Consider the following 230686-nt stretch of genomic DNA (forward strand, 5'->3'; position numbering starts at 1 on the left):
GGCAGAAGTCAGCCGAACTTAGAGCGGCGAGCCTCTGACTTCCATGGATTGGACGCCGACTTGCAATTAATCAATTAAATTATCGAGCGTCACGCAGTCGCCTGCCGCTTTAAATCCATACAATTCAATCGACTGTGCAATATGAGGGGGAGGAATTACTGAATACGACCCAATCACTAAATAACAAATAGGGTTAAACTTTGATCATTGGCGTAAAATCATCCGATCATCAAATAAATGAACGCTCACCCATCGCTGCATATCTAATAAAAGTAACAATGCGACCTTTCACATAAATGCAAGCCTATCAACAAGACTTCGGCCATCGCAGTACGTGTTGGTCTGGTAGTCCGTTGGAAATTCATAATATTCAACACAATGCCTGTTGAATAAACCGAAAGCAGGCCGTTTCGAGTCTGCTTTCTTGTCCGAGGAAACACTGATGAAAAGTATATTTATTCCCCTGCTGGCCCTGGGTGCTGCCCTGACCGTGCAAGCGGCGCATGCCGTTGATGGCGAAGCACTCTTCAAGAGCAAACCCTGCGTTGGCTGCCACATGGTCGATGCTCGAATGGTGGGTCCCGGTTACAAGGAAGTAGCGGCTAAATATGCCGGGCAAGCTGACGCTTCAGCGACCCTGACTAAAAGCATCAAGGAAGGTAGCACAGGTAAATGGGGGCCCATTGCAATGCCGGCCAACCAAGTGACCGACGAAGAAGCAAAGACCTTGGCCGACTGGATCCTGACGTTGAAGTAAGCTCGCCCCAGAGAATCGCGCTGTAGGTCCTCAAGAAAGTCAATAAACCGCAGAAGTGAGCCCGGCTCTCTTCTGCGAAACGGGTCATGCATTTCCAGAGGCCGGCTTACTTTGACCCGATGGTTTGGATTACATCGCGGGAGTTTGCTGTAAAAGCGTCAGATCGATGTCCCCAAACCGCAGAACCCTGCCGCCCTGCTCGCTGGCCAGTTTGTGTGCCGCCGCCTCCTCGGAAAATGAGGCCAGGACAACGCCCATGGAACCTTTGAGCCGTGTTCCAACCACATAGTAGGCTGTGCGGGCATCCATTAGATGATGGTCGTCGGGTTTCTCCCAGGCACTTTTACCCATGTCGTGCACATACAATTTCGCCTCAGTGAGGTGATTTTCAGGCTGGAGCCACCACCCGAGCATTTCTGCGGTGGAACAGAACTTCTTGACCGTGCCTTTTTCCACGATCTCGCCTTTGGGCCCCGGAAAGTCGGCGATGACCATGCCGCAGACATGACATTCGTCACTCTGATGGAAGGCCACTGGCGCAAGGGTCGGCTTGTCTTCCGCGCGATCATTACAAGCCGCCAATCCCAAACCGATCATGATAACGACCAGGGCACGGGCCCCGGTCAGGTACAGAGTGTTCATCGCATTTGTCCCCTGGGGAATGAATCAAGTCGGCCGATGGCGAAACAGCCAATGAGCCAGCAGCAGCGAAACACCGACCCAGAGCAGCAGGCAGAGCCAGAGCATTGAAGCCGACACCGGTAAATCACTGCTCAATGCCATGAGGCCGATGGCATTTGCGCTGCCCTCGAAACCCGAAAGGTTGATCAGGCGATAAACGTCGGTCGGGTTAAGCAACAGTAACCACGGCAAGAGATCCGGGTTGAACCGGCCTTTGCTGAGCACCAGCAACGCCAGGAGTGCCAGATCGAACACCAATACGAAGAGGAACCACACACCCAGCGCCATCCCGGCAGCGCTGGATTTTTCGCTGGCCTTGCAGCTCAAGACATAAGCCAGTGCGAGAAATACCCACCCCAGTAGCGTGGAAGACACCATGAAACGACCGAACGCCCAAAGCAACAGCCCCAACTCGACGTCGTCGACCAGCAGGGCGATGGCCACGGCGGCGCAGCCAAACCCGATCAAGGTGGCCAATGCCAGAATCAGGCCGTGACCGACAAATTTGCCCAACAGAATTTGTCCGCGACCCAGGGGGTAGGTCAGCAATAGCATCAGTGTGCCACCCTCCTCCTCCCCGACAATGGCATCGTAGGCCAGCAACAGGGCAATCAGCGGCATCAGGAACGTCGCCAGGCTGGCGAGGCTGGCGATGGTTGCTGGAATCGAGGTAAAGCCCACTTGCCCGGAGGCCGCCGCACCAAGCCAGGCGATCCCTACTGCCAGGACGGCGAACAGCAGACTGATTGCCAGCAGCCAGCGGTTACGTAGACCGTCGCTGAATTCCTTGGCGGCGATATTCCAGATCTGCGTCATGAATGAATGCCTTCAGGGTCAGTGACCGCATGGCTCATGTAGTAGCCATAAAGGTCTTCAAGGGAGGGTTGCTGAATCTCGATATCCTGCGGTCGATCCTCGTGAAACAACTGGCGCAACAGATCGACTTTGTGGCCATTGACCGCCATCACCTCAATCCCGTTGCCCCCCAACGCCGTGGCGTTGTGTCCAGCCGCATTCCAACGCTGCAACCACTGCTCGCGTTGGGACAGTCCGCTGACCCGAATGCGCGCCGGCAAGTCGGCCTCTTCGCGCAGGCTCGACAGGCTACCGATCGCCCGCAAGCAGCCATTGACCAGGATGGCCGCACGGTTGATATGCACTTCGACTCCCGCCAACACATGGGAACACAGAATGATGCTGGCGCCTTGTTGGCGCAGACGGTCGATCAACAGGTAAAGCTCTTGGGTGGCGATTGGGTCGAGACCGACCGTGGGCTCGTCCAACAGCAGCAGGCGTGGTGCACCAAGCACTGCCTGAGCCAACCCCAGACGCTGGCGCATGCCTTTTGAGTAGGTTTTCACACGCCGGTCCGCGGCGCCGGCAAGTCCCACCTGTTCGAGCAGATCGTCCACTTGCGTCAGCGCCGCCCCCTTGAGGCGAGCAAAATAGCGCAGCGTTTCGCGGCCGCTGAGTTGCGGATAGAACGTGACGTTTTCCGGTAGGTAACCGAGCTGGCGACGCACCTCGGTTTGTGCTGGGCGGCAACCGAGCACATGCACTTGACCGGCACTGGCCTTGAGCAGTCCCAGGATCAGCTTCATCACCGTGGTCTTGCCCGCCCCATTGTGGCCGAACAACCCTAGCACCTCGCCTTCCGCCAAGCTCAAGGTCAAGTCACGCAACACGGTCATGCTGCCGTAACGCTGGCTGACGCCTTCAATATCGACCGCGTTCATAGGGCTGGCTGCTGTGTTTGGGGCAGGGTCGGAAGATTTATCAACGGATAACTGTCCTTGACCCCCGGTGATTTCGTCACCGGGAAGCTCTGCTGTACCCAGCGCAGTAATTGGATGCTCGGGCTGTTCATCAACAAGCGAACCTGCGGGTACAGCCAGAGCAGACGGTCAACGTTGTCATTGGGTTCATAGATCACGTCGCCAATCCCATTGTTATCGCGATCCCAGCCCAGGTAGTCACTCCAGTAATTGCCGTGACCATCGGCCGACCACTCCTGCGTGCGGCTGGCGACGTATTTGACCTGCTGCTGATTGCCGACGAAGGCGTTGTCGGCAATACGGTTGTCTTCGGAGCCGGCGGTGAGGTGGATGCCCACGGCGCTGCGCTCGAAATGGTTGTGTTCGATGACATTGAACAGCGAGTTGTAGATGAACAGCGCCTTGCCCTCGGCACCGCTGACCATACCGCCATCGGCGGACCCGCTGCGCACGTCGCTGATGAAGTTGTCGCGCAGTTCGGAATAGGTGATGTAGTTCATGAGAATGCCGTAGCCCTCGTCCTGCTCGGAGCGATTGCCGATCACCGTCAGCTTGCGGCTCTGCATCAATGCGTAGCCGGTGCGCGTGCGGCGGGTGGTATTGCCCAGCAACTGGTTGTCGTTGGCATACATGTAATGCACACCGTAGCGAAGGTCTTCCAAGGTATTGCCCTGCAACAAGTTGCCATTTGAGGTATCGATGTAAATCCCGTCGCGGGTCATTCGCACGTGATTACCCACCACCCGTGCGCCGCGCACCGCATACAGGTGAATCCCGTTGCCGCGATCCTGTGAGCGAATGCTCGGGTCACCTTCGATGTCGTTGTCGATCAGGCTGACATCGTGGGTGCTGTCCACCCAAATGCCGAATCCGGGGCCTCTCATGCGGTTATGACGTATCACCGCGCGTTGGGCCTTGGGGCCGATGAAAACAGCCGAGTTCATTGACGTCATGTCGCGCCCCCAATCGAGCAATGTGCACCCCTCGATGCGTACATCGGGCGCGCTGATGAGCAGCGCGTTGCCCTGCCCTCCCGCGTGGATCACCGCGCCTTTTGCGCAATCGATCTGCATTGACTGATCGACACTGAACTGCCCTTGGTAGTCACCCGCCGGCAGAATCCAGTGGTGGTCGCCGTCGGGTACCAAGGGCAGTTCCGTGATGGGGCGTGGCGCCGCCTGGGCGAGCGCCGATACAAACACCAACAGCAAGAGCGCCGTGCCGGGTAATGGACTGTTGACCAAGGCTCTGAACACGGCGCCTACCCTTTTTCGCGGCCTGGATGCGCCACGCCGCTCAAGCTCGCTCGACCAGCATCCGGCCGACCATTTCCATGTGCAACGCATGGCAGAACCAGCTGCAGTAATACCAGTGCAAGCCAGGTTTGTCGGCAATGAAGGTGATGGACGAGGTCTGCTGTGGGCTGATCTCCATGCTCACCCCGTGGTTGGTCATGACGAACCCGTGGCTGACATCTTCCACTTTATCGATGTTGGTGATGGTCACCGTCACCTCGTCACCTTGCTTGACGGTGAACTCAGTGACCCCATAAACCGGGGCCATCGACGTCATGTACACCCGCACTTTCTTGCCGTCATGGATGACTTTGTTGTCGCTCTCCAGCTTGATCCCGTCTTTGGCGGCAATCGCCACGGTTTCAGCGAAGAACGGATCGTTGCGATCCCAGATTTTCTTGGTTCTGATCTGGTCTCGACGGGCCATGACGCAGTCGTGTGGTTCGGCAAATGCCGGGCCGTCGTGCACCAGCTTCATCTCTTCGCCGGAAATATCGATCAACTGGTCGTTTTCCGGATGCAGCGGACCGGTCGACAGGAAGCGGTCTTTGGAGAACTTGCTGAGCACCACCAGCCACTGGCCGTCGGCCTCACTGGTTTCGGTCAGCGAGGCATGGTTGTGCCCGGGTTGGTACTGCACGTCGAGCTTCTGCTTGATGTAGTTGACCTTCTCGCCCTTGTAGGCGCGGATAGCTTCTTCCACGTTCCACTTCACCACCTGGCTGTCGATGAACAAGGTGGTATAGGCATTTCCCCGGCCATCATAGGTGGTGTGCAACGGCCCCAGGCCCAGTTCAGGCTCACCGACTACCACGTCGCGGGGGTCTTTGAGTTTGTCGTTGAACAGATCGTCCAGTTTCGCGGTGGCGATGATGGTGCACGTGGGCGAGAGTTTGCCGGCGGCAATGAAGTACTTGCCATCGGGCGAGGTATTGAGCCCATGGGGGTTCTTCGGCACCGGAATGTAGCGGGTGAATTCGGAATCCTTGCCTTCGGTTTTACGACCATCCACCACCGGTACCTTGGAGCCGTCCAGGGTGATGAATTTACCGGCCTTGATCGCCGCTTCGATGCGCGGGATGTTGAACACCACCACCCAGTCGCGCTCGTTGCGCATCATGCCGCCGAGGTCGTAGGCCTTCTCGGAGTTGTAGCAGGTGCTCGCGGCATACTTGCCGGTGTAGTCGGCATCGGTGTTGTCCAGGTTGCCGTCGACGATCACCTGGAAAGCCATTTCCATTTTCTCGGCGTCGACGGCGTTGAACATAGTGAAGCTGTTCTTGTCTTGCAGGTCGAAGGTATGGCCGTCGTTAGGGTGCGGGATCACGAACTCGGCATTGGCAAACACGTATTTGGTGTGCGGCATCTTTTGCAGGCGCAGGCCATGGATGGCTTGCACGTTGGGCACCGTGAGCATCTTGTCGCACTTCATGATGTCCAGGCGAATCCGTGCAATCCGGGAGTTGGCCTTGTCATTGATAAACAGGTATTTACCGTCGTATTTACCGTCGGTCATGGACAAGTGCGGATGGTGGCAGTCGCCATTCTGGAATCTTGCGCTGTCGCCCAGTATTCGCTTGCTTTCGTTGGTCAAGCCCCAGCCGGTGGCCGAATCGACGTTGAACACCGGGATACGCAATAGCTCGCGCATCGACGGAATACCCATGATCCGCACTTCGCCCTGATGGCCGCCGCTCCAGAATCCGTAGTACTGGTCCAACTCGCCCGGCGCCACGTGAATTTTCGACTGCGCATCCTTGGCCGCTGCCGCCCAGGATTCGCGGGTGAATACCACGCTGCCAAGGGCAGTGCTACCTGCCAGCGCGACGCCGGTCAGGGCTGAGGCACCGAGGAATCCGCGTCGGTTGAGGACCGCGTCATTGACAGAGGCATGATCTTTTTTCGATTTTTTATCGCTCACGGGGCTTGCTCCATTGGGGGCGGATATCAATAAGGCTTGTCAATCGGTTCTTGTTCCCTCACTTGCGGCGAGGGTGGTCAGGGCTTGAACACTTGCACCACCGGAATCAACTCGGCGTGCTCTGGCACGGGCGCCGGTTTGTCCCGCGTTTTGCGCTTGTTCTTGAGCACCAACGGCGGGCATTTGTTTTCGTTGTGGTAAGTCATCTGGCAATCGAGGCAGTAGTGACACTCGTTGGCGTTGATATGGCCATCCGGGTGAATCGCCTGGATTTCACATTCCTTGGCGCACAGCTGGCAGGGAGCGCCACACTCTTTGCGTCGTTTAAGCCAGTCGAACAGACGCAGCTTGCTGGGAATGGCCAGCGCGGCACCCAACGGGCAAACGTAGCGGCAGTAGACCTTACGGGTAAAAATATTGATGACCAGCAGCGCCACGGCGTAGGCCACAAACCACCACTGGCGATCGAATTTCAGGGTGATGGCGGTCTTGAACGGTTCCACTTCGGCAAATTGCTCGGCGGTGCTCATCGACTCCAGCGAGATGCCGAACAGTACCAGCAGGATGATGTACTTCACGGCCCACAAGCGTTCATGCAACGCAAAAGGCAACTCATATTGCGGAATCTTCAACTTGCGCGAGGCTTCGTTGATCAATTCCTGCAATGCGCCGAAGGGACACAACCAACCGCAGAACACCCCTCGGCCCCACAGCAGAATGCTGGCGGCGGTGAAGGTCCAGAGAATGAAAACGATCGGGTCGGTGAGAAACAGTTCCCAGCGAAAATTCTCAAACAGTGCATGGGCGAAGGTCAGGACATTGACCACTGAAATCTGCCCCAGGGCATACCAGCCGATGAACACTACGGTGAACACCAGGTAAACCCGCCGCAACCAATGGAGAAAACGTGGGTATTTGGTGAAAGTGTCCTGCAGGAACAGAATCACCATCAGTACAGCAAGGGCCGTACACAGAATCCCGATCTGAAAAGCTTTCTGATACCAGATATTGACCCATGTCGGCCTGTTGGCAACTTTGACGGCCTCCAGCTCTTGAGCAGTAGGCGGTGGACGCAAGAGGTACTGCTCGGGCAACTGGTAGGACAAGTCAAAGCTGCTGAAGGTGCCACCTACCGCGCCGGTCTGGCGTCGCACCAGCAACTCGAGGGACCAAGGCGCTCCCGGATCGAACCGGACAGGTTCGCGCACAATGAAAATAGACATTTCATTGAACTCGGGCATGCCCTTGGCAAAGACGTCGGACAGTCGCTGGTGGTCCATGTCGCGAAAGCTGATGATGTTGCCGAACTGACGCAATTGCACCCGATCGAAAATCCCCCCGCGCACATAGCCCGAGCCTTTATAGGAATAGAGACCGCGGCCCAGCACTGCGATAGCTTGCTCGCCTGGCTTGAGGTCTTGCATCAGGAAACGGTATTGATTGTCGCCCAGCAGGTTGCGACCTATGGCCGGCGGGTTCAGGTCGGCTGTGTACAGCTCGATAAACGTGTCATTCGTCTGCTCGGGGGTGGCATTGTCAAACCCCTCGGCTTCAGTGCCCTTGAACGCCGCGTCGACCTGGCCACGGGTCAGGTTCAGCCGACGAATCGCGCCGTTACCCGTCAGTTGCTCCCAGGTGGCAGGCTCGAAAAAGTCCTCGCGCACCGTGGCAGGCTTCTGCGCAATGCCTGCGTTGTCCTCGATCAACTTGAGCGATACGGCCACCTTGTGTGCAGCGCGCATGATGATTTCATTGACCACCATGACCGTCACCGTAGCCCCGGCGATCCCATCGACCGACACCGCCGCCGGATCACTGGAGTGCCCTACCACCACCCTCCGATCGGCCTTGACCCCCTTGTATTTGGCATCGAAGGCATGCAGTTTTTCCACGGGGATACCGACCAACAGAATCGGCTCATGGTGTTCCAGGACGTAGGCATCCTGGATAACACCGTGGGTGTCGAGGATGACCTGCATGTTGATCGGTTTGCCCGAATAAGCCGGGATATCCACCACGTCCTGACTCTGGAACACATAGCCGAGCGGATTTTTTCCGGTGCTGATGGTGCGAACCTTGAACTCGCCGACGGGTTCGGAGAGGTTATCGCTGTTGGGGAAAATGGTTTCTATACGCTGCTGCTCGAGCCCGCCGTATTCTTTTGCCTGTAATCCACTGCCCCCACAAAACAGCATAATCAACATCAGCATCAGCCCATATTTAAAGGGATACCGGTTATTGGGCTTTGCGGGGGAGAAAATAATCATCGATGCATTGAGCGTTCAACCGCCACCGAATAAATAATCGGGACGATGGGGCTCGAGGGCCTGTTTATTAGAATATAGGCTCCAGACAGTGCTCTTTAAATACGTCCATAGCAATCGTATTTCATGTGCCAGGCGCGAGAAGTTCACTCTGGCGAGGCGGTCATGGCTAAACACTCATTTAACCAGATTAAATACCTGTACTCGTAAAACTATAGGGCGTAGTGTTTAAAGCACCTTATTTTTTATTAGGGACTTCCAGCGCTGGAAACACTTGGTTTTATCTATTTCTTATACGGCCTTCAAAAAAACGCCTGACAGCCGATGGAAAAATTCCGTTTATTGAATTACCGGCCAGAAACTAGCGGCAGTTGCGAAGCGAGGCGGCTGATCGCACCACACAGAAGATCTTTGCTTTATCATGATCGCCATCTCAACTCCCTGATCTGATGGAACGCGACCATGACTTTCGATTTCGACACCGTATTCGAGCGCCACGGTACCGGCAGCACCAAATGGAGCCGCTACCCAGCCGATGTATTGCCAATGTGGGTGGCCGATATGGACTTCCCTGCCCCGCCCGCCGTCATCGAAGCGCTGCACAAACGCCTTGAACATCCGATGCTGGGCTATAGCGTGGCCCAGGACAATTTGCGTGCGGCCATCGTCGCCGACCTGTGGAGCAAGTACGCCTGGCGCGTCGAACCCCTGCAGATCGTGTTCCTGCCCGGGGTCGAGCCGGGTTTCAACATGGCGCTTCATGCCTTGGTAGAGCCGCAACAGAACGTCGTCGTGCAGGTGCCCAACTACCCGCCACTGCGTAACGCTCCCGGTCATTGGAACTTGAACAAGGTGGAATTGCCGTTCAATCCGCTCGATGGTCAATTCCATACCCCGCTGGCCGCGTTGCGCGATGCCTTGCAGGGCGGCGGTGCACTGTTGCTGAGTAATCCCCACAATCCGTTGGGCAAGGTGTTTGACCGGGAAGAACTCAAGGCCGTGGCGGACATTTGCCTGGAGCAGGATGCCTGGATCATCTCCGACGAGATCCATGCCGAGCTGTGTTTCGACGGTCGCGTGCACATTCCCACCGCTTCCCTCAGTCCTGACATTGCCGCGCGCACCATCACGCTGATGTCCGCCAGCAAGGCCTACAACATTGCCGGGTTGAAAACCTCGTTCGCCATCATCCAGGACGCCAAGGTGCGCGAGCGAGTCAACAACGCCCGGGCCGGCATGGTCGACAGCGTCAACGCCCTGGGCCTTGAAGCGACCCGCGCGGCCTACAGCGAAGCCGGCCCGTGGCTGGAAGCCTTGAAGGCGTATCTGCAAGCCAACCGCGATTACCTGGTCGAAGCGGTGAACACTCGCCTGCCGGGCATCACCATGACCGTGCCCCAAGGCACTTACCTGGCCTGGCTCGATTGCTCCGCCCTTGGGCTGGACGATCCGCAGGGGTTCTTCCTGAAGCAAGCCAAGGTCGGCCTCAGCGCCGGACTGGATTTTGGTGACGATGCCGGGCAGTTCGTGCGCTTGAACTTCGGCTGCCCACGGGCGCTGCTGGAGGAAGGGATTGCGCGGATGGAGCGCAGCTTGAAGGCTCGACGCTGATCGCACTGACGAAGAAATACCCCTGGCGAGGGAGCTTGCTCCCGCTGGGTCGCGAAGCGGCCCCGAGATCCGTCGACTCGGTTTTTCAGACAGATCCAGGGGCTGCTGCGCAGCCCAGCGGGAGCAAGCTCCCTCGCCACAGTGAGGCAGCGTTTATTCATGCATGTCCGGCGCATACACAAAACACAACTTGTTGCCCTCCGGATCACGGCAATAGGCTCCAAAATACCCTTCCGAGTACTGAGGCCTGAGTCCAGGCGCGCCTTCGTCGAAACCGCCCAGGGCGATGGCCTGTTCCCAGGCTGCACGCACGGTCTCGGGTGAGTCGGCGGCGAAGCTCACTTGCATGCCGTTGCCCCAGGTGGCGGGCAAGCCGTTGAAGGGCAGCTGCACGAACACCTGCGGCCAATGCTTGCCGGGCTGATGCCAGCCCTCCCCCGCAGGGCCGGAGTCGTTTTCGCTCGCCATGCGCACCAACCCCAGGCAACCGAGGACCGCATCATAAAAAGCGACCATCTTCGGCAGGTCGCGCGCGCCGATTTGTATGTGGCTGAACATTGCACTGCTCCTTATCGAAACCATCTTGTCATTGGAGAATACCGCCTCATCCAATGTTCGGCGGTGACAGCGATCCACTGACGAAACGCCAGCACTACGCTCATCGACTGGCCGGAAAATCCAACCGAACTCAGTCCAAAAGCCCAGAGTCCACCCTCCATCGCAACCCGCATGGAGAACGACAATGGTCGACTACCCTTTCCCACCTTTTCCAAAACAAAGCCAGCCTGTCCCTGGATCGCAGCAGAAAATGGATCCTTATCCCGACTGCGGCGAGCAGAGCTACACCGGTTCCGGACGGCTGGCAAACAAGATAGCCCTGATCACCGGTGCCGACAGCGGCATCGGCCGCGCCGTTGCCATTGCGTTCGCCCGTGAAGGTGCCGACGTCGCGATCTCATATCTGGACGAACATGAAGACGCCAAGGAAACCGCCCGCTGGGTCGAACAGGCCGGTCGCCAGTGCCTGCTGCTGCCAGGCGATCTCGCCGATAAAAGCCAATGCCGAAAAATCGTCGACGAGACCGTCGCGCGCTTCGGCCGTATCGATGTCCTGGTCAACAACGCCGCGTTCCAGATGACCCACGAAAATCTGGAAGAGATTCCTGACGAAGAGTGGGTGCGCACGTTCGATATCAACATCACAGCGATGTTCAGGATCTGCCAGGCCGCGTTGCCGCACATGAAGCCGGGCGGCTCGATCATCAACACCAGCTCGGTCAATTCCGACATGCCCAAGCCGACGCTGCTGGCCTACGCCACCACCAAGGGCGCCATCGCCAACTTCACCGGCGGCCTGGCGCAGATGCTCGGCCCCAAGGGTATTCGGGTCAATAGCGTGGCCCCGGGACCGATCTGGACACCGCTGATCGTGGCGACCATGCCGGAGGAAGAAGTGCAGAATTTCGGCACCCAGACGCCCCTGGGCCGTCCCGGTCAACCGGTGGAAGTGGCGCCGATCTATGTGCTGCTGGCTTCGGATGAGTCCAGCTACATTTCTGGCTCCCGGTATGGGATCACGGGGGGCAAACCGATGCTTTGATCAAAGCATGTGAAACACCCATGTGGCGAGGGGATTTATCCCCGCTGGGGCGCGAAGCGGCCCTAAAAACTGGGCCCCCCAAATGAGGGACTGCTACGCAGTCCAGCGGGGATAAATCCCCTCGCCACAGAGGCATTCTCAGGGAGGCTGGGATCACTGTTCGTTGGCAATCACCGAAATCTTCCCATTACGCTCGATAATCGCAAACTTGATCTGCTCCAGGGTCTCGATACCCTGGCTTGAACGCGCCGCCTCCATGATGTCTTCCTCGGTCAACCGGGCGTGGCGCAGCCGGCTGCGAAGGATTCGGCCGTGCTCGACAATGACCGTCGGACCACCGTCAATCAGCTGCGAAACCCATTTGGAACGCTGCTTGAGCAACGACAACCCGACGTCAATGGCAATCAGCGTGACAATCACCATCAGCGCATTGGTCAACGAAAAATCGTCGCCGAGCAATGCCTGCTGGGTAGCCTCGCCAATGATCATCAACAGCACGAAGTCGAAGGTGGTGATTTCCGCCAGCGAACGACGTCCGGCGATCTTGAACAGCACCAGCAATGCCAGGTAAATCGCGGCGGCCCGTAGCACTGAATCCATAGCTCACCTAAGGGAAAATGAATTGATCGAAACTGACCGCGGCGCCACCGGGCACGGTGATACGGCTATGGTAAAGGCCCAGGCCCTCGCTCCGCAGTGACAGGTAAAGGCTGGCCTGGCCTTGGGCATCGGTCTGGACCCAGATCCGCATGCCCTGCCCCGCGCTTGCCGAACGCAGCGGCTGAGGTTGCAACGCTTCTACGTCGAAGCCTTCCAGCCAATCACCGCCCAGCTCGACCTCTACTGGCGTGTTGGGTTGTCCCTTGAGGCGCATGATCATCGCATTGGTGGAACCGCTTCGATGGAACCTCTCGTACTTGACGCCCAGGCTGCCATCACTGCTTTGGACCTCGCTGCTGCTCAAGGGGCCGCGGGAGAACAACCCAAGCAGGGTCAGCATCACCAACAGCACCAGGACGTACCAGCCCACCCGCTCGAACCGCCAGACCTTGAGCTGGTAGCCCATGTCTTCGCGCACCGGAAACGCGCGGCTGTGAAAATCTTCTGGCTCGGTGGGATCGGTCATGTTGCCTCCCTACCTGCGCTCACCGGCCAAGGCGCGTTGGTGAAAATGCTGTAGTTGAGTGAGGGCGTGTTCAGCGGCCCACAATTGCACCTGGCCGCGACTGCCAAAAAAGCGTTTTTGGCGGCTGAACAGCGCCCGCTGGCCGTTCACCTCGAACGCCCAGGCAAAGCACACCGTACCGGCGGGAATGCCGTCCATGTCGTCAGGGCCGAGAATGCCCGTGGTGGCGACGGCCACGTTGGCGTTGGCGTCGTGCAGTGCGCCGAGGGCCATTTCCTCGGCCACTTCACGGCTGGTGAGGTTGAACATCTCGATGGTGCGCGGGCTGACCCCCAGCAACCGCTGCTTTGCCTCCGGGGAGTACACCACGTAGCCGCTTTCGATCAGCGAACCACTGCCCGGCACCTCGGCCAGCAACGTGACGATCTGGCCGGCCGTGCAGGATTCCGCCGTGGTCAGGCGCAGTTCATGCTCACGCAGATAATCGCAAATGGAGTGGGCAACGCTCATGACAAGACGTCCTTTCAGGGTGCTGATGGGTTGACCCTTGCCGTTATGATTCATTCCCTTTATCGCGCCGCGGCCCGGGCGCGGTAAATAAATGAAACCCCTGTCTGTTGCTGTACCTCAAATTCATAAGGGCCTCACGCAGAGGCTGTCTTGATCAGGAGGTCGTCATGTCTGCGCCTTTCGTCAAACTGTTCACCCATCCCGAGTTCGCCTGGGCGGACATCCGTGAACAAGAACAGGCTCACCCGCGTCATTACTTGGCCCATTTGCTGCTGTTGGCCCTGATACCCGCCGTGTGCCTATACGTCGGTACCACCTGGACCGGCTGGAGCCTGGCCGAAAACGAAACGGTACGGCTCAGCAGCGCCAGTGCACTTCAGTTATGTGTGCTGCTGTACCTGACCATCGTCGCCGGCGTGGTGCTCATGGGCATGTTCATTCGCTGGATGTCCCGCACCTTCGATGCTCGTCCGACGATCAACCAGTGCATCGGTTTCGCAGCCTATACTGCCACGCCGTACTTCCTGGCCGGGATTGCCGGGCTCTATCCCAGCCGTTGGCTGGCGGTGGCCGTGTTGGCGGCGGCCTCGGCCTATTCGACGTTTTTGCTGTTCGTCGGGCTGCCCAAGTTCATGGGCCTCAGGAAAGAGCAAGGCCTGCTGTATTCGGCCAGCGTCTGGGGCGTAGGGCTGTTGGTGCTGGTGACCATCCTGGTGGAAATGATCCTGCTCTGGTTCAACGTCTTGCAGCCGGAATATCTGCGGGTTCCAGTGGGCTGAACATCGACTGCAATTTGGCAACTGCGTGCCGGACAGTTGTGGTGTGGCTAAGCCCTGTGGCGAGGGGATTTATCCCCGATCGAGTGCGGAGCACTCGCCTGACATGGGGCTGCTTTGCAGCCCAGCGGGGATAAATCCCCTCGCCACAGGGTTAGTTAGTCACAGGGCTTACTTCCACAGGGGTTACTTCTCAGTCTTCTTCATACCAATCCGCCGACGCATGTCGGCGGTGATGCTCTGGCGGGTTTTCTTCAAGTCTGCCCATGGCTCGTGACCGACTTCCACCAGGCGCTCATGGACGTTGTGCACGTTCCACAGGTTCGCCCCCTTTAGCTCGGCCACTTCTTCGCGAAAAATGGGCACCGACACGGGCAGCCCCTCCCGGGTGCGGGCGGCGTAAGCGCAGATGGTCGTAGCGCCCAGGCCGTTACGCAGGTAGTCGATGAAAATCCGCCCTACCCGGTTTTTCGGCCCGGATACCGCCGAAAAACGGTCAGGCAGCAGCTTGGCCATGTGGCTGACAATGGCATGGCTGAAGCCCTTGACCTCGTCCCAGCCCAGTTTGCGCGTCAGCGGCACCACCACATGAATACCCTTGCCGCCGCTGGTCTTGAGAAACGACTTCAGCCCCAATTCGTCGAGCACCGATAACGTCAGTTGCGTGGCCTCGACCATGCTTTTCCAGGGCAACGCCGGGTCCGGATCGAGATCAAGGACGAAGCGGTCTGGCTTGTCCAGATCGACTGAGGTCGCGTTCCAGGTATGCAACTCCACCGTGCTCATCTGCACCGCACCGATCAGCGCCTCGGCGTTGTTGATGATCATCACCGGCTGCCCCGTCAGCGCCTTGTCCAGGCTGGTAATGCCGGGGATCGCCAAACGCTCGGCGTTCTTCTGGAAGAACAACTCGCCAGCGATGCCATCCGGGGCCCTGACCAACGCCACCGGGCGATCCGCCAGTTCCGGCAGGATGAACTCGGCAACGCTGGCGTAATACTCGGCCAGTTGCAGCTTGGTGGTGCCGCTGCTGGGGTCGATGACCCGTTCCGGATGGGTGATGCGCACCTTGCCGTCCATGGCCGACGCCTGACCGGCTTTGGGTTTGGCTTTCGCCTTGGGCTTGCTCGGGGTCGCTTCGGGTTCTTGTTTGGCTGGGGATTTTCTCTTTTCGGCGGGCTTTTTCACCGGTTTCGCCAACTCCTGGGTAATCGCCTTGGCCGGCTTGTCGCTGCGCAAACCATGGAACACTGCATGGCGCACCGAGCCGTCCTTGGTCATCTCGGCAAACGCCACTTCGGCCAGCAAGGTCGGTTCAAGCCAGTGCACGCCCTTGGCTTCGTAGCCGGTAGGCGGATTGACCACGGCGGGCTTTTTCGTCTCCAGGGGCAACAACTGCTGATAGATGCTCTTGAGGGTGGTTTCGTTAAACCCGGTACCCACCTTACCGGCGTAGCGCAGCTCGCCACTGTCGGCATCATGCAGCCCCAGCAGCAAGGCGCCGAAGGCACTGCGAGCCCCCTTGGGGTCGCTGAAACCGACCACCACGAACTCCTGGCGGTTCTTGCATTTGAGCTTGATCCAATCGTTGCTGCGCCGGGACACATAGGCGCTGCCCAACCGTTTGCCGATCAGCCCTTCCATCTGCATCTGGCAAGCGCTGTTAAGCAGCGCTTCAGGGGTTTCTTCAAAGGCATCGGAGAATCGCAGCAGCGGATCTTCGTTAGCCTCCAACACGGCGGCCAGTGCGGTTCGCCGCTGCTCCACCGGCACTTTGCGCAGATCCATACCATTGAGGTAAGGCAGGTCGAACAGGTAATAGCCGATCTTGCCACTGCTGCCGACCTCAAAGGCATTTTGCAGGGCCTGAAAGTCCGGCACGCCCTGTTCGTTGGCAACGACCATCTCACCGTCCAGCCAGGCTGACTCCAAGCCCAACGCGGCCAGGGCTGCGGCCTGCTTCGGCAGTTTATGGGTCCAGTCATGGCCGTTACGGGTGATGAGCCTGACATCGCCGTTTTCGATACGCGCCATGACCCGGTAACCGTCGAACTTGATCTCGTAGAGCCATTCGCCGTCGGGGGCGCTGTCCACTAATGTTGCCAGCTCCGGTTTGAGCGTCTCGGGGATCGGCCCGGCCACCGCGCCGCTGAGGCTGGTTTTCGAGGCCTTTTTTGTCGACTTGGCCTTGGCGGTTTTTTCAACGGCTTTCACGGCTTTGGTGGCGGCCTTGCCCCGACGCTTGGGCACGATGGTGCGCTCGCTGAGCACGCTGTCCGGGGCTTCCTGCACCACGTCGTAGTCGCTTTCGGGGCGGGCTGCTTCGTCCTGATGCTTGATCAGGAACCACTGCTCTTGCTTGCCGGGCATGTGGGTACGCACCAGGTTCCACAGGCCACTGAGCTTTTCGCCTTGCAGCTCGAACTTGAGTCGGCCTTTTTCATAGGCCTCAAAAGGATCGCCCTGGGGAATCCACACGCCCCGGTCCCAGACAATGACATCACCGGCACCGTAGTGGCCTTCGGGGATGCTGCCTTCAAACGTCGCGTAATCCAGTGGATGATCTTCGACATGCACCGCCAGGCGCTTGACCTTTGGGTCCAAGGACGGCCCCTTGGGCACCGCCCAGCTCTTGAGCGCGCCGCCAAGCTCCAGGCGGAAGTCGTAATGCAGCCGTGTGGCATCGTGTTTCTGAATGCAGAATTGCAAAGCGTGAGCGCTTTTCGCCGATTTGCGCGAGCGTTTCGCTGCCGGTTCCGGGGTGGCGGCGAAATCGCGCATACGGTTGTAGTCATCCAGGGTCTTGCTACTCATGGACCACCTGCGACCTGCTGCAGCGCCGAATCGGCCACGGGCATCCCCGCGGTTTCCGCCAGCAATTGATCGACGACCCGGCTCAAGGCCTGCTCGGTGGAGTCACCCAGCAGCAACCCTTGTTCGTAGACAACAATTTGCCGATCGGCGCTGGTGCCTTCCTGCACCATGCGACGTGCTTGCTTGAAGACGTCTTGAACCCCCAGGGCGGCGGCCGTTTCACCAAAGGTTTCCTCTGCAACCGTCAGCCACTCACCGATCAGCATGGGCTGTTCCTGTCCCTCGGCGATGAACTCCGCCAGAATCCCGTGGCGTTTGGCCCGCCAGCGGTTTTCCTTGAGCATCCAGTGGGACATCAGGCTGTAGTTGGCACCCGGCCGGGGTTGAGCAATGGCATGGGCGACCATCAGGCGAAACAGCGAGACGAGGCACAGGACGTCTTCGACCCGAGGGCAGGCATCGCAAATGCGCAGTTCCAGCGTGGGGTAACGTGACGACGGTCGTATCACCCACCAACAGTCGCTGGCCTGGTGAATGGAACCGGTGCGCATGAGCATGTCGACGTAGCCGGCGAAACCCGACTCGTCCTCGAAGAACTCCGGGACACCCATGCGCGGCCATTCATCGCAAGCGACCTGGCGATAGCTGCTGAACCCGCTGTAGGCGCCGTTCCAGAACGGTGATGAAGCGCTCAGCGCCAGGAACATCGGCAGCCAAGGCAAAACCTCGTTCATGACCCGCACCCGATCCTGGGTCGCGGGCACTTCCACGTGCACATGCAGACCCGACAACACACTACGCCGCGCCACCCGTTGGTAATCGTCGAACAGTTGCTGGAAATGCAGTTCATCGGTGGGTTGCAGCACCTGGGTCGCCATCGGGTGGGAACCGGCGCTGAGCAAGCCCAGGCCATAGGGCGCCAGGCGCTGGTTCAGGCCCGTGCGCACCTGGGTCAGGTAATCGGCGGCCTCAGGCAGGCTGCGGAAGATGGGCGAGGCCATCTCGACCTGGCTTTGGAACATTTCATGGGCGAAATGCTTGCCCAGCTCGACCCGGCACGCCGCGACAGCCGCCGCTGGGGGTTGACCGGGCATACAGCGGGTCTGCAGGTCGGTGATGAAATACTCCTCTTCAATACCGAACTTCATGCGCCTGTTCATCGATAGTCCCTCCGATACCCGCGCCGATGCGGGTTACAACCAACGCCACCACGGCGATCCTTTCCACGTCCTGATAACCCGGCGTGAGCAGTTCCTCACCGAACACATCCGGGTCCAATTCTCGATAGGTCCAGCCAAACTCCGCCGAGTCACGCCATGGCCTGAGCGCTTCGAGAAACGGATCTCGGCCATCGACCATTGCCACGCCGGTATAGAGCACCAGCGAACCACCCGGTGTGAGTCGGGGCAAGGCCTGCTCGACGATGCGCAACGACAGCCCGGCACCAAGCACCCCGCCACCATGACGATAGGCGCGCTCGGACGGATCAGCCATGTATGGCGGGTTGGCGACAATCAGGTCGAAGCTGCCCTCCACGTCCTGTAGCACGTCGCTGCGGGCGATTTCGACGTTGGCCACTTCGGCCAATGCCGCATTCACCGCAGTCAGGCGCAGGGCCAGCGGGTTTATGTCCAGGGCCAGCACCTGAGCTTCGCGCCGGGCCCGGGCAATCACCAGGGCCCCGACACCGGCGCCACAGCCGATGTCCACGGCACGATGCACCGCTGTGAAGTTCTGTTGCAGATGAGTATGGATCAGTTGTGCGAAGCGGTAGCTGTCCGGGCCGAAAAACACCGCATCATTGGCCTGGGTGGGGAATTGCGAATGGGCAAACAGCAAACCATCCAGGCTCGACCAGCGCACCCGGCTACGCAACAGGCCGTCGCGCGCCTCCAGTACTTCGGCTTCCTGCAATTGCCGCTGCTCATCGGCGCTGATCAGCCCCGCGGCAAACGGCCGCGACCAGCCAAACACATCCCGTAGTGTCTTGGCGCGCTCGTTGCCAGGCCGTTGGTTGACCCGCTCGTGGGTCAGGGGCGTCGGGGTGATGAAACGATAGCCGTCAGCTTGCAAGCGGCGGCCCAATTGCAGCAAGGCCAGGTCCGCTTCGGACAGGCGTTCTTCTGGATTCATGCAGGGCTCCTAGCGCAGTGCGGATTTGAGTTCGATGAACCGCCGCGTCGCCAGCAGTCCGGCCGGGTGACTGTGGCAACGGGCCGAAAGCCAAGGCATCAAAATATGCATTTGCTCATCGGGCGTCTGGCCTTGCAGCGCTTGTTGCAGGCTTTGCACATCGGGGTCTTCCACCGGCATCTGTGGCTCACAAACGGCCCCGTGACTGCGGCGTGGGCCCGACCGCGTGCCCTGCTCCAGCCAGTCCCCTGCGATCCAGTCGTGCAGCAGTTGCTTTTCATAAGGGCTGAACACCCCGAACATGGCCGCCCCCGCGCCTTCGATCAAGGTCCAGAAGCGGCTGTTCCGGGGATCTTCGTGACGTTTGATCCAACCCTTGTTCTGCAGCGCCGCAAGGAAGCCCTCCAATTGTCCCGGTGCCGAAAGCCACTGGTTGACGGTCTGGCCTTCAAACTTGCAGTAATCGGAATGCATGTGCTGGCCGAACGGGCGTTTGCGTTCGAGCATGGCCAACACTTCACGGTAGAGGTCGAACGACTCGATGATTGCCCGACTGCCCTGCCCCAGATCGTTGAGGCGATAGCCCAGAGTGACCCGGCGCCAGAAAGACTCGCGGTCGGCTGCCATCGGCATCAGTTGCAGCAACGATTGCACGGCCTTATGGGCATGACCGGTGCTGGCGTTGTCGATGGTCACGTGGAGGGTGAAGTAGTACGGGTCGATGTCCAGTTCGCTCAGCTCATAAGCGCTGATCAACAGGTGCAAGGGCAGTTGTTCGTAACCCAGGTTGTAACCGATGACCTCGGGCAGGTACTCATCGCCCGCGTAACCCAGGGCCAGTTGCACCGCGCCTTGCAGGTAGCGCTCATCATCGATGTCCGGAGCGTCCGGCAATCCGTGCTCGGCCAGTAGCTTGCGATAGATCACCACATGGTTTTGCGCAGGATTGCCGTCTCCCAGCTCCTCCAGATAGGTGCATAGCAGGCCTTCGAAACGGTGGTCGTGCCAATGCTTGAGCACGCCATACAGCCAGGCGCCGTCTACGAGTTTGGTCGGCGCAACGGCTTGCAGGAAATACAAGGCATGGGCCTTGCTGCTGAAGAACTCTCGCGCACCGCCACTTTTGCGCCGTTCCAGATACTCGGCGTATTGCCGGGCGACGCCGGCGCTGTGTTGCTCGACCCAGGCTTGCAGGGCCATGGGATCATCGGGCATCTCCTGGGGGAGTGCCTCGGCTTGTTCAGCGCAATGCTGGAGGAAGGCTTGGGCGGCGGCTTGCTTGTCCGCATCGTCGGGGCCCTGGAGCAGTCGTTCATAGCATTGGCGCACGGTCCCGGCGGCCGTGACAGGTTGCACGGTGGCAGGCTGGGATCGGAGGGTTGTCAGCGCGGTCATAAGGGCCTCTTGGGTTCTCTGCAGGACGCTGAGTCAGCACGTCTCTATTTTTGCAGAGCACTTTGAGCAGCGAAAAATTCCCTTGGGGTGCAAAGCCGCCGGATAAACGGAACCGGGCCGTTTCGGTGGGAACCCTGGCTCCGCTCCGAACCTCGAATGATGACAAGCGCGGCAACGTCGGCGACGTGAACACCCTGTGGCGAGGGATATTGTTTTCTCAGCCAGGTCCCTCCCAGTGTCCAAGGAGCAACAATGATTTTCACTGTATGGGTAGCGGTGCTCGGTGCCGTGTTGTTGACCCTGGCCCTGACCTCTTCCTACCTGCGCTGGATGCCGGTTACCACCTCGGCGATGTGTCTGGTGCTGGGTGCGGTCATCGGACCGGCCGGGCTGGGTCTGCTGAAGCTGGACCTCGGCGACTCTTCGGTATGGATGGAACATCTCACGGAAGTCGCGGTGGTGTTTTCGCTGTTCGTCAGCGGCCTCAAGCTGCGCCTGCCCCTCAAGGACCGGACCTGGCGCGTCGCCTATGGGTTGGCCGGGCCGGTGATGATCCTGACCATCGCCGGCCTGTGCCTGACGCTGCATTACCTGTTCGGTCTCGGTTGGGGCGTGTCGTTGCTAATCGGCGCGATGCTGGCTCCTACCGACCCGGTATTGGCGGCGTTGGTACAGGTCAACGATGCCCGGGACGACGATCGGGTACGCTTCGGTTTGTCTGGCGAAGCCGGATTGAACGATGGCACCGCGTTTCCCTTTGTCATCCTGGGGCTGCTGGTGCTGCGCGCGGACGGCAGCGGCTTTCTCGGAGAATGGGTCCTGCGCAGTGTGCTGTGGGCCGTGCCGGCCGGCTTGCTGATCGGCTACTGGATGGGGCGCGGCATCGGTCGGCTGACCTTGTCGATGCGCATCAAGAATGCCGACAGCACCCTGTCACCCAATGACTATCTGGCCCTGGCGCTGATCGCCCTGGCCTATGTCGCGGCCGAGGCGGTCCAAGGCTATGGTTTTCTCTCGGTGTTCGCCGCAGGCCTGGGACTGCGCCAGGCCGAAGTGCAGTCCACCGACGAAAACTCACCGCCGGCCGAACACCTGGTGCAACCCGTCGTCGGTCACGAAGCCGTCGATCCCCAACAAGCGGTGCTGGGGGATACCGCGTCCCTGGATGACGGCCAGGTGGCGGCCGGTGTGATGATGGGCGACATGCTCGCGTTCGGCAGCTTGGTGGAGCGCTCCATGGAAGTGTTCCTGGTGACGCTGCTCGGGGTGGTAGTAGCCAATCACTGGGATTGGCGGGCCTTGGCCATCGGCGCCCTGCTGTTTGCTGTGATTCGCCCCTTGAGTGTGTTGGCGATGCCCTGGGGGCGATTGCTGGACGGGCCGCAGCGGTTGTTGATCGGTTGGTTTGGCATACGCGGTATCGGTAGTCTGTTTTATCTGTTCTATGCCTTGAATCATGACCTGCAGCCAGAGGTGGCCAGGTTGTGCATCAACCTCACGTTGTCGGTGGTGGCGTTGAGCATCCTGGCCCATGGGCTGAGCACCCAGCCTATGTTGGCTTGGTATGAGCGTCGCAAGCGATCGAACTGAGGGCTTTTGGGGGCGCCTCAGCCTACGGGATCGGTCACTTGGATCAGGATTGAATACGCCCCCAGCAACACCCAGAACGTGGCAAAGATCCACGGCGTACGCACCGAAAACAGCAGCGACTTGCGATAGCCCTTGTGGGTCGACTCCCGCTCGCTGAACAGCGGGGAATCGTCGTACGCCAGGCCCATCAACGGTTCGGCGCGCAGCAGTTCACTTTGTTTGAAATGCCAGTGATCAATGATGTCGTAGGCCGCGCGGATGCCTGGCCAAGCGTTGAGCGAACTCAAGAAGCCCAGCAAGGCCAGGAATGACGGCACGATCAAGGTAAACAACTTGCCCCACTCCGGGTTCAGGTTGGCCATGCACGAGGCAAAGGCGATCACCAGGAAGGATTGGGCCGCCAGGTAGGCATCGGTTCGATTGGCCAGGATGCTGGTTTCGTACTGGATTTCCCGCCGATAAAAATCCAACCGTTCCTTGGGGGAGCCGAACAGCTTGGCATTGTGTTCAGTCAGTTCTTCTTCCGGGGTTGGATGAGTGAGTATTCTGGGCATTACGCAGGCTGTGCCTCGGTGAGGGTTCGGACTCATTAGAAGAACCGGGCGCGAGGCAAGTTCAAGCCGGTGGACCGAAGGCACGACAACACTTCAACGAAACGCTCTCCGATCATCCGTGTCTGTAAATCATCAACTGCATGAGGAGGGACACGTGGATTATCTTGGATGGGTGCAATGGCCAGCGATGGTAGTCACCGTGCTGGCCGCCTGGTTGATCGGCTCACGCCAGCCCCGCCGCAGGGTGGCGGGGTTCAGTTGTTTCATCGCCAGCAACATTCTCTGGGTGGTCTGGGGGCTGCATTCAAATGCATACGCGCTGATCGTGCTGCAATTTTGTCTGTGCGCGATGAATTTGCGCGGGTTCAAGAAAAATACCGAGTAGGCAGCGGAATTTGTGGCGCGGGGACCACACGGTCCACGGTGCCTACTTCATCGTCTGCCCAATGATCTGCACCAGGTCGAGCTGTTTGAACGGCTTGATCAGCCGTGGCAGCTGGCTGGCGAAGCCTTCCAGGCGTTCGGCGTAACCGGTGGCGAGGATGATCGGCAGGTCCGGTTGTTTGTCTCGCAGTATTTTCGCCAACTGCGCACCGTCCATCTGCGGCATGGCCATGTCGGTGATCACCAGGTCGATGTCCTGATTGCATTCATACAGCTCCAGCGCCTGAGCCCCCGACGGCGCGCACAGGACTCGGTGCCCCAGGTCCTCGATCAACAAACGAGTGGAGGTCAGTACCAGGCTGTCGTCATCGACCACCAGTACCAGCAGCTCATGAACCGGCGGCGCTGCCACCTCCTGGGTCGACGCCTTGTCCAGCGCCGGATTTTCAGCCACCGGCAACCACAACTCGGCGGTGGTGCCCATGCCTTTCCGGCTCTTGAGCGTCAGGCGGCCACCCAATTGCTCGGCCAAGCCATGCACCATGGACAACCCCAGTCCGGTGCCCTTGCCGACGCCCTTGGTGGTGAAAAACGGGTCCACGGCCGAAGCCAGTGTTTCCTCGTCCATACCCTCGCCTTCATCGGTGATCGACAGGCAAATGTACCGACCGGGCGCCATGGGTTTATCCGGCCCGGCTTGGCTCCCCTGTCGTTCATCGGCGGCAATCACGATGCGACCGCCGTGGGGCATGGCGTCCCGGGCATTGGTCGCCAGGTTGAGGATCGCCAGCTCCAACTGGTTGACGTCGGCCCATACGGGTGACAACACCTCAGTGAAGTCGGTCTGGATGTGAATCGAAGGTCCCATGGAGCTTTGCAGCAAGCCGCTGATGCCGCGCACCAGGGCTGACAGCTCGACCGATTCGGAGGACAGTTTCTGCCGACGGGCAAACGCCAGCATGCGCTGGGTCAGCGACACACCGCGCAGCGCCCCCTGGGTGGCGTTGTCCAGCAACTGAGCGAGTTTCGGCTCGGCGGGCATGCGCTTGCGCACGATTTCCAGGTTGCCGAGGATCACCGTCAGCAGGTTATTGAAGTCATGGGCGATGCCGCCTGTGAGCTGGCCGATGGCTTGCAGCTTCTGGGATTGGAACAAGGCTTCACGGGCCTGTTCAAGGGCCTGCTGCGCCTGGGTGGCATCGGTGATATCGCGGGTGATCTTGGCAAAGCCCAGCAGCGTACCGGTGTCGCTGCGGATCGCGTCGATGACCACGTGCGCCATGAACCGGGTGCCGTCCTTGCGCATGCGCCAGCCCCTTTTTTCGAAACGCCCCTCGCTGGCGGCAATGCTCAATGCCCGTTGCGGCTCACCAGCGTCGCGGTCCTCGGGGGTGTAGAACATCGAAAAATGCCGGCCGATGGCCTCGGCCGGAAGATAGCCCTTGATCCGTTGCGCCCCCAGGTTCCAGTTAGTCACTTGGCCATCCGGGTCGAGCATGTAGATAGCGTAATCGGTAACGCTTTGCACCAGCAGGCGAAACTGCTGCTCGCTTTGCTTGAGGGTTTCCTCGGCCATCTTGCGATCAGTCAGGTCGCGGGTGATCTTGGCGAAACCGAGCAATGCGCCGCTCTGGCTATCGATGATCGGGTCAATGACCACGTGGGACCAGAACAATGTGCCGTCCTTGCGCACCCGCCAACCTTCACCCTCGAAACGGCCCTCGCGCAGGGCCGTGTCCAGCGCCCGTTGCGGCAGGCCGGCGGCGCGGTCCTGATCGGTATAGAAACGGGAAAAGTGCTGGCCCAGGATCTCGGACTCTTCGTAACCCTTGAAACGCCTGGCGCCGGAGTTCCAACTGGTGATGATGCCCGAGGGATCGGTCATGTAAATGGCGTAGTCGACCACAGCGTCGATGAGCAGGCGAAATCGCTGGTCTTCGTTTATGAGCGCGGTCTTGGGGTCATTGTCGAGCATCTGGCCGGGGCATCCGTGTGGATTTTTGCGGATTATGGAGCAAGTCGGGTGTCAGGAAAATTGCTTGACGCTGTGTTCTTCCTGACTGACAGACCACCAACGCGGCAACAAGTGCTGCACCCTCGCCTCGCCGAACCGATCATCAATCAGCATCACCACCCCGCGGTCCTGCTGGGTGCGAATGACCCGACCTGCGGCCTGCACGACTTTTTGCAAGCCGGGATACAGATAGGTGTAATCGTAGCCGTCGCCGAAAATCGCCGCCATGCGCTGTTTCATCTGCTCATTGACCGGGTTGAACTGCGCCAGCCCCAAGGTGGCGATGAACGCCCCGATCAGCCGTGAGCCCGGCAAGTCGATGCCTTCGCCGAATGCGCCGCCCAGCACGGCAAAACCAATGCCTTGGCTGTGTTCCATGAAACGCTCGAGAAAGGCCTGCCGGGGCGCCTCGCCCATGCCGCGAGATTGCGCCCAGGTGGCAATCTGCGGGTGCCGCTCGGCAAACAGCCCGGCCACCTGTTGCAGGTAATCGAAGCTGCTGAAGAATGCCAGGTAGTTGCCCGGACGCTCACTGAATTGACGGGCCATCAACGCGACGATGGGCTCCAGGGACGCCTGGCGGTGGGCAAACCGGGTAGAAATCCGGCTGATCACCCGGACATCCAGCTGTTCGGCCTGGAACGGCGATTCAACATCAATCCACACCGTGTCCGTCGGCGTGCCCAGCAGGTCAGCGTAATAGTGGCGAGGGCTCAGGGTCGCGGAAAACAGCACGCTGCTGCGGGCCGCCTTCAGCCTGGGCCGCAGGAACGCCGCCGGCACCACATTGCGCAGGCACAACGTCGACAGGCTGCGCTGGCGACCAAGTTCGCGCTTGTGGATGTCGAACAGAAAGTGTTCGTCAAAGGACTCGGCCACGCGGCCGAACTGCAAGGCGTCGAAGTAAAACGCCTGTAATCCGCTGTCCAGGCCCTGTGGGTGATCGTTGAGGTAGTCGCCAATGGCCGTGGTGCAGGTGGACAAGGCCTGGAGCAGTTTTTCCGGCGGTTTTTCATAGGCCTGATAGGCCGCTGTCTGCGGTGCATGCAGGGCGTTCCATTGGCGACTGACCCTTTCCAACGCTTTTTTCAGCGGTTCGGGAGCGGTCTTGCGCACCGCCGCCAGTGTCGACTGATCAAGGGTCGCGCTATACATCTGTCGCCCCCGCTCCACCAGGTTATGGGCTTCGTCCACCAGGGTCGCCACGGTCCAGCCATTGGCCTGGGCCAGGCCAAAAAGCAAGGCGCTGAAATCGAAGTAATAGTTGTAGTCGGCCACCACCACGTCGGCCCAGCGGGCCATTTCCTGGCTGAGGTAATACGGACAGACCTCATGGGCCAGTGCGATCTCCCGCAACGCGGCCTGATCCAGCAACGGGACCTGGCTCGCCGCCGCCCGGGCTCCGGGCAAACGATCATAGAACCCGCGCGCCAGCGGGCACGATTCGCCATGGCAGGCTTTGTCCAGGTGTTCGCAGGCCTTGTCCCGGGCAATCATTTCCAGCACGCGTAATGGCATCGACGGTGCGCTGCGGGTGAGCACTTGAGCGGCGTCCAGTGCCAGCTTGCGTCCTGGGGTTTTTGCGGTGAGAAAGAAGACTTTGTCCAGTTGCTGCGGCGCCAGGGCCTTGAGCATCGGGAACAGCGTGCCGACGGTCTTGCCAATGCCGGTGGGCGCCTGGGCCATCAGACAACGGCCGGTGCTGACGGCCTTGAACACCGACTCAGCCAAGTGTCGCTGCCCTGGCCTGAAGCTGGCGTGAGGGAAAGCCAACGTTTGTGCGCCGAGATTGCGGGCCTGGCGGTGGGCCATTTCCTGTTCGGCCCAGGCCAGGAACAGCGCGCACTGTGCTTCAAAAAAAGCCAGCAGTTGCGCCGCCTCGAAGCTTTGCGTGAGGCAGGTTTCCTTTTCGCTGACGATGTCGAAATACACCAAAGCGATGTCGATATGCGACAACTGTAGTTTCTGGCACATCAACCAGCCGTAGATTTTCGCCTGGGCCCAATGCAGCTGGCGGTGATTGGCCGGTTGCTTGCTCAGGTCGCCCCGGTACGTCTTCACTTCTTCGAGGCAGTTGCGGGCCGGGTCATAGCCGTCGGCCCGGCCTTTGACTTTCAGCGTTTGGTAGAAACCTTCGAGGGCCACTTCAGCCTGGTATTCCGTGCTGCGTCGTGACGCCACGGTGCGATGGCCGGCGATGCCTTCCAGGGCCGTGGGCGACGGTGTGAAGCGCAGGTCAAGGTCGCCCACCTTGGCGGTGAACTCACACAACGCCCGCACGGCAATGCTGTAGCCCGGCGCCTGGGTCATGCGCCCTGCTCCGCCCATTGCACGTAGCAAACGGCGACGGGCATCTGGTGCTCATGGCAAAACTCCAGCCAGCGCAGTTGGTTGTCTTGCAGGCGATCGCCAGGGCCTTTGACTTCGATCATCCGGTAGGTCTTGTGCTGGGGCCAGAACTGGATCAGGTCCGGCATCCCGGCGCGGTTGGCCTTGATGTCCTGCAGCAGGCGGTTGAACCACTGCTTGAGGTGCTCGGCCGGCAGGCAATCGAGGGCCTGGTTCAACAGGTCCTCGGACAGCGCGCCCCAGAACACAAAAGGTGATTGCACGCCCCACTTTTCCGCGAAACGGCGACCGATGGTGTCTCGATAGCGGCCATCGTCCAGTTCTGCGAGACAAGCGGCGAACAGCTCGGCGCGGCGGGCATGGAAGTCTTCGCTGAGCAGGTCGACCGGCCCGCGCTGGAAAGGGTGGAAAAACGCCCCTGGCAATGGCGCGAAAATCGCTGGCCAGCATAGCAGGCCGAACAGTGAGTTGATCAGGCTGTTCTCCACGTAATGCACCGGCGCGGTGTCGTCGTGCAGATGGGCCTGCACGTGATACTCCACCGACAAGGCCGGATCGACCCGGGGCAAGTGCAGATCCAGCCGTTCTACCTCACGGGCCATGGTTCGCGGCACCGGCGGCCCGCCAAGCTTGCGTCGCAGCCGGGGCACGATCCTGAGCAAGGCTTGGGTTTCGGCGGCGCTTTGCGGCGATTGCGCGGCGGTTTCACCCAGCTCAAGGGCCAGGGCGTACTCACCGATCCGCTCCAGCACGCGGATCATCCGCAGCCGTGCGCCCGGATAGGTGCACTCGCGGTAGATGCACAGGGCCAGGGCGAAATCACCGACGCGTTCGCCGTACTGGCCGATCTGGAACAACAACTTGCCCCGACGCCGTTCCAACCATGGATTGTCCAAGGCCAGGGCATTGACTTGAGCGACGATGTCTTCAACCGGCTCGCCGGCTTCGAAGCGCTGCTGGCAGGCGTGGAGGAACAGGCAGGCATCGACGTCCTGGCGGCTGCGCAAGCCGCGAGATTCAGCACTGAACTCGACGGTTTCGTAGGTAAAAATGCCCAGGTCCGCCAGCACGAACTCCGACCAGTCCTGGTAAAGATTGCCGAAAAACATCAGCCGCAACCGGTCGCAGAGGTCCATGATCGTCAGGCTGAACAGACGGTCCTCAAGCTGCGGGCACCAGGCGCGAAAGGGCTGTGGCTGGCTGGACCCGTCATTCAGGGCGTGGAGCCATTCAGTCTTTTTCGCCTTGGGTTGTTCAATCAGGTGGCCCAGGCACTGGAGGATTTCCGACTTGAGCAGCACTTCAAACACCTCAACGAGGCTCAGGTGGGCCTGTTCCTCGATCCAGCCCAGCGCCAGCAACGGCTCGGCGGCGCTGGCGATGTCACCGATTTCCGGGTAATGCAGCTTGCTGTGGCGGAATCGCAGCCCTTTGCGCATCACCATCCGCACTAGCAAGCCCTGTGACGAGCGAGGCAATGCCGCAAAATCGTCGACAAATCGCTGTTCTTCGGCGCTGAGCACATCGGCATAACGTTGCGCCAGCCAGGCGAGCACGCGCTGAAAGTTGTTCAGGTAGTAAAAGGGATCGTCGAGAGGGTTGACTGTCACGGAGAAGAAGCGCCACGGATGCTGGAGTACTGGTTATGCGTACAGATATCAGCTACGACCGGTCCAGGCAACTGCAAAAGATGAGCGGTCTCCTATATTTAGAGGTGAAATCCCTCATCCAGCGATGAACTTTCCTACGGCAAGCGAGACCAATGGCGGTTGGCTATGAGATGGCGGGGCCGAATCAGCTGCCCGCGTATTTTTGATTGAGAGGTTATGGATATGAACATCAGGTTTCTGGGCTTGCCCCTGGCCGCCGTGGCATTCCTGGCTCTGGCCGGCTGCGCATCACCCACCGTGGTGACCTTGCAGAACGGTACCCAGTATTTGACCAAGGACACCCCCAATACCCGTACCGCAGACGGCTTCTACGAATTCGAAGACATTTCCGGTAAGAAAGTCCGGGTCCGCGCCGATGACGTGGCGACGATCCGCAAGGAAGACTGACCCCCTCCTGAGCGAGAGCGCCAGTTGTCAAACCGGCGCCATGACGTGACGAGAGAGCCAACGGCCTCTCGTCACGCTGACGGATCACAACCTAGGCGAACACGATGCCCTCGCCTCCCACCTGCCCCAGGCCCACACCCACCAAGGTCACCGAACTGTCGCCCACCTTAAGCAACGTGTCGCTGCCCACCTGCGACAGGTGCTGGCTGTAGTCGTAATCCGCCCCGGCGCCCTGCACGCCGAGGAACACCAGTTTGTCGCCCGCATCATAACCACTGATCCGATCCTGGCCGAACGCGCCATTGAAAATAAATGTGTCGTTGCCGCCACCGGATTGCATCACGTCATTGCCCGAGCCGCCGATAAAGGTGTCGTTACCCGCGCCCCCCACCAACACATCATCGCCATCCTGGCCGAACAGCCAGTCCCCCGTGGTCCGGGCCACCAACGTATCGTTGGCCGCTCCGCCCTTGACCGATGACGCGTACGCCGTCAGGTTGCCCCCGCCAGCAACCCGTTGGCGGTGACGCTGTGACTGACCTCATCCTTGAGCAAACCCCAGAGCAACCCCGACTCTTTGCTGACCAGCGTGCCGATATTCCGGGTCACGCTGATCCCGCCCTCGGCGTCGCGCACATACAGGGTCCCGGCCCCGTCATAGGCGAAGCTGAAATCCTTGATCGACTGCTGCAGCTGCAAGCTGTTGCTGCCCTGCCCGCCCAAGATCACGTTGTATCCACCGCCATCGCGGAAGGTGTCGTTGCCGGCGCGCCCTTCCAGGTAGTCGCTGCCCTGGCCGCCCTGGATCAGGTCATCACGGTCGCTGCCAATGATGAAGGTGCTGCCCGTGTGGGTTTCGGCATTGCGATTGAGGTCCTGCACCCACGTAGTGCCGCGCGCCGGGTCCGACAGGTTGGCGACGATGATGGTCGAGTCCTTTTCCGTGAGGTCGTAGAACGCCGAACCCAGGATCCGTCCCATGCCATCGCCATAACCGGTGGGCAGGTGGGAAATCCAGGTGGGAATGTTGAGGATGGAAAACGGCAACACGTTCCACGTCGCCGAAGCGTAGTGGTCGTTGAAGCTGACGATGTTGTTGGTGGCCGATTCCTGCTGTGCGTCATGCACGCCCACTGAAGACAGGTTGAACGTCGAGCCGTCCAGCGCCCGGAACACCGGATCGTTTTCATAGCCGATGTTCAGTACTTTGTCGGTGCTGCTCTGAGTCGGTGAGGCGTAGGCGATGTAGTTGGCGTCGGTGTAGAACCCTGACCATTTGCTCGCGCTCAAGTCCGCCAGGCTGTTGACCGCCAGCCCGCCCAGGCTGTGACCGCTGACCAGCACGTCGCTGCCCGTCAGGCCATGGGCCTGGGCAAATGCCGCGACGTCACCCAGCAGATTGCCAAAGGCTTCGCCTGCGTAGTTTTTCGCGTAATCCTTAGGGCCCAGCGCGGCCATGACATCGTTGATGATGTCGCCAATGGAGTCGCCGATCAGGTTTTCCCGTGGGCCGCTGGTGCCGCGAAACGATACGCCGATTTCCTCCAGGCGCCCCTCGGCGTCGTACTTGCCCAGGATTTCCACTTGCGCGGTGGTGTAGCCGGCCTTCTCGCCGAAAAACGTCCCGCGTCCGTCTACCTTGCCGGTGTAACCCAGTTGCGACGCGCTGATAGGGGTCCAGCCGGCCTTCTGCACCGCCTCCAACGCGAGCTTTTCCGAGTCAGGGTTCCACGGCACGCCAGGAATCACCCCCTGGGAGTCGGTGCCCCCCAGCAGCGCCGTCACCAGGGTCGCTGGCAGGCCGACACCGAAACCGTTCTGCTGATAGCCGGCGGCAAAGCCGTGATCGAGGTTGTGGTAGGAATACTGCATGATCGCCATTGCATCGCTGACCAATGCTTTGGACTCGGTGGCGCCGAGGTTCTGGTAGTCGTAGATACCCATGGTGGTTACTCGCTTTTTGTTGTTGGAATGGGTTGTTAAAACTCTGCGAAGTCCTTGTGGCGAGGGGACTTATCCCCGTTGGGCTGTGAAACAGCCCCAACTTTAGGCACTGCGGTCTTTCAGAAGTAACTCAGGGCAACCTGGCGACTGCTTCGCACTCGATCGGGGATAAATCCCCTCGCCACAAACGCGTTGCCAGTCATTGAATGCGCTCCCGGGCCACAAACGCCTCATCCACCTTCGCCAGGTCCTGCGCTCCAAGGGTGCCGGCGTAGTAATGCAGCTTGGTCCAGGCCATGAGGTAGTCGTAGCGGGCCTGGGCCAGGTCGCGGCGGGTGGTGTAGAGCTGTTGTTCGGCGTTGAGCGCGTCGAGGTTGACCCGCTCGCCGCCGAGGATGCTTTGTCGGGTCGACACCACCAGGGCTTCGGCGGAGACCAGGGCTTTCTGGTAGGCCCGCAGCTTGTTCACCCCCGACACACAGGCGCTGAACTGACGGCGCAGTTCGATCAGGGTTTCCCGGGTCTTGGCGTCGAGTTCGTACTCGGCCTGTTCCATGTTGCGGCTGGCCTGGCGGGTCGAGGCCGAGACCCCGCCGCCGGCGTACAGCGGCACGCTGACTTCCAGGCCGATGGTGTTGGTGTCGTAGCGTTGGTTGTAGGTGTTGCCGCTTTCCGACTCGTTCTGGCGCATCGTCGCGTAGGCGCTGACCTTGGGCAGGTGCCCGGCGCGATTGCGCTCGACTTCGAAGCGCGCCACGTCCACGGCCTGACGCTGGGATGCCAGGTTCGGGTTGTTGCTCACCGCCAGTTCGTGCCAGGTGTCGAAACTGGCCGGTTGCAGGGCGAAGGTCTGGAAGGTTTCGTTCAACGGGGCCAGGTCACCGATATTCAGGGCCGGAACGCCAATCAGCGCGCCCAGTTCGCGCAAGGAGGCGTCTTGCTCGTCGCGCGCCTCGATTTCTTCGGCGGTTGCCAGCTCATAACGAGACTCGGCCTCGAGGATGTCGGTGCGCGTACCTTCACCCTGGCGAAACAGGTGCTCGTTCTGGCGAAACTGTTGTTCGAAAGCCTTTTTCTTGGCCTGGGCGATGTCGATCTGGTCTTGGGCAAAAAGAGCCTGGGTGTAATAGCTGAGCACCCGCACCAGCAGCTCCTGGCTCTTGCCGCGAAAGCTTTCGTCGGCGAACAGCGCCTGCGCCACACCTTTTCGATAAGCCGCGTACGCCTCGTAGTCCAACAGCGGCTGTTGCAGGGTCAGGCTGGAGCCGTAGCTGCTGTAGTTGCGGTCATCATGCTGGCTGGCGCCGCGGTCATTGAGGTAAGTGACCTTGGATTGGTTGCGGCCCTTGTTGTAGCTGTAGCCCAGCTGCGGCAGCAGTCCGGCGCGGCCGATGGCACGGTTTTCCAGGCCGGCATCGCGCTCCTTGATCGCGCCCAGGTAAACCGGGTCATTGCGTAACGCCTGTTCGTAGACGTCGAACGGTCCCATGGCCCAGGCGTTATCGCAGACAGCCGCCGTCAATGCGGCGAGCCAATAAAAGCGCTTCATACCAGCAGCCATCCTTATTCTTCGGTCAACGCGGAGCCGGCTCGGTCGAGCAGCGGTTTGAACAGGTAGTTGAGGAGCGAGCGCTCGCCGGTGCGGACGAACATCTCCGCCGGCATGCCCGGCTTGATCACCAGGCCATTGAGCTTTTCCATTGCCACGTCGCTGACGCTGCTGCGCAGGACGTAATACGGCGCACCGGTCTTCTCATCGAGCATTTGGTCGGCGGAAATCAGGCTGACTTCCCCTGACACCCTCGGCGTACGGTTCTGGTTGAAGGCGGTGAACAGGATGTCCACTGGCAAATGACTGCCAACCTTGTCGATCAGGTGCACCGGCAGGTGCCCTTCCACTTCCAGGCGCGTGCCTTGGGGCACGATTTCCAGCAAGGTGTCGCCCTGGCGCACCACCGCGCCTTCGGTGTGCACCCCGAGGTTGACGGCGATCCCGTCGGCGGTGGCGAGGATTTCGCTGTGCTGTAGCTCGAACCCGGCGGATTTCAGCTGCTGTTGCAGGGTCTCGCCCTTGAGCTGGGCGTCGGCCAGCTGACTGCGCACTTCTTTCTGGTATTCCTCGTTGTGCTGTTGCAGCTTCAGGCGAGACTCAACGATGCCCTGTTCCACCCGGCCGCTTTCGCCACTGTTTTGTGCCAGTTCCTGTTGTACTTGCGACAGCTGACGCTGGTAGTCCAGCAGGCGATTGCGTGGGATGTAGCCGTTGTCCGCCAAGGGCTGCAGGTTGCCCAGTTGCAGACGCAGGGATTCGGCCTGGGCACTCAGGTCACTGCGGGCCCGGCGCATGCCCGCCAGTTGGGCCGTGGCGCCTTCGATATTGGCGCGCAACGCGGCCTGCTCCCGGGCAAACGCTTCGCGACGGCTGCTAAACAGCTGCCGCTGGCCTTCGAGTACGAGCGCCAACTGCGGATCCGGGTCGTGGCTCAGTTGCGCCGGGAAATTCACTTGCCCGAGGTTATCCCGCTCGCTTTGCCAGCGCGCCAGGCTGGCCCAAGCCATCCGGTACTGGGCTTGCAGCGATTGCACGTCGGCGGAGGCCTGGGTCTGGTCGAGCCGAAACAACGGCTGGCCCTGCTTCACCACCTCGCCTTCGCGCACCAGGATCCTGCTGACCACACCGCTGCTCATGGACTGCACGGCTTTGCGCTTGCCGGAAACCACGACGGTGCCCTGCACCGGGATACCCTGGTCCAACGGCGCCAGGCTGGCCCAGGTGAAAAAACTGCCGGCGCCCAGGATCGCCAGGGCCCAGCCCAAGCGAGTGAAAAAACGGGCACCAAGTTCGGGGCGTTCGAGGGTTTCAGCGGGTATTTGAGTGTGTTCGAGGTTCATGTCGCGATCCTTGCTCATGCGCCGCGGGGTTTGCTGGCGGCCTGGTACTGGCGGCTCATGCTCAGTCCGTTGGGTGTCGGTTGGGGAGGTTCTTGCTGAGAGCCTTGCGGTGTGCCCCGCTGTGAGTCCCGCTGGGCCTCCGAGTGGCCGGACAATGCTCGCAACACCTCCTGGTTCGGGCCGAAGGCCTGTAGTCGACCCTCGTTGAGCACCAGCAGCTTGTCGGCCTGGGCCAATGCCGAGGAGCGATGGGTCACCAGCACGACGGTGGTGCCCTGGGCCTTCATCTGCGCGATGGCGCTGGCCAGTGCCGCCTCGCCGACCGTGTCCAGGTTGGAATTGGGTTCGTCGAGCACCACCAGGCACGGCCGGTCATACATCGCCCGGGCCAACGCCACCCGCTGCTTCTGCCCGCCTGACAACCCACTGCCGTCCTCCCCCAACACCGTGTCGTAGCCTTGGGGCATGCGCAGGATCAGCTCATGCACACCGGCCTGTTGCGCGGCAGCGACGATTTTTTTCGGGTCGGCTTCGCTGAATCTTGCGATGTTCTCGGCGATGCTGCCGCTGAACAGTTCGATGTCTTGGGGCAGATAGCCGATGTGCGGGCCGAGTTGATCGCGATTCCAGCGGTGGATGTCCGCCCCGTCGAGCCGCACGGTGCCTCCAAGGGTCGGCCACACGCCCACCATCACCCGGGCCAGGGTGGATTTACCGGAACCCGAAGCCCCCAGCACCCCGAGCACTTCGCCGGCCGCGAGGCTGAAGCCGAGCTGGTGCAACGTCGCATTGCGTTGCCCCGGCGGCCCCGCGCTCACTTGCTCGAAGCTCACCTGGCCCTTGGGCGGCGGCAACGTCATTGCGTCGTTCTGCGGCGGGTAGGCCTGCAACAACGCATTGAGACGACGATATGCCAGCTTGGCCCCGCTCCACTGCTTCCACACGGCAATCAACTGGTCGATGGGGCTCAGCACCCGGCCCATCAGAATCGAGCCGGCGATCATCATCCCGGCGGTCATGTCGCCCTTGATCACCAACAGCGCGCCCAAACCCAGTACCAGGGATTGCAGGCACAGGCGCAGGGTCTTGCTCAAGGAACTGATCACCGCGCCGGTGTCGCTGGCCTGGTTCTGTAGGCCGAGAAACCGCGAGTGCACGGCAAACCAGCGGTTGCGCAGCGCGCCGAGCATGCCCATGGCCTGGATGGTCTCGGCGTTGTGCAAATGGCTGGTGGCCAGTTGGCTGGACTGTTGCGAGTAAACGCTGGCCTGGCCCAACGGTTTTTTGGTCATGGCTTCGTTCAGGCAGGCCAGGCCAATCAGCAACAGCGTGCCGACCGTGGCGAATAGCCCAAGCCAGACGTTGAACAGGTAGATCACCAGCAGGTAGATGGGAAACCACGGCGCGTCGAAGAAGGCGAATAACGCCGGCCCGGTGACGAATTGACGGACATGGGTCAGGTCGCCCAGGGATTGCCCGGCATTGCCCTCACCCTGGAGCAGGTTGCGCTCGAACGCCGCTTTGTACACCTGGAGGTTGAAACGCCTTTCCAACTGACTGCCGATGCGGATGACGATGAAGCTGCGCACCATTTCCAGCAGCCCGATAAAGACAAAGAACCCGACCACCATCAACGACAACATCGCCAGGGTGGTTTCGTTTTGCGATGACAATCCCCGGTCATATACCTGCAACATATAAATCGAAGGCGCCAACATCAGGACATTAATCAGCGCAGTGAAACAACCGACGCTGATCAGAATATTTTTATAGTCGCCCAGCGCCTTAAAGAGTGGCACTGCGGCACTGCTCCTTGCCCTATTCATGAATCTTCCTTGCTGTAGGCTTAGCCAGATACCCGGTGGGGGCTCAACTTACCCATCTTAATAATTAAATTGGATCATGCTGATCCACGGATCTGTTTAAGCCTGCAGGCGCTGATCAACCAGAATGTTTTTCAAGTTGTCCTCGTTCGTTAACGAGTGTCCTGGCTATTGCTTCGTTCCAACGTAATGATCAGGCCTGACTTTAAGGTGACTTGATAGTGCTGCGCTTGGCGCAGCCCCAAATGAACCCTGGAGTTTTGCTTGCCAATCAGTGAAAGACCGTCGGGTTCGGTGAACCAATGGACCGGTTCATCCCCCAGCCAATGGCCCAGGCAATCGGTTTGCCCGCCCAGGGTCTGGTCCGCCCTGAGTTCGACGAGGCACGTATTGGACGGTTTATCCTGCAACGCCTGGGTTTGCGCATTTTCCTGCGGCCCCGACAAAACGGCCTGCCACTGACCGGCCAACTGCGAGGGTTCTGCTAACAACAGGCTGCGCGCCATGGCGACTTCTCCACAAAACATCATCAGCGTAGCGCTTAACCAGGCGATTGCCCGGACGCTACACGGTATCGATTCTCTGCGCACGGCTCTAATCCTGGCAGGGGATCCCGCGGGAGCAGCTGCTCCCACGGGATCGGATGATCAGGCTACGATGTCCGAGAGCGCTGCCTGGCCGACGGTGCTGACCAGAAAGTCAGCCACGCCATGCCCGGAGAAGTCCACCGACAGCAGGCTGTTGCCACCCGAACTCGACAGCACCGCGTCACCCGCCGCCCCCGTGAAGGCATTCACGAAATGCAGGCCCGCACCTTTGGTGATACCGGTCAGGTCGATCTTGTCAAAGCCACTGACGAAATCGAGGATCTGGTCCGTTGCGCCCGGACGCGAGTCGGTACTGGCGGCGAACACAAAGGTATCCGAACCGGAACCGCCCCACAGCTTGTCCGCGCCACCAGCACCCCAGAGGATATCGTTGCCGGCACCGCCCTTGAGTTCGTTGGCCACCGAATTACCGATCAGCAGATCGCTGCCCGAGCCGCCGGTGGCGTTCTCGACAACAGCGCCCTTGGCAATGGAAACGTTACCTACCATGCCGCCAACGTCGGAGAACGAAGCGTCATTGAGGTTGATTTTCTGGTTCTGGGTAAAACCGGAGAAATCCAGGGTGTCGCGTCCGCCCGCGTCCCATACCGAGAACACCACTTTGTCCGAGGACGAGGAAGCGCTGAGGAAATCGCGACCGGTGTTGGAGTTGAAACCGTAGGTGGTGTCGCCGGTCCGAGTGTTGGTATTGACGCCGTAGAGTTTCTGGATGGCCGCGACGTCATCCATTAACGGACCCGACGCATAGGCCTCGACGCCACCCTTGCTGAAGTTCTGGTCGGTATTGCTTTCACTCCAGTAGCTCATGACGCTGTAGCCACGGGTGTCCTGGCCGTAAGTGGCATCATCGTAGGTCGGGCTGCCTTCACCGGCGTTGTAGTCGCCGGGATGCGCCAGGCCCAGGGTGTGGCCGATCTCGTGGGTCAAGGTCTGGCGGCCGTAGTTATTCAGGTCCGGGTTCTTGTTCTGGGTGTAACTGCTGTTGATCAGGTACCAGGACGTGCCGTCATAACCGGCGCCGGTCCCCGGCAAATAGGCGAACGCCGCCGCACCGTCCTGGCCACCGCTGTAGTTGCCGAAGGTCATGTGGCCGTCGCCACCGCTGGCCTTCTCGGTGAATGTCACGTTGGCCACGTCCGCCCAGGACTGCATGGCCAAGGCTGCCTGGGCTTTCTGCTGGGCGCTGAACTGGCTGAAACCGCTGATCCCGTGTTTGTTCATGGTGCTTGAGGAGGCGGAAGTCAGGAACGTGTAGGTCAGCTCGATCTTGCCGCTGCCGTCCCGGTCCTGATAGGCCGCGCCGTCGCGCAGCAACTGAGTGGCCGCCTCGTCGACGGAGTACGACGGCTTGCCGTTGACGGTCAGGTCGCCGCCACGGTCGTATTGGTGGCTGAAATTATTGATCTGGTTGAATGCACTACTGGAGGCCGCCAAGGGTTGCGGGGCCCAGAGCAGTTGTTCGGAAGAATCAATAACGTTGGTTTTGACTTTCGACATAAACACACTTCCTTGTTTGTAATGGAACCGTTTTTGTCAGACAGACAATCTCTGGCGAGATCGTCCTATCACTCGCCCAATGAGGACGTAAGAAAGCTGACACAATTCGAAATCAATCGTCCAGCCATTTTTTTATTCAATTGCAGGGACAAGCCCTTCCCGCCCATAAACAACAGGCTTTGCTTGCCCTGCTAATACCCGCTTACAGCGAAAACTTGAAGATTGTCGGACAAAACCCTATTTAAATATTAAATATCGATAAACACTAAGATGCGGAACGTGGCGCACGCTTTGCCAACTAAGTGCCAGCGAAACGCTATTAATTAATATCTACTAAATCTCGGCGGTTTTGCGCCCACACACTTCCCGCAGACAGCTTCTGAACCAACGGTGCACGGGGTCGGCATCCAGGCGCGGGTGCCAAAGCATGGAGATGGTGAACCCGGGCACCGCAAACGGCAGCGCAAAACTGTGCATCCCCACGCGCAGGCTGGCGGTATAGCGTTCCGGAACGCTGGCGATGAGGTCGCTGGAGCGGGCCAGGCCCAGCGCCGTGGAAAAGCCCGGGACGGTAGTGACGATGTCCCGTGCAAGATTCAAGGGGCCCAAGGCGTCGTCAACAGGGCCGTGATCCAGCCCGCGCAGGGAGATGCCAATGTGTCCGCCTGCCAGGTACTCGGAAGAGGTCACCTCTACCCGGCTCAGCGGATGTCCTGAACGCACCACACCAATGACGCGGTCGCCGAACAACGCTTGCGTTCGCAGTTCTGGACTGGTGCTCGCGTCCACAACGGCGGTTTCCAGGTCCACGGAGCCCTCGCGCAGGGCTGTGCTACCCCGGTCCGCCTTGTCCACGAACCGCAGGCGGACACCGGGTGCTTGTGCATTGATGTGGGCCATCAGGTCGAGGGCGAAGTTTTCCACGAACCCCTCGCGGGTGCGCAGCGTAAAGGTCCGGTTCAACCGCCCCAGGTCCGGGGCTTGCACCGGCCGCAGTGCCGCCTGGGCATCCTGCACCAGTTGGCCGACCTGCTCGCGCAGTTCCAGCGCGCGGGGCGTGGGCACCAGGCCGCGCCCGGCCCGCACCAACAGCGGGTCGCCGGTGGTTTCACGCAACCGCGCCAGTGCCCGGCTCATGGCCGACGGGCTCAGCTGCAGCCGTCGAGCGGCCCGGGCCACGCTGCCTTCAGACAGCAGTACATCGAGGGTGACAAGCAAATTGAGGTCAGGTGTGGACATGGTCGGAGCCTTGGCGTGCATAGATGGCGTTACATGCAGCTATAACATGCAAATGGTGCGTCTTCCGCCATGTTATGCCCGGGCGTAACGTTCGGGTAGCGCCGATTCGGCCGCGACAGAGAGGAGGACACAATGAAGCCAGTCAATACGCAACACCCCCTGCCGACGGCAACGGGCGCGCAACGGGTCTTTTCAGCGCGTTGGGCGTTAGCCAGCCTGGCGCTCTCGACGCTGCTGGCCTCCCTGGGTGCCAGTGTCGCCACGGTGGGGTTGCCGACGCTGGCGCAGGCGTTCAACGCCTCCTTCCAGCAGGTTCAATGGGTGGTGCTCGCCTATCTGCTGGCGATCACCACGCTGATTGTCAGCGTCGGGCGCCTGGGGGACATGATCGGGCGTCGGCCGCTGCTACTGGCCGGGATCCTCTTGTTCGCCCTCGCCTCGACCCTGTGCGGCCTGGCGCCATCGCTTGGCTGGTTAATCGCGGGCCGAGCACTGCAAGGCCTGGGAGCCGCCGTCATGATGACGCTGACCCTGGCCCTGGTCGGCGAAACCGTTGGCAAGGAGAAGACCGGGAGCGCCATGGGGCTACTGGCTACGCTGTCGGCGGTCGGCACGGCGCTGGGGCCCTCTTTCGGTGGCGTGCTGATCACTCAATTCGGCTGGCAAGCATTGTTCCTGGTCAATTTGCCCCTTGGGCTGCTGACGTTTTTGCTGGCGTGGCGTTCGCTGCCTGCCCGGCAACCGTCGGTCAAGGTGAAAAAAAACCGCTTCGATGTGACAGGCACCCTGCTGTTGGCGGCAACACTGGCGGCCTACGCCCTGGCGATGACTTCGGGACGTGGCCACTTCGGCGGGTCGAATATTGCGCTGTTGCTTGCTGCGATCCTCGGCGGTGGACTGTTCATCCTGGCGCAGAGCCGGGTTGCGTCGCCGCTGATCCCCTTGGTGTTGTTTCGAGACCGACTGCTGGTCTCGGGGCTGGCCACCAGTGCCTTGGTCGCGGCGGTCATGATGGCGACGTTGCTGGTCGGGCCCTTCTACCTGTCCATCGCCCTTGGGTTGCCCGCAGCGCTCGTCGGGCTGGTGCTGGCGGCCGGACCGTCCGTTGCCGCGCTCGCTGGAATGCCGGCCGGGCGCCTGGCGGACCGGTTCGGCGTGCGTCCCATGCGCCTCGTCGGGCTGGCGATCATGGTTCTCGGATGCCTGATGCTGTCGCTGATGTCACCGGTCTTTGGCGTAGGCGGCTATGTCGCTGCGATCGTGGTAACGACCCTTGGCTATGCGTTGTTCCAGACGGCCAATAACACGGCGGTCATGGCGGACGTTCCCGCCGACAGGCGTGGCGTCATCGCCGGGCTGCTCAATCTGTCGCGCAACCTGGGTTTCTTTACGGGGCCTCGGTCCTCGGTGCGATATTCGCGATGGCTTTACCGACGAATGGCATCACTTCCGCCACGCCGGGAACCGTCGCAAACGGCTTGCAAATCACCTTCGCCACCGCGTTGGCGTTGATGGTTCTGGCAGGCGCAATCGCCCTGAAATGCCGCGCGCCAGAGCCTTCGAACAATCACCAGGACACCCCCTGCGAAGGATGATGGCATTGTGAGCATTCTTGGTTAGGTCGTGATGCAGATCAAAAAAACTGAACCAATCGCAAAACGGACTGAAAAAAGCCACATGCCTTTCATTTTCAGGTGCTATTTTTAGTTCTCACTGGTAGAGCCATGACGGCTCTTCCTTCCTGACATGAGCTAAAGGAAGCGCTCGATTGAAGAAGGCGGGCAACATATGAATAAAGGATCTTTCAGCAAGGTTACGTTCCCCAACGCCTGCCAGTTAATGCGCTGGCACTTCCACCCCATGGGATTTGAAGCCAGTATGGACGCACCGGGGAGCATGGTTGCCCGGCTGTTTGACCGTGCCAGCGGCGAGACCATGATCGCTATTGCAGGCATCCCCTGCGCGACCGTGATGAACGCCCCGGATGTGGAGCGAATCATCGAAGCGGTGGAGGCCGAGCTGGAAGCTTTCGTGCCACCGGTTGGCTTGCGGCGATTTGCCTCCTGACAAAAAGAAGCCCACATCAAGTGGGCTTTTTTGTGGGCGATGCCTTTGCACGAGTTCCCGCCAAAGGCTCGATCAACCACGATTCCGGCGATGATCGGCGAAAAACGGTTTCCCCGCCCCGATACGGTCCGAAGCTTTCGGCCCATTGGCAGCCTGCCCATCCTGACCGTCAACGTACCAGTAGCAATGCTGCACGGCACGGGTAATCCCCACGTAGGCCAAGCGCAAAATCTCGTCTTTTTGCGCAGTGTCGTAGGGCTCGGCATCACCATCCCGGCCCAACCCAGCCATTCGGTAGACCTGATTCTTGTAGGGCGAGCTAGTCAGATGCTGGCAGTCGCCGAGCAAAAATACTGCATCGGCCTGCAGGCCCTTGGCACTGTGATAGGTCATCTGCCGCAGCCGCCGCGCTTCGTAAGGCAGGTTAGAATCCACATTAACTGTCGAGCTAATATGATTTTGAATCAGTAACTTATCGCTACTTTTTCGATACAACATCAAAATTGAATCGCCCTTGCGATAGTGCTCATCCAGCCGCTGCGCCAAGCCTTCGTCGTCGCGGTCCAGCACGTTGACTGGGCTCAGCGAACGAGGCTTGCCGCTGGCCTTGGCCTTTTTCCCTGGAATAGCCGTCGCTGCGCGCACGATGTGCTCGGCGGCATCGATGATGTGCTGGTGGCTGCGGTAATTGTCGGTGAGCATCACCCGAGTGCTCGTCGGCGATGGGAATTGCTTGTCGAACCCCGTGAAATAGCTCGGGGAACTGCCACGCCAGCCATAGATCGATTGCCAATCGTCTCCGACACACAGCAAGGAAGAGCGCTGTGCGCCGCGCCCTACGTGCATGGCCGGGCCACGGCTGCGCACTTCGCGAAGACTGGCGCGAAGCCATGAGACAATCTGCGGCGAAACGTCCTGGAATTCGTCGATCATCAGGTGTGACAAGGGCCGCAGCAGTGAATCGCTGAGCAGTTTGAAATTTTCCGGCGAATGCTCGCTGAACAACGCGAACATCCGGTTGTAGGTCATGACCGGCGGCGACTGATCGAGTAAATGATCTTCGAATGCCCGCCAGTAACGGCTCAATGCCTCGAAGAAATAGCGATCCGGGTCATCCTGGGAAAAACACATCCGTCCCACGGCATCCGGCACGTCCAGGCCAAGGTTCTCGATAAAACCGGCGGCGGCGACAAAACAATCCAGCAACGGCGCCGAACCCAGCTCGCCCTTGACCTTGTAATCGAACCCGGGCCCCGCGCTGGCATCACCCGCCAGAGATGCCAACACGCGCTTTGACGCCTCATAACTTTCAAGCCATATCAGCGGCTTACGACAGAAAGCTTGAAACAAGGTGCGCTTTACCGCCCATTCCGCACGGATACTCAACTTAGCGCCTGGCCGACTCAGCCGGGCGTCTTCTCGCGGGTCGAAGCCCAACATCACCCAAGCGTCCAAGGATGGGGCGTAGCCATGGCAATGAAATGTCGCGCCATTGATCTCGAATGTCTGGCGATTGGGTTCGATCCCTTTGATTGGCCAGGCGCCGGCCCTAAACCACAGGTCTTCGATCCCGTCGCACAGCTCTTCGTCACGCTGGGCGGCCAGTTCGGTCACGGCCACGCGTTTTTGCACATCCGGGTGGTCCCGCTCCAACTCCTTGAGCTGCAATGCATGCCGCGACAACGGTTTGATCAGCTCACGGAAGCGCTCGTCACGCCTGTAAAGAGCGTGATAGCAGGCGTTGAGTTGTTGGCGCTGTGCCTCGTTGATGCGCAAGTCGAAGGGATTGTCCTGGGCGTCGTCATCGCCCTGTCCTGCACGAGGGCTCAGGGTCTCGAAGGCCTGGAGCCGTTCGAATCCAGGCAGGCTGCGCACCATGGGCAAGATGCGCGAATGAAAGGTGCGCACCAGGTCGCGAGCGTCCTTGAGGCTGACCGTTCGCCCCCACAGGGCAAACACTTCAATCAGTTTTTGGATGAAGTCCTTGCGCGACTCACGGGTGAAGGTCACCACAGTCATCGAGTCCAGCTCGAAACCCAGGTAATGCGACAGCAGCACGATACGCAGCACTAATGTGGTGGACTTGCCCGCACCCGCGCCGGCCACCACCGAAGTCGCGGGCGTATCACTGAAAATCATTTTCCATTGCGCCGCACTGGGTTGCGCCTGGGCCGGCAGCAATCGAGCGACATCCGCCTTGATGCGCTTCTTCAGTTCGGCTGACAACGGCAGGCGCCAATCGTCAAACAGCAGGTCATCAACCTTCGGGGCTGGATGCTCGGTACTGCGCGAGTCGCGGATCAACAGGACCTGACGACCCTCTTCCAGCCCTTCGGCCTTGCCTTCTTGATAGCCATAGTCAAAACCGGCGGTATGTCCGCTGCGAAAGCCGTCGGCCTGACCGTGCAGCCAGGAGGCCCGGTGCTGGGCGCGCAGGCGCGTCAGGCCATGACCAAAAAAGCGAGCGGCCAGGCGCTTGAATAACGGCATCTGGGCCAGGGGCAGTAAGTCGGGGGGAAGATCGGGAGTGTGTTGCGACACGCTGGAAGACTCCGGTGTTCTGAATCATGACGGCTATGGTGTCTGGATTTGCCGTCAGGTTCCACCAAAAAGCTTTGAAGTCATGCATTTAGGCGATGAAGTGAAAGTGGTATCCCACATTGGCATCATCGTAGGCTGGGGACCGCTATCGCGAGCAAGCTCGCTCCCACAGGGGTTGTGGCGGAGTCGGAATCGCAGATCACTGCAAATCCAAATGTGGGAGCGAGCTTGCTCGCGACGAGGCCAGTACAATCGTTCACTGCTTATAGATCAATTAGTTACAGGAACTATTTCGAGGTAATACTGCGATAGCAATCAAGCCTTAATGCATAGGCCAGTGACGAGGGAGCTAATTCCCTCGCCACAAACCCTCGTCACTTGCCAGCAATAGCAGCATCCACCAACGACTGCGCCTCAACCACCAATTGCTTGAGGTGCTCATCGCCAATGAAGCTCTCGGCGTAGATCTTGTAGATGTCCTCGGTGCCGGACGGTCGCGCCGCGAACCAGCCGTTTTCGGTCATCACCTTCAAGCCGCCGATGGCCTGGTCGTTGCCTGGCGCATTGCTGAGGATGTTCTGGATCTTCTCCCCGGCCAACTCGGTGGACGCGACCTGATCCGGCGACAGTTTGCTCAGCAACACCTTCTGCTGCGGGCTGGCCTTGGCGTCGACGCGTACCGAGAACGGTTCGCCCAGCTCATCCGTCAGGGCGCGGTAGGCCTGGCTTGGGTCGCGACCGGTGCGGGCGGTCATTTCAGCCGCCAGCAACGCCGGGATCAGGCCGTCCTTGTCGGTGCTCCACACGCCGCCATCCTTGCGCAGGAACGAAGCGCCGGCACTTTCTTCGCCACCGAAGCCCAGGGAGCCATCGAACAGCCCCTCGGCAAACCACTTGAAGCCGACCGGCACTTCATAAAGGCGCCGGCCCAAGCGTTTGGCAACGCGATCGATCAAGCCGCTGCTGACCACCGTCTTGCCCACGGCGGCATCGGCGCGCCATTGCGGGCGATTCTGGAACAGGTAGTCGATGGACACCGCCAGATAGCTGTTCGGCGCCAACAGGCCGCCGGACGGCGTCACGATGCCATGGCGGTCATGGTCCGGGTCGCAGGCGAAGGCCACATCGAAACGTTCCTTCAGGCCGATCAGCCCTTGCATGGCATGGCTGGAGGACGGGTCCATGCGGATCTGCCCGTCCCAATCGACGGTCATGAAGCGGAAGGTGGAGTCCACATGGGTGTTCACCACTTCCAGGTCCAGGCGGTAGTGTTCGGCAATGGCCGGCCAGTAGCGCACACCCGCGCCGCCCAGTGGGTCGACGCCCAAGTGCAACCCGGCACCGCGAATGGCATCGAAATCAATGACATTGCCCAGGTCTGCCACGTAGGTGTTGACGTAGTCGTGACGGTGGGTGGTATCGGCCTTCAGGGCCTGTTCGTAGCTGATGCGCTTGACCCCCGCCAGCTGGTTGGCCAGCAGTTCGTTGGCCTTGGCCTCGATCCATTTGGTGATATGGGTATCGGCCGGGCCGCCATTGGTGGGGTTGTATTTATAGCCCCCGCTTTGCGGCGGGTTGTGGGACGGTGTAATGACAATGCCGTCCGCCAGGCCCGAGGTGCGGCCTCGGTTGTAGCAGAGAATGGCGTGGGAAATCGCCGGTGTCGGAGTGTATTCGTCACCTTCGGCGATCATCACGGTTACACCGTTGGCGGCGAACACTTCCAGTGCGCTTGCGCCCGCCGGGGTCGACAGCGCGTGGGTGTCGATACCGATGAACAGCGGCCCGTTGATGCCCTGGGCCTCACGGTACAAGCAGATCGCCTGACTGATTGCCAGCACGTGCCACTCGTTGAACCCCAGATCGAAGGAACTGCCACGGTGACCGGAGGTGCCGAACGCCACGCGCTGGGTAGCAACTGAGGCATCGGGCCGGCCGGTGTAATAGGCCGTCACCAGTCGCGGGATATCGATCAACAACTCTGCCGGTGCCGGCTTGCCCGCAAATGGACTGACTGTCATGCAATACCTCTGGATGGAGTGGCTCGGGAAATGGGATGCAGTTTACTGACAGTTCGACCATGGCGCGATGGGTTCGATCCATCCCCACTCATCAGGATTGTTCGAGCCTCAAGGCATCGGCCAGCGCGCAGAGCGCTGTGTCCAGGTCGTCCGACCCGTTCAAGGCGTGAGTCAGGCGCATGTGTTGCGTATACAACCCCTGGAGACTGAACAGCTCGCCTGGAGCGATGACGATTCGCTGGGCAAGCAGACGCTGGAAAACCCGCCGCAGATCGACTGGACGCGATGATCGCATCCAGATCGTTGCGCCACCTTCGGGTGCGACCCATTGCACGCTGTCCCCGAGCCGTTCACGTAGCAATTGCGTTGCCGAAACCGCGCTTTCCCGCAGCAAACGCCGCAAAACCAGCAAGTGTTGATCGATCCGACCGTTGCTGTACAAACGGGCAATGGCTTTCTGGCGAATCGGCGACAAACGAAAGGCGCGCAATAGGAAATGCCGCTGCAATAGCAGGGTCAACTGACGCGACAACACATAACCATAGGGCGCCTCTGGGCCGATGGTTTTCTCGAACGTGGAGTAGACGATCAACCGATCCGGGTCGAGCAAATCCCGAAAAGGCACCACGCCTGCCTCGAAGGCCAAGTCGGCGTAGCTGTCGTTCTCCAGCACCCACGTGCCGTGCAGCGCCAGCAGGTGTGCCACGGCGTGCCGGTTGTGTTCAAGCATGAGCGTGCCCCTTGGCATGCTCAAGACCGAAGACAACACCACCAGGCGCACCGTCTCGCTCACCAGCAGTTGCTCCAGCTGCTCGGTATTGATCTCCCCGTTGGCCCGCAACGGCAGCTCGATGACCCGGATTTCGGCGGCCTGCAGCAGGCGCAGGATGGTCCAGTCGCAGGGCGATTCGATCAGTACCGTGGCGCCCTTGAGCGCCAGCACGGCGATGAGGATTTCCAGGACGCCGCGCAGATCGGCGCCGATATAGACGTCATCGGCGCTCCAGCAGCGGGAGGCAGAAGAGGTGTAGCGAGCGGCCAGTGCTGCACGCAGCTCCAACTCGCCCCAGGGTTGCGAGGGTGCCTGCGAGGACCGTGGGTACTGGCGCAACAGCTCGCGCTCGAGCAACAACAATGGGCTGTCCAGTGGCTGCATCGACGCCGGTTCATCTGCACTGAGCACCAGCATGCCCGGTCGCCGTACATTGACGTATAGGGTTTCGAGCAAATCATCACCGCCGTCCAGGGTGGCAACGCAAGGCACCGGCAGCGCGTAGTAGCCGGACTTGGCGATCGAGTAGACCCGGCCTTCCTTTTCCAGCAACGAATACGCGTACTGGATGGTAGAAATCGACACATCCAGACGTTCGGCCAACTGCCGCAGCGACGGCAGGCGCACTCGGGCATCAGCACCCAGCTCGTTGATCAGGGTCGTCAGGTATCGATAAACCGCCTGGTAGGCGAAGTCTGGTTCCCGGCAACTTTTCATGGGGTCTGCCCAAAAAAACGGGCTATGAGCGACCCTGCCGGAACGCCGGGAACAACGGCCGGATACGGAGAGGATGAATCCGCCAAACCGCGTTCCTCAGTGCCTTGCCGAGCGTTCGCACAGGCCATCGGCGCCCTGCCCGGCTTCTTCAGCGTCTACAGCTTGCGGCTCGATCCCCGACACCGTGTCCTGGTCCGGCAGCGCAATGCTGGCCCGGTACAACTTGCCGAGCAGATCGATGGACAGGCCGCTGACGTCGATCATCCACTGCGCCACCTGATCGGTAATGGGCGCGCCCTGCATGGCCTTGTGCAGATCCGGCAGCGCCACCAGCATGCCGGGGTGGCAGCAACGCAGGAAGTGTTCCAGGCCTGCACCTTGCGCCACGAAGGGGGCAAACAGCATGCACACCAGTTGCGTTTCGTTGAGCCCCAGGTTCTTCTGCGCTTCTATGGCGGCCTGGGCACGGCGCTCGGGGACGGTCGAAGGCGTGCCAAACAGCTCTCGAGTGTGCTGGCAGGCGTGCTCTGGCAGTTGCTTGCGATGCATGAGCATGATCGCCCGCTGTACGTAATCCCCGTAGCCCGTTTCGTAGCTGCGCCCTTGCAGGTAACAGGCCTGCAATCCGTGCAAATGCGCTGACAGGAGAGGACTGACGTATTCGTTTTCGGGTGCCGATACAACGAGACTCTCGGTCTGTACCCGCAGGAACTCGTTGAAAAGCGGCCAGTTGGTTTCTTCCGAACGGTCGAGAAACAAGTCGTCGATACCAATGTGACCTACTCGCCGGCATGCCTCGAAATGACCTTCGGGTTGCCATCCACAGAGGCGATCCTGGCCATAGAATGACTGGTAGGGATCGCTGCCCAGGGTATCGAGTTGCGCAAAAAGACTGTCGAAGCCGCCCTTGTCGATGGCCAGGTCGATCTTGCGGGCCGCGCGGCGAAGCCCCGACATGAATTGTTTTTGCTGGCGCGGCGTCTCGCTGCTGACCAACGAATCCACCCCTGCCTCCCAGCGCGCCATATGCCGATAGAACTCCGCCATCGCCAGATAGCTGTCGTCGCCCACCTCCAAGGGACTGTCCGATGAGCGAAGATGCCCCAGCACCAGCATGTCTGTGCGGCAGGCCTCATGCCCGGCCACCGACAGCGGCTGGTTATGATTGAAGGGCAGCACTTCACGGTTGTCCGCCATCAGTAGCTCGACCCGGGGATCGTCGTAGACAAACAGCGCGCTGTAGCAACGATGGATGTTTTCCAGGGTCGACTGGGTGGTTTCGCTCAGGCGCGGTGTGGCGACACGCAAGTCGAAGGTCACCGGATGCCTGCCAGCGATGCTTAATTGCGCGGCCCGCAAGGCCGTCAGCACGTAAAAGCTGTCCCGACTGCCGTTCTGGACCGTCAGCACGCGATAATCGCCAATCCGCTCAATGCCTCCGGCGGCGACAATTAAACGCTGGATCAAAAGCTGCAACGCGGTACGCTCTGCCCGGGAATAAAAACCCAACAGTCGTTGCAATATCTGTTGATACACGTGAGTCATTGCCTGCTCGTGAATTGCACTCATAGCCATTTACCTGGAATTCGAATATCGGCGTCGCACCCGCACCAATGTGATCGTGCGACGTGTAGATCTGAATGAAGTGTTCTAGTACTGCAGAGAGTATTAGCAATACGCTCAAGCATTGCTTGTCGTAATTATTTGATACATACGTTGGGTGCCGGCCCGCTCCATTTCAGGATCGCCCTGAACACCGCTAAATCATTGGCTTTCGCCGATTCGGCGGCACGTCCTAGGAGAATTCCGACAACGTCCCACAGACAATGAGTACGAGAAATAAAGAACAAGCCGATCTTTAATTGACCGCCTGCCTCACCCTGTTTTCCCCATAGTCGATAGATAGCCTTATACCAAGTAACGCTTGAAGCGCCTTGATTAGGCAGTGAAGGCTCGAAACCTTCGAAAAAGTTACACCGCGCCACGCCTTCTTCCTTGAGATGGAAATCAGCGTTCAATTATCAGGACTTAAACAATGATTAGAAGATACAGATTAGGGACAAAAACCAGTTCAGATGTCGACGGGCAAACAGATTCGGTTCTGTTTGCCCGCCAATAGGGGCAGCCCGCACAAGGGCTGGCTTGCCGGGCGCGAGCGCGCCATGGTCAGGCGAGAGGTGTAGCAATCATGGCAAAAGGGAAGCCGGTCCAGCCGAAGGCAGCGCAAGAGCCCGGACAATGACTCTTGCGCAAGACAGGTATCAGGAAGGATCGACGACCTGAAGGGCAACGCGCTCACGGCAAGGGCATTCGCCCATGTAACGGTGAGCCTCGACAAACTCGGAGAATGGAAACACCCGGGTCTTGAGTGGCACCACCACGCGATCGGCGGTCAGTTGATTGATATCACGCAATGCCCGCTGCAAAGCCACTTGGTCCTGGACAATGCCCAGTTCCGGCTTGCCGGTGAAGTTGCCGATGCAGTGCACAAAGAACTGAATGTTCTTCTGGAACGCCGCACATGCCGGAAACGGTGTCTGGTTGCCGCCCTGCAGGCCATACAACACCAGGCTGCCTCGCGGCGCCAGCACATCGCCGAGCAGCGACATCTGCGGCCCGCCAAGGCCATCGAACACCACATCGACGCCACGGTTGTCGGTGAGCTTGTTGATTTGCATCAGCAAGTCCTGCTCTTCGGTGACGATGACTTTTTCCGCGCCCAGCGACAGCAGGTACTCACGCTCGTCAGCCGTCTTGGTGGCCGCGATCACCCGTACACCCAGGGCCTTGCCCAGTTGCACGAAGGAAGGACCGGCACAATGGCTGGCATCGGTCACCAGGGCAAATTGCCCGGGCTTGACCCGCGCCAGGTCCATGTAGGCGAAATAAGCGATCAGCAGCGGTGTGTAGTGCACCGAAGCTTCGATCGGGGTGAGCACGTCGGGATAACGGGTCAGGGCGGTGCGCGGCAGCACAATGACCTCGCCGTACACCGGATAATCGTTCGGGCTCTCGGCGGGGAAGCTGGCGACCTTGTCGCCCACGGCCAAATCATCGACACCGTCGCCGACGGCCGTCACCACGCCGGCCATTTCATGGCCCAGGCCTGAAGGCAGGCGAGCTTGGGACGACGCCAGGTTCTGGCGCCACAGGGTGTCGTACCAACTGATGCCGATCGCTTCGACACGGACCTGCACTTCTCCTGGCGCAGGAAGAGCCGCCGCATGCTCTTCGCATTTGAGCACCTCGGCACCGCCAAACTTGTGAAAACGGATCGTGCGGGACATCGCAAACCTCGTCAAAGTAACCTCTAATGCCATGAACTCTATCCGGGCTTTGTACCCAAGACCATCAGTGGCTATTAATAGTCGACATGCCTGTCATTGATTCCGCAGCAAAAAATCGGATCCGTCCTGTAGGAAAATTCAAATTAGCCGGTGCAGAGTACCAGCCTTTCCCCGTAAGATTCATGCCGGTCATTGTTCCCATATGGCCGCTGACGTCAAGCTTGCTGAACCTGCCAGGACCCCAGATGAATCGTAATGACCTGCGTCGTGTCGACCTGAACCTGTTGATCGTGTTCGAAACATTGATGCATGAGCGCAGCGTGACCCGCGCTGCCGAGAAACTGTTTCTCGGCCAGCCAGCCATCAGCGCCGCGTTGTCGCGCCTGCGCAGCCTGTTCGATGACCCGTTGTTCGTGCGTACCGGTCGCAGCATGGAGCCTTCGGCCCGGGCGGTCGAGATCTTCGCCCTGCTCTCCCCGGCCCTGGATTCGATTTCCACGGCGGTCAGCCGGGCGGCGGAATTCGACCCGGCCACCAGCACCTCGGTGTTCCGCATCGGCCTGTCGGACGATGCCGAGTTCGCCCTGCTGCCCATGCTGCTCAAGCGCCTGCGGGCGGAAGCACCAGGCATCGTGCTGGTGGTGCGTCGGGTCAACTACATTCTGATGCCAGGGTTGCTGGCCTCCGGGGAAATCTCCATCGGTGTCAGCTACACCGAAGATCTGCCGGCCAACGCCAAGCGCAAAGTCTTGCGGCGCAGTATGCCCAAAGTGCTGCGGGCTGACACGGCCCCAGGACGGCTGACCCTGGACGAATTCTGCGCCCGCCCCCATGCACTGGTGTCCTTCGCTGGGGACTTGAGCGGTTTTATCGACGAAGAGCTGGAAAAACTCGATCGCAAGCGCCATGTGGTCTTGGCCGTGCCGCAGTTCAATGGCCTGAGCACGCTGCTGGCGGGCACTGACATCATCGCCATCGTGCCCGACTACACTGCCGACGCACTGACCGCCGCCGGTGGTGTACGCGCCGAAGACCCACCGCTTCCGGTGCGTAGCTTTGAGCTGCACATGGCCTGGCGCGGGTCCCAGGATAACGACCCTGGGGAGCGCTGGTTGCGTTCGCGGATTCAGATGTTTTTTGGGGACCCGGACAGTCTCTGAAAGGCTTTGCCGAATCCCCGCTACAGGCCCGTACTACCTGGCTTAGCAGTAACTTAAGCACAGGGCCTCTAACTAACTCCAAAATCGCTGTCCCGTAAAGTGGGTTGAAATCTGGGTTTCTAGTCGAAAATCGAGAGGCGCGTCATGGAGTTCGTGGTTCATAGCTATTGCCTCAAAGGCGCACGCCAGGAGCCTTTGCTGCCTCCTGTCAGCGTGACACCGGCCTCGTTGACCTTGACGGTCGCCGAGCTGATTCGCCTGGCTGTTGCCGAGCAAATCGCCGCGCTGTCGATCCGACACTGCGAGGAACAAGTGTCGGTACGTGAAGTGCTCGACCGCCAATACCTGAGCGAGCGGGAGATTCTTCAGCAAGCCAGCGAAGGCGCGGTTGTCATGCCTCAGGCCAGCGCGTCCCCAGACCTGGATGTCGGCGTTCAGGTCGAGCGAGCCTTGAACGGTTTTGAAGCTCGTGCATTTCGCGTTCTGCACAATGGCGTCATGTTGCAAAGACTCGATGAGTCAATCGAATTGAGTCCTCCTTCCACGCTCGCGTTTATCCGCCTGGTGCCGCTGATTGGCGGTTGACCCTCGACGCTTACTTCCTCGGATACCCTCATGCAATCACGCCGTCCTGTGCCCGAACAAGCCACGCGCCTCGCTGCGCTGCGAGCATTCTGTGATAAAGCGCTGGATGACTATCCCGAGCTCAGCCGATATGACGAATTCGAACCCGATTTCTGGGACGGCATCGACTTCCTGCGCATCGCCAATGACTGGGTCAGGCAGCATCCCGAGGATGGCCCCAAGGCACTGGCCGATGGCCTTGTGTTCCCGACCGTTTGGGACGATCTGGAAGACCGTCGCGATCAACAGCGTTATGGCCTGCAATATCGACTCTGCGATGCGTGGATCACGGCTCACCCGGACGCCTATGGGCTGGAGCAGATCGGCGCGCGACTGCAGCACATGCTGCAATTTGCCTTCGAGGACAGCGACTATCCATTGCCCACTGACGAAGATGGCCCGGCCTATTACCGACGAAGACCGGAACAGGCCTGGGCTTTCCCTGACGTTCAGGCCTGCATCAATCGCCTGAGTAATTACCCGTCCACTCCGGTCTGGCAGGTCTTCGCCGAATGGTTGCTGGACGGCAGCTGGAACCGCGTACAGCCGCCTTCCCCGCCTGATGACGAAAGGACAATCGCCGACGCATATATCTACGTGCACAAAGACATCAAACGCATCGCCTTGGGCCTGCAGGAAGCGGGCCGCCTCGATTACCCTCGCTTCGTCCGGGCGGCCGATACCTGGGGCCGCGCCATGATGTTCTACTCAGACGACAGCGGGCTGTACAGCGATGATGTGGACCTGGATCGATACACCGATGAAGCGTTCGACGAGGACGATTCAAACGACGAGGAACCGCAAGACGAAGCCGTCGATAATGAGTCGTCCCAGGGCGATGAGGCGTCCACTGAAGACCCCGTTGCAGTGCCTGCTGAACTGGTGAACTTCACCGTTCGTTATGTCGAGGACGCCCTGGCTGGATTGCCCGATAACGCCGCGAAGCTGGCGGACACTTTCCGCTCGGTCGAGGTGTATCAGGTCCGCTGGTTGCTGCAGGCCTTGGCGGTAATCGATCGACTGGGAGTGACGCCGGATGACTTTGACAGCTTCGGCGATACGGCCGCAGTGCTCCAATGCTTCCTGCTGCTTCAGGATTTGCCAAAAAACCAATCGACAGAGCTGCTCGCGGCGCTGACCGGCTTCTCGAGAAATACCCTGCTGACCGCCCTGCCCTATACCGGACAAGCCAGCCGAGTGGTACTCGACGCGCTCGGTTGGAGTGATCTGCAAGCCTTCCAACGTGAATACCTCAACATTGCCCTGGCACCTCGCTCTGGCTGGGGCACCGACCTGCCCAATACGCTGGATGAAACCGTCGGTGTGGTGGACCGCTACCTGCTGGACAAGGCGCTGGCCGAGGCCGACCCAGACCACCTGCGCGAGTACCTGGCTGCACTCGAACCCTCGCACTGGGCGTTTCCCGAGACGCGCGTGCTGCTCGATGCCTACCGGGGCATCGGTCGACCGGCGCTGGAAAAGAAATTGGCCCGCCACGCACAGCCGGCCATGCGCATCTATGGCGTACTGCCCGTCATGGATTCGGACGACGTACGCCAGCGTTATCTGACGCTCAAGAAACTGCACAAAGAGGTGCGTAAATACGGCCCTCAACGACAGGCCAATTCCCACGCAGCGGTGCAGGCAGGCCTGGAAAACCTGGCGCGTGTCGCCGGTTACCCCTCGGCGATTCGCCTGGAATGGGCCATGGAATCGGAGATCGCCGAATCCGCCCTGACGGCCGCCACTATCGACGGCTATGACGTCAGGCTGGTGATCGACGGCTTGTCGCCCACGCTGCACATCTGCAAAGCCGCAAAGACGCTCAAGACCGCACCGCCTGCGATTCGCAAGAGCCCAGACTTCGTCGCCCTCAAAACGCAGCAGACCCAGCTCAAGGAACAGATCGCACGCTTCTGCCGCACCCTGGAAGCGATGATGAGCAGCGGCGAAACCCTGGCCCTGGACGACCTGAAGCCGCTGTTGAAAATGCCCGCGGTTCGCCTGCTGCTGGAACAACTGATCGTGCAGGCCGACGACGTGGTGCTGGGCTGGCTCGATGCCGCGACGCTGACGGTGACTGACCTTGAAGGCCGCCAACACGTCGCTGAAAAGCACCTGCGTATTGCCCACCCTTTTCATCTGTTCACCGCAGGACAACTGTCGGCCTGGCAGATAGACGTGGTGAGCCATCGCCGCGTGCAGCCGTTCAAACAGGCCTTTCGCGAGCTGTACCTGCTGACACCGGCCGAACGAGACAGCGGCCTGTGGTCCAATCGATTTGCCGGCCACCGCCTGAAAGGCAAAGTAGCCGCCCGGTTGCTGCAGGTCCGCAACTGGTCGACCTCAAGCGTCGAGGACATCTATTACGAGAGCAAAGAGCACGGCATCTACGCCATGTTCAACTTTCTGGATACCGGCCATTACCTTTCGGAAACAGAACACTTTACCTTCGACACGATTGCCTTCTACCGCGACCAGCAAGCCATTCCCCTCGAGCAAGTACCGCCGCTGCTGTTCTCTGAAATCATGCGTGACGCCGATTTGCTGGTCTCCGTGGCCCACGCCGCTGACGGCTACAACACCAGCAACGAAACCCTGCAACGGCGCGCCGAACTGGTCGGCGAATTGATTCAAGGGCTAGGTTTGCAGAACGTTAAATGTGAAGGGCATTTTCTGCACATCATCGGCCAGCGTGCGAACTACCGCATTCATCTGGGCAGCGCAGCCATCCATATCGAGCCCGGCCACTACCTGTGCATCGTGCCCGCAGGCAGCGGCGTCACGGACTTCTACCTGCCCTTCGCCGACACCGATAAGAAAATGGCCGAGGTGCTGAGCAAGATGTTCCTATTGCTGGACGACATGAACATCACCGACAGCCTGATACTGGAGCAGATACAACGCGGTAGCTGAGATGAGGGCATCCCCTGCTTGCGAAGAAGATGCCCTCAACCATTTAGAACCAGGTTTCCATCTGTATCCCGTATTGCCACACACCACCGGCATTGAAATCAGACTTGCCGAAGGAGTCCGAGGCGCTGTAGCGGTCCAGATCCGAAGACCAGTCCATGACGCTTGCGAACACCCGTAGTTCGGGGCGCGTGAGCAGGTCGCCAAAGTCAGGTTTGAAGGTCGGGGCGATCGTGAATTTCCAGAAATTACCGTCCACCGCGTTGCGTTGCTGGTAGCCTTTGGGATCGAGGTCCATGGTTTGCCAGCTCATTTCGTAGGCCATTTCGAAATTGCTGTTGATTTCATTGGCCAGTCGCACGTTCAGCGTCATCCAGCGGTAGTCGTCCCCCTTGACGTACCGGTCCTTGCTCTGTTCGGCCAGCAAGCTGGGGCCGATGCGCCAGCCGGGGGCAATGGGCGTCTCGCCGTAAAGCGCCAGGCGCAGCGCACGGGCATCGTCGATCAGCTCGCCATCGGAGCCGATGTTCTTGACCTCCGCGCCCAGACCTTGCCCATAGATCAACGCCGCCTTGGTAAAGCCTTCCCGGCCGAAGAAGTTTTTCTGGTGGTTGGCCACCATGCTGTGCAAACCGGAGTCTGCTGGCGTCAGGCCCGCTTCGTTGCTGCGGATATCGATGTCGTTTTTCTTTGACCCGATGGCATTGAACATCCACTGCCATTGGCCGTTGTCGAAAAACTGGTTGGAGGTCAGGATGTAGCTTTCCACATCGGCATTGACGCCACCCTCGCTGAATTCGCCGTAGTTACGCCCGATCAATGAGTAATTCGAACGCCAATTCTTGTTCATCTGCACGTCGTAGATACCACCGCCGGTGCCGGCGAGGTAGACGACGTCCGAGTCCAACCAATGGATATCGAAATTGTCCCGATCAAATCGCTTGCCGGCCCAAAGGGTGGAGTTCTCGAACATCGAGTTGCCCTTGAACGCGGCGATATGATCCAGTTCGGTAAACACCTGGCGCACGTTCAGGTTGCTTTCGTCGGCGGTCCAATCATTGGAGCTTTCCACGCCATCGGCAATGGACACTGTGAATTTGGAACGGGTGCCGTTCTGCGCGTACTGCTCTTTCGACAGGTCGATGCGCATGTAGGTATCGTCTTCGTTACCCAGTCGCCCGACAGCGCCACCGACCGAACCGGCCGGGGTGGTATACGGGCCGCCACGGCCGCCGCCCAGTCCATCGTTGACCAGCAATCCGGAGCGGGCGTAGCCCTTGAAGCTGAACCCGTCCGTGAGGTGTGGGCTGCTGTCCTTTTTTTCCAAGCTTTGCTGGCGGGCTTCGAGCTTTGCCAGTCGGGTGTCCAGGCTGGGCGCTGGGACAGTCGCGGTGGACGCCGCCGGCTGAAGGGCGGGAGCGGCGTGTTTGAGTTGTTGCAGTTCCCTGGCCAGTGCCTGGGTCTGCTGTTCGGCGGCGGCAGCGCGTTTTTCGGCGGCGCTGGCGCGGGCCTCGAACGCCGCCATGCGTTCTTCCAGAGTCGCGGCTTGAGCGGTGGCCGCCGAGGTGCCGAGCACGCCTGCGAGAAGCCAGCTTGATGCTTTCTGCATGTGGATTTCCCTGTTTTGTTTTTATTTTTTTGTTCCCGCGACTGCCTTCTTCTCGTGGTTTCTGAATTGTCAGACTCCACGAAAAAAAGGATGCCTCATCGCAAATACACTGCTACATTTGGCGATGTTAACGTTAACTTTTCTAAAAACAAAAATAAAGAGGGCTTTATGAAACAGCTCAAATCGCTCCTTCCAGCAGCGTTATTCGTACTGTGTGGGGGGCTTCCATCCCTCTCGACTGCAGCCAATCTGACGATCTCCTGCGGCGCGGTAGGTGCCGAATTGCAACTGTGCAAGGAGGCTGTCGAGGCATGGTCGAAACAGACCGGCAACAGCGTGGAGGTGGTGTCCACGCCTAACTCGGCGACTGAGAGATTGTCGTTTTACCAACAGATCCTGAGTGCGCAGTCCAGCGACATCGACATCATTCAAATCGACATGGTATGGCCGGGGATGCTGGCCAAGCATCTGATGGATTTGCGCGAGGTACTTCCCGCCGACGCGACCCAGGGCTACTTCCAGGCCCAGGTGGATAACGCCACGGTGAACGGACGCCTGGTGACGATGCCGTGGTTCACCGATTCGGGCCTGCTGTATTACCGCAAGGATTGGCTCGAAAAGTACAACAAACCAGTGCCCCAGACCTGGGAGGAAATGACCGCTACCGCCAGGGACGTGCAACTGGCCGAGCGCAACGCCGGTAACGCCAATGCCTGGGGCTACATATTCCAGGGCCGCGCCTACGAGGGCCTGACGTGTAATGCCCTGGAGTGGATCAGCAGTCAACCGGACGGTGGGCTGGTCAACGCCAAAGGCGACATCGTGGTCAACACCCAGGCCTCAAGAACGGCTTTGACGCTGGCGAAAAGCTGGGTAGGCGACATCTCTCCACGGGGCGTACTCAATTACACCGAAGAAGAAGGCCGCGGCGTGTTCCAGTCGGGAAATGCGCTGTTCATGCGTAACTGGCCGTATGTCTGGGCCTTGGTGCAAAGCCCGGACAGTGCCGTGAAAGATAAGGTCGGCGTTGCTCCCCTGCCCCGCGGTGGCGACACCGGCACCCATGCCTCCACCCTCGGTGGCTGGGGCCTGGCGGTCTCGCGCTATAGCGCCAATCCAAAGCTTGCCGCGGAACTGGTGAGCTACTTGAGTAGTGCCCAGCAGCAGAAACATCGTGCGCTGGTCGGTGCCTACAACCCGGTGATCGAATCGCTCTACCAAGATCCCGAGTTGCTCGCGGCGATGCCTTATTACAGCCAGCTGCACAGCATTCTCAATGATGGGGTCATGCGCCCTGCCTCAGTCACTGCGGATCGCTATCCACGGGTCTCCAATGCCTTCTTCGACCAGGTTCATGGCGTCCTCGCCGGCGAACGGCCGGTCGATCAGGCGCTGGCCGAGCTGGAAAGCGAACTCACGCGCATCAAACGCCGGAACTGGTAAGCCACAAGGAAGGAAATCACCATGTCTGTCTCCACTGCCCTTGCCCCCTCTGACGAGCTGCTGCTCACCCGGGAAACGCCGGTACAACGCCGTCGGGTTCGCGCCGCCTGGCTGTTCCTGACGCCGATGTTGCTGTGTCTGGCCCTGGTAGCGGCCTGGCCGCTGCTGCGTACATTCTGGTTTAGCCTGACCGATGCCAGCCTGGCCGATACCGGCGACGCAACCTTTATCGGCTTGAGCAACTATCTATTCCACAGCAGCGCCGGCTGGTCAGGCATTTTGGTCGATCCACAATGGTGGAACGCAGTGCGCAACACGTTGCATTTCACCGTGGTGTCAGTGGGGTTGGAGATCGTACTGGGGCTGCTGGTGGCGTTGCTGCTGAACATTCAGTTCACCGGACGCGCCCTGGTGCGGGCGCTGATCCTGATTCCCTGGGCGATCCCGACCATTGTCTCGGCGAAGATCTGGTCTTGGATGCTCAACGACCAGTTCGGCATCATCAATCACCTGATGCTGAGCCTCGGCCTGATTGACGCGCCCCTGGCCTGGACGGCAGACGCCGGCCTGTCGATGTGGGCGGTGATCATCGTCGACGTCTGGAAGACCGTCCCTTTTGTCACGCTGCTGATGCTGGCGGCCTTGCAAATGTTACCGGGCGATTGCTACGAAGCCGCCCGGGTCGATGGCATTCATCCGCTGAAGGTGTTCTGGCGCGTCACCCTGCCCCTGCTGATGCCGGCCTTGCTGGTGGCGGCGATCTTCAGGATCCTCGATTCCTTGCGGGTGTTCGACGTCATCTACGTGCTGACCTCGAATTCGTCGAGCACCATGAGTATGTCGGTCTACGCCCGCCAGCATCTGGTGGAGTTCCAGGACGTCGGCTACGGCAGCGCGGCCTCGACCCTGCTGTTTCTGGTGGTTGCGGTGATCGCCATGGTTTACCTGTACCTCGGCCGCCGTCAACTGGAGGTGCGCTCATGAGCCCGCGCCTGCTGAAAAAAACGCTGCTGCGCCTCGGGTTCTGGTGCCTGATCGGGGTTCTGCTGCTGTATGCGGTCTTCCCTTTCTACTACGCCATCGTGACGTCGCTGAAACCGTCCAGCGCCTTGTTCCAGGTGAGCTACTGGATCGACAACCCGGACTTTTCCAACTATGCCGCAGTGCTCAACCAAGCCTCATTCCTGCGGGCGATTGGTAACTCGCTGGTGGTGGCGCTGTGCGTGGTCACGTTGGCGCTGTTCCTCAGCCTGACCGCCGCCTATGCCCTGGGCCGGGTGAAGTTCCGGGGGCGTGGCACGGTCTTGATGATGGTCCTCGGCGTGTCGATGTTCCCCCAGGTCGCGGTGCTGTCGGGGCTGTTCGAAGTGATTCGTGCCCTGGGCCTGTACAACACGTCCTGGGCATTGATCCTGAGCTACACGATTTTCACCCTGCCCTTCACCGTCTGGGTGCTGACCACCTTCATGGGCCAACTGCCCCACGAACTGGAAGAGGCGGCCATCATGGACGGCGCTTCGCCTTGGGTCACATTGATCCGCGTGCTGCTGCCGCTGCTCTGGCCCGCGCTGGTCACCACCGGCCTACTGGCGTTCATCGCCGCATGGAACGAGTTTCTGTTTGCCCTGACCTTCACCCTCACCGACACGCAGCGCACGGTCCCGGTGGCCATCGCCCTGATTTCCGGCGGCAGTCCCCATGAGTTGCCTTGGGGGTTGTTGATGGCCGCATCAGTGCTGGTCACCGTCCCATTGGTGATTCTGGTGCTGATCTTCCAGCGCCGAATCGTTTCCGGCCTCACTACCGGCGCGTTAAAGGGTTGATGCCCAACAAAGACAAGGAACAGCATCGTGATCAAGTTGAAGCTAGACAACGTGAACAAACAATTGGGCGGCGCGCGCATTCTTCGCGATGTCAGCCTGGAAATCGCCGCGGGTGAATTCGTGGTGTTCGTCGGCCCTTCGGGCTGCGGAAAATCGACCCTGCTGCGACTGATTGCCGGACTGGATTCGATCTGCGGCGGCGACCTGCTGATCGACGGGCGCCGGGTCAACGACCTGGAGCCACGGGAGCGTGGTGTCGGCATGGTGTTTCAATCCTATGCGCTGTACCCGCACATGAGCGTCTACGACAACATCAGTTTTGGTCTCAAACTGGCCAAGACCGAAAAAACCACGCTGCGCGAGCGCGTGCTGAAAACCGCGCAAATCCTGCAATTGGACAAGCTGCTGCAACGCAAACCCAAGGAGCTGTCCGGCGGCCAGCGTCAGCGGGTAGCCATGGGCAGGGCCATGGCCCGGGAGCCGGACATTTTGCTGTTCGATGAGCCGCTGTCGAACCTGGACGCCTCGCTGCGGGTGCAGATGCGCAACGAAATCGCCCGGCTGCACGCGCGACTGGGCTCGACCATGATCTACGTCACCCATGACCAAGTTGAAGCGATGACCCTGGCCGACAAGATTGTCGTGCTCAATGGCGGGCGCATCGAGCAAGTCGGCTCACCGCAAGCACTCTACGAGCGTCCAGCCAGCCGTTTTGTCGCCGGTTTCCTGGGTTCGCCCAGAATGAATTTTCTTCCAGCGTTCCTGCACACCCCAGGCGCAACCAGCCTGGTTGAAAGCCTCGTATTGGGGATGACCTCTCTGCCCTTCGACAGCTCGGGGCTGGCGGCGAACACCCCGCTGACGCTGGGGATTCGTCCGGAACATGTAATGCTCAAAGCGGCGCAAGGCAGCATTGGCGTCGCCGTGACCGTTGTCGAATACCTGGGCAGCGAAACCTATGTGCACCTCGACACCGGCCAGGAGGAGCCCCTGATCTGTCGCTGTGAAGTCAACGCCGGATGGCAGGTGGGCGACCGGGTCGAACTGCAGGTGGCGTTCGACAATCTGCACCTGTTCGACGCCGCCGGTACGGCCTTGAAACGTCACCCGCAAACCCCGCCGGATAACGTGACCCTGCGCTCGGTACGAGCAAACGCCCTATGACTTTGTCTTTGAATACCATGAACGCCCCTCTGTCCACGACCCTTGAACTTGCGCAGCAGGCATTGAGTGATGGCCTGTCTCGCGTTATCCACGACTATCGACCTGACTATCATCTTGCCCCGCCGGTGGGCTGGATGAACGACCCTAACGGGGTCGTGTACTTTCGTGGCGAATATCACGTGTTCTATCAATATCATCCCTTCGACGCGAAATGGGGCCCGATGTATTGGGGGCACGCCAAGAGTGCCGACCTGGTCCATTGGCAGCACCTGCCCATTGCGCTGGCGCCGGGCGATGACGTTGACCGCGATGGCTGTTTTTCCGGGAGCGCGGTGGTGTGTGGCGATACCCTGGCGCTGATCTACACGGGGCACACTTGGCTGGGGGACGTGGGTGACGAACGCCAGATCCGCCAAGTCCAGTGTCTGGCCACCAGTGTCGACGGCGTCCACTTCGTCAAGCATGGCGCTGTCATCGAGACTCCACCGCAAGACGCGATCATGCACTTTCGTGATCCCAAGGTCTGGCAGGACGATGAGCATTGGTACCTGATCGCCGGCGCACGCCTGGGCGATACGCCGCTGCTCCCGCTGTACCGTTCGACGGATCTGCACGCCTGGGAATTCCTCGACTATGTGGCCAGCGGCAATGAGGGCGATGGCTATATGTGGGAATGCCCGGATCTGTTTCGCCTGGACGGGCGCGACGTGTTGCTTTACTCCCCCCAGGGCATGCAGCCCGAGGGGTACGACCGGCTCAACAAGTACCAGACCGGCTACCGCGTAGGCCAACTCGACAGCCAATGGCATTTCACCGGTGGGCCTTTCATCGAGCTGGATAACGGCCATGACTTCTACGCCGCACAAACGCTGGTGGCTGCCGACGGTCGACGCCTGGTGTGGGCCTGGCTCGACATGTGGGAAAGTCCGATGCCGAGCCAGGCTCATCACTGGTGCGGGATGCTCGGTTTGCCGCGCGAACTGCAATTGCATGCCGATCGCCTTTGCGTGTTTCCGGCCCGGGAATTGACGGCACTGCGCAAGGCGCCGTTGCCAGGCTCATCCCCTTGGAGTGAATCGGGTAGCCTATGGGTGCCGCACGTGCAGGGCGACCGCCTCGAAATCCATGTGCACTTGGATTTGCTCGGCTGCACCGAGGGCCACCTGGGCGTCGCCCTGCGCTGCAGTGTCGATAGTCATGAAGAAACCCTGCTTTATTACGATGCCTCCCTGCGACGCCTGGTGCTCGACCGCAGTCGTTCGGGCGAACAAGTGACCGGCCAGCGCAGCGTGTCGATAGACCCGGCACAAGGGCCACTGCAACTGCGCGTGTTCCTGGATCGCTCGTCCATCGAGGTGTTTGACGAGCACGGGCGCTTCAGCCTCAGCAGCCGTCTCTATCCTCGACCTGACAGTTTGGGGGTGAAGCTCCTGGCGAACGGGACTGGCGGGAGCGTTTCCATTCCCCAGGCATGGCCCCTGGCCTCGGGATGGCTATGAACGTCGCCATTGAAGTCGCGAGAAGCCCGGGCCCTGTGTCATGATTCGGCGTCAACCTGACTGGCCGCAGCCCGCATGACTTCAGTGAAAGACGTTGCACAGCTGGCCGGCGTGTCCCTGATGACGGTTTCCCGAGCGCTCAACAATCCGGAAAAGCTGAGCCCCGAGACCCTTCAGCGGGTGCGTCGCGCCATTGATGAACTGCAATTCGTACCGAGCCTGTCGGCGCGCAAGATGCGTGGCGACAACTTGCAGTCGCGCACCATCGGCGTGTTCGCACTGGACACCGCGACCACACCGTTCGCGGTCGAGCTGCTGCTGTCCATCGAACAGACCGCACAGCAAGCGGGTTGGAATGTCTTCATCCTCAACCTGTTGAGCAACCCGCCCACCGACCAGAACATCGACCTGATGCTGTCGCACCGTCCCGACGGGTTGATCTTCAGCGCCATGGGCTTGCGCCAGGTGAGCATTCCCGAGCGATTGAAGAGCAAGCCGCTGGTACTCGCCAATTGCCTGGCCGATGACCATCGCCTGGTCAGTTATGTGCCCGATGATGAGTCCGGGCAGCATCGCGCCGTGCATCACGCCTTGAGCCAAGGCTATCGGCGCCCGCTGTGCATCAACCTGCCGAAAAAGAGCCTGGCCTGGGGCCTGCGGCAAGAAGGCTTGCAGCGCGCCTGCCAGGCATTCGGAGTGGCCCCTGACGCCCTCCTGCAATACGACCTGTCCGATCACGATGCCTACGGGGAAACCGCCGCCATCCTCGACCGGCACATCATCGACGGTCGTCCGCAATTCGACATTCTGATCTGTGGCAACGACCGCATTGCCTTTTGTGCCTATCAGCTGTTGTTGGGCCGTGGCCTGAAAATCCCCGACGACGTTGCCGTGCTGGGTTATGACAACATGATCGGCATCGCCGAATTGTTCATCCCGCCACTGACCACGGTGCAACTGCCCTACTACGAAATCGGTCGCCAGGCAGCCCGGCACCTGATCGAGGGGCTTGAGGTGTCGGGGGCCCAGCGGGTGGATTGTCCGTTGGTGGTTAGGTCGTCGCTGTAGTCCGATCGGCCTACCTCACTTCTCGCCCTCGCAATTGACCATCCAGGCAATCCCGAAGCGGTCTTCGAACATGGCGAAACGCTCTGCCCAGAAGGTCTTTGCCAATGGCATGTGCACACTGCCGCCCGTACTCAAGCCGTTGAACAGTCGCTCAGCCTCGGCCACGCTGTCGACATTGAGGCAAACCGACACGCCTTGCGGCTTGCTGTACGGCTGGCCCGGCGGACAATCGGAGGCCATCAGGCTGAATGCGCCGACTGTGAGGCAGGTATGCATGATCAGGTCCGGGTCCTTGGGCATGCCGGTTTCCTCAGGCACCTCGGCAAAGGACATGGAAAACAGCTCGCCGCCCAGCACATCCTTGTACAACGCAAAGGCTTCTTTGCAGTGACCGTTGAAGGTCAGGTAGGGGTTGATTCTCATGGTGGTTCTCCTGTCGTCAGGTGTCACGATTGACCGGCCATCTGCGCCCGCAGGCGTTCTTCCTGCTCGCGCAACTCGGGGGTAAAGGCCTCGCCAAACGCCTCGAGCTCGAAGATCTGGCGGATTTCGATTTCGCTGTCGCTGACCATCGGGTTCGGGCAGCGCTTGACCCAATCGATCGCTTCCTGCAACGACTGGACCTTGAAGATCCAGAAGCCGGCGATCAACTCCTGGGTTTGGGCAAAGGGTCCATTGACAACCGTCCGGTCCTTGCCGGAAAACCGTACACGCACGCCCTCGGCGCTGGGATGCAGGCCTTCACCGGCTAGCATCACCCCGGCCTTGACTAACTCTTCGTTGTAGGCGCCCATGGCGGTCAGCAGTTCTTCACTGGGCATTTCTCCGGCTTCCGACTCCGGGCTGGCTTTGACGATCACCAAAAATCGCATGGTCTTATCTCCTGAGGGTGGATAAGCCGTCCCTGTGGCGGCTCTAGGGATAATCGAACGGCAAGGGACGGAATCGACAGACTAGCCCAATTTATTTTCGGCAAGTCGACGAGCGATAGGAGGGACAGTCCAGCGCGAAAAACGCATACAAAAACGCCGCTCAATGAGCGGCGCTGTTGGTTTTTCCCTGTGGGGTTCTGAACGGCTTTATCAGGCAACCAGATCGTTGGCGTTGAAGGTGTTGACACCCAGCAACTGAATCTCGAAATCGGCGCCCAGATCGCCGTTGACGTTACCGGAAAGAATGTGATCGACAAAGCGCAGTTGCCCTGCGCCCGTGAAGTCATTCGAATCAATGAAACTGAACTTGTTGATCCCCGTAGCCAGGAGACTGGCGTCCAGCTTCGTCAGGTCAATCTTATCGCCTTGCAGGCGGCTGAAATCGAAAATGACGTCGCGAGCGCTGTCCAGGCCCAGTTCATTCAATGTGCTGAAAACGAATCGATCGGCCCCGGCACCGCCGGTGAGACTGTCAGCGCCGATGCCACCGATCAGCAGGTCATTGCCTGCACCGCCGTTGAGTTGATCGTTACCCGCCCCACCACTCAGCGTGTTGTTGCCGGTATTGCCGAGCAATACGTTATCCAGGGCATTGCCAGAACCGGTCAGGTGGGCAATACCGGTGAGCGTGAGGTTCTCCAGGTTGGCGCCCAGGGTCCAGTTCACCGAGGACCGCACCGTGTCGATTTCACTGGCCAGGGTGCTGGTTTCACTGACGACGTCCTTGAGGTTATCGACCACGTAGGTGTCGTTGCCGGTGCCACCGATGAGGGTGTCGATACCCGCGCCGCCGTCCAGGGTATCCGCACCGTCCAGGCCATTGAGCACGTTGGCCGCGCTGTTCCCGACCAGTGTGTTGCCCAGGGTGTTGCCGACAAGGTTGAGCGCGGCAGCACCGAGCAACTGGCCGTCCTCGACGTTGGCGGACAAGGTATGGCTGACGGATGTACGTACCACGTCCTGGCCTTCGTCGGCGAGCTCGATGACCTGGTCGCCGAGGTTGTCGAGGAAATAGGTGTCATTGCCCTCGCCGCCAATCAGCGAGTCCCGCCCGCCCCCACCGTTGAGCACGTTGTTGCCGACGTTACCGGTCAGCACGTTGTTCAGGGCGTTGCCGGTGCCATTGAGGTGGGCAGTGCCAATCAGCGTGAGATTTTCCAGGTTGGCGCCCAGGCTCCAGCTCAAGGAGGCGCGCACGGTATCGATTTCGCTGGCCAGGGTGCTGGTTTCGCTGATGACGTCCCTGAGGTTGTCGACCACGTAAGTGTCATTGCCAGTCCCACCAATCAAGGTATCGATACCGCTGCCGCCGTCCAGAACGTTAGCGCCGGTGTTGCCGGTGATGCGGTTGTTCAGGGCGTTGCCGGTACCATTGAGGTTGGCGCTGCCGCTCAGCGTCACGGCCTCAAGATTGGTGCCAAGGGTGTAGCTGATGGATGAGATGACGCTGTCGATTTCCGTGAGCGAAGCGCCACGCTCGATGACTGTGTCACCAAGGTTGTCGATGACATAGGTGTCGTTGCCGGCGCCGCCGTCCAGGGTGTCCGCGCCGCCCTGGCCATTAAGCACGTTGGCGGCGCTGTTGCCGATCAGGCTGTTGTCCAGGGCGTTGCCGACAAGGTTGATGGCGGCAACGCCGAGCAGTTGGCCGTCCTCGACGTTGGCCGCCAAGGTGTGGCTGACCGAGGTGCGAACCAGGTCTTGGCCTCCGTCCGCCGCTTCGATGACCTTGTCACCGAGATTATCGAGCACGTAAGTATCGTCGCCGATGCCGCCGACCAGGGTATCGGCACCCGCGCCACCGTCAAGGTAGTCGCTGCCGGCGCCGCCTTGGAGGGTGTTCACGGAAGCGTTGCCGATCAGGCGATTGTCCAAGTCATTGCCCATCACGGTAAACAGCCCGGCACCGTTCAGGGTCACGTTCTCGATGTTGCGCAAATGACTGAGATTGAGGTCAACGACGTTGCTCAGCGAGCTGGACGCGTAAGTCAAGGTCAGGCTGTCGCGGCCCTGATCGGCACCTTCTTGCAGTAGCCCCAATTCAGCAGCTTGATCGAGCACGTAGGTGTCATTGCCCGCACCGCCGATCAATGTATCCCGCCCGACACCGCCGTTGAGTACGTTATCGCCAGCGTTGCCGGTCAGCACGTTAGCCAGGGCGTTGCCGGTGCCGTTGAGGTTGGCGCTGCCAGTCAGTGTGAGGTTTTCCAGGTTGGCGCCCAGGGCCCAGCTCACCGAGGCGCGCACGGTGTCGATTTCGCTGGCCAGGGTGCTGGTTTCGCTGATGACGTCCTTGAGGTTGTCGACCACATACGTGTCATTGCCCGTGCCGCCGGCCAGGGTGTCGATCCCGCTACCGCCGTCGAGAACGTTGGCGCCGGCATTGCCGGTGATGCGGTTGTTCAGCGTGTTGCCGGTACCATTGAGGTTGCCGCTGCCGCTGAGCGTCAGGACCTCGACGTTCGCGCCCAAGGTATAGCTGACGGAAGAAATAACGCTGTCGATTTCCGTGAGCGAAGCGCCACGTTCGATGACCGTGTCGCCAAGGTTGTCGATGACGTAGGTGTCGTTGCCGGCACCGCCGTCGAGTTGGTCACTGCCCGCACCACCGTTCAATACGTTGTTTCCGGTGTTGCCGGTCAACACGTTGTCCAGAGCGTTGCCGGTGCCATTGAGATGGGCAATGCCGGTCAGCGTGAGGTTTTCCAGATTGGCACCCAGGTTCCAGTTCACTGAGGCGCGCACGGTGTCGATTTCGCCGGCCAGGGTGCTGGTTTCGTTGACGATGTCCTTGAGATTCTCGACCACGTAGGTATCGTTGCCGGTGCCACCGATGAGGGTGTCTATACCGGCACCACCGTCCAGGGTGTCGGCACCGTCCTGGCCATTGAGGATGTTGGCGGCGCCGTTGCCGATCAGGTTGTTGTCCGAGGCGTTGCCGACAAGATTGAGGGCGGCAACGCCGAGCAGTTGCCCATCCTCGACATTGACCGACAAGGTATGGCTGACCGAGGTGCGTACCAGGTCGCGACCTTCGTCGGCGCGCTCAATGACGTTGTCGCCAGGGTTATCCAACAGGTAGATGTCATTGCCGGCACCGCCAATCAGCGTGTCCCGCCCCACACCGCCGTCGAGCACGTTGTTGCCGGTGTTGCCGCTGAGTACGTTGTTCAGGGCGTTGCCCGTGCCTGTAAGGTTGGCGCTGCCGAGCAATGTGAGGTTTTCCAGGTTTGCGCCCAGGGTCCAGCTCAACGAGGCGCGTACAGTGTCGATTTCGCTGGCCAGGGTGCTGGTTTCGCTGATGACGTCCTTGAGGTTGTCGACCACGTAGGTGTCGTTGCCCGCACCACCGACCAGCGTGTCGATACCGCCGCCGCCATCCAGCGTGTTGGCGCCGGCATTGCCGGTGATGCGGTTATTCAGCGCGTTGCCGGTGCCATTGACGTTGGCACCGCCAGTCAGCGAGAGGTTTTCCAGGTTGGCACCCAGGCTCCAGCTCACCGAGGCGCGTACGGTATCGATTTCACTGGCCAGGGTACTGGTTTCACTGATGGTGTCCGCGAGGTTGTCGACAACATAGGTATCGTTGCCCGCCCCGCCGATCAAACTATCCTTGCCGGCACCACCATCCAGAAGGTTGCCCAGTGCATTGCCGATCAGGGTGTCGTCATTGACCGAGCCAATGGCGTTTTCGATTTTGGCGCCGTAAGCAATCGCCAGCCCCTCGTTGAAGGCCGTCTGGGTGGTGAGATTGGTGAAGGCCTGACCGATTTTGCTGAACTGGCCTTCATTCAGATTGATGCGAACCGCTCCCGCCTGATTGCTTGCATCAATCGTGTCATTGCCGCCAGCATCCCAGATAGTCTCGAATACCGACTGATCGACAGCCCAGCTATAGGTGTTATTGCCAGTCTGCCAGTGAGTGTTTGCGCCATAAAGACTCTGGATGGCGGCAATGTCCAGCAACATGGGTGACGTCGGTTCGAAGGAGTACGCGTTGTCGTAACTCATGATCGTGTAACGAACATCATCGTACTGAGCAGCAAGCACCGTGGCATTAAACTGGCTTGAGGAGAACGAATGCTTGAGGCCCAGGGCGTGGCCAATCTCATGCATAAAGGTCAGGTAGTCGTAGGTGCCTTCACCTGGCGTCGGGTTGTCCGTGATGGGCCCGATCCAGACATCACCGGCGCTGGGGGTGCGATCGGGGTAGTAAGCCCAGGCTGCGAAGCTGGAGTCCATGTCCCCATAGCCACCGAAGCGCAAGTCGCCCACGCTGCTATAGGACTCGCCGACCTGGTTGAATTTGATATTGGCGACCGAACTCCACGTGCCGAGCGCACCGACAACGGCGTTTTTCTGCGCTGATGTCAGGGTGTAGCCAGCCTCATACTCATTGTTACCGCTGTAGTAGTTCGCAAAATAGGAATTCATCGTCATGAAGCTGTACGTCAGGGACGTACCGCCCGATGTGCCGGTCCAATAAGTGCCGAAAAGCAAACTGTTGACCTGCGCGTTAGCGGTCAGCTTTGCGTACGAGATGGATGAATAACCAAGTGGACTAGGCATACGAACTTCCTGAAATCGATCTGCGGCCCTTCCTGGATGCGACCGCTACAAGGGGTTATTTTGCATGAGAAATAGTGATTTTGATATCACTTAGCCACTGCATTTTTGACCACTAATCCGAAGAGGACGGCGCCACCAGCCATTCATTGGCCCGACGAATATCCCCTTCCCCCAATCTTCCGCTCCAGCGGTGCAACACAAGCAAGCTGGTTACGAACTTGTATTGGGACTGATAGAAATCACGCCGTGCGCGAAACTCTTCCTTGATGCTGTCCAGGACATCGACGGCATTCTTGACGCCATAGGCGAAGGCTTTCTCCGTGGCTATGCGCGACTTTTCAGCTGACTCCAGCGCGCGTCGTGTCGCCTTGATTCGGCTCAGCTCAGCGGTCATGCCGAGGTACGCCGTGCGGGTTTCCTTGACGACCTGGCGCCGCAGGGCTTCCAGCTCCTGCTCGGCGACTTCCTTATCGCTTTCGGACGTCGATACCCGAGCACGGGTGGAACCGCCACTGTAAAGCGGCACCTGCAGATCGAGGGATGCGACGAGGTTGTCCGAACGCGGCGTCAACGCGCCCTCATAGCCGATATCACTGCGTTGCGCCGTCAAGTTCAGCCCGAGCCGGGGCAGATGACCGGCCTTGGCTTCACCAATCGCCGCGTCGGCGGCACGGATACTGTGTTCGCGGGCGTGCAGTGCCGGGTTGCTGTCCAGTGCTGTCTGCACCCAATAGTCCTGCGCCTGGGCGGGCAGACTGAAGGCCGGATTGTCGCCGATGCGCTTGAGTGGTTCCTGGACGTCGCGCCCCACCAATTCGGAAATGGCTTCCCGACTGACCTGGACCTTGTTACTGGCCTCGATCTCGTCAGCCTTGAGCGTATCCACTCGCGCCTCGAGATCCAGTGTGTCGGTCACCATCGCCATCTGGCGCGCATACAGGGCATTGACGCGCTTGAGGTTACGCTCGGTCGCGTCCAGCTCGCTGCGCACCAGGGACAGTTCATCCTCCGCCGCCAGCACGGCAAAGTAGCGCTCGGACAGGTCAATACTGGCCTGCACCTGGGTGTCATCGGATTCGTATTCGCCCTGCCGGGCCAACTCTACGTACTTCTGGTAACTGCGCCAGACCTGCGGGTCGTAGATCACCTGATTGAGCATCACCGCCATGCGTTTGCCGTTGTACTGGATGCGGTTAAGGTCGTCGTCACGCCGACTGCGGTTGACACTGCCGCTGGCGTTGAGCTGCGGCAACAGTTGCCCCAAGGCTGCACGCTCGTTGCCCTCACCGCTACGGATCAGGGCTTGAGCGCGCAAGATGCGCGGATCAGCACCCTGCGCTTCCTGATGCAATTGCCACAGGTCTATGTAAGAAACCGCGGCCCCGTTGCCAGCGAGGACGCCAAGGGGCAAGACGGCCAGGCATATCGCGATCAGGGACTTCATGTCAGTCCTCGATCATCGAGCGGGCGAAAGCATTGCTGGCAGGCTGCATCAAGTATTGCAACAGCGTCCGCTCCCCCGTATTGATCAGTACTTCGACCGGCATCCCCGGCACCAGGGTGAGATTACCCAGCGCCTGACGTCCTTTGTCCGTCAGGGCTACGCGTGCCAGGTAATAAGCGGTGCCGGTGTCCTTGTTGGTCAGGCGATCAGCGGATATCTGCACCAACTGCCCTTCGATGACTGGTGTGGTGCTGCTCTTGAACGCACTGAAGCGAATGTGCGCCAGCTTGCCCAGGGCAATGCGATCGATGTCCATCGGCGAAACCTGTGCTTCGACGATCAGCTCCTCGTTGGCGGGGACGATGTCCAACAGTGCGGTGCCTGGGCTGACCACTCCGCCCGGTGTGTGCAGGGTCATGCCCATGACCATGCCCGACTCGGGCGCCAGGATATCGGTGCGTTGGTCGCGGTCCTGCAGGGTCGCCAGTCGCTCGCGCAACTCATAAACCTTGCTCCGCGCATCGCCCAGCAGACCGGCGACCTCGGTGGCAAAGGTCTTTTTCAGCTGCAGTATTTTCAACTGCGCCTCGTCGATATGGACTCGCGCTCGGGCGATCTCGGATTGACTTTCGGCTATTTCGGCCTGCAGGCGAGAAAGACTGCGCTCCTGCTCGCGCAGGCGCTGCTTGTCCACGTAGCCATCGGCCAACAGTGCGCGCAAATCGACAATCTCTTCTTCATAGGACGCCGCCAGTGTTTGCTTGCTGGCGATGACGGCCTTGAGTCCGCGAATCTGCTCCTCGATCTGTCCGATGGACTTCTCTTGCAAGCCGATTTCACCCAGCAACGAGGTCCGTCGGGTCTGGAAGATTCGCGCTTCACTGTCACGGGCCTCCCGTACTCGAGGGTCAGCCGAGTCAAGAGTCGACTCAGGTACTGGCTCGGGCAGCGAGTCACGTTCAGCCACCAACCGGGCCTGCAGTTCGAGGGCGGCGATCAACTGGCTGCGCATGGCTTCCATTTCCGAGCGCGCCTGGGTGTTATCGAGCACCAGCAACACATCGCCGGCCTTCACCTGGTCACCGTCATGCACGCGCAGTTCACGCACGATGCCGCCTTCAAGGTGTTGAACAGTCTTGCGGTAGCTTTTGACCGTGACCACGCCCGGCGCGAGGGCCGCACTGTCGAGCGGCGCCAGGGTAGCCCAGCCACCGAACAGGCCAAAGGTGACCAACAGCATGAGATAACCGATGCGACGTATCGGTGCGTCATCGATGGGTAGCGCGGACGTATCGGCGGATGAGGACTGAGTGTTTTGCATAAAATTACTCACCCGTCTTACCGTTGAATCGCGGTAGCCGGCTGGACTGCGGGCGCGGCGCCCTGCAGTCGTGCCAGGACCTTGTCGCGCGGCCCGAACAGGCTCAGCTCGCCATGATTGAGAACCAGCAGTTTATCCACCTGCGCCAATACCCCGGAGCGATGGGTAATGACAAACACCGTAGCGCGGCTCTGTCTGAGTTTTTGCAGCGCCTCGGCGAGCATTTTTTCTCCGGCGTCATCCAGGTTGGAGTTCGGTTCATCGAGCACCACCAGCCGCGGCTCGCCGTACAAGGCGCGGGCCAGGCCGATGCGTTGCCGCTGGCCGCCGGACAAGCCACCGCCATTGGCGCCGATCACGGTGTCGTAGCCATCGGGCAGTTGCAGCACCAGCTCGTGTACGCCGGCCATGCGCGCGGCGGCAACCACCGCCGGGGCGTTCACGGGGCCGAAGCGCGAGATGTTCTGGCTGATGGTGCCCTCGAACAGCTCGATGTCCTGCGGCAAATAACCGATGTACTGGCCCAGCTCGTCCCGACGCCATTGACTGATGTCCGCACCGTCCAGGCGTACGGTACCGGCCAGGCTTGGCCAGATCCCCAGCAATGCCCTAGCCAGGGTCGACTTTCCGGCGCCGCTGGAACCAATGATGCCCACCGTCTCACCGGCCAGCAGTTGAAAGCTCACTCCACGAATAATCGGCTTGCGGCTATCCGGAGCCCCCACCGAAAGGCCCTCGACACGGATCGCCCCCTCAGGTGCCGGCAACGACATGCGCTCAGGCTCGGCGGCAATCTTGACTAACAATTCGTGCAGCCGGGCATATTGCGAGCGGGCGCCAAGAAAGCCTTTCCACACGCCGATCAACTGATCGATGGGCGCTAGCGCACGGCCCAACAAAATAGAGCCGGCAATCATCAGTCCGGGGGAAATTTCATGATTGATCGTCAAGTAGGCACCCAGGCCCAACACCAGCGACTGGACGATCTGGCGGAACGTCCGGGACACCGCCGAAATGCTCGTGGCGCGGTCGCTGGCCAGGCTTTGCAGGGTCAGGACCTTGTGGGTTTGCCCGCTCCAGCGCTGGCGCAGACTCGCCAGCATGCCCATGGATTCAACCACTTCGGCGTTACGCAGGCTCTTATTGGTGAAGGCGGTAGCAGCCATCTGCTCACGGTTGGCAGCCTGCAACGGTGCCTGCGTGAGCTTTTCGTTGACGAAGGCCAGCGTCCCCAGCAACACCGCACTCAATACCCCCATCCAGCCGAACCAAGGGTGAAAAACGAACATGACGGCCAGGTAGATCGGAATCCAGGGCGTATCAAAAAACGCAAACAGGCCGTTGCCGGTCAGGAATTGGCGCAACCCATTCAGGTCGCTCAATGGCTGCGCCGTGGCGTTCATGCCACAGGAATTGAGCGCTTGCTTGAAACTGGCGTCGAACAGGCGTTGGCCCAACAGCGTGTCCAGGCGCGTACTGATGCGCACCATCATCCTCGAACGGACCCACTCCAGGCCACCCATCGTGAGCATCAACAGCAACATGATCAGCGTCAACATCAACAACGTCGACAGGCTGGCGCTTGCAACAGCGCGGTCATACACCTGCAACATGTAGAACGACGGGACCAGCATCAGCAAGTTGACGAAAAAACTGAAAAAGCCAACGCAAAGAAAACTGCCTTTGCAGGCGGCAAGGGCGCTTTGCAGTTCAGTCCGGGGATGGGATGACATGGTTCATTACCTGAGTCCGCTTATGTAAAACCTGCCAAAAAACGTAGTGGATACAGGTACACGAAGGCTTTGAGTGCTTTAGCGGAGCGCCATTGGAGCGTCTGCGCAATGGGGCTACCGCGTTGTATCGGCGTGCTCGCGGGAATCTTGAGGGGATCAGGCGATGAGGACTTGCGGTCCTGTGGCGAGGGGATTCATCCCCCCGCCACACCTCTAACTGACCGGCATCAACGTGGGCTCAAGGCGCCCAGCGCCGAAACAGCACACTGGCGTTGACCCCTCCGAATCCAAACCCATTGGAGAGCGCGTGGGTGATCGGCATCTTCCGGGCGTTCAAAGCGACCAGGTCGAGCCCATCGGCCGCTTCATCGGGATGAACCAGGTTCAGGGTCGGCGGCACGACCTGGTCACGCAGCGCCAATACCGTAAAGACGGCTTCAATGCCTCCGGCCGCGCCCAGCAGGTGGCCGGTAGCGGATTTGGTCGAGGTGATCGCCACGCCGGAGCCCGTGCCGAACACCGCGCGAATGGCGGCCAGCTCCCCGCTGTCGCCGACTTGGGTGGAGGTCGCGTGGGCATTGATGTGCTGCACATCGGCAGGGCTGACAGCGGCCTGGCGCAGCGCTTGCTCCATAGCGCGCCGTGCGCCGTTGCCGTCTTCCGGACCCGCCGTCAGGTGGTAGGCATCGGCACTGGTGCCATAGCCGACCAGTTCCGCCAGGGGCTTGGCCCCACGCGCCAGTGCGTGTTCCAGCGATTCGATCACCAGCACCCCGGCGCCCTCGGCCATGACGAAGCCGTCGCGATCACGGTCGAAGGGGCGCGAGGCCTCCTGCGGGCGCTCGGCAAATCCCGTGGACAGCGCGCGAGCCGCCGCAAAACACCCCAGGGTCACGCGATCGATCGCCGCTTCGGTGCCACCGCACAAGGCGATATCCGCCTCACCGCTCCTGATCAGCCTGGCCGCATCGCCGATCGCCTGGACCCCAGCCGCGCAGGCCGTTACCGGCGCACCGAGCGGTCCCTTGAAACCGTGACGAATGGAGACGTGCCCCGCCGCCATGTTGGCGAGAAAGGCCGGCGCAGTGAACGGCGACAAGCGGCGTGGGCCACGGGTGTCGGTGGTGCGTACCGCATCGGCTATCGCGCCAAAGCCACCCACGCCCGACGCAATGATCGTGGCGGTCCGCTCCTGGTCGGCCGCTTCAGTCGGATGCCAGTCGGCCTGTGCCAGGGCTTCGTCGGCAGCGACCAAGGCGAACTCGATGAAACGATCCATTTTCTTGCGATCCTTCACCGGGATGACGCGCTCGGGGTCGTAACCGGCGCTGGCGTCTTCCTCCAACGACGGTACCTGGCCGCCCACGGCCACCCCGGTACCCTCGGTGACATCGGCGGGCAGGATACGAATGCCCGAGCGTCCGGCCAACAACCGTTGCCATACCTCTTCTACGCCGCAGCCCAGGGGCCCGACAATGCCGACGCCCGTGACGACGATTCGCTTTTGACCTTCGGGAGTACTCATAAGAACCTCTTCATTTTTCAGTCGACGCTCACTGCAAGCCACAAGCGATCACTCGCTTAAGCCAGCTGTACTGTTTCAATTTGAGTAGGCTGGCCGGGACGAATCTTGAACCAGATGGAATACATCGCCGGCAGGAACACCAGCGTCATGAGGGTGCCGACGAACGTACCGCCGATCAGCGTGTAGGCCAGCGTTCCCCAGAACACCGAATGCGTCAGGGGAATGAACGCCAGGATCGCCGCCAGCGCCGTCAACAGCACGGGACGAGCCCGCTGCACCGTGGCTTCGATGACCGCATTGAACGGATCCAGCCCTTCTTGCGCGTTGTGATGGATCTGTCCGATCAGAATCAGCGTATTGCGCATCAAAATACCCGACAGCGCGATCAGCCCGACCAGGGCGTTGATGCCAAACGGCTGGTGGAAGATGAGCAGCATTGGTACCACGCCAATCAGTCCCAGGGGCGCGGTGAAGAACACCATGATCATCGCCGAGATCGAGCGCACCTGGACAATGATGATCAGCAGCGTCAGCGCCACCATGATCGGCAATAGGGGCAAGATCGCCTGACCGGCCTTGCCCGATTCCTCGATGGCCCCTGCCTGCTCGATCCGGTAGCCGTCAGGGAGCGTGTCGATGATCGGCTGCAATTGTTTGATCATCGCGCCCGAGACGTCCGGTGGCTGCAAGCCTTCGGCAATGTCGCCACGCACGGTAATGGTCGGCGTACGATCACGCCGCCGAAGGATCGGATCCTCCATGCGTACATCCACCTCGCCGACCTGGGACAGCGGGATACGCTGCCCGGCGGCCCCCACCAGCGTAAAGCCTTCGATCCGGGCGGGGTCGAGGCGGATGTCACCGGAGGCGCGACCGACCACCTGCACCGAACGGATGTCCTCACGAACCGCCGTGATCGGCACCCCGGCCAGCAGGAACTGCAGTTGCTGGGCAATGGCGCTGGATGTCAGTCCAACTGCCTGCAGGCGATCCTGATCCAGGTTGAAATGCAGCGTCGGCACCAGCGGGCCCCAATCGGTGTTGACAGTCCTCATCATCGGGCTGGCTTGCATGACGTCCTGTACGCGTGCGGCAACCTCCCGCAGTTTCATCGAATCAGGCCCCATCACCCGGTAGGCCACCGGGAACGGTGAATACGGACCGAACACAATCTGGGTCGCCCTGACACGGGCCTCTGGGGCGAGCCCTGCGGCAACCGCTTCGCGAAGACGGAACTTGAGGGTTTCCCGAGCTTCCTGGCTGTCCGTCAACACGACGATCTTGGCGAACGACGGATCAGGGAGTTCTGGCGCAATCGCCAGGAAGAAACGCGGCGCGCCCTGTCCGATATAGGCCGTGACGATTTTCGCTTCCGCCTGTTTTTGCAGCCAGGCTTCGACCTTGGCCGTGGCGGCGCTGGTCTGCTCGATGGAGGTTCCATAGGGCATTTGCACCTCGATCATCACCTCGGGGCGATCCGAAGTCGGAAAGAACTGCTTCTTGACCAGGCCCATGCCCAGGACTGCCACGACAAACAGCGTGATCACCGTGCCGGCCACCAGCCATTTGTGGCCGATCACCCGCGTCAGAACCTGGCGGAAGCGATTGTAGTGGCGGGTGTTGTAAATGGCGGCATGTCCGCCCTCGACCGGTTTTATGTCCGGCAACATTTTCACCCCCAGGTAAGGGGTAAAGGCCACCGCGACCACCCAGGAGGCGATCAGCGCGATGCCCACGATCCAGAACATGTTGCTGGTGTATTCGCCGGCGCTCGATTGCGCAAAGCCGTTGGGCATGAAGCCAATCGCCGTCACCAACGTGCCGGACAGCATCGGTGCGGCCGTGTGGCTCCAGGCATAGGCGGAGGCTTTGATCCGGTCGTAGCCCTCCTCCATTTTCACCACCATCATTTCGATCGCGATGATCGCATCGTCCACCAGCAACCCGAGCGCCAGGATCAGCGAACCCAGGGTGATCCGGTCGAAGTTCTTTCCGGTAGCCGCCATCACTACAAACACGATGGCCAGTGTCAACGGTACAGCCGCTGCGACCACAACGCCTACACGCCAGCCCATGCTGAGGAAGCACACCAGCATTACAACCAGCAGCGCGACAAAAAACTTGACCATGAACTCGCCGACGGCCGAATCAATGTTCACCGCTTGATCGGTGACCTTGCTCAGCGTCATGCCCAGCGGCATGCCTTCATTGATCTTGGTCGTCTCGGCGTCCAGTGCCTTGCCCAAGTCCAGGCCGTTCCAGCCTTCGCGCATGATAACCCCCAGCAACAAGACCTCTTCGCCGTTATTGCGCACCAGAAAGGTCGCCGGGTCTTCGTAGCCTCGCTCAACCGTCGCCACGTCCGAGAGCTTCAACGTACGCCCCTGGATCGCCAGCGGCGTGTCACGAATTTTTTCCAATTTATCGAAAGCGCCATCCACCCGCAGGAAAACCTGCGGCCCGTTGGTTTCGATAGAGCCGGCGGGTGTGAGCACGTTCTGGCTGTTCAGCGCCGCGAAGATGTCTTGGGGAGAAACGCCCAAGGTGGCCAGTCGGTCATGGGAGAAGGACACAAAAATGCGCTCGGCCTGCTCACCGATGATGTTGACCTTCTTCACACCCGCCACGTGCAACAGGCGCTGGCGCAAGGACTCGGCATCGCGCACCAGCAAGCGCTGCGGCTCGCCCTTGGCTTTCAGGGCGAACAGCGCAAACGTCACGTCCGAATATTCATCGTTGACCAACGGCCCGATCACCCCCGCCGGTAGCTTGGTGCCTTCGTCGTCAATCTTTTTGCGCGCCTGATAAAACTCTTCCTGCACCTGCGAGGGCGGCGTGCGGTCCAACAACGACACCACGGTGAAAGCAAGACCGGGTCGCGTATAGGTTTCCGAGCGGTCATACCATTTCAATTCTTGCAGGCGTTTTTCCAATGGCTCGGCGACCTGGTCCTGCATCTCCTGGGCTGTCGCGCCCGGCCAAGCGGTGATGACGGTCAACTGCTTGACTGTAAACGGGGGATCCTCTGCGCGCCCCAGCTTGAAGAATGCCAGGGTCCCCGCAACGGCGATCAGGAAGATCAGAAACACCGTGATGGAGCGCTCGCGCACGGCAATGGCCGATAGATTGAAGCTCATTGGCGGCCCCCGGCAACCTTCACATCATCGTGTTGGATCAGCCTCACCGCCTCGCCATCGCGCAGCAGATGCGCGCCCAGTCCGACGATACGCTCGCCCACCTTGAGATCGCCTGAGACGCGCGCGGCGTCGTCGCTCAAACCCAGGACCTGGACAGGTCGCCAAGTGACTTTTGCCGGTTCGCCGTCGATGACCCACACGCCGGTGCCGTTGCCCGGGTCGAACAAGGCCGCAATCGGTACTTGCAACACCGGCCCTTGGGCGGCACCTTGGGCAATGCGCAGCGTGACGGTGGAGCCCAGCGGCGCATTGGCCAGCGCCCCTTCCAGTACATAGCGCGCCTCAAAGGTGCGTGTCACGCGGTCGGCGGAATCCGAAAGCAGCCTGAGCTTCGCCGTGACAGCGCCAGTGGTGTTGCCATAAAGCGTCGCCTGCGCGCTGGATCCAGGGGCTGGTCGCAGGGTCTCGGGCAGTTGCACAACGGCTTCGCGCTGCCCGGCTCGTGCCAGTCGGACCACGGGTTGTCCAGGGCTGACGACTTGCCCGGGCTCGGCGAGCGTCTCCATCACAACACCATCGGCATCCGCGAGCAACACGGCATAGCCGGACGCATTACGGGCCACGTCAGCCTGCGCTTCGGCGGCGCTGAGTTGTGCCTTGGCGGTATCGGCCGCGGCTTTGATCTGGTCGTAGCCCGACGCGGAAATAGCCCCGGCGGCTACCAGCTCGCGGTACCGCGCCTCGTCATCCGCGGTCTGCTTGGCCCGAGCCCGGGCGGCCGTGACCGCCTCTTGCTGCGCTCGCGCCTGCAACCCCAGGTCGACCGGGTCCAAGCGCATGAGCGCCTGCCCTTTTTTAACGCTTTGGCCCGCATCCACAAGACGCTCCAACACCTTGCCCGACACACGAAAGCCCAAGTCGCTCTGTACGCGAGCAGCCACGACACCGCTGAATGAACGTGAGCTGTCGAACGAGCCCCGCACTTCAGAGACCCTTACCAGCGGGGCAAGCATGCGCGGATCTTCAGCGGTGGATGAGTCACCACACCCCGTGAGGACGAGGGGCAACAAGCAAGCGGCAATGGATGTGGGTCGAAGCCAGCGCATAGGTTCCCTTACTTGAGCAAATAGGACAGGAACCATATTCTCATTCTCGTGACCAATACTGTCAATGGTCACATATCACTTCAAATTCAGTCTTCCCTCATATCCCCCAAGCTTCGGATTAGGCCCGGCGTCCGCCCGCGAGAATGTCAATTGACAGCAAGTGACCATAATATAATATAGTCACAAATCAACTGCCCACCAGGAATCCCAATGACGCATCTGCGCCCCCTCGCTCTGTTGGTGAGCGCCAGCTTGATGGCAGGCTGCGCGGTCGGTCCGGCCTACCAGCGCCCGGACGCTGCGATGTCGAAGCGTTTCCTGGGCCAGTCGTCTATCGAACAGAGGTCCGGTGCGACGCAAACCAGCCTTATCACCTGGTGGGACGGCTTTGGTGATCCGGTGTTGACCGACTTCGTCGCCAAGGCACTCGAACAGAACCTGGACCTGGCCCAGGCTTCGGCGCGGGTCGCACAAGCACGTGCGGGGTTGGGTGCGGCAAATGCCGCCCTGCTGCCCTCGGGAAACCTCAGCGGCCAGGCTGCACGCGCCTATCAGTCGGTGGAAACCCCGATCGGCCAAGTGCTGAACTCGACGCCTGGCTTTGATCGGTCGGGAAGCTCCTATGAGGTCAATCTCGCCGGCAGCTGGGAAGCGGACCTTTTTGGCGGCCTGCGCCGTGGGCGCGAGGCGGCAATGGCGCAGTACCAGGCGTCTGAAGCGGGTGCCGTCGCCACACGACTGGCCGTTGCGGCGCAGACCGCTGATATCTATATCACGCTGCGCGGCTTGCAGGCCCGACTGGACATTGCCAACCGACAAGCCAAAACACAGCGGGATCTGCTGGAAAAAGTCCAGTTGCTCTACAGCAAGGGCCTCGCCGCCAATTATCAGGTTCACCAGACCGAGGGCGCGTTGTCCCAGGTCCAGGCGACCGTGCCGGTGCTGCAAACCGGCCTGGACGCTGCAATGAATGCGCTGGATGTCATGCTCGGCACGCCACCCGGCACGCATCGCGCGCAACTGGAACAAGCCGGGGATGTGCCCCTGGCGCCCCAGATAACCGCCATGGGCACGCCGGCCGACTTGTTGCGCCGCCGGCCGGATCTGATTGTGGCCGAGCGCCGCCTCGCTGCCGCCAACGCGCGCATCGGTGAGGCTGTCGCTGAGTACTACCCGAAGTTTTCCCTCAGCGCGTTGCTCGGCAGCGCGACGGCCATATCCGCCGGCAATTTGTTCACCGGTGACGCCAGCCAGGCGTCGGGCGCATTGGGCCTGCGCTGGAGGCTCTTCGACTTTGGCCGCATCAACGCCCAGATCGATCAAGCCAAGGGCCAGGAAGCCGAAGCCCTGGCCGCTTATCGCCAGTCCGTGTTGCGCGCTACCGAGGACGTCGAGAACGCATTCTCCGCGCTGGTGAATCGAGAAATCCAGGCCGCCACCCTCACCCAGGGCGAAGCATCGCTGACCCAGGCTCGGCATTCGTCGTTCATTGCCTATCAGAAAGGTACAGCCAGCCTGATCGATGTCCTGAATGCCGACCAGACGCTGCTGCAGGCCTCCGATGCCCGGGCGCAAGCCCGAACGGAGTCTGCGCGGGCGGCGGTTGCGGCATTCAGGGCCCTCGGGGGTGGCTGGCAAGCGCCAGAAACCCAGCCGGTGGCTAACCGCTGAGTTGATCAGCCCCCGCAGCTCTTCGCCCACCCCCTCCTCTATTGAACAACCTGAGATCAGCGATATGAAACCGAACGAACATGCCTGGGTGCTCATCACCGGCGCCTCAAGCGGATTTGGCGAGGAATTTGCCCGACAATACGCCGCGCAGGGGAAATCACTTGTCCTGGTGGCACGCAGGCTGGATAAGCTCGAAGCGTTATCCGCACAGTTGCGCCAACGTTTTGCCATTGAGGTCATCGTCGAGCAAGTAGACCTGTCGTCTATCCCCGCGGTCATCGAACTGCATAAGCGGCTGAGCGAGCGCCAAATCGTGATCGATGTGCTCATCAACAATGCGGGACATGGATTGCAGGGGCCTTTTCTGGATCAGCCCCTGGACCGCTCCCTGGCCATGATCGATCTGGATATCGCCAGTCTGACGGCTCTGACTCAGCTCTTCGCGACAGACATGCGAGCGCGTAAGCGTGGGCAAATCCTGATGGTCGCCAGCCTGCTGTCTTTTCAAGGCGTGAAAAATTTTGCCGTTTACTCTGCCGCCAAAGCGTACGTACTGCGTTTCTCTGAAGCGTTGCATCGTGAACTCAAACGCGACGGCGTCATCGTGACGGCACTTTGTCCGGGAATGTCGGATACCGGGTTCGCGCAAAGCGCGAGCCAAACGATCACACCCGCCTTGAAAATGGTCATGATGCAGCCACAACCCGTGGTCCGTGCAGGCATTCAAGCGCTGCAAGCCGGACGAATAAGTGTCGTGCCGGGCATTGGCAACAAGGCAATGACCGTCCTGACCTGGGCCACGCCGCGCTGGTTTCACCAAGGTCTCATGGCACGCATCATGGGTGCCTGAGGGTACCGCGAAGTGCGCTGAAGGCCGGGAGTCAGCCTGCACTCCCGGCCGGTAAGGCAGCGTTCGATCAGAAGCGATAACTGACTGAAGTACCGAAACCACTCGCACTGTTTTTGTACTTGGAGCTGTAGGCTCCCCGGGTAGCCGAAGCATCGTTGACCCGCACGCTCTCTTCCCACAGATAGGAATAAGCGACATCGACGGTGACATTGTCCACCGGTGTCCAGCCTGCACCGAAACTGATAACCGTCCGGTCACCGGTAGGAATACGAGGGCCACGGTTGGTGTTGTTGGCGGGTGATTGGTCAACCGAAAAGCCCGCACGAAGCACCCACTGATCGTTCAATTGATACGACGCACCAATGGCGTGAGCCCAGGTATCACGCCAGTTCTGCTCCTCGGTAATGGTGCCCAACGCGCCGCTCAAGGCAGGCGGCAGGCCTTTATTCTCGATAGTCAACTCCTTGAAGCGACTCCAGCGTGTCCAGGTACTGCCCACGTACAAGGTCCAGTCATCGTTGAGCTGGTGAGTCACCGACAAGTCCACCGATTCCGGGGTATCCACATCCAAGGAAGCGTCATAGCTGCGCCCGCTAACCCCTAGCAGGCTGAAGGTTCCGCCACTGACCTTGGTCTTGGCATCCAGGTGGTAGCTGACCTTGGAATGATAGGTCAACCCCATGCGGGTTCGGTCTGTAGCCTGCACCAGGATGCCGGCGTTGAAACCGAGGGCTGTATCGTCGCCGGTGCTTTTGAGCTTTCCATCATTACTCCCCGGACTGAAGGCGTTGGGCACCATCCCGCTTATCTCACCGCTGATACGGTTGATCGTGGGACCGAATCCGATCGACACGGTGTCGTTGAAGGCATAACTGATGGTGGGCTGGAACGTAAGCGTCTTGACCTCGCTTTTATTGGCGTAATAACGCCCGGCGAAGTCGCTGCCGTAATCGGTAATCAAGCCAAACGGCACATAAAAGCCAACACCAAACGCCCAGTGCTCATCAATGGGCTTGACGTAGTAACCCATCGGCACGCTAGTCGTTGGCACCATGTCGCCGTCTTCCTCACCACCGAAGGTACTGCGGGTCTGGCTTATGTCAGTCTTGGCGACCAGCGTCGCCACCCCCAGGCTGGCTTGCTCCCTCTTCAAGCGAGACATGCCCGCCGGATTACCGAACACCGTGCTCGCATCTTCAGCGGAGGAAGAACGACCGGCAAACCCCACGCCCATCCCACTGATGCTTTGTTCATTGAGGGCGAAACCACTTGCAAACGTATCGCACGTCGCGAGCACAACAGCGAGACCCAACGGGGTCTTGAGCAACATTTTTTTCATTATTAGGACTCTGAGCGCAGTAGCTGATGAAATGACGCAGTGGGTTTTGTATCAGGTAAAAATCGCCACGGTCTGGCGCGCCCAAAGCACACGCCGACCGCTTTCGTCCCAGATCTCCATATCCTGGAGCGAGTAGCCTTCCTGGGCCTGCTGGCTAAAAGAGTTGATCAGGAACCACTCGCCACCGGCGGCCGGCTGTGGCAGGTCAATCATCCAGGACGCAGAGCTGATGACCGCGGGTTCGGTGAAGCAGGTCATGGCCGCTGGCGGCATGCTGTCAGCCAATGCAATCAAGGCGACGGCCGGGTCCACGCCCCGTGCATCCAGGTGACGTACCCACATCAACAGTTCGGGATTTTCGGCGCCAGACACCGGCAGCGAACCGCCCGCAGGACGCATCTCGAAGTTATAGGCGCAAGCCGGCGCGACCCTGCTGTCCAGCACCAATGTTGCGTACCGGGATGGACCGTCTACCAGCGGGGGCCCCCATGCATCATGGGTAATGCTGCTGACCCGCGGCTGAGCGAACAGCAGGGTCGAGCGCAACGCAAGGTCATCACCCGACAGGCAATCGACCGATACGGACGTCACGGATCGCCCTTGACGCAAAACGCTGACGTCGAATGTCTGGCCCTGCGTGACCGGTCCTATGAACGACACCTGGGCGGACTTGAATGGGGGGAAACCTGCCGGACGCTCGCGCAAAACCGCTTGCAGCGACAGCGCTGCGCTGAGACCGCCAAAAATCGTACGACCCTGCTGCCAGTTGGGCGGAGGAACAAACGGCACCTCCGGATCGAAGAGCTGCAGCACCTGGGCAAAGCTCGCCATGTCGACGTTCCTTCGGCTAAGAGCAGATGCGCCATGTTTATTCATGTGACCATTTGTGTCAATAGTCACATTCCAGATAAATAAATGCCCTTCCTCAGCCAACAAGGACTGCACTGTGAGAGCGTGTGGATGATGCATCGCTTACAACGGCGGAGGACTCATCAACAGCCGAAGCTCAAGGCATGAGGCTACGCAAGATGAGGTTGGAAGTGAGCGCGGGCGCTTCTTCGACGAAGTCGAGGTTGTACTGCAACAGCAACGGATTGACGAAAGGCCGTAGCGCCAGATGTATCGCGTCTACGGTCTCGTCCAGTGGTGTCTTACGCTCGAACTCACCGAGCTCTCGCCCCTCACGCACGATTTGCAACACGAAGCCTTTGATCCGTGCGTCATAGCCCCGCGCGCTGGGCCAGTGCTCCGAGGCAGAGAACGCGGCAATGTCATAGAGCTTGCGGTCATTGAAGAACAGGTCCACGCCGGTCGTCACCAGGGTTTTGACCAAGCGTCGAAAACGCTCCGTCGGTGAGAGGCCGTCTTCGTTGATGGCCTGCTCTACAGCTGCAACGATTTTCCCCAGGCACTGGGTACAGATGGCTTCACCGATCGCCTGCTTGGAGTCGAAGAACTTGTAGATGTAGGCCTTGGAAAACCCGATGGCCTTGGCCAGGTCGGACACCGTGGTCTTGGCGTAGCCGTATTGACTGAAATGCTCGTTGGCCGCCGCGACGATCTGGTCTCGGATCTCGTGATCGGCTGGGCCACGGGTGCTGGGCGTAGGAATGGATGGCTGGTTCATGGGGGGCAGCTTACGCATCCTGAAGAGGGTTGACAACTTGTGACTATACTGCAACTCAGTCACAAACCAACCCTATAAGAAATATATTCGGGACACCGAAGGAACAAAAAACGCACTTCAGATTTACCCCGATGTGCTGGATCTTGGCTCAATTGTGCGCGATGGTAGGCCCGGGCCGCACAAAACACTGCTCCATGACCCGCTCCCCCATTGTTGCCCCTCCTGCTCGCGCTCCAGCATGAAACCAAAGTCTTCATACAGTTGCCGAGCAGCCTCAAGGCCCTGGAACGTCCAGAGCCGCGTTGCGCAAAAACCCCATTCATCACAGAACTTCATGGCTTCAGCCAGCAAGCGTTTGCCTGCGCCTTTACCTCGTGCGCAGTCATCCAGAATAAAAAAGCGCAAAGTGGCTTCGCCGCCCTCTCCTTCACCATCGATAGCAATCGACCCAACAATGCGCTGGTCATCCAACGCCACCCAAACCTCATTGCGTGGGTTGTGCAAACGCCCCATCAGGTTAGCCATATCGGCCGCAACCAGGCTTTCGAATGGCTGGCCAAAGCTGAAGTATCTTGAGTAGTAGTCTGCATGCATTTGCACAATTCGGCCGATGATGCCAGGACGGTAACCGCGAGCGATACCCAGCTCGGCCGCAGACGGCTGCCCCGTATCGAGTCGGAAGGCCTGGAGCGCGGCGGCATAGCTGGCAATGCCCTCACTCACCGTTCGCCATTGTTCGCGAGTTAAGTGAGCCAGGGCCGCACCGACCTGTCTCGTGGCGAATGAATCAATGGCTCGCAGGGTCTTCTTGCCCTGTGCCGAGAGCCGCAGCGTCTTGAAGCGCGCATCCTCCTCATGGGCAACTTCTTCAATTTCACCGGCCTCGACCAGCTTGCGAACCATTCGGCTTACGCTGGATTTTTCCAGGCCAAGCAGCTCAACAAGCTCGACCGCCGTCAGCGCCTGGCGATTCCCGATCTCGACGATGGTATGCACGGACGACGGCGGATAGCCCGTCGCAGCCAGCGTAGCGTGCATGAACCCAAGCTCTCGCACCATGAGACGGGAAGCTGAACGGATTTTTTCAATCAGATCTTGTTGGGACTGGCTCACGGTAAACCCCTCGAACGAAACAAGCATTTAGTTGTAGTGCACAACTAAAAGCAAGTCAATCGAGCCCTTCCTGGCCTAATTCCAGGTATTTGAAACGCATTGACCACTGGCATCAATTCATGAACGTGGCCCGTCCCGTCTCTATCCAAACGGCATCAAATTCCAAGCCTCAAGGTTTTTGTCGACGGGATGATCTATACCTTCAAGAACACGCAATAAAGGCCAGGGCGACAACGTTGACGTGTTCCAATAAAAACACGGTGGCGAACCTGCTTGTGGTTCGAACACCATGGCCTGCCGGACGATGTTTCCAGACGCCGAGCACACGTAGAATGGCGCACCCCTTTTCAATGCCTGAAGTATCGATCATGAGCCCGATCACACGCGTTTTGAATGCCCGTACCAAAGCGCTTCCCAGGCTTTGTCTGTTGTTACCGCTGGTGGTTGCCCATAACGCGTGGGGCGAAGCCCCAACGATTGAATTGCACATCCTGGACGCGCCCCCGCTGACGTTTGTCGACGACCCCAGGGGGCACGGTATCGTTGGCGATGTCGCCGTGGCTGCCATGGCGAAGGCCGGGTACACCGTGAAAATCCATGTGCTCCCCTGGGCCCGGTCACAGAAACACGTCAGCGAAGAACATGACCACTTGATCGCGCCCCTGTCGCGCATACCTGGGCGTGAAGATCGTTTTACCTGGATTGCCATGGTCATGCCCATGGAGCGCGCCTTTTTCAGCCTCGACAAGCGGGTGAACAGCTTCGCCCAAGCGAAAGAAACCTACCGCAAGATCGGCGTCGGCCTGGGCAGTGCACAGGAGGAGATCCTGCGCACCGAAGGGTTCAGGGACGACCAGATCTATCCGCTGGCCATCGGCGACAACCCCGCCCAGATGCTCTTGATGGGACGCATCGATGCCTGGTTCAACGGCGTCCCGGAGAGTCGCTATATCTGGCCGAAGGTGTCCAAGCGCAAACTGCTCATGAGCTCGGTCAAAAGCAGTGCGGATCTCTACCTGGCCTGTTCCAAGCAATGTTCCCCAAAAATGGTTCAGGACTTGCGCGAGGCCGTTGACACCCTTCGCGCGGAGGGCGAACTTAAGCGTATCCATGACGTCTATTTGCCGGACTAGGACGCCATTCAAGGACAGTTCCTGTCATCCAGCGGCCATCAATTAGATTGATAGCAGCCTAACGAAAGCCCCGCACTAGAGGGGCTGTCGATGGCTTATATCATTCCGAATGATAGTTACCTTTGTTTCATTCGATTCGTTCCTCTGCGTCTCGCCACGCATCATCCGCCCATTCTCAATACATTGGCGGATGCTATCCATGGAACATTCACTTTCAAAACTGCGCTTTCCCCTCGCACTGCTGTCGGTGCTGGTGATGAGCGCCTGCGGCAAGACTCCCGACACGGCAGCTTCCATGCCGCCGGCCAAAGTCAGTGTGGCCAAGGTGTTGGAGCAACCCGTCAACGAATGGGATGAATTCACCGGACGCCTCGAAGCACCGGAAACCGTCGAGATTCGCCCGCGGGTTTCCGGACAGATCGATGAAGTGGCCTTCACCGAAGGCGCGCTGGTCAAGAAAGGCGACCTGCTGTTCCAGATCGACCCACGCCCCTTCCAGGCTGAAGTACGTCGTCTTGAAGCCCAACTGGCCCAGGCCCGCGCCACCGCCACCCGCAGCGAAAACGAGGCCCAGCGCGGCGAACGCCTGCGCTTGAGCAACGCCATTTCCGCCGAGCTGGCAGACTCGCGCACCAGCGCCGCCCAGGAAGCCCGCGCCGCCGCTGCGGCCATCCAGGCGCAATTGGACCTGGCCAAGCTGAACCTGAGTTTCACCCGCGTCACCTCGCCCATCAGCGGTCGCGTCAGCCGGGCGGACATCACCGCCGGCAACCTGGTGACCGCCGACGTCACGGCGCTGACCAGCGTAGTGTCCACCGACAAGGTCTACGCCTACTTCGACGCCGACGAGCGCGTCTTCCTCAAATACACCCAACTCGCCCGCCAGGGTCAGCGCGGCCAAGCCACGCCGGTCTACATGGGCCTGTCCAACGAGGACGGCAACCCGCACCAGGGCCAGATGAACTTCGTCGACAACCAGGTCAACCCGCAGACCGGCACCATCCGCGGTCGCGCTGTGTTCGACAACAAAGACGGCACCTACACCCCAGGCCTGTATGCCCGACTGAAGCTGGTGGGCAGCGGCACTTATTCCGCCGTGCTGATCAACGACGAAGCCGTGGGCACCGACCTGGGCAAGAAGTTCGTGCTGGTGATGGACGCCGAGAACAAGCCTGCGTATCGCGCCGTCGAGCTGGGGCCGAAGATCGAAGGCCTGCGCATCGTGCGCAACGGCTTGAGCAAGGACGACACTATCATCGTCAAGGGGCTGCAACGGGCTCGTCCAGGTTCGCCGGTGACGCCTGAAATCATTCCGATGGCCAGCGACGAAACCCTCGCCGCCCTGGCACAACAACGTAAAGCGCTCGAAGCCAGCAACCTGCCCCAAGTCGCGCCGTCCAAGGCTGCGTCTGGATCGGCAGGCAAACTGGCCGCTGCGACCCCACGCGGTTAAGGGACTGAATCCAAGATGAAATTTTCCCAGTTCTTCATTTCGCGGCCGATCTTCGCAGCGGTGCTTTCGCTGTTGATCCTGATCGCCGGCGCCATCTCGCTGTTCCAGCTACCGATCAGCGAATACCCGGAAGTCGTGCCACCGACTGTGGTCGTGCGCGCCAACTTCCCCGGCGCCAACCCCAAGGTCATCGGCGAAACCGTGGCCGCTCCACTGGAGCAAGCCATCACCGGCGTCGAGAACATGCTGTACATGTCCTCGCAGTCCACCGCTGACGGCAAGATCACCCTGACCATCACCTTTGCCCTGGGTACCGACCTGGACAACGCCCAGGTGCAGGTGCAGAACCGCGTCACCCGGACCGAGCCCAAGCTGCCGGAAGAAGTGACCCGGATCGGCATCACGGTGGACAAGGCATCGCCCGACCTGACCATGGTCGTGCACTTGACCTCACCGGACCAACGCTACGACATGCTTTACCTGTCCAACTACGCCCTGCTCAACATCAAGGATGAGCTGGCGCGCCTGGGCGGCGTGGGGGATGTGCAGTTGTTCGGCATGGGCGATTATTCCCTGCGGGTCTGGCTGGATCCGAACAAGACCGCTTCGCGCAACCTGACCGCCACCGATGTGGTCACGGCCATCCGTGAACAGAACCGTCAGGTGGCTGCCGGTGCCCTGGGTGCGCCGCCAGCGCCGAATGCCCAGGCGTTCCAGCTGTCGATCAACACCCAGGGCCGCCTGGTGAATGAGGAAGAGTTCGAGAACATCATCATTCGCTCCGGTGCCGACGGCGAGATCACTCGCCTGAAGGACATCGCCCGGGTCGAGCTGGGTTCCAGCCAATATGCCCTGCGCTCGTTGCTCGACAACCAGCCAGCGGTGGCGATCCCGATCTTCCAGCGCCCAGGCTCCAACGCCATCCAGATCTCCAACGACGTTCGCGCCAAGATGGACGAACTGAAGAAAGGCTTCCCGGCAGGGATGGACTACAGCATTGTCTATGACCCGACGATCTTCGTCCGTGGCTCCATCGAAGCGGTGGTCCACACCCTGTTCGAAGCACTGATTCTCGTGGTGCTGGTGGTGATCCTGTTCCTGCAAACCTGGCGCGCCTCGATCATTCCGTTGGTGGCTGTGCCGGTATCGCTGATCGGTACGTTTGCCGTGATGCACCTGTTCGGTTTCTCACTGAACGCCCTTTCGCTATTCGGCCTGGTACTGGCCATCGGTATCGTGGTGGACGACGCCATCGTGGTGGTGGAGAACGTCGAGCGTAACATCGGCCTGGGACTCACCCCGGTGGAAGCCACTAAACGGGCCATGGGCGAGGTGACCGGCCCGATCATCGCCACGGCCCTGGTGCTGTGCGCGGTGTTTATTCCGGCGGCGTTCATCAGTGGCTTGACCGGGCAGTTCTATAAGCAGTTCGCCCTGACCATCGCCATTTCCACGGTGATCTCGGCGATCAACTCCCTGACCCTGTCGCCCGCCCTGGCCGCCGTGTTGCTCAAGAGCCACGATGCGCCCAAGGACCGTTTCTCGCGGTTTCTGGACAAGGTGTTCGGTGGCTGGCTGTTCCGTCCATTCAACCGCTTCTTCGACCGCGCCAGCCACGGCTATGTAGGCACCGTCGGCCGCGTGATCCGCAGCAGCGGCATCGCCCTGTTGCTCTACGCAGGCTTGATGGTGCTGACCTTCTTCGGGTTCTCCAACACCCCGACCGGTTTCGTGCCCGGCCAGGACAAGCAATACCTGGTGGCCTTCGCCCAACTGCCGGATGCCGCGAGCCTGGACCGCACCGAAGACGTGATCAAGCGCATGTCCGACCTGGCCCTCAAGCAACCGGGCGTGCAAAGCGCGGTGGCCTTCCCCGGCCTGTCGATCAACGGCTTCACCAACAGCCCGAACGCCGGCATCGTGTTCGTGACCCTCAAGCCTTTCGATGAGCGCAAGGACCCGAGCATGTCGGCCGGCGCCATCGCCGGAGCCTTGAACGGCAAGTACTCGGAAATCCAGGAAGCCTACATGGCGATCTTCCCACCGCCGCCGGTACAGGGCCTGGGCACCATCGGTGGTTTCCGCCTGCAAATCGAAGACCGGGGCAACCTGGGCTACGACGAGCTGTACAAAGAAACCATGAACATCATCACCAAGAGCCGCAGCGTGCCGGAACTGGCCGGGTTGTTCACCAGCTACACCGTGAATGTGCCCCAGGTCGATGCCGCCATCGACCGTGAAAAAGCCAAGACCCATGGCGTGGCCGTCAGCGACATCTTCGACACCCTGCAGATCTACCTGGGTTCGCTGTATGCCAACGACTTCAACCGCTTTGGCCGCACCTATCAGGTCAACGTCCAGGCCGAGCAACAGTTCCGCCTCGAGTCGGACCAGATCGGCCAGCTCAAGGTGCGCAACAACCGTGGCGAGATGATCCCGCTGGCGACCTTCATCAAGGTCAGCAACACCTCGGGGCCAGACCGTGTGATGCACTACAACGGCTTCATCACCGCTGAAATCAACGGTGCCGCCGCGCCGGGCTACAGCTCGGGCCAGGCGGAAAAAGCCATCGAGAAACTGCTCAAGGAAGAACTGCCCAACGGCATGACCTACGAGTGGACCGACCTGACGTACCAGCAGATTCTTTCGGGCAACACTGCGCTGTTCGTGTTCCCGCTCTGCGTACTGCTGGCGTTCCTGGTGCTCGCGGCACAGTACGAAAGCTGGAGCCTGCCGCTGGCGGTGATCCTGATCGTACCGATGACCCTGTTGTCGGCCATTACCGGGGTGATTCTCTCCGGTGGCGACAACAACATCTTTACCCAGATCGGCTTGATCGTACTGGTGGGACTTGCCTGCAAGAACGCGATTCTGATCGTTGAGTTCGCCAAGGATAAACAGCTTGAGGGCATGAACCCGCTGGCTGCGGTGCTGGAAGCCTGCCGCTTGCGTCTGCGGCCGATCCTGATGACCTCCTTCGCCTTCATCATGGGCGTGGTGCCCCTGGTGTTCTCCAGCGGTGCCGGTGCCGAAATGCGCCATGCCATGGGTGTGGCGGTGTTCTCCGGGATGCTCGGCGTGACCTTCTTCGGCCTGCTGCTCACCCCAGTGTTCTATGTACTGATCCGCAACTTCGTCGAGCGCAGCGAGGCCCGCAAGGCGGCCCGGGCTTTGAAACTGGAGGCGCAACAATGAGTTTGAAAGCGTTCGTGCCGAGCTTGCTGGTCCTGGCGTTAAGCGCCTGCGCCGTAGGCCCGGACTACAAGGCACCGCAAACGGAGGCGGCGAATATCACCACCGCCACCGACGGCGCCACCGGCCAGAAAAATTTCGACCGGGCCCGTTTCGAAGGCATCTGGTGGCAGCAATTCGAAGACCCGACCCTCAATGCGTTGGTGACCCGATCCCTGGAAGGCAACCGCGAGTTGCGCGTGGCCTTCGCTCGTCTGCGGGCCGCCCGGGCGATTCGCGATGACGCCAGCAATGATGTCATGCCCACTATCACCAGCCGCGCCAGCAGTGACTTGGGCAAAGGCCAGATTCCAGGGCAGACCACCGACCGGGTCAATACCGAGCGCTACGACCTGGGCCTGGACATGGCCTGGGAACTGGATCTGTTCGGGCGTATCCGGCGCAACCTGGAAGCCACCGATGCCGATCAGCAGGCCGTCGAAGCTGACCTCTATCAGTTGCAGGTGACAATGATCGCCGAGCTGGTGGATGCCTATGGTCAACTGCGCGGCGCGCAACTGCGGGAAAAAATCGCCCTGGCGAACCTGAAGAACCAGCAGGACTCGCGCAAGATCACCGAAAGCCTGCGCGATGCCGGCGTCGGCGATCAGCTCGACGTGGTTCGCGCCGATGCACGCCTGGCCTCAGTGGAAGCCAGCGTGCCGCAGTTGCAGGCCGAACAGGTGCGCCAACGCAATCGCATCGCCACACTGCTGGGTGAGCGCCCGGACAAACTGGACGTGGACTTGAGCCCCAAACAGCTGCCAGCCATCGCCAAGGCCCTGCCCATCGGCGATCCGGGTGAACTGCTGCAACGGCGCCCGGACATTCTCAGTGCCGAACGCCAATTGGCTGCGGCCACGGCGCGCATCGGTGTGGCCAAGGCCGACCTGTTCCCACGGGTCAGCCTCAGCGGTTTCCTCGGCTTCACGGCTGGACGCGGTTCGCAGATCGGCTCTTCGGCGGCCAACGCCTGGGCGCTGGGTCCGAGCATTACCTGGGCCGCCTTCGACCTGGGCAGCGTGCGGGCTCGCCTGCGCGGTGCCGGCGCCGAGGCGGATGGCGCCCTGGCGACCTACGAACAGCAAGTGCTGCTGGCCCTGGAAGAGTCGGAAAACGCCTTCAGTGATTACGGCAAGCGCCAACAACGCCTGATTTCACTGATCCGCCAGAGCGAATCGAGCCGTGCCGCCGCTGACCTGGCTGAGATTCGCTACCGCGAAGGCACCGTGGATTTCCTCGTGTTGCTCGACGCCCAGCGTGAACGCCTGGCAGCCGAAGACACCCAGGCCCAGGCCGAAGTGGATCTGTATCGCGGCATCGTCTCGATCTACAAAGCCTTGGGCGGCGGCTGGAAACCGGAAACCGTCGCCAGCAACTGACCCGCCCTGCTCAACCGAGCTCCTTTGGTTGGCCGCAACCAGCCAAAATTTTGCCCCGCTTCTCATTTGGAAGCGGGGCTTTTTTTTGTTCAGCCTATCCAGGGCTCGATGTGCCCTCTCTCAAGCCGCGCCCTGCCCCTGCTGCAAATGGCTGGAGCGAAAATCCTTGGGCGAGAGCTCGAACTGCTTTTTGAACGAACGGCTGAAGTGGGCCGAATCGGTGAAGCCCCACTTGTAGGCGATCGAGGTAATGGACTCTTCCCGCAGGAACGGATTGGTCAGGTCGTCGGCGCTGCGCTTGAGCCGCGCCCGCTGGATGTAGCGGCAGACGCTGTCATCCTGCTCTTCGAACAAACGGTACAGGTGCCGCACCGAAATGTTCAGGCGATTGGCCAGGCCCACCGGGCTCAGGCCGGGCTGGGTCAGGGATTCATCGATGACTTTCTGCACATAGCTGCGTAACTGACTGCCTTGCAACGCCGTGCCATCGTCACGGGCATCGGTGTCCTGTTCCAGGGCCGAGCCCAACAGCGAAACGAAGGCACTCTGCAAAGCCTCGCCCTCTCCCGCCGCACCTTCGCCGTCCGGGGTGTCCTTGCACAGTTGATCCATCAACACATGCAGCATCCGCCCGCAGGCCTTGCTCGAGGATATCTTGCCAAAGGTCTTGGTTTCCCCGCCCAGTTGCCTGGACACGTCACGGCGAGACAGAGACAGGACGGCGTGCTCAATCAACCCGAACGGGGTGATTTCAAGAGAGCCCACCGAATCCATCAACAACAGCTCCCCGGGGGCCAGTTGAATGCTCAGGCCGTTCTGGGTGATCCGGGAAAAGCCGCTGCGCTGGCTGACCAGGAGGCAATCCTGGTCGTCGTCGTGATCCGGATTGGGCGAGTGTCGCTTGATGGCACCGGCATTGGTGCGCAGGCTGGCTAGGGCAAGACCGCCGCGGGAGAAGTTGGACACCTGGCCGATAAACAGCGCGCGATTAAAGGCCAGTTCCGTATCGAAGTGACCGCAAGTGGCGCGCAGATCCCGGTTCCAGGTCTCCAGCCCATCTTGCCCAACCTGTTGCATGCTCATGGGTCTCTCCACAATGGCTTATTGTTTTTGTTGGGCAATAGTTAACATGTTATCTATATGCACGCAACAAGTACCTGATCGCCAAAGCAGTAGCAGGATCGATGCCAGAGCAGCGTCAAAAAATCAAAAGCTTGCTAATACCCGCTGCAAACCGCTCAAGGCCGCCAGCAAGGCACTGCGCTGCTCGCGGCCCAGAGGAATGTAACGACGAAAGGCCGGCATGCGGTTCACCACTTCACTGCCCCCCATGTGCTCCAGGCGCACACACCACTGTCGCCCTTGCAGATCGATGCGCAGGCGCTTGAAGTCCAGCGGCATGAGGGCTTGATACAGCACCGAATCGGTCTCTATCGCCGCCTTCAGGCGGGTCGACAGCTCAGCGTCCCCCTCCCGCTGCCGACAACGTATGCCATTGCGCCGCACAGCCCCGCTGTGGTGCACCTCCAAACGTGCCGTGCCCTCTCTCGACGCAGGCACCCGCAGCACGAACTCGGTCATCACCAGGTGCATCAGCAACTGCGATTCGGTGCGTTCGACAATCTCCAGTTGCAGGCTGCCATCGTCGGTGACGACAGTCGCCGTCGCCGGTCCCGACATCTCGAATCGCGCCAGCCCGAGGTTGCGCCGCAAAAGCTCCAGGGTCACCCCAGGCCGATAACCGGCCGGGGCACGCTGGGTACTGAACAGTTCAGACAGTTTTTGCAGCACGGTCGACAAACTCGCTGGCAAGTTGTCCTGGCTCATGGGAAAACTCCTTGGCCAGCACGTCTTCCACCGACGCCGGCTTGAATGGATTGACCTTCTGCACCACCAGGGTCCAGAACAAGGCATATACCGCAGTGCCACCGAGCATTACTGCGAAAGGAATGTAGATGTCCGCCGGGTTCATGCCGGGCGGGGTGATGAACCACATGCCTATGACGATGCCAACGCTGGACAGGATCTGTGGCAACGGGAAAAACGGCGAGCGATAGGCCCGGGGCAGATCCGGACGACGAATCCGCAGGCTCACCACCGACACGGTCACCAGCAGGTAGGCAAAACTCCAGGCGCACACCGCCGCCAGCACCAGGTGCATGATGTTGTCGGTGTTGCCCCCCAGCCACAGCGCATGCAGGCAAGGAATGAGCATCGCCACCAGGATGCACAGCAGCGGCGTCTTGAAGCGCGGGTGCAGGTAGGTGAACACCTTGGGCAATGCGCCGTCCACCGCCATGCCGTACAGAATCCGCGGCACGCCAGCCATCAGGGTATTGATGGTCGCCGCCCCGGCAAACAGAAAGCCGATCCCCAGCCACATCGGACCGACATCTCCCATGACTTGCTCGGCGAAGCGCGGAATCGCCATGGGCGTGTCCAGCAAATGCACGCCGCTGGTGGCATCCAACAGCACGTTTTCCACCTGGCGCTTCATCGCCGCGCCGTAGATGAACATGCAGGTGGCGACGCTGAACAGACCCAGCATCATGGCCCGGGGCATCGTCCTGGCCGAACGGCGCAGGTCCGGTGCCAGCGGCGTGACGAATTCACAACCAACGAACATGAACATCGCCATGCCCACCAGCGACAACACGGTGACCAGGTCGGTGCCGACCACGGACGCCCCGAACCAGCCCTCCAGCTCCACCGCCGGTGCCGCAATCAATCCCAGCACGCCGAACACCATCAGGGTCGTCCACATGCCGAAGGTCAGGATGATCTCGGCCCGGCCAAAGGCGCTGACGCCGAACCCGTTGAGCACGCCAAATACCACCACGAACCCCACGCCCAGTAACCAGGAACCGCCCGCCGATTCGGCCAAGGTATTGAGGTGCTCGAAATTCACCAAGGCCATGACCCCGGCCAGGATGGTCTCGGCGGTGCCGGCAAAGACGTGGACAATCAAGTAAGCCGACAACGTGCCGGTGATGGCGAAGAAACGGCCCATGCCACAGTTGATGTAGTCATAGACCGAGCCCGTGGTGGGCAGGATCGACGCGGCCTCGGCGAACGTGGTCGCCTGGGCCAGCATCATCACCACGGCGATCAGCATCGCCACGGCAAAGGCACTGCCGCCAATGCCAAAACCCATGGTGGCGGTGAGGATCACCGGGCTCGCCATGATCAGGCCAATGGTGCTGGCCAACGCGGTGGGGAAGCCCACCGTACCTCGGTTCAAGTGCTCGGTGAGCCGGTCATTGATCGACATCGTGCTGATCCTCGAAAGCGGATTTTTAGTATGGATGCCACAGCCGTTCAGGAGCTGGTGTTCAAACCCTCCCCAGCCAGTCCCTGATCGAAACGGCGTCGCGTGCAGGATTACTGTGCGCCGCACTCGCCCTGGGCGTCTTGCCCATGTCTGCCGCCGGTTTTGTTGCTGCCTGCCAGCCTTCGTGTCCTGGCGGGCTGGATCAATTCCATGGCAGGCAGGTGAAAGACTTCCCCTGGTGCTGCTCCCCTTAATGCGCGCTCTGCTGTCCTATCACACGGGGAAATCACCATGGAGCACACACGCCATACACCGTTGCTACGCAACGCCATCGGCCTGGGCATCGCCCTGCTGGTCGCCGATTCGTCGGCCCAGGCTTATGAGCTTTACGCCGACGAAGACACCACCGTCACGGGTAACTTCCTCGCGGTCTACGGGATGTTCAACAGCCGCAAGAACTATGACGGCACCACCGGCGGTTCGAGCTGGCGCGAAGGTTTCATCAAGTATGGCCTGAGTATCGACCAGACACTCGCCGGCCTGGGCAGTGTTTACGGGACGGCCAACCTGGTCAGCTCCGGGACCTGGGGCGAAGGCGATGCGGCGGGCCTGAGCGATGGCTCCGAACGCACCACAAAGTTCGACGAAGCCTTCGCCGGCTGGCGCTCGGGAGATCTGTTCCCGGTATTGGGCAAGGACGGCGTTGATCTGTCCTACGGCCGCCAGGTGATCACCCTCGGCGATGGCTTCATCATCAACGACGACGGCCTGAACCTGGGCAAAGGCGTCGCCGATGGCGAGTTCAATCGCGGTGGGGCTTACTACCTGGCCGCCCGCCATGCCTTCGACAAGACCGCCGTGCTGCGCCTTGGCGGCAAGGAAGGTACCCACGGCAGCCTGATGTGGATCAAGTCGGACAACCGTGCCCAGGCCAACACCGAAATGGCCGCCGGCACCCTGGAATACACCGCCGCGCCTGGCACCCTGGGGTTGACTTACATCCATGGCATCGACGTCGATGAGCACTACGCCAGCGACTTCCAGAAGCAGCGTGAAGGCATGAACATCTATAGCCTGCGCGGCGCCGGGAACGCGGGCATCGAAAACGCCCACTTCGCCTTCGAATATGCCTGGCAAGACAAAGATGCCGGCCCGGAGAAAGCCTGGTACACCGAAGCCGGCTACACCTTCGCCGACTTGCCCTGGACACCGGACCTGACCTATCGCTACAGCCGTTATTCGAAAAACTGGGACTCGATGTTCAACGGTGTCAGTCGTGGCTACGGCACCTGGTTCCAGGGCGAAGTGACCGGCAACTATTCCGGACCGTTCAACAGCAATACCGTGATCCAGCACGTAGGGCTGAAACTCAAACCAGCGGAAACAGTGACCATCGGCGCGCTGTTCTTCGACTACAAGACCCTGCACACGCGCGAAGCATTGAATCTCGATGGACGCGAAATGGACCTGTACGTGGAGTGGGCGGTGAACGAGCACCTGATCGTCACGCCGCTGCTGGGCCTGTACAAACCGGAAAAAGATGACAGCAACGGTGGTAACCAGGTGGGCGGCAATGGCACCAACGTCTACAGCCAACTGGTGGTGGCGGTGCCGTTCTAAGGATGACGGGAGCTGCCCCGACGGCAGCTCCCGCGCGGTTTATTGCTTGTGCTGATGCAACATGGTCTGGATCTGATGCGTCGCCTGGCGGGTACTTTCCGCCAACTTGCGCACTTCGTCGGCGACCACGGAGAATCCGCGCCCGACCTCGCCGGCCCTGGCCGCTTCAATCGCCGCATTCAGTGCCAACAGATTGGTCTGGTCGGCGATGCCCTTGATCACCCCCACCACCGTGGCAATCTGGGCGTAGGTCACTTGGTTCTGCGCGAGCATGCGCTGGTGGGTGGACTGGGCCGAACGTTCGTCGCCAATATCGCGCACCGCGCCGATGACACGAACCAGGCGACCTTGAGCATCTCGGACTGCACGACCACGTTCGCGACACCAGATGTAATCCCGCGTCTTGTGACGCATCCGGTATTCGAAGACGTATTCGCCGCTGCCTTGGGCGGCCAGGATTTCCCGGTCGAAAATCGCCATGATCTTCGGTAGGTCGTCCGGGTGGGTAATGCCGACTTGCGCATCCCAACCGTCAGGCAATTCGTCTGCCCCGTAGCCCAGCAAAGCGCGAAACTGGCTGGAAAAACGCATGCCGCTGGCTGGGTGCTGGAGGTCACCGTTGACCACCGTGATGTCCCAGCAGCCTTCGGTCAGGGTCGATTGCAGCAGCTCCCAGATCTGCGCTTCCTGGCGTTGTTGCTGCAACTGTTGGCTATGTTCGCTCAGCCGGATTTCAAGCGCCTGCTCGCGCACCTGGGCATGTTCCAGTTGCTGGCGAACGGCCTCCAGCGCCTGCTCACTCTGCTGCCATCGAAGCGTTTGCTCACTCAGCCGTTCTTCGGCCTGGTGAAGCTGCTCGCTGGCACGGCTCATCTGCCGGGCATGCTGCTCCAGACACAGCCGCAGTGGCGGATAAGCCTCCAGCATGGGCGCGTCGTCGGTCGCACCGGCCAGCACCCCCTGAACTTGCTCGATCAAAGCCTGCTTCTGTTTGTTGGTCTGGAGAAACATCGTCCGCCCCTTTGCCCATCAAGTCGAAACGCTGATCTGACCGCAAACCGGCCACGCTGGCTTGCACCTGGCTGCAATGGCTTTTGCCCCTGGCTGCCAGCCCCAGCCTTGGCAGTCACAGACATACCGTGCGGCAGGCACAGTCAAGCGATCTCACGTCCCGGGGCTTAACCTCGGGCTTTCCCTTGTCCGCGATCAGGAAACCCTCATGAGCGATATTGCCCTGCTGCCTCAGGTCGAAGCCTTTCTCAGCCGACACCACGCGCTGTTCATCGATGGCGGCTATCTCGAAAGCCAAAGCGGCCAGACCCTGGACGTCGTCAACCCCGCCACCGGCCAGGTTATCGCCCAGGTCAGCGACGCTTCTTCCAGTGATGTCGATGCAGCGGTGGAGTCGGCCCGGCGCGGCTTCAAGCAATGGTCCCAAGCGGCGCCGGCGGTCCGGGGGCATGTGTTGCTCAAGTTGGCGGACCTGTTGGAGCAGAACCGCGAAGAGCTGGCGCAGATCGAAACCTGCCAGTCGGGGAAAATCATTCATATCTCCCGCGCCTTTGAGGTCGACCAAGCCGCGCACTTCCTGCGTTATTACGCCGGTTGGGCCACTAAGATCGGCGGCGAGACGATCACCCCGTCGCTGCCCTCCTTCGCCGGTGAACGCTACACCGCGTTCACCTTGCGCGAACCGGTCGGGGTGGTGGTTGGCATTGTGCCGTGGAATTTTTCCACCATGATCGCCATCTGGAAACTCGCGTCAGCACTGGTGACCGGCTGCAGCATCATCATCAAACCCAGCGAGTTCACCCCACTGACCCTCCTGCGCATCGCTGAACTGGCCATGGAGGCCGGGCTGCCGGCGGGCGCCCTGAACGTGGTGACCGGTGGCGGCCAGGTGGGCAAAGGCTTGATCGAGCACCCGGGCACCAACAAGGTGTCGTTCACCGGCTCGGTGGCTACCGGTATTGCCGTCGGCCAGGGTGCCATGGGCGCCGGCTTGACCCGTGCCACCTTGGAGCTTGGCGGCAAGAACGCCGCGGGGTTCCTGCGGGATGTGGATCCGGACGTGGCGGTCAACGGCATTATCGAAGCTGGTTTCCTGCACTCGGGGCAAATCTGCGCGGCAGCCGAGCGGTTCTTTGTCCATCGCTCGCAACTTGAACCGATCGTGGACAAACTGGCCCAGCGCCTGGCCAAGCTCCACATCGGCTCGCCGCTGGACGAACGCACAGAATTCGGCCCGGTCACCCACCGCCAGCATCAACAGAAACTCGAGGAATTCTTCGCCAAGGCCCGGGCGCAAAACAACACCATCGTCCATGGCGGCAAACTGATCGAGGGCCCGGGCTGTTACGTCGAACCGACCATCATCCTTGCCAACCGCCGCGACGACACCCTGCTCAACGAAGAAACCTTCGGCCCGATTGCCACGTTCTTGCCTTACGACACGGAGGACGAGTTGCTGGATCTGATGAACGACACCCCGTACGGCCTGAGCGCCAGCCTTTGGACCAACGACCTGGGCAAAGCCCTGCGCATGGTGCCCGCCATCGAAGCTGGCACCGTCTGGGTGAACATGCACACCCTGCTCGATCCGGCCGTGCCCTTTGGCGGCAGCAAGTCTTCAGGGATAGGCCGGGAATTTGGCAGCGCGTTTATCGACGACTACACCGAACTGAAATCGGTGATGATTCGTTACTGACGCCGCCTTCGCGAGCAGGCTCGCGCCCAAAATGGATTCGCGGGTGCTCATGAATTCAGCATTCGCCACAGCCTTTTTTGTGGGAGCGAGCTTGCTCGCGATAGCGGTGGATCAGCTTGCGATGCGTTTGAACGCAAACCCGAAAAAATCCGGAACTGCCAAAGCCTCCCGTCAGTCGCATGAACAGGTACGTCTGATTCAGGAGTAACCGTGACTCACGATCCCGATTGGCGGGCCGTCGAATCAGTGCCATTGGACACGCCTGCGGCGGTCCACCGGCTGCGGGTTCTGACGGTCAACACTCATAAGGGTTTCACCGCCCTCAACCGTCGTTTCATCTTGCCCGAATTGCGTGAAGCGGTGCGCAGTACCGGCGCCGACCTGGTGTTTCTGCAAGAAGTGCTGGGCGAACACGACCGCCACGCGTCGCGCTACCACAACTGGCCGCAGACGTCGCAGTACGAATTTCTCGCCGATAGCATGTGGAGTGACTTCGCCTACGGCCGCAACGCGGTTTACCCCGACGGCCATCATGGCAACGCATTGCTGTCCAAATACCCGATCCGCCAGTACCGCAACCTCGACGTTTCCATCACCGGTCCCGAGCGACGCGGGCTACTGCATTGCGTGCTGGACGTGCCGGGCCACGCCGAAGTCCATGGGATCTGCGTCCATTTGAGTCTGCTGGAAAGCCATCGCCAACTACAGCTCAAACTGCTCTGCCAACTGCTCGACTCGCTGCCCGACGACGCCCCGGTGATCATCGCCGGGGATTTCAATGATTGGCAGTTGCGGGGCAATCTCACCCTGGCCCGCCGCCAATACCTGCACGAAGCCTTCGAATACCATCACGGCCGCCCTGCCCGGACCTATCCGGCCCGTTTCCCCCTGCTGCGCCTGGACCGCATTTACCTGCGCAACGCCACCAGCCACGCCCCGCAAATCCTTGGCAGCAAACCCTGGACCCACCTGAGCGATCACCTGCCGCTTTCGGTGGAAGTGCATTTGTGATCCCTGGTTTTTCGCTTCAAAAGCACTGCACTACCTGTAAGTTCTGACAGTAGCGACGGTTATTATTCGTTGTTACGGTGCGATCCATACAGCGAGCGTTGCCAGGCCCTGTGTGCCATCTGTCGTGCAACCGATGCTGAAACCGGCATTCCTGGGATGCCGATGCAGAGGGATAGCACATGAGCTTGCGCGAGCACGGATTCAATCGACTGTTCAAGGCCCTATGGGTTTCGGCCCCCTTCCTGTTACCCGCCCCATCCGCCATGGCGGCTTGCACGCTGGCGCCAACTGCGGGCAATGACACCTACGTCTGCGACAGCGGCACTAGCCCCGGGCTGACGGACCTTTCAGGTGACAACAGCCTGACCATGCCCGCCAACGGCAGCGGCGTCATCTCCGGCGACGTCACGTTCGGCATCGGCGTCGACACCATCGTGATCAATGCCAACGGCGTGATTGACGGTGATGTCGAGCAAGGCGCGGAAGCCGACTCTTTCGTCATGAATGGCGGCAGGATCCTGTCCCTGGCCCAAGGCGACGGCCTTGATGAGTTCCTGATGACCGGTGGCACCATCGTCGATGCATTCGAAGACGGCGACATCGCCAGAATGACGGGCGGCACTATCGGCCGGGTCGACATGAAACTCGATGACAACGTTTTCGATATGTCCGGCGGCAACATCATCGGCAACCTGGTGACTGGTTTCGGCCAGGACACCATCATCCTCTCCGCCGGACGCATCGGCGGCAATGTCAGTGTCAGCGGCGGCAACGACAGGGTTACCGTCAGCGGTGGCGAGATCCTTGGCGAGGTCCGTGCCAGTGCCGGTGATGACCAGTTCCAGTGGAGCGGCGGCCTCATTCACTCGGCCGTCTTGATGGGTGACGGCAGCGATACAGCGCTCCTGAGCAACCTCGATGAAACGCTGCTCGCCACGACCCCTAGCCTGGATGGCGGATTAGGCCAGGACACCTTGACCTTCGCGGCCAGCACCACAGGCACGGGGTCCCGGTACGTCAACTGGGAGACCGTCAAGCTCACGCAAGGCTCACGCCTGGACCTGACTGACACCCTGGTCCTGGGCGACAGCGCCACTGCCACGGGCGTGCTGGCCATCGATAACAGCAGCGTGCTGACGTCGACCCAGGGCAGCATCAATCCCTTCATTGCCGGCCAATCGGTCACGCTCGACAACAGTGGGATCATTGACCTCGCCCGTGACAACACCCGCACCAACGACACCCTCACCGTGCAAGGCAACTATGTCGGTACCAACGGCCAGTTGCGCCTGCAAACGGCACTCGGCGCAGACGACTCCCCCAGCGACCGGCTGGTGGTCAATGGCGGAACACTCACGGGCAGCACCGCCATCGCCGTCACGAACCTGGGCGGCGCGGGGGCGTTGACCACCCAAAACGGCATCGAGGTGGTCCAGGCCCAGGGCGGCGCGGTCAGCGACAGCGGTGCGTTTTCACTGGCGCAAGCCGTCTCGGCCGGCGCATTCGATTACCGTTTGTTCAAGGGCGGTGAGAGCGGCAATGAAAACAGCTGGTACCTGCGTTCCACCGTGGTCGCAGGCCCAGTAGCGCCCCCCGACCCAACGTTGCCGCCCTTGCCGGTCCCGGTGCCCGGCGCGGCGCCTATTCCCTTGTATCGTCCGGAAGTACCGACCTGGTCGGTATTGCCTCCGGCGGCGGCGCAACTGACCCTGATGGCCCTGGGCACCTTCCATGACCGACAGGGTGACCAGCGCTTGCTTACGGAAACCGGAGCGTTCGGCGCGGGTTGGGGCCGGGTCTACGGCAAGGACTTGGATCAGACGTGGGCCGGCACCGTGACCCCGCGGTTCGACGGGTCCATCAAAGGCTTTCAGGTGGGCAACGACTTGTACGGTTCAACCCTTTCCGGGGGGCAGATCCAGCGCATCGGCTTCTTCGTCGGCCATACCGAATTGAACGGCAACGTCGATGGCTTCAACCTGGGCTTCGAAGGCCGACGCGCCGGCAAGATCGAACTCGACGGCGACAGTTACGGGCTGTACTGGACCCTCACCGACCCCACCGGCGCCTACGTCGACGCGGTGGTCATGGGCACACGGCTGGACGGCGACAACCGCTCCGAACGCGGGGTCAAAATCGATAATCGTGGGCATGCCTTGACCCTTTCTACAGAGGCCGGTTATCCGTTTGCCGTCGCCGCTGACTGGGTCCTCGAACCCCAGGTCCAGATCATCCATCAGAAGGTTTCCCTGGATACCCAGGACGATGGGATCTCCAGGGTCGAATTTGATTCCGACAGCGCCTGGACCGGCCGCCTCGGTGCCCGCCTCAAGGGTCGCTATCAGGTCAGCGGGACGCCGGTGGAACCGTACCTGCGCGCCAACCTCTGGCACACCTTTTCCGGCACCGACACGGTGACGTTCGACAATACCCAAAGGATCGAAACCCAACAGCGTGCCTCCACAGGTGATTTGGGTGTCGGTGTCATCGTCAGCCTGGCGCCCACGGTCAGCGTCTACGCGGGCGCGGACTACAGCAAGAACTTCGACAGCAGTCAGCAACGCAGCGTGGCCGGCAATCTGGGCGTGCGGGTCACCTGGTAGGGAGTGTTATCCAGCGGTTTTTACGTCGAAACCGACAACCGGATAACGCCAAAAAATCAGCCATTTATGATGGCTGATTTCATCTTGCCATTCATCGTTCAGTTTCTTGACGCAGCGGTGCCAGTCTTCTTGACTACACCGTACTACCCCCGGAAATACAGTCAGGGGCAGGCCTCTGGAACCCGCTAGATCGGGCCGCCAGAGGCTTGCCTCAATCCATTCGGTCGCCCCTCATTCGGGGTAGGAGAGACGCCAAAAGCGAGAAACCCATGCGATTGCAAGGCAGGCCTCCATGAAAACCTCCTTCCACCCACAAGAGATCACCACCACCTTCTGCAGCGTCTCGACATCGCTGCTGTTGCTTTCGTCCATGGAGGTGCAGGCCTGGCCTGCCGAGGAAACAGCACAGCCCTGGTATGGTCGAACCCCCTCCGACAGCCTGAACGGCGCCTTCATCGGCAACGACGCCCCATCGAACAAGAGCCCCGCCCTGTTCACGCTGCGCAACGACAGCGGGCACACCCAGCGCATGGGCCTGGTCAGTGGGCACAACCAAGTCCTCTCCACGGCCGGCGGCATGCTGGTCACACCCGCCCTGGTCGAACCGGGAAAAGACGCGTTGAACCTGCAAGGCCGTAGCCTGGGTGCCTACTGGAGCCTGACCGGGCCTGCGGGCTGGCATGTCGACCTGAGTGCCAGCGGCGGCCGGGTCAATGGCTACAGCCGTACTGAACAAGGCCAGCGCCAGGCAACCGAAGGCAACGCCGTGACGCTGTCGGTCGAAGGTGGCTTTCCTATCGGTATCAGCACCCACTGGGTGGTCGAACCCCAGGCGCAATTGATCAACCAGCGCGTCACCCTCGACTCACCGAACGCCGACAGCGGCACCGGCAATGAACTGAGCAGCTGGAGCGGCCGCGTTGGCGCACGACTCAAAGGGAGCTACCAGGTCAACGGCCTGGGTGTGGAACCCTACGTGCGTACCAATCTGTGGCACACGGTCCAGAGCACCGACACCTTGACCCTGGACAAGGTCGACAAGATCAGCAGCAGCCGAAAATCTTCCACCGTCGAGGTCGGCCTGGGCCTGGTGGCCCGGGTCACGCCGGTGGTGAGCCTGTATGTCAGTGCCGACTACAGCAGTGATGTCGACGACAATGACCTCAATGGCATCATTACCAGCATGGGCGTGCGGATGCGCTGGTAAAAATACTAAGACCCGTGGCGAGGGGCTTTCTCCCTCGCCACGGGATTATCTGCGTCCTTAAATGAACGGTATTGCGCGTGCCCACACCTGCTTAAAAAAAAACTCCATTAAGGCGTATAACGCTAAAAGCGCTTTATGCTTGCAAGCCCATGGCTCATCTCATTGATGGAGTAACGACATGACCACAACCCCTTTTCTCGCCAACCTGTTCCCCAGTGCCGCCGACATCCCGGACGCTTACCGCCTCGATGGACAGATCGAGCAGCGCGAATACCTGGTCGATGGCGTCCTGCAAACCTGGCAAGGGCCACTGGCCGTTGTACGCAGCCCGGTCTACCTGACCGGCGAGCTAGGTGATGACCAGGTGATTCTCGGCAGTACGCCGCTGCTGGATGCCGAGACCGCCCTCACCGCCCTGGATGCGGCCGTCCGGGCTTATGACCGCGGCCAGGGCCAATGGCCAACGATGCGCGTCGCAGAACGTATCCGTCATGTGGAAACCTTCCTGGCGCGCATGCGTGAGCAACGCGAGGAGGTGGTCAAGTTGCTGATGTGGGAAATCGGCAAGAACCTCAAGGACTCCCAGAAGGAATTCGACCGCACCTGCGATTACATCGTTGACACCATCAATGCCCTCAAGGAACTGGACCGTCGCTCCAGCCGTTTCGAACTGGAGCAAGACACCCTCGGCCAGATCCGTCGCGTGCCACTGGGCGTGGCCTTGTGCATGGGGCCTTACAACTATCCGCTGAACGAAACCTTCACCACGCTGATTCCCGCCTTGATCATGGGCAACACCGTGGTGTTCAAGCCGGCCAAACTCGGTGTACTGCTGGTCCGTCCACTGCTGGAAGCCTTTCGCGACAGCTTCCCGGCAGGCGTGATCAATGTGATCTACGGCAGCGGCCGGGAAACCGTCAGTGCGTTGATGGCCAGCGGCAAGGTCGACATCTTCGCCTTCATCGGCACCAACAAGGCCGCCAGTGACCTGAAGAAGCTCCACCCGCGCCCGCACCGCTTGCGTGCCGCCCTGGGGTTGGACGCGAAGAATCCCGGGTTGGTGTTGCGGGAAGTCGACCTGGACAATGCCGTCAGCGAGGCGTTGACCGGCTCGCTGTCATTCAACGGCCAGCGCTGCACGGCATTGAAAATCCTGTTTGTCCATGAAGACGTGGCACCGGCATTCATCGAGAAATTCAACGCCAGACTCGCCACCCTGAAACCCGGCATGCCGTGGGAAGACGGCGTGGCGCTGACGCCGTTGCCCGAAGCGAGCAAGGTCGATTACCTGCACTCGCTGGTGGCCGATGCGACCGCCAAAGGCGCCGCGGTGATGAATGCCCACGGTGGCGAATCGCGCAGCTCGTTCTTCTACCCGGCCGTGCTCTATCCGGTGAACACCGCGATGCGGGTCTACCACGAAGAACAGTTCGGTCCGGTCGTCCCCATCGTGCCGTACCGCGACCTCAATACCGTGGTCGATTATGTCCTCGAGTCCGACTTCGGCCAGCAACTCAGCATTTTTGGCACCAACCCGGCCGAAATCGGCAAGCTGGTGGACACCTTCGCCAACCAGGTCGGGCGCATCAACATCAACGCCCAGTGCCAGCGTGGCCCGGACACCTTCCCATTCAACGGCCGAAAAAACTCCGCCGAGGGCACGTTGTCCGTTCACGATGCGCTGCGCACGTTCTCGATCCGCACGTTGGTGGCGACCAAATTCCAGGAAAACAACAAGGCGCTGATCAGCGACATCATCCGTGAGCGAGACTCGAACTTCCTGACCACCGACTACATCTTCTGAGCCGCGCCGAGCGGTGCGTTACGGCAGGGCTGGGCGGCGCACCTTGACGCCCCAGCCCTGTTGCATTCCGGCAGCCGCCAGCAGGATCGCCGCCACGCCCAGCCATTGCAGCGGCTCGAGGCGATGGCCGAAGGCGAACCAGTCGACGAAGATCGCCGCAATCGGGTAAATGAACGACAGCGCGCCGGTGATCGCCGTCGGCAATCGTTGAATCGCGCTGTACAACAACACGTACATCACGCCAGTGTGCACCACGCCCAGGGTCAGCAAGCTGGCCCAGGCCTCGGCCTGTTGCGGCAACGCCGAGAAATTTGCCCAGGGCGCCAGCAGCAGGATGCCGGTACTGACCTGGATCAGTGCGATCAAATGTGGCGGCGTGCCGGTCAAGCGCTTGATGATCAACGCGGCGATGGCATACAGCAACGCCGCGCCCAGCGCCAAGGCGATGCCCACCAGATAGTCTTCGCCACCCTGCCCTTGCTCGCCGTGGGCACTGACGATTGCCAGCATCCCGAGAAACGACACCGCCAGCCAGAACAGTTTTTGCGCGGTAATCTTTTCCCCCAGGAACAGCGCCGCCAGTCCCACCAACATGAACGGTTGAACGTTGTACACCGCCGTACCGATGGCGATCGAAGCGCGGGAGTAAGAGGCAAACAGCAAGACCCAGTTGCCAACGATCGCCACCCCGCTGAGCACCGCCAACAGGAAAGTAGTGCGCGTCAGAATGTCCCGACGCAAGAACCCGAACCCGGCGCAAATCAGCAGCAAGGTGGCGGCACCCAATACGCAACGCCAAAACACCACATCCAGCACTGGCTGGCCCGAGACCAGCACGAACCAACCTATGGTTCCGGAAATCAGCATGGCGGCCGTCATTTCGAGCGAACCGCGGCGTAAAGTCTTGTCCATCTTCAGGCTCCTTCAGCAAGTGGGCACAGTATGCCGAGCCTGCGGGGGGCTTCTCCATGGTTTGAAAAAGGCTAAACTGCGATTCGACCTTTTTTATCAAGGCAACTTCACGCATTCGCCTAACGGAGCTGAAATGACTGACGATATCGACCAGATCCTCATCAGCGCCCTGATGGAAGACTCCCGGCGCTCCCTCAAGGCCCTGGCCAACCTGAGCGGCCTGTCCTCACCCAGTGTCGCCGAGCGCCTGCGCCGACTCGAAGAGCGTGGCGTGCTCAGGGGCTACACCGTTGAGGTGGACCCGAAGTGCTTCGGCTATCAACTCCAGGCCATCGTGCGGATCCGCCCGCTGCCGGGGCAGTTGCAGGAAGTGGAACGGCAGATCCAGGCCATCGCTGAATTCACCGAATGCGACAAAGTGACGGGCGAAGACTGCTTTATCGCCCGCTTGCATGTGCGCTCGATGGAACAGCTGGACACGCTGTTGGACAAGCTCAATGTCTTGGCCGAGACCAACACCGCGATCGTCAAGAAGACGCCGGTCAAGCGGCGATTGCCACCAATGGCGTGAGTGGGATCCGGCCTCGGCTTTTGCCCGAGGCCGGCGGGCACGCTACTCCAGGTCTTCCAATTCAGGACTGCGTTGCACTTTGAACACCTCTTGTTCAGGTGCGTTGCTTGCTTTCATCAGGTTAAGAGGCTGAATTTTGTCGCAGGCATTCTTGCCGTCCGCATAGACTCCGCTGTGGTTGCATTTCCAGTCATAGAAGTTGGCCAGGGCCCCCGACAATTGCAGGCTGTAGTCCGTGCTTCGGGTACCGGGGGTAAAGGGCTGTCCGGCCGGGATATTCTGGAACCATTTCATCCAGTCGTCGCTGCCCACCGGCGGCGGATTGGCCTGGAAGGTCGGGTTCATCGGCGCCAGTTGCTGGTACTCAGCGGTCATATGGCAACTCAGGCACGAAGCCTTGGGGTTGTCCACTGGGCCGTTGAGGCGCCCGTTCCACCCCAGGTGGGTCGGTGGCAGCTCTTTGGCGTTCGCGTTGATTGCGGTCTGCTTCAGCGCCGGGTTGATCTTGGTTTCAGTCGGCGTCGGGTTGGTGAATGCGTCGCCAATCTCTTTCGGATCGTTCCCCCACATAATCCCCACCGGCACCAGATTGTTCCAGTTTGCTTTACCGGTCACCGCACCGTTGTACTGAAACGTCCCGAAGAGCCAGCCGGTGTCCTTCACGCGGGTATCACGCACAGCGATGTCCATCTGGATCAGCGCGACTTGGGTCACCTTACGGTCTGTCGAGGTGAACGTCGTGGTGGTGTAGGCATTCCAGAGCAATGGATTGACCAGGGATGGCACCGTGGTGACGTCTATATCGGCAAACAGCGCTTTGCAGACCACCGTACCGTTGGAAAAGCTCTTAGGTTGCGAGGTGTAGCTCGGATCAGGATTCTGTGGGTCTTTCCAGACCTGACCAATGGTGTAGGCGCCTATGTCGTTATAGATGCCCACTGCATAAGTTTGCCCACTACCTATTTGAGTACTCGCCAATTGCTTTGGCTTGATCGGAGCCTCCTTGGTGAGCCCTCGAATACCTTCACGGCCGTTAGGGCCGTAGTGTTGCCATGGCATGTGATACCACTGGCGCACCTTGTTTTTCTGTACCTCCCAGCCGATTTCCGTGTTGCCTTCCAGGCAATAGGCCTTTACCTCGTTCATGTAGGAGCGCCAGGTTTCGAAGTCATTGCTGAACGTCGTGGGCAGATGCTTGAAGAACGCCGGCATTGAAGCAGGCCCCGGTGGCACGGTGGGGTAATCCTGGCTGAGCCGGAACAGTGCGTTGGGGTAGGCACTCTTGGGGGGTGCGAAGCCGAAATCAGGGAAGGTTCCGGCCTGGGCGCCAGCCATGGACAACACGCCTGTCAGGGCCAGCAGTGCAGCGATTTTTCCTTGGGGGTGATTCATCGATATCTCCTTATAGGGAGAACGCCTGCCGTCCCATCGGATTGCTGACCGATGCGCAGGGTCTCCTTCTGTTATCAGGCTTGGGCACCATGCCCGTGCCTGCTCACGGTCCACGTTCAGTGAGGTGCCCCACCTCCTTGGGCCCGAGAATCGGGCACGACCAGACAAGGCTTGATAGCCAAATGCGAACGGTATCCGGAGGTTGTGGCGAGATTTCGCGTAGTCGCTGATCGATCCACTTCATGCCGCCCCTGGCAACGCAATCCCTAGCCATAGGTGTAGATCATTTATTCGAAGGTGCCATCACGTCTCAGGTTTTTTGCGGGCCATTGGCCACGACCACAAAATGCGGACGAAAAAAAGCCCGCCGAAGCGGGCTTTTCGCTCATCGCGATGCAATCAGTCGTCACGACCCATCAGGCCGAACAGTTGCAGCAGGCTGACGAACAGGTTGTAGATCGATACATACAGGCTGACGGTCGCCATGATGTAGTTGCGCTCGCCGCCGTGGATGATGGCGCTGGTCTGGTACAGGATGCAGACCGACGAGAACAACACGAAGCCGGCGCTGATCGCCAGTTGCAGGCCGCTGATCTGGAAGAAGAAGCTGGCCAGCACCGCGCCCATCAACACGAAGAACCCGGCGGTGATGAAGCCACCCAGGAAGCTCATGTCCTTGCGGGAGATCAGCACATAGGCCGACAGGCCGCCGAATACCAGCGCGGTCATGGCGAAAGCCGAGCTGACCACTTCGGCGCCACCCTGCATCTGCAGGTAACGGTTGAGGATCGGGCCGAGCAGGAAGCCCATGAAACCGGTCAGGGCGAAAGCCGATACCAGGCCCCAGGCCGAATCACGAAGCTTGTTGGTGAGGAAGAAAAGGCCGTAGAAACCGATCAGCACCACGAAGATGTTTGGGTAACCCACACGCATCTGTTGTGCGACGTAGGCCATCACGCCGCTGAAAGCGAGCGTGAGTGCCAGCAGGCCATATGTGTTGCGTAGGACGCGGCTAACCTCTAGCTGCTCAGCCTGCACGCTGTTGTTCACTGCGTAATCCTGTTCGCGCATGGCGACACTCCTCCGGTTTTGAAACATTCAGTGGCAAGGATCATAACAGACGCTCTGTAACAAGCTACGTAGAGAGTTTGACAGTGTGTTTCATTCGGGTATTATGGCGCCCGCAACGCAATACGGAGGTGTGGCCGAGTGGTTTAAGGCAACGGTCTTGAAAACCGTCGACTGTAACAGGTCCATGAGTTCGAATCCCATCGCCTCCGCCATTTTTATACGACAAAGCCCTGATTATTCAGGGCTTTGTCGTTTCTGGGGTTTGGAAAAGTCCGCCAGCCCACACCCTGGATGGGCCCCTGATTTTCAACCATCCGCCAATGTTTCGGAGACGATGCGCCGGTTCGGTGTTCATCGCTTATTCTGCGCAGCATCAAGGGGGATATCGAGGGTGAAGGTTGCGCCCTGTCCGGCCCCGTCGCTGTGCACGGTCAAGCTGCCACCCATTTCCTGCGCGGCTAGCGCGCAGCTGTGCAAGCCAAAACCGTGACCGTCTTTGCGAGTAGTGAAACCATGGGAAAAGATACCCGCCAGGTGCTCTGGCGTAATCCCATTGCCGTTGTCGGCCACCGTGATACGCAATACTGGCCCTTCAGCGAGGGCGACGCCGAACGTGATGCACGGGCTGCGATCGATCACGCCGTCCAGCGCCTGCTTGGCGTTTCTGATCAGGTTCACCAGAATCAGCAACACCCGGTGCCGATCCAGCGCCAGCAGGGGCAAGTCCGCAATCTCCTTGACCACCGTCACCTCCTGGCGCGTCCGTGATCCGGCGCTCATGCGCAAGGCATCATCGATTAACTCTGCAACCGGCACTGTCTCCACGATACTGACGGCAACGGCATAGGACTGCTGGGCAGCGACAATGGTCTTGATGTGGTCGATGCCCTTGGTGAGTTGCCCGAGTTCTTCGATGATGCCTTGCTGCTCTGCCGTCACCACCTCTGCCAGCTTGAGCAGGTAGTTGGGCAGCAGCTTTCCTTTGTGGTCTTTGGTGAGAAAATCACTCAGATCGTTGACGTGTTCGCTCATCATCTTAGCCACCTTGCCCAGCCCCTGGGCTTTGGAGGTGCGCATCTGGCTGCTGACCAGCTCTGCCGATACGTTCACGCTGTTGAGGACGTTGCCGACGTTGTGCAGCACCGTCGTGGCGATTTCAGCCATGCCCGCCTGGCGGGACTTTGCATTCAATTCGGCTTGCACCTGGCCCATGCGTAGCGCCGCGCGTATTCGCGCCTTGAGTTCCAGGGGCGAGAAGGGTTTGGCGATATAGTCATCGGCGCCACTTTCCAGCCCGGAGACGCAGGCCTCGCTGCCGCCGCGGGCGGTCAAGAGGATCACGGGCAAATGGGCAAAACCGGCGCTGGCTTTGATTCTGGCTGTCAGGCCAAAGCCGTCGAGTTCCGGCATCATCACATCCGAGAGGACGACATCGATGGGTTGGCGCTGCAGCAGTGCCCAGGCCTGCTCTCCATCGGCGGCGGTGGCGACGATGTAGTCGTTGTGCAAAAGCTCGCTGAGGTAGCTCAGCATTTCCGGGCTGTCATCTACCACGAGCACTCTGGATTGCAGGGAGCGCTCCGAGTGCTGCTCGTCGTTTGCGCCCTCCATCGAAGCACAGTCATTGCTACTGCCCTGTCGACCGTCGTCGAAACGCAGGTGGCGCTGCTCGGTTGTGCTCGGAGAGGATCGCTCGTGCATGTTGCTGGGTCCGGCCGGCACGGTACTTTGCTCGGCCCCCCGCGGAAGTCGAACAAAGAAACACGAACCCCGCCCGGGCTCGCTGTTGACGCCGACTTCGCCTCCCATCAGCTCGACCAGATCCTTGACCAGGGCGAGCCCGATGCCTGTGCCGCTGTAGTGGCGCGTGGCGGAATTGTCAATCTGGGAAAAACGCTGGAACAGCAGCGGCAGTTTGTCAGGCGCAATGCCAATGCCCGAGTCCTGCACCGCAAGTTCAAATCGCTCGCCCTCAAGCGCAGTGACTGCCAGGTGCACGGTGCCGCCAGCGGGCGTGAACTTGATGGCATTACTCACCAGGTTGAGCAGAATTTTCTCGAAATGCCGGGGGTCCAGGAACACCGTGCCAAGGGCAGGATCGATGCTGCAGGTCAAGGTGCAACCTTTGCCCTTGGCGACCATGGCCGCATCCTCGGCCAGCACGCCAACCGCCTTGTTCAAGTCAATCGGCGCCGGACACAGCTCAAACTTGCCCGCTTCGGCCTTGGAGAAATCGAGAATGTCGTTCACCCGGTTCATCAAGCGCAGCGCGTTGCGTTGGGCGCGCTCGATTTGCACACGCCAGTCCGCCGGCGGCGTGGTCGTCGCCGAGAGCTGCTCCAGAGGTGCGAGAATGAGGGTCAGCGGGGTGCGCAGTTCGTGGCTGACCGTGGCCACAAAATCGCTCTTTGCCTGGTTAGCCGACTCGGCCTGATTGCGCGCCTGAATCAGTTCGACCGCCTGCACCTCCAGCACCTCGGTCTGCTGGTGCAGTTTGTCGGTCCGTTCGGCAACCATTCGCTCCAAAGAGGCCTGGACCTGCTGTCGTTCGGCCTCGGCCTCGGCCTCCAGCACCCGGATGCGCAAGGCATTCTCCTGGAACACCCGGACGGCACGGGTCATGATCCCAATCTCGTCGCCGCGTTCGGCGCTGGCGATCTCGGCGTCCAGGTCGCCGGCCGCCAGCCGACGCATGACCGAGGCCAGGGCCACGATGGGCTGCGCGACAAACCGCGACGTGCTCCAGGCGATGGCGCCGGCTATCAGGATGGCAACGGTACCCGCGACGATCGTCGCAAGCATGCCACGATCCTTGTGAACCAAGGCGTCCGAACGCGCTTCGCCAGCGAAGCGCGCAACCAACAGGCCAGCGCTGCGAGCCTCGTTGCGAACCTGGTCGCGCGCGTCGCTCAAGGCGTTGCTCGCCTGATGGAATCTGGCGAATGCCGCCCGGTAGCCAGCTATCTGCTCGCTGACCGTCAGGGGCGTGGCATTGGTCTGCGGCCCCACGGACGAAGGGAGCACGCGCGCGAGACGGGAGAGCTCGTCCAGGATCTTGTCGACAGCGCCGGCGACTTCGGCCGACGGTGACAGGCGAAACGACAAGGTCTGCGCCTCCAGGGTGGCAACCCGCTCGGCGAAACGCTTGGACAGCGCGGCTGCATTTTGCAGCAAACCGGTGGCTGCCTGAATGTCGCTTGCGTCATGGGCAACGTGCTCATCCACTTCAGCCAACATCGCCTCAAGGCGCTCAGCCACCTCCCCGACGGCGGCGAGCTGCCGCAAAGCCTCGCCTCCCCGCAGCTTGGGCGCCTCGCCAAGGTGCTCGACCGCCACGCTGGCAGCAGTGACCGCCGTCGCCAACTGGTCCAGAGTCTCCATCTCCAGTGGCGCCGCCATCAACTCACGCAACTGCTCGACCACGGGCGGCAGTGCCGCGCAGGCGTTCCGCGCCGCAGTAGCGGCCGCCCCATCACCGGTCACCAGCAGCTTGGCCACATTGGCGGTGATGATCCGCTCACTGTTGCGCAGGATGTCCAGGATGCGATGGGCGCTCTCGATATTGCTCACCCGCGCCTCGTGATCAGCGGCGCGGGATTGAACCCCCTTTAACCCATCGGCGATGCCCTGTTCGACGAGGATCGTCGCCTCTCGCATCCGGCCGTAGTGGGCTGTCATGTTTTCCGTTTCGCCATCCATGGTCAGGGTCGCCGCGCGCAAGGCGGCGATCGCCGCGGCGAGCCTCTCCAGGCTGCCCTTGAGCGATTGCGCCTCTGCCACTGGAATGGCGGCGAGGCCGGTGATGGCCGTTGCCACCATGCCTTCGGCCTGAGACAAGCTTTCCTGGTCGCGGGTGGCAATGAAGTTTTCCACCCGCCCGGTGGCCCCGTTGACCGAGGCCAGGATTTCCGCGGAATGGCTGGCGGAATCCACCGCACCTACCATGCCTCGCAGGCCGTAGAGGTTCACGAGCGATACCGTCAGCATCAGAAACACCAGCGCGGCAACCGCGAGGCCAATCCTGACGGCAATGGGCCTGTTCGTGGCTGATTTGAATGCCAGCATGGCGCCTGGCCCTCTCGCCCGCCGCTACTGCTTCGTCACCTCCGGCGAAGGCGCCGTCTTGTTGATGGCCGCGTCGATCATCGCCGCAACGGAAGCCTGGCTATAGGGCGGATTGGCGGCGCCGCCCACCGGCATCGTGGCGAGCCAGGTGTCCAGGTCTTTAGCATCGATGCGTACCAGAGGCACCTCGACGAACTTCGGCACCTGCTTGCCCGCCAGAATCTGCTGGGCCACCCAGAAACCCACCTGGGAGACGCTCGGGGAGGCGGAGACCGAGACGGTCTCGTAGCCGTTGGCATCGCGCTCCTGTTTCCACAGGGCAAGTTCGTCCTGACGATTCCCCATCACGATAATCGGCAAAGGGCGTCCCGCCGCCTTGAACGCCATGGCCGCGCCATAACCGTCGCCCCCTTGAGTAGCGACGGCATCGATGTTGGGCAGCGACGGCAGCGCCAGCGCCACCTCCTTGCGTGCGACAGAAGCCGTCCAATTCCCGTACACCGTCTTGGCGAACTTCAGGCCCGGATAATCGCCGGCGGCCTTGCGAATGCCGTCGCTGATGTTTTTATCGGTGGCATCGCCGGCAATGCCGCGGATCTCTAGCAGCGTTCCCTTCCCCTTGAGGCGCTCGGCGATATAGTCCATTTCCACGCGGCCCATGGCAGACCAGTTGTAGTCCACGGTATAGACGCAGGGTTCGGTGACCAGGCTGGCCATGACGACCACCACGATGCCGGCGTTGCAGGCATCCCGGATCACCCCGTTGAGAGCCGTGTCGGACGCCGCCAGAATGACGATGGCGTTGGCGCCCTTGACGATCAAGTCCTGGATATGGGCCGCTTGTTCCGATGCCGAGTTATTGGCGCTGACCACCGGAGCCTCGCGGATCAAGCCATCCTTTTGCGCTTGAACCGCAATCTCCTGCCAGTTGCGCACCATCACCTTGCGGAAATCGCTGCCCGCGTAGGAGTTGCTGAAAGCAATGCTATTGCTTGCGGTAGGGCCGCTGGCGATGCCGCCGTCAGCAGCTTGGGCTGGATTGGCGGCAATCATCGCCAGTCCGGCCACGCAGCCGGCGAAGCGCCACACGATTTTGTGGATCGGTTTATTGTTCATGCTGTGCTCCATGTGCGTGGGATTTACCGAAATTACTCCACCCGCACTTGCCGACAGCCTGGACCGACTGTTTGATCTGGTTGAAGAAATCGGCCTGCGGATTGGATCGCCGACCATGAAGAACTAACACATACAGACTCCTTCCTTGGCGGCCGAGAATAGAAACCAATGCACTGCTGTAGAAGTGATGAGCATAGCCTCAACGTAGACCCTTCGTTGGAAAGGTGACGTCAATTCGAAATCCGGGCAAAAACCTACAGTTCTTTCAGCCAGTGAAAGGAGTTCGTAGGTGGTAAAGCCAAAAAATCAGCCCAACCACCAAAATAGACGTCATTACACATCGCTTTCGCCATTTGCTTTTCCGTGCCTGGCATTCAGAATGCCGGCTTCGGTTTCAACATAGGTACACCGCTATGGCAAAACCTCCCCTGCCCCTCAAGGAAAGAAAAGTGACCAGCAAAACCATTAGCTCTCTCGTCGCGGCAATCATAGGCGTCGTCCTGTTGTGCGTCTTCTTTGGCAGTTGGTACACGGTCGATGAAACCGAGCGTGGTGTGCTATTGCGCAACGGTGCACTGGTCGGGGTGGTGGAACCGGGGTTGTCATTCAAGACGCCATTTATCGAGTCTGTGCGCATGATCAGCACACAGAGCCAGGTCACCTCTTATGACGACCTCCAGGCCTATAGCAAGGACCAACAGTCCGCGGAGCTCAAAGTGTCCGTGTCCTGGCACATCGCGCCTTCCGATGTGGCGAAGGTCTACACCCAGTTCAAGGACCTTGAAGGCATCCGGGACCGGATGATCAGCCGCCAGGTGCCGACACAGGTGGAAAACGTGTTTGGCAAGTTCAACGCCGTGGCCGCCGTGCAGAACCGCGTGCAACTGGTCAACGACATTTCCAGCGCCATCAAGGCCACCATTACCGGGCCTGTGATCATCGACAGCGTCCAGGTCGAGAACATCGACTTCAGCGACGCCTATGAAAAAGCCATCGAAGCGCGCATGGCGGCCGAGGTGCAGGTCAAGACCCGCGAGCAACAACTCGCCACCGAGCAGGTTCAAGCCCAGATTCGTGTAACCCAGGCCCAGGCGGAAGCCGACTCGCAAGTGGCCCAGGCCAAAGCGGATGCACAGGCCACCGAATTGCGCGGGAAGGCTGAGGCCGAGGCCATCAAGGCACGGGCCCAGGCCCTGGCCAGTAACCAGAACCTGGTGGAACTCACCAAGGCCGAGCGCTGGAACGGTGTGCTACCCACTACCGTGCTGCCAAACAGCGCCCTGCCCTTCATCGACATCAAGTAACTCAAAAGGCGCGGCCAACCCTGGCCGCGCCCGCTTCCTCCCCACTCGCTCCCTTCCCAAGACATTGATCGTCTCGTTAGCGCTACACTTACTGACTGATGAACACGACGTTCACCGTTTGCAGGGAGCTCAACGTGTACCCAGGTAAAAACAAGCCGACGCAACCCTCGATACGCCGATTGCAGCTCCCCTCCCTCGACTCACGTCTTGAGCATTTCTCCCTACTCGGGAACTCACCGACTCCTTCGACAAGCGTTCTGAACGGGAGATTAGTGTGACGACCATTATCAAAAAATATAAATGGCCCGCCTTATTGGCTGTCGCGCTTATTGTCTTTTGCGCGTTGATATTCTTTTTGATCAAGTCATACACGTACGATTCATCGACCTACTTCGAATCCCGTGACTTCATTCGCCAACTCAAGCAATCCGACGCCAACTGGAACGTCAAAATCCTCAGGAAAAAGATCGGCGTCAACAACAACCTGTCGCTGGTACCGCCACCTGAGGCGGCCGGTCGATGGCTGCAGTTGGAGCAGCTCAATAGTTCTGGCCCGCTGGCGGCTCTTTGGGCGTCGAGACGGCAAGGCTATGTGGATGCGGTCAAGAACAAAACCACACTGGTCGATCAATTCCAGCAACACAACGCCAATCTACGCACCTCCCTGGATGCGCTGCCGATTATTGAGGACGACATTCAAACCCTGCTCAAAGAGATACCGTTCGAAAGTCCTGCGGAGCGTCAGGCAGCGGCCTCCAATGTTCTTGAACTGACCCTGACGACGCTGGAGTACGCGCTTTATGTCACCTCAGACAAAGCCAAGGAAGCGCAGAGCCAACTGAGTGGACTGGAACATTACATCGACCAGTTGCCCCCGGCCTCTCGGCCCCTCTTTATCACCCTGACCCAGCACGTCAAATCCATTATCGAGGAACAACCGGTCGTCAATGACCTGCTTGACCGCATCAGTGTTATTCCCGTTGCCCAGGAACTGGACAACATCAATGAGCTGTTGAACGAGACCCAGCGCAGGACAGCCGCAACGGACCGTCAATATCATATCTACCTGGCCGTGTGTGCCAGCCTCATGGCGCTCTTGATGATCTACCTGGCGGTGCGGCTGGTTCGCAGCTACTCCGTCATCAACCAAATCAACCAGGAACTGAAGTCGTCCAATGAGCGGCTCGAGGAGCGAGTGCAAGAGCGTACTCGCGAACTGAAGGAGGCCGAACGCGAACTGGTGGACGCCGCACGGATGGCGGGCATGGCCGAAATTGCCACGAATGTGCTGCACAACGTCGGGAATGTGCTCAACAGCGTGAATATTTCAGCGGACCTGGTGACGCGCAAGTTGAAGAGCAGCAAGACGCAGGGGCTCGGCAAAGCGGTAAAAATGATGAACGAACATGCCGACGACTTGGGCCGGTTCATTACCCAGGATGAAAAGGGTCAATTATTGCCCCGCTACTTCAACGAACTGGTGGACTCCATCGCCGCCGAACAGGCACTGCTGATCGAAGAACTGGCGCAACTGACCAAGAGCATCGATCACATCAAGGAAATCGTCACCACTCAACAAACCTATGCCGGGGCCGCCAGGCTGATCGAAGCGCTCACTATCAGTGACCTGTTTGAAGATGCACTACGCATGAACTCGGGCGCGCTGAGCCGACACCACGTCACCGTCATTAAGGATTACCAGGACGTCCCGCCCATCATGGGTGACAAGCACCGGTTGCTGTTGATCCTGATCAACCTCATCAGCAATGCCAAGTTCGCGATGTCTCATGTCAACGATCACCCGCGGGAAATGACACTGGGAATCCGGACTATCGATGGAACGACGTTGAGCCTCAGCGTCAAGGATCGCGGCGAAGGCATTGCGCCCGATAACCTGGCCCGCATCTTCAACCACGGGTTCACGACCCGCAAGGACGGCCATGGATTCGGCTTGCACAGCTGCGCCTTGGCGGCGGTTGAAATGAATGGCCGACTCCACGTTCATAGTGAAGGACCCGGGCAGGGAGCAGAGTTCACCTTGGAGATTCCACTGGAACCGGCACGCCCCTGATCAGTTGGCGAACCTGACCACTGTAGGAGCGTGCCCTCGGAGCTATTTCACATTGACAGGCCGGCTGCCACGGTTCCTTCTGGCCGGCAATGCGGCGGCGTAGGCCAGCGCTTCCTCACGGGAAGCAAAGGAACCCAACCGGTCGGCCTGGGTGCAGACCCGCCACGGGCCGCTGTTTACGCTGAGCACGTCATAGCCGTTGATGTGCATTTTGGTCAGCATCGCAGTACTCATAGTGACCTCCGTTCGAGGTAAGCCAGGGTTACGTCGTCTACCTTACACTCAGTTTGCGCACCAGTGCCGACCGAGCGTCGTAACCTTCATTGACGCCCCAGGCCCATCAGTGGGAATCCGAATCCCATAGCCAATCCCACAAACCCGGCAAGTGCACCGCCTGGGTGGTGTTCTTGACCGTGCGAACCATTGCCGCTCGCTCCAACGCCTGGCGGTCATCATAGAAGGGCTTGGCGTCGGTCCTCACGCCCGTGTCCCGGGCGGCGTCGAGCAGGATCTGCAAGTATTCCCGAGTGTGGCGGGCGGTATAGCGATTGAGGTCGTGAAAGGTGACCACCACCGGAATCACCCCATCAACCGCAGGCAACTGCCCTGCGGCGATGCCTTCGCGCACCTCGGAGAGCTGGCGCGTCAGATTCATTCGCCGTCGCGGGCTGAGGGTGATCCCCCAGACCTTGCCGTCGTTGGCGCTCAGGTCGGTGAGCAATACATGCAGTCCATGGCGCTGGTAGGCGGCGAAGGTACGCCTGTCGTAGCTCCAGAACGGCGGCCTCACCAGGCTAGGCGCCGCACCGGTGACCGCCGCGATGTCGGCGCCGCCATTGACCAGCGACTGCTCCAGTTCATCAGGATTCAGGAACCGGTGATTGGTGTGCCAATAGGTCGCCGTATGAAAGCCCAGCACGTGCCCTTCTTGCTGCTCACGGCGCATCAACGACCGGCCGATATCGCTTCCGCCGGCCCGTGGCGCGCGGGTTTGAACAAAGAAGACCGCCTTGATCCCGGGCTGCACCGGATTGTCCAAGAGAGCGTCCAGGACCTCCTCGCTGGGGTTCCAGAAACGCGCTGCGCTGGGACCGTCATCGAATGTGAGCAGGAAACGGATCGGAGGTTGCGCCCGCAGGTCTTGCTCAGTCTGCGGGGTCAGTTCGACGGGAGCGCCTATGCAGCCCGACAGCCCAGTGGCAAGCGCTACGATGGCCAGCGCCCTGGCGATGATTCTCATGTTTTGCCTTAAATGAATGCCGTACTTCGTTGCCTTTGATCCCTGGCCCACGGTCTTGAAGCTCACCTTGGAGAAGGTTAACCGGGTTTGGTTCCTGACAGTGAGCGCCGGCCTGAATTTGACCGTCTGGAAATCCGATGGAATTTTCCGCACCGCTCCGTATCCATCCGTATAGAACTAATTAGGGAGGATTTATGGGCGGGCCATCGCTTTACATCATCGACTACGTGCTCCATGGCGAGCCGAAGTCATTCATCATTCGCGCTGAAGTGATGAATAACTCCGAAGCTTGGCATTGGGCCAGTTGCGACGCGGGTGTCGGGCGCATACCCAAATTCGGGCGGGAAAAGGTCAAGCGGGTTTCAAAACCCCTGGCTGAAAAATACGGCATTACCGACGTACGCTGGCGAGCGAGCGTCGCGCCGTCCTGGATCAAGGAGTCCGGCTGACTTAAATAACCCAGTTTCCGGCGCACCGGTTGTCCAGCCGCGCGCCGGATTCTTCGACAGATCCGAAATAACTCAACTACGCTTATACAACAGCATAACCCGCATCTGGCGGGCTTAGTGCTGCCTCATCAACCCTGAATGGAGGTGTGACATGTCCGAAAAAGAGTCCATCACCACGCTGCTTACCTTACTGGAATCGCGTCAGGCAACGCTCACGGCGGCCTGCAAGGAAATCGCCGACTGGGTCGATCACCAGGGCGGGCACCCCACGGCGCTGCGCATCCGGGACCGGCTGAACGACATCGACAAAGATGCTCCGTCGATCCAGAGCGCATTGACCTCGCTCAAGCCTGTCGAGCGGCCATTGCCAAAATTCCGCTAACGCTTTGCGACAGACCGTTCCCCTGAGTTCTACCGGTTGGAAAGCCGATGGAACGAGGGCGTTCTTTGCGCCTCGATATTGATATGTATCGGCGTAAAGAACCGCGAAAGGGAGAACTCTCATGAATGCCAAAGTCCTGCTGTTAATCGCCTGCGCCTGCCCCACCGCTGTCATGGCGCAAGGTTGTGATGTCATCACGCGCTCCCAGAGCCAATCGGTACCGGCGATTGAATCCCACAGCTGCTATGAATACAACGGCATGCCCGCCGAGACCTTGGACTGGTCGTGCAGCAATGAGAACAAGGGCACGGTGAGCACCCAGAAGAGTAAGGTGGAACGTTGCGACGAGGGGTATGTAGCGACGTGCCAAGCCAGACTGACGCAAGAAGCCCTGGCCAATCCGCGCTCGACCAGTAAAGACCGTACGGGTGGGTCCGCCAACATTCCTGACAATGCGCAAGTCACTTGGTACTACTACGGTGCCGAGGATTTGGAACAAGCACAAAAGGACTGCGAAACCACCGGCGGCCGCTGGAAGAACCAGTGACTTCGCGATCCATGCACTTCCCTGTTATCAGCCCTTGCTGTGTTCCGGTGATGACGGGCCTTCCTTGATCCCTCGAGGCCCGGCCACACCCCAGATAATCAAGCCCAGCACGGGCAGGATAATCAGCAGCAAGGCCCAACCCGCCTTGGTTCCGGCAGACTTGTCGCTTCGAAAGACGCTGATAATTGCCCACAGATCCACCAGCAGCAAAAGCACCGCAACAGCGATCCAGAAATAACTGGCTAATTCAGACATGGCCTTATCCTCTTGTCGGTCTAAGGATTAGGCACAACCGCTTGGGCACCGTTCAAAGAATTTGCGTCTTGGTGATCGTGACCTCTATTGCCGCTCATTCAGATAAGCCACCCACTGCTCATAGGCTTCGTGCTGACGCTGGACTGCCTCTTCCCAGGCCGTCCCGGTCATCTGATGCACACAAATAAGCGTCATCATCTCTGATGTCGCCGCATCGAGCTCCACCAGAAGCTCCTGGGATTTGACTTTGAAATCTTCAACGGTGGTCATTTCTTTTCTCTCCCCACTGCCAGGGGCTGGCCATCCACCCAATGACACATGGATTCTTTTTTTCGAATCTGATTCATTCGGGGCGATGACCGGTAGCACGCGCAGCGCTGGCGCTCGACTTGATTGCAGGGCCTGGGCCCATCCATGGCCTGAAATGAACTCAGTCATTCCCATCTCGCCGAGGTCGTATCGAAATATGCTCCCGAAAAGTCGTTATTTGAGTGCACGGGTGATGCCGGGCTCAAATATTGCAGTTATATTTCAGATATATGACAGTCACTGATCGAGCAAAGCTTATGAAAATTCGAGCGACCGTCATCTGCGAGGAGAACCGCCATATTCTCCTGGTTCGCAAAGCCAACAGCCGCTGGACATTGCCTGGCGGTTCCGTTGAGCGCGGTGAAACCCATGCTGGAGCTGCCATTCGAGAACTGGCGGAAGAAACCGGCCTTGACGTCGAAAACCTGCTCTACCTGATGCAAATCTATGACGGTGAAACCGAACACCACGTATTCGAAGCCTCGGTCAGCGACTCAACGGCGGCCAGGCCACAGAATGAAATCAGCGATTGCCTCTGGCATCCGCTGGACGCCATTGCGCAGCTGCAGATGAAAAGAGGCACGCGGGAGATTCTTGAGGCGTTTCGGCGGCGGCTATGAGGAAACGGTTGGCAGCAAACGCGACTGCCAGACCGTTCTGGCGCTATGGGTTCACTTTTTGTTCCAATCGGTATTGAGCGGATTACTCACGGTGTTCTTTTCTTGTGTGTAGGTCCCGTTCTGCTGAGCAATCGCCTCGCCGGTATCGACAATGGCGTTCTGGATAAATACGTTTTCTGCGCCGCCGCGGATAAACGTAAGCTGGTGATAAGCCGTTTTATTTCCCCAGTCTGCGGAAGGCAGGGAGATAAACTTTACCGTGTACGTCTCGTCACTGTGTTGTCCCTGCAAGACATACACGCCGTAATGATTCTCTCCTTGGGAGATGATTTTATACAGTCCGTTGCTGTAGTAATAAATCTCTGCATCGGGAAAGGGTTTCTTATCGTACATCTTCCGATAATGCAGCACCTGCTTGAATGTCGGTTCGCCAAAGTTTACGGCTAACGTTTTCCCATCCCGGGATGCCACTTGCGCTGCATGTGCACCATTGCCAGTTATCAAGACCACCAGGCTCATCATTGCGATTGTTTTCAATTAATACCTCTCCATGGTTAAAAAGATTTCCATACAAGACAGGGGGCAGGAGCCCCATGGCCGCGGCATTAACATCGATAACCAGTGCTGCTGGAATGCCACATCAGGCCAACCCACCTGTTGATCTCAACGCAAAGTGTAGCGGCGCTCGTTAGGAAAAAAACGCGGACTCGCTTTGGGCTGCACTTGGCTTGTTGCTAGTGTGTGCCTTCAGTGACAGGTTTGCGGACAACCCGCAGATTTTACAGCGCAGAAACGAACAAGGGTTTGCATTAGCTTTCGCCCGCAAACCCTTGATTTTAGATGGTGCCCGAAGCCGGAATCGAACCGGCACGCCCTTACGAGCGGGGGATTTTAAGTCCCATGCGTCTACCAGTTTCGCCATTCGGGCGGTAGCGCGGTCAAGCCGTTTGGAGCGGGCAAACATCTGATTTGCCAGGATCCAGCCGGGTGCAGCAGAGGGAGGAATATATACATCCCTCCCCGCCGAAGCAAGGAGGCCTCGGTCCTTTTCAAGACAAAACCTTTCACTGCTTCGTAAATAAAAAAGCTCCGTAAATCAAAGATCTACGGAGCTGTTTTAAAGTGGAGGCCGAAGTCGGAATCGAACCGGCGTAGGTGGATTTGCAATCCACTGCATAACCATTTTGCTATTCGGCCTCAAGACGTTTGATGCAATGCAGCCACATCAACCGCGTACAAACCTGATCAGGAAACAGGACACTTAGTAAGCGCTATCTCCTTGAAAACATTGAGATTTTTTACGTCTCTGTGCGTTCGATGGGCGCAATTATGTACTCATTTGCCTAGGCTGACAACCCCTTGATTTCAAAAAAAATTGTCTCTTGATCGACCTCAGGCCGACACTCGGAGGTGACTGCTTCAGGGTTATTGCGCAGCTATGGGAAGCAAGCGCCCTCGCCTCGGGTCATCCACGGTCTAGAGCAAAACGGCATTGTGCCCGGAGGGGCCCGCTGCATTTTTTTCTTGCCCAGATCGACGCACTGTCGGATAAGACACGGCCTTAGTCGCCTCTTCGAGTCTGTCCATGCCCCGTGCCGGTATCCCCCAGGGTTCGAGCGTCCGCTTACTGATCTACCTGTTGTTTGCGATCCAGTTGGTTTCCATGGGCGCGATGGAGATGAGCGGGCCGTTCTGGCCCGTTCACCTGCGACAACTGACCCGTGATGACGCGGTGTTCAGCTTCGCCAGCACGGCGGTGTATGTCGGGCCGATGCTGGGCATCATCCTCACCAGCGCGTTCTGGGGGCGGATTGGTGATCGCTACGGCCACAAACTGATGATGATCCGCGCGCTCGCAGGCTTGTCCCTGACCCAGCTCGGGCTGGCGCTGTGCAACGACATCTGGGTCATCCTGGTGTTGCGCTTCCTGCAAGGTGCATTCGCCGGCTATATCGCCCCGGCCCAGGCCTATGGCGTCAGCATCGAGGCGCCATCACGGCGGGCCCGGTTGTTTGCCATCCTGCAGATTTCCACGAATGTCGGCTCATTACTGGGGGCGGTGGTGGGCGGGCTGATCCTGGATCATGCGACGTTTTTCTGGATCAACATCGTGGCCTCCGGTTTGTGCGCGCTCTGTACCGTGATTGCGGCCCTGACCCTCCCCCATGTAGCGCCCCCCAGGAATGAAGTGGCCGCCAGGCCCCGCTCCGAACCCTTGCGCCAAGGGCTGTATAACCCGGCGACCTTATCCTTGCTGGGCATCATGGGCCTTCTGCTGCTGGCGAGGATGCTGCCGCAAACCTCGTTTTCGCTGTATGTGAGCTCGACCTTCGACGTCAGCAACGCCATGGTCGGACTTTGCTACGGGTTGCTCGCCCTGGGCTTCATCCTGTGCGCCACTGCCTGGTCGCGCTATTTCGATCAGCGCAACCCGACGCAAACACTGCACGCCATCACTGGAGTTGTGATCGCGTGCATGGCCCTGACCGCCTTGGCCAGCCTGACCCGCCAGCCGCTGGTCTTCGCCCTGGTCTATTTCGTCTGGGGCCTGCTTTTGGGTGCAACCACCCCGGTGCTGACCGCGCTCATTTCCAAAAGTACCGACAACACACACCAAGGCCAGGTGCTGGGGCTGGCACAAGGTGTTTCACAGACGGCATCCATTATCGGCATATCCCTGGGCGCATTACTCAGCCAGGTCTACGGCCTTCAATACACGTATCTATACGTCAGCGTTGCCTATGCCCTAGTGCTGATGCCCCTGATGTTGCTGCGCTCCCGGCCACCGGGGATGCCGGATCGGGCAAGCGAATAACCTCGCGAAGCGATTTGCCCTCACCTGAATGCATGATCGCGGCCAAGATCGACCTTGCGCGGCAGTGAGCGCCTCCACTACCATTGGGAATACTTCTCACTCTCAAAAAAATACAAACAGCCATGAGCGATCCAGGGTCAGCGACCAACGATTGTCACCTGCGCACCATTGCAGACCTCTACAGCGGACACCATGGCTGGTTGTACGCCCGACTCTATCGGAAACTGGGCAACGCGCTGGACGCCGCAGACCTGGCCCATGACACCTTCATCCGCATTCTCGCCTCGAAGGTCGCAATCATCGAAGAGCCTCGGGCGTACCTCAGCTGTGTGGCCGGTGGGATCCTGGTCAACTGGTTCCAGCGCAAGGCGCTGGAGCGCGCTTATCTCCAGGCGCTGGCGTTATTGCCCGAACCCGAAGCCCCCTCCCCGGAACGTCGTCTGCTGGTGCTGGAAACCCTGCATGAGATCGACGCCATGCTCGACACCCTCCCTGGGCCGGTCAAACGGGCATTTTTGTTATCGCAAATCAGCGGCCTGAAATACGCCGACATCGCCAACCAGTTGGGGGTCTCGCTGATCACGGTCAAGCGCTACATGAAGCAAGCGTTCCTGCACTGCCTGATGCTGGTGGACTGAATGAGCCCTCGCGATAGTCATACCCTCGATCCGTCCATCCTCAACGAAGCAGCCGACTGGCTGATGCGCCTGAGCGAAGGCAGTGTCAACGACGCCGAGCGCCAGGCATGGGAACACTGGCGCAACAGCAGTCCGGCGCACCAGCAAGCCTGGGCGCGCGCCGAATTGCTGTTGAGCAAACTGCAAGGCTTGCCGCCCGCCTTGGCCATGCCCTCGCTGGACCGTCCCAGCAACCCCGAGCGCCGTGCCGCCATGGGCAAACTGGCGGCCTTGCTCGCGTTGGCGCCGTTGGCCTGGGGCAGTTGGAAGCTCAACGACTGGCAACAATGGACCGCCGACTACCGCGCACCCGTGGGCGAACGCCGTGACCTGACCTTGACCGACGGCACCCGCGTCACGTTGAACACCGACACCGCCATTGATGTGTATTTCGATCAGCGTCAACGCCTGCTGCTGTTGCGCCGTGGCGAGATCCTGGTGCAGACCGCGCCGGACCCGTCCCCCATCACCCGGCCGTTCATGGTGGAAACCAGCGAAGGTCGGATGCAGGCCCTCGGTACACGCTTCAGCGTTCGCGAGGAAACCGGACACACCCGCCTCGCCGTGCTGGAGGGCGCCGTCAGCATCCAGCTCAAGGGCACCCCTGGAAAAGTCGTCGAGGCCGGCCAGAGCAGCGGGTTTAGCGCGTTTGCCGTTGACGGGCTCAAACCTGTCGATAAATCGGTGCTGGCCTGGACCCAGGGCATGCTGATGGCTGACAACATGCGCCTGGCCGATTTCGTCAGTGAACTGGCTCGCTATCGCAACGGCATCCTGCGCTGCGACCCGGCCATTGCCGATCTGCGGATTTCCGGCGCGTTCCCCCTCAACGACACTCGACTCACCCTGAACATGCTTGCCCGGACTTACGCCATCAACATCAATTCGCGCCTGGGTGATTACTGGATCATGTTGGCGCCGGCGTGAGTCCGGGAAAAAATTCGTCTCAGGGTGATACTTTTTTCGATCCTGGCTGGCTAGAGAACAAACCCTCTGAACAGGATCATTACGCCATGCCCGTTGCCCGCCCCCTGCGCTCGGATCGTAAGCTGAATCTGGCGATTCGCAGCGCGATGCTCAGCGTTGCCCTTTCGACCTTTAGTCCAGGCAGCTGGGCCGCACCGGGTGCGGCGCTGGACAGCGTCGCCAGCCAGTCCTACAACATTCAGCCCGGCCCCCTGGGGCCAACGCTTTCGGCGTTCGCCGTACAAGCGGGCATCGCCTTGTCGTTCGAACCGTCCCTGACCCAAGGCCTGAACAGCCCGGGCCTGTCCGGCCAGTTCACGGCACGCGAAGCGTTTAGCCGGTTGCTGGCCGGCAGTGGCCTGGAGCTGGTGGCTCGCGACGATGGCAGCTACACCCTGCAAAAACGCAACGCCAACGGCGATTTGACCCTCTCGGAAACCACCATCAGCACCACCGAAGCCCGCCCCGGGGATTTGCCACCCGCCTACAGCGGCGGTCAGGTCGCCCGTGGTGGCCGGGTGGGCCTGCTGGGTAATAAGGATCTGATGGACACGCCGTTCAGCGTGAGCAACTACACCTCGGCCCTGATGAAAGACCAACAAGCCGTGACCGCCGCCGATGTGCTGGAACGTGACTCCTCGGTGCGCTCCACCGGCCAGACCGGCGGCATCGTCGACTCGTTTTTCATTCGCGGCTTTCCCGTGGGCGAAGGCAACCTGGGGGAGCTGGCGTTCGACGGGGTGTATGGCGTGGCCCCCAACTATCGGGTGTTCACCGAGTACGCCGAGCGTATTGAAGTAATCAAGGGCCCGGCCGCCCTGCTCTACGGCATGTCGCCCAACAGCGGTGTGGGCGGTGTCATCAACATCGTGCCCAAGCGTTCGCTGGACGAAGACTTGACCCGCGTGACCGCCAACTACGCCATGGACTCCCAAGCGGGCGGGCATGTCGATATCAGCCGTCGTTTCGGCGAGGAGCGCCGCTTCGGCGTGCGGGTCAACGGCAGCCTGCAAGGCGGTGACACGGCGATCGACAAGCAGTCGCGGGATGTGGGCATCGGCTCGATTTCCCTTGACTACCAAGGCGACCGATTCAGGACCAGTCTGGATCTGATCAGCCAGGAAGAACAATGGGACGCCCCTTCCCGGCCGTTCCAAATCGTCAGCGGCGTCGAGGTGCCCTCGGCGGCCAACGGGCGCAGCAACGTCACCCAGGAATGGGCCTGGTCGAAGACGCGCGACAAGTCCGCCTTGCTCAGCGGCGAGTACGACCTGAGCGACAGCCTGACGGTTTTTGGCCACCTCGGGGGCGGAAAGTCTGATGTGGCGAGGCTGTCGGACCAGACACCGACGATTCTGAACAGCGCCGGGGACACTCGCTCGACGCCCGGCTACTACAAGTTCGAAGTGGAGCGCTACACCGTCGATGCTGGCGCCCGGACTCGCTTCGAAACCGGCCCGGTCAGCCACAGCGCCACCTTGCAGCTCAGCCGTTACCGCGACGAACTGCGCCGGGGGATCAATTCGGGGACGCCCCTGTTCTCGAATATCTACCATCCGGTGGAAAGTGACAAACCGTCCATATCCTCGCCGGATGTCACGAAAATCTCCGACACCGAACTGTCGGGCCTCGCCCTGGCCGATACGCTGTCGATCCTTGACGAACGCGTTCAAGTTACCTTGGGACTGCGCAAGCAACGTGTCGAATCGCATAACTACAACAGCACTACCGGCGCACGCACGACGCCGTCCTATGACGAAAGCGAAACCACACCGTTGTTCGGTGCGGTGATCAAGCCTTGGGAACACGTGTCGTTTTATTACAACTACATCGAAGGACTGAGCAAGGGCGATACGGCTCCCGCGACCGCTAACAACTCTGGAGAAATATTCAAACCCTATATCTCTCGCCAACAAGAGGTCGGCGTCAAAGTCGATTACGGCTCCTTCACCTCGACCCTGGCGCTGTTCCAGGTCAAGAAGCCCAGCGGCGAGCTGTCCAATGGCGTGTTTTCGGTCCAAGGCGAACAACGCAACCGTGGCATCGAGCTGAACATGTTCGGTGAGCTGCGCGAAGGCACCCGCCTGCTGGGTGGCGTCACCTTGCTGGACGGTGAACTGACCAAAAGTGGCACCGCGGCCAATCGCGGCAACAAGCCGGTGGGCGTGCCCGAAGTGCAGGCCAATCTCTGGGCCGAATGGGACACACCCTGGATCCAGGGCGTAACCCTCACGGGCGGTGCGATCTACACCGGCAGCCAGTACATCGACCAGGCCAATACCCGTGAACTCGACCCGTGGACCCGTTTCGACGCGGGCGCTCGCTACAGCACCGTGCTGGATGGCCGGCCAACCACCTTCCGCGCCACGGTGCAGAACGTCTTCGACCGCGAGTACTGGTCCGGCGTGGCCTCCTATGGCGCGTTCTCCCAGGGCGCACCGCGCACCTTGCTGCTTTCGGCCACGGTCGACTTCTGAGTTTCCCGGCCCCGACAGCGCCTGCAACGCTGCCGGGGCCGCTCTTTGACAAGGTTTCAACGATGCCCCTCCCATCTCGAACACGCTCATCGCTCACCGCTTGGCTGCTGGGATCGGTTGCCCTGCTGCTGAGCGGTTTGGCGTTTTCCGGCACCGCGCCGGACAGCACCGCCAAAACCACGGTGACCGATTTGCTGGGCCGCCAGGTCCAAGTGCGCATTCCCGTACGCCGGGTGATCCTGGGCGAAGGCCGCCAGTTGTATCTGGTGGCAGCCCTCGACACCGCGAACCCGCTGCGGCGCATCGTCGGCTGGCGCAAGGATTTGATCCAGTCCGACCCGGACACCTACGGCGCCTACCTGCGCCGTTATCCGGAGATCGCCAAGGTGCCAACGTTCGGCGGTTTCGAAGACGGCACCTTCGACATCGAGCAAGCGATCAGCCAGCAACCGGACGTCATCATCCTCAACATCGAGGCCCAGCACGCCACCGAAGACGCCCGCTACATCGAGAAGCTAGACGCGCTCGGCATCCCGGTGGTCTACGTGGATTTTCGCAATAACCCGATGCAGAACACCGAGCCGACCATGCGCCTGTTTGGCCAGTTGTTCGGTGAAGATGCACGCGCCGAGGCATTCATTGCTTTTCGCAACCAACAGATCCGGCGCGTCATCGACGTGATCGAGGCCCGCCAACCGCCCAGGCCCAAGGTGTTCATCGAACGCATCGGCGGCTACACCGACGATTGTTGCCTGAGTTTCGGCAATGAAAACTTCGGCCGCTTCGTCGAGCTGGCCGGCGGTCACAACATCGCCAGCGCCATCATTCCCAACACATTCGGCCAGTTGAACGCCGAACAGGTCATCGTTGCCGACCCCGCGCAGGTGATCGTCACCAGCGCAAACTGGCAAGCCTTTGCGCCGGATGGACACTGGGTCGGCGTCGGACCCGGTGCCGACCTGGCCGAGGCGCGCCGCAAACTGCAATGGTTCACCCAACGCCCTGCCTACGCGGGGATCAAGGCCCAGCAAACCGGGGACTTTCATGCCGTCTGGCATCAGTTCTACAACAGCCCGTACCAGTTCATCGCCATCCAGCAACTGGCCAAGTGGTTCCACCCAGAACTGTTCGCCGACCTTGATCCCGATGCCACGTTTCGTGAGTTCCACGAGCGCTTCCTGCCAGTGCCCTACGAGCCTGGCTACTTCGTCAGCCTCAAGCCAACGCAGGGCCAGCCATGAACGAGCGTCTCGAACATCTTGCCCTGGGCACGATCTATCGTGCGCAAGTCTGGCGCAAACGCTTGATCCTGGTCGGGCTGGGGCTGTTGCTGTTGTTCAGCGTGCTGTTGGACCTGGCACTCGGCCCTGCCAGCTATGGCCTGGAGGAAGTGCTGGGCGCGCTGTTTTCACCGCAATCCGCTGCGCCACAGGTGCGGGTGGTGATGTGGGACATTCGCCTGCCGGTGGCGCTGATGGCCGTCGCGGTGGGCGCCGCGTTGTCCCTGGCCGGCGCGCAGATGCAGACCATCCTCAACAACCCGCTGGCAAGCCCGTTCACCCTCGGCATCTCGGCGGCGGCCAGCTTCGGCGCGGCCTTGGGGCTGGCGTTTGGCGTGGCGTTGGTGCCGGTGATTGCCCAGTACATGGTGCCGCTCAATGCCTTTGTCATGGCGATGCTCTCGGCCCTGCTGATTCACGTGTTGAGCCTGCGCCGCGGCATGACCAGCGAAACCATTGTGCTGTTGGGCATCGCCCTGGTGTTCACCTTCAATGCGCTGCTGGCGCTGGTGCAATTCTTCGCCACCGAGCAAGCCGTGGCCGCCGTGGTGTTCTGGACCATGGGCAGCCTGACGAAGGCCACATGGCCAAAACTGGGGGTGATTTGCCTGGTGATCCTCATCACCTTGCCGATTTTTGCCCGTCGCGCCTGGGCCATGACCGCCTTGCGCCTGGGCGATGAAAAAGCCGCAAGCTTCGGCATCAATGTGCGCAAACTGCGTTTGCAAACCCTGGTCATGGTCAGCCTCCTGGCATCATTTCCGGTGGCGTTTGTCGGCACCATAGGCTTCATCGGCCTGGTGGGACCGCACATAGCGCGGATGCTCATCGGTGAAGACCAACGCTTTTTCCTGCCGGCATCGCTGCTGACCGGCGCCTTGATCCTGTCGGCCAGCTCCGTGGTCAGCAAGACCCTGATACCGGGGGCCATCTTTCCCATCGGCGTGGTCACGTCGTTGATCGGCGTGCCGTTTTTCATCTCTCTCATTCTTGGCGGGAAGAAGCAGTCATGGTGACGATTGAACTGGCGGGCCTGGGCGCCCGTTATGGTAGCCGGGCGATTCTCGACGCAATCACTACGCCGATGTTCTCCGGCGGTGAGGTGGTGGCGGTGGTTGGCCCCAATGCAGCCGGTAAATCAACGCTATTCAAGCGTATCGCGGGGCTGATCGACGGCCCCGGTCAGGTGCGGCTGGAAGGGTCGCGCAATGGTCTGGACGGCATCTGCTATATGCCGCAGAACCTCAACGCCAGTGCCCGGCTGACGGTCTACGAATCGGTGCTGCTGGCCCGCAAGCAACGGGCACCGGGCTGGGTTGTGCAAACGGACGAACTGGAGATCGTGGACCGCACCCTCGAATCCCTTGGCATCAGCGACCTGTCGTTTCGCAACCTGGGTGAGTTGAGTGGCGGGCAGCAGCAACTGGTGTCCATCGCACAGACCCTGGTGCGCGAACCCGAAGTGTTGCTGATGGATGAACCCACCAGCGCCCTGGACATGCGCCGTCAGGTCCAGGTCCTGGCGTTCATGCGCGCCCTTGCCCGCCAACACGCAATCATTGTGTTCATCGCCCTCCACGACCTGAACCAGGCGCTGCGCTTTGCCGACCAGGTGCTGGTCATCGCCCAGGGCACCCTGCAAGGCAGCGGCCCGAGTGAAGAGGTGATCACCGAGCAGATGCTGCGCACGGTGTATCGGGTCCAGGCCCGGATCGAGCAGTGTTCGAGGGGGGAGCGGCACATTATTGTGGATGATGTGGTTTGAGGGCTGTAACCGAATCCTGTGGCGAGGGAGCTTGCTCGCGCTCGACTGCGCAGCAGTCGTAAATCGGACAATGCGGTATGACTGAAAGGTCGCGTTGCCTGCGTTGGGGCTGCTTCGCAGCCCAGCGGGAGCAAGCTTCCTCGCCACAGGGAATTCAGGTGCCTGGAAGGGAGCGAACTATCGAGCAGTCGCAGCCCACCGTCATTATGGGTAACATACCGGCCTTCCCGCAGCCCTTCTGCGACCTGCCGAATAAGCCTATTCCATGCCTTTTGAACTCAGCGTTGATCTCACCACCCTCGCTATCCTTGCCGTTGTCGCCTTCATTGCCGGTTTCATCGATGCCATTGCCGGAGGTGGCGGCCTGCTGACCACGCCCGCCCTGCTGACGGCCGGCCTGCCGCCCCATCTGGTCCTGGGCACCAACAAGCTCAGCTCGACCTTCGGCTCGGCCACGGCCAGTTTCACCTTCTACAAGCGCAAGCTGTTCCATCCCCGGCAATGGACCCATGCCCTCGTCGGCACGCTGGTGGGTGCCCTGGCCGGCGCAATCGTCGCCCATTACCTGCCTGCCGAATGGCTGAACAAAATGTTGCCGGTGATCGTCTTCGCCTGCGGCCTGTACCTGTTGTTCGGCGGCACGCCCAAGGCGCCGCTGGACAGCGACGCACCGATCAAAAAGACCTGGCAATCGACCCAGGGCTTCAGCCTGGGTTTCTACGACGGTGTGGCCGGCCCTGGCACGGGTGCGTTCTGGACGGTCAGCAGCCTGCTGCTCTACCCCATCGACCTGGTCAAGGCCAGCGGCGTGGCCCGTAGCATGAACTTCGTCAGCAACATTGCGGCGCTGTCGGTGTTCATCTTCTCGGGACAGGTGGACTGGATCATCGGCCTGAGCATGGGCCTGTCGGTGATGGTCGGCGCGTTCTTCGGTGCCCGCACCGCCATCAGCGGCGGTGCCAAGTTCATCCGACCAGTGTTCATCACCGTGGTCCTGGGCCTGACCGTGCGCCTAGCCTGGCAGCACTGGTTCAGCGCGGCCTAGTCGTCGCGCCACATAAAGGTCGATCAGGTAGCGAGCGATGGAGCGCGAGGCCGGCAACGGCGGCAGGTGGTGGACGTTGAACCACTGGGCGTCCTCGATTTCATCTTCCTGGGGCACGATGTCGCCACTGGCGTATTCAGCGTGAAAGCCCAGCATCATCGAATGGGGAAACGGCCAGCACTGGCTGCCCATGTACTGGATGTTCTTCACCTCGATGCTGACTTCTTCGCGTACCTCGCGAATCAGACAATCCTCCGCCGACTCGCCCGGCTCGGCAAACCCGGCCAGGGTGCTGTAGACGCCCGTGACGAAACGTGGCGAACGGGCCAGCAGGACTTCATCGCCGCGGGTGATCAGCACGATCATGCTCGGCGAAATCCGCGGGTAATGCCGCAAATCGCAGGCATCACAGTACATGGCCCGCTCCAGCGGAATCTGGCCCATGCGCTTGCCGCAACTGCCGCAGAAACGATGCTCCCGGGCCCAGGTGCCGATCTGCGCCGCGTAGCCCAGCACTTTGTACAGCGTGTGGTCGTCCTCGAGCATGAAGGCCCGCAGGCCTTTCCAGTTGCAACCGGGGATGTCCAGGGGACTGTGCAGTTCCAGCAGGTAGACCGGCTCGCCATCCAGGTGGCCAATGCCGTGCTCGGCGAGGATCGACAGGTCCTGGCGCTTGAGCCAGTCGCGGGGAAACAGCGCGCCGTTGTCATCGAACAGAAAGCCTTCCGGGCTGCGGGCCACGGCCCAGCCGCCAGGAAGATCGGTATCGAGTACTGCGGTGGTCCAGCGTGAAATCATGGTCAGTCAATCCAGAAATTCGGGTTTCTGTTTGCTCATATGGGCGGCCATGGCCACGCGAAGGTCGGTCGATTGCAGCATGGCGGCGTTCCACGTAGCGACGTATTCCAGCCCGTCGTCGATGCTGTGGTCGCGCATGTAGCTGATCATGGCCTTGGTGCCGGTCACTGCAATCGGCGACTTCGCGGCGATGTCCCGGGCGATGCCCATTACACCGTCGAGCAGGCTGGCGGCATCACTGTAGACACGATTGACCAGGCCGATGCTGCGCGCTTCGTCGGCACCAAAGGTGCGCCCCGTATAAGCGAGTTCACGCAGCATGCCGTCCCCGATGATCCGGGGCAAGCGTTGCAATGTGCCAACATCGGCAGCCATGCCGATATCGATTTCCTTGATGGAGAACTGGGCATCCTCGGCGGCGTAGCGCATGTCGCAGGCTGAAACCAGGTCGATGGCCCCGCCCAGGCAATAGCCCTGGATGGCTGCGAGCACGGGTTTGCGGCAATTGTCCACGGCGTTGAACGAGGCTTGCAGTTGCAGGATCTTGCGCCGCAACAGGCGTGCGTTGCGGCCGACGTCCTTGCCCAGTTCATTGGCCACCCCGGCCAGCATCATCAGGTCGATGCCGGAGGAAAAATGCTTGCCGGCACCGCTGAGCACCACCACCCGCACCGCGTCGGTGTCATCGATCCATTGGAAAATCTCGATGATCTCGGTCCAGAACGCGGCGTTCATCGCGTTGATCTTTTCCGGTCGATTGATCTGCACATGGGCGATGTTGTCTGCAAGTTCGACGTTGAACGCTTGATATTGTGCCATGGCAGTGATCCTTTACCGGCTGAAAAGAGGCCTGAACTATAGCAAGTCGGCACGACAGGTCGTAGACAGTGCATCGGCCAAAAGCGGGACTGCTCGCCTTTCATGAAGATCGACCCGTGGCGAGGGAGCTTGCTCCCGCTGGGCTGCGCAGCGGCCCCAATTTTTGTGAGCGCTTCGCACTCAAGCGGGAGCAAGCTCCCTCGCCACAAATGCATCTCGGCTCTAAAACCGTGCAGCATTACCGGCTCGACGGATTACTCATCCGTCTTTAGCTGCCCATCCCAACCCCCACCCAGCGCCGCAATCAATTGCACACTGGCAATCAACCGGCTCTGTTGCAGGCTCAGCACGCTGCGTTCGTTGCTCAAGGCAGTGGCCTGGACGGTCACCACATCGAGGTAGGCAATCAATCCGGCCTTGTACTGGTTCTGCGTCAGGCGCAGGGACTCACGGGCGGCATCGAGGGCTTCCTGGCGCACGCGGGCTTCGTCTTCCAGCACTTTGAGCTGGATCATGTAGTTTTCCACCTCGCGAAAACCGTCGAGCACGGTCTGGCGATAGGTGGCCACGGTCTGGTCGTAGGCGGCGACGCTGCGGTCGACTTCCGCCGAACGCTGGCCGCCATCGAATAGCGTCATCGCCAGTTGCGGCCCCACCGACCAGAAACGGTTCGGCACGCTCACCCAATTATCGTAGGTACTGCTGCTGTAGCCGCCACTGAGGCTCAGGGTCAGGTCCGGATAATAGGCGGCCTTGGCCACGCCGATGTTGGCGTTGGCGGCCATCACCGAGCGTTCGGCCGAAGCGATGTCCGGCCGCCGCTCGAGCAGTTGCGAAGGCAGCGCCACCGGGATCTGCGGCAACGAAGGGATGTCCTCGGTTTCGGCCAGGTTGAATTCGGCCGGTGGCAGGCCCATGAGCACGGCGATGGCATTTTCGAACTGGGCCCGTTGCCAGATCAGGTCGATCAGGTCGCCCTGGGTGGTCTTGAGCTGGGTCTGCGCCTGGGCCACCGCGTCCTTGCCGGACACACCCGCGCGGTACTGGTTTTCGGTCATCTTCAACGAGCGCTGATAGTTGTCGACGGTGGTCTGCAACAGGCGTTTCTGTTCATCGATTACCCGCAATTGCAGGTAGTTCTGCACCAGCTCCGACTGCTGGCTCAGGCGCATCGCGGCGAGGTCGGCGAAACTCGCTTGTGCGCTGGCCTCATCGGCTTCCAGCGTCCGACGCAACTTGCCCCAGACGTCCGCCTCCCAGCTGACCCCGGCCTGGGCACTGTAGGTGTCGCGGATCCCGCTGGCCGAGCTGCTCAAGCTCGAACTGCTGCTGCCGGTGCCCTGGCTGGAGCGGTTCTTGCCGACGGTCAGGTCCACCGTTGGGAAAAAGGCCCCACGGGCACTGCGCACCAGCGCCCGGACCTGACGGTACTGGGCTTCGGCCTGGGCCACGGTCTGGTTGGAGGCGTTGAGCTGCGCTACCAGGCCATTGAGCTGCGCGTCACCGTACAGTTCCCACCAGGCACCACGGGCCAAGGCGTCACTGGGGTTGGCCTGTCGCCAGCCTTGGGCCTCCTTGTACTGCACCGGCGCGGCGGCGGGCGGGCGCTGGTAATCCGGGCCGATGGCGCAGGCGCTGAGCAAGGCCACGCACAATGCCAGGCTCAGCGTTCGCGAGCCTCGGGCGGTCATCAGCGCGGCGACAAGGTTGGAAAGCGAACGGTCGGTCATAGCGGAGTTTCCAGGGCAGCGTCAGTGCGCACACCGCGCCAGCGGTTGAAGCGATGGCGCAGTTTATCGAGATACAGGTAAACCACCGGAGTGGTGTAAAGGGTCAGGACCTGGCTGAACACCAGACCGCCGATGATGGTCAGGCCCAGCGGCCGGCGCATCTCCGAACCTTCGGCGGCCCCCAGTAATAGCGGCAAGGCGCCAAGGATTGCCGCCAGCGTGGTCATCAGGATCGGGCGCAGCCGCAGCAGGCAAGCACTGCGGATCGACTCCAACGGCGTCTGACCGCCACGCTCCAGCTGCAGCGCCAGGTCGATCATCAGGATCGCGTTTTTCTTCACCACGCCAATCAGCAGGAACAGCCCCAACAAGGAGATCAGGCTGAACTCGCCGCCCAGGGCATAGATCGACAGCAACGCACCGACCCCGGCCGACGGCAAGGTGGACAGGATGGTCAGCGGATGAATGTAGCTTTCGTACAGCACACCCAGCACCAGGTACACCGCCAGCAACGCCCCGAGGATCATGAACGGCTGGCTCTTCTGGGTGGCGGCGAATGCGTCGGCAGTGCCGGCCATTTTCGCGATGACATCCTCGGGCAGGCCGACTTTGGCGATGGCCCGTTCGATGGCGGCGGTGCCCTGCTCCACCGTCACGCCTTCGGCCATGTCGAAGGAGATACCCTCGGAAGCGAACTGGCCCTCGTGGCTGACCCGGTCGTCCTCCAGACTGTTTTCATAATGGGCAATGGCCGACAGTGGCACCCGCGCCCCGTCGGCGGTAATCACCTGGACCTGCTCGAGGGTCTTGGGGTCTTGGGCGTACTTGGGATTGACCTCCATCACCACCTGATACTGGTTGAGGCTGTCGTAGATGGTGGAAATCTGCCGCTGGCTGTAGGCGTTGTTCAGCACGGTGGTGACCATGTCCATGTCGATGCCCAGGCGCTTGGCCTGGTCGCGGTCCACCACCAGCGTCACCTGCTGGGCGCCACCGCCGTCCCGGGCGTCGATGGCGGTCAGTTCCGGCAACGCCCGGAAAGCCGCCACCACCTTGGGATACCACGTGCGCAGGGAGGCCAGGTCACCGCTCTGGAGGATGTAGGAATATTGCGAGGTGGTCTGCTCGCGGCCACCGCCAAACTGCAGGTCCTGGTCGGCCATCAGCATCAATTGGCCACCGGGGACCTTGGGCATTTCCTTGCGCAGGCGTTCGATGACTTTCTGCGCGGAAATCCCGCGTTCCTTGATCGGTTTGAGACGCACCAGCATGAAGGCATTGTTGGTGCCGTTGTTGCCACCGATGAAACCGGCGACGCTCTGTACCGCCTCATCCTTGAGCACGGCGCGGCGAAAGATTTCCATCTTCGGTTGCATCACATTGAACGACAGCCCGTCGTCGCCGCGCACGAAGCCGATCAGTTGCCCGGTGTCCTGCTGCGGCATGAAGGTTTTCGGCACCACCACGTACAGCGCGACGTTCACGCCGATGGTCACCAACAGGCTCAGCAAGGTCAGGCGCCGATGGCGCAGCACCCAATCCAGGCTGGTGGCATAACCACGGACCATCCGCTCATTGAGGCCCTGGCTCCAGCGCTGCAAGCGGTTCTCCTGCCCCGGCACGTGGGGCTTGAGCCAACGGGCACAGAGCATCGGCGTGAGGGTCAGCGAAACCACCAGCGAGACCACGATGGAAGCCGCCAGGGTGATGGAGAACTCACGGAACAGACTCTCGATGATCCCGCCCATGAACAGGATCGACAGGAACACCGCCACCAGCGAGACGTTCATCGACAGCAACGTAAAGCCGACTTCTTCGGCGCCCAGGTAAGCTGCCTTCATCGGCGGTACGCCTTCGTCGATGTGCCGGGAAATGTTCTCCAGCACCACGATGGCGTCGTCCACCACCAACCCGGTTGCCAGGATCAACGCCATCAGCGACAGGTTGTTCAAGGAGAAGCCGTAGAGGTACATCACCGCGAAGGTGCCCACCAGCGACACCGGCACCGCCAGGGTCGGGATCAACGAGGCGCGGAAGTTGCCGAGGAACAGGAACACCACCAGCACCACCAGGGCCACGGCGATCAGCAAGGTCATTTCCGCTTCATGCAGGGTGGCCTTGATCACCGGCGAACGGTCCATCGCCAGGTTCAGCTTGACGCTGGCCGGCAACACCGCCTGCAACGCCGGCAACTGGGCCTTGATCTCGTTGACCGTCTCGATGATGTTGGCCCCGGCCTGGCGGTTGATCACCAACAGCACGGCGGCATCGTTATTGAAGAAACCGCTGTTGTAACGGTCCTCGACGCTGTCGGTGACTTTCGCCACGTCCTTGAGCCGCAGCACCGAGCCGTCCTGGTAGCGGATGATGAGTGTTTCGTAGTCCTTGGCTTTCTCCAGCTGGTCGTTGGCCTGGACCTGCCACATGCGCCGGTCGTCCTCCACCGAACCCTTGGGCCGGCGCACGTTGCTATCGGCAATGGCGGTGCGCACATCGTCCAGGGCCACGCCGTACTGGTTGAGCAATTGCGGTTCCAGCTCGATGCGGACTGCTGGCAGGGAGCTGCCGCCGATCTGCACCTCACCGACACCCGACACCTGGGACAGGCTTTGGGACAGGATGGTGGAAGCCAGGTCGTAGAGCTGGCCTTTTTCCAACACGTCCGAGGTCAGCGACAGCACCATGATCGGCGCCTGGGACGGGTTGACCTTCTTGTAGGTGGGCATGCTGCGCATGCCGCTGGGCAACAGATTGCGCGAGGCATTGATGGCCGCCTGCACTTCCCGGGCAGCGCCGTTGATGTCACGGTCCAGGTCAAACTGCAGGATGACGCGGGTAGAACCCTGGCTGGAGCGGCTGCTCATGGTGTTGACCCCGGCGATGGCGCCGAAGGACCGCTCAAGGGGCGTTGCCACCGTCGAAGCCATCACCTCAGGGCTGGCCCCGGGCAAGTTGGCCTGGACCACGATCACCGGGAAATCCATCTGCGGCAGCGGTGAAACCGGCAACAGGCCGAAACACACGCCGCCGAGCAGCATGATGGCGAAGCTCAGGAGCATGGTTGCCACGGGGCGGCGGATGAAGGGGCCGGAGAGGTTCATGGGCGACAGCCCCAAGCTTCGAGCGGCAAGCGGCAAGCTAAAGGCGCGCACTGTAGCTGCTTTTCTCTTGCAGCTTGTAGCTTGCTGCTTGAAGCTACGCTCGCCGCCGTCATACCTCTACCTCTTTCACGTCTGGCTTGGCGAATCTGCGTCCCAACCGATCAAAGGCCAGGTAGATAACAGGCGTCGTGAAGAGCGTCAGCACCTGGCTCACCAACAACCCTCCCACCATCACCAAGCCCAGGGGCTGGCGCAGTTCGGCGCCGGAGCCGGTGGCGAGCATCAGCGGCACGGCACCGAACAAAGCGGCCAGGGTAGTCATCAGGATCGGCCGGAAGCGCAGCAACGCAGCCTGGTAGATCGCCGTCTGCGGGTCCATGCCCTGGTTGCGTTCGGCGTCGAGGGCGAAGTCGATCATCATGATCGCGTTCTTCTTGACGATGCCGATCAACAGGATGATGCCGATGATCGCGATCATGCCCAGGTCATTGCCGCTGAGGATCAACGCCAGCAAGGCACCAATGGCCGCCGAGGGTAATGTGGAAAGAATGGTGATCGGGTGGATATAGCTCTCGTACAAAACGCCCAGGACGATGTACATGGTCACCACCGCCGCCAGGATCAGCAGCAAGGTACTCGACAACGACGCCTGGAACGCCTGGGCCGCGCCCTGGAACTCGGTCTGCACGCCCACCGGCATGCCGATGTCCTGCTGGACCTTTTCAATCGCCTCCACCGCATGCCCGAGGGCCACGCCCGGCGCGAGGTTGAACGACATCATCACCGCCGGGAACTGGCCGATGTGGGCAATCGCCAGTTGCGCTTGACGCTCCTCGACACGGGCCAGGCTGGACAAGCGGACCTGGCCGCCGTCGGTGGTCTTGACGTGAATCTGCTCCAGCGCCTGCGGCCCGATCCGCTCCCCGGCCTGGGCCTGCAACACCACGCGATACTGGCTGGCCTGGGTGTAGATGGTGGAAATCTGCCGCTGGCCGAACGCGTCATACAGCGCATCGGTGATGTTCGAAACGGATACGCCCAGCCGTGAGGCGGCGTCGCGATCGATCACCAGGTAGACCTGCAGGCCCTTGTCCTGCAAATCGCTGGCGACGTCAGTCAGTTCCGGCTGGTGACTCAGGGCTTCGACCAGCCGGCCGCTCCAGAGGCTGAGCAACTCGGCGTCCGGCGAGGACAGGCTGAATTGATACTGGGTCCGGCTGACCCGGTCTTCGATGGTCAGGTCCTGCACCGGCTGCATGAACAGACGGATGCCCACCAGGCGATCCAACTGCGGCTGCAAACGGGTAATGATCTCGGTGGCGCTGTCATCCCGTTCGCTGTGGGGCTTGAGATTGATCAGCAGCCGACCGCTGTTGAGCGTGGCGTTGTCGCCGTCCACGCCGATGTAGGACGACAGGCTCTCCACCGCCGGATCAGCGAGGACTACCTTGGCCAGTTGCTGCTGGCGCTCGCTCATGGCCGCGAAGGAAATCGATTGCGGCGCCTCGGAGATGCCTTGGATCACTCCGGTGTCCTGCACCGGGAAAAAGCCCTTGGGCACGGCCAGGTACAACACCACCGTCAGCACCAGGCTGCCTACGGCCACCAACAGGGTCAGCGGCTGATGCTTGAGCACCCACTGCAATTTGCGCCCGTAGGCGGCGATCAACCAATCGATCCAGGCCCCGCTGGCGCGGTAGAAACGGCCCTGTTCCTCTTCCTTCGGCTCGCGCTTGAGCAAACGGGCGCACATCATCGGCGTCAGGGTCAGGGACACCACCAGGGAAATCAGGATCGCCACCGCCAGGGTGATGGCAAACTCGCGGAACAGCCGCCCCACCACGTCAGCCATGAACAGCAGCGGGATCAACACCGCAATCAGCGACAGCGTCAGGGAAATCAGCGTGAAGCCGATCTGCTTCGCGCCCTTGAGCGCGGCCTGCAACGGGCTGTCGCCCTCCTCGATATAACGGGCGATGTTCTCCAGCATGACAATGGCATCGTCCACCACGAAACCGGTAGCGATAGTCAGGGCCATCAGGGTCAGGTTGTTGATGGAAAACCCGGCCAGGTACATGACGCCGAACGTGCCGATCAGCGACAGCGGCACGGCCACCGAGGGGATGATGGTGGCGCTGACACGGCGCAAGAACAGAAACGTCACCATGACCACCAGGACGATGGCGATCAGCAACTCATGCTGCACATCGGTGACCGAGGCGCGGATGGTCTGGGTACGGTCGGTCAGTACGGTGACGTCCAGGCCGGCCGGCAGGTTGTCGGTGATGCTCGGCAGCAGGGCCTTGATCCGGTCCACCACTTCAATGACGTTGGCCCCGGGCTGGCGCTGGATGTTCAGCAGCACCGCCTGGTTTTCGTTGGCCCAGGCGGCCAGGCGTTCGTTTTCGGCGCCGTCGACGATCTGCGCCACGTCCTTGAGCCGCAACGGCGCGCCGTTGGCGTAGGCCAGGATCAGTTCGGCGTAGTCCTTGGGCGAGGTCAACTGGTCATTGGCGTCGAGCATCGAGACCCGGGTCGGGCCGTCGAAGTTGCCCTTGGGCTGGTTGACGTTGGAAGCACCGATCAGCGTTCGCACGTCCGCCAGGTTCAGGCCGTTGGCCGCCAGCGCCTCGGGGTTGACCTTGATCCGCACGGCCTGGCGCTGGCCACCGGCGATGGTGACCATGCCGACGCCGCTGATCTGGGCGATTTTCTGCGCCATGCGGGTGTCCACCAAGTCGTTGAGCTTGGGCAGCAGCATGGTCTTGGAGGTGATCGCCAGGGTCAGCACCGGGGTGTCGGCCGGGTTGACCTTGTTGTACACCGGCGGTGCCGGCAGGTCCTTGGGCAGCAGATTGGTTGCCGCGTTGATCGCCGCCTGCACCTGCTGCTCGGCGACATCCATGTTGATGTCGAGGTTGAAGCGCAGGGTAATCACCGAGGCGCCGCCGGAACTGGTGGAGGCCATCTGCGTCAGGCCCGGCATCTGCCCGAACTGCCGTTCCAGGGGGGCGGTCACCGCGCTGGTCATGACATCGGGGCTGGCGCCCGGGTACAGGGTCATCACGCGAATGGTCGGGTAATCGACCTGAGGCAACGCCGATACCGGCAACAACCGATAGGCGATCAGGCCAGCCAGGACGATGGCCAGCATGCTCAGGGTGGTGGCGACCGGGCGAAGGATGAACAGCCGCGAGAGGTTCATGCGCCGCCCTTTTTCGCCTTGTCGGCTGGGGCCGGTTCAGTCGGGGTCGCCGCCGTTTTGCCTTGCAGGTGCTCGGTCGGCGTGGTGGGCACGTCCTGGCTGTCGTTGACCACTTCCACTTCGCTGCCCTCCTTCAAGCGATCAGTGCCTTCAAGCACGACCCGATCACCCGCGGCCAGGCCTTCGGTGACCACGGTGTTTTCACCGTCGTTGGCACCGATCTTCAACATCCTGATGGTGACTTTCTTATCGCCCTCCAGGGCATAGACGAAGGTGCCATTGGTGCCGAACTGAATGGCCGCCGTCGGCGCCAGGACCACGCCTTTGAGGGTATCGGCCAGCAGATGGACGTTGACGAACTGGTTGGGGAACAGCGACTGGTCGCGGTTATCGTAGCGGGCCTTGAATTTCAAGGTGCCGGTGGTGATGTCGATCTGGTTGTCCAGGCTCTGCAGCACACCACTGGCCTGGAGTTTCACGTCGCCACGGTCCCAGGCTTCGACCGGCAGTTTCGCCCCGCTGCGGTAGCGGGCGAGCACGGTGTCGAGGTTGTTTTCCGGCAAGGTGAACACGACGCTGATGGGTTGGGTCTGGGTGATGACCGCCAGGGCCGCCGTGTCGTTGGCGGCCACCAGGTTACCGATGTCCAGTTGCCGCAGGCCGACCCGTCCGGAAATCGGCGCACGGATCTTGGTGAATTCGAGGTTGAGCTTGGCGTCGTTGACCGCCGCCTGGTTGGTCTTGACCGTGCCCTGGTACTGGCCCACCAGCGCCGCAGCCGTATCGAGGGTCTGCTTGGCGATGCTGTCCTCGGCATACAGGCCACGATAACGCTCAAGGTCCACCTGGGCATTCTTCAGTTGGGCCTGGTTCTGCAACAGCGTGCCTTCGGCCTGGAGCAAAGCGTTCTGGTACGGGCGTGGGTCGATCTCGGCCAGCAGGTCGCCGGCCTTGACCATCTGCCCTTCTTCAAAAGCGATCTTGACCAGTTCACCGCCCACGCGGCTGCGCACGTTGATGGTATTGAGGGCCGTGACCGTGCCCAGCGCCTTGTAATACAGCGGGAAATCCCCGGTGACCGCCGGCGCGACCCGGACCGGGATCGGCCCCGTTGCGCCGCCAAACCCTGGCCGCATACCGCCCGAGCGCCCTGTATGGCCAGCCGTAGCTTTCTGCTCTGCTCCAGACTTGTCCGGGCCTGCGGGCCAGAACTTCCAGGCCAGCAGCGCAACGACTACCACAACGAACAGGCCGAACAGCCAGCGACGGGAATGACGGGAAACAGAGGATTGCATGGAGTGATCAACCATTGGGCGCGTGAGCTTCTTTTACAGGAGGCTGAACGATAAGCACTGGCGGGTATTTAGCAAAGCGCCTTTACCGGCAATTTACCTTGGGCTTACCCATCGCAGAGTCGGCTAAAGCCTTGAAGCACAAATAAAAACGGCCTGGAGGTGTCCAGGCCGTTAATAATTGTAATAAATACGTTACTTGAGGACGGCGAGCGCAGCGTCGTAGTTCGGCTCTTCAGCGATTTCCTTGACCAGCTCGCTGTGCAGCACGGTGTCGTTTTCATCCAGCACCACCACGGCACGTGCCGTAAGGCCTGCCAGCGGACCGTCGGCGATGGCAACGCCGTAGTTTTCGATGAACTCACGACCGCGCAGGGTCGACAGGTTCTGAACGTTCTCCAGGCCTTCGGCACCGCAAAAACGTGCCTGGGCGAACGGCAGGTCGGCGGAAATGCACAGCACCACGGTGTTGTTCAGTTCGTTGGCCTGGGCGTTGAACTTGCGCACGGAGGTGGCGCAGGTCGGGGTATCGACGCTTGGGAAGATGTTCAGCACTTTGCGCTTGCCGGCGAGGCTCGCCAGGGTAACGTCGGACAGATTGCCTGCCACCAGGGAAAAGGCTGGCGCCTTGGATCCGGCTTGTGGCAATTGGCCGTTGACTTGAACCGGGTTGCCTTTGAGCGTGACTGTAGCCATGAACGGATTCCTTCTAACAGGTTTGAAAATGGTAGAGGGCGGAGTTAACCATGAAATGGCCAAACGACCTATGGCCGGACATAAAAACTCATGTCTTGGGTGCCGCCTGCAGGCACTGGCAAGCCCGGGCCTACAGGCCACCTTGCCTATTTAGTCTTGAGCCGCAGGAACGACTGGTGTAAATCCGCCGCCCAGCCATCGATCACGCCTTTGACGTCATCGGGTTTCATCACCTGGGACTCGTTGGACAACGGCTTGCCCGTGCCCTTGCGCACAACTTGGGCGACCACTTTATTGCTGGCACCGTCGAGAAATACCGCTTCGGTGCCCAAGGTGGTTTCCTGGTCGCGAATGCCGCTGGCAGTGCTGACCGCGGCGGCCACCAGTGCAATCGGCACCACCTCATAGGGCTTCAGGCCTTCGGTCTTGCTGCTGACTGCAGTAATGGCAGCACGTATCACCAATACGCCAGGCCCGGGGCTGGTTGCCAAGGGTAAGGACTTTCCCGCTTCTCGCTGGAGTGCCTGGTCGTAGTAGGCCGTGATGCCGGACAAGGTGGCCTGGGGGATCTTCACGGTCGGCTGGGGCTTGGGGTAAAACTGGGTCGGTTCGATATAGAGGCTGGTGTACTTGCCAAGATCGATGTTCGGATCGACCCAGCGCATCACCTCGGCACCCGACGGTGATTTCTCTTCCTTGAGCCGGCTGTAATCCCCCAGGAAACCGGAGTATTCATCCGGCTGGGTGACCTTGCTGGAGCAACCCGCCAAGGCGAGCGAGGCGATGCATACGGTGCCTATCATTGACGCGAGCTTCATGCTGTCACTCCTGTAAGCCACACGGGACGGGGGCGGGCATTACAGGTATAGCCAATGAACAGGTTTTTGCCCTGTGCTGGACAGAAGAAGTGATCAGCCTCGCTCGCGCGGGATCAGGCTCTGTAACTGCTGTGCGAGAAAGTCGGCGTCGAATGCGAACGTGTCCGGGTCCTTCAATCCGTTGGTGCGGCGCCATTGCCACTGCAACGAAGGCGGCTGGCAAACCAACGAGATGCTGCCGTAACGGGCCGCGGTCAACCCCATGATCGACAAGGAAATCTGCCCACCGGCCCCCATCACGTCCGGCACGAACTCCACCGGTTTGCCGGTAATGGACACCGTCAGTTTTTCAGTCTTGAAACTGGACGTTTCTGCCGGGACACTCGGCCCATGAGCCACGTACGCCTCTCGCTTCAACTCCAGGAGGTTTGGCGCAATGACGGGCGCCAGCCATTGCTCGATTTGCCCGTACAACGCCTCGATCTGTTCTGCCCACACCGCCGCCTGGGCCTGGTGCTGCTGTTTCTTGTGCGCCTCGCTGTCGGCGTAGTGACGAAGCATCTCGCCCAGTTGCTGTACATCGTCCATGCGCTGTTCCTCGATTAAGGCCGTACTGCGAAGCTGGATAATGACAGGTTCAAGACGGCGGCGTATGCAAAAGCCACGTTGCCCTGGCCGACGGGTTCTTCAGCGCAGCCGCGCCATGGCCAGGGTGTCTACCCAGCGCCCATCACGCACGGCATAGTCGCGCATCAGGCCTTCGGTTTCGAAGCCGAATTTTCGATACAGCCCGATGGCGGCTTCGTTGTCGGCGTAGACCGTCAGCTCGACCCGTCGCAGGTTCATCCAGTTGTCCGCCACATCCAGCGCTGCGGCCAGCAGCATGGAGCCCACGCCCTTGCCCTGCCAGGCCTGCGCCACACCCATGCCGAGGCTTGCGCAATGGGCACGACGGACACGGGTGTACTGTTCCAGCCCCAGATTGCCGATCACTTCGCCCTCGTGTAGGGCAACCAATTTCACCTGGCGTTCATCATCCGTTGCCAGGCGCTTGCGCCAGACTTCGGTGGATTGGAAAGGCATCTGCAGCACTTGGCGAGTGACCGTCGGGTCGTTGTAGAGCGCGGTGACACCGGCGATGTGGGCTTCAGTAAAGCGTGCGAGGGTGATGGTGGATTCAGGCATGCTGCTCTTCCCTGGAGCGTGGCTAGGCCAAGCACTATAACCTGCGCGCCTCCCCGTGGCATAAGTCCACACTGGACTTTCAGTGGACAAGAAATCCGCGCTCGGCATAGATCCTTTTGTGGGAGCGAGCTTGCTCGCGAAGGCGGCCTTGCAGCCGACCTGTCTCTCCAGCCTGTACCCCGCTCCCACAGGGTTCTGCGGTGGCCGCGTAATCTGCGGCCACTGGCCTACTGATGCTGCACTTGAACCATCGAACTCACCTGCACCCGTGCCAGCATTTGCTCCGCCCCGCCGCCCCGGCGCATGCCGCGTACCGGGCAGGCGTCGAGGTAGTCCAGGCCGACCGCCAGTTTCAGGTGGCGGTCGGGACGGGTCAGGCGGTTGGTTATGTCGAAGCTGTACCAGCCGTCGTCCAGCCAGGCTTCGGCCCAGGCGTGGCTCGCCAGGTGGCTTTCATCTTCGGTGCACAGGTAACCGGAGACATAGCGAGCCGGGATACCCAGGCTTCGCGCGCAGGCCAGGAACGCGTGGGTATGGTCCTGGCAGACACCCGCGCCGCCGGCAAACGCCTCGGCGGCGGTGCTGCTGACCGCCGTCGTGCCTGGGCTGTAGGGCATGCGGGCGGCCAGGCCGTTCATCAGGTCGGTCAGCGCCGCACGATCACGCCGAGTCCCACATTGCTCCAGGGCGAAGGCGCTGAGCACGTCATCGGCCTGGGTCAGACGGCTGGTGCGCAGAAACGGTAGTGGCGACTGGCTGTCTGTCTCCATCTCCACCGTCTGATCGATCTGCACCTGACCGTAAGCCGTCAGCACCAAGGCGCCGTGGGGCTCGTCCATGGTCATCACATGCAGGATATTGCCGTAAGGGTCGATCTGGCTGCGCACCAGGCGCGGCAGCTCCAGATGCCACTCAAGGATGCGCTGGCGCTGGCTGTCCTTGGGGGTCAGGCGCAGAAACTGGATGCTGGTGCAGACTTCATCGGCATAGCTGTAGGTGGTGTCGTGGCGTATGGACAGTTTCATACGACCTCCAGATAAGACTCATGAACGGTCTGGCCCAAATGACGGATCTGGCCAATGAGGTCGGTCAGCCACTGATGCAGGCCCGACGCCAGGATCTCGTCGATCCCGGAATAGCGCAGGCGTGCATTCAGCTCGGCGGCCAGGCGCTGGGCCGGACGGCCGTTATTGCCCGGCAGGCTGGCGAGGATGTGGTCCAGTTCCTCGATACAGGCATGCAACGAGCGCGGGACGTCGGCCCGCAACAGCAACATCTCCGAGACCTGTTCGGCATTGGGCGCGTTGCGGTAGATCTCGTTGAACGCCTCGAACGATGACAGCGCCCGCAGCAAGGCGCTCCACTGGTAATAGCCGCGCGCTGAATTGTCGCTGACTTCCTCCGACTCCTCGCCGAACATTTCGTAGCGTGCGTCCAACAGGCGCAAGGTGTTGTCCGCCCGTTCGATAAAGGTCCCGAGACGAATGAAACAATAGGCATCGTTGCGCATGATGGTGCCCGACGTCGCCCCGCGAAACAGGTGCGAGCGCTCCTTGACCCATTCGCAAAAATGGCTGATGCCGTAGCGGCCCAGGCCGTTGCTGGCGATGTTGCGCATTTCCAGCCAGGTGGCGTTGATGTTCTCCCACATGTCGGCGGTGATGCGTCCGCGCACGGCATGGGCATTGGTGCGCGCCGCCCGCAGGCAGCTATAGATGCTCCCGGGGTTGGTTTCATCCAGCGCGAAGAAATGCAGCATGCGTTCGGTGTTCAGGGCGTCATAGCGCGCGTTGTAATCGTCCAGCGTACCGGCCGCCAGCAGCGACATCGCCAACTCGGCATGACCGTCGCTACGTCCGGCCTGGGGCATCAGCGACAGCGAGTAACTGACTTCGAGCATGCGCGCCAGGTTCTCGGCGCGCTCCAGGTAGCGGGACATCCAATAGAGGTCAGAAGCGGTTCTTGAAAGCATGTCTTAGTCCTCCACTACCCAAGTGTCTTTAGTGCCGCCGCCCTGGGACGAATTGACCACCAGCGAGCCTTCGCGAAGTGCCACGCGAGTCAGGCCGCCTGGCACCAGGCGGGTTTCCTTGCCCGACAGCACAAACGGGCGCAGGTCGATGTGGCGCGGGGCGATGCCGCTCTCGACAAAGGTCGGACAGGTGGACAGGCTCAGGGTCGGCTGGGCGATATAGGCTTCGGGGCGAGCCTTGAGGCGGGCGCGGAAGTCTTCGATCTCCGCCGCGCTGGCGGCCGGCCCGACCAACATGCCGTAGCCGCCGGAGCCCTGGGTTTCCTTGACCACCAGATCAGGCAGGTTGGCCAGCACATGGGACAACTCCTGAGGTTTACGGCATTGCCAGGTGGGCACGTTCTTCAGGATCGGTTCTTCGGTGAGGTAGAAGCGGATCATCTCGTCGACATAGGGGTAAATCGACTTGTCATCGGCGACGCCCGTGCCGACCGCGTTCGCCAGCACTACATTGCCTGCGCGGTAGACGGCGATCAGTCCTGGAACACCCAGCATGGAGTCGGGGTTGAACGACAGCGGGTCGAGGTAGGCATCGTCGAGACGGCGATAAATCACATCCACCTGCCTGGGGCCGGCGGTCGTGCGCATATACACATGGTCGTCACGCACGAACAGGTCGGCGCCTTCCACCAGTTCCACGCCCATTTCACGGGCCAGGAACGCGTGTTCGAAATAGGCACTGTTGAATCGGCCAGGAGTCAGGACCACGGCGGTCGGATTATCCAGGGGGCTTGAGCTTTTCAGGGTGTCGAGCAGCAGATTCGGATAGTGGTCGATGGGCGCTACGCGTTGGGCGGCGAAGAGTTCGGGGAACAGGCGCATCATCATCTTGCGGTCTTCGAGCATGTAGCTCACGCCGCTGGGCGTACGCAGGTTGTCCTCCAGCACGTAGTAACTGCCATCTCCGTCGCGAACCAGGTCGACACCGGCGATGTGGGCGTAAATGCCCCGGTGCAGGTTCAGGCCCTGCATCGCAATCTGATAACCCTCGTTGGCGAGCACTTGTTCGGCGGGAATGATCCCTTCCTTGAGGATGTGCTGCCCATGATAGATGTCGGCCAGGAACATGTTCAGGGCCTGGACCCGCTGGATGCAGCCTCGCTCGACCATCTGCCATTCACTGGCCTTGATGCTGCGAGGAATGATGTCGAAGGGAATCAACCGTTCGGTGCCCTGCTCGTCCCCGTAGAGGGTGAAGGTGATACCGGCGCGGTGGAACAGCAGGTCGGCTTCGCGTCGGCGTTGTTCAAGCAGTTCAAGCGGCGTGTCCGCCAGCCAGCGTGCGAAGGCTTGGTAATGCGGGCGGCAGCCACCCTGTGCGTCATACATTTCATTAAAAAAAGCGTGGGGCATAGCCAACTCCCAGCCGCGTTCTACACGGCATTTCTTATTACTTCGTCATTCCAATGGTCTGGCCTTGCTTTGTTTTAATGAACCCTGTTTCTCCGTGCACCTCGATAGCAGTGGTCTCTGATCTGGCCTTTGCGTCTGGATGACGTGCGCCCCCTGATTAAATCTGCGTGGTCACTCCTACTGAATCCAGCGGTTCGGTGGGTTTCGCTGTTGAGGTGTAGCAAAGGCTGTGCCTAAGCGCGATGCCTCAAGACTGCGCTAGAAAAACCATCGCAAAGTTGTTTAAAAGCGAAATTTGTTTTCATTTATACGACAAAACACCGCGAGAAGGCTGAAACGTTTATTTCAGCCTTCTCCAGCGAACCCTGGAACGGGTCGAATAGGTGCAAAAAGGTAGGTGACAGGGATTCAACGCCCTGAAAGGGGGAAATTTTTACTCACTGCTTGATGCAAGCGCTCGGCTCCTGCGGCGATCGCCTTTTAGATCACGCTTGGATCAAGCTCACCGGTCCAGGCCAGCAAGGCTGCCAGCAGGAAAAAACTGCCGCAGGCCGTCTCCACTTTCTGCTCCCCAGCGGCCGAGGTTCGGTAGCAATGACCGAGGAAACACCCGTCTTGAAAATCGCCACTGCGAATAATGGCCGCCAATTGTGCACCGGCGTACTCGCGCAGCAGTTCGCCGTCGGGAACCTGTGGCGCCAACCCTTGCAGGGCCAGCGCGGCCATTGCCGCCGCGCAGGGATCGTCCGGCCCCTGGGGTTCGGACAGGCGATTGAGCGGTGCGTCCGAGCCCCGGCTGCGTTGCCAATACTGACACGACTGCATGGCGTCCTGGCTGTAAGGCGCACCGTACAACCTGGCACCGACACTCAGGCCAAGCATCGCCCAGGCCTGTCCCCGGGACCAGTTACCCGGTCGTTCGTCGGCACACCAGTGCCCGTCGTCGTGGGATGCCTGACTGCTCCAGGCCCCGCCGCTACCGGCACAAGCGCGAAAAGAGGCCTGCAGTTGCTGGCGTCCGAGGCTCAATAACCGAGGGTCGGCGCGGCGCGCAAACAACTGTAGCGTGGCCGCCAACGGGTCGATGCTCAGGCGCTGATCACCCTGCTCGCCGCCACCCATGTCACGCCCCAACGCAATGCAGCCCAGCAACGGGTCGAAGGCCCGCGCCAGTTGCTGCACCGCCTGCTCCGCCAGTTCATTGGCCAGTGCATCATCGAGCAAGCAACTGCCCAGCCCTGCGCTGTAATGAAAGATCAGGCTGCGATGGTGCGTGGCACTGCCGAGCTTGTCCCGCAGCCGTTCGGTGATCTGCCGGGCCTGCCGACGATCCTCCAGAAATGCGTTGCGATGGGCGCGCAACCACCACAGTCCAGACCAGAACCCGCCCAGCCAGGAGCCGCCAGCCGAGACTTTCCAATGGCTGCCGGCCCCCACGCAATACAACGGAAAACCTTCGCCACAGGACGCCTGGATTTGATCCATGCGCCTGACGATTGCAGCAATGGCACGATAGACCTCGACGAGCCGCAGCGGCTCTTGCCACGCCTGGGCGACATTCATTTGACTGCCCTCAGCCCGGTGATGGGCGGTGTCTTGTGGGATTGCCGCAGGCGAATCAACAGCAGGTTCGCCAGGCCGCCCAGTACAAGCACGCCGGTCAATAGCAGCCACGCATCGGCGAACCCCCACGGTCCGCGCTGGAGCAGACCGAACAACGGCGGCCCCACGGCGAACCCACCGAAAAAGCCCACCGACAGTAGACCGGCCGCCGACGCCGGGCTGCCAAACCCTGGATCGCGCAGCACCATGCTCATGGCGATGGCGTTGGTCGCTACAGCGCTCAGGCCCATGCCCAAGGCCCCCGCCCACAGCGGCCAATGACGAACGGGCAAGGCCAGTGATGTCAGCCACAGCGCCACGCCCGACAACAGCAACAACACCAGCAACAACCAGGACTCATCGGCCATCCGAGCGCCCAACGGGGTGAGCAACACGCGGGCGGCGATGCCCATTACGCCGAAACCGGCGATCAATGTGCCGATCCACTGCGCGCTCATGCCTTGTTGTGCAGAAAAGACCCCAAGAAACGTCACAAACGACGACAACACGATGCCTACGCACAGTTGCACACTCATCAGCAGCGCCAGGCGCGCATTGGGTCGATTCAAGGCAAATCCAAAAGGTTTGCCCTCCCGCTCACGGGCTGCCACTCGCGGCCCCCACAATGCCAGGAGCAACGCCGGCACCAGCAGCGTGGCCAAGGCACCGCGCCAGCCCAGGCTTAGGGCCAGGCTGGGCAATAGCAGGCCGGCAAACAACGCCGAGACCTGCACACCGGACTGTTTCAAGCCGACCACCGCAGCCTTTTGCCGGGGTTCGACGCGCTCGGCGATCAACAGATTGGTCGCCGGATTGGCCAACGCCTGGGCAATGCCACATGCCGCCAGCGCCAGTACCACACCCAAGAAACCCGGCAAGCTCGCCAATAACCCATACGCCGCCACCGTGCTCCAGAACAACAAGGCCAGGGCACGCCGGGTTCCGAGACGATTGACCAGCGGCCCGGCCCACAGCGACAACAATGCGGCGAAACCGAACGCGCTGGTGATCAGCCAGCCCAGCCAATGGGTCGGCACACCGAGGTCGGCGAGCATCAACGGCCCGAGGGTACCGACCGCGTAGAAAATCAGCATCGGCAGGGCCATCGCCGCGGTGAGCACCAGCCGTAGCCATACGCCTGGTGAAACGTTGTGCTCGGTCATCGCGCGGCTCCCGTCATCACGGAGGGCCAATCGAAGTCCAGCCCCGCTCCGCCGAAGCTGTCGAGCAGTTGCCGACCTACCGCACTCACCAGCGCATCGTCGGTGCCGTCCAGGATATGGGTGGTGCGCGCCACGCGATAAATGCCCGACAGCGGCGACAGTTCGCTCAGGCCTTCGGCGCCCATGATCTGGATCGCCGAATCCGCGGCCTCGCTCAAGGCCTGGGAAGCGGCGACCTTGGCGATGTTCACCTCGATACTGTTGGCAACGCCGGCGTCGTATTTGTCGGCCGCGTCGTGAAGCAGTGCGCGGGCGCTGGCAATGCCCTGGTAAACCCGGAACACCCGCTGGCGCACCAGTTGCTTGTCCGCCAGCCGCGCCTGCACGCCTCGGGCCGAATGGATGCGTGCGCACATCAGGTCAAAGCAGCGCTGGGCCAGGCCCAACCAGTGCACCGAACGCAGGATGCGCCCCAGCGCCAGGCGCTCTTGCATCAACGCCAGGCCCTGCCCCACTTCGCCCAGCACATGGCTGGCCGGGACTTGAACCTGATCGAACGAGAGTTCCCCTTGCCCGGAATAACGCCCGAGAATCGACAAGGGCCGCTCGACGCGAAAACCGGGCAAGTCGGTGGGCACCACCAGCATGGACAAACCGCTCTCCAACGGTCCTGGCGCAGTGCGGGCAATCACCGTGACCAGTGCCGCCCGCTCAGCGCGGCAGATAAACCACTTGCGCCCGCTCAACCGCCAGTGCCCGTCGATGAACTCGGCGTGGCTGCGCAGGGTCGCCGGGATCGAGCCGATGCTGTCCGGCTCGGACATGCCATAACTGGAAACCATTGCACCCGCTGCCAACGGCGCGAGAAAGCGCCGTTGGATCGCCTCGCCCGCATGCCGGCTCAACATGTGCAGATCCAACGTGGCGTCGTCACCGAAAATCGCCGGCCCGTACTCGGAACGTCCCTCTTGCTCGGCCACCAGCAGATAAGCCCGCAGGCTGGCAATCCGACCGCCCAGGGCCTGGGGGTAGAAGTTGCCCCACAACCCGGCGGCCCGAGCCTGGGCACTCAGCTCGGTGATGCGCCTGGCGGCTTGGCGGAGTTCGGCCGCCAGCTCGGTCTCCAGTGGGATGATGCGTTCGTCGACAAAGCACCGAACCTGGCGCGCCAGCTCGCCAGCGCCCTGAGGAACGCCGACGCTCATTGCACTCAACATGCGATGCCCGCCCCGCTCTCCAGGAACGCCACTTCAGCGGCCAGGGATTTCTTGTCGATCTTGCCCGCTGGCGTCAGGGGCAGCTGTTTGTAGAAACGCAGGTACTCGGGCAGCTTGTTGACCTCCAATCCTTGCTCGCGCAGGTAGTCGGTCAACTCACTCAAGGTGAAGCGCGATGCGCCCTCGCGCAGGGTCACGCAAATGCACACGCGCTGCCCCAGGTCCGGGTCCGGCACGGCCACGCAGGCAACACTGACCACATCGGGATGACCGGTGGCCAGGGTTTCGATCTGCACCGGGCTGATGTTGGCGCCGCCACGAATAATGATGTCCTTCTTGCGTCCGGCCAGGATCAGGTAACCGTCTGCATCGATGTACCCAAGGTCGCCAGTCTTGACCCAGCCTTCGGCGTCTCGATACTGCGCGTCGAGTTCCGGGGCGTTGACGTATTGCATCGGACTCAAGGGGCCACGCGCGCGGATTTCGCCGACGCTGCCCTGGGGCAACTCCTGGTCCTGCTCGTCGAAGATCTTGATCGCACACACCGCCGGGTTGGGCCGGCCGACACTGTAGAACACCACCTCCAACGCATCGTCCAGGGTGTTGTGACAGTTCACCCCGTCCGCCGAGCCGTACAGGCTGATGAAGCCACAGCCAAAAGCGTCGACGCAGCGGCGTACCGTGACTTCGTCGATCAGCGAACCACCGCAGATCAACCCCAGCAGGCTGGATTTGTCGACCTCGGCCAGGCGAGCGTCGGCAGCGATGCGCTGAAGCATCGTCGGCACCCCAAGGATGTGGGTCGGGCGCAGCTGCTCAATGGACTCGATGGCCGCCGCCACATCGAACTGCGGCAGGACGGCAATCGACCCGCCGAGCCACGACAGGCTGCCGAACGTGGCGGTGGACCCGAACGATGAGCCCAGCGGCACCAGATACAACCCGCGAAAGCTCGCCCCCTCGGGATGGATGCGTTGCAGGAAGCGCCCGCGTCCACCCACCAGGGCATTGTGGGAGTAGGCCACCAGTTTGGGTTCCGACTCGGTGCCGGAAGACACCAGCAGGCGCACCGGTGAATTGGCGCAAACGTCGGGCAGTTGCGCTTCATCGAGCGGCTCGGTCTCGAGCAGGTCCTGCAGGCTCAGCCAGCCTGCCCGGGTGCTGCCTTCGACGATCAAAACTCGCAATGACAACAGGGTCGGACGCAGCGCTTCGACGACCTGGCAGAGATCGATCCCGGCGTACTCGGCCGGAACGATGACCGCCCGCGCATCGCAGCGCCGCACCAGTGCCTGGATGTCCAGGCTGCCGCGCCCCGGCGGAAATGGCGCAACCACCGCACCCAGCGCCGCAGCGGCAAGGTCGATGGCACAGCAGCGCCAGCTGTTGGTTAGCTGATAGGCCACCACATCGCCGGGCATGATCCCGGCGGCGCGCAGGCCGGCCGCCATGCGCAAGGCATGCTCATGCAGCTGGCCATAACTCAGGGTGCCCTCAGGCGAGAGCACGGCGGTTTTTTCCGGCTCACGCTGGGCGTGCTCGCGGAACAGTTGATAGACCGAACGGTTGGGATAGGTCCCGTCACGTTCCCAGACACTGCGAACCTCAACGGGAACCAGATCAATGATGCCTGCGTTATTCATCGAAAACTCCAGTGAGCGTTGACCGAGGTATAGGCATTCAGGCTTAAGCACGGCTTCAATCGCCTGTCTTGGCTTAGTTGCGACAGGTCTTGTACGACCACACAGGCCGGTATCCCGGCCTCACCCAGCACGCGTTGCCAGGTCTCGGCCGATTGCGTCGACAGGGCTGTCTCCAACAAGGGGTCCAGCGCCTGGGGATCGGTTTGTGGCGCCAAGGCCAGGATTTGGCTCAGTTGTTCAAGCTCGGCGGGGGTCTGGCAATTGATCGCCAGCCAGCCGGACTGGGTCGGGTACACCCCCTTGAGCAGGCTGTCGGGAGTCACCTCCGGGTTTTGCAGGGCTGGAGCGCAGAGCAAGTTGGCTGCACCGAGCAAGGAGCTGTCGACCCGCACCGACTGGCCGCTGAGGGCGCGATGGACCAAGGCGGCCGTCACCCCTTGGGCGGCGACCGCACCGCCCAAGACATCCAGCACGGTGAACAGCGAACCGCCCGGGGTGCCCGAGGCCTGGCCGATCTGCTCACCGACACCCGACCACGCCTGAACCACAAAATCAGTACCCGGCAGCGATTCGCCCGGACGGTCGTGGCCCCAGCCACCGGCATAGGCATACACCAGGCCCGGATTGATCCGTGCCAGGTCGGCGCGGTCCAGCATCAGCTCCGCAGCCTTGCCCGGCGCCCAGTTGTGCAGGAACACGTCGGCATGACGCACCCGCTCATAGAGCTCGGCGCGACCAGCAGCGGACTTGATGTCCAGTTCCCGCACCTGCTTGAGGCGATTGAGGGCATCGAAGCGCACCGATACGCCATCGGCGCATGGCGGCATGACCCGCAACGGATCGCCACCGGGTAATTCGATGCGCAGCACCTCGGCGCCGAGCATCGCCAGCAAGTGGCCGGCCAGCGGCCCCTGGATCCGGCGACAGGACTCAATCACCGTCAGGCCGCTCAAGGGCAATTTGCCCGACGCCAGCGCAGGCAATGCCCGGCCATCGGCAGCGCCACAGTCAAACGCCCAAGGGCCTTGATTCAATTGCCGTGGCAGGTCCTCGTCGGCACGTCGCTCAGCAAGGCTGCGCAGCGGGCATACCGCCATGCCGTTCAAAGCGCACAAGGCACTGATGCGGGCCATGGACAGCCGCGCCAGGGCCTGGCGAAACACCGGCGGCATCGGCGCCACGGCCTTGGCATAACGCAACAGGAAGGCCTTCCAGCCCTGCCCGGCCTGTTCGGCGTCGATCCCCACCGTCACCCAGAAACGGCGCCAGGGTTCGGCATCGAGAGTTTCCAATTCGAAAGCCACACCGTCGGCGGAAACGAAGGGCGGACGATTCTTCGAACAAGTCGCGCCGGGAAGCAGCCGCTCGGCCTCATCAGCGGCCGTGGCACCGGCCAGGTATTGACCGATGCCCAGCACCCCGGCGGCGCCCACGGAGCTGCTGACGTGTCCGAAACGACCGCCGCGCAACTGACCCAGGGCGGCGGCCAGCGCGCCTTGAAGGGCCAGGCTCGCGCTCAGGGTCGAGACATAATCGAGCCCCAGTCCCTGGGCCTTGCCACTGGCCCGGCCATGCACCGACATCAATCCGCAGGCCGCCTGGACGGTATGTTCCGTGATACCGAGGGAGCTGCCGTCAGGCCACCCGTGAATCCTCCCATCAATGGGCGAAAGGTCCGGATGATGAAAAGAAAACCCCAGCCCGCTGGCCAGTGGATCGCCACGAGATTCGCGATGCTCCAGGCCCAGCGCCGTCGCCTGGTAGCGCAGTGACGCGGCCAGCGCAGCAAAGCCGGCGGGCATCGGTTCAACACAGCCGGAGAAGCTGCAACCCTGTAGAAGACGTGACATAAGACCTATACCAGCAGGTTTCCATACCGCCACGCGCGGGCCTTTGGTGAGGTACCGCGCGCAGCCCCGAGTCAGCGCCAGGCCTCAACCACCGGCCACGGCGGGGAGGATGGTGAGGCTGTCGCCGGCCTTGAGCACCGTGGCGAGGTTGTCGGCAAAACGGATGTCGTCATCGTTGACGTAGATGTTCACGAAACGATGCACCTGACCGTCGCCTATCAGCCGCTCCTTGACCCCCGGATACTGTTTTTCCATGTCTTCGATCACTTCAAGAACTGTCTCCCCCTGAACTTCGACGCGTTTCTTATCCTGGGTGAAAGTGCGCAACAAAGTGGGCACCGTGACAAAAATCGACATGCAGAACTCCCTGAGCCTTAATAAGCTCTTCGCTCATGATTATTAATTGAACTGCGCCGCTTAAAAGTTTCAGTTAACGACGCAAATACGCTCTTCAGTCACTTTGTTATTAATGATGCGATAACTTCGCACCCACTCTTCAACATCCTGCAGTGTTGAAACAATGACGTAGTGCACCGAGGCATCACCGGCGAAACGCACATCTTCGGCGCTTGGATAAGCGACACTGGCGGTATGGGAGTGATAGATCACCCGGCACTCTTCGTCTCGTTCGTCCAGCGCCCGCCAGACCGCCAATTGTTGCCTGGGATCGAAGCTGAAGAACGTTGGCGAACGTGCGGCGTTGTCCATCGGCACCAGCCGTTCGGCGGTACGAACGCCTGCCGGAGCGACGACGATGCCGCAAGTTTCCAGCGGATGATCCCGTCGCGCCTGCTCCAGCATGGCTTCCAGCAGGCCGGCACGAATACTCAACATCCTCGGTCCTCATTTTCAGGCTCAATAGGCCGGCAACGATGGCTCGACATCCCGGACCCAGGCCAGCACGCCGCCGTCGAGGTTGCGTACATGGCTGAAGCCGCGCGCCTGAAGCTCAAGCAACACCGCCCTGGAACGTGCGCCGGTCTTGCAGTGCAGAACCAGGTTGGCGTGCTTGCCGAAACGGGTTTCGATCAGTTCCGCGGTCTTCGGCCCCTTGGGAATGTGCTGGGCGCCGTGGATCCGCACGATGTCCCATTCGGCGCGGTCACGCACATCGATCAACAACACGTCCTGGCCGCTTTCGCGCAACGCCTGCAACTGCCTGGCGCTGATCGAGGGCATGTCCGAATCCTGCACACCCTGGGGCGCGTTCAAGCCGCAGAAAGCCTGGTAGTCGCTCAGGGCGGTGATGGGCTGGCGGCCCGGGGAGCGGCGCAACGGCATCTGCCGGTAGGACATGTCCAAGGCGTCATACACCATCAGGCGCCCCAGCAGGCTCTCGCCGATGCCGGTGATCAGCTTGATCGCCTCGGTGGCCATGATTGCGCCAATGGACGCACACAAAATGCCCAGCACCCCGCCTTCGGAACACGAGGGCGCCAGCTCGGGCGGAGGCGGTTCGGGGTACAGGTCGCGGTAGTTGAGGCCGACACCGCCGGGGGCGTTTTCCCAGAACACCGAGGCCTGGCCTTCGAAACGGAAGATCGACCCCCAGACGTAGGGTTTGTTGGCCAACACACAGGCATCGTTGACCAGGTAGCGGGTGGCAAAATTGTCGGTGCCATCGAGGATCAGGTCGTACTGGCTGAACAACTGCACGGCGCTTTCCGGCTCAAGCCGTTGTTCGTGGCGTTCGACTTTTACATAGGGGTTCAGCGCGTTGATGGCCTCGGCGGCGCTGTCGACCTTCAACTGGCCAACCGTGGCCACGCGGTGGATCACTTGGCGTTGCAGGTTGGACTCGTCCACCCGGTCGAAGTCGATGATCCCCAGGGTCCCGATACCGGCCGCGGCCAGGTAAAGCAACGCCGGCGAACCGAGGCCTCCGGCACCGATAACCAATACTTTGCTGCTCTTTAAACGACACTGCCCTTCCAAGCCCACATCAGGAATCAACAAGTGCCGACTATAGCGGGTTATCTCTTCGTTACTTAGACTCGAAACAGGAGCGACAAGCGGAGGAAGTTTCATGTTTAATACCTGTTGCTGAATGTAAGTAATTCTCAAGCAGGCTCTTTGATTAATCAATTCAAAGGGCTTTGAATTTCATATGCACAAAGTCCGTTTTCGTATGCATTCGAGAATGCCATTACGTGATAACGGTTCGCCGCGAGCCTGGATCTGCGCAAGCTACAGCCCGCAGACAAAAGCGTGTATATCCGTTTTTTCGGTAACGGCGGCTGGCGGTTCCGCCCTTACGGCGGCTCACTTTCGAAGAGCGCGAAAGTAAGCAAAGCGCTCTTGCCCCACCACTCGGCACCTCGCCTAGGCTCGGTGTGCCCTCACTCCGGCATTGCTCCGTGGGCCGCCGCGAAGGGCCATCCATGGCCCAGCGCGGCTAACCCGGCATCCATGCCGGGTTGCCCACTGCGCAATGCCTTCGTTCGGCCAGCGTGGTTTAACGGGGCGCCTAGAATCAAAAGCCGGGCGAGGCGGCCTTATAGCCGACCTGGCTTAGCGTGAACGCGTTCCTCCTGTGGGAGCGAACTTGCTCGCGATAGCGGAGGGTCAGTTTGTGGTGATGTTGGCTGTGCTGACGCCATCGCGAGCAAGCTCGCTCCCACAGGTTTTTGTGTTGTGTGCAGATGCTGTGAACACCTGCTACTCCATGTGGGAGCGAGCTTGCTCGCGATAGCGGTGGTTCAGCCACATAGATGCTGGACATACCCCCGCTCTGCTTTACTTTAGATCTTGATCTTGATCTGGACGCCCCGTTAACCACGATGGCCGAACGTAGGTATTGCGCAGTGGGCACCTCGGCATGGATGCCGAGGTAGCCGCGCTGGACCATGGATGGTCCTTCGCGGCGGCCCACGGAGCAATGCCTACGTTCGGGCATGCCGAGCCCTAGCGAGGCACCGAGTGGTGGGGCAAAAGCGTTTTGCTTACTTTTCGCCGGGCCGCGCAGGCTTCTCAAAAGTGAGCCGCTGTAAGAGCGGAACCGCCAGCCGCCGTTACCGAAAAAACGGATATACACACGACCTACCCCTCCAAAAAAATACAATACGAGCCAAAAAAACGGTGCCCCTTCTGAAAGAAGCACCATTGCCCCTCAAGTGAACAGCATTCCCTCGAAAGAGGGCTTTCGCCAGGCCTTCGATGCGTCAGGCGAGGAAGGTCGACATGTCCTTGCACACGGCGCTGAAAGCATCGACAAAATGCTGCGCTTCAACGTCATTGAGCACCAGCGGCGGCTGGATACGCATGACCCGGTTGTTGTTGGCCGTGACGAAGGTCAACACGCCATGTTCCTGGGACAACTTGCTGACGAAACGCAAAACAAACATCTCCTCGAAGTTTTTCTCCACCTCACTGATAGCCTCCTCGATATGCCGCTTGGCCTTGCCCGAGAGCATGCGATAAGTGCCCGCGGCGTTGCCGGGAATGCGGCTGGCGAATTCGCGCACGAAGGCCTCGACGCCGCCGTTGAAGCTGTATTCGAACTCGATGGCAATCATCAACCCGACGCCGCGCACTTCACGTATGAACGGGTATGGACTGACCGCTTCCGTCAGGGCCTGCTTGAGCTGCCCGCCCACCCGGGCGGCGTTGCCGGCCAGGTCTTGGGAGGTGATCACGTCGAGCGTCGCCAGCGCCGAAGCCGATGCAAAGTTGCCGCCGCCGAAGGTCGAGGTGTGCAACGCAAAGGTGTCGATGCTGCCATAGGCACGGTCCCACAGCGCCGTGCTGGACAGCGTCGCGCCAATGGGTACGGCCCCGCCGGACAACGACTTGGACAGCACCAGGATATCCGGCACCACGGCCTCCCACTCACAGGCGAACAACTTGCCGGTGCGGCCCAGGCCGGTCTGGATTTCATCGACGATCAACAGGCAATCGTAAGCACTGCAGAGCACGCGAACCTGCGTCAGATAGCCCGGCGGCGGCACGATCACCCCGCCCTCGCCTTGAATCGGTTCGAGGATGAAGGCGCCGACATCGCCCTGGCGCAAGGCACTTTCCAGCGCTGCCAGATCGCCGAAAGGGATCGAATCGCAGCGCGCCAGCAGAGGCTTGAAGGGGTCGCGGTGCTTGTCTCGCCCCGTGACCGACAAGGCCCCCAGGGTCTTGCCGTGATAGCCGTTGTCGCAATACAGGATGCGGGGTCGCTGCATGGCCGCCATCGCCAGCTTCAACGCCGCCTCGATCGCCTCGGTGCCCGAGTTGCTGAAGAACACCCGCTCCAGGTTGCCCGGTGCCAGCTCGCTCAGGCGCTGGGCCAGCAAGCTGGTCTGCAAGGGCACCGACACGTACTGGACGAACGTAGGGTATTGCTGTTGCAGATACGCCTGTAACGCCTGGTTGATGAGCGGATGGTTGTGCCCGGTATTGAGGCAGCCGTAGCCGGCGACGAAATCCAGGTAACGGCCGCCGTCCAGGTCCGTCAGCCAGCAACCGCTGCCATGGGTGAACACTCGCTCGATGTGGTTGAACTGGTAGAACTCGCGCAGCACCGGGTTGATGTGCTGGCCGAAGCAACGCAAGGCTTCGGCGCGCAGGGCCGCGGGTTGATCGGCTTGTCGTTCGACGGGCGCGCTGCCGTGGGCGCTCCGATGGAATCGCCGCAGGGCCTGAAAATCCGCGTCGTCCAGGCGCTCGCCATAAGACGCCATGGGCGATGGCGAGAAACCGTGCAATTGGGCGATGCGGCCAATTTCCAGCACCCGTTCCTCGGGCAATTCGCGGCCGATCGAAAACGCTTCGGCACGCCCCTCCAAAGCCAGCACCAGGGTTTCCGCCAGGCAGCCATTCAGGAATTTTTTCGGCGCCAGCCCCAGGGTTTCAGTGCCGAAGCGTACTTGCGTGCTCGCCGACACCAGGCCACCGTCAATAATCAGGATGTCCTGGCGGTCTTGATGAAACGGCAACACATCGCGGGGCAGCGCGGCGTCCACCACCACCGACCCCGGCGCCAGCCGGTAAGGGTCAATCACCCCACCGCTGGATGTCGCCGCCACGTAAAAACGCACCTGGTCGTAGCAACTGTCGATATCCGCCGTCAGCCGCACTTGCCCGTGAAACTGCGCCGGCAGCCAGGCCAGGCTTTCTCGGCCCTGCTCCGCGCTGCCGCGATGAACCAGGCGCAGGCGACAGCCGTCGCGGGCCAGGAGCTTGGCGATGACCAAGGCAATCGAACCGGGATAACCCACCACGGCCACTTCACTGTCGGCCGGCGCCACCTCCAGCCGGGCCATGGCCTCCAGCACATTCTTGTACGCGGCGTAGGCAGTCAGCGAATTCCCGGTGGTTACCGGCACGCCGCTGCGGTCCAGGGTCTGTAACCCGCGGTTGCCGACAATCGCGGTAAACCCACCGAGGCCGACCAGTTGCGCGCCCTCCTGCTGCAGGCTATGCACGCCTTCAAGTACCCGTGCAGCAATGGTTCGCGGCTGGCTGAGCATTTGCTCGGCGGTCAGCGGCAGATAATGCAAGATACCTTCGCACACCGCGCCACTGGCGCTGACGATGCGCCCGAAGTCTGCGAACGGCACCAGATTGCGCGCCTGCCACAGCTGCGCCTGATAGCCGCGATCCTGTTCAACGAGTGTGCGGTCCAACAAGTCGATGATCTTCACCTGACGCTGCAGGGCAATGGAGGTCGGGTGGGCGATGAAGCCGAATTTCATGGGAGTGTGTCCTTGGCAAGGGTTCATTGACGGTTCCAGGCGGTTTCGGAGACCAGGCTCAAACCGTCGCCCTCCGAGTTATGGGCCAGCAATACGTCGAAGATGTTCAGTCGTCCGGGTTGCGTCAGGGCCTGGCGCAAGGCGGCTTCATCGAACTTGACGAGGCGTTCGCGGTGCACGCTGAGGGCCCCGATCCGTTCCAGCGGTGCGGCCATTGCGCCAGCGCTGGTCACGGCGACTTGCTGGGCGCCGTTATGGGCATAGCGTTTGTCGAGGTACGTCTGGATCAGCGACAACATGCCGTTGGTGAGGTAGAACAGACTGACGTTGCGCTGGTTCGTCGAGGGGTCCTGGGCCAGCCCTTCAGCCAGGCGCGCCTCGATATCCGGCACCAGGGCCCGGGCGCCATCGCCGACGAAGGCCAGGACATTGCCCTCGCCGGTCATGGCGATATACGGCAAAGCCATCAGCGCATCCCCCATCAACGCCCGGCCATACCATCCGGAAAAACCCGGGTCGGTGCGCGGCACGTTACGCACCGCCGAGATACCGCAACGACCGACATCGTAGACGCCGATGTAGCGATAATCCTGGCGCTCGATCAGCTCGCGCACCAAGTGACCGAGCCGATGGAAAAAGTAGTTGGCGGTCATGGGCAGGGTCTCGATGTGATCCGCAGCCACGGTTTCGCTGCGTTGCGCCATTTCCCGCAGCTTGTCACGCCGCAGCGCGAGCACCTGCGGTTCGACCTGCAGTCCACGCTCGATATGGCCGAGGAATTCGTCCAGCGGCACATCCAGTGCCAGGTCGGTGAACGGCGAAAGGTGCCGCGGTTCATGATTGACCTGCACCACCCGCAGCTGACGCTTGAGCTTGCCTTCGGAAAACGGCGTGGCGGCCTGGTCGACCTTGCTCTTGAGAAAGAACACGCAGTGCTCCTGGGCGCCGTTCAACTCATGCTCGCAATGCATGAACTGATAGACCCGCCGACTGAACCCATACAGGGACAGTGGCCCAAGGTACTCGGGCACCGCCCGTCCCTCGTAATAAGGGCCGACACTGCCGGGTTGGGTAATGCTGTCCGCCAGGCCGATGGCGCCACGCTCGGCCAGGGCGTGCACCCGGCGACGCTGCTCGGTGCTGAGCTTGCCGCACTGCCATAACACATGCACCGGCTCGTGATTGATCAGATGCAGGGCCCGGTCCAGCGCGTCGGCCTGACGTGTGTCGGGGCGCCAGGCCGGCGCGGAGATGATTTCGGGCAGGCGCACGTCCAACGGCACCTGGGGTCGGGATTCGAGCACCCCCTGGGTGGCCAGGATGAACACCGGCTCGGGCCGCTCGGCGAGCATGGCGAAGGCTTCTTCCAGACGCGGGCCGATCTCCTCGACCTTCCGGATGAAGACCTGACGCAACCCCCGGGCCTCGATGACCCGACAGCCGTCGTTGTCCAGGTCGTGGGTGCCCTGGAAGGCAAACCAGACGTTCTCCGGGCTGTCGGCACAGACGATCAGCCCCGGGGCACCGAGGCGCTTGAGGTTGGCCAGGGTGCCGCGAAACTCATCGATCATGCCCGAGGTCACGGTAATCACGTAGGCCCGGCCAAACAACTGCCAGCCGGCCATGGCGGCGACCGCCAGGCTGTGTTCGTTGCAGCCGCCCAGGCAACGTACGCCGGTGCCGGCGACGTTCTGCTGCATCGACTGGATGAGCCCCGCCACCATCGACCCGGTGTAGGCATGAAAGTCCCAACGCTGCTGCCAGCGGCTGCACATGAACCGGGTGATTTCCGTCGCCAGGCTCACCGACAGCAACGGGCCGCTGATGGAACGTGCCAGCAAACGATTGAAGTGCGCGTGTTCCAGATGATCGAGGATGATGCGTAACAGGTCCGCCCGACGCGCCGCCCGGTCCTGCCCCGCCACCCGCAGATGACGATTGCCGCTGATCCGGTTCATCCATCCCGGCAGCGCCGGCAAGGCGCAATACAGCAGCGCCGAATGAGGCGACAGGCGTGAGCCGGGCGCGGCGGCGATCAGTTCATCAAAGGGATCCTGGTCCCCGGCCTCGGTTTGCTGACAAAGGTCGAGAATGAACAGTTCGTTGGATAACACAGGGGTTTGCCGTCGCAGACTTTGCCGGGCGGCTTGGGGCGAATCGAAGGTCAGCACCCACAACTCCGGTAGCGCCGCCGCAGCGGATGGATTGCCCTGCAGATAGTGCTGCGCCTGGACCATCAGGGTTTCCAGGACAGCTTCGCCGTGGGGCCTGGGACCCAAGGCTTGGTGCATCGACTCACAGCCTCTGATCGAGAGCGGCCAGTCGGGAGTATTGGCCGGGGGCTGCAAGCAGGCCTGCAAATACTCGACGACAAATGCCACATCCTCGATCAGAGGCTGCGTCTGGGTAATCAAACAGATGCCTAAGGTTGCCTTCATGGACTCCATTCCTATTGGGTCGAACTGATTGGGGGGGCGTGTTGTTCTCTGGCTCGGTCAGCCCGACCGACGGGGGCACAGGCATCCGCCGTGACCTGGGCAATCGAGCGCCGCGCCGCCATCGCCAGGACGCATACGCCGAGCATTGCCAGGGACAAACCGGCAAGCATTCCCGCCGGGCCGCTGCGGTCGAGCAACGCTCCGGCGCCGATTGGCACCAAGAGGCGCGTGAGTACAAACAGACTGGCCTGGAAGCCGTAGTCGTTGGCCTGGTGGTGGCGGCGGGAGAAAAACATCATCAGGCCGAACATCAGGCTCGACACCGCGCCCATGGCCGTGGCCAGGAGATAAGCCGCCGCCACCAACCATGGCGTCGAGGCCTGGAGCCAGACCGCACCGGTCAATGCCAACAGCGCCAACAAGGCACCCACCATGAACCAAGGTGTCACCCGTGCCGGGCCCAGACGCTGCACCAGTCTTGCGCCCAGTACACTCGCCAGGGCGCCGACCACTCCACCGCCGACACCGGCGATCCAGGCCACCTCTTGCACGGGCATTCCCTGGTCCAGCAACAGTGGCTTGAGGTAAAGCCACGCAGCGCCGAGAAAGGGAAAACCGCTGAGCAGCAGCCAGATCCAGAGGCGTGCACCGGGCTGCCGGAAATAACCGGACCAATCGACCCGCGACGGCCTGGTGGCTTGGCGGCCTTCATCCCTGGCCTCGCCCTCGTGCAACAGCCCGAGAAACGGCAGCGCCAGCAGCAAACCCGCGGCCATCAGCAGAAACGGCGCCTGCCAGCCCCAGCGGTCCTGCACCAACAGCATGACGCCGGCGCCCACGATGGCGGCGAGAAACAGCGCTGCCGAACGGATCCCCCCTGCGCGCAAGCGCTGCGTTTGGGGCAATAACTTGATGGCCAGGGCATTGACCGGAATGTCGGCCCAGGTCGCCAGTACGCCGGCGGCGAAAGCCAGGCCGAACAGGAACAGGCGATTGGCAGTGATCGCCTGTTGGCTGGCCAGCACCAGCAATAGCGCCAACAGCAGGCACAGCACCAGTGCCCAAAGACGATAGTGGCCTCGGACGGACCGATAACGTTGCACGGGCAAGGCCAACAGGAATTTGAACACCGCCGGCAACCCCGTCAGTTGGAACAACCCGATGTCAGTGCCGGACCAGCCGTGTTCGCGCATGACCAGGGGAAGCCCCAGCAGCAGGTAGATGCTGGGCACCGCGAGGACGAAATGGAGCCAGCCGAACAGCCATTGGAGCCGCCACATGCGGGCGCTTTCCTCGTTTTTCATGGGCGGCTCCGACGCGCCACTTGCACCGCGACCGGCGCGACGGCAAAGGCCACTTCAGGGTAATGGTCGATGTCGACAAATCCTGCCTGAGCCAATGCATCGGCCAGGCCGCCGGCGTGGGTGACCTGGCGACCGAGCATCTGCATCGACAGGTAGTAAGGCATGACCCGCCGGGCCAGCTCCGGATCCATCGGGACCTCGGCATGGGCACTGACCAGCACGCCGCCGGGACGCAACGCCGCGTGGATTTTCTCCAGGCTCGCCGCCAGGTCCGGGACAAAGTGCAGCACCGAGGAACACCAGATCAGGTCATAACCCTCACCGATGTCATCGTTTGCCAGGTCCCCGCCACGGACCGTGAGGCGCTGCTGGAGGCCGGCCTTGTTGATATTTTCCGCCGCCACGCTGACGGTCTGGGGGAAATCGAACACCTCACCGCTCAACAACGGGTTGTCCCGGGCCAATGCAATCGCTACCAGCCCTGGCCCGCCCCCCAAGTCCAGGAATCGACGGGCATGGGCGAACTCGGGAATCCGTGCCATCAGGCGCAACGCCACCTCCACGGTGACAGCCCGTTGCTCCTGGGCCAGTTGCAGACGCGCAGCGGCCGTCCAGTTCTCAATGGTGGTCGCCACGTTCGGCGCCTGCCCGCTGGGCTGCCCCGCCCGTACCTGGTCGCCCAACTGTCCACCGAAATGGCGAAGCCCGCGCAGGCGGAACGTCCACGCATCGCCGCAGTAGTCCGGTGCCTCGGCGCGCAGATAATCGTGGGCCACGGCGGCGTTTTGGTAACGCGGCGGTTGCTGTTGGTCACGGACCAACAAGGCCATGCTCCACAGCGCCTCCAACCAGTAACCGGTGTTCACGGGGTCGAGTTGCAACTGCCGGGCAATGGTCTGCGCCGTGACAGGCACTTGCAGCAAGTTGAACAACTTCCACTCCAACGCAATGCGCAGAGCGTCGGCGCGAACGCCAGCCAAGGTCAGGTCCCAGTAAGGCTGCAGGGGATGAGGTGTTGCCAGGTCGATTCCATTCATCATTCGTCGCTCACAGTTCATAGCTCACACGCAGGCCGATTTCCCTTGGCGGGCTGTAGACCCGGGCGGTGCCGTTCAAATAGCCGACAGCGTCGTAACGCTTGTCGGCGGCATTCTTCACGTAGGCACTGATGCCGTACTGGCCGAAGTCATAACCGGCATTGAGGTTGATCAGGCCATAGCCACTCCGGCTGTACTGGTTGGCCGAGTCCAGGTAGGTCTTGCCGACGCCATCCACCCCGCCCTGGGCCCACCAACCGGCGGGGGCGTCGTAGCGCAGACTCAGATGGCCGGTGAAGTCGGGGGCATAGGGGTTGCGATTGCCCTGGTAATCGCTGTTGCCCTCGCTGAAACGCTCGAAACGGGTCCGGTTCAGGCCCACGGAACCGACCAGCGTCCAGTGGTCGGCCAGAAGGTATTCGGCTTCCAGCTCCAACCCCGTGGAGCGCGCCGACGCCGCGTTGGTGATGTACACCACGCCCGGCTGGATCAGCTGCTGCACCTGCATGTCACGTACGTCCATCCAGTACAGGGCCGCCGAATAGCGCAGGCGCTTGTCGTCCAGCCAACCCTTGGCGCCGACTTCGTATGTCTTGACCTTTTCCGGGTCATAACCGGGGTAACCGGCGGCGCTGGAGAAGGCATTGAAGCCTCCGGCGCGGAACCCTTCGGCATAGCTGGCGTACAGGTAGGCATCCGGCTGCCACTCGTATTGCAGCGAGACCTTTGGGGTAAAGCGTTGCCACTGCTGGCTCTGGCGACTGCCGCCTTGGGGATCGATGTGCACCTTGTCCTGTTCGGCGCGTGCGCCGAGGGTCAGGGTCCAGCGTTCGGCCAGGGGCATCAGCCATTGACCAAACAACGCGCTGGTATTGCCTCCCAGTTGCACATCCGTGCGGGACAGGCTGGCAGGCAGTTTCTGTTCGTAGGACAGGTCATGGTCATCGCGATCGGCATAGACGCCGAGCAGCCACTGGCTCTCGCTCCATTGGCCTTCCAGGCGAAACTCCTGGGACAAGGTACTGAAGTGGTAATCACGGCCGACGTGAAACAGGTCGGCGGGTTGGAAATCGGTGTCTTGGCGAACCCGGTCGTAGAAGTCATTACGGGCGGTGATCGAACGCAGCTTCAAGCCAGATTCGAACTCATGCAGCACGTCCAAAGACAGGCTGCGGCCGCTGGAATGGTTCCAGCTCGAGGTGCCGGAGCGCACCTGGCGCCGAGATGAGTCCGCCGCCCCCACTGGGAACCGCCGTCGCGATAATCCTGACGGCTGTAGCGCACGTTGACGTCCGTGGCCAGCGTGGGCGTCCAGCGCAATACCAGGCGTGCACTGTGACGTTCGCGATCATCGGCCTGCCCGCCGCGCCAATCGTTGTCGATGTAGCCATCCTGCTCCAGCCACTGCCCGGCAGCCCCGACGAACAGCGTCTCCGGCACCAGTGCGGTACTGGCATCAACGCCCAGGGTTCGGCTGTCGCGACTGCCGCCACCGGCTTCGACCCGGGCGTACGGCTGGGCATCGGGCTGGCGAGTGTGGATGCTCAGCACGCCGGCTTCAGCGTTGCGGCCATACAGGGTCGACTGCGGCCCGCGCAGGATCTCGATGCGCTCCACCCCCAGCAGGTTATGGTCAAAGCCCTGCCCCATCAGGGTCGGCACGCCATCGACCAGCATCAGCATCGAGGAAGAAAACGCCGTGGGGCTGGCGGTCAGGCCGCGCACCACCGGCAGGTTGGTGCCCGACTGGCCAAATGGCTGGAAAGTAAAGCCGGGCGTGGCCCGCGCCAGGTCTTGCAAATCATGGATGCCGCCTTTGTGCAGGTCCTCGCCCGTCAGCACCGACAGACTGGCCGGAACCGTTTCCTGGGACTGTTCGATCTTGTTCGCCGTCACCGTGACCGGCGCCAACTCGGTCTGCGCCGCCACATTCACTGCCGCCCCCAGACAGTAGCCAACGCACAACGTATAACCGCTGGCTTTCAATACAGGCTTGACCATCGCACTCCCCATCAATGAATCAGCGACTGCCTCGTTCTGACGATGACAGTTGAGATGCAAACATGGTATTCATTAATGCGAATAGTTATCATGTAGTTCATATGGAATCTGGATCAATCCATATGCAAGCCAGAGTCAACCCAGGAGGACGATAAAAGTGGCGGCCCTACAGAAGATTTCCCAGTCGTATCGAGTTGCGCCAACGCACTCGCGGCTGATCAGCAACGACGCCTGTGGCTGGACACGCCAGCAGCTGCCGGGGGAACTGGGCGAGTGCTATTCCGAGCGCTATTTCGTCGACAACGACCTGATGGTGGTTCGCTCGCGCTACCGCCCCACGCGTAACCTGATCGAAGAAACCGTCAGCCCTCACAATCGCCACATGCTGGTCATCACGTTCGGCATGCAAGGCGACTCCGGATACAAGGGCGCCGATGGTTCGGCGGTGTCATTCCGAGCGGGCTACACCACCATCACCTCATTTCAATTGAGCCTGGGCGAGCGGTGCTACGAGGCCGGGACGACCGTATCCCAGCTCCGACTGCTGATCGGTGAAAGCATGCTCAACCGATACATCGGCGAGCAGCGCACCCGCCAGCTGCTGGGCAACGGCAATGTGCGCCAACTGGCCTTCCAGAAAACCTCGGCCACCAGCGCCAGCCACGCCACCGCCCTGGCGCGTTATCTCAACCAGGGTGCGACCGGTGCGCTGGACATGCACATCCACACCCTCAGCCTGCTGTCCGAACAACTGAAACTGCTGAGCCCGCCCACCTGCATCCAGAACCCGCAATTCAGCGCCAGCGACATCGAAAAGCTCGACCAGGCGCGGGACATCATGATCGAGCAAATGGACCAGCCGCTGACCATTCCCTACCTGTGTGCAGCCGTCGGGCTCAATGAGTTCAAGCTCAAGGAAGGCCTGCACCACCGCTTCAACTCCACACCGCACCGCATGCTGCATGAGATCCGCATGCGCAAGGCCTACACCTTGCTGGAAAGCGGTTGCCAGGTCGCGCAGGCGGCCTACAAGGTAGGCTACAAATTCCCGAATAATTTCAGCGCGGCATTCACCCGCTTCTTCGGCAAATCGCCGAAAACGGTCTTTGGCAAGCGTCGTTGAGTTTGCCTTGGCGCCTGGATGATTCCAGGCGCCAAACCATCGCCTCCTCAGATCCCCCTTTGAATCCCCTCGATCTCGCTTCGCGCTGACTGGGGCGGCCTTCTGTCGCCTCGCCGTGAACAAACTCCAAACCGCCACTTGCGCCAACAGTATTATGGTATACCATCATACGCACAGACCTATTTCACCCTCCCACGGAGCAGCTCATGAGTTTCGAAATTCGCAAGATCGTCAGCTATGTCGAAGAAACCTTTATTGAAGGCGGCAAGGCCACCGATAAGCCGGTGACGATGGTCGGGTTGGCGGTGGTGATGAAAAACCCTTGGCTGGGCCGCGGCTTCGTCGAAGACCTGAAGCCGGAGATCCGCGCCAATTGCTCCGACCTCGGCGCGCTGATGGTCGAACGCCTGGTGGGCATCATTGGCGGTGCGGAAAACATCGAAGCCTACGGCAAGGCCGCTGTGGTGGGCGCCGACGGTGAAATCGAGCACGCCTCCGCCGTGATCCACACCCTGCGTTTTGGCAACCATTATCGCGAAGCGGTCAAGGCCAAGAGCTACCTGAGCTTCACCAACAAGCGTGGCGGCCCGGGCACCTCGATCCAGATCCCAATGATGCACAAGGACGACGAAGGCCTGCGCTCGCACTACATCACCCTGGAAATGCAGATCGAAGACGCGCCGCGCGCCGACGAAATCGTCGTGGTGCTGGGTTGCGCCGATGGCGGTCGCCTGCACCCGCGCATCGGCAACCGTTATATCGATCTGGAAGAACTGGCCGCCGAGAAGGCGCAGTAATCCAGCCCGGGCCACGACAATAAAAAAGGCATGCAGGAGCGCTCCATGATTCGGCTCACCGCTGAACTTACCCCGGCGGGCACCAGTTACCTGGCGACCGGCCAAGGCCAGCCCGTGGTCCTGATCCACGGCGTGGGCCTGAATAAAGAAATGTGGGGCGGCCAAGTTGTTGGCCTCGCCACGAAGTACCGCGTGATTGCCTACGACATGCTCGGCCACGGCGCCAGTCCACGCCCGGAAAGCGGCACGCCCCTGCTCGGCTATGCCGATCAGTTGCTGGAGCTGCTCGACCACCTGCAATTGCCCCAGGCGAGCGTGATCGGGTTTTCCATGGGCGGCTTGGTGGCACGGGCCTTTGCCTTGCATTACCCGCAACGCCTGCAAGGCCTGGTGGTGCTCAACAGCGTGTTCAACCGCAGCGCCGAACAGCGCGCCGGGGTCATCGCCCGCACCGCCCAAGCCGCCGAGCACGGACCTGACGCCAACGCCGAGGCCGCCTTGTCGCGCTGGTTCAGCCGCGAATACCAGGCGGCCAACCCGGCGCAGATTGCCGCGCTGCGCCAGACCTTGGCGCAGAACGATCCGCAAGGTTACCTGACCACCTATGAGCTGTTCGCCACCCAGGACATGTATCGCGCCGATGACCTGGGCAACATCCAGGTGCCGACGCTGATCGCCACCGGTGAATTGGACCCGGGCTCGACGCCGGAAATGGCCCGACAGCTGGCCGAGCGAATTCCCGGCGCCACCGTTGCCGTGCTCGCCGAGCAACGGCATATGATGCCGGTAGAATCGCCGCGCCTGGTCAACCAGGTGTTGCTGGAGTTTCTCGACACGGCAAACGCCCGACAAAATCCAATAAAGGGGATCGTTGCATGACACTCGCACGTTTTTCGATGTGCATCGGCGGTGAATGGGTCGATGCCCTGTCCGGCAAAACCTTCCAAAGCCTGAACCCGGCCCTGGCGCAACCCTGGGCCGAGTTACCCGACGCCGACGAAGCCGATGTCGAGCGCGCCGTGCAGGCTGCGCAGACGGCTTTTGACAGCCCGGCCTGGCGCGGCTTGACCGCCACCGCACGGGGTAAACTGCTGCGACGCCTGGGCGACCTCATCGCCGAAAACAAAGAACAACTGGCCCAGCTGGAAAGCCGCGACAACGGCAAGCTGATTCGCGAAACCCGGGGCCAGGTCGGCTACCTGCCGGAATTTTTCCACTACACCGCCGGCCTGGCCGACAAGCTCGAAGGCGGCACGCTGCCGCTGGATAAGCCGGACATGTTTGCCTACACGGTCCACGAAGCCATGGGCGTCGTCGCGGCGATCATTCCCTGGAACAGCCCGCTGTACCTGACGGCGATCAAACTGGCACCGGCGCTGGCGGCCGGCAACACCATCGTGATCAAGCCGTCGGAACACGCCTCGGCGACCATTCTCGAACTAGCGCGCCTGGCCCTGGAAGCCGGCATTCCGCCAGGGGTGGTCAACGTCGTCACCGGTTACGGCCCAAGCACCGGCGCCGCCCTCACCCGCCATCCGCTGGTGCGCAAGATCGCCTTCACCGGCGGTGCCGCCACGGCCCGGCATGTGGTGCGCAGCAGCGCCGAGAACTTCGCCAAACTATCGCTGGAACTGGGCGGTAAATCGCCGAATATTATTTTCGCCGACGCGGACCTCGACAGCGCCATCAATGGTGCGATTGCCGGGATCTATGCGGCATCGGGCCAGAGCTGCGTGTCCGGCTCACGGCTGTTGGTGCAAGACGAAATCTACGAGGAATTCGTCTCGCGCCTGGTCGAGCGCGCCAAACGCATCCGCATCGGCAACCCGCAGGAAGACAGCAGTGAAATGGGACCGATGGCCACCGCGCAGCAACTGGCGGTGGTCGAGGGACTGGTCGCCGATGCCATCGCCGAAGGCGCACGCCTGCGCCTGGGCGGCAAGCGTCCGCAAAACCTGGGCGAAGGCTGGTTCTACGAGCCGACCCTGTTCGAATGCGACCGCAACTCGATGAAGATCATGCAGGAAGAAGTCTTCGGGCCGGTGGCGTCGGTCATCCGGTTCAAGGACGAAGCCGAGGCCCTGGCGATTGCCAACGACTCACAGTTCGGTCTCGCCGCAGGCATCTGGACGCGCGACCTGGGCCGTGCCCATCGCCTGGCCCGGGATGTGCGCTCCGGGATCATCTGGGTCAACACCTACCGCGCGGTCTCGGCCATGGCGCCCATCGGCGGTTTCAAGAACAGCGGCTACGGACGCGAAAGCGGCATCGATTCAGTGCTGGCCTATACCGAACTGAAAACGGTGTGGATCAATCTTTCCCAGGCGCCCATGCCTGATCCGTTCGTGATGCGCTAGGAGTCCTGAACAATGATCGAACCCGGCATCTACAAAGAAGTCATGAGCTCCTTCCCTTCCGGCGTCACAGTGGTCACCACCCTCGACCTAGACGGGAATATCGTCGGCATCACCGCCAGCGCCTTCAGTGCGCTGTCGATCGATCCGGCGTTGGTGCTGTTCTGCCCCAACTATGCCTCCGACACCTACCCGATCCTGCGGGACAGCAAGCAGTTCGCCATTCACCTGCTGTCGGCTGACCAGACCGCCGAAGCCTATGCGTTTGCCGGCAAAGGCAAGGACAAGGCCAAAGGCATCGACTGGCACCTCAGTGAGCTGGGTAACCCACTGCTGGGCAAGGCCACGGCCATCATCGAGTGCGAGCTGTGGCGTGAATACGACGGCGGCGATCACGCGATCATCGTCGGCGCGGTGAAGAACCTGATTCTGCCGGCGCAACCGGTGACACCGATGATCTACCACAAGGGCAAGCTGGGCCCGCTGCCTGCGCTGGCCTGATGGCTATATACCTCCCCCTGTGGGAGCGAGCTTGCTCGCGATAGCGGTGTGTCAGTCACATGGATGTTGGATGTGCTGCCCTCATCGCGAGCAAGCTCCCACAGGTTCTTCACTTTTTCAGGGAGGGCGCATGAGCCCGGTAGCCTAGCAACTCTTTAGCCAGCCTATATCGACGATGTTGGGAGCACACAGCGATGAGCACCGATAAATACGAACAAGGCCTCAAGATCCGCACCCAGGTGCTGGGCGAGGCCTACGTTAACCGTTCCATCGAGAACGCCGACGACTTCACCCGGCCCTTGCAGGAAATGGTCACCGAATACTGCTGGGGCCATGTCTGGGGTCGCGAGGGGCTGTCGCTCAAGGAACGCAGCATGATTAACCTGGCGATGATCTCGGCGCTCAATCGCCCCCATGAACTCAAGCTGCATGTGCGCGGCGCCTTGCGTAACGGCCTGAGTCGTGAGCAAATACGCGAAATTCTGCTTCAGGTCGGTATCTATTGCGGCGTTCCCGCTGCCGTGGACAGTTTCCGGCTTGCCCGTGAAGCCTTCGCCGAAGCCGATGCCGAGGCCTCCAGTCAACCCTCGGCTGTTTGATCTGAACGTGCACGGATGTTGCCCGTTTGGCATGGACAGCCATATTACAGAGCGGACCCCATGAAACGCCTGCCACTCGACGACAGCTTCAAGGTCAATCGCAACCCCGTCACCCTGCGCGAAATCGTGCTGGATAAACTGCGAAGCGCCATCATGAATTTCCAGCTTCTGCCGGGAGATCGCCTGGTCGAACGCGACTTGTGCGATCGCCTGGGCGTGAGCCGCACGTCGGTGCGCGAAGCCTTGCGCCACCTCGAATCCGAAGGCCTGGTGGAATTCGCCGATGCCAAGGGCCCGCGGGTGGCGATCATCACCCTGGCCGACGCCGGCGACATCTATGAATTGCGTTGCGTGCTCGAAGGCTTGATCGTCCAGCTGTTCACCCTGCGGGCCAAGGCCAAGGACATCAAGGCGCTGGAGAAAGCCCTCGAGGAAAACCGCAAGGCCCTCAAGGATGGCGAGCTGCAACAGGTCATCGATTCGGTGCAGGGCTTTTACGACGTGCTGCTCGAAGGTTCCGGCAACCACGTCGCCGCCACCCAGCTGCGCCAGTTGCAGGCCCGCATCAGTTACCTGCGGGCGACGTCGGTGTCCCAGGAAAACCGTCGCGGCAACAGCAACCAGGAAATGGAACGCATGGTCGAGGCCATCAAGAGCGGCGATCCCCTGGCCGCCCACCAGGCGTGCGTCGATCACGTGCGCGCCGCCGCCAAGGTCGCCCTGGATTACCTCAAGCGCCAGCAGGAAGAGACCGGCGACATCCCTGAAATCACGGCGCCCATCGCCCTGAAAGAACCGCGCATAGGTCGCTGATATGTTCAGCCCGAGCTTTTGTCCAAAGTGTGGCGGCAGTGACTTGAGTCATCGCCTGCCAGCGGGCGATACCCATGAGCGCCTGATGTGCGGCGGCTGCGGCTACATCCATTACGTCAACCCGAAGATCATCGCCGGCTGCATCATCGAGCAGGACGGCAAATACCTGCTGTGCCAGCGCGCCATTCCACCGCGTCCCGGCACCTGGACCCTGCCGGCCGGCTTCATGGAAGGCGGCGAGACCACCGAACAGGCGGCGCTGCGGGAAGTCTGGGAAGAAACCGGCGTACACGCCGAAATCGTCTCACCCTACTCGATTTTCAGCGTGCCGAAAATCAGCGAGGTGTACATCATCTTCCGCGCCACCGCGCTGGAAATCACCGGTCAGTTCGGCCCGGAAACCCTCGCCTGCCGGTTCTTCGCCCCCGAAGACATTCCCTGGGACAGCATCTATTACCCGGCCATCCGGCAGATCCTCGAGCGTTATATCGAAGAACGCCAGGCCGGGGTCTACGGCATCTACATCGGCAACGACGACAGCGGCAAGATCCATTTCATCCGCTGATCGGACTCAGGGCGCCACGCCCTCGACAATGATCACCTCGGCCCGCGCCACGCCCTCGCGATGCCCCTTCGCCTCCTGATACGACTCTGAGTGATAACAGGCCAGCGCCTGCTCGTAGGAGTCGAATTCAATCACCACGCTACGCTGCGGCGTGGTCCTGCCCTCCATCGCTTCGCTGCGCCCGCCCCGGGCCAGCATCCGACCGCCGTACTGGGCAAACGCCGCTGGCGCCCGCTGGGTGTACTGGCTGTATTGGTCGGGGTCGGTGACATCCACGTGAGCAATCCAGTAAGCCTTCATAGTGACCTCTCAGGTTATTTTGTATTATGGTATACCACGACTTCATTCCATCAAGCCCCCAGCAAAACAAAGAGAGCCCGACATGGCCTTTAACAGCATTCAGGAAATCATCGAAGACTACCGCCTGGGCAAGATGGTGTTGCTGGTGGATGACGAAGACCGGGAAAACGAAGGCGACCTGCTGCTGGCCGCCGACTGTTGCAGCGCCCAAGCCATCAGCTTCATGGCCCGGGAAGCCCGTGGCCTGATCTGCCTGACCTTGACCGACGAGCACTGCCAGCGCCTGGGCCTGGAACAGATGGTGCCGAGCAACGGCAGCGTGTTCAGCACGGCGTTCACGGTCTCCATCGAGGCCGCCACGGGTGTGACCACTGGCATTTCCGCCGCCGACCGGGCACGCACCGTCGCCGCAGCCGTTGCCGCCGACGCGGGGCCCAGCGATATCGTGCAGCCGGGGCATATCTTCCCGTTGCGCGCCAAGGAAGGCGGCGTGCTGACTCGCGCCGGGCACACCGAAGCCGGTTGCGACCTGGCGCGCCTGGCCGGCTTCACGCCAGCATCGGTGATCGTCGAAGTGATGAACGACGACGGCACCATGGCCCGCCGCCCGGACCTGGAGGTGTTCGCCCGCAAGCACGGGATCAAGATCGGCACCATCGCCGACCTGATCCACTATCGCCTGAGCACCGAACACACCGTGCTGCGTATCGGTGAACGGGAGTTGCCCACGGTGCACGGCACCTTCCGGCTGTTTACCTTCGAAGATCGCATCGAAGGCGGCGTACACATGGCGATGGTCATGGGTGACATTCGCCGGGAAGAACCGACCCTGGTGCGGGTGCACGTGATCGACCCGTTGCGGGACTTGGTCGGCGCCGAATACAACGGTCCTTCCAACTGGACACTGTGGGCGGCGCTGCAACGAGTCGCTGAAGAAGGCTGCGGCGTGGTGGTCGTGCTGGCCAACCATGAGTCGTCCCAGGCGCTGCTCGAGCGCGTGCCACAGCTCACTCAGCCGCCACGACAGTTCAGCCGCTCCCAATCACGCATCTATTCTGAAGTGGGCACCGGGGCGCAGATTCTGCAGGACCTGGGCGTCGGTAAGTTGCGTCACCTGGGGCCGCCGCTCAAGTACGCAGGACTAACTGGGTATGACCTGGAAGTGGTGGAGAGTATCGCGTTTACCGGATAAGGCGCGAAACGCACCAACCTGCTCCAGACAGATAGCCGGTACGGCAAAATGCTTGCAGAAAGTTTGGAATACCATAATATGATATTCCATAGACCGGACGCTTCCGCCAACTCCAGGTACGGTCGTCGCAAGGCCAGTTGGACCCAATGCTCCCGATAAGCGGGCGAACCAAAGCCCACTCAATAAACACAACAATGAGGGCGTGAAAATGGTGTTGAAGAAAAGTGCAGCCGCAATCTTTTTGGCGGGCCTGTTGAGCGTCACCAGCCAGGCGACGATGGCCGCTGAAAGCGTCAACTTCGTCAGCTGGGGCGGCAGCACCCAGGATGCGCAGAAGCAAGCCTGGGCCGACCCGTTCAGCAAGGCCAGTGGCATCACCGTGGTCCAGGACGGCCCGACGGACTATGGCAAGCTCAAGGCCATGGTCGAAAGCGGCAATGTGCAGTGGGATGTCGTCGATGTCGAAGCGGACTTCGCCTTGCGCGCCGCCGCTGAAGGCTTGCTCGAGCCCCTGGACTTCTCGGTCATCCAGCGCGACAAGATCGACCCACGCTTCGTGTCCGATCACGGCGTCGGTTCCTTCTACTTCTCGTTCGTCCTCGGCTACAACGAAGGCAAGCTTGGCGCCGGCAAGCCCCAGGACTGGTCCGCACTGTTCGACACCAAGACCTATCCCGGCAAACGCGCCCTGTACAAATGGCCAAGCCCCGGTGTGCTCGAACTGGCCCTGTTGGCCGATGGCGTCGCGGCCGACAAGCTCTACCCGCTGGACCTGGACCGCGCCTTCAAGAAACTCGACACCATCAAGAAAGACATTGTCTGGTGGGGCGGCGGTGCGCAGTCGCAACAACTGCTCGCGTCCGGTGAAGCCAGCATCGGCCAATTCTGGAACGGTCGGATTTATGCCCTGCAACAGGACGGCGCACCGGTTGGCGTAAGCTGGAAGCAGAACCTGGTCATGGCCGACATCCTGGTCATTCCAAAAGGCTCGAAAAACAAGGCAGCGGCCATGAAGTTCCTGGCCAACGCCAGCAGCGCCAAAGGCCAGGCCGATTTTTCCAACCTGACCGCCTATGCGCCGGTCAACGTCGACAGCATCGCACGCCTGGATTCGGTGCTCGCCCCCAACCTGCCGACCGCCTACGCCAAGGATCAGATCACGCTTGATTTCGCGTACTGGGCCAAGAACGGTCAGGACATCGCGACACGGTGGAACGAATGGCTGGTCAAGTGAAAATGTCAGCAACGGCAGCCCCTCGCACCGGGAGCGCCCTTGGCGCTGCCGGTGCGGTACCGGCCAAGGCGACTACGCACACCCCGTCGCTGGCGCAGCGCTGGCGCGGGGTCGGCAACCTGGCGCCCGCCCTGCTGTTCCTCGGTTTGTTCTTCCTGGCTCCGCTGATTGGCTTGTTGTTGCGCGGCGTACTGGAACCGGTGCCAGGCTTGGGTAATTACGAGCAGTTGTTCGCCAACTCGGCCTATGCCCGGGTGTTGTTCAACACCTTTTCGGTGGCCGGGCTGGTGACGCTGTTCAGCTTGCTACTGGGCTTTCCGCTGGCCTGGGCCATCACCCTGGTGCCCCGTGGTTGGGGTCGGTGGATGCTGAACATCGTGTTGCTGTCGATGTGGACCAGCCTGCTGGCCCGTACTTATTCCTGGCTGGTGCTGTTGCAAGCCTCCGGGGTGATCAACAAAGCGTTGATGGCGATGGGCATCATCGATCAGCCGCTGGAGATGGTGCACAACCTCACCGGGGTGGTGATCGGCATGAGCTACATCATGATCCCGTTCATTGTCCTGCCATTGCAGGCGACCATGCAGGCCATCGACCCGATGATCCTCCAGGCCGGCTCCATCTGCGGCGCCAGTCCCTGGACCAACTTCTTCCGGGTGTTCCTGCCGCTGTGCCGGCCGGGGTTGTTTTCCGGTGGACTGATGGTGTTCGTGATGTCCCTCGGTTACTACGTGACCCCGGCGCTGCTGGGCGGGGCGCAGAACATGATGTTGCCCGAATTCATCATCCAGCAGGTGCAGTCGTTCCTCAACTGGGGCCTGGCCAGTGCTGGCGCTGCGTTGTTGGTGGCGATCACCCTGGTGCTGTTCTACTTCTACCTGAAGCTCCAACCGGAATCCCCGGTGGGCGCCAGCAACGCGAGGTAAGCCGTCATGCTCCTGACTCCCAATGCCATGAGCCGGCGCATGCGGTTCAGCCTGTACTTCACCACCGGCCTGATCGCATTGTTCCTGCTGTTGCCGATCGTGTTCATCGTGCTGTTGTCGTTCGGTTCATCCCAGTGGCTGGTCTTCCCGCCACCGGGCTGGACGTTTAAATGGTACGGCCAGTTCTTCTCCAACCCCGACTGGATGAGCGCGGCGCTGACCAGCCTCAAGGTCGCCATATTGACCACCGTCTGCGCCGTGGCGCTGGGCTTGCCCACCGCGTTTGCCTTGGTACGCGGGCGCTTCCCGGGCCGGGAAATACTCTACGGCCTGTTCACCCTGCCAATGATCGTGCCGTTGGTGATCATCGCGGTGGCGGTGTACGCACTGTTCCTCAAACTCGGTTACACCGGGACGATGTTCGCCTTCGTGGTCAGCCACGTCATCGTTGCCCTGCCGTTCACCATCATTTCGATCATCAACTCGCTCAAGCTGTTCGACCAGTCCATCGAGGACGCCGCCGTCATCTGCGGTGCCTCTCGCCTGCAAGCGGTGTTCAAGGTGACGTTCCCGGCGATCCGCCCGGGCATGGTCGCCGGCGCCTTGTTTGCGTTCCTGGTGTCGTGGGACGAAGTAGTGCTGAGCGTGATGATGGCCAGCCCGACCCTGCAAACCTTGCCCGTCAAGATGTGGACCACCCTGCGCCAGGACCTGACGCCTGTGATCGCCGTCGCTTCGACGCTGCTGATCGGCCTCTCGCTCTTGGTGATGGTGATCGCCGCCGCCCTGCGCCGGCGCAACGAAATCAGCGCCTGAGCGCCTAGGAGAATACGATGAGTGCCGTCAAAGACCCCGCACAACAGAACAACAAGACCCTGGTCAGCCTGCGCAATCTGAACAAGCACTACGGCGACTTTGCCGCCGTGGACGATATCTCCCTGGACATCCAGGACGGGGAATTCCTGACCTTTCTTGGCTCCAGCGGCTCGGGCAAAAGCACCACGCTGTCGATGCTGGCCGGGTTTGAAACCCCCAGCAGCGGCGAGATCCTGGTGGACGGCAAATCCCTGGTCAACGTGCCGCCGCACAAACGCGACATCGGCATGGTGTTCCAACGTTATTCGCTGTTCCCGCACTTGTCGGTGCGCGACAACATCGCCTTTCCCCTGGCGATCCGCAAACTGGCCAGCGCTGAACGTGAGCGCCGGGTCGAAGCCATGCTCAAGCTGGTGCAGCTGGGAGAATTCGCCCATCGCCGTCCTTCGCAACTGTCCGGCGGCCAGCAACAGCGCGTGGCGATTGCCCGGGCGCTGGTCTATGAGCCACGCATCCTGCTGATGGATGAACCCCTCGGTGCCCTGGACAAAAAACTCCGTGAAGACCTGCAAGACGAACTGCGCCAGCTGCATCGGCGCTTGGGCATCACCATCGTCTACGTCACCCACGACCAGGAAGAAGCCATGCGCCTGTCCCAACGCATCGCGATCTTCAGCCACGGCAAGATCGTTGGCCTGGGCAGCGGCTACGACCTCTACCAGAATCCGCCGAATGCCTTTGTGGCGTCGTTCCTGGGCAACTCCAATTTCCTCAAGCTCAAGGCCCAGGGCAACGCAGTGGCGACCTTCGAAGGCCAGTCGCTGTCGATCCGCCTGACCGCGGGGCTGCAAACCGATCAGGATGTGCTGCTGATGGTGCGTCCGGAAAAAGCCTTGGCCTTGAGCGTCGAGCAATCGGCCCAGGCACCCTTGGCGGCCGGCTGGAATGAAGTCTCGGCCAATGTCGTCGAAGTGCTGTTCCTGGGGGAAAGCCAGACCTGCAGCGTGGTGACGTCCGGCGGCACCGCCATGACCGTCAAGGCGCTTTCCGCCGCAGGCATGCCCCTCAAGGCCGGCGACCCGGTGCGTGTGCGCTGGGCCACCGCCGATGCCTGCGTCTACACCCAATGGGTCGAGAGCGACCTGAATAAAGCCGCTGGAGCCCATTGATGAACGCCGTCTGCCCCACCATGAAAGTCACACCCGAGGATCGCCCAATGATCGACGCCGCCGTTTACAAACAAGTCATGGGCTCGTTCCCGTCCGGCGTGACGGTGATCACCACGCTCGATGACGATGGGCAAATCGTTGGCCTCACCGCCAGCGCCTTCAGCTCTTTGTCGATGGATCCGGCCCTGGTGCTGTTCTGCCCCAACTACAGCTCCGACTCCTACCCGGTGCTGATCAAGAACCGCCGCTTCGCCATCCACGTACTCTCCGGCGGACAACAGAACGAAGCCTACGCGTTCGCCCGCAAAGGCAAGGACAAGGCCCTGGGCATCGAATGGACCCTGAGTGAATTGGGTAACCCGCTGCTGAGCAATGCCACCGCCATCATCGAATGCGAACTGTGGCGTGAATACGAAGGCGGCGACCACGCCATCATGGTCGGTGCCGTCAAGAATCTGATCGTGCCGCAACACACACCGGGGCCGCTGGTTTATTGCCACGGCAAGATGGGCGCCCTGCCCGTCCTCGCCTGAACCGATCGTCAACGACAAGAGAAAGCGCCATGAAATTTTCCCTGTTTGTACACATGGAGCGTTGGGACGAAAGCGTCAGCCATCGCCAGTTGTTCGAAGATCTGAGCGAGCTGACCCTGATGGCCGAGGCCGGTGGTTTCAGCACCGTGTGGATCGGCGAGCACCACGCCATGGAATACACCATCTCGCCGAGCCCGATGCCGCTGCTGGCGTACCTGGCCGGCAAGACCACCACGATTCACCTGGGCGCCGGCACCATCATCGCGCCGTTCTGGCACCCGCTGCGGGTGGCCGGCGAATGCGCGCTGCTGGACGTGATCAGCAACGGGCGCATGGAAGTCGGTCTGGCTCGCGGCGCGTATCAGGTGGAGTTCGACCGCATGGCCGGTGGCATGCCGGCCTCTTCCGGCGGCCAGGCCCTGCGGGAAATGGTCCCGGTGGTGCGCGCCCTGTGGCAAGGCGACTACGCCCATGACGGTGAGATCTGGAAATTTCCCACATCCACCAGCGTGCCCAAGCCAATCCGAAAACCGCACCCGCCGATGTGGATCGCCGCCCGCGACCCGGACTCGCACAATTTCGCCGTCGCCAATGGCTGCAACGTGATGGTCACGCCGCTGATGAAAGGCGATGAAGAAGTCCTCGACCTGAAAAACAAGTTCCAGGCGGCCCTGGACAACAACCCTGATGTGCCACGCCCGCAATTGATGGTGCTGCGCCACACCCACGTGCATGCCGTGGACGACCCCGAAGGCTGGAAGGTTGGTGCCCAGGCGATTTCCAGGTTCTACCGCACCTTCGATGCCTGGTTCGGCAACAAGCAGGTGCCGGTCAACGGCTTCCTGGCGCCAAGCCCGGAAGAAAAGTTCGCCGAGCGTCCGGAGTTTCAACTGGAGAACATCCGCAAGAACACCATGATTGGCACGCCGCAGGAAATCATCGAGCGGATCAAGTACTACCAGGAACTGGGCGTGGATGAGTTCAGTTTCTGGTGCGACAACAGCTTGTCCCATGCCGAGAAGAAGAAGTCCCTGGAGCTGTTTATCCAGCAGGTGGTGCCGGCTTTTCGGTGATCGGCGGCCCTGGAGCTCCTGGGTCAGTTTCACCGCCATCGCGAGCAAGCTCGCTCCCACATTGGCTGCGGGCGTTCATGCGTTGTGTGTTCACCATCAATCCCTGTGGGAGCGAGCTTGCTCGCGATAGCGGCTTGAACGAAAAGGTGATGCCCAAAAAAATGCCCGGACTTCAAGGTCCGGGCATTTTTATTGGGCGGTGATCAGAACGTTACGCTGGCACTCAGGCGGGCGGTACGCGGCTCGCCGACGCTGACCTGCAACTGGCTGCCGGTGGACGATGGGTAGTACTGCTTGTCGAACAGGTTGTCTACGTTCAACTGAAGCGACGTTTTGTGCCCGAGCACTGGAGCATCCCAACGCAGGAAGGCGTCGGCGACGGTGTAGCTGCTGAGCCAGAAGTCGTTCGCGGCATTGGCGGCCCGCTCTCCGACGTAACGGGCACCCGCACCGGCATGCCAGGCCCCAAATTCGGCAGGCACGTTCAGATGGTGGGTTAGGTACAGACTTGCAGTATGTTTGGGGGCGTCGGGCAGGCGATGACCTTCGTTTTTCGGGTCATCCAATATCTCGGTGTGGGTGTAGGCGTAGGTGCCGATCAAGTCCCAACGCTCAGCCAGACGACCGGTGATATCGAGCTCCAAGCCTTGGGAGCCAACTTTGCCGGCGGCTTCGGAAACTTCATCGACGGTGGTCACTACGTTCTTTTTAACGATGTCGAACAAGGCGAGGTTGATGTTCAGACCTGGCAGAGGATCGTACTTGGCACCGACTTCATAGCTGCGTCCCTCCTCCGGTTTGAATGTACGACGATCCTTGTCGACCACGTCATTGGGCTTGAACGACCGACTGTAGTTACCGTAAAGCGACAGGGTGTCGGTGGCTTTGTAGACCAGCCCCAGGAACGGCACGAAGGCGTCGCCGTTGTCGTCGCGATTGACGCCGTAATCACTGCCTAAGCCTTGGTCGCTGTACTGGTCGTAATGTTGATAGCGTCCACCAAATACCAGAATCCAGCGATCATCCAGGTGCCAGTTATCTTTCAGGTACACGGAGCTAGAATTCAACTGGTTTCGCAGGTCACTGTTGGTAGAGCTGATCAGGCTTGGCTCTGGAAGGTTGCCGTAGACCGGCGACGTGATATCGAAGCCAGACTGAGCTTTACCACGGTATGTCTTACCCCGAAACTGATCGGACACCTGGTTATCAACACCGATCAACAGGTCATGACGCTGACCAAACAGTTCCTGCTTGCCCATGAAATCCCAACTGGCGTAACGAGTTTCGTCGTCGTAATGAGCGCCGTTGGCGGTACGCTGAAAAACACCGGTTTTTGACAGGCTCGGCTGCGCAATCGAAAGACTGTATCGGTCATTGTTCCACCCATAAGTCACCCGGGTTTTCCACGCCTCACTCAATTCATACTCAAACCGCGCCGTAGCCGTTTCGCGGATTCCCACACTCTTGGCCCACGGCTCATCGAGGCGCTTGTCGTAGTCGATGTCCGCAGGATGCCCGTTCTGGAACACCGTACCCCGATCAAACGGATTGGAATATTCGTTGTACTCATAGCTCAGGTTCAACGAAGCCCGCTCCCCCGTCCAAGCCAGGGACGGCGCCACCAACGTGCTCTCGTTGACGCCGTAGTTGCGCCAGTAATCTTCATGTCCACGCTCGGCAATCAGCCGATAGGCCAGGCCGGTATCACCCAGCGGCCCTGTGGTGTCCAGGCCCATGGTCCCGCCACCTTCGCTGTAGGCCGACCCGCTCAACGTGGTGCTTTGGGTGTACTCGGGTTTCTTGCTGATGACGTTGACCAGGCCGCCGGGCTCCAGCGCGCCGTACAGCATTGAGGCCGGCCCCTTGAGCACTTCGACCCGTTCGGTGGTGGCGCTGAAGTTGTGTCCCAGGTTCGAACGCACGCCATCGCGCAGGATCGAGCCGTCGTCGTTGGTGCCGAAACCGCGCTTGACCAGCGAGTCCCGCGAGCCACCCAGGGTATTGCCCTGGCTCACACCGCTGACGAACTTCATCGCATCGGCCAGCGAGCGCACCTGATAATCGTCCAGGGTCTGCTGGGTCACGACATTGATCGATTGCGCTTCTTCCTTGATCGGTACATCGCTTTTGCTCGCCGTGCTGGCTTGCGACGCCGTGTAGCCCTCGTCCTGAATGATGCGACTGCCCTGGATGTCCGTAGCCGGCAGTTCAAGCGTGTCCTGTGCCCATATGGGGCTTGCGATGAAGCAGCAGGACAATGTTGGCAACACACACTTGATGAAAACGTTGCGATTAGCGAGAGGGGTGGAACGATTCAAGACGCAGCACTCATAGGGAGGGGGATGTTAATGAGAGCTAATATACTTTGAGAATAATTCCCAGTAAATCTTTTGTATCAATTGATGATCACCCAAACCTTTGTGGGAGCGGGCTTGCTCGCGAAAGCGGTGTGTCAGTGATACTGGATTAACCTGACACTGAGCTTTCGCGAGCAAGCTCGCTCCCACAGGATCCCGGTACACCAAACCCAGCTAACATCACGTAAGTGATATCAAATCGCCCCAACTCGCTAAAGCTTTGGCGCCAGCGGTCGAATGTATTCCATTGAGTCAATTTTTTGCCCAGGAGCAGCGGCATGCAGACGTTAAAGGCCTTGTACGAGTCTATCGAAATGCAATTTTTCGATACGCTCACCAAAAAGCTGTCGAGCCTTTTCCTGTTGGTCGTGGTGAGCGGGCTGTTGTACTGGGTCGCCCTCAGTGCACGCGCCGACATTGTCTTGCAGTTGCGCAACGCACAACTGGATGCAGGCTTGCTGGGCCAGATCGAAGGCCGGCTCGACAGTCTCACCCACGCCCTGCTCTTCGGCACACTCCTGACGCTGGGCATGATCAGTTTCATGGTCTGGTATTTCCGCCACCTCATCGTGCGCCCCGTCACCGCCATGACCAAGGCCCTGGAAGAGATCGCCAACGGTGAAGGCGACTTGTCCAAAGACCTTCCCCTGGTGACCCACGACGAAATTCGCGTGCTGGCCGGTACCTGTAACCGGTTCCTGGCCAAACAGCGGGAGATCATCAGTAATGTCCAGGCGCTGACCGTGCACATCGCCGTGGAGTCGGCCCGCTCGCTGAAGAACATCAGCGATTCCAGCGACAGCGCCACCCACCAGGCGCGCTTCGCCAAGGAAGTGATGGACCAGAGCAACACCGCCGTAGGCCGCATCGAAGAAGTCTCGCGCCAGACCCAAGGCATTTCCAGCACCACCGCCCAGAACCTGAGCATGGCCCGCGACTCCTATGCCGAGCTGCTGGAAGTGACCGGTAACATCAGCGAAATCTCCAACAGTCTCAATGAATTCGCCACGCTCGTAGGGGCCTTGAACCAGCGTTCCTCCAGCATCAAGTCCATCGTCGGGTTGATCCAGCAGATCTCTGCCCAAACCAATCTGCTGGCACTCAATGCGGCCATCGAAGCCGCCCGGGCCGGCGAAAGCGGCCGGGGTTTCGCGGTGGTGGCCGATGAGGTGCGGACCCTGGCGCAGAACGTCAGCCGGGCCACCGATGACATTTCGCGCAACATCGACGCCATGCTGGAAGAAGTCGGTTCTACCCACGAACAGACCACCCAGATCAGCCATAGCGCCCGGGAAACCCAGAAAGTGGTGGAGCGCGCCTCCGGCCATTTTGAAAGCATGATCGGCGATTTCGAATCCACCAATGGCAAGCTGGCGGACATCGCCACGCATATCCAGCAGTTCGCCGACAGCAATACGGGCATCAACGAACGGGTCACCCAGATCCATGCCGACAGCCAGTTGATCGACCAGCGCATGCAGCATTCGGCGACGGCCACCCGGGACCTGTCCGGCGTTGCCGAAAAGGTCCAGGCACTGTTGGGACGGTTCGTACTCGGCCACGGCAAGCTGGATGCCGCCATCACCCGCGCCAGCCAGTGCCGCGACGTTCTCCAGGTACGCCTGGAGGCGCTGCAAAGGGAAGGCCTGAACCTGTTCGACCAGAGTTACCAATTGATCCCCGGTACCGATCCCAAGCAGTACATGACCAGCTACACCGAACGCTTTGCCCAGGCCTGCCAGGAAGAATGCGACAAGCTCACCCGCAGTACGCCGGGGGGCAAGGTTTCGTTCATTGTCGACAGCAAGGGCTATTGCCCGGTAAACAACAGTTGGGTCTCGAAACCACCCACCGGTGATCGAGCCGTCGACCTGCCGGTGTGCCGCAACAAACGCATCTTCGCCGACCCGATCGGCCTGCGCGCAGCCGGCAACGTCCAGCGCTTCCTGCTCCAGACCTACCTGCGCGACACCGGGGAGATCATGACCGAGATCGACGTACCGTTCTTCTTCGGCGGCCGCCATTGGGGCAACCTGCGGGTGGGGTTCGACGCGGCGGTGTTGTTGGCGGAGTGATGATCGAGCCTGTCTAAACGTTGTATGGCAATGTGTCTGCCACCGGCACACTTACACAAACTTGCACGTGGGGCTATTCCAGACACACCTCGCTTACACCCGCTTGAAAGACTCCTGTGTCCCCGGCCGGTATCGCGGCTGGGTTTCGACAGCCAAGGAGACTCATCATGCCTACCCTTCCCTCGAACGCCCTGAAAGCGCTGCCCCTCAATCTCGATCGTGCCGGAGCGTGGCTCGCGCCATTAGGCCTTCGGCTGTTCCTGGCCTGGGAGTTTTTTGAATCCGGCCTGGAAAAATGGCAGGGCGAAAACTGGTTCGCCGAGATCCAGTCCGCCTTCCCCTTTCCCTTCAACCACGTACCGGCCAACTGGAACTGGGAACTGTCGATGTGGGCCGAGCTGGTCTGCGCCATCGCCCTGCTGATCGGCCTGGGGACGCGCGTTTCGGCACTCGTGCTGATCGTCGTTACCCTGGTCGCCACCGCCGCCGTGCACTGGCCGGCGGATTGGTCAACCTTGAGCGAACTGGCCCAAGGCTATGCGATTACCAACAAGGGTCATGGCAACTTCAAGCTGCCGTTGATTTATCTGGTGGCGTTGATGCCGTTGCTGTTGCAGGGGCCGGGGAAGTTGAGTGTGGATGCATTATTTGCAAAACCAGGATCCTGCGTTACAAAAGCCTAGACCCATCGATGTGGGAGCTTGCTCCCACATCGGCTTGAAGTGACCTGCCCCCCGCGCGGCTCAACGTGTTCGCGAAAAATTCGAAACCTTGGGTCCCGTGCCGAGGTCCAGTCCTGTATGAGCCAAAGCGCTGCACGCCGCCCGACGGCGCTGCAGGCCATCTACATGAGGGACAGGCATGAGCATGACCGTCGGTGATTTTCTGGTTGAACGTCTTTACCAATGGGGGGTTCGCCGCATTTACGGCTATCCTGGCGATGGAATCAACGGCGTCTTTGGCGCCTTGAACCGCGCCGATGGGAAAATCCGCTTCATCCAGGCGCGTCATGAAGAGATGGCTGCATTCATGGCCTGCGCCCATGCCAAGTTCACCGGTGAGCTGGGCGTATGCATCGCCACCTCAGGGCCGGGGGCCTCGCACCTGATCACCGGTCTCTACGACGCCCGGATGGACCACATGCCCGTGCTCGCCATCAGCGGCCAACAGGCCCGCACCGCCCTGGGCGGACACTACCAACAGGAACTCGACTTGGTCAGCCTGTTCAAGGACGTCGCCGGGGCATTCGTCCAACAAGCCAGTGCGCCCTCCCAGGTGCGCCATCTGCTCGACCGCGCCGTACGTACAGCCGTGGGTGAACGGCGGGTCACGGCGTTGATCCTGCCCAATGACCTGCAGGAAATGGAATACACCGAACCACCGCACAAGCATGGAACGGTTCACTCCGGCGTAGGCTATCGCAAACCCAAAATCGTGCCCTATGAAGAGGACCTGCGCAAAGCCGCCGACATCCTGAACGCCGGCAAGAAAGTAGCCATCCTGGTCGGCGCCGGCGCTTTGCAGGCGACAGACGAAGTGATTGCCCTTGCCGAGAAACTCGGTGCGGGCGTGGCCAAGGCCTTGCTCGGCAAGGCTGTCGTACCAGATGACTTGCCCTGGGTGACCGGCTCCATCGGCCTGCTGGGCACCGAGCCCAGCGACAATCTGATGGCCGGTTGCGACACGTTGCTGATGATCGGCTCCGGCTTCCCCTATGCCGAGTTCCTGCCGCCCGAAGGCCAGGCTCGGGGTGTGCAGATCGATATCCAACCGGACATGCTCAGCCTGCGTTACCCGATGGAGGTCAATCTGCAGGGCGACAGCGTCGATACTCTACGAGCGTTATTGCCCCTGATCGAGGAAAAGACCGATCGCGCCTGGCGCAAGAAAATCGAGCACTGGCGGGCAGACTGGGACAAGACCCTGGAAAAGCGCGCCTTGATGTCAGCCAAGCCGATCAACCCGCAGCGGGTGACGTTCGAGCTGTCGCCGCGATTGCCGGACCGCGCCATCATCACCTGCGATTCCGGCTCATGTGCCAATTGGTACGCCCGGGACATCAAGATCCGAAGCGGCATGATGTGTTCGCTGTCCGGCGGCCTGGCATCAATGGGGGCCGCCGTGCCCTACGCCATCGCCGCGAAGTTCTGCCATCCAGAGCGGCCAGTGATCGCCCTGGTCGGTGATGGCGCCATGCAGATGAACAACATGGCCGAACTGATTACCGTGGCCAAGTATTGGCAAACCTGGGCCAACGGAACCTGGATCTGTGCGGTGTTCAATAATCAGGACCTGAACCAGGTGACCTGGGAACAGCGGGTGATGGAAGGCGATCCGAAATTCGAGGCCTCCCAGAACATCCCGGACGTGCCTTACCACCGGTTCGCCGAATCCATTGGCTTGAAGGGCATCCTGGTGGAACATGAAGACAACGTGGCGGCTGCCTGGGAAGAAGCGCTCGCGGCAGACCGCCCGGTGCTGATCGAATTCCGGACCGATCCAGACGTGCCCCCGCTGCCGCCGCACATCAAACTGGAACAGGCGAAAAAATTTGCCTCGACCTTGCTCCAGGGCGATCCGAACCAGCGCGGCATTGTGGTGGAGACGGCGAAGCAGGTCTTGGGGGCCCTGCTACCGGGGCATCGCAAAGACAAAGAGTGACACCGAGGCGTAGTGCCAGAGGTGAAGCTATTTTGCGCTCACCGGTTTGCGAACCTGAAGCAAGCCAAGCAAACCTCTACGGGTGGCTCGGTTGACGGCACTCACCAGTGCCTTCAAGGAGGCCAACAGGATGCTGTGATCGCGCGCGGCGCCAAAAATGAACTGGTTGTCCAAGCGGATCTCGACATAGGCAATCGCTTCGGATCGGGCGCCGTCGCGGGTCGCATGCTCGTGGTAATCGGCAATGTCCAGGCTGATGCCACAGGCAGCCAGCGCATCGACCATCGCCGCTAACGGGCCATTACCCTCGCCGGCCATGCGCACCGGGCCCAGCGGCCCTTCCAGGAGCGCATCGAGGTAGGTGGTCTCGCCCTCGCTGACCACTTGAGGCTTGCCCAACCGGTAAGGCGTGCCCTCGGTGAGGTACTGCTCGGTGAAGCACTCCAGGATCATCTCGCTGGTAATCTCCCGGCCCGACTCGTCAGCCACCTGCTGGACCACGCCGCTGAACTCCATTTGCAGGCGCCGTGGCAGGACAATGCCGTATTGCTCCAGCAGATAGGCCACGCCGCCCTTGCCGGACTGGCTGTTGACGCGGATGACCGCCTCATAGCTGCGCCCCATGTCCGCCGGGTCAATGGGCAAGTAAGGGACTTCCCAGAATCCGCCTGGTTTGGCATTTCGGGCAGCCAAGCCTTTCTTGATTGCATCCTGATGCGAACCGGAGAACGCCGTGAACACCAGCTCGCCGGCATAGGGATGACGCGGATGGGTCGGCAATTGGTTGCAGTACTCGACCTCACGCTGCACATGGACGATGTCCGAAAAGTCCAACCGTGGGGAAACCCCGCTGGTGTAGAGGTTCATCGCCAACGTGAGGATATCGACGTTGCCGGTGCGCTCACCGTTGCCAAACAGCGTCCCCTCCACCCGTTGGGCGCCCGCCAGGCAAGCCTGCTCGGCCGTGGCAACGCCGGTGCCGCGATCGTTGTGTGGGTGGACGCTGATGATCACACTGTCCATGCGACTGAAATGACGGCAGAACCATTCGATCTGATCGGCAAACACATTGGCGGTGGACACCTCCACCGTCGTCGGCAAATTGAGGATCATTTTATTCTGCGGGGTCGGTTCGAATTGTGCGGCGACGGCCTCACAAATCTCCAGGCCAAAATCCGGTTCGGTAAAGCAGAAGGTTTCCGGGGAATACTGGAACGTCCATTCGGTCTGCGGATACCGCTGCATCAACGCCTTGATTTCCCGCGTTGCATCGGTGGCAATCTTGATGCAACCGGCTTTATCGACCCCGAACACCACTTCGCGAAACACCGGCGCAGTGGCGTTGTAGACATGAACGATGGCACGCGGAACGCCCTTCAACGCTTCAAAGGTCCGCTCGATCAAATGCGTACGCGCCTGGGTCATGACCTGGATGGTCACATCCGGAGGGATCCCGTTGCTTTCGATCAGTTCACGAACGTAGTCGAAATCGGTCTGCGACGCTGCGGGAAATCCCACCTCGATCTCCTTGAAACCGGTCTTGACCAGCAGCTCGAAGAACCGGCGCTTGCGCTCGGCGTTCATGGGCTCGATCAGCGCCTGGTTGCCGTCGCGCATGTCGACGCTGCACCAGGTGGGCGCCTGGCGCTGAACCATGGACGGCCATTGCCGATCAGGCAACTCTACCGTCGTGAAAGAACGGTATTTGACAGAGGGGTCGCTGAGCATCATGCATTCGTCTCCTGGAAAAGTTCGTTGGGCATTGGACCGCCTCGCAGGTTGCGAATAAACATTGGATCCAATGACTGAATTCTAGAGGGAGACGCATGCTTAAGGATTGCCAATAATGTCTAAAAAAAGGCGTCAATAGCCTGCTACAAGTCGATTTTCTTAATTTTTAGCAATATTCAATCAATAATCCAATTTCATCAGCAACGGAAAAAGAAAACCCCTGCCCTGCGCACCATTATCGATCACGACTAAGTTAATCAGCCTCCCAGCCGATACAGAACATGTGCGGGTGATATCGCTTTTTAGCTGACGACTTATTTATGACTGAAGATGCTGGCCACAACTCCTCCGTTTTCCCTCCGGGTTCGCCTACCCGAAGTTTCACCCGTCGCACGTTCCCGGCCATCATGTTCCTGCTGTTTGTCATGTCCGCCCTGGCTATCGCGGTGTTGCTCAACATTACCGGGGCCCAGGACCAGCGCGCCCGTGAACAGAGCCTGTTTTTTGCCCAGCGGGCCATTGACGGTATCCGCACCGGTATCGCGCGGGACCTGAGCGATTATTCCAAGTGGAGCGACGCCTACCGGCACCTTCATGTGGTGGTCGATAAAGACTGGGCCTACGAGCAGGAAAATGTCGGCAGTAGCGTTTTCAGCCTTTACGGCTACCAGGCCGTCTTTGTCATATCCCCGACAGGTAAAACCGTCTATTCGGTGATCGATGGCCAGATGAGCGAGGTCGATGCCGACACCTGGCTGGCTGGTAACCTGCGCGCGTTGGGAAAGCAAGCCAGCACGCCAGAGAAGCGTGATGAAGTCGTCGTAGAGCTGCTGCACCACGAGGGCATGCCGGCGTTCGTCGCCGCTTCCGCGATCACTACCGGCACCGACACCAGCGTGCCTGAGATTCCGGGTCCACCCAGTCTGCTGTTGTTCGTGAAAGTGCTCGATAGCACCGCCCTGCAAAACCTGGCGCGGGACTTCGCCCTGCCGGATGCCCATGTTTCCAGCACAACGGGCCAGGCCGGGATGGCCCAACTGGCGCTTGACGATCAGGCCCAGGAAGCGCTGGCCTGGAAGCCGCCAACCCCCGGCCAGGACCTGCGCAAGATATTGCTGCCCTTGTTGGCCCTGGCGCTGCTCTTTCTCGGGATCCTGGCACTGGCGGTGTTGCGCCATGCGCTGGCGATGCTCCGAGCCCAGGAAGGCCAATACACCAGCCTTCTGGCTCACCGCAGGGCGTTGGAGCGCAGTGAAGAGCGTTTCCGAGACATTGCCGAAGTGTCGTCCGACTGGCTGTGGGAGATCGATTCCACCGGAACGCTGACCTACCTGTCCGATCGTTTTGAACAAGTGACCGGGTTCAGTCCCACGGAGTGGCTGGGCAAACCCCTTCACCGGCTGCTGCACCCCCACGGCGGGTCGATTTCGATTGCCCAATGGTTGCTTGGCGGCGCCAACAGTGCCTCTTCCGCTCCGCTGCTATGCGAATACACCGCACGTAACCAACGCATACGCACCTGCAAGTTGTCGGTACGGGCCATCGAGGCCGGCACCTTGGGGTTTCGCGGCACCGCTACCGATATCACCGACGAGCTGCGGGCGTTGGCCCAGATCAAACATCTTTCCCTGCACGATCCGCTGACCGGGTTGGCCAACCGAAACCGCTTGTTCGATTGCTTGCGCGAGCATCTGGATCGATCTGGCGGCACATCGCTAGCGGTATTGAACCTGGACATGGATCGCTTCAAGCCGGTCAACGACTCCCTGGGCCATGCCGTGGGGGACAAAGTGCTCAGGGAAGTGGCGCATATCCTCCAGCAAAACGTGCGCGGAACCGACCTGGTGGCCCGTCTGGGCGGCGACGAGTTTGTCATCGTCATGCCCGACCCTGGCGATGCGCACGACCTCGATCAACTCTGTGAGCGCTTGATCGATTGCATGCAACGCCCCATGCACCTGGACGGCAATACGCTGTACCTGGGCGTCAGCATCGGCGTTGCCTGGGCGCAGCCCGGGGTCGAACACGCCGATGAACTGTTGCGCCACGCCGACATCGCCTTGTATGCGGCCAAGGCCGGGGGCCGCAACACCTGGCGCGTGTATGTGGAGGCCATGGGCAATGTGGCCCGCGACCGTCGACGATACGAGCAGCAATTGCGCCAGGCGATGCACGAGGATCAATTGGAATTGCGTTACTTGCCGCGCTTCAACGTCAGCGCCGAGCAACTGCATGGTTTTGAAGCCCAGACCTTTTGGCACCATCCCGAGAAAGGCGAACTGGGTGGGTCCGACTTCATCCCGGTCGCCGAAGCGTCGGGCCAGTTGGAAGAACTGGGGGACTGGATGTTGATCAACGTCTGTGAAGAAGCGGCGACCTGGCCGACTGCCGTCAGCGTGTCCATCGCGGTTTCGCCCAAGTGGTTCAACAGTAGCTTTCTGTTCAACCAGGTGCAAACGGCCCTTGAGGCGAGCGGTTTGGAGCCTCATCGGCTGACCCTGGAAGTGGCCGAAGGGGTTCTGTTGGCCGACCATAAGAGCGTTGCCAGTACCCTTCATGCCCTGAAAGGTCTCGGCGTGCGGATCAACATCGACAAGTTCGGCACCAGCATTGCCTCCCTTCGCGAGGTATTGAACCAGCCGTTCGATGGGATCCGTTTCGATCGCAATATCTTGGCCCAACTGGGCTTGGAGCATGACCAGGAAGGCGTCCTGGCGATGATCCGGCTGAGCCGCAGCGTTGGGCTCATGGTCACCGCCGAAGGCATCGAGAACGCCCGGCAATTCAGCCAACTGCGCAGCGTGGCCTGCGACCATGTGCAAGGCCCCTACTTCGGCTCTGCATTGGCTCGTTCGGAAATGGCTTCGTTCTTTACGACTCCGCGGTGGCTGTAGCGCAAGCTGCGCAATGTGGGAGCGAGCTTGCTCGCGATAGCGGTGGTTCAGCTACACAGATACTGGACATGCCCCCAACGCTTCAATGACTCATCGGCGACATCGCCGTCGCCTGCCCCAGCACCTTCTGATCGATCTCTTCCAGACGCAGCACCCGCCCCCCAGTGTCCCTGGCAAGTTTTTCCGCCGCCTGGGGATCGGAAAACGAGGCCAATACAACGCCCATGGCACCCTTGAGCCCGGAGCCGATCACAAAATAGGCGGTCCTGGCATCGATCAGGTGAGCATCATCGGGCGTATTCCACTGACTGCGCCCCATGTCATGGACGTACAGCTTCACCTCAGCCCGTTGGTTTTCCGGCTGCAACCACCAGCCCAGCATTTCCGCCGGCGAACAGAACTTCTTGACGTCACCGGCCCCCACCGCAGCGCCCTTGGGCCCGGGAAAGTCGTTGATGACCATGCCGCATACGTGGCACTCATCACTGGGGTGAAACGCCAGCGACGCTTCAACGGCCGGTGGCGAGGAGGCCTTGTCACACGCCACCAGCGCCAGGCACACCAACATCCCGGCCAAGAGGCGGCTCGCCTTGAAGTACAGCCTGTTCATCGTTACATGCTCCTTTATCAAGATCAGAAATCACGGGCAACGGCGATTAAACAACTGATAAGCCAGCCACAACGGCAATGCCACCCATAGCCCCAGGCACAACCACAGCCAAGGCCCCGACACCGGTAGGTCGCTGCCCAGCGTCAGCACTGCGGCACCGTTGGATGCGGAGTCGAACCCCGACAAATTGATCAGCCGATACACATCCGTCGGGTTGAACAGCAGCAGCCACGGCAACAGGTCCGGGCTGAACCGGCCCTCGCTGAGCACCAGCAGCGCCAGCAACACCAGGTCGAACACCAGCACGAAGAAAAACCACACCCCCAGCGCCAGCCCGGCAGCGGTGGATTTTTCCGCCGAAAGAGCACTCAGCACATAGGCCAGCCCGAGAAAGCCCCAGCCGAGCAAGGTGGTCGACAACATGAAGCGACCGAAGGCCCAGAGCAGCAGGCTCAGTTCGATGTCGTCCACCAGCAGGCCGATGGCAAGCATCGCGCAACCAAAACCAATCACCGTCGCCAACGTCAGGATCAAGCCGTGGCCGACGAACTTGCCCAGCAGCAACTGGCCGCGTCCCAACGGATAAGTCAGCAACAACAGCAAGGTGCCGCTCTCGTCTTCGCCGACAATCGCGTCGTAGGCCAGCAGCAAGGCGATCAAGGGCATCAGGAACGTCGCCAGGCTGGCCAGGCTCGCCACCGTCGCCGGCACCGAGGTGAAACCCAGTTGGCCGGAGGCCGCCGCGCCAAGCCAGGCGATGCCGATGGCCAGCACCGCGAACAGCAGACTGATCGCCAACAGCCAACGGTTGCGCAGGCCATCGCTGAATTCTTTGCGGGCCATGTTCCAGACCGGGTTCATTGCCTGGCCTCCTCGGCCGCCGCGCGGACCATGTAATGCCGGTACAGATCCTCCAGGGACGGCGGCTTGATCTCCACGTCCGTGGGGTTGTCTTGCGCCAGCAACTGGCGCAACAAAACGAGCTTGCTGCCGTCCGGTGCTGACACCTGCAAACCTTCGGCGCCCCAGCCCTGGGTGACATGCCCTTCGCTGCGCCAGCGTTGCAGCAGCTGCGCAGAGCGGGTCAGCCCCGAGGCGCGGATCAGGGTCGGCAACCCCGCGTCCTCGCGCAACCGAGCCAGGCTGCCCAAGGCCAATAGGCGGCCCTGGGTCAGGATCGCGGCGCGGTTGATGTGCGCCTCGACGCCTGGCAGGACGTGGGAGCAGAGAATGATGCTGGTGCCCTGCCAGCGCAGACGGTCGAGCAGTTGATAGAGGTCTTGGGTGGCAATGGGGTCCAGGCCAACGGTCGGTTCATCCAGCAGCAACAAACGCGGCCGGCCCAGCAAGGCCTGGGCCAGGCCGAGGCGTTGGCGCATGCCCTTGGAGTAGGTGCGTACCCGGCGCCGGGCGGCGTCCGTCAGCCCCACTTCCTCCAGCAAACGCTCAACCTGTTCCGGCGCCGCGCCTTTGAGCCGGGCGAAATGGCGCAAGGTTTCCAGCCCGCTCAATTGCGGGTAGAACATGACGTTCTCCGGCAGATAACCGAGCAATTGCCGCACGTCCGGGTCGCTGGGCTCGCGACCGAAGACCCGCACCTGCCCTTCGCTGGCCCGCAGTAAACCGAGGATCAACTTCATAGTGGTGGTCTTGCCCGCACCGTTGTGCCCGAACAGGCCGAGCACTTCGCCCTGGGCCAGATTCAGGTTCAGTCCGCGCAGCACGGCAACATCGCCATAGTGTTGGCTGACGCCTTCGATCTCGACGACGTTCAAGACGCGTCCTCCTGAGCACTGTTGCGTGATGGAGGATGGACCGGTGTTTCCATCAACGGATGGCTGTCCATCACCCCAGGGGATTTCATCACCGGGAACGCCCGCTGCACCCAACGCAGCAGCTCGATACCCGGACTGTTCATCAGCAGCCGTACCTGCGGGTACAGCCATAGCAGGCGATCGACGTTGTCATTGGGCTCATAGGCCACATCCCCCGCCCCGTCGCCGTTGCGATCCCAGCCCAGGTAATCACTCCAGTAATTGCCGCGCCCGTCCGCCGACCACTCCTGCAACCGCGTGGCCACGTATTTGACCTGGCGCTGGTTATGGACGAAGGCGTTGCCGGCGATGCGGTTGTCCTCCGAGCCAGCCGTAAGGTGGATGCCCACGGCGCTGCGCTCGAAATGATTGCCTTCGATGCGGTTGAACAACGAGTTGTAAATGAACAGGGCCTTGCCCTCGGCGCCGGTGATCATGGTGTCGCCGGTCGACCCGTCGCGTACGTCAGTGACGAAGTTGTCGCGCAGGGTGGAATAGGTGATGTAGTTCATCAGGATCCCGTAGTTCTGATCCTGTTCGGAGCGGTTGCCGATCACCGTCAGCTGGCGACTTTGCATCAAGGCATAGCCGGTGCGGGTACGCCGGGTGACGTTGTCCAGCAGGCGGTTATCATTGGCGAACATGTAATGCACGCCGTAGCGCAAGTCCTCCAGGACATTGCCCTGGAGCAGGTTGCCGCTGGAGGTGTCGATGTAAATGCCATCGCGGGTTTCGCGCACCTGATTGCCGATGACCCGGGCACCGTGCACTGCATAGAGATGGATGCCGTTGCCACGGTCCTGGGAGCGCAGGCTGGGGTCGCCCTGGATGCGATTGTCGATCAGGCTGACGTCGCGGGTGCCATCGACCCAGATGCCGAAGCCCTGGCCCTGCATCCGGTTGGCGCGAACCACCGCTCCCTGGGCGGCGGGCTGAATGAATACGGCCGCATTCATGGCCGTCAGGTCATGCCCCCAGTCCAGGAACGTGCAACCCTGGACCTGGACATTCGGGGCGCGGATGATCAACCCATTGCCCTCGCCCTGCCCCTGGAATACCGCATCCGGCGCACAGGTGAGGGTCATCGGCTGATCAATGCTGAACGAGCCCGGGTATTGCCCCGCAGGTAGGCGCCATTGCTGTTCGCCCTCGGCCTGCAAAGGCAGATTCGTGATCGGCTGCGGCGCGCCGAACGCGCCGCCCGACAGTAGACAAAGCACCAGCGCAATGACCGGTCGACGAGCGTGGCCCGCGGGTTGCTGCGTATTCCCGGTCATTGAACCAACCTCCTTGATGAGCGGACTCAGGCCCTTTCAACCAACATGCGACCGACCATTTCCATGTGCAGCGCATGGCAGAACCAGCTGCAGTAGTACCAATGCAAGCCAGCCTTGTCGGCGGTGAAGGTGATGGATGAGGTCTGTTGCGGGCTGATCTCCATGCTCGCGCCGTGATTGGTCATGACAAAACCATGGGTGACGTCCTCGATCTGGTCGATGTTGGTGATCGTCACCGTGACCTCGTTGCCTTGCTTGACGGTGAACTCCGTCAGGCCATAGGCCGGCGCCATCGACGTCATGTACACCCGGACCTTGTTGCCGTCGCGAATGACCTTGTTGTCGGTTTCCAGGTTGATGCCGTCTTTCTTGGCCAACGCCACGGTGCCGGCGAAGAACGGATCGTTGCGGCTCCAGATTTTCTGGGTCTTGATCTGATCGCGCCGGGCGAGGATGCAGTCGTGGGGTTCGGCGAATGCCGGGCCGTCGTGTACCAGCTTCATTTCTTCGCCGGAAATGTCGATCAGTTGATCGTTCTCCGGGTGCAGCGGCCCCGTGGGCAGGAAGCGGTCCTTGGAGAACTTGCACAGCACCACCAGCCATTTGCCGTCGGCCTCGCTGGTCTCGGTCAGGGACGCGTGGTTGTGGCCAGGTTGATACTGCACATCGAGTTTCTGCTTGATGTAGTTGACCTTCTCACCCTTGTAGGCGCGGATGGCCTCTTCCATGTTCCACTTCACCACCTGGCTGTCGATGAACAAGGTGGTGTAGGCGTTGCCGCGCCCGTCGAAGGTGGTGTGCAGCGGCCCCAGACCCAGTTCCGGCTCGGCGACGATCACTTCGCGCGGGTCTTTGAAGCGATCGGCGAACAGGTCATCCAGGCGGTCGATGGCGATCATCGAGACGGTCGGCGACAGCTTGCCGTTGGCGATGAAATATTTGCCGTCGGACGAGGTATTGAGCCCATGGGGATTCTTCGGCACAGGGATGTAGCGGGTAAATTCGGAATCCTTGCCATCGGTTTTGCGACCATCGACCACCGGCACCTTGGAGCCGTCCAGGGTGATGAATTTACCGGCCTTGATCGCCGCTTCGATGCGCGGGATGTTGTACACCACTACCCAGTCGCGCTCGTTGCGCATCATGCCGCCGAGGTCGTAGGCCTTCTCGGAGTTGTAGCAGGTGCTCGCGGCATACTTGCCGGTGTAGTCGGCGTCGGTGTTGTCCAGGTTGCCGTCGACGATCACCTGGAAGGCCATCTCCATTTTCTCGGCATCGATGGCGTTGAACATGGTGAAGCTGTTCTTGTCTTGCAGGTCGAAGGTATGGCCGTCGTTAGGGTGCGGGATCACGAACTCGCCGTTGGCGAACACGTACTTGGTGTATGGCACCTTTTGCAGGCGCAGGCCATGGATGGCTTGCACGTTGGGCACCGTGAGGATCTTGTCGCATTTCATGATGTCCAGGCGAATGCGCGCGACCCGGGAATTGGCCTTGTCGTTGATGAACAGGTATTTGCCGTCGTACTTACCATCGGTCATGGAGATGTGTGGGTGGTGGCAGTCGCCGTTCTGGTATTTGGCGCTGTCACCCAGGATGCGCTTGCTTTCGTTGGTCAGGCCCCAACCGGTGGCCGAATCGACGTTGAACACCGGGATGCGCATCAGCTCACGCATCGACGGCACGCCCAGCACCCGCACCTCGCCCTGATGGCCACCGCTCCAGAAACCATAGTATTCGTCCAGCTCACCGGGGCCGACATGGACCTTGGACTTGGCCTCCTTGGCCGCTGCCGCCCAGGACTCACGGGTGAACGTCCCGGCGCCCAGCGCCGTGGCACCGGCCAATACCGCGCCAGTAACGGCACCGGTGCCCAGGAAACTGCGCCGGCTGACGCCCCGGGGTTCTTCCACCGCGCCAGGGGTTGGGGTTTTCTTGTCGCTCATGCTGTGTGCTCCATGAAGAATGAAAGAATCAAGGGACAGATCATTGGGGTGCCTCAAGGCGCCGGGGTCACCTGCACCACGGGAATCAATTGCGGATCGGCCGCGGTCGCCTTGCCGCGCTTCTTGCGCTTGTTGATCAGCGGCGGGCATTTGTTTTCGTTGTGGTAAGTCATCTGGCAATCGAGGCAGTAATGGCATTCGTTGGCATTGATCCGGCCATCGGGATGAATCGCCTGGATCTCGCATTCCTTGGCGCACAGCTGGCAAGGGTTGCCACATTCCTTGCGCCGCTTTAGCCAGTCGAACAGGCGCAACCGGGTCGGCACCGCCAGGGCCGCGCCCAATGGGCAGACGTAGCGGCAATAGACTTTGCGGGTAAACAGATTGATCACCAGCAGGCCCACCGCGTACGCGACGAACCACCACTGGCGGTCGAACCTGAGGGTGATGGCGGTCTTGAAGGGTTCCACTTCGGCCAGCCGTTCAGCGGTGGCCATCGACTCCAGCGAGACACCGAACAGCACCAGCAAAATGATGTATTTGATCGCCCACAGTCGCTCGTGAACGGCGAATGGCAGCTCGTATTGCGGCACCTTGAACTTGCGCGCCAGCTCGTTGATCAGCTCCTGCAGCGCGCCGAACGGACACAACCAGCCGCAGAACACCCCGCGTCCCCAGAGCAGAATGCTGCCAGCGGTGAACACCCAGAGGATGAAAATCAGCGGGTCAGTGAGGAACAGTTCCCAGCGAAAGCCTTCGAACAGTGCGTGGACGAAGGTCAGTACATTGACCACCGACAGCTGCGCCAGCCCATAGCCCCCGAGAAACACCACGGTGAACACCAGGTAGCCCCGGCGCACCCAATGCAGCAGTTGCGGACGCCGGGCCAGCGCATCCTGGAGGAACAGGATGGTAGTGAGCACCAGCAGGGCCACGCCCAGCACCGTGATCTCGACACCTTTCTGATACCAGAGCGTCAGCCACAGCGGCCGGTTGGCTTCTTCGGCCGCAGCCAGTTGTTCGGCCGTGGGCAATGGCCGTTCCAGGTACGGTTCCGGCAATTGATAGGCCAACTCGAAGCTGCTGAAGAGGCCACTGACCGGTCCGGTCTGGCGGCGCACCAGCAACTCCAGGCTCCAGGGGGAACCCGGGTCGAAATGGTGTGCGGCGCGGACGATGAAGATCGCCATTTCGTCGAACTCGGGCATGTCCTCGGCGGCCACGTCATCCAGGCGCTGGAAGTCCATGTCACGGAAGCTGATAGCATCGCCGAACTGGCGCAGCAGCACCCGATCGAAAATGCCGCCACGGACATACCCCGAGCCCTTGAAGGAATAACGCCCGCTGCCCATCACGGCAATGGCCTGCTCGCCCGGCTTGAGTTCGCTCATCAACGTGCGGTATTGGCTGTCACCGAGCAGGTTGCGGCCAATGGTGGGCGGGTTCAGGTGAGTGACGTACAAGTCGATGAAGGTGTCGTCTGTCTGCTCGGCGCTGGCGACCTCGACCTGCTCGGCAGCGGTCCCTTTGAAAGAGGCGTCTACTTGGCCGCGCGTCAGATGCAAGCGGCGCACGGCGCCATTGCCGGTCAGCGTCTTCCAGTCGGCAGGTTCGTAGAGGTCCTCACGCACGCGGGCCGGTGCCACGGCCAACCCCGCATTGCCCTTGACCAGGCCCAGGGACACCGCAACGTCGTGGGCGGCGCGCATGATGACTTCGTTGACCACCATCGCCGTCACGGTCGCGCCAGCAATCGCATCCACCGTCACCGCATTCGTGTCACTGGAATGCCCGACCACCACCCGCTGACTGACGTTGATCCCGCTGTAGCGGGCGCTGAAATCATGGAGTTTTTGCTCCGGGATGCCGACCAGCAAAATCGGCTCATGGTGTTCCAGCACGTAGGCGTCGAGGATCACACCGGCCGGATCGAGGATCACCTGGAGATTGATCGGCTTGCCTGAGTAAGCGGGAATGTCCACCACGTCCAGGCTTTGGAACACATAACCCAGGACCTTGCCCGCCGCGGACAGCTTGCGCACCTTGAAGGCGCCTTCGGGTTCGGAGATCGAATCGGTCTGGCTCAGGACATGGTGGATACGCTGTTGCTGAATCTCACCATAGTCCTTGGCCTGGGCCAGGCCCACGAACAAAAGCAGGAGAACGAACAGCACGGGGAGCCAGGAGCGGGACGGGTGCAGCATCACAAAGGGAGGGGTCATGGACGCCAGGGCTTAAGGACAGGATCTTGGCGATCATGGTAGAGCCCGCCACCCTGCCCGGCCCTTGATTGAAATCAACTTGAGGACATGTACTCCTCCGCCCCAGCCAAAACCGGTGGCCAGGCTTTTCTCATCTCTTGGGCCTGGATTAATTTGCGTTCACACAGCGCAGGGAACTCTTTGTAACGGTGGAACCACTCATCGATTCGACAATGTGTTTGAAGGATAAAGGGCTTCGTCATCCACTCCAGTTTTCCAGTACGCCAAGTCATTCACGTGCCTCGCCGAACGTTACGAAGATAATTGCTGCCCTACCTGATAATTGCATTGCACCGACGCAATAAATTGCCAACTTCGACTGTTATAACAAAGACTTAACATGACTAAGGGCTTATGGATGAGAATTTTGATTGTCGGTGGCGGAATCGCCGGTTTTTCCATGGCCAGGGCGCTTGAGCTCAAAGGCTACCAGGCAGATTTGGTTGAACGCCGCCCTGACGAAACCTCTGGTGACTCAGGACTGTTTCTGCCGGGAAACGCTGGCCGTGCGCTCAAGCAACTGGGCCTGCTCGACCGTGTTCAAAGTGCCGCCGCCGTCATCCGCACCCAAAGCATCCTCGACAAAAACGGCAGGCAATTATCTGTGACACAGACCCAAGACGTGTGGGGATCATGTGGGCCCTGCCTCTCACTTCCTCGCGCTGGATTGCACGGCATTCTGCGTCAATCCTTGTCTCGGACTCAGCTACGTTTTGAATTGGCGGTAGAAGCAATCGAGCAATCAGCCACGACATGCCAGGTGAACTTTTCCGATGGCTCATCCGCCACTTATGACATTGTCATCGGTGCTGACGGTATTGGTTCATCGGTACGCAGCATGCTGTTCCCGGCGATCAATCCGACCTACGTCGGCAATGTCAGCTGGCGTTTCATAACGCGTAACACCACAGCAATTGATAGCTGGACGGCGATGCTGGGTCATCGCAAAGCTTTGCTCGCAATTCCGGTAAACGCCAATGACATCTATGTATACGCCGATACCGCGCTCGCCTTCCAGGACATTCAGAGCACAACTGCGCAAGCATCGCTGCCAGCACTGTTCAACGATTTTTCCGGTCCTATTTTGCCGCTCATTACGCAGATACCTGCCAGCACTCTGGTGCATTTCAGCAAAATAGAACAAGTCGTCATGGACGATTGGGTAAAGGGACGTGTTGTGCTCATTGGCGATGCGGCTCACGCAGCCTCACCGAGTATGGCGCAGAACGCGGGCATGGCGCTTGAGGATGCGCTGGTATTGGCAGAGTCGATAGCCGCAGCAGAGAGCCCAGATGGCGCGCTCGCGACTTACACCGCCAGACGCAGACACCGCGTTGAATGGACGCAAAAGCAATGCGCAGCCCGGGATAAAATGCGGGCGTGGCCGACTCCGATGCGCAACGCCGTCCTCAAGGTGTTCGGTAACAGATTGTATGCACGGAGTTACTCGCCTTTGGCGGCGCCCCTTTGACTGAAGATTCGGGGCAACGAATGGCTGCTCGACATGGGAACCCGCAGAGAGCCTGGAACCACTCATTGGATTTGATACTAAGGTGGTGATCACAATGGGTGGTAACTGTATTTCCCGCGTGCGCAACAATCACATGGACGCCACCACGGTAGATCCATCACCGCCCGAGCCGGCTACCGGCCCCGCGGCTCATCCACACGATGCGCAAGATACCGCAAGAGACTCATCCTTAACTCGACCGCATGCCCCTGCGAACCATCCACGTGCGTCACTCTTGACGGGCATTCAGTTTGAACATTCATCTGCAGGCCACTCACTTCGGCCCAGCCCTTTGAGCAATGTTCCGCCAGAAATGCTTCTTGAGGTGGCCAGTCATTTGCCTGCGCAAGACAAGGCTGCGCTCGCCAGCACAGCGCGCGCTTATCACCAGACCTTACCCACCGCCGGCCGGGAGCATAAACAATTGCAGGAATTGTTCCGCCAGTTCAATGCTGGTCGTGGACGCGCTACCCCCAGGCAATAGACGATGCCTTTAGGTTATTAGCCTCACCCCTCCACCCTGCAGATCATGAAAAACTGAGTCGCCGCCTGACAGCCTATTTGCAACGCCAACTTTCAGAATTAAGCACCGGCACTCGAGACGTTGAGCACTTGAAAAAAACGATCGAGCAGTCTCTATCATTAATTGATACTTCACCCCGTCAAAGCATGAGGCTCGCGAGCGCAATTTCGCCGTTATTGAATCTCACACGTGCGCCGGCCTTGGCCGCTACAGGCTTAGCCGCATCAAGCAAGTTGCGCGATGTCGTCACGTCGGCCCAGCCGATGAGAATGACGACAACAACAAAAGACCAGATGGCCTGGACCTTGAGGAATATGAATCTACATGGGTTGCAACACCTACCCGAGCAAGAGCTAGGCGCCGCGCTCGAGCAACATGTAAACGCAATGGAAAACTTGTATGCAACGAACTACACACCCTCGTTGCCTATGTTCAACCCGCTATCTTCCGCGACCCGAGAAGTTTCCTTTGCGCCTGCCCCACAGCAAGCTGGGCTTAAGGCCAGACTGGATCAGCTTCAACGCTGGGCCAGATAGACAGATCGGCGCGCATAAAGGGCATCTGAGGCTAAAAATACAGGGTGATGCCGATCATCCTGGCGCCTTACATTTAGCCAGGTATTTACAGCGTTAAAAATGCCCCGCCATTTTGCTGCGACACAAAAAAACGCTTGGCATAAATGCCAAGCGCATACTCATAGCCCTCACTGCTGCCTATCGACATCATCCGAGACGCGTGAATCAGACAGGATTCTCCGTCGCACCGCCCCCCTCTCGGAGTCTACGATGCTCCAGCGCGCGGTCCGTTATTTCTCTCGCCGTAGTGACAGCGTCTCGCGCCAGCGCCTTGCCGGCCTCGAGAGTTGCATCAGCAACTTCCTGCGCTTTGGCGGGAACGTCCTCTTGCAATACTTTTACAGCCGCATCGCTGAGGGGCTCGGTTGCAATACCGGCCACCCCATAAGCACCAAAAGTAAGCGCCGACATGGCGAGGTTAACCGTGTGGTCCACCACAGCGACCTCTCCTGGCCCCAGACCTTTCTGGGTTGCCAGATCTCTCGCCGCACCACGAGCCAGCGATGCCAAAGCGAAGCCGCCGCCCAGTACGCCCGCGTTGGAAACCATACTTGGAAAGGACAACGCGCCACTCAAAGCCGATGCCGTATCGGTAATAACGTCCAGGGGAACCCTGGCCAGACGTTTGGCACCGTTTGCCATCGGGCTCAGTGTTGTACTTTCTTTCAGCGCTTGATATTGGGTCTTCCAGTCGGTACGACCTAAAAGATAGGCGGGCCCGGCACGATGGGCCTGCAAGTCGTTTTTGTTCATAAGATGGGCATAACCTGCGCCGGCAGCCAAACCTCCCGCCGAGGCGATAGCCGTATCAACCGCCGAGGCAGCCTTCGGCCCGACGGTGGCATTCATGAGCCCGGCCACCCCCAAACGCACAGCATTGCGAGCACTGAAGGTCTGCCAGGACAGCGCAGCCTCCCCAGCGTTACTCACCCTGGTTTCCTCCTTTTTGCTGGTCAGGGCTTGCTGCATCACCGGCTCCAAGGTTTCCGGCGGCGGTTTTAGCCAATAAGTGTCGTGCGTGGCTCTCGCCAGCAGACCACCGCCTACTGCATCCATCGCACCGGAAAAAGAGCCCGCCACAAAGCCGGTCAAGGCTGGATTATCGGCAACATGAGCCGTCACCTCGGGCACCTTGTCCAAAATAACCGAGGCCGCCGCAAAGGGTACGGAAGCCACCGCACCTTGTATCGGAGCCGTGACACGATCCATCCGCGCCGCTTTTTCGAGCAACGCCTCGAGCGTCTCCGGCGTCTCTCCCATTTCTTTCAATTCAACGGCGCGATCATGAATCAGGGCATTGATGGCCTCATGGTTCTCAGCCGTCCTGTGGGGTTCGAACAGGTCGTCAAGTTTGTCCTTCAACGCGGCCAGCTCTGGAGAGTTGTCTCCATTAACAGACGATACGTTCCCGGTTCGCTCCAGATGCGTTGATCGCGCATCGTTAACGTGATGGCTCTCTAGTGTGCGCAGTGGCACGGGGGAGCCGGCTCTATTGATATCCATGAGGTGCTACTCCTTACATGCGGGTTTATGTTCTGCACAAACGCGACGTGTCTATCAGCCAGGCAGTTGGCCTCTGCCGCTCGCAATGATCTCGGCGAATTGCAATACGTTGGCCGGATAACCGGGATCCCCTACTCCTCCGGTATCCGCCAAATCGTTGCGATTCACCTTGTCGGGGCCGGAGTTATAGGCGCGCAGTCCTGCGCCGATGTCACCACCGAAAGCACTGGTCTGATCGCGCAAATAGAGGGCCCCCGCCATGATGTTGTCCCGGGGGTTGTTGACGTCGGCATTGCCAAGCAGCGCCGGATTGTCCCTCTTCAATTGAGCGAAGGTGTCGGCGTTGACTTGCATCAAGCCAGCGTCGGTCTTGCCGTTGACATTGGTGCTGCTGGAATTCAGGTTGCCTCTGGACTCCGCCCAGATCTGCCCTGCTATCACGTTGCCTGGAACACCCGTAGCATTGGAGGCATCCACGATATCCTGGCGATACGGCTCCAGTTGCGCGGGCAAGTGCAACTCACCCTGACCGCTCAAGGCCGGACTGCCTGCCACACCACCGGCCTGGGCATTGTTGACTCCACCGCCTGGCGCAGCGGAACCGCCCGGTTGGGCCATCAACGTGTTGTGGGGTTGAGGCCCCGGTTGGGCAATCCCACCTCCCCCGGCCCCTTCCTGTTGATTCATCAAGGAATGGAGCCACTGCATGATGGCCTTCATGATGACTTCCATCAGTTGCATCATCAGGTCGGTTGGTTCGGCATTACTCTTCTGTGCAGACACAGGCCCGTTAGGCACCTCCGAAGGCGGGCCGAAATTGATCGGCCGCTCAGGGCGAGCCGCGAACATATCGCCAGCCACCGCGGGATCTGAACCGGCGTGCCGACTAAACCGCTCGTTGTGGTTTTCAGGCGCAAGGAGCGCGTCGGGGGTGGGGCTACGAATGGGAGAGATAGACAGGCTCAAATTCAATGCTCCAGGTTCGCTGATACAGTGGCGATCGGTTCGAGGGCGTAGTGCTCAGGCAAAGCGGTTTGATGCATGGACTGCGAAACAGGGCCGGTATCGAACAATCGCCTCATCAGTCGAACAAACTGACGTTTGGCTGAAGGCGATTTTTCGATGAGCGCCCTGGTCGTTTCCTGCAACGCCAGCTCAATGCCGGTTGGCCTGAATACAAGCAATGTTCGGCTGCAAGCCAGGTTCGCGTGCACATTCCCGGCGCTTACCGATGACGTCTCGAGTGTCCAGTTCGGAACCCGTGCAATAGCCTGTCCGGCCTTCGAACTGTCATCAGGACCCTGGATGTAAGCGATGCAAATTCGCATACCGGGCACTCCGTGAAGAAGGGATCTAAATAATGCGTGGAGCCAGAGGCGAAAGAGGTTCCCTGTTCTTATCGCCGTGACGCAGGTTCGCTCGGGCTCAGTACTCGCTGGAGACTCGCCGCTTGAGTTGCTCGCGGGCCCGCGACAGGCGCGAACGCACCGTACCAACCGGTATATCCAGCCGAGCGGCGGTCTCCAGGTAATTACCTTCCATTTCCATCGCGACCCGAATCACCTCCTCCATATTCGGCGGCAAGGTTTCCATCGCACGAAAGACTCGCACCAGCTGACGCAAGCCACTGACCTCGGACACAACATCGCGACTGTCGGCCATTTCCAATACGCCGCATTCTTGCAGGTCGTCATGAAACGGCTGGTTGTAGAGGCGCCTGAAATGACTGCGAATGAGGTTGAATGCAATGCCGCAGAGCCAGGTCAGCAGCAGCGAATCGTGCCGGAACTTGTGCTCGTTACGTAGCGCTTCGAGGAAGGTTGCCTGGAGCAGATCCTCCGCATCATCAGGGTTCGCTACCTTTGCCCTGATAAACAACCGCACCTTCTGCACCATCCTGCGGTCGAGCTGACGAAGGAGAGAAGCCGGAGCCGGATACGTGATCGAGTTGATTACACACATGGACAATAACCAATTGGCGGTAAGTCCGGCTGTAAGAGCGATATGCGTGCCAATCGTTTGCGCGATCTAAACCACTGTTATTCATGAAGATTTTTTTAAGATTTTTTCTGTTCGTGCAATCTTTTGCATAAACCGATCGAAGTCATCGCGCATTTATGCACGCCCGCGCGAAAGCTCTGAGTTCAGGAACCCGATGGTGGGTTTGCGCCACTCACTGCGCATGACTCTTTGCATCGATGCCGTCCCATGAAAATCCCCGGTTTCACCCCAGTCGCGATTCATTCGGTCAATCCGGTAAGCGCCCGCCCAGCGCTATCCGCTACGCAGACGGCGTCGTACATCGCAAAAGACCAGGGCACCACGCCACAACAGGTGGCGCGATTCACCTCGGCATTGATCCAGCAAAGCAAAGAGCTCAGCCAGCGTGAGCTGGTCATCGGCGGTACCGTCTTGCAATCAAAGGCGATGAAGCTCGGTGAGCTTTATCAGATGCTGATGGGCAGTAATGACAAAAGGCTGGATGAAGCAGTGCGTACCCTGCGCCAGACCCTGAAACGTCAACGCTCTGATGAGTCGATGCTTGGCCGGGTGCTCGCCTTCGCTGGCGGGGACCCGGCCAAAGCGCACGTCATGCTGCAAGCAGCCATGAAACAAGCGCATCACGAGGGTGCCCGGGATGAGCACCAGGCGCTGTCGGATCACGCCGGCGCACTCAGGCAGCGCCATGGCAACAGAGCCCGCGCGGGTATCAATACGGCCCGGGCCTTTTCCAGATCGGGGCTGGACTCGCAGCGACGCAAGAATCTACGGGAATTGTATTACAACGGCGTCGTAGGCCAGCCCACCATATCCAGCCTCATCGACACACTACTGGGACAAGAGGATGGCGAAGCGCAGTTCGAGCCGACCTTGCGCGACCTGCGTCGTGCCATTGCCGACGACCTTGCCTCAGTCAATCCATCGAGCCCTCGCCAGCAATTACGCACCTTGATGCATGGCGTGAATACCGCCAGGCATGTATCGACTCTGCTTAAAAGCTGCGAACACCTGCTCGGGCGCATGCGTGACAAGAACCCGCAACTGCAGGTGAGCGCACCGACGTTTCTCAAACACCTGCTCGTACTCTCGGGCAAGGGCATGAACCTGCAGGAAACCTTGCAACTCACGCAGTTTATCGGCGGCGCGCAACTCAAGCATCAGTTGTCGTTTCTCAACGGCCTGCGCCCGATGCTCCAACAGCTGCCTATCTTGCTGTGGCAAGACCTCAAGTCCCGGCAGAATGCTTTGGGGAACCTGTTGTTGCTGATGGCCGAACTCACTCAGCAAGAGCAAAACCAGCTCAAGGGGAACACGGCCTGATGAATCTGATTATCGACCTGCTAAACCGTCTGGCACTCGCGGCGATGCGCCGCTCAGAAGTCGTCGGCGCGTTTATCGTGCTGGCTATTGTGTTCATGATGATTACTCCGATACCCACCTGGCTGGTGGACATTCTGATCGCGGTGAACATCTGCATCTCCTGTCTGCTGATCATGTTGGCCATGCAGTTGCCTCGCCCACTCGCCTTCTCGACGTTCCCTTCGGTGCTGCTGATCACAACCATGTTTCGCCTGGCACTGTCGATTGCCACGACCCGGCTGATTCTGCTGGACCAGGACGCCGGGCACATCGTGGAAGCGTTCGGACAATTCGTGGTGGGCGGCAACCTGGCGGTCGGCATGGTGATTTTCATGATTCTGACGGTGGTGAATTTCATGGTCATCACCAAGGGTTCGGAACGGGTGGCCGAAGTAGGCGCACGCTTCACGCTTGACGCCATGCCCGGTAAACAGATGTCGATCGACAGCGACTTACGTGCCAACCTCATCAGCGTCCACGAGGCCAAGCGCAGGCGGTCGGAGCTTGGCAAGGAAAGCCAGCTGTTTGGCGCGATGGACGGAGCAATGAAGTTCGTCAACGGCGACGCAATCGCCAGCCTGATCATCGTCGCGATCAACATGATTGGCGGTATCACCATTGGCGTTATACAACACGGCATGACTGCCGGCGATGCAGTGCAGCTGTATTCGGTGCTGACCATCGGCGACGGCCTCATTGCACAGATCCCCGCGCTGCTGATCTCCGTGACGGCCGGCATGATCATCACTCGCGTGCCGAACGAAGATGCCGCCGGGCCGGCCAATATCGGCCGTGAAATTGCCGAACAGATCACCAGCCAGCCCAAGGCCTGGATCATCGCCTCGGCAGCGATGCTCGGCTTCGCCGCCATGCCCGGGATGCCGACCATGGTGTTCATCACGATCGCCATCATCTGTTGCGGCGGCGGCCTGTTGCAGATCAATCGCGCCAAACCCAAGGGCAATCAAGAGCAAGCTGCCCCGACAACTCCGGAAAATAACGGACAGGAAGACCTGCGAATGTTCCTGCCCAGCCGCCAGTTTGTCCTGCAATTTCATCCCAGCCAGAGTCTTGAGCGGATCGAAGCCCTGGTCAGCGAGATTCGTCAACGGCGCAATCGCCTGGTGGTGAACTTCGGGCTGACGCTGCCCTCGTTCATCATTGAATACCAGGCGCATCTGGAGCCGGATGAATTCCGCTTTACGGTCTATGAGGTTCCTGTACTCAGGGCCACGTTCAGCGAGACCCTGGTAGCTATCGATGGCTCCTCACAGGCCATTGAGAACGACCCGCAATACAGCAAAGGCAGTTCGGAACGGCAGGAAAGCCAATGGATCTGGCTACCGGCCGATGCTGAACACCTGCACAATTGCGACGTGGAAATTATCAGCCCCAGTACGCTGATTATCGAACGCATGGAGCGCGCGCTGCAGATTTGCGGTCCGCAATTCATCGGGCTGCAGGAAACCAAAGCGATCCTCGGTTGGCTGGAAACAGAACAACCGGAACTGGCGCAGGAGCTGCAGCGCGTCATGCCTCTCGCGCGTTTTTCTCAGGTGCTGCAGCGGTTGGCTTCCGAATGCGTGCCCCTGCGCGGCATCCGGGTGATCGCCGAAACCTTGATCGAACATGGGCAACATGAGCGCGATGTCCTGGCCCTCACCGATTATGTACGTATCGCCCTCAAGTCGCTGATCTACAACCAATATTGCAGCCAGGAGGGATTGCTCGTCTGGCTATTCACCCCTGAGAGCGAAGGCATCCTGCGTGACAGCCTGCGTCAGACGCAAACCGAGACGTTCTTTGCCCTGAACAGCGAATCCAGCCTGATGCTGGTTCAACAATTGCGCATGGCTTTCCCGCAACGATCGTCAGAACGCGCGGTGATGTTGGTCGCCCAGGATCTGCGCGCGCCACTACGCACGTTATTGCAGGACGAGTTCCATCACGTGCCGGTGCTCTCCTTTGCCGAGATCACCAATGCCTCCGAGGTGAAGGTCCTCGGCCGTTTCGACCTGGAAAATGAATTCCTGCCCTTGGAAGACGACTATGCGGCTTGATGTCGAGTGCCTTCGCGATGTTTGAACTACGTGTATTGAATGGGCTGCACCAGGGCGCTGCATTGCCGTTGGTCGGTGACCAATGGGTGATCGGCGCCAACGACGACCATGATCTGGCGTTATACGACCCGGGCATCGCCTCGCTCCACTGTCGGTTGAGCAGAACCGAGGAAGGCTGGAACCTGGCGGCCGAACAGATGCCGGTCAACGACGACGAAGGGCGTGCGTCAAACGCTATCACATTGACGCCGAACCAACCGTTCGCCGTCGCAAACGTCTGGCTGTGCCTGGCATCCGCCGAAGAGCCATGGCCTGACGTACCGGCTCTGGCCACGCCTGCGGATGCCAACGGCCAGCCGCCTCAGTCGTCAGCGTCTCCGGCGCGTAAATCGATGCCAGGCGTGCCATCCTTGAAGCTGATATCGGCGGTGGTCGCTGGCGTGGTCGTAGGCCTGGTCGGTGGCGCCTGGGGCCTTAGCCAGTCCGAAGCCCCGCCGAGCGCCGTCAAGGTTACCGCGGCCAAGGCGCGTCAAAGTCCGGCGCAGCCCTCCCCGGCGACTGCTTCCGCCCAATCCTCCGGTAGCACGAGCCTGAAAGATCGGGAACAGATCCGCCGGCTCCTGACCACTCAATTGGCGGAACGCCTGCTCACAGAGGTCACCGTCGAGGAGCTTGACGAAGGATTGGTGCTCAAAGGCAACCTCAAGGAGGAAGCGCTTGAGGTCTATCAGCGAATGCTCAAGAGTTTCATAGAGCGCCACCCCACCACGGTCCCGATGGTCGATCAAGTCGGCATCGTCAGGACCAGCCTGCCGTTCACCCTGGTGCAAATCATCGCCGGCAACAACGCACACCTGGTGACCGCCGACGGCCTGCAGATTTATGTTGGCGATGTGGTGCAGGGCCTGCGTTTGACGCGGATAGATGAGCACAAAATCATCTTCGATGGCGACCAGCATATCGAGGTGAGCTGGTGACCGATGCGCTTGAACAATGGGCTCGACAACAGCGTGCGCGACTGGCCAGTTGTTCGGCCGTGCGAATCAGCGGCAAGGTTTCGGCGGTGAGCGGGATACTGCTGGAGTGCCAGGTGCCTGCGGCCAAGATTGGCGATCTTTGCGAGGTCAGCAAGGCGGACGGCAGCTCAATGCTGGCGGAAATTGTCGGTTTTACCGATCAGTGCACACTGCTCAGTGCCCTTGGCACCCCTGCCGGCATTCAAGTCGGGGCCCGTATCCAACCGCTTGGGATGGCTCACCGCATAGGGGTGGATGATCAGTTGCTCGGAAGCGTGCTCGATGGTTTTGGTCGACCGTTGCTGGGCGACGGCCTCGGCGCTTTTGCCGATGTCCATGATGGCCGCAGCACCACGGCGGTGATTGCCGACGCCCTTCCACCGATGCAAAAACCACGCATCAGCCACCCGCTGCCCACCGGTATTCGCGCCATCGACAGCGCCATCCTGTTGGGCGAAGGGCAGCGTGTCGGATTGTTTGCCGGAGCGGGCTGCGGCAAGACCACGCTGCTGGCGGAGATGGCCAGGAACATGGACTGCGACGTCATCGTTTTCGGCCTGATCGGCGAACGGGGACGGGAGCTGCGCGAGTTCCTCGACCATGAACTGGATGATGAATTACGCCGGCGTTCGGTACTGATCTGCGCCACCTCCGATCGCTCCAGCATGGAGCGTGCGCGCGCCGCTTTCACCGCCACCGCTATCGCGGAAGCCTACCGTCAGCGCGGCATGAAAGTGCTCTTGCTGATTGACTCGCTCACCCGTTTTGCCCGTGCTCAACGGGAAATCGGCATCGCCGCCGGGGAACCGATCGGACGTGGCGGCCTGCCCCCCTCGGTCTACACCCTGCTGCCGCAACTGGTCGAGCGCGCGGGCATGAGCGAGAACGGCTCGATCACCGCTATCTACACCGTGTTGATCGAGGCCGACTCGATGAACGATCCCGTCGCCGACGAAGTCAGGTCGTTGCTCGACGGGCACATCGTGCTGTCGCGCAAGTTGGCCGAGCGTGGACACTATCCGGCCATTGACGTGCCCGCGAGCATCAGCCGGATCCTCGGCAACGTCACCAGCCGCGAGCATGTCCAGGCCAATAATCGCCTGCGCCAGTTGATGGCGGCCTATAAGCAGGTGGAAATGCTTCTGCGCCTGGGTGAATACCAGGCCGGCGCCGACCCGGTCACTGATCTGGCAGTACAACTGAACGACAGCATCAACCGCTTCCTGCGCCAGGACCTGCGCGGGCCGGTAGCGCTTGAAGAAACTCTCGCCCAACTCAATCACATTACCTCGCAGCTGGTGGACTGACCTTGGACGAAGATCTCGATACGGACCCGGAGTGCCAGGCGTTGGAGCGCGTCATCGGCCTGCTCGGCCCTTTGCGCCAGCACCGCCAGGCCAGTGCCGAACGTGCCCGTGCGCGCCTTGCACGAGAGGTGGCGAGGTTGCGCGAGCAACTGCTGGCCAGCGAAAGCTCAATGAACCAGGAGCGTACCAATCAGAAGCGCAAGCGGCGATCGCTAGCCGATACCCACCTGCAAACCACTCTGGAATTGGCTGATATCGACCGCTGGCACGAAAAGGAGCGACGCATGCTTGATCGCCTCGCCCAGATCCGCCAGGACGTCAGCCAGTTGCGCCTGCACATCGAAGTGCAGGAGCAGTCGTTGCAACAAGCACAGCTGGACGTCAAGGCACGGCAACGCGCGGTGGAAAAACTCGCCTGCATGAGCGAGACACTCAGTGAGGAATAAGTGAGACATGACTACCCCCATCAAGCACACGCCACCCCAACGCCCTGCTCCACAGGCACCTGCCGCGGCTACAGCAAAACCCTCTGCCGCGGCATCCTCGGCGCCGTCGAGCAAGGGCAGCGAGGTCCAGCGCAACCGTCCGGTCGAGGTCAGATCTGCCAACGACGGCGTCAGGCCGCTGGACGCCGATGCGATGTTGTTCATGCAGATGCTTGTGCCACCGCCGCCCGCCTTTTCGGACGACCAGGGCAGCTCGGGCAATGGTTCGGGCTCGTTCTCGATGTTCGCGCCGCTCGACGGCATACCGACACAGTTGATTGATGAGCTGGCGCTGCAGTTGCCGCAACACGGCAATCGTCCTTTCAGCGCCACCCTGCTCATGCCCAATCTGGGCAAGGTCCAGATTCGTGCCCAGAAACGAGACAGCCATTGGGGCATCGAACTCGGCTTGGAACGCGCAGACGTCCTGGAGCGATTGACCAAGCATCATGGCGCCTGCCAGCAAGCGTTCGCCCAGGCGCTGGACCATGACGTCGAGCTGAGATTACAGCCGACGGGGCCTGCATGAAAAAACTCAGCCTGCGACGCCTGTCGAGCACGGCCGCAATGGCCTCCCTGGCCTTGGGGCGCGGCCGTTTCCTGGAGTTCACCAGCGGAGCTGAAAAGATGCGCATGACGCTCGCTCCGCTGACATCCTGCGGCGCCATTGCCGATGAGCGCTGGATAGGCTTGTCCAGCCGACACGGCCCCCTGCTGTTGTCGAACGCCGATGCGCTGCTGAGCCTGTGCGGTGAAGTTCCCGTGCTCACCGTCGAGCCGCCACAAGCGTGGTATTGGCAGTTGATCAATCAACGGATGGCGCCGGTGCTGTCCGACCTGCTCGCACCGTTGGCGCCACTGGCCGAGGAGCCGGCACTGGATGACCGCTGGGATTGTCGCGTGCTCATCGAGCGCCATGGCGAGAAAGCCTACGGAACGCTAAGCCTCGGCGCCGAATCGCTGCTGCAGTTACTGAATGACGCACCGTGGCGATTTATCGAACAAACCGTGCCTGAGCGTTGGGTCCTGGCCCATCCGGTCATCGTTGGGCGCATGGACTTGCTGGTCAGTCAGCTGCGCTCATTACGTCCAGGCGATGTGCTGTTGCCTGCCGAGGCAGTCTTCGACGTTCAAGGTCGAGGAAACCTGCAACTGGGCAACCAGCGTTGGGCGGTTTGTAGCGAAGACCGCAATGATCACTTACAGCTCAGGCTGATTCACGAAGAAGGCTCCATTCATGAGCAATGAACCGCAGGATGAAGAACCGTTGTACGAGTTCGACAATAACGATGAGTTGACGACCCAGGAAGCGAACGACGACCAGCAGGAACGGCTCGATTCAGCACAGCCAGACGACACCCTCCCGCAAGACGCTGCGACGCAGCCGCCATCGCCCTTGTCCGGCGTGACCCTGGCGTTGACCGTACGGTGTGGCGAAGTGAAGCTGAGCCTCGAAGCGCTCGGCCGTCTGGCGGCTGGTTCCGTGGTGGATGTCACGGGCATGGCACCGGGCGCAGCGACGTTATGCCATGAAGAGCGGGTGGTCGCCTACGGTGAGCTGGTAGACGTGGATGGACGCTTGGGCATGCAAATCACTCGCTTGGTATTTGATCAATGATTCTGGATGGCATGAACCCGATCATGCTCGCGCTGTTTCTGGGTGCGCTCTCGCTGATTCCGTTGTTTTTGATTGTCTGCACCGCATTTCTGAAAATCTCCATGGTGTTGCTGATAACGCGCAATGCCATCGGCGTTCAACAGGTTCCGCCCAATATGGCGTTGTACGGCATTGCCCTGGCGGCGACGATGTTCGTGATGGCTCCGGTGGCTTATGAAATCCAGCAACGGGTGGTTGAAAATCCTTTGCAGATAGGCACTACCGAACAACTTCAAGCCAGCGTGAACACGGTCATCGCCCCGCTGCAAAACTTCATGAGCCGTAACACCGATCCAGACGTCCTGACTCATCTGGTCGACAACACCCATCGCATGTGGCCCGCGGAACTGGCCGAAAAAGCCAGCAGCAAGGATCTGCTGCTGGCGATTCCAGCCTTCGTATTGTCGGAGCTGCAGGCCGGGTTCGAGATCGGTTTTCTGATTTACATTCCATTCATCGTCATTGATCTGATCGTGTCCAACCTGCTACTTGCGCTTGGCATGCAAATGGTCTCGCCCATGACCATTTCGCTGCCACTCAAACTGCTGCTGTTCGTCCTTGTCCAGGGCTGGACGCGGTTACTCGACAGTCTGTTCTATTCCTATCTGTGAGGCTGCCGTGGAAGCGCTGGAGTTGTTCAAACAGGGCATGTATCTGGTGGTGATTCTTACCGCACCACCGCTGCTGGTCGCGGTGCTGGTGGGCGTGCTGACGTCGCTCGTGCAAGCCTTGATGCAGATCCAGGACCAGACCCTGCCCTTTGGTATCAAGCTGGTCGCCGTGGGTGTGACCCTGGCGGCGACCGGCCGCTGGATCGGTGTTGAATTGATCCTGTTCATCAACACGGCGTTCGACCTTATCGCGCGCACCGGAGGCACCGTTTGATGCCATTCAATGCCGAGTATTTGTTCGAACTGATGCTCGGTATCGCATTAGCCATGGCCAGGATTCTGCCGTGCATGATGCTGGTGCCTGCGTTTTGCTTCAAATACCTCAAGGGGCCGCTGCGTTATGCCGTGACTTGCGCGGTTGCGATGGTTCCAGCGCCGAGCATCGGTCGGGTGTTGTCCGGACAACATGAAAACTGGCTGATGATCGGCGGTTTGTTGCTCAAGGAAATGGTCCTGGGCGTTCTGTTGGGGTTACTGCTGTATATGCCTTTCTGGATGTTCGCGACGGTAGGCGCCTTGCTCGACAGCCAGCGCGGCGCCCTCAGCGGCGGCCAGATCAACCCTTCCCTCGGGCCCGACGCGACGCCACTGGGCGAGTTGCTGCAGGAAGTGCTGATCATGCTGGTCATCCTGTCCGGCGGCCTCTCGCTGATTACCCAGGTCATCTGGGACAGCTATATCATTTGGCCGCCCACCGCATGGATGCCAATCATGACGGTAGAGGGGCTGGACATATTGCTTGGCGAGCTGAACAGGACCCTGCAGCACGCATTGCTTTACGCGGCGCCGTTCATAGGCCTGTTGCTGCTGATTGAGGCCGCTTTCGCCATCGTCGGTCTTTATGCCCAGCAACTGAATGTTTCGATTCTGGCGATGCCGGCCAAGAGCGTTATCGGTTTGCTGTTTCTGCTCGTGTATCTGCCCACGCTGCTCGATCTGGGTAACGCCGAGGTCGGACGCTGGTTCGATTTGAAGTTTCTGCTGAACCTGTTGGTAAAAGTGCCGTGAGCGAAAAAACCGAAAAGGCGACGCCAAAGAAAGAACGCGACGCGAGGGAAAAAGGCCAGGTTGGGCAGAGCCAGGACCTGGCCAAACTGCTGGTGCTGATGGTGGTCAGCGAAGTCTGCCTGGGCATGGCCGAGGACAGCATGACGCGCCTCCAGCACCTCACCGAATTACCCTTGCGACGACTGAACGAACCCTTCGCCAGTACTGCCATTGAGCTCAGCGGCACAGCGCTGTGGACACTTGTTTCCTTCATCGCGGCCAGCGTCGGCGTGGCGATTCTGATACGCCTGGCCGGCACCTGGATGCAGATCGGATTTCTCTTTGCGCCCAAGGCCCTGAAGGTCGATCTCGGCAAGCTCAATCCAATCGGCCAGATCAAGCAGATGTTCTCTAAACAGAATCTGATGAACCTGCTGCTGAGCGTCCTCAAAGCGCTGGCCATTGCGGTCATTCTGTATGTCTCGATCATGCCCATCCTGGGCAAGCTGGTGCTGTTGGCCGACACCGATCTCGTCACCTATTGGCGCTCGTTGCTGGAGGTGTTTCGGAACATCTTGCGCAACACCTTGGGCCTGTTGCTGGTGATCGGCATGGTCGACTTTGCCCTGCAAAAATATTTTCACGCCAAGAAATTGCGCATGAGCCACGAAGACATCAAGCAGGAATACAAGCAGTCCGAAGGCGATCCGCACGTCAAAGGCCATCGTCGTCAGCTGGCGCACGAACTGCTCAACTCCGAACCCAGCACCGCCCCCCGGCCGGTCGAGGATGCCGACCTGCTGTTGGTCAATCCGACCCACTACGCGGTGGCACTGTTCTATCGACCAGGCCAGACACCTTTGCCACTGATTCATTGCAAAGGACAAGACGATGATGCGCTGGCCCTGATCAAGCGCGCCCAGGATGCCAAGATCCCGGTGGTCCAGTGTGTTTGGCTGGCGCGTGCGTTGTACACCGTTCGCACGGGTCGCCATATACCGCGCGAAACGCTGCTGGAAGTTGCCCACATCTATCAGGTCATTCGCCAGCTTGATGAAGTCACCGAGGAAATCATCCAGCTCGAAACCCACTGACCCACCGTCCCAGTCATAAAACTTTAATACCTGTGCGCTTTAATGGCGGTCAAAACTCTTGGAAGTTTACCCCATGCATTCGTCGAGCTCGCGCGCCCAGTCTCCGGGATCAATCCCGCTCTCAGAGCAAACGAACACGTGGTTGTTGGAGGCCGCTGAGCAGCTCGGCATTCCCTCTGCGCAGGCACGAGCGTTCTCCCGTAGCGCCCAACTATCGTTGCCGGGGCTGACCTTGCAATTGTCGCTCTGGCAGACGTCGCCTGTGCAGCAGTGGCTGGTGTTGGGTCTGCTGCCACGCCCCAACGGTTTGCCGGTTGAGGTCTGGAGCGAGTTGCTGCTGCGGTCCAATTGCGCCATATCGGCAATGAGCAGTAGCAGCGTGAGCCTGAACGATAGCGGTGACGCCGTGCTCGTGCGGCGCCTTATCTCGCAGCCGCAACATCAGCGTGAAAAGCTTGTCGATGAACTGAGCCATCTCTTGTCCGTCGCCGAAAGCCTCGTGGCGGGTGCCACCGCACTCCAAGGTAACCAAAGCGGCGCAACGCGGCCGGTCACCACGGCACCGAGGCAAGACGAGCGCGCGGGGCAACAGGCGCAGGCGGCGATGAATCTGGAATGGCATCGTCCATTACTGATCGCTGCGCTGCAGCACTTGGACATCGCCGCCCCGCCCTTCGAGCAGATATTGACTGTCGGCGTGATCCAGGCCAACGGTCGTGCCTACGAAGTGATCGCTGACAGTGATCGCCAACATCTGCTGGTCAGTACGCCGCTGCCGACTTCGCTGAACACGGCGACGCAACGCGAACGCGCGCTACTGGCCAACCTGCACCTGATGATGCTGACCCAATCTGCCGTGGTCCTCGCGCCACACGGCAGCGCGTTACAGGCGCGCTGGAACAGCACGGGGCTGGACGGTCAGGCATTTGCCGAATGGCTGCTGGATTTCGGTCAACTGGCCGAGAGCTTCATACAGACCTCGGCCATTCGCCCTGCAAGGAACATCCCATGGACCCGATAGCCCCTAACCTGGGACGTATCCTGCCAGAACCGCAAATCGAGCTGCGGCGTCGACATCCCACCGCTGATATCAATGCTTTGGAGCGCGGCGAGGCACCCGCTCACTTGCCTGACTTCACTTCGCGCGCCCGCGCACATGTGACAGGACTGAGCCAGGCCTTCCATCGCGACTATCTGGCGCCGGCAGGCAGAGCCACGGGCGCGCTCTGGGAAAGCGCCAAGGAACACGGCGTGGCCCTGGGCAACAAGGTCGAACGCGGAGCAAAGCTCGCGTTGAGCGACAGCGCGGCTAATTTGCCTTCCTGCCGCACAACGCTTGCCGCTGCAGGCCATACGGTCCAACAGATGGTCAACTGCGGAGCGCCTACCTATCTTCGCGAGTTGGCGTTCATGCATGCCTACAGTGCACTCAACGAGGGGCTCGCGAAAAACAGCCCGGGGGCAACGCTGGCTTTGCAGGCCGCCGTCTCACTGACGACCATTGCCACCCAGCTCTACGTACGCCAACCGCGCCTGGAGCGTCTCGCCGCCGACTCAAGCGATGCGGTACGCGGGCACTTCGCCCTCAGCGAAGCGAAATGGAACGCTCTGCCGCCCGATAAGCAAGACACGCTGCGCCTGCAGATGAAGCGCGATTCGCGCAACATCACACGCAACCAGATCGTCGCTGAGGCGCTTTATCTGGGCATGGGCGCCATGGGTGCCGCGCGTGGTGACGGTGCGCTGAGCGCGAGGGTTTTGGCCACTCAGCTCCGCGACGTGATCTATGCCCTTTCTCGCGAAACCATGCAGGCCACCTTCAGCATGACCGCCCCCCAGGACAACGCCAAGACCTACGGGGTCGACGAGGATAATATGCCGACGCTCGGCTGGGCCTACGGTGCCATGACCTTGAGCATGGGTTTCATGCTCGACTCCATCAGTGAACAGGTCTTGCCACCGGGCCAGACGTTGACGAGTCCGGCACTGCTCGGGCCGGATCAGCAACCGCTGTTGGGCGAAGCACTGGCCTCTTCCATTCAATCCCTGGCCGGCACGCGCGCGGCATTCAACACCGTTGTCGCGACTCTCGACAACCATCTGCAGCGGCATTTCGACACGCGCCAGGTGGGCACCAACCAAGAGTTGAAGCCGAACCTGCCACTCAAGGATTATGGCCGGGTCTTGGACCAATCCCCCGCCCGAGTCGCCTGGGCCAGCCTGGCTGGCGCAATCAATATGGCCACCGGCGAAGCACTGCGCGACAAGGTTCCGCCCGCCCTCTCCGGCTTTCTCGGGAATATGGGGACCGCAGCGGCGATGGGTTTAGCCTATCGCACCGTCAATCAAACGTTCCAATCCCACGCGAGTGTACGCAAGGCCGTCGACAAACAAGCGGCGACGACTGCTGCCGGGCAACAGCAAGCTTGAACCGCAACGCCGCGCCGCGCCGCCGACAGTTCAAGAGTCGCAAGAGGAAGGGAAACTGCGCCAGCAATCGCTACTGGCGCAGTTGATGGACGGTCACTCCAAGGGGCTCAAGCCTGCCAATATCAATTGATGTTGGCAGATATTATCGAGCAACGCGCGACCATGGGAGGATGACGGCACCGCATGCCAGACGACGAAATCGCGGTGGGCATCGAGAAATAGAAAATAGTCAGGGAACAGGTAGGATTGCGTGAAGCGCCGCTCCAGCGCCTCACGCAATTGCTGGGGCTGCAGCGCGCGACTGTCGATGTGCAACGCTATGCCCCAATCATGGTGCTCATGGCGACTCACGAAAGAAACACCCGCTGCTACCGGCCATACCGCCGTTTGCCCAGCAGCCACCCGTTCGTAGAACTCCGCTTTCCCCGAGACTTGTATCATGGTGCTCAATCCCGCAGTGGCACGACAGTATAGTCCGCGGTGTCCTGCGGATTTTCCAGGCCAGTACGCATGTCCGCCGGCCACCAGATCACCAGCTCCCGGTTATTGGAGTCGGGACGGTCGCAGGACCGTCCAGAACAGCCGCCCGAGGTCGTCGAGCAACCGGAGAGCATCACACATAGAAGGCCGAACGCAGCCCAGTTCATCTTGGTCATCGGGTTGCCTCCTTGAGTAATGAGTCGCGAAGGGTCGCGTTGCTCTTGAGCGACTGGGGATTACGCACCGCGACATAAACTTCGCTTTGTTCCCCAGGCTGCAGCCAAGCACGGGGCCATGCACTGACACCCAGCACCCAGCGCCCGCCACAACTGCTCTCATCAATACGCAGCGGTTTATCACCCGTATTGCGCGCGACCACCACGCCAATGCTCCAGGCGTTGCGCCCATACCACTGGCTGCGATCGGCGTCGATGACCAGGCCCTGTTGCGTCGCGCATAAAGTCGCCGGCGTGAATAAAGGCTCGTTACTCGGGGTAAAACCAGTCGGTTGCACATCACTCAACAACTGAGTGAAGGCGCGTTGAATATCAACGCGAGTGGGTTGCCCATCGCCATGGCGCCCGTCGATCCGCTGGGCGGCAGAATCGATATCTTCCGGGTTACCGCTTTCGACATAACGTGCCGGGTCAACCTGGTTGCCCACCAGCCGAGGCGTAAGAATGAACAAGCGTTCTATCTTGTTGGTGCTGCGGCTACTGGACGTGAACAACAATTTGCCAATGAGCGGAATGTCACTGAGCCACGGGATTTTGCTTACCTTGTCGCTCGATTGCAGAGAATGAAAACCACCGACGACCAATGATCCACGCTCGGCGATGACCGCCTGAGTGCTGACGCTGCCATTACGCACGCTGGGTTTGGTGCCATCAAGCAGCGATGCTTCGATTTGTCCGTCCTCGATATCGAGGATCAACTGCACCTGCGTCTTGCCATTGTGCTGCATCGAGCGCGGGACCACTTGCAGGCTGGTACCGGCAGTAATCGGCTGGATATCGGCAACACGCTCCCCCGTCGCGGTGAGGAACTCGGTCCGGCTGAAATCAATGACAGCGGGCTGGTTCTCCAGGGTGAGGATCGAAGGATTGCTGATCACCGTCGCCGCCCCCTTGGCTTCCAGCGTGCGGACCGCCAGGGCGAATCGCCCGGCGTTTTCGGCCGACAGCGTCGAGCTGCCTGATTCAAGCAAGGACCCTCTGACGTTGGTCCCTCCGGCCCAGACATTCCAGTTGCTGGACAACTCGTTCAACTCGTCGCGGTCGATGTCGTAGATCACCGCGTCGATTTCGATCAGGTTGCGCGGCACATCAAGCTGCCTGACCAGGTTCTCGTACAAGGCCCTGCGCTTGGGTGAGTCGTAGATCAGCACCGCATTGTTGCGTACGTCGGCTGCGACCCGTATCCGCGACCTGCCAGCGGAGCCGCCCTTGTTCTGAGCGCCGCCGCTGGCGCCGGCAATCACCCGATCCAGGGTTTGCTGTAACTGATCATCAGCCAAGCCGCCAAGCAAACTTGGCGCGCCCGCGAAGCTGCTTGCGCTGCTTGCGCCAGCTCCCAGTCCCGCGCCTTGCAACACGTTAAAGACGCTACCTGATCCGCCTTGCGAGCGGCTATCCAGCAGCTCCTTGAGGATCGTGGCTACCCCTGAAACGGTCAGCTGTTCATCACGGTAACTGATGGTGCGATCGGCAGCGTTCGCGTAACGCAACGGTAACACCACGACGTCTTGCTTTTCCTCGGGCTTGTCGACGTTGCTGCTGTAGTCGCGAATGAACTGAACATACCGCGCAGGTCCGCTGACCAACACCACGCCCTCATCCGGCAGGACTCCCCAGCCAAATCGTGAATCGAGCAAGCCGAGCTCAGTCAATGCGCCCTTGAGGTCGTCAACGGCGTCCGGGGATACCTCGATTCGTTCGGTTATCTGGTCACGGGCCGGGCTGACGTACAGGGTGTTGTTGTAGACGAACCATTGGAACTGATGCTGCTGGCTCAATCGATCAAGAAACGCCTGCGGGCTGTCCGCGCGGATACGCCCCTCAACGATGCCTTCAACGGGGTCCATCTCAAGGTTGACGCCAAACTCTCGGGCAAATGCTTCAAGAACGCTTGAAAGCTCGGTCTGTTGCGCGTCGAACGCATAGGCCGTTTGTTTCCACGCTGGCGGTATCGCCGCGAACGCCGGGGCACTCAGTCCCAATAACAGCCACGGTAACCACCGGTAGGCCTTACGCATATCACACTCCAGTGTGCCAATTAGTTGCTAGACGGGACTCGGCCGAAGGCGAATCAAATATGGTTTTATGCATCAGGCTGAGCATGGCTGCGCGCTGATTGGCCAGAGTCTGTAAGACCTCCAGCAAGGCCTCGACCGAACTCGACGGGGCCATCCAGTGCACCAGCACCAGACACTGGCTTTGCGGATCGGTACCCAGTGCCCCCGGACAACGGCACGCAACGCTTGCTCCCCCTTGCCCCAGGATGCTCATCAATCGATCAGGAGCGCTGGCATCAAACGGATCCAGCACGTCGATGCTGCAGCGGATGCCTCCTTCGACCCAGGCAAGCTGCACATTCGCATCGTCAACCCAGCAATCCAAAGGCGCGACCGAACAGTCATCGAGCCACTGGTTCAGTCGCGCGCTGAAATCACTGAATTCCATCGATGATCGCTTTGGTCATGCCGTGATGGGCGCGCATGCCCTCGCCCATGACAACGGTCGCGGTGGCCACCGATTGGCTCGCTTGAGCGAAAGCCCTGATGTCTTCAATGTTGCCGCTCTCAGCAGCGGCCAGTGCGGCATCATTCGCCGTTTCGTGAGCGTTGGAGAAATTCTTCTCCAACTGGTTCTGGACGGATTTAAAGTTGATCATGCAGACATCTCCTTGAGAATTTACGCAATATGAGTGGCGACGCCTCTCTTGCTGGTTCCAAAAAGAATGGGCGACTAAAAATATGATGGGATTGCCGAAGTGTTAGGTTGCGACCTGAAATGAGCGTTGTAGACCGGTCCAATCAATGTCGTACTCGCCAGCGTCGGTGCTCAGGCGAATAGACTGGACCGGGATCGTGGTGTCTTCTCTCAACTGCCACAGAGCCGAAGAGCTGTTGGCCTCCAGCCAAGCTTGCACCTCGACTAAAAGCTCGGGATGACACCTCAACGTGGCGCTGCCCATCGGGTACGCCTGGGAAGCCGCCAGATGTTCCAGCAAGATCCTGGCACGCTCTGCGGGCTGGCATTCATCGAACAGTCGGCCGATGACGACATTCAACAAATCCCGGCAAACGTCGACCACACGGCTCCTGCATTGTTGGCGCTCGGCCTCCAGCGCCTCCAACAAACTACTGGCTTGGTCCCAGAACTGAGCCAGCGCTCGATCCAGATAATCCTGCCGCAGTTTTTCTGCCTCCAGCAGCAACGCATCCGCTTCGGCTCGCGCCTGCGACATCACATCAACGGCTGTCCGGTAGTCAGCGAACTGCTCGTGACGGACGACCAGCTCGCCCCCCGTCTCGCGATCGCCCAAGGACAAATTTCGTCGAATCAACATGTTTGACGTTCAACCTGCATGTCTGTCATGCCCGAACCCTCCACAACACAGACCGCCACAGCGCATCGAGTTTGCGGGCGGGAACGTTAAAAGCAGGCTCTGGTGCCTCCTCGGGGGCCATAAAAGGCGCAGGCGCGACCAGCACCGCTCGCCCAGCCAGCCGGCCAGTATTGCGCGGGGGTCAGTGACATTCTCATTCAACCAGAACCCTGGGCGTAGAGCCTTGGCTACACCACGACACCAAGACCACTGTTCATCGGACAATTGATCATTTGGCGCGGCAAAACAGATCGCACGCACCAGAGCCAAAGCCTGCAACCTTTGTGCTTCTGTCAAAGACAGCCATTCGATTACGTTGGGCTCTGGCTCGGGCGGCGCTGAAGAGGGGATGCCCAGCAAGGTCAGCAACGCGTCGTGTCGGCTGCGCCAGACGCCCATGCAAACATCAAAATCAATCCCCCATTGCTCCCCCACGCTGGACTTCCACTTCGGGTGCATCCAACGCCACGTACAGCACCACCACCCGACCCACTGCTCATCGGTCATAGCTGTGCGGGCAAGCCGGTTGGCCTACGCCTGGCGCGCAAGCGTGCTAACAAGGCCTGGCGCCAATCTGGACGCAGCAACAGGACTGCGCCCCCCGCCATGGACACCAGGCACAGCGGCAAGGCAATGACCATCACCCACCAGAAGCCGGCATCCTCGCTGTCAATCAGAAACGGTCCGAAAGGCACAAGATGCTCCGGGTCCTGAAACTCCACCGATGGCACGAATACAATCGAGAATTTCTTTGTGGCGCTGCTGTCCTGACTCATCCCTGGAATACTGCTGGCAACCATCTGTTGAATACGCCCGCGGACACTGTCCGGATCCAGCGTCGACGCCGCATACTTGATGAACACCGAGGCGGAAGCCGGCTGAACCGGCTCGCCCGGTGCGATGCGCTCCGGCAAGACGACATGCACACGGGCCACGATGACCCCGTCAATCTGGGACAGCGTTGACTCCAATTCTTGCGACAGCGCATAGATGTAGCGAGCCCGCTCTTCCAGCGGTGTGGAGATGACCCCTTCCTTTTTAAATATCTCGCCAAGACTGGCCCGTGTCTGATTAGGTAGACCGGCAGCATCAAGCACCCTCACCGCACGGTTCACATCACTATTGGCGACGATTACGGTAACGCCGGCTTTTTCCATCTGCTTACGGGCCGTTATATGCTCCTGAGCCAACTTGGCGATTACTGAGTTGGAATGCTGCTCGGTCATGCCGCTGAACAATACGGTGTCGTCGCTGCATCCGGCGAGCGCCAGGATAGCCAGAACCGTTAATAAGCCGGGTACTTTCACGAAGAACCTATTGCAGATTGGTCAGTTTATCGAGCACTTGTGCGCCTTTACTCACGACCTTGGTGGTGAGCGCCGTTTGTAATGAATA

Annotated in this window: 183 protein-coding genes, 3 tRNA genes and 4 pseudogenes (1 of these 190 cut by a window edge); 80 read left to right on the top strand and 110 right to left on the bottom strand. The window is 60.6% G+C overall.

All coding sequences use genetic code 11. The annotated features are described in order from the left end of the window. The first annotated feature begins 442 nt into the window (after positions 1-442). Positions 443-757 carry a c-type cytochrome gene (locus CD58_RS14405; RefSeq protein WP_025213703.1) on the top strand — a complete coding sequence of 105 codons (315 nt, stop codon included), beginning with the start codon at positions 443-445 and terminating at the stop codon, positions 755-757. Positions 758-886: 129 nt separating this feature from the next. On the opposite strand, the gene CD58_RS14410 is transcribed toward CD58_RS14405, so the two are convergent. The 6 genes from CD58_RS14410 to nosR (CD58_RS14435) form a co-directional block, all read right to left on the bottom strand. Further along, positions 887-1399, bottom strand: coding sequence for a nitrous oxide reductase accessory protein NosL (locus CD58_RS14410; RefSeq protein WP_025213704.1), 513 nt, complete (start codon positions 1397-1399; stop codon positions 887-889). A 24-nt stretch (positions 1400-1423) separates the two neighbouring features. Further along, complete coding sequence (locus CD58_RS14415; protein ID WP_025213705.1) at positions 1424-2254, bottom strand: ABC transporter permease; 831 nt, start codon at positions 2252-2254, stop codon at positions 1424-1426. Further along, on the bottom strand, positions 2251-3174 hold the full coding sequence (locus CD58_RS14420; protein WP_025213706.1) for an ABC transporter ATP-binding protein: 924 nt from the start codon (positions 3172-3174) through the stop codon (positions 2251-2253). Before CD58_RS14420 ends, CD58_RS14415 begins: the two co-directional genes overlap by 4 nt. Then, positions 3171-4424 carry a nitrous oxide reductase family maturation protein NosD gene (locus CD58_RS14425; protein WP_419178839.1) on the bottom strand — a complete coding sequence of 418 codons (1254 nt, stop codon included), beginning with the start codon at positions 4422-4424 and terminating at the stop codon, positions 3171-3173. The genes CD58_RS14420 and CD58_RS14425 overlap by 4 nt, the downstream gene beginning before the upstream one ends. Before the next feature lie 85 nt (positions 4425-4509). Beyond that, positions 4510-6429: a TAT-dependent nitrous-oxide reductase gene (gene nosZ, locus CD58_RS14430; protein ID WP_025213708.1), complete on the bottom strand. Its 1920-nt coding sequence runs from the start codon at positions 6427-6429 to the stop codon at positions 4510-4512. Positions 6430-6506: 77 nt separating this feature from the next. After that, complete coding sequence (nosR, locus tag CD58_RS14435) at positions 6507-8639, bottom strand: transcriptional regulator NosR (protein WP_025213709.1); 2133 nt, start codon at positions 8637-8639, stop codon at positions 6507-6509. A 516-nt stretch (positions 8640-9155) separates the two neighbouring features. Here nosR (CD58_RS14435) and CD58_RS14440 point away from each other — a divergent pair. After that, a complete protein-coding gene (locus CD58_RS14440) occupies positions 9156-10304 on the top strand; it encodes a MalY/PatB family protein (protein WP_025213710.1) in 1149 nt (382 codons plus the stop codon). Between the two features lie 153 nt (positions 10305-10457). Here CD58_RS14440 and CD58_RS14445 read toward each other — a convergent pair whose 3' ends face one another. Then, positions 10458-10862 carry a VOC family protein gene (locus CD58_RS14445; RefSeq protein ID WP_025213711.1) on the bottom strand — a complete coding sequence of 135 codons (405 nt, stop codon included), beginning with the start codon at positions 10860-10862 and terminating at the stop codon, positions 10458-10460. 184 nt (positions 10863-11046) lie between these two features. Here CD58_RS14445 and CD58_RS14450 point away from each other — a divergent pair, with 184 nt between their 5' ends. Continuing rightward, the gene (locus CD58_RS14450; protein WP_025213712.1) at positions 11047-11904 is read left to right on the top strand and encodes an SDR family oxidoreductase; all 858 of its coding nucleotides are present in this window, start codon (positions 11047-11049) and stop codon (positions 11902-11904) included. A gap of 153 nt (positions 11905-12057) precedes the next feature. Here the strand turns inward: CD58_RS14450 and CD58_RS14455 are convergent, their stop codons facing one another. Genes CD58_RS14455 through CD58_RS14465 form a run of 3 tightly spaced genes read right to left on the bottom strand, consistent with a single transcriptional unit; the run spans position 12058 to position 13540 of the window. Further along, positions 12058-12504: a DUF421 domain-containing protein gene (locus CD58_RS14455; RefSeq protein WP_025213713.1), complete on the bottom strand. Its 447-nt coding sequence runs from the start codon at positions 12502-12504 to the stop codon at positions 12058-12060. A 7-nt stretch (positions 12505-12511) separates the two neighbouring features. After that, positions 12512-13030 (bottom strand): hypothetical protein, encoded by a 519-nt coding sequence (locus CD58_RS14460; RefSeq protein WP_025213714.1) that lies wholly within the window; start codon positions 13028-13030, stop codon positions 12512-12514. Between the two features lie 9 nt (positions 13031-13039). After that, on the bottom strand, positions 13040-13540 hold the full coding sequence (locus CD58_RS14465; protein WP_025213715.1) for a CinA family protein: 501 nt from the start codon (positions 13538-13540) through the stop codon (positions 13040-13042). Between the two features lie 167 nt (positions 13541-13707). Between CD58_RS14465 and CD58_RS14470 the strand changes: the two genes are divergently transcribed. Beyond that, positions 13708-14319, top strand: a complete 612-nt coding sequence (locus tag CD58_RS14470) for a Yip1 family protein (protein WP_025213716.1) — start codon at positions 13708-13710, stop codon at positions 14317-14319. Positions 14320-14502: 183 nt separating this feature from the next. On the opposite strand, the gene ligD is transcribed toward CD58_RS14470, so the two are convergent. From ligD to CD58_RS14490, 4 genes are read right to left on the bottom strand one after another with little or no spacing between them, the layout of a single operon-like run. Further along, entirely contained in the window at positions 14503-17130 is a 2628-nt protein-coding gene (gene ligD / locus CD58_RS14475) for a DNA ligase D (protein ID WP_025213717.1), read from the bottom strand. Continuing rightward, the gene (locus tag CD58_RS14480) at positions 17127-18290 is read right to left on the bottom strand and encodes a carboxylate-amine ligase (RefSeq protein ID WP_025213718.1); all 1164 of its coding nucleotides are present in this window, start codon (positions 18288-18290) and stop codon (positions 17127-17129) included. Before CD58_RS14480 ends, ligD begins: the two co-directional genes overlap by 4 nt. Further along, positions 18262-19263, bottom strand: a complete 1002-nt coding sequence (locus tag CD58_RS14485; RefSeq protein ID WP_025213719.1) for a methyltransferase — start codon at positions 19261-19263, stop codon at positions 18262-18264. The genes CD58_RS14480 and CD58_RS14485 overlap by 29 nt, the downstream gene beginning before the upstream one ends. Positions 19264-19272: 9 nt before the next feature. Continuing rightward, the gene (locus CD58_RS14490; RefSeq protein WP_025213720.1) at positions 19273-20658 is read right to left on the bottom strand and encodes an iron-containing redox enzyme family protein; all 1386 of its coding nucleotides are present in this window, start codon (positions 20656-20658) and stop codon (positions 19273-19275) included. A 252-nt stretch (positions 20659-20910) separates the two neighbouring features. Between CD58_RS14490 and CD58_RS14495 the strand changes: the two genes are divergently transcribed. Then, positions 20911-22248 (top strand): cation:proton antiporter, encoded by a 1338-nt coding sequence (locus CD58_RS14495; RefSeq protein WP_025213721.1) that lies wholly within the window; start codon positions 20911-20913, stop codon positions 22246-22248. 17 nt (positions 22249-22265) lie between these two features. Here CD58_RS14495 and CD58_RS14500 read toward each other — a convergent pair whose 3' ends face one another. Continuing rightward, positions 22266-22802 (bottom strand): hypothetical protein, encoded by a 537-nt coding sequence (locus tag CD58_RS14500; RefSeq protein ID WP_025213722.1) that lies wholly within the window; start codon positions 22800-22802, stop codon positions 22266-22268. Between the two features lie 154 nt (positions 22803-22956). Here CD58_RS14500 and CD58_RS14505 point away from each other — a divergent pair, with 154 nt between their 5' ends. Continuing rightward, on the top strand, positions 22957-23187 hold the full coding sequence (locus CD58_RS14505; RefSeq protein ID WP_025213723.1) for a hypothetical protein: 231 nt from the start codon (positions 22957-22959) through the stop codon (positions 23185-23187). 42 nt (positions 23188-23229) lie between these two features. Here CD58_RS14505 and CD58_RS14510 read toward each other — a convergent pair whose 3' ends face one another. Genes CD58_RS14510 through CD58_RS14520 form a run of 3 tightly spaced genes read right to left on the bottom strand, consistent with a single transcriptional unit; the run spans position 23230 to position 29159 of the window. Beyond that, the gene (locus CD58_RS14510; protein ID WP_025213724.1) at positions 23230-25161 is read right to left on the bottom strand and encodes a hybrid sensor histidine kinase/response regulator; all 1932 of its coding nucleotides are present in this window, start codon (positions 25159-25161) and stop codon (positions 23230-23232) included. A gap of 51 nt (positions 25162-25212) precedes the next feature. Beyond that, positions 25213-27510: an ATP-dependent DNA helicase gene (locus CD58_RS14515; RefSeq protein WP_025213725.1), complete on the bottom strand. Its 2298-nt coding sequence runs from the start codon at positions 27508-27510 to the stop codon at positions 25213-25215. Then, a complete protein-coding gene (locus CD58_RS14520; RefSeq protein WP_025213726.1) occupies positions 27507-29159 on the bottom strand; it encodes a VRR-NUC domain-containing protein in 1653 nt (550 codons plus the stop codon). The genes CD58_RS14515 and CD58_RS14520 overlap by 4 nt, the downstream gene beginning before the upstream one ends. A 222-nt stretch (positions 29160-29381) precedes the next feature. On the opposite strand from CD58_RS14520, the gene CD58_RS14525 reads away from it, so the two are divergent. Further along, positions 29382-29606, top strand: coding sequence for a YgdI/YgdR family lipoprotein (locus CD58_RS14525; RefSeq protein ID WP_025213727.1), 225 nt, complete (start codon positions 29382-29384; stop codon positions 29604-29606). A 91-nt stretch (positions 29607-29697) separates the two neighbouring features. Here CD58_RS14525 and CD58_RS14530 read toward each other — a convergent pair. From CD58_RS14530 to CD58_RS14560, 7 genes and pseudogenes are all read right to left on the bottom strand, one after another. Further along, a pseudogene (locus CD58_RS14530) lies at positions 29698-31550 on the bottom strand (polyurethanase). A gap of 199 nt (positions 31551-31749) precedes the next feature. Then, a complete protein-coding gene (locus CD58_RS14535; RefSeq protein ID WP_025213728.1) occupies positions 31750-33099 on the bottom strand; it encodes a TolC family outer membrane protein in 1350 nt (449 codons plus the stop codon). A 14-nt stretch (positions 33100-33113) separates the two neighbouring features. Then, the gene (locus tag CD58_RS14540; RefSeq protein WP_025213729.1) at positions 33114-34460 is read right to left on the bottom strand and encodes an HlyD family type I secretion periplasmic adaptor subunit; all 1347 of its coding nucleotides are present in this window, start codon (positions 34458-34460) and stop codon (positions 33114-33116) included. Further along, positions 34457-36268 (bottom strand): type I secretion system permease/ATPase, encoded by a 1812-nt coding sequence (locus tag CD58_RS14545; RefSeq protein ID WP_025213730.1) that lies wholly within the window; start codon positions 36266-36268, stop codon positions 34457-34459. The genes CD58_RS14540 and CD58_RS14545 overlap by 4 nt, the downstream gene beginning before the upstream one ends. Positions 36269-36417: 149 nt before the next feature. Beyond that, positions 36418-36795: an AprI/Inh family metalloprotease inhibitor gene (locus CD58_RS14550; protein WP_080712551.1), complete on the bottom strand. Its 378-nt coding sequence runs from the start codon at positions 36793-36795 to the stop codon at positions 36418-36420. Between the two features lie 117 nt (positions 36796-36912). Then, entirely contained in the window at positions 36913-38370 is a 1458-nt protein-coding gene (locus CD58_RS14555; RefSeq protein ID WP_025213732.1) for a serralysin family metalloprotease, read from the bottom strand. Positions 38371-38703: 333 nt separating this feature from the next. Continuing rightward, on the bottom strand, positions 38704-39609 hold the full coding sequence (locus CD58_RS14560; protein WP_025213733.1) for a LysR family transcriptional regulator: 906 nt from the start codon (positions 39607-39609) through the stop codon (positions 38704-38706). A gap of 132 nt (positions 39610-39741) precedes the next feature. Here CD58_RS14560 and CD58_RS14565 point away from each other — a divergent pair. Further along, positions 39742-41204 (top strand): annotated as a pseudogene (locus CD58_RS14565) (MFS transporter). Between the two features lie 193 nt (positions 41205-41397). After that, positions 41398-41676: a DUF1652 domain-containing protein gene (locus CD58_RS14570; protein WP_003201764.1), complete on the top strand. Its 279-nt coding sequence runs from the start codon at positions 41398-41400 to the stop codon at positions 41674-41676. Positions 41677-41748: 72 nt separating this feature from the next. Here CD58_RS14570 and CD58_RS14575 read toward each other — a convergent pair whose 3' ends face one another. The 6 genes from CD58_RS14575 to CD58_RS14595 form a co-directional block, all read right to left on the bottom strand. Beyond that, on the bottom strand, positions 41749-44217 hold the full coding sequence (locus CD58_RS14575; RefSeq protein WP_025213734.1) for a UvrD-helicase domain-containing protein: 2469 nt from the start codon (positions 44215-44217) through the stop codon (positions 41749-41751). A 374-nt stretch (positions 44218-44591) separates the two neighbouring features. Beyond that, complete coding sequence (gene pgm, locus CD58_RS14580) at positions 44592-46238, bottom strand: phosphoglucomutase (alpha-D-glucose-1,6-bisphosphate-dependent) (protein WP_025213735.1); 1647 nt, start codon at positions 46236-46238, stop codon at positions 44592-44594. 91 nt (positions 46239-46329) lie between these two features. Continuing rightward, complete coding sequence (locus CD58_RS14585; protein WP_025213736.1) at positions 46330-47727, bottom strand: PLP-dependent aminotransferase family protein; 1398 nt, start codon at positions 47725-47727, stop codon at positions 46330-46332. 96 nt (positions 47728-47823) lie between these two features. Beyond that, on the bottom strand, positions 47824-49296 hold the full coding sequence (locus tag CD58_RS14590; RefSeq protein ID WP_025213737.1) for a hypothetical protein: 1473 nt from the start codon (positions 49294-49296) through the stop codon (positions 47824-47826). 131 nt (positions 49297-49427) lie between these two features. Next, a complete protein-coding gene (locus tag CD58_RS30460) occupies positions 49428-49745 on the bottom strand; it encodes a hypothetical protein (protein WP_144238570.1) in 318 nt (105 codons plus the stop codon). 243 nt (positions 49746-49988) lie between these two features. Beyond that, positions 49989-51014 (bottom strand): zinc-dependent alcohol dehydrogenase family protein, encoded by a 1026-nt coding sequence (locus tag CD58_RS14595; RefSeq protein WP_025213738.1) that lies wholly within the window; start codon positions 51012-51014, stop codon positions 49989-49991. A 245-nt stretch (positions 51015-51259) separates the two neighbouring features. Between CD58_RS14595 and CD58_RS14600 the strand changes: the two genes are divergently transcribed. From CD58_RS14600 to CD58_RS14610, 3 genes are all read left to right on the top strand, one after another. Further along, positions 51260-52174: a LysR family transcriptional regulator gene (locus tag CD58_RS14600; RefSeq protein WP_025213739.1), complete on the top strand. Its 915-nt coding sequence runs from the start codon at positions 51260-51262 to the stop codon at positions 52172-52174. Positions 52175-52318: 144 nt separating this feature from the next. Continuing rightward, the gene (locus CD58_RS14605; RefSeq protein ID WP_025213740.1) at positions 52319-52759 is read left to right on the top strand and encodes a hypothetical protein; all 441 of its coding nucleotides are present in this window, start codon (positions 52319-52321) and stop codon (positions 52757-52759) included. Positions 52760-52789: 30 nt separating this feature from the next. Continuing rightward, positions 52790-55714, top strand: a complete 2925-nt coding sequence (locus CD58_RS14610; RefSeq protein ID WP_025213741.1) for a DUF4132 domain-containing protein — start codon at positions 52790-52792, stop codon at positions 55712-55714. 43 nt (positions 55715-55757) lie between these two features. On the opposite strand, the gene CD58_RS14615 is transcribed toward CD58_RS14610, so the two are convergent. After that, positions 55758-57320 carry a carbohydrate porin gene (locus tag CD58_RS14615; RefSeq protein WP_025213742.1) on the bottom strand — a complete coding sequence of 521 codons (1563 nt, stop codon included), beginning with the start codon at positions 57318-57320 and terminating at the stop codon, positions 55758-55760. Positions 57321-57488: 168 nt separating this feature from the next. Between CD58_RS14615 and CD58_RS14620 the strand changes: the two genes are divergently transcribed. The 6 genes from CD58_RS14620 to CD58_RS14645 all read left to right on the top strand — a co-directional run bounded on the left by CD58_RS14620 (position 57489) and on the right by CD58_RS14645 (position 64317). Next, positions 57489-58763, top strand: a complete 1275-nt coding sequence (locus CD58_RS14620; protein ID WP_025213743.1) for an ABC transporter substrate-binding protein — start codon at positions 57489-57491, stop codon at positions 58761-58763. Between the two features lie 21 nt (positions 58764-58784). Beyond that, positions 58785-59747, top strand: coding sequence for a carbohydrate ABC transporter permease (locus CD58_RS14625; protein ID WP_025213744.1), 963 nt, complete (start codon positions 58785-58787; stop codon positions 59745-59747). Beyond that, entirely contained in the window at positions 59744-60586 is an 843-nt protein-coding gene (locus CD58_RS14630) for a carbohydrate ABC transporter permease (RefSeq protein ID WP_025213745.1), read from the top strand. The genes CD58_RS14625 and CD58_RS14630 overlap by 4 nt, the downstream gene beginning before the upstream one ends. 27 nt (positions 60587-60613) lie before the next feature. Further along, the gene (locus CD58_RS14635) at positions 60614-61750 is read left to right on the top strand and encodes an ABC transporter ATP-binding protein (RefSeq protein WP_025213746.1); all 1137 of its coding nucleotides are present in this window, start codon (positions 60614-60616) and stop codon (positions 61748-61750) included. Then, a complete protein-coding gene (locus CD58_RS14640; protein WP_025213747.1) occupies positions 61747-63249 on the top strand; it encodes a glycoside hydrolase family 32 protein in 1503 nt (500 codons plus the stop codon). Before CD58_RS14635 ends, CD58_RS14640 begins: the two co-directional genes overlap by 4 nt. A 75-nt stretch (positions 63250-63324) precedes the next feature. Continuing rightward, positions 63325-64317 carry a LacI family DNA-binding transcriptional regulator gene (locus tag CD58_RS14645; protein ID WP_025213748.1) on the top strand — a complete coding sequence of 331 codons (993 nt, stop codon included), beginning with the start codon at positions 63325-63327 and terminating at the stop codon, positions 64315-64317. Between the two features lie 15 nt (positions 64318-64332). Here CD58_RS14645 and CD58_RS14650 read toward each other — a convergent pair whose 3' ends face one another. The 9 genes from CD58_RS14650 to CD58_RS14690 all read right to left on the bottom strand — a co-directional run bounded on the left by CD58_RS14650 (position 64333) and on the right by CD58_RS14690 (position 80084). Continuing rightward, complete coding sequence (locus tag CD58_RS14650; RefSeq protein ID WP_025213749.1) at positions 64333-64740, bottom strand: VOC family protein; 408 nt, start codon at positions 64738-64740, stop codon at positions 64333-64335. 23 nt (positions 64741-64763) lie between these two features. Further along, a complete protein-coding gene (locus tag CD58_RS14655) occupies positions 64764-65189 on the bottom strand; it encodes a YciI family protein (protein WP_025213750.1) in 426 nt (141 codons plus the stop codon). Positions 65190-65399: 210 nt separating this feature from the next. Continuing rightward, positions 65400-69818, bottom strand: a complete 4419-nt coding sequence (locus CD58_RS31430) for a M10 family metallopeptidase C-terminal domain-containing protein (RefSeq protein WP_025213751.1) — start codon at positions 69816-69818, stop codon at positions 65400-65402. Positions 69819-69930: 112 nt separating this feature from the next. After that, complete coding sequence (locus tag CD58_RS14665) at positions 69931-71262, bottom strand: TolC family protein (protein ID WP_025213752.1); 1332 nt, start codon at positions 71260-71262, stop codon at positions 69931-69933. A 1-nt stretch (position 71263) separates the two neighbouring features. Next, on the bottom strand, positions 71264-72583 hold the full coding sequence (locus tag CD58_RS14670) for an HlyD family type I secretion periplasmic adaptor subunit (protein ID WP_025213753.1): 1320 nt from the start codon (positions 72581-72583) through the stop codon (positions 71264-71266). 17 nt (positions 72584-72600) lie between these two features. Beyond that, positions 72601-74316 (bottom strand): type I secretion system permease/ATPase, encoded by a 1716-nt coding sequence (locus tag CD58_RS14675; protein ID WP_025213754.1) that lies wholly within the window; start codon positions 74314-74316, stop codon positions 72601-72603. 238 nt (positions 74317-74554) lie between these two features. Continuing rightward, on the bottom strand, positions 74555-75841 hold the full coding sequence (gene fabF / locus CD58_RS14680) for a beta-ketoacyl-ACP synthase II (protein WP_025213755.1): 1287 nt from the start codon (positions 75839-75841) through the stop codon (positions 74555-74557). Positions 75842-75897: 56 nt separating this feature from the next. Further along, on the bottom strand, positions 75898-78978 hold the full coding sequence (locus CD58_RS14685; protein ID WP_025213756.1) for an efflux RND transporter permease subunit: 3081 nt from the start codon (positions 78976-78978) through the stop codon (positions 75898-75900). Then, entirely contained in the window at positions 78975-80084 is a 1110-nt protein-coding gene (locus tag CD58_RS14690; RefSeq protein WP_025213757.1) for an efflux RND transporter periplasmic adaptor subunit, read from the bottom strand. The genes CD58_RS14685 and CD58_RS14690 overlap by 4 nt, the downstream gene beginning before the upstream one ends. A 210-nt stretch (positions 80085-80294) precedes the next feature. Between CD58_RS14690 and CD58_RS14695 the strand changes: the two genes are divergently transcribed. Together CD58_RS14695 and CD58_RS14700 are read left to right on the top strand one after the other, a co-directional pair. Continuing rightward, on the top strand, positions 80295-81755 hold the full coding sequence (locus tag CD58_RS14695; RefSeq protein ID WP_025213758.1) for an efflux transporter outer membrane subunit: 1461 nt from the start codon (positions 80295-80297) through the stop codon (positions 81753-81755). A 64-nt stretch (positions 81756-81819) separates the two neighbouring features. Beyond that, positions 81820-82605, top strand: coding sequence for an SDR family NAD(P)-dependent oxidoreductase (locus CD58_RS14700; protein ID WP_025213759.1), 786 nt, complete (start codon positions 81820-81822; stop codon positions 82603-82605). A gap of 67 nt (positions 82606-82672) precedes the next feature. On the opposite strand, the gene CD58_RS14705 is transcribed toward CD58_RS14700, so the two are convergent. The 4 genes and pseudogenes from CD58_RS14705 to CD58_RS14720 form a co-directional block, all read right to left on the bottom strand. Beyond that, positions 82673-83944, bottom strand: a complete 1272-nt coding sequence (locus CD58_RS14705; RefSeq protein WP_025213760.1) for an OmpP1/FadL family transporter — start codon at positions 83942-83944, stop codon at positions 82673-82675. A 51-nt stretch (positions 83945-83995) separates the two neighbouring features. Continuing rightward, complete coding sequence (locus tag CD58_RS14710) at positions 83996-84775, bottom strand: thioesterase family protein (RefSeq protein WP_025213761.1); 780 nt, start codon at positions 84773-84775, stop codon at positions 83996-83998. Between the two features lie 175 nt (positions 84776-84950). Beyond that, positions 84951-85571 (bottom strand): TetR/AcrR family transcriptional regulator, encoded by a 621-nt coding sequence (locus CD58_RS14715; protein ID WP_025213762.1) that lies wholly within the window; start codon positions 85569-85571, stop codon positions 84951-84953. Between the two features lie 148 nt (positions 85572-85719). Then, positions 85720-86630 (bottom strand): annotated as a pseudogene (locus tag CD58_RS14720) (GNAT family N-acetyltransferase). 422 nt (positions 86631-87052) lie between these two features. On the opposite strand from CD58_RS14720, the gene CD58_RS14725 reads away from it, so the two are divergent. The 4 genes from CD58_RS14725 (at position 87053) to CD58_RS14740 (ending at position 93883) form a co-directional block, all read left to right on the top strand. After that, positions 87053-87817 carry a substrate-binding periplasmic protein gene (locus tag CD58_RS14725; protein ID WP_025213763.1) on the top strand — a complete coding sequence of 255 codons (765 nt, stop codon included), beginning with the start codon at positions 87053-87055 and terminating at the stop codon, positions 87815-87817. A 199-nt stretch (positions 87818-88016) separates the two neighbouring features. After that, the gene (mexE, locus tag CD58_RS14730) at positions 88017-89270 is read left to right on the top strand and encodes a multidrug efflux RND transporter periplasmic adaptor subunit MexE (RefSeq protein WP_025213764.1); all 1254 of its coding nucleotides are present in this window, start codon (positions 88017-88019) and stop codon (positions 89268-89270) included. A 15-nt stretch (positions 89271-89285) separates the two neighbouring features. Beyond that, positions 89286-92465, top strand: coding sequence for an efflux RND transporter permease subunit (locus tag CD58_RS14735; RefSeq protein ID WP_025213765.1), 3180 nt, complete (start codon positions 89286-89288; stop codon positions 92463-92465). Then, complete coding sequence (locus CD58_RS14740) at positions 92462-93883, top strand: efflux transporter outer membrane subunit (RefSeq protein WP_025213766.1); 1422 nt, start codon at positions 92462-92464, stop codon at positions 93881-93883. Before CD58_RS14735 ends, CD58_RS14740 begins: the two co-directional genes overlap by 4 nt. Before the next feature lie 120 nt (positions 93884-94003). Here the strand turns inward: CD58_RS14740 and feaR are convergent, their stop codons facing one another. The 3 genes from feaR to CD58_RS14755 all read right to left on the bottom strand — a co-directional run bounded on the left by feaR (position 94004) and on the right by CD58_RS14755 (position 97154). After that, a complete protein-coding gene (gene feaR / locus CD58_RS14745) occupies positions 94004-94966 on the bottom strand; it encodes a transcriptional regulator FeaR (protein ID WP_025213767.1) in 963 nt (320 codons plus the stop codon). 123 nt (positions 94967-95089) lie between these two features. Further along, entirely contained in the window at positions 95090-95710 is a 621-nt protein-coding gene (locus tag CD58_RS14750) for a DUF3156 family protein (protein ID WP_049866953.1), read from the bottom strand. Beyond that, on the bottom strand, positions 95655-97154 hold the full coding sequence (locus tag CD58_RS14755; RefSeq protein WP_025213769.1) for an APC family permease: 1500 nt from the start codon (positions 97152-97154) through the stop codon (positions 95655-95657). Before CD58_RS14755 ends, CD58_RS14750 begins: the two co-directional genes overlap by 56 nt. Before the next feature lie 291 nt (positions 97155-97445). Here CD58_RS14755 and CD58_RS14760 point away from each other — a divergent pair, with 291 nt between their 5' ends. Further along, positions 97446-98774 (top strand): hypothetical protein, encoded by a 1329-nt coding sequence (locus CD58_RS14760; protein WP_025213770.1) that lies wholly within the window; start codon positions 97446-97448, stop codon positions 98772-98774. A 39-nt stretch (positions 98775-98813) separates the two neighbouring features. On the opposite strand, the gene CD58_RS31665 is transcribed toward CD58_RS14760, so the two are convergent. After that, complete coding sequence (locus CD58_RS31665; RefSeq protein WP_025213771.1) at positions 98814-99785, bottom strand: methyl-accepting chemotaxis protein; 972 nt, start codon at positions 99783-99785, stop codon at positions 98814-98816. Positions 99786-99993: 208 nt separating this feature from the next. On the opposite strand from CD58_RS31665, the gene CD58_RS14770 reads away from it, so the two are divergent. The 5 genes from CD58_RS14770 to CD58_RS14790 all read left to right on the top strand — a co-directional run bounded on the left by CD58_RS14770 (position 99994) and on the right by CD58_RS14790 (position 108106). Continuing rightward, positions 99994-101481 carry an aldehyde dehydrogenase family protein gene (locus CD58_RS14770; RefSeq protein WP_025213772.1) on the top strand — a complete coding sequence of 496 codons (1488 nt, stop codon included), beginning with the start codon at positions 99994-99996 and terminating at the stop codon, positions 101479-101481. 210 nt (positions 101482-101691) lie between these two features. After that, positions 101692-102492, top strand: coding sequence for an endonuclease/exonuclease/phosphatase family protein (locus CD58_RS14775; protein WP_025213773.1), 801 nt, complete (start codon positions 101692-101694; stop codon positions 102490-102492). Positions 102493-102671: 179 nt separating this feature from the next. Further along, positions 102672-105095, top strand: coding sequence for an autotransporter outer membrane beta-barrel domain-containing protein (locus CD58_RS14780; RefSeq protein ID WP_025213774.1), 2424 nt, complete (start codon positions 102672-102674; stop codon positions 105093-105095). A 292-nt stretch (positions 105096-105387) separates the two neighbouring features. Then, positions 105388-106302 (top strand): autotransporter outer membrane beta-barrel domain-containing protein, encoded by a 915-nt coding sequence (locus CD58_RS14785; RefSeq protein ID WP_025213775.1) that lies wholly within the window; start codon positions 105388-105390, stop codon positions 106300-106302. A gap of 178 nt (positions 106303-106480) precedes the next feature. Beyond that, on the top strand, positions 106481-108106 hold the full coding sequence (locus CD58_RS14790; protein ID WP_025213776.1) for an NADP-dependent glyceraldehyde-3-phosphate dehydrogenase: 1626 nt from the start codon (positions 106481-106483) through the stop codon (positions 108104-108106). 18 nt (positions 108107-108124) lie between these two features. On the opposite strand, the gene CD58_RS14795 is transcribed toward CD58_RS14790, so the two are convergent. After that, positions 108125-109018, bottom strand: coding sequence for a DMT family transporter (locus CD58_RS14795; protein WP_025213777.1), 894 nt, complete (start codon positions 109016-109018; stop codon positions 108125-108127). A gap of 133 nt (positions 109019-109151) precedes the next feature. Between CD58_RS14795 and CD58_RS14800 the strand changes: the two genes are divergently transcribed. Beyond that, positions 109152-109589: an Lrp/AsnC family transcriptional regulator gene (locus CD58_RS14800; RefSeq protein ID WP_025213778.1), complete on the top strand. Its 438-nt coding sequence runs from the start codon at positions 109152-109154 to the stop codon at positions 109587-109589. Between the two features lie 42 nt (positions 109590-109631). Here CD58_RS14800 and CD58_RS14805 read toward each other — a convergent pair whose 3' ends face one another. Next, a complete protein-coding gene (locus CD58_RS14805; RefSeq protein WP_025213779.1) occupies positions 109632-110981 on the bottom strand; it encodes a hypothetical protein in 1350 nt (449 codons plus the stop codon). 399 nt (positions 110982-111380) lie between these two features. Continuing rightward, a complete protein-coding gene (locus CD58_RS14810) occupies positions 111381-112052 on the bottom strand; it encodes a Bax inhibitor-1/YccA family protein (RefSeq protein ID WP_025213780.1) in 672 nt (223 codons plus the stop codon). 124 nt (positions 112053-112176) lie between these two features. On the opposite strand from CD58_RS14810, the gene CD58_RS14815 reads away from it, so the two are divergent. Beyond that, positions 112177-112264: transfer RNA gene (locus tag CD58_RS14815), tRNA-Ser, on the top strand. 139 nt (positions 112265-112403) lie between these two features. Here CD58_RS14815 and CD58_RS14820 read toward each other — a convergent pair. Both CD58_RS14820 and CD58_RS14825 read right to left on the bottom strand, forming a co-directional pair. Beyond that, the gene (locus CD58_RS14820; protein WP_025213781.1) at positions 112404-116117 is read right to left on the bottom strand and encodes an ATP-binding protein; all 3714 of its coding nucleotides are present in this window, start codon (positions 116115-116117) and stop codon (positions 112404-112406) included. 24 nt (positions 116118-116141) lie between these two features. Continuing rightward, positions 116142-117233: an ABC transporter substrate-binding protein gene (locus CD58_RS14825; RefSeq protein ID WP_025213782.1), complete on the bottom strand. Its 1092-nt coding sequence runs from the start codon at positions 117231-117233 to the stop codon at positions 116142-116144. 449 nt (positions 117234-117682) lie between these two features. Between CD58_RS14825 and CD58_RS14830 the strand changes: the two genes are divergently transcribed. After that, positions 117683-118537: an SPFH domain-containing protein gene (locus CD58_RS14830; protein ID WP_080712552.1), complete on the top strand. Its 855-nt coding sequence runs from the start codon at positions 117683-117685 to the stop codon at positions 118535-118537. A gap of 274 nt (positions 118538-118811) precedes the next feature. Next, complete coding sequence (locus tag CD58_RS14835; protein WP_025213784.1) at positions 118812-120608, top strand: DAHL domain-containing protein; 1797 nt, start codon at positions 118812-118814, stop codon at positions 120606-120608. A gap of 42 nt (positions 120609-120650) precedes the next feature. Here the strand turns inward: CD58_RS14835 and CD58_RS14840 are convergent, their stop codons facing one another. Further along, positions 120651-120842 carry a hypothetical protein gene (locus CD58_RS14840; RefSeq protein WP_025213785.1) on the bottom strand — a complete coding sequence of 64 codons (192 nt, stop codon included), beginning with the start codon at positions 120840-120842 and terminating at the stop codon, positions 120651-120653. Between the two features lie 106 nt (positions 120843-120948). Further along, positions 120949-121848 (bottom strand): polysaccharide deacetylase family protein, encoded by a 900-nt coding sequence (locus tag CD58_RS14845; protein WP_025213786.1) that lies wholly within the window; start codon positions 121846-121848, stop codon positions 120949-120951. Between the two features lie 194 nt (positions 121849-122042). Here CD58_RS14845 and CD58_RS14850 point away from each other — a divergent pair, with 194 nt between their 5' ends. From CD58_RS14850 to CD58_RS14860, 3 genes are all read left to right on the top strand, one after another. Next, positions 122043-122297 (top strand): DUF6555 family protein, encoded by a 255-nt coding sequence (locus tag CD58_RS14850; protein ID WP_025213787.1) that lies wholly within the window; start codon positions 122043-122045, stop codon positions 122295-122297. A 151-nt stretch (positions 122298-122448) separates the two neighbouring features. Further along, on the top strand, positions 122449-122679 hold the full coding sequence (locus CD58_RS14855; protein WP_025213788.1) for a hypothetical protein: 231 nt from the start codon (positions 122449-122451) through the stop codon (positions 122677-122679). A 121-nt stretch (positions 122680-122800) separates the two neighbouring features. Then, positions 122801-123226: a hypothetical protein gene (locus CD58_RS14860; RefSeq protein WP_025213789.1), complete on the top strand. Its 426-nt coding sequence runs from the start codon at positions 122801-122803 to the stop codon at positions 123224-123226. Positions 123227-123253: 27 nt separating this feature from the next. On the opposite strand, the gene CD58_RS14865 is transcribed toward CD58_RS14860, so the two are convergent. Together CD58_RS14865 and CD58_RS31670 are read right to left on the bottom strand one after the other, a co-directional pair. Next, positions 123254-123481 (bottom strand): PLD nuclease N-terminal domain-containing protein, encoded by a 228-nt coding sequence (locus tag CD58_RS14865; RefSeq protein ID WP_025213790.1) that lies wholly within the window; start codon positions 123479-123481, stop codon positions 123254-123256. 84 nt (positions 123482-123565) lie between these two features. Beyond that, the gene (locus CD58_RS31670) at positions 123566-123919 is read right to left on the bottom strand and encodes a hypothetical protein (RefSeq protein ID WP_327205540.1); all 354 of its coding nucleotides are present in this window, start codon (positions 123917-123919) and stop codon (positions 123566-123568) included. Between the two features lie 128 nt (positions 123920-124047). Between CD58_RS31670 and CD58_RS14875 the strand changes: the two genes are divergently transcribed. After that, complete coding sequence (locus CD58_RS14875; RefSeq protein WP_025213792.1) at positions 124048-124410, top strand: NUDIX hydrolase; 363 nt, start codon at positions 124048-124050, stop codon at positions 124408-124410. 51 nt (positions 124411-124461) lie between these two features. Here the strand turns inward: CD58_RS14875 and CD58_RS14880 are convergent, their stop codons facing one another. The 3 genes from CD58_RS14880 to CD58_RS14890 form a co-directional block, all read right to left on the bottom strand. Next, positions 124462-124947, bottom strand: a complete 486-nt coding sequence (locus CD58_RS14880; protein ID WP_025213793.1) for a hypothetical protein — start codon at positions 124945-124947, stop codon at positions 124462-124464. Between the two features lie 304 nt (positions 124948-125251). Beyond that, positions 125252-125338 (bottom strand) — tRNA-Leu (locus CD58_RS14885). 195 nt (positions 125339-125533) lie between these two features. Beyond that, a tRNA-Cys gene (locus CD58_RS14890) sits at positions 125534-125607 on the bottom strand. Between the two features lie 388 nt (positions 125608-125995). Between CD58_RS14890 and CD58_RS14895 the strand changes: the two genes are divergently transcribed. The 8 genes from CD58_RS14895 to CD58_RS14930 all read left to right on the top strand — a co-directional run bounded on the left by CD58_RS14895 (position 125996) and on the right by CD58_RS14930 (position 135435). Beyond that, a complete protein-coding gene (locus CD58_RS14895) occupies positions 125996-127225 on the top strand; it encodes an MFS transporter (RefSeq protein ID WP_025213794.1) in 1230 nt (409 codons plus the stop codon). A 122-nt stretch (positions 127226-127347) separates the two neighbouring features. After that, a complete protein-coding gene (locus CD58_RS14900; RefSeq protein ID WP_025213795.1) occupies positions 127348-127863 on the top strand; it encodes a sigma-70 family RNA polymerase sigma factor in 516 nt (171 codons plus the stop codon). Continuing rightward, positions 127864-128829, top strand: coding sequence for a FecR domain-containing protein (locus CD58_RS14905; RefSeq protein ID WP_025213796.1), 966 nt, complete (start codon positions 127864-127866; stop codon positions 128827-128829). An 86-nt stretch (positions 128830-128915) separates the two neighbouring features. Continuing rightward, the gene (locus CD58_RS14910) at positions 128916-131345 is read left to right on the top strand and encodes a TonB-dependent receptor (protein WP_025213797.1); all 2430 of its coding nucleotides are present in this window, start codon (positions 128916-128918) and stop codon (positions 131343-131345) included. A gap of 62 nt (positions 131346-131407) precedes the next feature. Further along, a complete protein-coding gene (locus tag CD58_RS14915) occupies positions 131408-132586 on the top strand; it encodes an ABC transporter substrate-binding protein (RefSeq protein WP_025213798.1) in 1179 nt (392 codons plus the stop codon). After that, positions 132583-133641 (top strand): FecCD family ABC transporter permease, encoded by a 1059-nt coding sequence (locus CD58_RS14920; protein ID WP_025213799.1) that lies wholly within the window; start codon positions 132583-132585, stop codon positions 133639-133641. Before CD58_RS14915 ends, CD58_RS14920 begins: the two co-directional genes overlap by 4 nt. Continuing rightward, on the top strand, positions 133635-134390 hold the full coding sequence (locus tag CD58_RS14925; RefSeq protein WP_025213800.1) for an ABC transporter ATP-binding protein: 756 nt from the start codon (positions 133635-133637) through the stop codon (positions 134388-134390). The genes CD58_RS14920 and CD58_RS14925 overlap by 7 nt, the downstream gene beginning before the upstream one ends. Positions 134391-134655: 265 nt before the next feature. Then, the gene (locus tag CD58_RS14930) at positions 134656-135435 is read left to right on the top strand and encodes a TSUP family transporter (RefSeq protein WP_025213801.1); all 780 of its coding nucleotides are present in this window, start codon (positions 134656-134658) and stop codon (positions 135433-135435) included. Here the strand turns inward: CD58_RS14930 and nudC are convergent. From nudC to CD58_RS31450, 28 genes and pseudogenes are all read right to left on the bottom strand, one after another. Then, complete coding sequence (nudC, locus tag CD58_RS14935) at positions 135403-136233, bottom strand: NAD(+) diphosphatase (protein ID WP_025213802.1); 831 nt, start codon at positions 136231-136233, stop codon at positions 135403-135405. The two genes, CD58_RS14930 and nudC, sit on opposite strands and share 33 nt — an antisense overlap. Before the next feature lie 6 nt (positions 136234-136239). Continuing rightward, positions 136240-137052, bottom strand: coding sequence for a crotonase/enoyl-CoA hydratase family protein (locus CD58_RS14940; RefSeq protein ID WP_025213803.1), 813 nt, complete (start codon positions 137050-137052; stop codon positions 136240-136242). 254 nt (positions 137053-137306) lie between these two features. Continuing rightward, positions 137307-138782, bottom strand: a complete 1476-nt coding sequence (locus CD58_RS14945) for an efflux transporter outer membrane subunit (protein ID WP_025213804.1) — start codon at positions 138780-138782, stop codon at positions 137307-137309. Further along, positions 138779-141883 carry an efflux RND transporter permease subunit gene (locus CD58_RS14950; RefSeq protein WP_025213805.1) on the bottom strand — a complete coding sequence of 1035 codons (3105 nt, stop codon included), beginning with the start codon at positions 141881-141883 and terminating at the stop codon, positions 138779-138781. Before CD58_RS14950 ends, CD58_RS14945 begins: the two co-directional genes overlap by 4 nt. A gap of 109 nt (positions 141884-141992) precedes the next feature. After that, entirely contained in the window at positions 141993-145088 is a 3096-nt protein-coding gene (locus tag CD58_RS14955; protein WP_025213806.1) for an MdtB/MuxB family multidrug efflux RND transporter permease subunit, read from the bottom strand. Then, the gene (locus tag CD58_RS14960) at positions 145085-146398 is read right to left on the bottom strand and encodes an MdtA/MuxA family multidrug efflux RND transporter periplasmic adaptor subunit (RefSeq protein ID WP_025213807.1); all 1314 of its coding nucleotides are present in this window, start codon (positions 146396-146398) and stop codon (positions 145085-145087) included. Before CD58_RS14960 ends, CD58_RS14955 begins: the two co-directional genes overlap by 4 nt. A gap of 177 nt (positions 146399-146575) precedes the next feature. Further along, complete coding sequence (gene tpx, locus CD58_RS14965) at positions 146576-147076, bottom strand: thiol peroxidase (protein ID WP_025213808.1); 501 nt, start codon at positions 147074-147076, stop codon at positions 146576-146578. A gap of 146 nt (positions 147077-147222) precedes the next feature. Next, the gene (locus tag CD58_RS14970) at positions 147223-147894 is read right to left on the bottom strand and encodes a DUF3313 domain-containing protein (protein ID WP_025213809.1); all 672 of its coding nucleotides are present in this window, start codon (positions 147892-147894) and stop codon (positions 147223-147225) included. A 93-nt stretch (positions 147895-147987) separates the two neighbouring features. Next, on the bottom strand, positions 147988-148482 hold the full coding sequence (locus tag CD58_RS14975) for a hypothetical protein (RefSeq protein WP_025213810.1): 495 nt from the start codon (positions 148480-148482) through the stop codon (positions 147988-147990). A gap of 99 nt (positions 148483-148581) precedes the next feature. Further along, a complete protein-coding gene (locus tag CD58_RS14980; RefSeq protein WP_025213811.1) occupies positions 148582-149079 on the bottom strand; it encodes a GNAT family N-acetyltransferase in 498 nt (165 codons plus the stop codon). A gap of 227 nt (positions 149080-149306) precedes the next feature. Then, positions 149307-150104, bottom strand: coding sequence for a transglutaminase family protein (locus CD58_RS14985; RefSeq protein WP_025213812.1), 798 nt, complete (start codon positions 150102-150104; stop codon positions 149307-149309). Further along, a complete protein-coding gene (locus tag CD58_RS14990) occupies positions 150101-151051 on the bottom strand; it encodes an alpha-E domain-containing protein (protein WP_003201699.1) in 951 nt (316 codons plus the stop codon). The genes CD58_RS14985 and CD58_RS14990 overlap by 4 nt, the downstream gene beginning before the upstream one ends. A 3-nt stretch (positions 151052-151054) precedes the next feature. Further along, positions 151055-152464 carry a circularly permuted type 2 ATP-grasp protein gene (locus CD58_RS14995; protein ID WP_025213813.1) on the bottom strand — a complete coding sequence of 470 codons (1410 nt, stop codon included), beginning with the start codon at positions 152462-152464 and terminating at the stop codon, positions 151055-151057. 480 nt (positions 152465-152944) lie between these two features. Beyond that, entirely contained in the window at positions 152945-154027 is a 1083-nt protein-coding gene (locus CD58_RS15000; RefSeq protein WP_025213814.1) for a hypothetical protein, read from the bottom strand. Continuing rightward, positions 154024-155229 carry an MFS transporter gene (locus tag CD58_RS15005; RefSeq protein WP_025213815.1) on the bottom strand — a complete coding sequence of 402 codons (1206 nt, stop codon included), beginning with the start codon at positions 155227-155229 and terminating at the stop codon, positions 154024-154026. Before CD58_RS15005 ends, CD58_RS15000 begins: the two co-directional genes overlap by 4 nt. Further along, positions 155226-156446 carry an acyl-CoA dehydrogenase family protein gene (locus tag CD58_RS15010; RefSeq protein WP_025213816.1) on the bottom strand — a complete coding sequence of 407 codons (1221 nt, stop codon included), beginning with the start codon at positions 156444-156446 and terminating at the stop codon, positions 155226-155228. The genes CD58_RS15005 and CD58_RS15010 overlap by 4 nt, the downstream gene beginning before the upstream one ends. Then, positions 156440-158089, bottom strand: a complete 1650-nt coding sequence (locus CD58_RS15015; RefSeq protein WP_025213817.1) for a class I adenylate-forming enzyme family protein — start codon at positions 158087-158089, stop codon at positions 156440-156442. The genes CD58_RS15010 and CD58_RS15015 overlap by 7 nt, the downstream gene beginning before the upstream one ends. Continuing rightward, positions 158086-159939: a CoA transferase gene (locus CD58_RS15020; protein ID WP_025213818.1), complete on the bottom strand. Its 1854-nt coding sequence runs from the start codon at positions 159937-159939 to the stop codon at positions 158086-158088. Before CD58_RS15020 ends, CD58_RS15015 begins: the two co-directional genes overlap by 4 nt. A gap of 84 nt (positions 159940-160023) precedes the next feature. Then, a complete protein-coding gene (locus CD58_RS15025; protein ID WP_025213819.1) occupies positions 160024-160296 on the bottom strand; it encodes a MoaD family protein in 273 nt (90 codons plus the stop codon). Positions 160297-160365: 69 nt separating this feature from the next. Further along, entirely contained in the window at positions 160366-160773 is a 408-nt protein-coding gene (locus CD58_RS15030; protein ID WP_025213820.1) for a Mov34/MPN/PAD-1 family protein, read from the bottom strand. A 21-nt stretch (positions 160774-160794) separates the two neighbouring features. Then, positions 160795-161967: a molybdopterin-synthase adenylyltransferase MoeB gene (gene moeB, locus CD58_RS15035; protein WP_025213821.1), complete on the bottom strand. Its 1173-nt coding sequence runs from the start codon at positions 161965-161967 to the stop codon at positions 160795-160797. Positions 161968-163100: 1133 nt separating this feature from the next. Beyond that, entirely contained in the window at positions 163101-165623 is a 2523-nt protein-coding gene (locus tag CD58_RS15040; RefSeq protein WP_025213822.1) for an aminotransferase class III-fold pyridoxal phosphate-dependent enzyme, read from the bottom strand. A 23-nt stretch (positions 165624-165646) separates the two neighbouring features. Continuing rightward, entirely contained in the window at positions 165647-168061 is a 2415-nt protein-coding gene (locus tag CD58_RS15045) for a decarboxylase (RefSeq protein WP_025213823.1), read from the bottom strand. 11 nt (positions 168062-168072) lie between these two features. Beyond that, positions 168073-169365 carry an MFS transporter gene (locus CD58_RS15050; RefSeq protein ID WP_025213824.1) on the bottom strand — a complete coding sequence of 431 codons (1293 nt, stop codon included), beginning with the start codon at positions 169363-169365 and terminating at the stop codon, positions 168073-168075. Beyond that, positions 169362-170000 (bottom strand): class I SAM-dependent methyltransferase, encoded by a 639-nt coding sequence (locus CD58_RS31860; RefSeq protein WP_419178840.1) that lies wholly within the window; start codon positions 169998-170000, stop codon positions 169362-169364. The genes CD58_RS15050 and CD58_RS31860 overlap by 4 nt, the downstream gene beginning before the upstream one ends. A 132-nt stretch (positions 170001-170132) precedes the next feature. Further along, positions 170133-170423 (bottom strand): annotated as a pseudogene (locus CD58_RS31865) (methyltransferase family protein); the annotation flags it as partial. After that, entirely contained in the window at positions 170413-171645 is a 1233-nt protein-coding gene (locus CD58_RS31445; protein WP_327205541.1) for a TonB-dependent receptor, read from the bottom strand. The pseudogene CD58_RS31865 and the gene CD58_RS31445, both read right to left, overlap by 11 nt. Then, entirely contained in the window at positions 171531-172403 is an 873-nt protein-coding gene (locus CD58_RS31450) for a TonB-dependent receptor (RefSeq protein WP_235195264.1), read from the bottom strand. Before CD58_RS31450 ends, CD58_RS31445 begins: the two co-directional genes overlap by 115 nt. A 157-nt stretch (positions 172404-172560) precedes the next feature. On the opposite strand from CD58_RS31450, the gene CD58_RS15065 reads away from it, so the two are divergent. The 8 genes from CD58_RS15065 (at position 172561) to CD58_RS15100 (ending at position 179155) form a co-directional block, all read left to right on the top strand. Further along, positions 172561-173526: a helix-turn-helix domain-containing protein gene (locus CD58_RS15065; protein ID WP_025213826.1), complete on the top strand. Its 966-nt coding sequence runs from the start codon at positions 172561-172563 to the stop codon at positions 173524-173526. A gap of 206 nt (positions 173527-173732) precedes the next feature. Then, positions 173733-174323, top strand: a complete 591-nt coding sequence (locus tag CD58_RS15070; RefSeq protein ID WP_025213827.1) for an amino acid synthesis family protein — start codon at positions 173733-173735, stop codon at positions 174321-174323. A gap of 45 nt (positions 174324-174368) precedes the next feature. Then, on the top strand, positions 174369-175202 hold the full coding sequence (locus CD58_RS15075) for an alpha/beta fold hydrolase (protein ID WP_025213828.1): 834 nt from the start codon (positions 174369-174371) through the stop codon (positions 175200-175202). After that, entirely contained in the window at positions 175199-176680 is a 1482-nt protein-coding gene (locus CD58_RS15080) for an aldehyde dehydrogenase (protein ID WP_025213829.1), read from the top strand. Before CD58_RS15075 ends, CD58_RS15080 begins: the two co-directional genes overlap by 4 nt. A 12-nt stretch (positions 176681-176692) precedes the next feature. Then, complete coding sequence (locus CD58_RS15085; protein WP_025213830.1) at positions 176693-177178, top strand: flavin reductase family protein; 486 nt, start codon at positions 176693-176695, stop codon at positions 177176-177178. 194 nt (positions 177179-177372) lie between these two features. Further along, positions 177373-177777: a carboxymuconolactone decarboxylase family protein gene (locus CD58_RS15090; RefSeq protein WP_025213831.1), complete on the top strand. Its 405-nt coding sequence runs from the start codon at positions 177373-177375 to the stop codon at positions 177775-177777. 60 nt (positions 177778-177837) lie between these two features. Then, positions 177838-178590, top strand: coding sequence for a GntR family transcriptional regulator (locus tag CD58_RS15095; protein WP_025213832.1), 753 nt, complete (start codon positions 177838-177840; stop codon positions 178588-178590). A gap of 1 nt (position 178591) precedes the next feature. Continuing rightward, the gene (locus CD58_RS15100; protein WP_025213833.1) at positions 178592-179155 is read left to right on the top strand and encodes an NUDIX hydrolase; all 564 of its coding nucleotides are present in this window, start codon (positions 178592-178594) and stop codon (positions 179153-179155) included. 6 nt (positions 179156-179161) lie between these two features. Here CD58_RS15100 and CD58_RS15105 read toward each other — a convergent pair whose 3' ends face one another. Beyond that, positions 179162-179455, bottom strand: a complete 294-nt coding sequence (locus tag CD58_RS15105) for a DUF1330 domain-containing protein (protein ID WP_025213834.1) — start codon at positions 179453-179455, stop codon at positions 179162-179164. An 82-nt stretch (positions 179456-179537) separates the two neighbouring features. Here CD58_RS15105 and ribBA point away from each other — a divergent pair, with 82 nt between their 5' ends. The 7 genes from ribBA to CD58_RS15140 all read left to right on the top strand — a co-directional run bounded on the left by ribBA (position 179538) and on the right by CD58_RS15140 (position 186398). Continuing rightward, a complete protein-coding gene (gene ribBA / locus CD58_RS15110) occupies positions 179538-180647 on the top strand; it encodes a bifunctional 3,4-dihydroxy-2-butanone-4-phosphate synthase/GTP cyclohydrolase II (protein WP_025213835.1) in 1110 nt (369 codons plus the stop codon). A gap of 208 nt (positions 180648-180855) precedes the next feature. After that, on the top strand, positions 180856-181881 hold the full coding sequence (locus CD58_RS15115; protein WP_025213836.1) for an ABC transporter substrate-binding protein: 1026 nt from the start codon (positions 180856-180858) through the stop codon (positions 181879-181881). Next, entirely contained in the window at positions 181866-182807 is a 942-nt protein-coding gene (locus CD58_RS15120) for an ABC transporter permease (protein ID WP_025213837.1), read from the top strand. The genes CD58_RS15115 and CD58_RS15120 overlap by 16 nt, the downstream gene beginning before the upstream one ends. Before the next feature lie 6 nt (positions 182808-182813). Further along, positions 182814-183623, top strand: coding sequence for an ABC transporter permease (locus CD58_RS15125; RefSeq protein ID WP_025213838.1), 810 nt, complete (start codon positions 182814-182816; stop codon positions 183621-183623). Between the two features lie 17 nt (positions 183624-183640). Further along, a complete protein-coding gene (locus CD58_RS15130; RefSeq protein ID WP_025213839.1) occupies positions 183641-184792 on the top strand; it encodes an ABC transporter ATP-binding protein in 1152 nt (383 codons plus the stop codon). A gap of 47 nt (positions 184793-184839) precedes the next feature. Next, the gene (locus CD58_RS15135) at positions 184840-185325 is read left to right on the top strand and encodes a flavin reductase family protein (RefSeq protein ID WP_025213840.1); all 486 of its coding nucleotides are present in this window, start codon (positions 184840-184842) and stop codon (positions 185323-185325) included. A 29-nt stretch (positions 185326-185354) separates the two neighbouring features. Next, positions 185355-186398 (top strand): LLM class flavin-dependent oxidoreductase, encoded by a 1044-nt coding sequence (locus tag CD58_RS15140; protein ID WP_025213841.1) that lies wholly within the window; start codon positions 185355-185357, stop codon positions 186396-186398. Positions 186399-186601: 203 nt separating this feature from the next. On the opposite strand, the gene CD58_RS15145 is transcribed toward CD58_RS15140, so the two are convergent. Next, a complete protein-coding gene (locus CD58_RS15145) occupies positions 186602-188716 on the bottom strand; it encodes a TonB-dependent siderophore receptor (RefSeq protein WP_025213842.1) in 2115 nt (704 codons plus the stop codon). Positions 188717-189033: 317 nt separating this feature from the next. Between CD58_RS15145 and CD58_RS15150 the strand changes: the two genes are divergently transcribed. The 3 genes from CD58_RS15150 to CD58_RS15160 all read left to right on the top strand — a co-directional run bounded on the left by CD58_RS15150 (position 189034) and on the right by CD58_RS15160 (position 193491). Beyond that, positions 189034-190830, top strand: a complete 1797-nt coding sequence (locus tag CD58_RS15150; protein WP_025213843.1) for a methyl-accepting chemotaxis protein — start codon at positions 189034-189036, stop codon at positions 190828-190830. Between the two features lie 167 nt (positions 190831-190997). Beyond that, positions 190998-191513: a DoxX family protein gene (locus CD58_RS15155; RefSeq protein WP_025213844.1), complete on the top strand. Its 516-nt coding sequence runs from the start codon at positions 190998-191000 to the stop codon at positions 191511-191513. A gap of 178 nt (positions 191514-191691) precedes the next feature. Further along, positions 191692-193491 carry a thiamine pyrophosphate-requiring protein gene (locus tag CD58_RS15160; RefSeq protein WP_025213845.1) on the top strand — a complete coding sequence of 600 codons (1800 nt, stop codon included), beginning with the start codon at positions 191692-191694 and terminating at the stop codon, positions 193489-193491. 27 nt (positions 193492-193518) lie between these two features. Here CD58_RS15160 and leuA read toward each other — a convergent pair whose 3' ends face one another. Beyond that, positions 193519-195222 (bottom strand): 2-isopropylmalate synthase, encoded by a 1704-nt coding sequence (leuA, locus tag CD58_RS15165; RefSeq protein ID WP_025213846.1) that lies wholly within the window; start codon positions 195220-195222, stop codon positions 193519-193521. A 320-nt stretch (positions 195223-195542) separates the two neighbouring features. Here leuA and CD58_RS15170 point away from each other — a divergent pair, with 320 nt between their 5' ends. After that, complete coding sequence (locus tag CD58_RS15170) at positions 195543-198116, top strand: EAL domain-containing protein (protein ID WP_025213847.1); 2574 nt, start codon at positions 195543-195545, stop codon at positions 198114-198116. 82 nt (positions 198117-198198) lie between these two features. On the opposite strand, the gene CD58_RS15175 is transcribed toward CD58_RS15170, so the two are convergent. Genes CD58_RS15175 through nosR (CD58_RS15200) form a run of 6 tightly spaced genes read right to left on the bottom strand, consistent with a single transcriptional unit; the run spans position 198199 to position 205985 of the window. Further along, complete coding sequence (locus CD58_RS15175; RefSeq protein WP_025213848.1) at positions 198199-198726, bottom strand: nitrous oxide reductase accessory protein NosL; 528 nt, start codon at positions 198724-198726, stop codon at positions 198199-198201. Positions 198727-198756: 30 nt separating this feature from the next. Continuing rightward, on the bottom strand, positions 198757-199587 hold the full coding sequence (locus tag CD58_RS15180; RefSeq protein ID WP_025213849.1) for an ABC transporter permease: 831 nt from the start codon (positions 199585-199587) through the stop codon (positions 198757-198759). After that, positions 199584-200501, bottom strand: coding sequence for an ABC transporter ATP-binding protein (locus tag CD58_RS15185; RefSeq protein WP_025213850.1), 918 nt, complete (start codon positions 200499-200501; stop codon positions 199584-199586). The genes CD58_RS15180 and CD58_RS15185 overlap by 4 nt, the downstream gene beginning before the upstream one ends. Beyond that, the gene (locus CD58_RS15190; RefSeq protein ID WP_025213851.1) at positions 200498-201817 is read right to left on the bottom strand and encodes a nitrous oxide reductase family maturation protein NosD; all 1320 of its coding nucleotides are present in this window, start codon (positions 201815-201817) and stop codon (positions 200498-200500) included. Before CD58_RS15190 ends, CD58_RS15185 begins: the two co-directional genes overlap by 4 nt. Before the next feature lie 26 nt (positions 201818-201843). Next, on the bottom strand, positions 201844-203763 hold the full coding sequence (nosZ, locus tag CD58_RS15195; protein ID WP_025213852.1) for a TAT-dependent nitrous-oxide reductase: 1920 nt from the start codon (positions 203761-203763) through the stop codon (positions 201844-201846). A 53-nt stretch (positions 203764-203816) separates the two neighbouring features. Continuing rightward, on the bottom strand, positions 203817-205985 hold the full coding sequence (nosR, locus tag CD58_RS15200; RefSeq protein WP_025213853.1) for a transcriptional regulator NosR: 2169 nt from the start codon (positions 205983-205985) through the stop codon (positions 203817-203819). 379 nt (positions 205986-206364) lie between these two features. Between nosR (CD58_RS15200) and CD58_RS15205 the strand changes: the two genes are divergently transcribed. After that, positions 206365-207495, top strand: coding sequence for an FAD-dependent monooxygenase (locus CD58_RS15205; protein WP_025213854.1), 1131 nt, complete (start codon positions 206365-206367; stop codon positions 207493-207495). 1302 nt (positions 207496-208797) lie between these two features. Here the strand turns inward: CD58_RS15205 and CD58_RS15215 are convergent. The 4 genes from CD58_RS15215 to CD58_RS15230 all read right to left on the bottom strand — a co-directional run bounded on the left by CD58_RS15215 (position 208798) and on the right by CD58_RS15230 (position 212097). Then, complete coding sequence (locus CD58_RS15215) at positions 208798-210135, bottom strand: hypothetical protein (RefSeq protein ID WP_025213856.1); 1338 nt, start codon at positions 210133-210135, stop codon at positions 208798-208800. A 54-nt stretch (positions 210136-210189) separates the two neighbouring features. After that, a complete protein-coding gene (locus CD58_RS15220) occupies positions 210190-211101 on the bottom strand; it encodes a lytic transglycosylase domain-containing protein (protein ID WP_038436644.1) in 912 nt (303 codons plus the stop codon). A 2-nt stretch (positions 211102-211103) separates the two neighbouring features. Beyond that, entirely contained in the window at positions 211104-211463 is a 360-nt protein-coding gene (locus tag CD58_RS15225) for a hypothetical protein (RefSeq protein WP_025213858.1), read from the bottom strand. Positions 211464-211560: 97 nt separating this feature from the next. After that, complete coding sequence (locus CD58_RS15230) at positions 211561-212097, bottom strand: RNA polymerase sigma factor (protein WP_025213859.1); 537 nt, start codon at positions 212095-212097, stop codon at positions 211561-211563. A gap of 246 nt (positions 212098-212343) precedes the next feature. Between CD58_RS15230 and sctW the strand changes: the two genes are divergently transcribed. From sctW to CD58_RS15300, 14 genes are all read left to right on the top strand, one after another. Then, positions 212344-213456: a type III secretion system gatekeeper subunit SctW gene (sctW, locus tag CD58_RS15235; RefSeq protein ID WP_025213860.1), complete on the top strand. Its 1113-nt coding sequence runs from the start codon at positions 212344-212346 to the stop codon at positions 213454-213456. Beyond that, on the top strand, positions 213456-215555 hold the full coding sequence (sctV, locus tag CD58_RS15240; protein WP_025213861.1) for a type III secretion system export apparatus subunit SctV: 2100 nt from the start codon (positions 213456-213458) through the stop codon (positions 215553-215555). The genes sctW and sctV overlap by 1 nt, the downstream gene beginning before the upstream one ends. Positions 215556-215572: 17 nt before the next feature. Continuing rightward, entirely contained in the window at positions 215573-216532 is a 960-nt protein-coding gene (locus tag CD58_RS15245) for an FHA domain-containing protein (RefSeq protein ID WP_025213862.1), read from the top strand. Next, positions 216529-217878 carry a FliI/YscN family ATPase gene (locus CD58_RS15250; protein WP_025213863.1) on the top strand — a complete coding sequence of 450 codons (1350 nt, stop codon included), beginning with the start codon at positions 216529-216531 and terminating at the stop codon, positions 217876-217878. The genes CD58_RS15245 and CD58_RS15250 overlap by 4 nt, the downstream gene beginning before the upstream one ends. A gap of 2 nt (positions 217879-217880) precedes the next feature. Continuing rightward, positions 217881-218324 (top strand): hypothetical protein, encoded by a 444-nt coding sequence (locus tag CD58_RS15255; RefSeq protein ID WP_025213864.1) that lies wholly within the window; start codon positions 217881-217883, stop codon positions 218322-218324. A 7-nt stretch (positions 218325-218331) separates the two neighbouring features. Then, positions 218332-218892, top strand: a complete 561-nt coding sequence (locus CD58_RS15260) for a type III secretion system HrpP C-terminal domain-containing protein (protein WP_025213865.1) — start codon at positions 218332-218334, stop codon at positions 218890-218892. After that, positions 218889-219611, top strand: coding sequence for a hypothetical protein (locus tag CD58_RS15265; protein ID WP_025213866.1), 723 nt, complete (start codon positions 218889-218891; stop codon positions 219609-219611). Before CD58_RS15260 ends, CD58_RS15265 begins: the two co-directional genes overlap by 4 nt. Then, on the top strand, positions 219601-219981 hold the full coding sequence (locus CD58_RS15270) for a FliM/FliN family flagellar motor switch protein (protein ID WP_025213867.1): 381 nt from the start codon (positions 219601-219603) through the stop codon (positions 219979-219981). Before CD58_RS15265 ends, CD58_RS15270 begins: the two co-directional genes overlap by 11 nt. After that, entirely contained in the window at positions 219978-220631 is a 654-nt protein-coding gene (sctR, locus tag CD58_RS15275) for a type III secretion system export apparatus subunit SctR (protein WP_025213868.1), read from the top strand. The genes CD58_RS15270 and sctR overlap by 4 nt, the downstream gene beginning before the upstream one ends. 7 nt (positions 220632-220638) lie before the next feature. Further along, the gene (gene sctS / locus CD58_RS15280; protein WP_025213869.1) at positions 220639-220905 is read left to right on the top strand and encodes a type III secretion system export apparatus subunit SctS; all 267 of its coding nucleotides are present in this window, start codon (positions 220639-220641) and stop codon (positions 220903-220905) included. Further along, complete coding sequence (gene sctT, locus CD58_RS15285) at positions 220905-221699, top strand: type III secretion system export apparatus subunit SctT (RefSeq protein ID WP_025213870.1); 795 nt, start codon at positions 220905-220907, stop codon at positions 221697-221699. The genes sctS and sctT overlap by 1 nt, the downstream gene beginning before the upstream one ends. Beyond that, on the top strand, positions 221696-222772 hold the full coding sequence (gene sctU, locus CD58_RS15290) for a type III secretion system export apparatus subunit SctU (protein ID WP_025213871.1): 1077 nt from the start codon (positions 221696-221698) through the stop codon (positions 222770-222772). The genes sctT and sctU overlap by 4 nt, the downstream gene beginning before the upstream one ends. Positions 222773-222914: 142 nt before the next feature. Then, a complete protein-coding gene (locus tag CD58_RS15295; protein ID WP_025213872.1) occupies positions 222915-223793 on the top strand; it encodes a CesT family type III secretion system chaperone in 879 nt (292 codons plus the stop codon). Then, the gene (locus CD58_RS15300; RefSeq protein ID WP_025213873.1) at positions 223781-225202 is read left to right on the top strand and encodes a hypothetical protein; all 1422 of its coding nucleotides are present in this window, start codon (positions 223781-223783) and stop codon (positions 225200-225202) included. Before CD58_RS15295 ends, CD58_RS15300 begins: the two co-directional genes overlap by 13 nt. A 93-nt stretch (positions 225203-225295) precedes the next feature. On the opposite strand, the gene CD58_RS15305 is transcribed toward CD58_RS15300, so the two are convergent. The 8 genes from CD58_RS15305 to sctI form a co-directional block, all read right to left on the bottom strand. Beyond that, positions 225296-225643 carry a hypothetical protein gene (locus CD58_RS15305; protein ID WP_025213874.1) on the bottom strand — a complete coding sequence of 116 codons (348 nt, stop codon included), beginning with the start codon at positions 225641-225643 and terminating at the stop codon, positions 225296-225298. Positions 225644-225648: 5 nt separating this feature from the next. Further along, entirely contained in the window at positions 225649-225858 is a 210-nt protein-coding gene (hrpT, locus tag CD58_RS15310) for an HrpT family type III secretion system protein (RefSeq protein ID WP_025213875.1), read from the bottom strand. Then, a complete protein-coding gene (gene sctC, locus CD58_RS15315) occupies positions 225855-227936 on the bottom strand; it encodes a type III secretion system outer membrane ring subunit SctC (protein WP_025213876.1) in 2082 nt (693 codons plus the stop codon). The genes hrpT and sctC overlap by 4 nt, the downstream gene beginning before the upstream one ends. Before the next feature lies 1 nt (position 227937). Continuing rightward, positions 227938-228363, bottom strand: coding sequence for a hypothetical protein (locus CD58_RS15320; RefSeq protein WP_025213877.1), 426 nt, complete (start codon positions 228361-228363; stop codon positions 227938-227940). Beyond that, positions 228350-228574 (bottom strand): type III secretion protein, encoded by a 225-nt coding sequence (locus tag CD58_RS15325; protein ID WP_025213878.1) that lies wholly within the window; start codon positions 228572-228574, stop codon positions 228350-228352. Before CD58_RS15325 ends, CD58_RS15320 begins: the two co-directional genes overlap by 14 nt. A gap of 102 nt (positions 228575-228676) precedes the next feature. Beyond that, complete coding sequence (sctL, locus tag CD58_RS15330; RefSeq protein WP_025213879.1) at positions 228677-229252, bottom strand: type III secretion system stator protein SctL; 576 nt, start codon at positions 229250-229252, stop codon at positions 228677-228679. A gap of 542 nt (positions 229253-229794) precedes the next feature. Then, complete coding sequence (gene sctJ, locus CD58_RS15335; protein ID WP_025213880.1) at positions 229795-230598, bottom strand: type III secretion system inner membrane ring lipoprotein SctJ; 804 nt, start codon at positions 230596-230598, stop codon at positions 229795-229797. A gap of 7 nt (positions 230599-230605) precedes the next feature. Continuing rightward, positions 230606-230686 carry the end of a type III secretion system inner rod subunit SctI gene (sctI, locus tag CD58_RS15340; protein ID WP_025213881.1) on the bottom strand. It continues 276 nt past the right edge of the window, so only the last 81 of its 357 coding nucleotides appear in the window; the start codon falls outside the window, past its right edge; its stop codon occupies positions 230606-230608.

Source organism: Pseudomonas brassicacearum, assembly GCF_000585995.1.
GTDB classification, from domain to species: Bacteria; Pseudomonadota; Gammaproteobacteria; order Pseudomonadales; family Pseudomonadaceae; genus Aquipseudomonas; species Aquipseudomonas brassicacearum_A.

Excerpts from the sequence above, each read along its gene's own strand:
- nosZ (WP_025213852.1), bottom strand. The coding sequence starts at position 203,763 with ATGAGCGACAAGAAAACCCCAACCCCTGGCGCGGTGGAAGAACCCCGG.
- CD58_RS14455 (WP_025213713.1), bottom strand. The coding sequence starts at position 12,504 with ATGGATTCAGTGCTACGGGCCGCCGCGATTTACCTGGCATTGCTGGTG.
- CD58_RS14500 (WP_025213722.1), bottom strand. The coding sequence starts at position 22,802 with ATGCCCAGAATACTCACTCATCCAACCCCGGAAGAAGAACTGACTGAA.
- CD58_RS14585 (WP_025213736.1), bottom strand. The coding sequence starts at position 47,727 with ATGAAAAGTTGCCGGGAACCAGACTTCGCCTACCAGGCGGTTTATCGA.
- CD58_RS14860 (WP_025213789.1), top strand. The coding sequence starts at position 122,801 with ATGAATGCCAAAGTCCTGCTGTTAATCGCCTGCGCCTGCCCCACCGCT.
- CD58_RS14620 (WP_025213743.1), top strand. The coding sequence starts at position 57,489 with ATGAAACAGCTCAAATCGCTCCTTCCAGCAGCGTTATTCGTACTGTGT.
- CD58_RS14985 (WP_025213812.1), bottom strand. The coding sequence starts at position 150,104 with ATGAAACTGTCCATACGCCACGACACCACCTACAGCTATGCCGATGAA.
- CD58_RS14650 (WP_025213749.1), bottom strand. The coding sequence starts at position 64,740 with ATGAGAATCAACCCCTACCTGACCTTCAACGGTCACTGCAAAGAAGCC.
- CD58_RS14850 (WP_025213787.1), top strand. The coding sequence starts at position 122,043 with ATGGGCGGGCCATCGCTTTACATCATCGACTACGTGCTCCATGGCGAG.
- CD58_RS14855 (WP_025213788.1), top strand. The coding sequence starts at position 122,449 with ATGTCCGAAAAAGAGTCCATCACCACGCTGCTTACCTTACTGGAATCG.
- sctL (WP_025213879.1), bottom strand. The coding sequence starts at position 229,252 with ATGTTGATTCGACGAAATTTGTCCTTGGGCGATCGCGAGACGGGGGGC.
- CD58_RS14535 (WP_025213728.1), bottom strand. The coding sequence starts at position 33,099 with ATGAAGCGCTTTTATTGGCTCGCCGCATTGACGGCGGCTGTCTGCGAT.
- CD58_RS14415 (WP_025213705.1), bottom strand. The coding sequence starts at position 2,254 with ATGACGCAGATCTGGAATATCGCCGCCAAGGAATTCAGCGACGGTCTA.
- CD58_RS14690 (WP_025213757.1), bottom strand. The coding sequence starts at position 80,084 with ATGCGCTGGCTTCGACCCACATCCATTGCCGCTTGCTTGTTGCCCCTC.
- CD58_RS14665 (WP_025213752.1), bottom strand. The coding sequence starts at position 71,262 with ATGAAGTCCCTGATCGCGATATGCCTGGCCGTCTTGCCCCTTGGCGTC.
- CD58_RS14645 (WP_025213748.1), top strand. The coding sequence starts at position 63,325 with ATGACTTCAGTGAAAGACGTTGCACAGCTGGCCGGCGTGTCCCTGATG.
- CD58_RS14825 (WP_025213782.1), bottom strand. The coding sequence starts at position 117,233 with ATGAACAATAAACCGATCCACAAAATCGTGTGGCGCTTCGCCGGCTGC.
- CD58_RS14995 (WP_025213813.1), bottom strand. The coding sequence starts at position 152,464 with ATGCCCCACGCTTTTTTTAATGAAATGTATGACGCACAGGGTGGCTGC.
- CD58_RS15160 (WP_025213845.1), top strand. The coding sequence starts at position 191,692 with ATGAGCATGACCGTCGGTGATTTTCTGGTTGAACGTCTTTACCAATGG.
- CD58_RS14910 (WP_025213797.1), top strand. The coding sequence starts at position 128,916 with ATGCCCGTTGCCCGCCCCCTGCGCTCGGATCGTAAGCTGAATCTGGCG.
- CD58_RS15030 (WP_025213820.1), bottom strand. The coding sequence starts at position 160,773 with ATGTTGAGTATTCGTGCCGGCCTGCTGGAAGCCATGCTGGAGCAGGCG.
- CD58_RS14755 (WP_025213769.1), bottom strand. The coding sequence starts at position 97,154 with ATGTCGATCAATGACCGGCTCACCGAGCACTTGAACCGAGGTACGGTG.
- CD58_RS14685 (WP_025213756.1), bottom strand. The coding sequence starts at position 78,978 with ATGAGCTTCAATCTATCGGCCATTGCCGTGCGCGAGCGCTCCATCACG.
- CD58_RS15270 (WP_025213867.1), top strand. The coding sequence starts at position 219,601 with ATGAGCAATGAACCGCAGGATGAAGAACCGTTGTACGAGTTCGACAAT.
- CD58_RS31665 (WP_025213771.1), bottom strand. The coding sequence starts at position 99,785 with ATGTTTCTCCAGACCAACAAACAGAAGCAGGCTTTGATCGAGCAAGTT.
- CD58_RS14820 (WP_025213781.1), bottom strand. The coding sequence starts at position 116,117 with ATGCTGGCATTCAAATCAGCCACGAACAGGCCCATTGCCGTCAGGATT.
- CD58_RS15325 (WP_025213878.1), bottom strand. The coding sequence starts at position 228,574 with ATGATCAACTTTAAATCCGTCCAGAACCAGTTGGAGAAGAATTTCTCC.
- CD58_RS15005 (WP_025213815.1), bottom strand. The coding sequence starts at position 155,229 with ATGACCGAGCACAACGTTTCACCAGGCGTATGGCTACGGCTGGTGCTC.
- CD58_RS31670 (WP_327205540.1), bottom strand. The coding sequence starts at position 123,919 with ATGACTGAGTTCATTTCAGGCCATGGATGGGCCCAGGCCCTGCAATCA.
- CD58_RS14655 (WP_025213750.1), bottom strand. The coding sequence starts at position 65,189 with ATGCGATTTTTGGTGATCGTCAAAGCCAGCCCGGAGTCGGAAGCCGGA.
- nosR (WP_025213853.1), bottom strand. The coding sequence starts at position 205,985 with ATGACCCCTCCCTTTGTGATGCTGCACCCGTCCCGCTCCTGGCTCCCC.
- CD58_RS14975 (WP_025213810.1), bottom strand. The coding sequence starts at position 148,482 with ATGGACGATGTACAGCAACTGGGCGAGATGCTTCGTCACTACGCCGAC.
- CD58_RS14495 (WP_025213721.1), top strand. The coding sequence starts at position 20,911 with ATGATTTTCACTGTATGGGTAGCGGTGCTCGGTGCCGTGTTGTTGACC.
- nosR (WP_025213709.1), bottom strand. The coding sequence starts at position 8,639 with ATGCTGATGTTGATTATGCTGTTTTGTGGGGGCAGTGGATTACAGGCA.
- ligD (WP_025213717.1), bottom strand. The coding sequence starts at position 17,130 with ATGAGTAGCAAGACCCTGGATGACTACAACCGTATGCGCGATTTCGCC.
- pgm (WP_025213735.1), bottom strand. The coding sequence starts at position 46,238 with ATGACAGTCAGTCCATTTGCGGGCAAGCCGGCACCGGCAGAGTTGTTG.
- CD58_RS14920 (WP_025213799.1), top strand. The coding sequence starts at position 132,583 with ATGAACGAGCGTCTCGAACATCTTGCCCTGGGCACGATCTATCGTGCG.
- CD58_RS14615 (WP_025213742.1), bottom strand. The coding sequence starts at position 57,320 with ATGCAGAAAGCATCAAGCTGGCTTCTCGCAGGCGTGCTCGGCACCTCG.
- CD58_RS15045 (WP_025213823.1), bottom strand. The coding sequence starts at position 168,061 with ATGAAGGCAACCTTAGGCATCTGTTTGATTACCCAGACGCAGCCTCTG.
- ribBA (WP_025213835.1), top strand. The coding sequence starts at position 179,538 with ATGGCCTTTAACAGCATTCAGGAAATCATCGAAGACTACCGCCTGGGC.
- CD58_RS14550 (WP_080712551.1), bottom strand. The coding sequence starts at position 36,795 with ATGATGTTTTGTGGAGAAGTCGCCATGGCGCGCAGCCTGTTGTTAGCA.
- CD58_RS15215 (WP_025213856.1), bottom strand. The coding sequence starts at position 210,135 with ATGGATATCAATAGAGCCGGCTCCCCCGTGCCACTGCGCACACTAGAG.
- CD58_RS14700 (WP_025213759.1), top strand. The coding sequence starts at position 81,820 with ATGAAACCGAACGAACATGCCTGGGTGCTCATCACCGGCGCCTCAAGC.
- CD58_RS15020 (WP_025213818.1), bottom strand. The coding sequence starts at position 159,939 with ATGTCACGTCTTCTACAGGGTTGCAGCTTCTCCGGCTGTGTTGAACCG.
- CD58_RS15100 (WP_025213833.1), top strand. The coding sequence starts at position 178,592 with ATGTTCAGCCCGAGCTTTTGTCCAAAGTGTGGCGGCAGTGACTTGAGT.
- CD58_RS15105 (WP_025213834.1), bottom strand. The coding sequence starts at position 179,455 with ATGAAGGCTTACTGGATTGCTCACGTGGATGTCACCGACCCCGACCAA.
- CD58_RS14510 (WP_025213724.1), bottom strand. The coding sequence starts at position 25,161 with ATGCTCGACAATGACCCCAAGACCGCGCTCATAAACGAAGACCAGCGA.
- CD58_RS15230 (WP_025213859.1), bottom strand. The coding sequence starts at position 212,097 with ATGTGTGTAATCAACTCGATCACGTATCCGGCTCCGGCTTCTCTCCTT.
- CD58_RS14595 (WP_025213738.1), bottom strand. The coding sequence starts at position 51,014 with ATGTCCCGCACGATCCGTTTTCACAAGTTTGGCGGTGCCGAGGTGCTC.
- CD58_RS14785 (WP_025213775.1), top strand. The coding sequence starts at position 105,388 with ATGAAAACCTCCTTCCACCCACAAGAGATCACCACCACCTTCTGCAGC.
- CD58_RS14895 (WP_025213794.1), top strand. The coding sequence starts at position 125,996 with ATGCCCCGTGCCGGTATCCCCCAGGGTTCGAGCGTCCGCTTACTGATC.
- CD58_RS14420 (WP_025213706.1), bottom strand. The coding sequence starts at position 3,174 with ATGAACGCGGTCGATATTGAAGGCGTCAGCCAGCGTTACGGCAGCATG.
- CD58_RS14560 (WP_025213733.1), bottom strand. The coding sequence starts at position 39,609 with ATGTCCACACCTGACCTCAATTTGCTTGTCACCCTCGATGTACTGCTG.
- CD58_RS14750 (WP_049866953.1), bottom strand. The coding sequence starts at position 95,710 with ATGAGCCAGGACAACTTGCCAGCGAGTTTGTCGACCGTGCTGCAAAAA.
- CD58_RS14545 (WP_025213730.1), bottom strand. The coding sequence starts at position 36,268 with ATGAATAGGGCAAGGAGCAGTGCCGCAGTGCCACTCTTTAAGGCGCTG.
- CD58_RS14610 (WP_025213741.1), top strand. The coding sequence starts at position 52,790 with ATGCAATCACGCCGTCCTGTGCCCGAACAAGCCACGCGCCTCGCTGCG.
- CD58_RS15260 (WP_025213865.1), top strand. The coding sequence starts at position 218,332 with ATGACTACCCCCATCAAGCACACGCCACCCCAACGCCCTGCTCCACAG.
- mexE (WP_025213764.1), top strand. The coding sequence starts at position 88,017 with ATGGAACATTCACTTTCAAAACTGCGCTTTCCCCTCGCACTGCTGTCG.
- CD58_RS14805 (WP_025213779.1), bottom strand. The coding sequence starts at position 110,981 with ATGAATCACCCCCAAGGAAAAATCGCTGCACTGCTGGCCCTGACAGGC.
- CD58_RS15000 (WP_025213814.1), bottom strand. The coding sequence starts at position 154,027 with ATGAATGTCGCCCAGGCGTGGCAAGAGCCGCTGCGGCTCGTCGAGGTC.
- CD58_RS14445 (WP_025213711.1), bottom strand. The coding sequence starts at position 10,862 with ATGTTCAGCCACATACAAATCGGCGCGCGCGACCTGCCGAAGATGGTC.
- CD58_RS14540 (WP_025213729.1), bottom strand. The coding sequence starts at position 34,460 with ATGAGCAAGGATCGCGACATGAACCTCGAACACACTCAAATACCCGCT.
- CD58_RS14705 (WP_025213760.1), bottom strand. The coding sequence starts at position 83,944 with ATGAAAAAAATGTTGCTCAAGACCCCGTTGGGTCTCGCTGTTGTGCTC.
- CD58_RS15125 (WP_025213838.1), top strand. The coding sequence starts at position 182,814 with ATGCTCCTGACTCCCAATGCCATGAGCCGGCGCATGCGGTTCAGCCTG.
- CD58_RS14930 (WP_025213801.1), top strand. The coding sequence starts at position 134,656 with ATGCCTTTTGAACTCAGCGTTGATCTCACCACCCTCGCTATCCTTGCC.
- CD58_RS15305 (WP_025213874.1), bottom strand. The coding sequence starts at position 225,643 with ATGATACAAGTCTCGGGGAAAGCGGAGTTCTACGAACGGGTGGCTGCT.
- sctV (WP_025213861.1), top strand. The coding sequence starts at position 213,456 with ATGAATCTGATTATCGACCTGCTAAACCGTCTGGCACTCGCGGCGATG.
- CD58_RS14440 (WP_025213710.1), top strand. The coding sequence starts at position 9,156 with ATGACTTTCGATTTCGACACCGTATTCGAGCGCCACGGTACCGGCAGC.
- CD58_RS15115 (WP_025213836.1), top strand. The coding sequence starts at position 180,856 with ATGGTGTTGAAGAAAAGTGCAGCCGCAATCTTTTTGGCGGGCCTGTTG.
- CD58_RS14780 (WP_025213774.1), top strand. The coding sequence starts at position 102,672 with ATGAGCTTGCGCGAGCACGGATTCAATCGACTGTTCAAGGCCCTATGG.
- CD58_RS14490 (WP_025213720.1), bottom strand. The coding sequence starts at position 20,658 with ATGACCGCGCTGACAACCCTCCGATCCCAGCCTGCCACCGTGCAACCT.
- CD58_RS31430 (WP_025213751.1), bottom strand. The coding sequence starts at position 69,818 with ATGCCTAGTCCACTTGGTTATTCATCCATCTCGTACGCAAAGCTGACC.
- CD58_RS14515 (WP_025213725.1), bottom strand. The coding sequence starts at position 27,510 with ATGACCCAGGCGCCGGGCTACAGCATTGCCGTGCGGGCGTTGTGTGAG.
- CD58_RS15245 (WP_025213862.1), top strand. The coding sequence starts at position 215,573 with ATGTTTGAACTACGTGTATTGAATGGGCTGCACCAGGGCGCTGCATTG.
- CD58_RS15010 (WP_025213816.1), bottom strand. The coding sequence starts at position 156,446 with ATGTTGAGTGCAATGAGCGTCGGCGTTCCTCAGGGCGCTGGCGAGCTG.
- CD58_RS15170 (WP_025213847.1), top strand. The coding sequence starts at position 195,543 with ATGACTGAAGATGCTGGCCACAACTCCTCCGTTTTCCCTCCGGGTTCG.
- CD58_RS14410 (WP_025213704.1), bottom strand. The coding sequence starts at position 1,399 with ATGAACACTCTGTACCTGACCGGGGCCCGTGCCCTGGTCGTTATCATG.
- CD58_RS14710 (WP_025213761.1), bottom strand. The coding sequence starts at position 84,775 with ATGGCGAGCTTTGCCCAGGTGCTGCAGCTCTTCGATCCGGAGGTGCCG.
- CD58_RS15320 (WP_025213877.1), bottom strand. The coding sequence starts at position 228,363 with ATGGAATTCAGTGATTTCAGCGCGCGACTGAACCAGTGGCTCGATGAC.
- CD58_RS14990 (WP_003201699.1), bottom strand. The coding sequence starts at position 151,051 with ATGCTTTCAAGAACCGCTTCTGACCTCTATTGGATGTCCCGCTACCTG.
- CD58_RS15140 (WP_025213841.1), top strand. The coding sequence starts at position 185,355 with ATGAAATTTTCCCTGTTTGTACACATGGAGCGTTGGGACGAAAGCGTC.
- tpx (WP_025213808.1), bottom strand. The coding sequence starts at position 147,076 with ATGGCTACAGTCACGCTCAAAGGCAACCCGGTTCAAGTCAACGGCCAA.
- nudC (WP_025213802.1), bottom strand. The coding sequence starts at position 136,233 with ATGATTTCACGCTGGACCACCGCAGTACTCGATACCGATCTTCCTGGC.
- CD58_RS15205 (WP_025213854.1), top strand. The coding sequence starts at position 206,365 with ATGACTAAGGGCTTATGGATGAGAATTTTGATTGTCGGTGGCGGAATC.
- CD58_RS15225 (WP_025213858.1), bottom strand. The coding sequence starts at position 211,463 with ATGCGAATTTGCATCGCTTACATCCAGGGTCCTGATGACAGTTCGAAG.
- sctW (WP_025213860.1), top strand. The coding sequence starts at position 212,344 with ATGAAAATCCCCGGTTTCACCCCAGTCGCGATTCATTCGGTCAATCCG.
- CD58_RS15130 (WP_025213839.1), top strand. The coding sequence starts at position 183,641 with ATGAGTGCCGTCAAAGACCCCGCACAACAGAACAACAAGACCCTGGTC.
- CD58_RS14470 (WP_025213716.1), top strand. The coding sequence starts at position 13,708 with ATGTCTGCGCCTTTCGTCAAACTGTTCACCCATCCCGAGTTCGCCTGG.
- CD58_RS14980 (WP_025213811.1), bottom strand. The coding sequence starts at position 149,079 with ATGCCTGAATCCACCATCACCCTCGCACGCTTTACTGAAGCCCACATC.
- CD58_RS14740 (WP_025213766.1), top strand. The coding sequence starts at position 92,462 with ATGAGTTTGAAAGCGTTCGTGCCGAGCTTGCTGGTCCTGGCGTTAAGC.
- CD58_RS14480 (WP_025213718.1), bottom strand. The coding sequence starts at position 18,290 with ATGAACAGGCGCATGAAGTTCGGTATTGAAGAGGAGTATTTCATCACC.
- CD58_RS15050 (WP_025213824.1), bottom strand. The coding sequence starts at position 169,365 with ATGAAAAACGAGGAAAGCGCCCGCATGTGGCGGCTCCAATGGCTGTTC.
- CD58_RS31450 (WP_235195264.1), bottom strand. The coding sequence starts at position 172,403 with ATGGTCAAGCCTGTATTGAAAGCCAGCGGTTATACGTTGTGCGTTGGC.
- CD58_RS14570 (WP_003201764.1), top strand. The coding sequence starts at position 41,398 with ATGAATAAAGGATCTTTCAGCAAGGTTACGTTCCCCAACGCCTGCCAG.
- CD58_RS15015 (WP_025213817.1), bottom strand. The coding sequence starts at position 158,089 with ATGAATAACGCAGGCATCATTGATCTGGTTCCCGTTGAGGTTCGCAGT.
- CD58_RS14450 (WP_025213712.1), top strand. The coding sequence starts at position 11,047 with ATGGTCGACTACCCTTTCCCACCTTTTCCAAAACAAAGCCAGCCTGTC.
- CD58_RS14945 (WP_025213804.1), bottom strand. The coding sequence starts at position 138,782 with ATGACCGACCGTTCGCTTTCCAACCTTGTCGCCGCGCTGATGACCGCC.
- CD58_RS15070 (WP_025213827.1), top strand. The coding sequence starts at position 173,733 with ATGAGTTTCGAAATTCGCAAGATCGTCAGCTATGTCGAAGAAACCTTT.
- CD58_RS14800 (WP_025213778.1), top strand. The coding sequence starts at position 109,152 with ATGACTGACGATATCGACCAGATCCTCATCAGCGCCCTGATGGAAGAC.
- feaR (WP_025213767.1), bottom strand. The coding sequence starts at position 94,966 with ATGAGCATGCAACAGGTTGGGCAAGATGGGCTGGAGACCTGGAACCGG.
- CD58_RS15175 (WP_025213848.1), bottom strand. The coding sequence starts at position 198,726 with ATGAACAGGCTGTACTTCAAGGCGAGCCGCCTCTTGGCCGGGATGTTG.
- CD58_RS15155 (WP_025213844.1), top strand. The coding sequence starts at position 190,998 with ATGCCTACCCTTCCCTCGAACGCCCTGAAAGCGCTGCCCCTCAATCTC.
- CD58_RS14905 (WP_025213796.1), top strand. The coding sequence starts at position 127,864 with ATGAGCCCTCGCGATAGTCATACCCTCGATCCGTCCATCCTCAACGAA.
- CD58_RS14925 (WP_025213800.1), top strand. The coding sequence starts at position 133,635 with ATGGTGACGATTGAACTGGCGGGCCTGGGCGCCCGTTATGGTAGCCGG.
- CD58_RS14795 (WP_025213777.1), bottom strand. The coding sequence starts at position 109,018 with ATGGACAAGACTTTACGCCGCGGTTCGCTCGAAATGACGGCCGCCATG.
- CD58_RS14900 (WP_025213795.1), top strand. The coding sequence starts at position 127,348 with ATGAGCGATCCAGGGTCAGCGACCAACGATTGTCACCTGCGCACCATT.
- CD58_RS14960 (WP_025213807.1), bottom strand. The coding sequence starts at position 146,398 with ATGGTTGATCACTCCATGCAATCCTCTGTTTCCCGTCATTCCCGTCGC.
- CD58_RS14465 (WP_025213715.1), bottom strand. The coding sequence starts at position 13,540 with ATGAGCGTTGCCCACTCCATTTGCGATTATCTGCGTGAGCATGAACTG.
- CD58_RS14940 (WP_025213803.1), bottom strand. The coding sequence starts at position 137,052 with ATGGCACAATATCAAGCGTTCAACGTCGAACTTGCAGACAACATCGCC.
- CD58_RS14525 (WP_025213727.1), top strand. The coding sequence starts at position 29,382 with ATGAACATCAGGTTTCTGGGCTTGCCCCTGGCCGCCGTGGCATTCCTG.
- CD58_RS14640 (WP_025213747.1), top strand. The coding sequence starts at position 61,747 with ATGACTTTGTCTTTGAATACCATGAACGCCCCTCTGTCCACGACCCTT.
- CD58_RS14770 (WP_025213772.1), top strand. The coding sequence starts at position 99,994 with ATGAGCGATATTGCCCTGCTGCCTCAGGTCGAAGCCTTTCTCAGCCGA.
- CD58_RS14915 (WP_025213798.1), top strand. The coding sequence starts at position 131,408 with ATGCCCCTCCCATCTCGAACACGCTCATCGCTCACCGCTTGGCTGCTG.
- CD58_RS15180 (WP_025213849.1), bottom strand. The coding sequence starts at position 199,587 with ATGAACCCGGTCTGGAACATGGCCCGCAAAGAATTCAGCGATGGCCTG.
- CD58_RS14695 (WP_025213758.1), top strand. The coding sequence starts at position 80,295 with ATGACGCATCTGCGCCCCCTCGCTCTGTTGGTGAGCGCCAGCTTGATG.
- CD58_RS14600 (WP_025213739.1), top strand. The coding sequence starts at position 51,260 with ATGAATCGTAATGACCTGCGTCGTGTCGACCTGAACCTGTTGATCGTG.
- CD58_RS15025 (WP_025213819.1), bottom strand. The coding sequence starts at position 160,296 with ATGTCGATTTTTGTCACGGTGCCCACTTTGTTGCGCACTTTCACCCAG.
- CD58_RS15190 (WP_025213851.1), bottom strand. The coding sequence starts at position 201,817 with ATGACCGGGAATACGCAGCAACCCGCGGGCCACGCTCGTCGACCGGTC.
- CD58_RS14845 (WP_025213786.1), bottom strand. The coding sequence starts at position 121,848 with ATGAGAATCATCGCCAGGGCGCTGGCCATCGTAGCGCTTGCCACTGGG.
- CD58_RS15150 (WP_025213843.1), top strand. The coding sequence starts at position 189,034 with ATGCAGACGTTAAAGGCCTTGTACGAGTCTATCGAAATGCAATTTTTC.
- CD58_RS14875 (WP_025213792.1), top strand. The coding sequence starts at position 124,048 with ATGAAAATTCGAGCGACCGTCATCTGCGAGGAGAACCGCCATATTCTC.
- CD58_RS14485 (WP_025213719.1), bottom strand. The coding sequence starts at position 19,263 with ATGAATCCAGAAGAACGCCTGTCCGAAGCGGACCTGGCCTTGCTGCAA.
- CD58_RS15135 (WP_025213840.1), top strand. The coding sequence starts at position 184,840 with ATGATCGACGCCGCCGTTTACAAACAAGTCATGGGCTCGTTCCCGTCC.
- CD58_RS15080 (WP_025213829.1), top strand. The coding sequence starts at position 175,199 with ATGACACTCGCACGTTTTTCGATGTGCATCGGCGGTGAATGGGTCGAT.
- CD58_RS14955 (WP_025213806.1), bottom strand. The coding sequence starts at position 145,088 with ATGAACCTCTCGCGGCTGTTCATCCTTCGCCCGGTCGCCACCACCCTG.
- CD58_RS14970 (WP_025213809.1), bottom strand. The coding sequence starts at position 147,894 with ATGAAGCTCGCGTCAATGATAGGCACCGTATGCATCGCCTCGCTCGCC.
- CD58_RS15040 (WP_025213822.1), bottom strand. The coding sequence starts at position 165,623 with ATGAAATTCGGCTTCATCGCCCACCCGACCTCCATTGCCCTGCAGCGT.
- hrpT (WP_025213875.1), bottom strand. The coding sequence starts at position 225,858 with ATGACCAAGATGAACTGGGCTGCGTTCGGCCTTCTATGTGTGATGCTC.
- CD58_RS15085 (WP_025213830.1), top strand. The coding sequence starts at position 176,693 with ATGATCGAACCCGGCATCTACAAAGAAGTCATGAGCTCCTTCCCTTCC.
- CD58_RS15095 (WP_025213832.1), top strand. The coding sequence starts at position 177,838 with ATGAAACGCCTGCCACTCGACGACAGCTTCAAGGTCAATCGCAACCCC.
- sctT (WP_025213870.1), top strand. The coding sequence starts at position 220,905 with ATGCCATTCAATGCCGAGTATTTGTTCGAACTGATGCTCGGTATCGCA.
- CD58_RS14405 (WP_025213703.1), top strand. The coding sequence starts at position 443 with ATGAAAAGTATATTTATTCCCCTGCTGGCCCTGGGTGCTGCCCTGACC.
- CD58_RS14735 (WP_025213765.1), top strand. The coding sequence starts at position 89,286 with ATGAAATTTTCCCAGTTCTTCATTTCGCGGCCGATCTTCGCAGCGGTG.
- CD58_RS14590 (WP_025213737.1), bottom strand. The coding sequence starts at position 49,296 with ATGAGTGCAATTCACGAGCAGGCAATGACTCACGTGTATCAACAGATA.
- CD58_RS14630 (WP_025213745.1), top strand. The coding sequence starts at position 59,744 with ATGAGCCCGCGCCTGCTGAAAAAAACGCTGCTGCGCCTCGGGTTCTGG.
- CD58_RS14810 (WP_025213780.1), bottom strand. The coding sequence starts at position 112,052 with ATGCGCGAACAGGATTACGCAGTGAACAACAGCGTGCAGGCTGAGCAG.
- CD58_RS14670 (WP_025213753.1), bottom strand. The coding sequence starts at position 72,583 with ATGCAAAACACTCAGTCCTCATCCGCCGATACGTCCGCGCTACCCATC.
- fabF (WP_025213755.1), bottom strand. The coding sequence starts at position 75,841 with ATGAGTACTCCCGAAGGTCAAAAGCGAATCGTCGTCACGGGCGTCGGC.
- moeB (WP_025213821.1), bottom strand. The coding sequence starts at position 161,967 with ATGAAACTTCCTCCGCTTGTCGCTCCTGTTTCGAGTCTAAGTAACGAA.
- CD58_RS14790 (WP_025213776.1), top strand. The coding sequence starts at position 106,481 with ATGACCACAACCCCTTTTCTCGCCAACCTGTTCCCCAGTGCCGCCGAC.
- CD58_RS14760 (WP_025213770.1), top strand. The coding sequence starts at position 97,446 with ATGGAGCACACACGCCATACACCGTTGCTACGCAACGCCATCGGCCTG.
- sctR (WP_025213868.1), top strand. The coding sequence starts at position 219,978 with ATGATTCTGGATGGCATGAACCCGATCATGCTCGCGCTGTTTCTGGGT.
- CD58_RS15300 (WP_025213873.1), top strand. The coding sequence starts at position 223,781 with ATGGACCCGATAGCCCCTAACCTGGGACGTATCCTGCCAGAACCGCAA.
- leuA (WP_025213846.1), bottom strand. The coding sequence starts at position 195,222 with ATGATGCTCAGCGACCCCTCTGTCAAATACCGTTCTTTCACGACGGTA.
- CD58_RS14725 (WP_025213763.1), top strand. The coding sequence starts at position 87,053 with ATGAGCCCGATCACACGCGTTTTGAATGCCCGTACCAAAGCGCTTCCC.
- CD58_RS14865 (WP_025213790.1), bottom strand. The coding sequence starts at position 123,481 with ATGTCTGAATTAGCCAGTTATTTCTGGATCGCTGTTGCGGTGCTTTTG.
- CD58_RS15120 (WP_025213837.1), top strand. The coding sequence starts at position 181,866 with ATGGCTGGTCAAGTGAAAATGTCAGCAACGGCAGCCCCTCGCACCGGG.
- CD58_RS14555 (WP_025213732.1), bottom strand. The coding sequence starts at position 38,370 with ATGTCGAAAGTCAAAACCAACGTTATTGATTCTTCCGAACAACTGCTC.
- CD58_RS14625 (WP_025213744.1), top strand. The coding sequence starts at position 58,785 with ATGTCTGTCTCCACTGCCCTTGCCCCCTCTGACGAGCTGCTGCTCACC.
- CD58_RS15265 (WP_025213866.1), top strand. The coding sequence starts at position 218,889 with ATGAAAAAACTCAGCCTGCGACGCCTGTCGAGCACGGCCGCAATGGCC.
- CD58_RS14950 (WP_025213805.1), bottom strand. The coding sequence starts at position 141,883 with ATGAACCTCTCCGGCCCCTTCATCCGCCGCCCCGTGGCAACCATGCTC.
- CD58_RS14460 (WP_025213714.1), bottom strand. The coding sequence starts at position 13,030 with ATGACCGATCCCACCGAGCCAGAAGATTTTCACAGCCGCGCGTTTCCG.
- CD58_RS14605 (WP_025213740.1), top strand. The coding sequence starts at position 52,319 with ATGGAGTTCGTGGTTCATAGCTATTGCCTCAAAGGCGCACGCCAGGAG.
- CD58_RS15090 (WP_025213831.1), top strand. The coding sequence starts at position 177,373 with ATGAGCACCGATAAATACGAACAAGGCCTCAAGATCCGCACCCAGGTG.
- CD58_RS15075 (WP_025213828.1), top strand. The coding sequence starts at position 174,369 with ATGATTCGGCTCACCGCTGAACTTACCCCGGCGGGCACCAGTTACCTG.
- CD58_RS14840 (WP_025213785.1), bottom strand. The coding sequence starts at position 120,842 with ATGAGTACTGCGATGCTGACCAAAATGCACATCAACGGCTATGACGTG.
- CD58_RS14675 (WP_025213754.1), bottom strand. The coding sequence starts at position 74,316 with ATGTCATCCCATCCCCGGACTGAACTGCAAAGCGCCCTTGCCGCCTGC.
- sctC (WP_025213876.1), bottom strand. The coding sequence starts at position 227,936 with ATGCGTAAGGCCTACCGGTGGTTACCGTGGCTGTTATTGGGACTGAGT.
- CD58_RS14715 (WP_025213762.1), bottom strand. The coding sequence starts at position 85,571 with ATGAACCAGCCATCCATTCCTACGCCCAGCACCCGTGGCCCAGCCGAT.